This window comes from Ferrovibrio sp. GW821-FHT12E11 (assembly GCF_058806975.1).
This window is the reverse complement of record NZ_JBXAQG010000001.1, coordinates 2663889-2888302: the sequence shown is the minus strand read 5'-3', so window position 1 is coordinate 2888302 and position 224414 is coordinate 2663889. Positions and strand designations below refer to the sequence as shown.

At 64.7% G+C, this 224414-nt stretch carries 222 protein-coding genes and 1 tRNA gene (2 of these 223 cut by a window edge); 92 read left to right on the top strand and 131 right to left on the bottom strand.

Annotated elements, in window-relative coordinates; all coding sequences use genetic code 11:
- Positions 1–651 carry the 5' portion of an ABC transporter substrate-binding protein gene (locus AC1ROT_RS14420; RefSeq protein WP_492999826.1) on the bottom strand. Its footprint begins 504 nt before the window's first position, so only the first 651 of its 1155 coding nucleotides appear in the window; the start codon lies at positions 649–651; the stop codon falls past the left edge of the window.
- A 114-nt stretch (positions 652–765) separates the two neighbouring features.
- On the opposite strand from AC1ROT_RS14420, the gene mutY reads away from it, so the two are divergent.
- Entirely contained in the window at positions 766–1902 is a 1137-nt protein-coding gene (gene mutY, locus AC1ROT_RS14415; RefSeq protein WP_492999823.1) for an A/G-specific adenine glycosylase, read from the top strand.
- Here mutY and AC1ROT_RS14410 read toward each other — a convergent pair.
- Positions 1859–2629 (bottom strand): crotonase/enoyl-CoA hydratase family protein, encoded by a 771-nt coding sequence (locus AC1ROT_RS14410; RefSeq protein WP_492971884.1) that lies wholly within the window; start codon positions 2627–2629, stop codon positions 1859–1861. The two genes, mutY and AC1ROT_RS14410, sit on opposite strands and share 44 nt — an antisense overlap.
- Positions 2630–2751: 122 nt before the next feature.
- Between AC1ROT_RS14410 and AC1ROT_RS14405 the strand changes: the two genes are divergently transcribed.
- Positions 2752–4032, top strand: coding sequence for a 3-deoxy-D-manno-octulosonic acid transferase (locus tag AC1ROT_RS14405; protein WP_492999821.1), 1281 nt, complete (start codon positions 2752–2754; stop codon positions 4030–4032).
- On the opposite strand, the gene AC1ROT_RS14400 is transcribed toward AC1ROT_RS14405, so the two are convergent.
- The 8 genes from AC1ROT_RS14400 to AC1ROT_RS14365 all read right to left on the bottom strand — a co-directional run bounded on the left by AC1ROT_RS14400 (position 4029) and on the right by AC1ROT_RS14365 (position 9350).
- Positions 4029–4934, bottom strand: coding sequence for an SDR family oxidoreductase (locus tag AC1ROT_RS14400; protein WP_492999819.1), 906 nt, complete (start codon positions 4932–4934; stop codon positions 4029–4031). The genes AC1ROT_RS14405 and AC1ROT_RS14400 overlap by 4 nt on opposite strands.
- 28 nt (positions 4935–4962) lie before the next feature.
- On the bottom strand, positions 4963–5460 hold the full coding sequence (locus AC1ROT_RS14395) for a KdsC family phosphatase (RefSeq protein ID WP_492971887.1): 498 nt from the start codon (positions 5458–5460) through the stop codon (positions 4963–4965).
- A gap of 121 nt (positions 5461–5581) precedes the next feature.
- The gene (locus tag AC1ROT_RS14390) at positions 5582–5965 is read right to left on the bottom strand and encodes a hypothetical protein (RefSeq protein WP_492999818.1); all 384 of its coding nucleotides are present in this window, start codon (positions 5963–5965) and stop codon (positions 5582–5584) included.
- The gene (locus AC1ROT_RS14385; RefSeq protein ID WP_492999816.1) at positions 5962–6309 is read right to left on the bottom strand and encodes a hypothetical protein; all 348 of its coding nucleotides are present in this window, start codon (positions 6307–6309) and stop codon (positions 5962–5964) included. Before AC1ROT_RS14385 ends, AC1ROT_RS14390 begins: the two co-directional genes overlap by 4 nt.
- A gap of 91 nt (positions 6310–6400) precedes the next feature.
- Entirely contained in the window at positions 6401–6871 is a 471-nt protein-coding gene (locus AC1ROT_RS14380; RefSeq protein ID WP_492999815.1) for a YcgN family cysteine cluster protein, read from the bottom strand.
- 63 nt (positions 6872–6934) lie between these two features.
- On the bottom strand, positions 6935–8176 hold the full coding sequence (locus AC1ROT_RS14375) for a polyhydroxyalkanoate depolymerase (protein WP_492999814.1): 1242 nt from the start codon (positions 8174–8176) through the stop codon (positions 6935–6937).
- Between the two features lie 203 nt (positions 8177–8379).
- Positions 8380–8991, bottom strand: coding sequence for an SCO family protein (locus AC1ROT_RS14370; RefSeq protein WP_492999812.1), 612 nt, complete (start codon positions 8989–8991; stop codon positions 8380–8382).
- Positions 8992–8993: 2 nt separating this feature from the next.
- Positions 8994–9350 carry a 4a-hydroxytetrahydrobiopterin dehydratase gene (locus AC1ROT_RS14365; RefSeq protein WP_492999810.1) on the bottom strand — a complete coding sequence of 119 codons (357 nt, stop codon included), beginning with the start codon at positions 9348–9350 and terminating at the stop codon, positions 8994–8996.
- Positions 9351–9409: 59 nt separating this feature from the next.
- On the opposite strand from AC1ROT_RS14365, the gene AC1ROT_RS14360 reads away from it, so the two are divergent.
- Positions 9410–9844, top strand: coding sequence for a metallopeptidase family protein (locus tag AC1ROT_RS14360; protein WP_492971894.1), 435 nt, complete (start codon positions 9410–9412; stop codon positions 9842–9844).
- 4 nt (positions 9845–9848) lie between these two features.
- Here the strand turns inward: AC1ROT_RS14360 and AC1ROT_RS14355 are convergent, their stop codons facing one another.
- The 5 genes from AC1ROT_RS14355 to AC1ROT_RS14335 all read right to left on the bottom strand — a co-directional run bounded on the left by AC1ROT_RS14355 (position 9849) and on the right by AC1ROT_RS14335 (position 14605).
- Positions 9849–11264 carry a sensor histidine kinase gene (locus AC1ROT_RS14355; protein ID WP_492999808.1) on the bottom strand — a complete coding sequence of 472 codons (1416 nt, stop codon included), beginning with the start codon at positions 11262–11264 and terminating at the stop codon, positions 9849–9851.
- 115 nt (positions 11265–11379) lie between these two features.
- Positions 11380–12096 carry a Sir2 family NAD+-dependent deacetylase gene (cobB, locus tag AC1ROT_RS14350; protein WP_492999807.1) on the bottom strand — a complete coding sequence of 239 codons (717 nt, stop codon included), beginning with the start codon at positions 12094–12096 and terminating at the stop codon, positions 11380–11382.
- Between the two features lie 9 nt (positions 12097–12105).
- Positions 12106–12735: an RNA 2',3'-cyclic phosphodiesterase gene (gene thpR, locus AC1ROT_RS14345; RefSeq protein WP_492971897.1), complete on the bottom strand. Its 630-nt coding sequence runs from the start codon at positions 12733–12735 to the stop codon at positions 12106–12108.
- A 53-nt stretch (positions 12736–12788) separates the two neighbouring features.
- Positions 12789–13847, bottom strand: coding sequence for an NADP(H)-dependent aldo-keto reductase (locus AC1ROT_RS14340; RefSeq protein ID WP_492999804.1), 1059 nt, complete (start codon positions 13845–13847; stop codon positions 12789–12791).
- Between the two features lie 92 nt (positions 13848–13939).
- Positions 13940–14605: an arylesterase gene (locus AC1ROT_RS14335; protein ID WP_492999802.1), complete on the bottom strand. Its 666-nt coding sequence runs from the start codon at positions 14603–14605 to the stop codon at positions 13940–13942.
- A gap of 34 nt (positions 14606–14639) precedes the next feature.
- Here AC1ROT_RS14335 and AC1ROT_RS14330 point away from each other — a divergent pair, with 34 nt between their 5' ends.
- From AC1ROT_RS14330 to AC1ROT_RS14315, 4 genes are all read left to right on the top strand, one after another.
- Positions 14640–15389 carry an ABC transporter ATP-binding protein gene (locus AC1ROT_RS14330; RefSeq protein WP_492999800.1) on the top strand — a complete coding sequence of 250 codons (750 nt, stop codon included), beginning with the start codon at positions 14640–14642 and terminating at the stop codon, positions 15387–15389.
- Positions 15389–17899, top strand: a complete 2511-nt coding sequence (locus AC1ROT_RS14325) for an ABC transporter permease (protein WP_492999798.1) — start codon at positions 15389–15391, stop codon at positions 17897–17899. Before AC1ROT_RS14330 ends, AC1ROT_RS14325 begins: the two co-directional genes overlap by 1 nt.
- An 86-nt stretch (positions 17900–17985) precedes the next feature.
- Entirely contained in the window at positions 17986–18840 is an 855-nt protein-coding gene (locus AC1ROT_RS14320; protein WP_492999796.1) for a hypothetical protein, read from the top strand.
- Between the two features lie 137 nt (positions 18841–18977).
- Positions 18978–19949, top strand: coding sequence for a GSCFA domain-containing protein (locus AC1ROT_RS14315; protein WP_492999795.1), 972 nt, complete (start codon positions 18978–18980; stop codon positions 19947–19949).
- A 13-nt stretch (positions 19950–19962) separates the two neighbouring features.
- On the opposite strand, the gene AC1ROT_RS14310 is transcribed toward AC1ROT_RS14315, so the two are convergent.
- Together AC1ROT_RS14310 and AC1ROT_RS14305 are read right to left on the bottom strand one after the other, a co-directional pair.
- Complete coding sequence (locus AC1ROT_RS14310; protein WP_492999793.1) at positions 19963–20955, bottom strand: phytanoyl-CoA dioxygenase family protein; 993 nt, start codon at positions 20953–20955, stop codon at positions 19963–19965.
- A gap of 87 nt (positions 20956–21042) precedes the next feature.
- Positions 21043–22248 carry a Bcr/CflA family multidrug efflux MFS transporter gene (locus AC1ROT_RS14305; protein WP_492999792.1) on the bottom strand — a complete coding sequence of 402 codons (1206 nt, stop codon included), beginning with the start codon at positions 22246–22248 and terminating at the stop codon, positions 21043–21045.
- Between the two features lie 265 nt (positions 22249–22513).
- Here AC1ROT_RS14305 and AC1ROT_RS14300 point away from each other — a divergent pair, with 265 nt between their 5' ends.
- From AC1ROT_RS14300 to AC1ROT_RS14285, 4 genes are all read left to right on the top strand, one after another.
- Positions 22514–23239, top strand: a complete 726-nt coding sequence (locus tag AC1ROT_RS14300) for a Bax inhibitor-1/YccA family protein (protein ID WP_492971906.1) — start codon at positions 22514–22516, stop codon at positions 23237–23239.
- Positions 23240–23401: 162 nt separating this feature from the next.
- A complete protein-coding gene (locus AC1ROT_RS14295; protein WP_492999791.1) occupies positions 23402–24895 on the top strand; it encodes a M81 family metallopeptidase in 1494 nt (497 codons plus the stop codon).
- A complete protein-coding gene (locus tag AC1ROT_RS14290) occupies positions 24896–26209 on the top strand; it encodes a tetratricopeptide repeat protein (protein ID WP_492999789.1) in 1314 nt (437 codons plus the stop codon).
- A gap of 137 nt (positions 26210–26346) precedes the next feature.
- Positions 26347–26538, top strand: coding sequence for a hypothetical protein (locus AC1ROT_RS14285; protein WP_492971909.1), 192 nt, complete (start codon positions 26347–26349; stop codon positions 26536–26538).
- A gap of 70 nt (positions 26539–26608) precedes the next feature.
- Here AC1ROT_RS14285 and AC1ROT_RS14280 read toward each other — a convergent pair whose 3' ends face one another.
- The 5 genes from AC1ROT_RS14280 to AC1ROT_RS14260 form a co-directional block, all read right to left on the bottom strand.
- Entirely contained in the window at positions 26609–27037 is a 429-nt protein-coding gene (locus AC1ROT_RS14280) for a DUF2794 domain-containing protein (RefSeq protein WP_492971910.1), read from the bottom strand.
- Between the two features lie 106 nt (positions 27038–27143).
- Positions 27144–27695 (bottom strand): response regulator, encoded by a 552-nt coding sequence (locus AC1ROT_RS14275; RefSeq protein WP_492971911.1) that lies wholly within the window; start codon positions 27693–27695, stop codon positions 27144–27146.
- Positions 27696–27716: 21 nt separating this feature from the next.
- Positions 27717–28364 (bottom strand): chemoreceptor glutamine deamidase CheD, encoded by a 648-nt coding sequence (locus tag AC1ROT_RS14270; RefSeq protein WP_492971912.1) that lies wholly within the window; start codon positions 28362–28364, stop codon positions 27717–27719.
- Positions 28365–28388: 24 nt separating this feature from the next.
- Entirely contained in the window at positions 28389–29522 is a 1134-nt protein-coding gene (locus AC1ROT_RS14265) for a pentapeptide repeat-containing protein (protein WP_492999788.1), read from the bottom strand.
- Positions 29500–29703 carry a hypothetical protein gene (locus AC1ROT_RS14260; protein ID WP_492999786.1) on the bottom strand — a complete coding sequence of 68 codons (204 nt, stop codon included), beginning with the start codon at positions 29701–29703 and terminating at the stop codon, positions 29500–29502. The genes AC1ROT_RS14265 and AC1ROT_RS14260 overlap by 23 nt, the downstream gene beginning before the upstream one ends.
- 130 nt (positions 29704–29833) lie before the next feature.
- On the opposite strand from AC1ROT_RS14260, the gene AC1ROT_RS14255 reads away from it, so the two are divergent.
- The 11 genes from AC1ROT_RS14255 (at position 29834) to AC1ROT_RS14205 (ending at position 38360) form a co-directional block, all read left to right on the top strand.
- Positions 29834–30352, top strand: coding sequence for a hypothetical protein (locus AC1ROT_RS14255; RefSeq protein WP_492999784.1), 519 nt, complete (start codon positions 29834–29836; stop codon positions 30350–30352).
- A gap of 112 nt (positions 30353–30464) precedes the next feature.
- Positions 30465–31013 (top strand): hypothetical protein, encoded by a 549-nt coding sequence (locus AC1ROT_RS14250; RefSeq protein ID WP_492971916.1) that lies wholly within the window; start codon positions 30465–30467, stop codon positions 31011–31013.
- A 154-nt stretch (positions 31014–31167) separates the two neighbouring features.
- Positions 31168–31635: a hypothetical protein gene (locus tag AC1ROT_RS14245; RefSeq protein ID WP_492971917.1), complete on the top strand. Its 468-nt coding sequence runs from the start codon at positions 31168–31170 to the stop codon at positions 31633–31635.
- A 192-nt stretch (positions 31636–31827) separates the two neighbouring features.
- The gene (locus AC1ROT_RS14240) at positions 31828–32142 is read left to right on the top strand and encodes an STAS domain-containing protein (protein ID WP_492971918.1); all 315 of its coding nucleotides are present in this window, start codon (positions 31828–31830) and stop codon (positions 32140–32142) included.
- Positions 32139–32504, top strand: a complete 366-nt coding sequence (locus AC1ROT_RS14235) for a response regulator (protein ID WP_492971919.1) — start codon at positions 32139–32141, stop codon at positions 32502–32504. Before AC1ROT_RS14240 ends, AC1ROT_RS14235 begins: the two co-directional genes overlap by 4 nt.
- Before the next feature lie 48 nt (positions 32505–32552).
- Positions 32553–34823, top strand: coding sequence for a chemotaxis protein CheA (locus AC1ROT_RS14230; RefSeq protein WP_492999782.1), 2271 nt, complete (start codon positions 32553–32555; stop codon positions 34821–34823).
- Between the two features lie 21 nt (positions 34824–34844).
- The gene (locus AC1ROT_RS14225; RefSeq protein ID WP_492999781.1) at positions 34845–35375 is read left to right on the top strand and encodes a chemotaxis protein CheW; all 531 of its coding nucleotides are present in this window, start codon (positions 34845–34847) and stop codon (positions 35373–35375) included.
- Between the two features lie 18 nt (positions 35376–35393).
- A complete protein-coding gene (locus AC1ROT_RS14220; protein WP_492999779.1) occupies positions 35394–36248 on the top strand; it encodes a CheR family methyltransferase in 855 nt (284 codons plus the stop codon).
- A 20-nt stretch (positions 36249–36268) separates the two neighbouring features.
- Positions 36269–37321, top strand: coding sequence for a protein-glutamate methylesterase/protein-glutamine glutaminase (locus AC1ROT_RS14215; RefSeq protein WP_492971923.1), 1053 nt, complete (start codon positions 36269–36271; stop codon positions 37319–37321).
- 105 nt (positions 37322–37426) lie between these two features.
- Complete coding sequence (locus AC1ROT_RS14210; RefSeq protein WP_492971924.1) at positions 37427–37819, top strand: response regulator; 393 nt, start codon at positions 37427–37429, stop codon at positions 37817–37819.
- 19 nt (positions 37820–37838) lie between these two features.
- Positions 37839–38360, top strand: a complete 522-nt coding sequence (locus AC1ROT_RS14205; RefSeq protein WP_492999776.1) for a MarR family winged helix-turn-helix transcriptional regulator — start codon at positions 37839–37841, stop codon at positions 38358–38360.
- Here the strand turns inward: AC1ROT_RS14205 and AC1ROT_RS14200 are convergent.
- The gene (locus AC1ROT_RS14200; protein WP_492999775.1) at positions 38357–39286 is read right to left on the bottom strand and encodes an alpha/beta hydrolase; all 930 of its coding nucleotides are present in this window, start codon (positions 39284–39286) and stop codon (positions 38357–38359) included. The two genes, AC1ROT_RS14205 and AC1ROT_RS14200, sit on opposite strands and share 4 nt — an antisense overlap.
- A 92-nt stretch (positions 39287–39378) precedes the next feature.
- Between AC1ROT_RS14200 and AC1ROT_RS14195 the strand changes: the two genes are divergently transcribed.
- The 4 genes from AC1ROT_RS14195 (at position 39379) to AC1ROT_RS14180 (ending at position 44017) form a co-directional block, all read left to right on the top strand.
- Positions 39379–40788: an aspartate aminotransferase family protein gene (locus AC1ROT_RS14195; protein WP_492999772.1), complete on the top strand. Its 1410-nt coding sequence runs from the start codon at positions 39379–39381 to the stop codon at positions 40786–40788.
- A 117-nt stretch (positions 40789–40905) separates the two neighbouring features.
- Positions 40906–41754 carry a hypothetical protein gene (locus AC1ROT_RS14190; protein WP_492999771.1) on the top strand — a complete coding sequence of 283 codons (849 nt, stop codon included), beginning with the start codon at positions 40906–40908 and terminating at the stop codon, positions 41752–41754.
- Between the two features lie 219 nt (positions 41755–41973).
- Positions 41974–42513 carry a TRAP transporter small permease subunit gene (locus AC1ROT_RS14185; RefSeq protein ID WP_492971929.1) on the top strand — a complete coding sequence of 180 codons (540 nt, stop codon included), beginning with the start codon at positions 41974–41976 and terminating at the stop codon, positions 42511–42513.
- A gap of 37 nt (positions 42514–42550) precedes the next feature.
- Positions 42551–44017 carry a TRAP transporter large permease gene (locus tag AC1ROT_RS14180; protein ID WP_492971930.1) on the top strand — a complete coding sequence of 489 codons (1467 nt, stop codon included), beginning with the start codon at positions 42551–42553 and terminating at the stop codon, positions 44015–44017.
- A gap of 39 nt (positions 44018–44056) precedes the next feature.
- Here the strand turns inward: AC1ROT_RS14180 and AC1ROT_RS14175 are convergent, their stop codons facing one another.
- Positions 44057–45175, bottom strand: coding sequence for a PQQ-dependent sugar dehydrogenase (locus tag AC1ROT_RS14175; protein WP_492999770.1), 1119 nt, complete (start codon positions 45173–45175; stop codon positions 44057–44059).
- Between the two features lie 93 nt (positions 45176–45268).
- Here AC1ROT_RS14175 and AC1ROT_RS14170 point away from each other — a divergent pair, with 93 nt between their 5' ends.
- From AC1ROT_RS14170 to AC1ROT_RS14155, 4 genes are read left to right on the top strand one after another with little or no spacing between them, the layout of a single operon-like run.
- Positions 45269–45838, top strand: coding sequence for a helix-turn-helix domain-containing protein (locus tag AC1ROT_RS14170; protein ID WP_492999768.1), 570 nt, complete (start codon positions 45269–45271; stop codon positions 45836–45838).
- Positions 45835–46332 carry a GNAT family N-acetyltransferase gene (locus AC1ROT_RS14165; RefSeq protein ID WP_492999767.1) on the top strand — a complete coding sequence of 166 codons (498 nt, stop codon included), beginning with the start codon at positions 45835–45837 and terminating at the stop codon, positions 46330–46332. The genes AC1ROT_RS14170 and AC1ROT_RS14165 overlap by 4 nt, the downstream gene beginning before the upstream one ends.
- Complete coding sequence (locus AC1ROT_RS14160) at positions 46329–46844, top strand: GNAT family N-acetyltransferase (RefSeq protein WP_492999765.1); 516 nt, start codon at positions 46329–46331, stop codon at positions 46842–46844. Before AC1ROT_RS14165 ends, AC1ROT_RS14160 begins: the two co-directional genes overlap by 4 nt.
- Before the next feature lie 43 nt (positions 46845–46887).
- Positions 46888–49050 (top strand): FUSC family protein, encoded by a 2163-nt coding sequence (locus tag AC1ROT_RS14155; RefSeq protein WP_492999764.1) that lies wholly within the window; start codon positions 46888–46890, stop codon positions 49048–49050.
- On the opposite strand, the gene AC1ROT_RS14150 is transcribed toward AC1ROT_RS14155, so the two are convergent.
- The 3 genes from AC1ROT_RS14150 to AC1ROT_RS14140 form a co-directional block, all read right to left on the bottom strand.
- Complete coding sequence (locus tag AC1ROT_RS14150; RefSeq protein ID WP_492971936.1) at positions 49051–49236, bottom strand: hypothetical protein; 186 nt, start codon at positions 49234–49236, stop codon at positions 49051–49053.
- A gap of 426 nt (positions 49237–49662) precedes the next feature.
- On the bottom strand, positions 49663–51606 hold the full coding sequence (gene acs, locus AC1ROT_RS14145) for an acetate--CoA ligase (RefSeq protein WP_492999762.1): 1944 nt from the start codon (positions 51604–51606) through the stop codon (positions 49663–49665).
- Positions 51607–51777: 171 nt separating this feature from the next.
- Positions 51778–52305, bottom strand: coding sequence for a MarR family winged helix-turn-helix transcriptional regulator (locus AC1ROT_RS14140; protein WP_492971938.1), 528 nt, complete (start codon positions 52303–52305; stop codon positions 51778–51780).
- A gap of 122 nt (positions 52306–52427) precedes the next feature.
- Between AC1ROT_RS14140 and AC1ROT_RS14135 the strand changes: the two genes are divergently transcribed.
- Positions 52428–52952: a PaaI family thioesterase gene (locus AC1ROT_RS14135; protein WP_492999760.1), complete on the top strand. Its 525-nt coding sequence runs from the start codon at positions 52428–52430 to the stop codon at positions 52950–52952.
- A 3-nt stretch (positions 52953–52955) separates the two neighbouring features.
- Here the strand turns inward: AC1ROT_RS14135 and AC1ROT_RS14130 are convergent, their stop codons facing one another.
- From AC1ROT_RS14130 to AC1ROT_RS14115, 4 genes are read right to left on the bottom strand one after another with little or no spacing between them, the layout of a single operon-like run.
- Positions 52956–54044 (bottom strand): ABC transporter ATP-binding protein, encoded by a 1089-nt coding sequence (locus AC1ROT_RS14130; RefSeq protein WP_492999757.1) that lies wholly within the window; start codon positions 54042–54044, stop codon positions 52956–52958.
- Positions 54037–54843, bottom strand: a complete 807-nt coding sequence (locus AC1ROT_RS14125; RefSeq protein WP_492999755.1) for an ABC transporter permease — start codon at positions 54841–54843, stop codon at positions 54037–54039. Before AC1ROT_RS14125 ends, AC1ROT_RS14130 begins: the two co-directional genes overlap by 8 nt.
- On the bottom strand, positions 54840–55679 hold the full coding sequence (locus tag AC1ROT_RS14120; RefSeq protein WP_492999753.1) for an ABC transporter permease: 840 nt from the start codon (positions 55677–55679) through the stop codon (positions 54840–54842). Before AC1ROT_RS14120 ends, AC1ROT_RS14125 begins: the two co-directional genes overlap by 4 nt.
- Positions 55680–55727: 48 nt before the next feature.
- The gene (locus AC1ROT_RS14115) at positions 55728–56753 is read right to left on the bottom strand and encodes an extracellular solute-binding protein (protein ID WP_492999751.1); all 1026 of its coding nucleotides are present in this window, start codon (positions 56751–56753) and stop codon (positions 55728–55730) included.
- 169 nt (positions 56754–56922) lie between these two features.
- On the opposite strand from AC1ROT_RS14115, the gene AC1ROT_RS14110 reads away from it, so the two are divergent.
- Both AC1ROT_RS14110 and AC1ROT_RS14105 read left to right on the top strand, forming a co-directional pair.
- A complete protein-coding gene (locus AC1ROT_RS14110) occupies positions 56923–57648 on the top strand; it encodes an IclR family transcriptional regulator (RefSeq protein WP_492999750.1) in 726 nt (241 codons plus the stop codon).
- Entirely contained in the window at positions 57645–58325 is a 681-nt protein-coding gene (locus AC1ROT_RS14105; RefSeq protein ID WP_492999748.1) for a GDSL-type esterase/lipase family protein, read from the top strand. The genes AC1ROT_RS14110 and AC1ROT_RS14105 overlap by 4 nt, the downstream gene beginning before the upstream one ends.
- A gap of 53 nt (positions 58326–58378) precedes the next feature.
- Here the strand turns inward: AC1ROT_RS14105 and AC1ROT_RS14100 are convergent, their stop codons facing one another.
- Positions 58379–58594, bottom strand: a complete 216-nt coding sequence (locus AC1ROT_RS14100; RefSeq protein WP_492999746.1) for a DUF1127 domain-containing protein — start codon at positions 58592–58594, stop codon at positions 58379–58381.
- Positions 58595–58726: 132 nt separating this feature from the next.
- Here AC1ROT_RS14100 and AC1ROT_RS14095 point away from each other — a divergent pair, with 132 nt between their 5' ends.
- Positions 58727–59455 carry an ArsR/SmtB family transcription factor gene (locus tag AC1ROT_RS14095; protein WP_492999745.1) on the top strand — a complete coding sequence of 243 codons (729 nt, stop codon included), beginning with the start codon at positions 58727–58729 and terminating at the stop codon, positions 59453–59455.
- A 67-nt stretch (positions 59456–59522) separates the two neighbouring features.
- A tRNA-Gly gene (locus AC1ROT_RS14090) sits at positions 59523–59596 on the top strand.
- A gap of 147 nt (positions 59597–59743) precedes the next feature.
- Here the strand turns inward: AC1ROT_RS14090 and AC1ROT_RS14085 are convergent.
- The 6 genes from AC1ROT_RS14085 to AC1ROT_RS14060 form a co-directional block, all read right to left on the bottom strand.
- The gene (locus tag AC1ROT_RS14085) at positions 59744–62407 is read right to left on the bottom strand and encodes an enoyl-CoA hydratase-related protein (protein WP_492999743.1); all 2664 of its coding nucleotides are present in this window, start codon (positions 62405–62407) and stop codon (positions 59744–59746) included.
- Between the two features lie 8 nt (positions 62408–62415).
- Complete coding sequence (locus AC1ROT_RS14080; protein ID WP_492999742.1) at positions 62416–63912, bottom strand: sugar ABC transporter ATP-binding protein; 1497 nt, start codon at positions 63910–63912, stop codon at positions 62416–62418.
- A gap of 15 nt (positions 63913–63927) precedes the next feature.
- Positions 63928–64998, bottom strand: a complete 1071-nt coding sequence (locus AC1ROT_RS14075) for a hypothetical protein (protein ID WP_492999741.1) — start codon at positions 64996–64998, stop codon at positions 63928–63930.
- Positions 64995–67115, bottom strand: coding sequence for an ABC transporter permease (locus tag AC1ROT_RS14070; protein ID WP_492999740.1), 2121 nt, complete (start codon positions 67113–67115; stop codon positions 64995–64997). Before AC1ROT_RS14070 ends, AC1ROT_RS14075 begins: the two co-directional genes overlap by 4 nt.
- Positions 67116–67183: 68 nt before the next feature.
- Complete coding sequence (locus AC1ROT_RS14065; RefSeq protein ID WP_492999738.1) at positions 67184–68179, bottom strand: sugar ABC transporter substrate-binding protein; 996 nt, start codon at positions 68177–68179, stop codon at positions 67184–67186.
- Between the two features lie 33 nt (positions 68180–68212).
- Positions 68213–69187 (bottom strand): ABC transporter permease, encoded by a 975-nt coding sequence (locus AC1ROT_RS14060; protein WP_492999737.1) that lies wholly within the window; start codon positions 69185–69187, stop codon positions 68213–68215.
- Between the two features lie 243 nt (positions 69188–69430).
- Between AC1ROT_RS14060 and AC1ROT_RS14055 the strand changes: the two genes are divergently transcribed.
- Positions 69431–70384, top strand: coding sequence for an AraC-like ligand-binding domain-containing protein (locus AC1ROT_RS14055; protein ID WP_492999735.1), 954 nt, complete (start codon positions 69431–69433; stop codon positions 70382–70384).
- A 331-nt stretch (positions 70385–70715) separates the two neighbouring features.
- Here AC1ROT_RS14055 and AC1ROT_RS14050 read toward each other — a convergent pair whose 3' ends face one another.
- From AC1ROT_RS14050 to kdpF, 6 genes are read right to left on the bottom strand one after another with little or no spacing between them, the layout of a single operon-like run.
- Positions 70716–71402 carry a response regulator gene (locus AC1ROT_RS14050; RefSeq protein WP_492999734.1) on the bottom strand — a complete coding sequence of 229 codons (687 nt, stop codon included), beginning with the start codon at positions 71400–71402 and terminating at the stop codon, positions 70716–70718.
- Positions 71395–74109: an ATP-binding protein gene (locus AC1ROT_RS14045; protein ID WP_492999733.1), complete on the bottom strand. Its 2715-nt coding sequence runs from the start codon at positions 74107–74109 to the stop codon at positions 71395–71397. Before AC1ROT_RS14045 ends, AC1ROT_RS14050 begins: the two co-directional genes overlap by 8 nt.
- Before the next feature lie 7 nt (positions 74110–74116).
- Positions 74117–74695, bottom strand: a complete 579-nt coding sequence (gene kdpC, locus AC1ROT_RS14040) for a potassium-transporting ATPase subunit KdpC (protein ID WP_492999731.1) — start codon at positions 74693–74695, stop codon at positions 74117–74119.
- 11 nt (positions 74696–74706) lie between these two features.
- Positions 74707–76740 (bottom strand): potassium-transporting ATPase subunit KdpB, encoded by a 2034-nt coding sequence (gene kdpB, locus AC1ROT_RS14035; protein ID WP_492999728.1) that lies wholly within the window; start codon positions 76738–76740, stop codon positions 74707–74709.
- Between the two features lie 12 nt (positions 76741–76752).
- A complete protein-coding gene (kdpA, locus tag AC1ROT_RS14030; RefSeq protein ID WP_492999726.1) occupies positions 76753–78450 on the bottom strand; it encodes a potassium-transporting ATPase subunit KdpA in 1698 nt (565 codons plus the stop codon).
- Between the two features lie 9 nt (positions 78451–78459).
- Positions 78460–78549 (bottom strand): K(+)-transporting ATPase subunit F, encoded by a 90-nt coding sequence (gene kdpF / locus AC1ROT_RS14025; RefSeq protein ID WP_492999725.1) that lies wholly within the window; start codon positions 78547–78549, stop codon positions 78460–78462.
- A 309-nt stretch (positions 78550–78858) separates the two neighbouring features.
- Here kdpF and AC1ROT_RS14020 point away from each other — a divergent pair, with 309 nt between their 5' ends.
- Together AC1ROT_RS14020 and dapA are read left to right on the top strand one after the other, a co-directional pair.
- Complete coding sequence (locus tag AC1ROT_RS14020) at positions 78859–79299, top strand: hypothetical protein (RefSeq protein ID WP_492999722.1); 441 nt, start codon at positions 78859–78861, stop codon at positions 79297–79299.
- Positions 79300–79304: 5 nt separating this feature from the next.
- A complete protein-coding gene (gene dapA / locus AC1ROT_RS14015; RefSeq protein WP_492999720.1) occupies positions 79305–80231 on the top strand; it encodes a 4-hydroxy-tetrahydrodipicolinate synthase in 927 nt (308 codons plus the stop codon).
- Positions 80232–80342: 111 nt separating this feature from the next.
- Here the strand turns inward: dapA and AC1ROT_RS14010 are convergent, their stop codons facing one another.
- Positions 80343–82127 (bottom strand): acetolactate synthase catalytic subunit, encoded by a 1785-nt coding sequence (locus tag AC1ROT_RS14010; protein WP_492999718.1) that lies wholly within the window; start codon positions 82125–82127, stop codon positions 80343–80345.
- A gap of 202 nt (positions 82128–82329) precedes the next feature.
- Here AC1ROT_RS14010 and AC1ROT_RS14005 point away from each other — a divergent pair, with 202 nt between their 5' ends.
- Positions 82330–83121, top strand: coding sequence for a TetR/AcrR family transcriptional regulator (locus AC1ROT_RS14005; RefSeq protein ID WP_492999716.1), 792 nt, complete (start codon positions 82330–82332; stop codon positions 83119–83121).
- A 16-nt stretch (positions 83122–83137) separates the two neighbouring features.
- Here the strand turns inward: AC1ROT_RS14005 and AC1ROT_RS14000 are convergent, their stop codons facing one another.
- The 15 genes from AC1ROT_RS14000 to AC1ROT_RS13930 form a co-directional block, all read right to left on the bottom strand.
- On the bottom strand, positions 83138–83719 hold the full coding sequence (locus AC1ROT_RS14000; protein ID WP_492972078.1) for a cupin domain-containing protein: 582 nt from the start codon (positions 83717–83719) through the stop codon (positions 83138–83140).
- Between the two features lie 25 nt (positions 83720–83744).
- Entirely contained in the window at positions 83745–84716 is a 972-nt protein-coding gene (locus AC1ROT_RS13995; RefSeq protein WP_492999715.1) for an ABC transporter ATP-binding protein, read from the bottom strand.
- A gap of 5 nt (positions 84717–84721) precedes the next feature.
- Complete coding sequence (locus AC1ROT_RS13990; protein WP_492999714.1) at positions 84722–85735, bottom strand: ABC transporter ATP-binding protein; 1014 nt, start codon at positions 85733–85735, stop codon at positions 84722–84724.
- 8 nt (positions 85736–85743) lie between these two features.
- Complete coding sequence (locus tag AC1ROT_RS13985) at positions 85744–86634, bottom strand: ABC transporter permease (protein WP_492999712.1); 891 nt, start codon at positions 86632–86634, stop codon at positions 85744–85746.
- Positions 86631–87572, bottom strand: a complete 942-nt coding sequence (locus AC1ROT_RS13980) for an ABC transporter permease (protein WP_492999710.1) — start codon at positions 87570–87572, stop codon at positions 86631–86633. Before AC1ROT_RS13980 ends, AC1ROT_RS13985 begins: the two co-directional genes overlap by 4 nt.
- 21 nt (positions 87573–87593) lie before the next feature.
- The gene (locus AC1ROT_RS13975) at positions 87594–88688 is read right to left on the bottom strand and encodes an NADH:flavin oxidoreductase/NADH oxidase (protein ID WP_492999708.1); all 1095 of its coding nucleotides are present in this window, start codon (positions 88686–88688) and stop codon (positions 87594–87596) included.
- 13 nt (positions 88689–88701) lie between these two features.
- Positions 88702–90273, bottom strand: a complete 1572-nt coding sequence (locus AC1ROT_RS13970) for an ABC transporter substrate-binding protein (RefSeq protein ID WP_492972084.1) — start codon at positions 90271–90273, stop codon at positions 88702–88704.
- A 31-nt stretch (positions 90274–90304) separates the two neighbouring features.
- Complete coding sequence (locus tag AC1ROT_RS13965) at positions 90305–91309, bottom strand: succinylglutamate desuccinylase/aspartoacylase family protein (protein WP_492999706.1); 1005 nt, start codon at positions 91307–91309, stop codon at positions 90305–90307.
- Positions 91310–91448: 139 nt separating this feature from the next.
- Positions 91449–91937 carry a nuclear transport factor 2 family protein gene (locus tag AC1ROT_RS13960; RefSeq protein WP_492999704.1) on the bottom strand — a complete coding sequence of 163 codons (489 nt, stop codon included), beginning with the start codon at positions 91935–91937 and terminating at the stop codon, positions 91449–91451.
- Between the two features lie 31 nt (positions 91938–91968).
- Entirely contained in the window at positions 91969–93561 is a 1593-nt protein-coding gene (locus AC1ROT_RS13955; RefSeq protein ID WP_492999701.1) for an ABC transporter substrate-binding protein, read from the bottom strand.
- 14 nt (positions 93562–93575) lie between these two features.
- Entirely contained in the window at positions 93576–95225 is a 1650-nt protein-coding gene (locus tag AC1ROT_RS13950; protein WP_492999699.1) for an ABC transporter ATP-binding protein, read from the bottom strand.
- A gap of 5 nt (positions 95226–95230) precedes the next feature.
- Positions 95231–96070 carry an ABC transporter permease gene (locus tag AC1ROT_RS13945; protein WP_492999698.1) on the bottom strand — a complete coding sequence of 280 codons (840 nt, stop codon included), beginning with the start codon at positions 96068–96070 and terminating at the stop codon, positions 95231–95233.
- On the bottom strand, positions 96067–97044 hold the full coding sequence (locus AC1ROT_RS13940) for an ABC transporter permease (protein WP_492999696.1): 978 nt from the start codon (positions 97042–97044) through the stop codon (positions 96067–96069). Before AC1ROT_RS13940 ends, AC1ROT_RS13945 begins: the two co-directional genes overlap by 4 nt.
- A gap of 266 nt (positions 97045–97310) precedes the next feature.
- Entirely contained in the window at positions 97311–98498 is a 1188-nt protein-coding gene (locus tag AC1ROT_RS13935) for a serine hydrolase domain-containing protein (RefSeq protein WP_492999694.1), read from the bottom strand.
- A gap of 269 nt (positions 98499–98767) precedes the next feature.
- Positions 98768–99379, bottom strand: a complete 612-nt coding sequence (locus AC1ROT_RS13930; protein ID WP_492999692.1) for a cupin domain-containing protein — start codon at positions 99377–99379, stop codon at positions 98768–98770.
- A gap of 108 nt (positions 99380–99487) precedes the next feature.
- Between AC1ROT_RS13930 and gabT the strand changes: the two genes are divergently transcribed.
- A complete protein-coding gene (gene gabT, locus AC1ROT_RS13925; protein ID WP_492999688.1) occupies positions 99488–100774 on the top strand; it encodes a 4-aminobutyrate--2-oxoglutarate transaminase in 1287 nt (428 codons plus the stop codon).
- Positions 100775–100839: 65 nt separating this feature from the next.
- Positions 100840–102387: an acetolactate synthase large subunit gene (locus AC1ROT_RS13920; protein ID WP_492999687.1), complete on the top strand. Its 1548-nt coding sequence runs from the start codon at positions 100840–100842 to the stop codon at positions 102385–102387.
- Between the two features lie 4 nt (positions 102388–102391).
- Here the strand turns inward: AC1ROT_RS13920 and AC1ROT_RS13915 are convergent, their stop codons facing one another.
- Genes AC1ROT_RS13915 through AC1ROT_RS13890 form a run of 6 tightly spaced genes read right to left on the bottom strand, consistent with a single transcriptional unit; the run spans position 102392 to position 108798 of the window.
- The gene (locus AC1ROT_RS13915) at positions 102392–103102 is read right to left on the bottom strand and encodes an ABC transporter ATP-binding protein (RefSeq protein ID WP_492972095.1); all 711 of its coding nucleotides are present in this window, start codon (positions 103100–103102) and stop codon (positions 102392–102394) included.
- On the bottom strand, positions 103095–104861 hold the full coding sequence (locus tag AC1ROT_RS13910) for a branched-chain amino acid ABC transporter ATP-binding protein/permease (RefSeq protein WP_492999685.1): 1767 nt from the start codon (positions 104859–104861) through the stop codon (positions 103095–103097). The genes AC1ROT_RS13915 and AC1ROT_RS13910 overlap by 8 nt, the downstream gene beginning before the upstream one ends.
- A gap of 2 nt (positions 104862–104863) precedes the next feature.
- The gene (locus AC1ROT_RS13905) at positions 104864–105721 is read right to left on the bottom strand and encodes a branched-chain amino acid ABC transporter permease (RefSeq protein ID WP_492972097.1); all 858 of its coding nucleotides are present in this window, start codon (positions 105719–105721) and stop codon (positions 104864–104866) included.
- 21 nt (positions 105722–105742) lie between these two features.
- Positions 105743–106942, bottom strand: a complete 1200-nt coding sequence (locus AC1ROT_RS13900) for an amino acid ABC transporter substrate-binding protein (protein WP_492972098.1) — start codon at positions 106940–106942, stop codon at positions 105743–105745.
- Between the two features lie 34 nt (positions 106943–106976).
- Positions 106977–107831 carry a fumarylacetoacetate hydrolase family protein gene (locus AC1ROT_RS13895; RefSeq protein ID WP_492999684.1) on the bottom strand — a complete coding sequence of 285 codons (855 nt, stop codon included), beginning with the start codon at positions 107829–107831 and terminating at the stop codon, positions 106977–106979.
- Between the two features lie 34 nt (positions 107832–107865).
- On the bottom strand, positions 107866–108798 hold the full coding sequence (locus AC1ROT_RS13890) for a VOC family protein (protein WP_492999682.1): 933 nt from the start codon (positions 108796–108798) through the stop codon (positions 107866–107868).
- 119 nt (positions 108799–108917) lie between these two features.
- Between AC1ROT_RS13890 and AC1ROT_RS13885 the strand changes: the two genes are divergently transcribed.
- From AC1ROT_RS13885 to AC1ROT_RS13865, 5 genes are all read left to right on the top strand, one after another.
- On the top strand, positions 108918–109622 hold the full coding sequence (locus AC1ROT_RS13885) for a GntR family transcriptional regulator (protein WP_492972101.1): 705 nt from the start codon (positions 108918–108920) through the stop codon (positions 109620–109622).
- A 23-nt stretch (positions 109623–109645) separates the two neighbouring features.
- Entirely contained in the window at positions 109646–110233 is a 588-nt protein-coding gene (locus tag AC1ROT_RS13880; protein WP_492999681.1) for a malonic semialdehyde reductase, read from the top strand.
- Positions 110234–110252: 19 nt separating this feature from the next.
- Complete coding sequence (locus tag AC1ROT_RS13875) at positions 110253–110537, top strand: YciI family protein (RefSeq protein WP_493001163.1); 285 nt, start codon at positions 110253–110255, stop codon at positions 110535–110537.
- 125 nt (positions 110538–110662) lie between these two features.
- Positions 110663–111421, top strand: a complete 759-nt coding sequence (locus AC1ROT_RS13870) for a phosphatase PAP2 family protein (RefSeq protein WP_492999680.1) — start codon at positions 110663–110665, stop codon at positions 111419–111421.
- 175 nt (positions 111422–111596) lie between these two features.
- On the top strand, positions 111597–112817 hold the full coding sequence (locus AC1ROT_RS13865; RefSeq protein ID WP_492972105.1) for a GAF domain-containing sensor histidine kinase: 1221 nt from the start codon (positions 111597–111599) through the stop codon (positions 112815–112817).
- Between the two features lie 4 nt (positions 112818–112821).
- Here the strand turns inward: AC1ROT_RS13865 and AC1ROT_RS13860 are convergent, their stop codons facing one another.
- Positions 112822–113310 (bottom strand): hemerythrin domain-containing protein, encoded by a 489-nt coding sequence (locus AC1ROT_RS13860; protein ID WP_492999678.1) that lies wholly within the window; start codon positions 113308–113310, stop codon positions 112822–112824.
- Positions 113311–113619: 309 nt separating this feature from the next.
- Here AC1ROT_RS13860 and ku point away from each other — a divergent pair, with 309 nt between their 5' ends.
- Complete coding sequence (gene ku, locus AC1ROT_RS13855; protein ID WP_492972107.1) at positions 113620–114492, top strand: non-homologous end joining protein Ku; 873 nt, start codon at positions 113620–113622, stop codon at positions 114490–114492.
- On the opposite strand, the gene ligD is transcribed toward ku, so the two are convergent.
- From ligD to AC1ROT_RS13840, 3 genes are read right to left on the bottom strand one after another with little or no spacing between them, the layout of a single operon-like run.
- Positions 114467–117001 carry a DNA ligase D gene (ligD, locus tag AC1ROT_RS13850; RefSeq protein WP_492999676.1) on the bottom strand — a complete coding sequence of 845 codons (2535 nt, stop codon included), beginning with the start codon at positions 116999–117001 and terminating at the stop codon, positions 114467–114469. The genes ku and ligD overlap by 26 nt on opposite strands.
- Before the next feature lie 47 nt (positions 117002–117048).
- Positions 117049–118269 (bottom strand): CaiB/BaiF CoA transferase family protein, encoded by a 1221-nt coding sequence (locus AC1ROT_RS13845; protein WP_492999675.1) that lies wholly within the window; start codon positions 118267–118269, stop codon positions 117049–117051.
- Between the two features lie 29 nt (positions 118270–118298).
- Positions 118299–119489 (bottom strand): acyl-CoA dehydrogenase, encoded by a 1191-nt coding sequence (locus AC1ROT_RS13840; protein ID WP_492999673.1) that lies wholly within the window; start codon positions 119487–119489, stop codon positions 118299–118301.
- Positions 119490–119618: 129 nt separating this feature from the next.
- Here AC1ROT_RS13840 and gcvA (AC1ROT_RS13835) point away from each other — a divergent pair, with 129 nt between their 5' ends.
- Entirely contained in the window at positions 119619–120515 is an 897-nt protein-coding gene (gcvA, locus tag AC1ROT_RS13835) for a transcriptional regulator GcvA (RefSeq protein WP_492972111.1), read from the top strand.
- Here gcvA (AC1ROT_RS13835) and AC1ROT_RS13830 read toward each other — a convergent pair.
- Positions 120505–121518 carry an adenosine deaminase gene (locus AC1ROT_RS13830; RefSeq protein WP_492999671.1) on the bottom strand — a complete coding sequence of 338 codons (1014 nt, stop codon included), beginning with the start codon at positions 121516–121518 and terminating at the stop codon, positions 120505–120507. The genes gcvA (AC1ROT_RS13835) and AC1ROT_RS13830 overlap by 11 nt on opposite strands.
- Positions 121519–121582: 64 nt before the next feature.
- Between AC1ROT_RS13830 and AC1ROT_RS13825 the strand changes: the two genes are divergently transcribed.
- Positions 121583–122179: an HdeD family acid-resistance protein gene (locus AC1ROT_RS13825; RefSeq protein ID WP_492999669.1), complete on the top strand. Its 597-nt coding sequence runs from the start codon at positions 121583–121585 to the stop codon at positions 122177–122179.
- Positions 122180–122182: 3 nt separating this feature from the next.
- Here AC1ROT_RS13825 and AC1ROT_RS13820 read toward each other — a convergent pair whose 3' ends face one another.
- The 3 genes from AC1ROT_RS13820 to AC1ROT_RS13810 are packed head-to-tail and all read right to left on the bottom strand — an operon-like array spanning position 122183 to position 124641.
- Positions 122183–123691 (bottom strand): sensor histidine kinase, encoded by a 1509-nt coding sequence (locus tag AC1ROT_RS13820; protein WP_492972114.1) that lies wholly within the window; start codon positions 123689–123691, stop codon positions 122183–122185.
- The gene (locus AC1ROT_RS13815) at positions 123684–124412 is read right to left on the bottom strand and encodes a response regulator transcription factor (RefSeq protein ID WP_492972115.1); all 729 of its coding nucleotides are present in this window, start codon (positions 124410–124412) and stop codon (positions 123684–123686) included. The genes AC1ROT_RS13820 and AC1ROT_RS13815 overlap by 8 nt, the downstream gene beginning before the upstream one ends.
- Positions 124396–124641, bottom strand: coding sequence for a hypothetical protein (locus tag AC1ROT_RS13810; protein ID WP_492999668.1), 246 nt, complete (start codon positions 124639–124641; stop codon positions 124396–124398). Before AC1ROT_RS13810 ends, AC1ROT_RS13815 begins: the two co-directional genes overlap by 17 nt.
- A 592-nt stretch (positions 124642–125233) precedes the next feature.
- Here AC1ROT_RS13810 and AC1ROT_RS13805 point away from each other — a divergent pair.
- The 3 genes from AC1ROT_RS13805 to AC1ROT_RS13795 are packed head-to-tail and all read left to right on the top strand — an operon-like array spanning position 125234 to position 126346.
- A complete protein-coding gene (locus AC1ROT_RS13805; protein ID WP_492999666.1) occupies positions 125234–125470 on the top strand; it encodes a YMGG-like glycine zipper-containing protein in 237 nt (78 codons plus the stop codon).
- A gap of 51 nt (positions 125471–125521) precedes the next feature.
- A complete protein-coding gene (locus AC1ROT_RS13800) occupies positions 125522–126103 on the top strand; it encodes an RT0821/Lpp0805 family surface protein (protein ID WP_492999664.1) in 582 nt (193 codons plus the stop codon).
- Between the two features lie 57 nt (positions 126104–126160).
- A complete protein-coding gene (locus AC1ROT_RS13795) occupies positions 126161–126346 on the top strand; it encodes a hypothetical protein (RefSeq protein WP_492999662.1) in 186 nt (61 codons plus the stop codon).
- 86 nt (positions 126347–126432) lie between these two features.
- Here AC1ROT_RS13795 and AC1ROT_RS13790 read toward each other — a convergent pair whose 3' ends face one another.
- From AC1ROT_RS13790 to AC1ROT_RS13780, 3 genes are all read right to left on the bottom strand, one after another.
- Positions 126433–127071, bottom strand: coding sequence for a LysE family translocator (locus AC1ROT_RS13790; protein WP_492999660.1), 639 nt, complete (start codon positions 127069–127071; stop codon positions 126433–126435).
- Positions 127064–127621, bottom strand: a complete 558-nt coding sequence (phnN, locus tag AC1ROT_RS13785) for a phosphonate metabolism protein/1,5-bisphosphokinase (PRPP-forming) PhnN (protein WP_492999659.1) — start codon at positions 127619–127621, stop codon at positions 127064–127066. Before phnN ends, AC1ROT_RS13790 begins: the two co-directional genes overlap by 8 nt.
- Before the next feature lie 69 nt (positions 127622–127690).
- Positions 127691–128248 (bottom strand): histidine phosphatase family protein, encoded by a 558-nt coding sequence (locus tag AC1ROT_RS13780; protein WP_492999656.1) that lies wholly within the window; start codon positions 128246–128248, stop codon positions 127691–127693.
- A 74-nt stretch (positions 128249–128322) separates the two neighbouring features.
- Between AC1ROT_RS13780 and AC1ROT_RS13775 the strand changes: the two genes are divergently transcribed.
- The 3 genes from AC1ROT_RS13775 to AC1ROT_RS13765 all read left to right on the top strand — a co-directional run bounded on the left by AC1ROT_RS13775 (position 128323) and on the right by AC1ROT_RS13765 (position 130831).
- Entirely contained in the window at positions 128323–128859 is a 537-nt protein-coding gene (locus tag AC1ROT_RS13775; RefSeq protein WP_492999655.1) for a hypothetical protein, read from the top strand.
- A 63-nt stretch (positions 128860–128922) separates the two neighbouring features.
- Entirely contained in the window at positions 128923–129519 is a 597-nt protein-coding gene (locus AC1ROT_RS13770; protein WP_492972124.1) for a PAS domain-containing protein, read from the top strand.
- A 124-nt stretch (positions 129520–129643) separates the two neighbouring features.
- Positions 129644–130831, top strand: coding sequence for a urate hydroxylase PuuD (locus AC1ROT_RS13765; protein WP_492972125.1), 1188 nt, complete (start codon positions 129644–129646; stop codon positions 130829–130831).
- Here the strand turns inward: AC1ROT_RS13765 and AC1ROT_RS13760 are convergent, their stop codons facing one another.
- From AC1ROT_RS13760 to AC1ROT_RS13735, 6 genes are read right to left on the bottom strand one after another with little or no spacing between them, the layout of a single operon-like run.
- Positions 130832–131626 (bottom strand): alpha/beta fold hydrolase, encoded by a 795-nt coding sequence (locus AC1ROT_RS13760; protein WP_492999654.1) that lies wholly within the window; start codon positions 131624–131626, stop codon positions 130832–130834.
- Between the two features lie 11 nt (positions 131627–131637).
- Positions 131638–132111, bottom strand: a complete 474-nt coding sequence (locus AC1ROT_RS13755) for a nucleoside deaminase (RefSeq protein WP_492999653.1) — start codon at positions 132109–132111, stop codon at positions 131638–131640.
- A gap of 17 nt (positions 132112–132128) precedes the next feature.
- Positions 132129–132482: a hydroxyisourate hydrolase gene (uraH, locus tag AC1ROT_RS13750; protein WP_492972128.1), complete on the bottom strand. Its 354-nt coding sequence runs from the start codon at positions 132480–132482 to the stop codon at positions 132129–132131.
- A 12-nt stretch (positions 132483–132494) separates the two neighbouring features.
- Positions 132495–133031 carry a 2-oxo-4-hydroxy-4-carboxy-5-ureidoimidazoline decarboxylase gene (gene uraD / locus AC1ROT_RS13745; RefSeq protein ID WP_492999651.1) on the bottom strand — a complete coding sequence of 179 codons (537 nt, stop codon included), beginning with the start codon at positions 133029–133031 and terminating at the stop codon, positions 132495–132497.
- A gap of 31 nt (positions 133032–133062) precedes the next feature.
- A complete protein-coding gene (locus tag AC1ROT_RS13740) occupies positions 133063–134367 on the bottom strand; it encodes a serine hydrolase domain-containing protein (protein WP_492999649.1) in 1305 nt (434 codons plus the stop codon).
- Positions 134364–135629 (bottom strand): glycerate kinase type-2 family protein, encoded by a 1266-nt coding sequence (locus AC1ROT_RS13735; protein WP_492999648.1) that lies wholly within the window; start codon positions 135627–135629, stop codon positions 134364–134366. The genes AC1ROT_RS13740 and AC1ROT_RS13735 overlap by 4 nt, the downstream gene beginning before the upstream one ends.
- Positions 135630–135757: 128 nt before the next feature.
- Here AC1ROT_RS13735 and AC1ROT_RS13730 point away from each other — a divergent pair, with 128 nt between their 5' ends.
- Both AC1ROT_RS13730 and puuE read left to right on the top strand, forming a co-directional pair.
- The gene (locus AC1ROT_RS13730; protein WP_492999647.1) at positions 135758–137002 is read left to right on the top strand and encodes an allantoate amidohydrolase; all 1245 of its coding nucleotides are present in this window, start codon (positions 135758–135760) and stop codon (positions 137000–137002) included.
- A gap of 3 nt (positions 137003–137005) precedes the next feature.
- Positions 137006–137980 (top strand): allantoinase PuuE, encoded by a 975-nt coding sequence (puuE, locus tag AC1ROT_RS13725; RefSeq protein WP_492999646.1) that lies wholly within the window; start codon positions 137006–137008, stop codon positions 137978–137980.
- 3 nt (positions 137981–137983) lie between these two features.
- Here puuE and AC1ROT_RS13720 read toward each other — a convergent pair whose 3' ends face one another.
- Together AC1ROT_RS13720 and AC1ROT_RS13715 are read right to left on the bottom strand one after the other, a co-directional pair.
- Positions 137984–139225, bottom strand: coding sequence for an aminotransferase-like domain-containing protein (locus AC1ROT_RS13720; protein ID WP_492999644.1), 1242 nt, complete (start codon positions 139223–139225; stop codon positions 137984–137986).
- Between the two features lie 68 nt (positions 139226–139293).
- The gene (locus tag AC1ROT_RS13715) at positions 139294–139980 is read right to left on the bottom strand and encodes a TetR/AcrR family transcriptional regulator (protein ID WP_492999643.1); all 687 of its coding nucleotides are present in this window, start codon (positions 139978–139980) and stop codon (positions 139294–139296) included.
- A gap of 133 nt (positions 139981–140113) precedes the next feature.
- Here AC1ROT_RS13715 and AC1ROT_RS13710 point away from each other — a divergent pair, with 133 nt between their 5' ends.
- Entirely contained in the window at positions 140114–140848 is a 735-nt protein-coding gene (locus tag AC1ROT_RS13710) for an SDR family oxidoreductase (RefSeq protein WP_492972136.1), read from the top strand.
- A 3-nt stretch (positions 140849–140851) separates the two neighbouring features.
- Here the strand turns inward: AC1ROT_RS13710 and AC1ROT_RS13705 are convergent, their stop codons facing one another.
- Entirely contained in the window at positions 140852–141760 is a 909-nt protein-coding gene (locus AC1ROT_RS13705; RefSeq protein ID WP_492972137.1) for a GntR family transcriptional regulator, read from the bottom strand.
- Between the two features lie 141 nt (positions 141761–141901).
- Between AC1ROT_RS13705 and AC1ROT_RS13700 the strand changes: the two genes are divergently transcribed.
- The 5 genes from AC1ROT_RS13700 to AC1ROT_RS13680 all read left to right on the top strand — a co-directional run bounded on the left by AC1ROT_RS13700 (position 141902) and on the right by AC1ROT_RS13680 (position 147959).
- Entirely contained in the window at positions 141902–142936 is a 1035-nt protein-coding gene (locus AC1ROT_RS13700) for an NAD-dependent epimerase/dehydratase family protein (protein ID WP_492972138.1), read from the top strand.
- 194 nt (positions 142937–143130) lie between these two features.
- Positions 143131–144444, top strand: a complete 1314-nt coding sequence (locus AC1ROT_RS13695) for a TackOD1 domain-containing metal-binding protein (protein WP_492999642.1) — start codon at positions 143131–143133, stop codon at positions 144442–144444.
- Positions 144441–145781: a glycosyltransferase family 2 protein gene (locus AC1ROT_RS13690; RefSeq protein ID WP_492999640.1), complete on the top strand. Its 1341-nt coding sequence runs from the start codon at positions 144441–144443 to the stop codon at positions 145779–145781. Before AC1ROT_RS13695 ends, AC1ROT_RS13690 begins: the two co-directional genes overlap by 4 nt.
- 15 nt (positions 145782–145796) lie before the next feature.
- Positions 145797–146843: an HlyD family secretion protein gene (locus tag AC1ROT_RS13685; RefSeq protein WP_492972141.1), complete on the top strand. Its 1047-nt coding sequence runs from the start codon at positions 145797–145799 to the stop codon at positions 146841–146843.
- A gap of 120 nt (positions 146844–146963) precedes the next feature.
- Positions 146964–147959 (top strand): NAD-dependent epimerase/dehydratase family protein, encoded by a 996-nt coding sequence (locus AC1ROT_RS13680; RefSeq protein WP_492999638.1) that lies wholly within the window; start codon positions 146964–146966, stop codon positions 147957–147959.
- Here AC1ROT_RS13680 and AC1ROT_RS13675 read toward each other — a convergent pair whose 3' ends face one another.
- From AC1ROT_RS13675 to AC1ROT_RS13660, 4 genes are all read right to left on the bottom strand, one after another.
- Entirely contained in the window at positions 147960–148274 is a 315-nt protein-coding gene (locus tag AC1ROT_RS13675) for a hypothetical protein (protein WP_492999636.1), read from the bottom strand. It abuts the gene before it with no gap.
- Between the two features lie 44 nt (positions 148275–148318).
- Positions 148319–149509, bottom strand: a complete 1191-nt coding sequence (locus tag AC1ROT_RS13670; protein ID WP_492999635.1) for a benzoate/H(+) symporter BenE family transporter — start codon at positions 149507–149509, stop codon at positions 148319–148321.
- 85 nt (positions 149510–149594) lie between these two features.
- Positions 149595–150251: a LysE family translocator gene (locus AC1ROT_RS13665; protein WP_492999634.1), complete on the bottom strand. Its 657-nt coding sequence runs from the start codon at positions 150249–150251 to the stop codon at positions 149595–149597.
- A gap of 155 nt (positions 150252–150406) precedes the next feature.
- A complete protein-coding gene (locus AC1ROT_RS13660; RefSeq protein ID WP_492999633.1) occupies positions 150407–151195 on the bottom strand; it encodes an alpha/beta fold hydrolase in 789 nt (262 codons plus the stop codon).
- Between the two features lie 145 nt (positions 151196–151340).
- On the opposite strand from AC1ROT_RS13660, the gene AC1ROT_RS13655 reads away from it, so the two are divergent.
- Positions 151341–151829 carry a MarR family winged helix-turn-helix transcriptional regulator gene (locus tag AC1ROT_RS13655; protein ID WP_492999632.1) on the top strand — a complete coding sequence of 163 codons (489 nt, stop codon included), beginning with the start codon at positions 151341–151343 and terminating at the stop codon, positions 151827–151829.
- A 3-nt stretch (positions 151830–151832) separates the two neighbouring features.
- Here AC1ROT_RS13655 and AC1ROT_RS13650 read toward each other — a convergent pair whose 3' ends face one another.
- From AC1ROT_RS13650 to AC1ROT_RS13620, 7 genes are read right to left on the bottom strand one after another with little or no spacing between them, the layout of a single operon-like run.
- Complete coding sequence (locus AC1ROT_RS13650; RefSeq protein WP_492999629.1) at positions 151833–152324, bottom strand: GNAT family N-acetyltransferase; 492 nt, start codon at positions 152322–152324, stop codon at positions 151833–151835.
- Positions 152325–152349: 25 nt separating this feature from the next.
- Positions 152350–153111, bottom strand: a complete 762-nt coding sequence (locus AC1ROT_RS13645) for an alpha/beta fold hydrolase (RefSeq protein ID WP_492999627.1) — start codon at positions 153109–153111, stop codon at positions 152350–152352.
- A gap of 10 nt (positions 153112–153121) precedes the next feature.
- The gene (locus AC1ROT_RS13640) at positions 153122–153688 is read right to left on the bottom strand and encodes a hypothetical protein (protein WP_492999625.1); all 567 of its coding nucleotides are present in this window, start codon (positions 153686–153688) and stop codon (positions 153122–153124) included.
- Positions 153689–153697: 9 nt separating this feature from the next.
- Positions 153698–154225, bottom strand: coding sequence for a carboxymuconolactone decarboxylase family protein (locus tag AC1ROT_RS13635; protein WP_492999624.1), 528 nt, complete (start codon positions 154223–154225; stop codon positions 153698–153700).
- Entirely contained in the window at positions 154222–155184 is a 963-nt protein-coding gene (locus AC1ROT_RS13630) for a Bug family tripartite tricarboxylate transporter substrate binding protein (RefSeq protein ID WP_492999622.1), read from the bottom strand. Before AC1ROT_RS13630 ends, AC1ROT_RS13635 begins: the two co-directional genes overlap by 4 nt.
- A 54-nt stretch (positions 155185–155238) precedes the next feature.
- On the bottom strand, positions 155239–156075 hold the full coding sequence (locus tag AC1ROT_RS13625) for an SDR family NAD(P)-dependent oxidoreductase (RefSeq protein ID WP_492999621.1): 837 nt from the start codon (positions 156073–156075) through the stop codon (positions 155239–155241).
- Positions 156072–156911, bottom strand: coding sequence for an amidohydrolase family protein (locus AC1ROT_RS13620; RefSeq protein ID WP_492999618.1), 840 nt, complete (start codon positions 156909–156911; stop codon positions 156072–156074). The genes AC1ROT_RS13625 and AC1ROT_RS13620 overlap by 4 nt, the downstream gene beginning before the upstream one ends.
- An 88-nt stretch (positions 156912–156999) precedes the next feature.
- On the opposite strand from AC1ROT_RS13620, the gene AC1ROT_RS13615 reads away from it, so the two are divergent.
- The 3 genes from AC1ROT_RS13615 (at position 157000) to AC1ROT_RS13605 (ending at position 160507) form a co-directional block, all read left to right on the top strand.
- A complete protein-coding gene (locus AC1ROT_RS13615) occupies positions 157000–157899 on the top strand; it encodes a LysR family transcriptional regulator (RefSeq protein ID WP_492999617.1) in 900 nt (299 codons plus the stop codon).
- Between the two features lie 283 nt (positions 157900–158182).
- Positions 158183–159553, top strand: a complete 1371-nt coding sequence (gene purB, locus AC1ROT_RS13610; RefSeq protein ID WP_492999615.1) for an adenylosuccinate lyase — start codon at positions 158183–158185, stop codon at positions 159551–159553.
- Positions 159554–159625: 72 nt separating this feature from the next.
- Entirely contained in the window at positions 159626–160507 is an 882-nt protein-coding gene (locus tag AC1ROT_RS13605; protein WP_492999613.1) for a haloalkane dehalogenase, read from the top strand.
- On the opposite strand, the gene AC1ROT_RS13600 is transcribed toward AC1ROT_RS13605, so the two are convergent.
- Positions 160508–160960 carry a VOC family protein gene (locus tag AC1ROT_RS13600; RefSeq protein WP_492972152.1) on the bottom strand — a complete coding sequence of 151 codons (453 nt, stop codon included), beginning with the start codon at positions 160958–160960 and terminating at the stop codon, positions 160508–160510.
- 87 nt (positions 160961–161047) lie between these two features.
- On the opposite strand from AC1ROT_RS13600, the gene gcvA (AC1ROT_RS13595) reads away from it, so the two are divergent.
- Both gcvA (AC1ROT_RS13595) and AC1ROT_RS13590 read left to right on the top strand, forming a co-directional pair.
- Positions 161048–161959 carry a transcriptional regulator GcvA gene (gcvA, locus tag AC1ROT_RS13595; RefSeq protein WP_492999610.1) on the top strand — a complete coding sequence of 304 codons (912 nt, stop codon included), beginning with the start codon at positions 161048–161050 and terminating at the stop codon, positions 161957–161959.
- Between the two features lie 83 nt (positions 161960–162042).
- The gene (locus tag AC1ROT_RS13590; protein WP_492999609.1) at positions 162043–162939 is read left to right on the top strand and encodes a DMT family transporter; all 897 of its coding nucleotides are present in this window, start codon (positions 162043–162045) and stop codon (positions 162937–162939) included.
- A gap of 55 nt (positions 162940–162994) precedes the next feature.
- Here the strand turns inward: AC1ROT_RS13590 and argB are convergent, their stop codons facing one another.
- From argB to rpmH, 6 genes are read right to left on the bottom strand one after another with little or no spacing between them, the layout of a single operon-like run.
- Positions 162995–163912 carry an acetylglutamate kinase gene (gene argB / locus AC1ROT_RS13585; RefSeq protein ID WP_492972155.1) on the bottom strand — a complete coding sequence of 306 codons (918 nt, stop codon included), beginning with the start codon at positions 163910–163912 and terminating at the stop codon, positions 162995–162997.
- 46 nt (positions 163913–163958) lie between these two features.
- The gene (gene yihA, locus AC1ROT_RS13580; RefSeq protein WP_492972156.1) at positions 163959–164612 is read right to left on the bottom strand and encodes a ribosome biogenesis GTP-binding protein YihA/YsxC; all 654 of its coding nucleotides are present in this window, start codon (positions 164610–164612) and stop codon (positions 163959–163961) included.
- Between the two features lie 6 nt (positions 164613–164618).
- A complete protein-coding gene (yidC, locus tag AC1ROT_RS13575; protein WP_492999607.1) occupies positions 164619–166433 on the bottom strand; it encodes a membrane protein insertase YidC in 1815 nt (604 codons plus the stop codon).
- Positions 166433–166726, bottom strand: a complete 294-nt coding sequence (gene yidD / locus AC1ROT_RS13570) for a membrane protein insertion efficiency factor YidD (RefSeq protein WP_492999605.1) — start codon at positions 166724–166726, stop codon at positions 166433–166435. Before yidD ends, yidC begins: the two co-directional genes overlap by 1 nt.
- Positions 166723–167112, bottom strand: a complete 390-nt coding sequence (gene rnpA, locus AC1ROT_RS13565) for a ribonuclease P protein component (RefSeq protein ID WP_492972159.1) — start codon at positions 167110–167112, stop codon at positions 166723–166725. Before rnpA ends, yidD begins: the two co-directional genes overlap by 4 nt.
- 11 nt (positions 167113–167123) lie before the next feature.
- A complete protein-coding gene (gene rpmH, locus AC1ROT_RS13560; protein WP_492972160.1) occupies positions 167124–167258 on the bottom strand; it encodes a 50S ribosomal protein L34 in 135 nt (44 codons plus the stop codon).
- Between the two features lie 305 nt (positions 167259–167563).
- On the opposite strand from rpmH, the gene rpmB reads away from it, so the two are divergent.
- Positions 167564–167857, top strand: coding sequence for a 50S ribosomal protein L28 (gene rpmB, locus AC1ROT_RS13555; RefSeq protein ID WP_492972161.1), 294 nt, complete (start codon positions 167564–167566; stop codon positions 167855–167857).
- Positions 167858–167923: 66 nt separating this feature from the next.
- On the opposite strand, the gene AC1ROT_RS13550 is transcribed toward rpmB, so the two are convergent.
- Positions 167924–168823, bottom strand: a complete 900-nt coding sequence (locus tag AC1ROT_RS13550) for an esterase-like activity of phytase family protein (RefSeq protein WP_492999603.1) — start codon at positions 168821–168823, stop codon at positions 167924–167926.
- A 141-nt stretch (positions 168824–168964) separates the two neighbouring features.
- Between AC1ROT_RS13550 and AC1ROT_RS13545 the strand changes: the two genes are divergently transcribed.
- Positions 168965–173893, top strand: a complete 4929-nt coding sequence (locus AC1ROT_RS13545; RefSeq protein WP_492999600.1) for a PAS-domain containing protein — start codon at positions 168965–168967, stop codon at positions 173891–173893.
- 5 nt (positions 173894–173898) lie between these two features.
- Here AC1ROT_RS13545 and AC1ROT_RS13540 read toward each other — a convergent pair whose 3' ends face one another.
- The 4 genes from AC1ROT_RS13540 to AC1ROT_RS13525 form a co-directional block, all read right to left on the bottom strand.
- A complete protein-coding gene (locus tag AC1ROT_RS13540) occupies positions 173899–175554 on the bottom strand; it encodes a vWA domain-containing protein (protein ID WP_492999598.1) in 1656 nt (551 codons plus the stop codon).
- 101 nt (positions 175555–175655) lie between these two features.
- Complete coding sequence (gene cobT, locus AC1ROT_RS13535; RefSeq protein ID WP_492999595.1) at positions 175656–177542, bottom strand: cobaltochelatase subunit CobT; 1887 nt, start codon at positions 177540–177542, stop codon at positions 175656–175658.
- A gap of 16 nt (positions 177543–177558) precedes the next feature.
- Entirely contained in the window at positions 177559–178560 is a 1002-nt protein-coding gene (cobS, locus tag AC1ROT_RS13530; protein ID WP_492999593.1) for a cobaltochelatase subunit CobS, read from the bottom strand.
- Between the two features lie 88 nt (positions 178561–178648).
- Positions 178649–179263, bottom strand: coding sequence for a J domain-containing protein (locus AC1ROT_RS13525; RefSeq protein ID WP_492972167.1), 615 nt, complete (start codon positions 179261–179263; stop codon positions 178649–178651).
- A 103-nt stretch (positions 179264–179366) separates the two neighbouring features.
- Between AC1ROT_RS13525 and AC1ROT_RS13520 the strand changes: the two genes are divergently transcribed.
- Both AC1ROT_RS13520 and AC1ROT_RS13515 read left to right on the top strand, forming a co-directional pair.
- On the top strand, positions 179367–179666 hold the full coding sequence (locus tag AC1ROT_RS13520; RefSeq protein ID WP_492999591.1) for a BolA family protein: 300 nt from the start codon (positions 179367–179369) through the stop codon (positions 179664–179666).
- Positions 179667–179756: 90 nt separating this feature from the next.
- The gene (locus AC1ROT_RS13515; RefSeq protein ID WP_492999589.1) at positions 179757–180125 is read left to right on the top strand and encodes a ribbon-helix-helix domain-containing protein; all 369 of its coding nucleotides are present in this window, start codon (positions 179757–179759) and stop codon (positions 180123–180125) included.
- Here AC1ROT_RS13515 and AC1ROT_RS13510 read toward each other — a convergent pair.
- Genes AC1ROT_RS13510 through AC1ROT_RS13500 form a run of 3 tightly spaced genes read right to left on the bottom strand, consistent with a single transcriptional unit; the run spans position 180079 to position 182734 of the window.
- Positions 180079–180969 carry an AEC family transporter gene (locus AC1ROT_RS13510; RefSeq protein ID WP_492999587.1) on the bottom strand — a complete coding sequence of 297 codons (891 nt, stop codon included), beginning with the start codon at positions 180967–180969 and terminating at the stop codon, positions 180079–180081. The two genes, AC1ROT_RS13515 and AC1ROT_RS13510, sit on opposite strands and share 47 nt — an antisense overlap.
- A 3-nt stretch (positions 180970–180972) precedes the next feature.
- The gene (gene aroB, locus AC1ROT_RS13505) at positions 180973–182106 is read right to left on the bottom strand and encodes a 3-dehydroquinate synthase (RefSeq protein ID WP_492999585.1); all 1134 of its coding nucleotides are present in this window, start codon (positions 182104–182106) and stop codon (positions 180973–180975) included.
- Positions 182107–182110: 4 nt separating this feature from the next.
- Positions 182111–182734, bottom strand: a complete 624-nt coding sequence (locus AC1ROT_RS13500; RefSeq protein WP_493001161.1) for a shikimate kinase — start codon at positions 182732–182734, stop codon at positions 182111–182113.
- A 247-nt stretch (positions 182735–182981) separates the two neighbouring features.
- On the opposite strand from AC1ROT_RS13500, the gene AC1ROT_RS13495 reads away from it, so the two are divergent.
- The 4 genes from AC1ROT_RS13495 to AC1ROT_RS13480 all read left to right on the top strand — a co-directional run bounded on the left by AC1ROT_RS13495 (position 182982) and on the right by AC1ROT_RS13480 (position 187256).
- Positions 182982–183122: a hypothetical protein gene (locus AC1ROT_RS13495; protein ID WP_492999583.1), complete on the top strand. Its 141-nt coding sequence runs from the start codon at positions 182982–182984 to the stop codon at positions 183120–183122.
- A 3-nt stretch (positions 183123–183125) separates the two neighbouring features.
- Positions 183126–185030 carry a hypothetical protein gene (locus tag AC1ROT_RS13490; protein ID WP_492999581.1) on the top strand — a complete coding sequence of 635 codons (1905 nt, stop codon included), beginning with the start codon at positions 183126–183128 and terminating at the stop codon, positions 185028–185030.
- Between the two features lie 8 nt (positions 185031–185038).
- Positions 185039–185950 (top strand): site-specific tyrosine recombinase XerD, encoded by a 912-nt coding sequence (locus tag AC1ROT_RS13485; RefSeq protein WP_492999579.1) that lies wholly within the window; start codon positions 185039–185041, stop codon positions 185948–185950.
- A 328-nt stretch (positions 185951–186278) separates the two neighbouring features.
- Complete coding sequence (locus AC1ROT_RS13480; RefSeq protein ID WP_492972175.1) at positions 186279–187256, top strand: HpcH/HpaI aldolase/citrate lyase family protein; 978 nt, start codon at positions 186279–186281, stop codon at positions 187254–187256.
- Positions 187257–187383: 127 nt separating this feature from the next.
- Here AC1ROT_RS13480 and AC1ROT_RS13475 read toward each other — a convergent pair whose 3' ends face one another.
- From AC1ROT_RS13475 to AC1ROT_RS13460, 4 genes are read right to left on the bottom strand one after another with little or no spacing between them, the layout of a single operon-like run.
- Positions 187384–187680, bottom strand: a complete 297-nt coding sequence (locus tag AC1ROT_RS13475; RefSeq protein WP_492999577.1) for a hypothetical protein — start codon at positions 187678–187680, stop codon at positions 187384–187386.
- Positions 187681–187694: 14 nt separating this feature from the next.
- Positions 187695–189665, bottom strand: coding sequence for a polysaccharide biosynthesis protein (locus AC1ROT_RS13470; protein ID WP_492999575.1), 1971 nt, complete (start codon positions 189663–189665; stop codon positions 187695–187697).
- Between the two features lie 8 nt (positions 189666–189673).
- Complete coding sequence (locus AC1ROT_RS13465; protein WP_492999573.1) at positions 189674–190693, bottom strand: MraY family glycosyltransferase; 1020 nt, start codon at positions 190691–190693, stop codon at positions 189674–189676.
- Positions 190690–191844: a glycosyltransferase family 4 protein gene (locus AC1ROT_RS13460; RefSeq protein WP_492999572.1), complete on the bottom strand. Its 1155-nt coding sequence runs from the start codon at positions 191842–191844 to the stop codon at positions 190690–190692. Before AC1ROT_RS13460 ends, AC1ROT_RS13465 begins: the two co-directional genes overlap by 4 nt.
- A gap of 141 nt (positions 191845–191985) precedes the next feature.
- On the opposite strand from AC1ROT_RS13460, the gene AC1ROT_RS13455 reads away from it, so the two are divergent.
- The 4 genes from AC1ROT_RS13455 to AC1ROT_RS13440 all read left to right on the top strand — a co-directional run bounded on the left by AC1ROT_RS13455 (position 191986) and on the right by AC1ROT_RS13440 (position 195742).
- Positions 191986–193275, top strand: a complete 1290-nt coding sequence (locus AC1ROT_RS13455; RefSeq protein ID WP_492999571.1) for a nucleotide sugar dehydrogenase — start codon at positions 191986–191988, stop codon at positions 193273–193275.
- A 63-nt stretch (positions 193276–193338) separates the two neighbouring features.
- A complete protein-coding gene (locus AC1ROT_RS13450) occupies positions 193339–194484 on the top strand; it encodes a CobW family GTP-binding protein (RefSeq protein ID WP_492999570.1) in 1146 nt (381 codons plus the stop codon).
- Positions 194481–194912: a hypothetical protein gene (locus AC1ROT_RS13445; protein WP_492972182.1), complete on the top strand. Its 432-nt coding sequence runs from the start codon at positions 194481–194483 to the stop codon at positions 194910–194912. Before AC1ROT_RS13450 ends, AC1ROT_RS13445 begins: the two co-directional genes overlap by 4 nt.
- Entirely contained in the window at positions 194909–195742 is an 834-nt protein-coding gene (locus AC1ROT_RS13440; protein WP_492999567.1) for a hypothetical protein, read from the top strand. The genes AC1ROT_RS13445 and AC1ROT_RS13440 overlap by 4 nt, the downstream gene beginning before the upstream one ends.
- On the opposite strand, the gene AC1ROT_RS13435 is transcribed toward AC1ROT_RS13440, so the two are convergent.
- Both AC1ROT_RS13435 and AC1ROT_RS13430 read right to left on the bottom strand, forming a co-directional pair.
- Positions 195739–196191 carry a GNAT family N-acetyltransferase gene (locus AC1ROT_RS13435; RefSeq protein WP_492999565.1) on the bottom strand — a complete coding sequence of 151 codons (453 nt, stop codon included), beginning with the start codon at positions 196189–196191 and terminating at the stop codon, positions 195739–195741. The two genes, AC1ROT_RS13440 and AC1ROT_RS13435, sit on opposite strands and share 4 nt — an antisense overlap.
- Position 196192: 1 nt before the next feature.
- The gene (locus AC1ROT_RS13430) at positions 196193–197227 is read right to left on the bottom strand and encodes an asparaginase (protein ID WP_492999563.1); all 1035 of its coding nucleotides are present in this window, start codon (positions 197225–197227) and stop codon (positions 196193–196195) included.
- Between the two features lie 75 nt (positions 197228–197302).
- Between AC1ROT_RS13430 and AC1ROT_RS13425 the strand changes: the two genes are divergently transcribed.
- The 3 genes from AC1ROT_RS13425 to AC1ROT_RS13415 all read left to right on the top strand — a co-directional run bounded on the left by AC1ROT_RS13425 (position 197303) and on the right by AC1ROT_RS13415 (position 202697).
- Complete coding sequence (locus AC1ROT_RS13425; RefSeq protein ID WP_492999562.1) at positions 197303–197818, top strand: RNA methyltransferase; 516 nt, start codon at positions 197303–197305, stop codon at positions 197816–197818.
- A 202-nt stretch (positions 197819–198020) separates the two neighbouring features.
- Positions 198021–199505: a hypothetical protein gene (locus tag AC1ROT_RS13420; RefSeq protein ID WP_492999560.1), complete on the top strand. Its 1485-nt coding sequence runs from the start codon at positions 198021–198023 to the stop codon at positions 199503–199505.
- A gap of 57 nt (positions 199506–199562) precedes the next feature.
- Positions 199563–202697 carry a CHAT domain-containing protein gene (locus tag AC1ROT_RS13415; RefSeq protein ID WP_492999559.1) on the top strand — a complete coding sequence of 1045 codons (3135 nt, stop codon included), beginning with the start codon at positions 199563–199565 and terminating at the stop codon, positions 202695–202697.
- Positions 202698–202710: 13 nt separating this feature from the next.
- Here AC1ROT_RS13415 and AC1ROT_RS13410 read toward each other — a convergent pair whose 3' ends face one another.
- The 5 genes from AC1ROT_RS13410 to AC1ROT_RS13390 form a co-directional block, all read right to left on the bottom strand.
- Positions 202711–204774, bottom strand: coding sequence for an adenylate/guanylate cyclase domain-containing protein (locus AC1ROT_RS13410; RefSeq protein WP_492999558.1), 2064 nt, complete (start codon positions 204772–204774; stop codon positions 202711–202713).
- A gap of 11 nt (positions 204775–204785) precedes the next feature.
- The gene (locus AC1ROT_RS13405; protein ID WP_492999556.1) at positions 204786–205493 is read right to left on the bottom strand and encodes a hypothetical protein; all 708 of its coding nucleotides are present in this window, start codon (positions 205491–205493) and stop codon (positions 204786–204788) included.
- 141 nt (positions 205494–205634) lie between these two features.
- Complete coding sequence (gene rpsA / locus AC1ROT_RS13400; RefSeq protein WP_492972191.1) at positions 205635–207362, bottom strand: 30S ribosomal protein S1; 1728 nt, start codon at positions 207360–207362, stop codon at positions 205635–205637.
- Positions 207363–207486: 124 nt separating this feature from the next.
- Positions 207487–208149 carry a (d)CMP kinase gene (gene cmk, locus AC1ROT_RS13395; RefSeq protein WP_492999555.1) on the bottom strand — a complete coding sequence of 221 codons (663 nt, stop codon included), beginning with the start codon at positions 208147–208149 and terminating at the stop codon, positions 207487–207489.
- 209 nt (positions 208150–208358) lie between these two features.
- Positions 208359–209300 (bottom strand): LysR substrate-binding domain-containing protein, encoded by a 942-nt coding sequence (locus tag AC1ROT_RS13390; RefSeq protein ID WP_492999553.1) that lies wholly within the window; start codon positions 209298–209300, stop codon positions 208359–208361.
- A 100-nt stretch (positions 209301–209400) separates the two neighbouring features.
- Between AC1ROT_RS13390 and AC1ROT_RS13385 the strand changes: the two genes are divergently transcribed.
- The gene (locus AC1ROT_RS13385; RefSeq protein ID WP_492999552.1) at positions 209401–210546 is read left to right on the top strand and encodes a mandelate racemase/muconate lactonizing enzyme family protein; all 1146 of its coding nucleotides are present in this window, start codon (positions 209401–209403) and stop codon (positions 210544–210546) included.
- Between the two features lie 30 nt (positions 210547–210576).
- Entirely contained in the window at positions 210577–211572 is a 996-nt protein-coding gene (locus tag AC1ROT_RS13380; RefSeq protein WP_492999550.1) for a Bug family tripartite tricarboxylate transporter substrate binding protein, read from the top strand.
- A 21-nt stretch (positions 211573–211593) separates the two neighbouring features.
- On the opposite strand, the gene AC1ROT_RS13375 is transcribed toward AC1ROT_RS13380, so the two are convergent.
- Complete coding sequence (locus AC1ROT_RS13375; RefSeq protein ID WP_492999549.1) at positions 211594–212259, bottom strand: alternative oxidase; 666 nt, start codon at positions 212257–212259, stop codon at positions 211594–211596.
- A gap of 183 nt (positions 212260–212442) precedes the next feature.
- Between AC1ROT_RS13375 and AC1ROT_RS13370 the strand changes: the two genes are divergently transcribed.
- The 3 genes from AC1ROT_RS13370 to AC1ROT_RS13360 all read left to right on the top strand — a co-directional run bounded on the left by AC1ROT_RS13370 (position 212443) and on the right by AC1ROT_RS13360 (position 214682).
- Positions 212443–212835 carry a YciI family protein gene (locus AC1ROT_RS13370; RefSeq protein ID WP_492973290.1) on the top strand — a complete coding sequence of 131 codons (393 nt, stop codon included), beginning with the start codon at positions 212443–212445 and terminating at the stop codon, positions 212833–212835.
- On the top strand, positions 212832–214103 hold the full coding sequence (locus AC1ROT_RS13365; RefSeq protein WP_492999547.1) for an RNA polymerase sigma factor: 1272 nt from the start codon (positions 212832–212834) through the stop codon (positions 214101–214103). Before AC1ROT_RS13370 ends, AC1ROT_RS13365 begins: the two co-directional genes overlap by 4 nt.
- 102 nt (positions 214104–214205) lie before the next feature.
- Positions 214206–214682 (top strand): SRPBCC family protein, encoded by a 477-nt coding sequence (locus tag AC1ROT_RS13360; RefSeq protein ID WP_492999545.1) that lies wholly within the window; start codon positions 214206–214208, stop codon positions 214680–214682.
- A gap of 44 nt (positions 214683–214726) precedes the next feature.
- On the opposite strand, the gene AC1ROT_RS13355 is transcribed toward AC1ROT_RS13360, so the two are convergent.
- Positions 214727–215455: a substrate-binding periplasmic protein gene (locus tag AC1ROT_RS13355; RefSeq protein ID WP_492973293.1), complete on the bottom strand. Its 729-nt coding sequence runs from the start codon at positions 215453–215455 to the stop codon at positions 214727–214729.
- A gap of 170 nt (positions 215456–215625) precedes the next feature.
- The gene (locus AC1ROT_RS13350) at positions 215626–216366 is read right to left on the bottom strand and encodes a substrate-binding periplasmic protein (protein WP_492999543.1); all 741 of its coding nucleotides are present in this window, start codon (positions 216364–216366) and stop codon (positions 215626–215628) included.
- Between the two features lie 175 nt (positions 216367–216541).
- Here AC1ROT_RS13350 and AC1ROT_RS13345 point away from each other — a divergent pair, with 175 nt between their 5' ends.
- Entirely contained in the window at positions 216542–217459 is a 918-nt protein-coding gene (locus tag AC1ROT_RS13345; RefSeq protein WP_492999541.1) for an EamA family transporter, read from the top strand.
- A 132-nt stretch (positions 217460–217591) separates the two neighbouring features.
- On the opposite strand, the gene AC1ROT_RS13340 is transcribed toward AC1ROT_RS13345, so the two are convergent.
- From AC1ROT_RS13340 to AC1ROT_RS13325, 4 genes are all read right to left on the bottom strand, one after another.
- Positions 217592–217993, bottom strand: coding sequence for an SRPBCC family protein (locus tag AC1ROT_RS13340; protein WP_492999539.1), 402 nt, complete (start codon positions 217991–217993; stop codon positions 217592–217594).
- 12 nt (positions 217994–218005) lie between these two features.
- Positions 218006–218356 carry a VOC family protein gene (locus AC1ROT_RS13335; RefSeq protein ID WP_492999538.1) on the bottom strand — a complete coding sequence of 117 codons (351 nt, stop codon included), beginning with the start codon at positions 218354–218356 and terminating at the stop codon, positions 218006–218008.
- A 29-nt stretch (positions 218357–218385) separates the two neighbouring features.
- Positions 218386–219234: a helix-turn-helix domain-containing protein gene (locus tag AC1ROT_RS13330; RefSeq protein WP_492999536.1), complete on the bottom strand. Its 849-nt coding sequence runs from the start codon at positions 219232–219234 to the stop codon at positions 218386–218388.
- 71 nt (positions 219235–219305) lie between these two features.
- The gene (locus AC1ROT_RS13325) at positions 219306–220046 is read right to left on the bottom strand and encodes a glucose 1-dehydrogenase (protein ID WP_492999535.1); all 741 of its coding nucleotides are present in this window, start codon (positions 220044–220046) and stop codon (positions 219306–219308) included.
- A gap of 124 nt (positions 220047–220170) precedes the next feature.
- On the opposite strand from AC1ROT_RS13325, the gene AC1ROT_RS13320 reads away from it, so the two are divergent.
- Positions 220171–221085 (top strand): LysR family transcriptional regulator, encoded by a 915-nt coding sequence (locus tag AC1ROT_RS13320; RefSeq protein ID WP_492973300.1) that lies wholly within the window; start codon positions 220171–220173, stop codon positions 221083–221085.
- 156 nt (positions 221086–221241) lie between these two features.
- Here AC1ROT_RS13320 and AC1ROT_RS13315 read toward each other — a convergent pair whose 3' ends face one another.
- Positions 221242–222531, bottom strand: a complete 1290-nt coding sequence (locus AC1ROT_RS13315) for an NCS2 family permease (protein ID WP_492973301.1) — start codon at positions 222529–222531, stop codon at positions 221242–221244.
- A gap of 346 nt (positions 222532–222877) precedes the next feature.
- Between AC1ROT_RS13315 and AC1ROT_RS13310 the strand changes: the two genes are divergently transcribed.
- On the top strand, positions 222878–224414 hold the 5' portion of the coding sequence (locus AC1ROT_RS13310) for an elongation factor G (RefSeq protein WP_492973302.1). 509 nt of this gene lie beyond the right edge of the window; only the first 1537 of its 2046 coding nucleotides appear in the window; the start codon lies at positions 222878–222880; its stop codon lies beyond the right edge, outside the window.

The following is a 224414-nucleotide window of genomic DNA, read 5'->3' as shown; positions in this document are numbered from 1 at the left end:
CGACTGCAGCCGCGTCATCGCCGCGGTGAAGTCGGTGTCGGTGGGGCGATGGGTGACGACAAGCCCGAGCGTCTGGCCATGCCGGGCGAGTTGGTCGCGCAGCGCCTGCTGCACTTCCTCGCCGTAATCAGTGCTCTGGGCCAGCGCGCAGACCGCCTTCTTGCCCTGGGTCTCGACCATCCACTTCACGCCGGCGCGGATCTGGTCGTAATAGAGCGAGCCGGAAATCCAGGTCACGGCATCGGGTGCCTGCACCAGGTCGCGGCTGGCCGCCATCGGAAACAGATTGGCGATGCCGGCCTGCCTCAACTGCGGCAACACCGCCTGCACCTGCGCGGTGCCGAGCGAACCGACGAAGACCTGCACGCGATCATGCTTGATCAGTTTGTTGGCGGCCTGCACCGCGCGCGGCACCTGGAACTGGTGGTCCTCGACCACCAGGCGCAGCTTGCGGCCGCGGATGCCACCGGCGGCGTTGACCGCATCGAAGCGCAGGCGCATGGCGTTGACCACCGCATGGCCATAGGCCGCCGCCGGGCCGGACAGGTCGGTCAGGGTGCCGAGCACAATTTCATTGCGCTGGGGTTCGGCGGCCTGGACGCCGCCCGCCATCAACACCGCGATCAGGGCCGCCAGAATTCTGCTGCGCATGGCCTTCACTCCGCTGAAAAATCGGCGTCAAAATGGCGCAGCCGGCCACAACGCGCAAGCGCGAATGCGGCCGATGCGATGACAATCGTCCGTTTTCAATGTTACGGTCCGTCCATGCCCCAATCACGGCCAAAGTCCCGCGCCGCTGCGCCCGATCTCGCCGCCCTGCTGCTGCCCTGGTACGACCGCCATCACCGCAACCTGCCGTGGCGTAGCCCGCCAGGACAGCCGGCGATGGCCGCGTATCGCGTCTGGCTCAGCGAGATCATGCTGCAGCAGACCACGGTGCCCGCCGTGATCCCCTATTTCGCCAAATTCCTGCAGCGCTGGCCGAGCGTGCATGACCTTGCGGCAGCGCCGGTGGACGAGGTGATGGAGGCCTGGGCCGGCCTGGGCTATTACGCCCGTGCCCGCAACCTGCACAAATGCGCGCAGATGGTCAGCGCCACACTCGGCGGCGTGTTCCCCGATACGGAAGAAGGATTGCTGGAACTGCCCGGCATCGGCGCCTATACCGCCGCCGCCATTGCCGCCATCGCCTTCGGACAGCCCGCCGCAGTGATGGACGGCAATATCGAACGCGTTCTGGCGCGGGTGTTCGCCGTCGAGACGCCGCTGCCGCAGGCTAAGCCCGAACTGCGCAAGCTGACGGCGCAGGTGACGCCGCAGACGCGGCCTGGCGATTTCGCGCAGGCCATGATGGATCTGGGCGCGACCGTGTGCACGCCGAAAAGCCCCGACTGCCTGCTCTGCCCGCTGCAGGTCATCTGCCAGGCGTTCAAACGCGGCATTGCCGCGACGCTGCCGCGCAAAGCACCAAAGGCGGAGCGCCCGGTCCGACACACCATCGCCTTCCTGCTGGAACGCGACGACGGCGCCGTGCTGCTGCGTCGACGACCGCCCGAGGGCCTGCTGGGCGGCATGCTGGAGGTGCCCAGCACACCGTGGCGCGATACGCCCTGGCCGCAAGTGGACGAAGCGCTGGACCATGCCCCGGCGGCGCTGGCCTGGCAGCCGGTGGCGGATGCCGCGGCCGAACACGGCTTCACGCATTTCACGCTGAAGATCGCGGCCCTGCATGGCCGCATCAATGCCAAGGCCGCCGCCAAGCTGGCGGGCGTGTGGCAGCCGCCACGCGAAGCGCAGCTGCCCACGGTGATGAAAAAGATGCTGGGCCTGCTGCCGCGCGAAACGCCCGGCGAAACGGTCAGATCGACGAAAAGTCGCCGTGGCGGCCAAGGCCGCTCTTGAAGCGCGCGGCCCCCGCTATCGCCTCTTCGGTCACGATCGGCAGGCCGCCCTCGGCCTCGTCATGCAAAGCGGCATCCAGCGACATATCCCACTGGCGGTAGCTGGAACTGCGGTCGGCCAGCATGCAGCCTTGCGGGAAGCGGCTGATCTCTTCGGCCAGCGCTTCCGCCGCCACCCGCGCCTGCCCCTTCGGCACCACGCGATTGGCCAGGCCGATGTTCAATGCTTCGTCAGCGCTCACGGCACGACCGGTGAGGATCATGTCGAGCGCGCGGCTGTGGCCGATCAGGCGCGGCAGACGCACCGTGCCGCCATCGATCAGCGGCACGCCCCAACGCCGGCAGAACACGCCGAAGGTTGAATCCTCTTCGGCCACGCGCAGGTCGCACCACAGGGCCAGCTCCAGTCCGCCGGCCACGGCGAAACCCGACACCGCCGCGATCACCGGCTTGGACATCATCAGCCGCGTCGGGCCCATCGGACCTTCGGATTCCGGCGAGACATCGTTGCGCTTGTCGCCATCGGCAACCGCCTTGAGGTCGGCGCCGGCGCAGAACGTGCCGCCCGCACCCCAGAGCACGGCAACCTTTGCCGTTTCATCGGCGTCGAAATCCTTGAAGGCCTGGCGCAGCGCATCGGCGGTGGGACGGTCGACCGCATTGCGCGCCTCGGGCCGGTCGAGGATCACGGTGGTGATCGCTCCCTTGCGTTCGACATGCACAGCCATGACATCCTCCCGGGATTTTCACTGATCCCGACAGGCTGACAGTGCAGGCGCGCCCCCGCAAGGCCCGGCAAATCCCTTTGGCCGTCTTGTCCTTACGGCAACGACGCTGCTACACACTGGCCATGACCTTCGACTGGCGGCGATCCCTCTGGCGCGGCACCGGGCATCTGATCGCACCGGCCGTACGCCTGTGGCTGCAACATCGCGCCCGCATCGGCAAGGAAGACCGTGCCCGCCTGCCCGAACGGCTGGGCATCGCCGGCCGACCGCGTCCGGCCGGACTGGTGGTCTGGTGCCATGGTGCCAGCGTGGGTGAAAGCCAGGCCCTGCTGCCGCTGCTGCAGCATCTGCACGAGCAGCGCCCCGATGTGACCTGGTTGCTGACCTCCGGCACCGTCACCTCGGCAGCCCTGGTCGAACGTCGCGCCGGACCCGGCGTGCTGCACCAGTTTCTGCCGGTCGATCTGCCGCGCGCCGTGGATGGTTTCCTCGATCACTGGAAACCGGACCTGGTGCTGTGGAGCGAGTCCGATTTCTGGCCGGGCATCCTGAACAGCCTGCGCCTGCGTCGCATCCCGACGCTGCTCATCAACGCCCGCATGTCGGAACGCTCCTGCCGGCGCTGGGCCGGCATGCCGGGTACCGCGCGCTGGCTGCTGCAGGGCTTTGCTGCGGTCTATGCGCAGACCGCGCAGGATGCCGAGCGCCTGCGCCGGCTGGGCATGACGGATGTGATCGAAGCCGGCAACCTGAAACATGCCGCGCCACCGCTGCCGGTCAATCCCGCGGACCTGGCTGCCTGGCGCCGGCAACTGGACCTGCGGCCGGTCTGGCTCGCCGCCAGCACCCATGCCGGCGAAGAAGCCCTGGTGGCCGAGGTGCATCGCCGACTGAAATTCCGCCACCCCGACCTGCTGACCCTGATCGTGCCGCGCCACCCCGAACGCGGAGCGGAGATCGCCGCGGAACTGGCAGCCGGCGGCCTGACCAGCGCCCTGCGCTCGCGCGATGAACGGCCCGATGCGGGAACCGAGCTCTATATCGCCGATACCCTGGGCGAACTGGGCCTGTGGTATCGCATCAGTCCGATCGTGGCGATGGGTGGCTCGCTGATCCCCCATGGCGGCCATAATCCGTTGGAGCCGGCGCGCCTGGGCTGCGCCGTGCTGTTCGGTCCGCACATGTTCAATTTCGCCGAAGTCAGCACCGGCCTGCTGCAGGCCGGCGGCGCCGTGCAGGTGGAGGATCTGGAAGACCTGGGGGCCCAGATAATCGCGCTGTTCGAAGACCAGAAGCGCCGCCGCACCCTGGCCGATGCCGGGCAGGCCTATGCTGCCGGACCGGCGGATATCATCGAACGCCTGTCAGCAGCGGTCCTGCAGCATCTGCCGCCGAGCCGCTAGCCCACGAAGGGCTTGGCGATATGCGCCACCTCTTCCATCGACGAGCCGAAATGCTGCGGCTTGGACATATCGGTGATTTTCGCGTAATTGGCAGCGAAATCCTCGACGGTGACCTTGGCATCGACACCGAAGAACATGCCTTGGGATTCCATGATCTGCATCTTGGCGTAGAACCCGGCGCCAGCCGAGATGATGTCGCCGGTGGCGGTGCAGGCTTCCGAGCAGAGATAGGCCACGGCCTGCGTCACATATTCGGGCTTGAGATGCGGCAGCAGTTGCGGTGGCAGCAGGGCTTCGGTCATGCGGGTGGCGGCAACCGGCGCAATGGTGTTGACCAGGATGCCGTATTTGGCGCCTTCCTGCTTCAGCGAGTTCATCAGGCCGACCACGCCCATCTTGGCGCCGGCATAATTCGACTGGCCGAAGTTGCCATACAGGCCGGAATTCGACGAAGTCATGACGATGCGGCCGTAATTCTGCTGCTGCATCACCGGCCAGGCCGCCTTGGTGACATAAGCCGAACCGAGGAAATGCACCTTCACGACGGTGTCGAAATCAGCCACATCCATCTTGGCAAAGGTCTTGTCGCGCAGGATGCCGGCATTGTTGACGACAATATCGACGCGCCCGAAGGCATCCATCGCGGTCTTGACGATATTCGCCGCCGCACCGGCTTCCGATACGCTGTCGTAATTCGCCACCGCCACGCCGCCGGCCGCGGTGATCTCGGCCACCACCTGGTCGGCCGCCTTGGCCGAAGCACCGGTGCCATCCACCCCGCCGCCCAGATCGTTCACCACCACCTTGGCGCCACGCGATGCCAGCAGCAGCGCATGGCTGCGGCCCAGACCGGCGCCCGCGCCGGTGACGATGGCGACGCGACCATTGAAATCGATGGCCATGGGAATCCTCCGTTTATGGGTTCTGAGTTCAGACTTTGTATTCGAGCAGCAGATCGCAGACTTCGCGCACGGCACCATGGCCGCCGGCGGCATCCGTGACGTAAGCCGCGGCCTTTTTCACCTGCGGCCGTGCATTGGCCACGGCAATTGGCAGGCCGACCGCGCCCATCACATCGAGATCGTTGACGTCGTCGGCGACATGGCAGACCTGGTCGAGGCCGATGCCGAGTTCGGCACAGATCGCCTGCAACCGAGGCAGCTTGTGCCGCACGCCCATATGGCCGAAGCGGATTTTCAGCCGGTCGATGCGGCGCTGGATCGAGGGCGTGTCGCTCATGGTGATCAGCGCCACCTCGATGCCGGCCTCTTTCACCAGCAGAATGCCGAAGCCGTCCTGAACATGGTATTTGCGCAGCTCGGAGCCGTCATCGGCGTAATAAAGCCCGCCATCGGTGAGCGTGCCGTCGAGATCGAGCGACAGCAGTTTGATAGCCTTGAAGCGGGCAACCAGATCGGCGTCCAGCATGAAACTCTCCCCCTGGCCCGCGACAGCCTGCGGACCCGACTGCAAATAATCCGACAAGATTAGCGGGGAAGCCGGGGCCGGCGCCAGCATCGGCGCCGCATCTGACGCAGCGTCAGGCGGCTCAGGGCGGCAGGGTACGGTTCATCTGCTGCTGGCGCTCGCGGCGCTGCTCGGCCTCCAGCGCCCGGCGACGCTGATCGAGCTGCAGGCGCTGGGTCTCGGTCTGGCGTTTGGCACCCTCGGCATCACGGCGGCGCTGCATGGTATCGAGGCGGCGCTGGTCCTCGTTCATGTTGAGCTGGCGCTGGCGGTCCTGGCGCGCGGCATCCTCCTGCCGGCTGCGCCGGGCGTCCTGGAACCGCTGCTCGCGCTCCAGCTCCATGCGGCGGGTTTCGGACTCCATATGCTGGCGGTTCCACTCGGCCGGATCGCTGCTCTGGGCCAGCGCCAGTGGGGTTGCCAGGCCATAGGCCAGCAGCAGCCATCCGCTAAGACGCAGCATCATGGCCGGCGCTCGTTCTCGAAACGCTGGCGCACCGCGCCGATTTCACGGGTGGGATCTTCGCGGCCGCGCAGCGGATCGACATCGGCGCCGCGCTCGGGACCGAGGCGGCGGTCTTCCTCGATCCCCAGACGACGCCGGGTCTCCTGCTGCTCGCCCAGCTCGCGCTGCAGGGTGAGGAAATCCTTCTCCTGATCATGGCGTTCGGGCTGCAGGCGGCGGTTTTCCGCCTCCACGCGCTGGCGGCTCCATTCGGTCGGATCCATCGTCTGCGTGGTCTGGGCAAACGACGGCGCGGCGGCAGCGATCATAAAAGTCAGGGCATAAACCAGGCTGGTGCGCGACATGGCCGACTCCCGTGCTGGATCGGTTGCAATGCTTGCACCGGAATAGGGCGATTCTGCGCCTATTCACGGGCGATCAGCCCTATCAACGCTTTCAGCGGCGCTTTGGTTTCGGCGGGCCCATATCATCCAGCCAGAAGACGACATGGTCTTCCAGCTCGCCGGCTTCTTTTTCCGAGATGCAGCGGCCGGCCGCCGAAACGCCGGCCTGGTGCACGGTCTCTCGGCTGCCGCTTTTCAGCGGGTGCCACCAGGGCAGATCCTTGCCCTGGGCCACCAGCCGGTAGCCGCAGCTTTTCGGCAGCCAGTTCATCTTGGCCACCTTAGCCGGCGTGAGCTGGATGCAGTCGGGCACGATCTTCTTGCGCTTGGGATAGTTGCTGCACTGGCCCGTTGAACAGTTCAGCAGCTTGCAGGCCACATTGGTCTGTTCCAGATGGCCGGTATCCTCGTCTTCCAGACGGTAGAGGCAGCATTTGCCGCAGCCATCGCAGAGCGACTCCCATTCGGACTGGGTCATCTGGTCGAGGCGCTTGCGGCGCCAGAATGGCAGGGCACGGGACATGCGGGCAGTTTACGCCGGAAGCCGTCGTCCAGAAAGGCGTAAGCCCCAGCGGTATAACAGACCCTAGCGTTTGCCGGGCTGGCCGTTGTGCTGGCGGATGAAGGCCGTCACCCGGGGAGCGATTTCCTCGCGCCAGCGGCGGCCATTGAACACGCCATAATGGCCGACACCAGCCTGCAGATGGTGCTGGCGCCGGGTTTGCGGGATATTCGGACAAATATCATGGGCCGCCATGGTCTGGCCGACGCCGGAGATATCGTCCTTCTCGCCTTCCACTGTCAGCAGTGCGGTCTTGCGGATCGCGGTGCAATCCACCGGCCGGCCGCGATGGGTCATGGTGCCGCGTGGCAGCTGGTGCTCCTGGAACACCGCCTTCACGGTCTGCAGATAATATTCCGCCGGCAGATCCATGACGGCGAGATATTCATCATAGAAATCGGTATGGGCCTTGGCGCTGTCGCCGTCGCCCTTGATCAGATGATGGAACAGCCGCACATGGGCGCCGACATGGCGATCCAGGTTCATGGTCATGAAACCGGTGAGCTGGATGAAACCCGGATAGACCTGCCGCATAAAACCGGCATGCGGGAAGGGCACATGATTGATCACACTGTGCTCGAACCACTCGATGGAATGTTCCTGCGCCAGGTCGTTCGGCGTGGTCGGGCTGATGCGGGTATCGATCGGCCCGCCCATCAGCGTCATCGACCGCGGCAGATTCGCGTCGTTGTCTTCCGACATCAGTGCAATCGCGGCCAGCACCGGCACCGAAGGCTGGCACACCGCCATGACATGGCTGCCCGGGCCGAGCGCGGCGAAGAATTCGCGCACGTAATCGATATAGTCGTCGAGATCGAAAGCGCCGTCGCTCAGCGGCACGTCGCGGGCATCGACCCAGTCGGTGATATAGACCTCGTGATGCGGCAGCATCGCTTCGACCGTGCCGCGCAGCAGCGTGGCGTAATGGCCCGACAACGGCGCCACGATCAGCAGCTTCGGATCGTTACGGTCTTCGCAGCCCTCGCGGACGAAATGCTTCAGCCGACAGAATGGCAGATCGAGCACGTATTCCTCGGTCACCGGACGCTTTTTGCCCTCCACCAGGGTGGAGGGCAGGCCAAAGGCCGGCTTCGGGTAACGGCGCGTGATATTGGTGAAGACTTCCAGGCCGGCGGCGAGCGTGCGCGCGGCCGGCGAATAGTTCACCGGCAGATAGGGCAGCTTCAGCGCCTTGGTCTGCGCTTCGGCCAAAACCCGGAAGGGCTGCAGGGCAGCCTGCTGGAATTCAAAGAGCTGATAGAGCATAGGTCCCACCCTGATGCCGGAGCGCGGCGGAACTGAGGCGGCCGCACCACAAGACTCGGACAAAGCTGTTAGCGAACTGTGACCGACGAGATGTCACGCTGCGTCACATAGGGCAGCTTAACGCGATTCCTCAGTGTCCGCACAAAATATTTTGCACTGCAACATATGCGTGCATTCAATACAACCCGCTGATCGGGAACGATTTAAAGTCTGGCTTTGATGCGTTGGGCCATTTGATCCGGCGTTGCATCATGGCGGAAATGCGCCAGATACCGGCCCTGCCCGTCCATCAGGTAGATGAAACCGGAATGATCGACGGAATAGCCCAGGCTCGAATCCTTGAGTTGGACCTTCTGGTAATAAACCCGGTAGGCGCGCGCCACGGCGGCGATCTGCTCCGGCGTGCCGGTCAGGCCGACCAGGCGTTCGTGGAAGGCCTGCACGTATTCCTTCATCACCGGCGGCGTATCGCGCTCGGGATCGACGGTGATCAGGATCGGCTGCACCTGCGCCCCCGCCGCGCCCAGTTCATCCATGGCGATGGCAATGGTCTGCAGGCCGGTGGGGCAAATATCGGGGCAGTTGGTGAAACCGAAATACACCAGCATCAGCTTGCCGGCGAAATCCTTGTCCGAAACCGTCTTGCCGTCCTGGTCGGTGAGCGTGAACGGCCCGCCGATGGCGACCGGGCCATTGCCCGCGTCGTCGCCTCTGGGCGCGAACCACTGCAAGCCGAGGAAACCCAGGAAGCCGATCACAACAATGGCAGCGACAATCAGGACGCCGCGCTGCAGGCCGCGTTTGGCAGCAGACATGATTACTTCCCCTTGCCGCCGAGGGCCGCAGCCGTCGTCTCGATGAAATCGGCCATCGCCACATCCCGCTCGCTCAGCCCGTTGGCATCATGCGTGGTCAGCGTGATCTCGACGCGATTATAGACGTTGAACCATTCGGGATGGTGATCCAGCTTCTCGGCCATCAGCGCCACACGGCCCATGAAGCCGAAGGCAGCGTTGAAATCGGCGAAGAGGAACGTCTTCTTGATCGCATCGCGGCCGGGATCGTGGCTCCAGCTCGCAAAACGCTGCAATGCATCGCTGCGCGCGGCGCCTTCCAGTTTGCGGATTGCCATGTCATCCTCCTGCCGCCTGTGATCAGGCGGTCTGGCGCGCAAGCTAGCGCGCGCCCCGGCCTGCTTCAACCGCCGTCCAGCCGCTTGAGACGATCCGCCGCATGAGCCAGATACCGTCTGCCCCCGCCAGTTCGCACCCGCGCGCCGAGAGCCTCGCGCCCAGCCTGGACGATATCGCCGCCATCGGCGAAGCCGAATTGAAACGGCTACGTCCCGCGCTGGCCCGCTATATCGATGGCGTGCCGATCCAGGTGGTTGATTTCCCCGATGACGACACCCTGACCGAAATGGCCTGCGATACGCCCTTCGACCTGCTGGGCCTGTACAGCGGCGGCAGCGTTCTGGCCGAGGATCGCGGCGAGACCGGCACGTTGCCGGCGATGATCTTCCTCTATCGCCGGCCGCTGCTGGATTACTGGTGCGAGACCGGCGAGGCGCTGAGAGATGTCGTGCGCCATGTGCTGATCCACGAGATCGGCCACCATGTCGGCCTGTCGGACGACGACATGCATGCCATCGAGGACAGTATCGTCTGAACGGTCAGTCGGCCGCCATCTGCACGGCATCCTGCCGCGGCAGGCGGAAGGCCACACGGGTGCCATGGCCAGGTGTGGAGGCGATCGCCAGCGGCGCGCCATGCAGTTCGGCCAGACGATTGGCCAGCGCCAGCCCCAGGCCTGTACCGCGTTCGCTCTGCGCCACCATACCGCTGACCTGACCGAAAGGCGTCATCGCCACCTGCACCTGCGACTGGGTCATGCCGGGCCCATCATCACTGATGGTGAAACGCACGACCTTGTCCTCTGCCGTGGCCTCGACCCGCACATCGCCACCCGAGGGGGTGAACTTCAGGGCATTCGAGAGCAGATTGACCAGGGTCTGCTTGATGGCGCGGGCATCGCCCATCACCATGGGCAAGGTTTCGTCCACGGTAACATCCACGGTCGTGCCGCGCATCTGCGCCAGGCCGGAAACCAGCACCAGGCTGGCGCGCACCAGCTCGTGCGGCGACAGCGCTTCGTGATGCAGCTCCATGCGACCGGCTTCGATCTTGGAAAGATCCAGCACATCGTTGATCAGCGACAGTAGATGCTGGCCGCTTTCACGGATGTCGCGGGCATATTCGGCATATTTGTGGTGGCCGAGCGGACCGAAGACCTGGCGTTCCAGCACCTCGCCGAAACCGATCACAGCATTCAGCGGCGTGCGCAACTCATGGCTGACATGGGCAACGAAGTCGGTTTTGACCCGTGCCGCCTGCTCAGCCCGCATCTGGGCTTCCGCCGTGCGATGCAGCGCCTGCTCCAGCCGGGTCGCCTGCAGTTCGGCGGCATGCCGGCCCAGATAGGCGATGCGGCGCTGGCGCTCATAAACATAATTGGAGAAGAATCCGATCGCGAATGCGGTGGCCATCATCACCTGATAGACGGTGAATTCCAGTGGCGTGCCGAGCTGAAGGGCGACATAGGTAATGTCGAGCACTGCAATGACGGTGGCGACAACGGTTGCCGCGCGCAAAGTGCCGAGCCGCAGCACGACGAAGATGCCAATGATGACCAGAATGACGCAATCGAGATAGAGCGGGAGCAGCACCGGCGGCGTCAGTGCGACGATGCCGACGAAACCGAAACCGACCGCCAGCGCGCCGATCTGCATGATCAGCTGATGCCGCGGCAGCACGCGCGGATCGTAGGTGGCGACGATACCCGCCAGCAGAACCAGAACCGAGATGGCGCGGATGATGCTCATCGTCATCGCCGCCGGAGCAAACAACCAGTCGGTGACGCCGAAACTGGTAAACAATCCAGCCGCCAGGCCCAGCGCATAACGCGCGTAGATCAGCGTGCTGGGCGCTTCGGCCTGCTGGAATTCCTGCTCCAGGGCCGGATCTGCGAATGCGGAATCGTACCAGTGCAGGGTGGCGGAGGGAGCGGACAAAGGCGGCAACGGGCTCATGACAACAATCCCGTCAGGCTAGGCATAGCGCTATGCCGCCGCAACCGGGTTTCGGCATGACCCGGCGCATTCAACCTCTGCGGCGCATCGCAGGCCCTCAGCTAAGCCGGCAGTATCAGCCCGCCGTGAGCAGCCGTTCGACGAAAGTCGGAACCAGGCTGGTGGCCGGGCCGAAGATTTTCTCGGCAAACAGCGAGGCGCCATCGGAGGGATCGAGATTGAGTTCCACCGTATGGGCGCGGCGAGCGCGACGGACCTCGGCCACAAAGCCGGCCGCAGGATAAACCTGACCTGACGTGCCGATGGACAGGAACAGGTCGCAGGCATCGAGCGCCCGGTAAATCTCGTCCATATGCAGCGGCATCTCGCCGAACCAGACCACATGGGGCCGCAGGCGCCCGGTGGTGGCGCAGGCCGGACAGGTGGTGGCAAGATCGAGATCATCGCGCCAGGGCATAATATTTTCGCAGGCTTCACAGCGGATTTTCAGCAGCTCGCCATGCATGTGCAGCAGCTTTGTCGATCCCGCCCGTTCATGCAGGTCGTCGACATTCTGCGTCACCAGCAGCAGATCGCCATCGAAGCGGCGCTCCAGCTCGGCCAGCGCCACATGGGCGGCATTGGGCGTGGCCTCCACCAGGTTTTTGCGCCGGGCATTGTAGAAGTCATGCACCAGCACCGGATTGCGCGCGAAGCCCTCCGGCGTCGCCACATCCTGCAGGTCGTATTTGGTCCACAGACCGTCCTTGTCGCGGAAAGTACCGAGGCCGGACTCCGCCGAGATGCCGGCGCCGGTCAACACGACGATGGAACGGAAGCGCGTCTGCGTCACCGGCCGCGGCTACTCGCCATGACCATAGGCGGCGACTTCCTGGCGCTCCCAATGCTCGGCTTCGTCGGCCATCCAGTCATGTTCCTCATCGTCTGCCTCGCCGCCATCGACGCGATAGACATGCTCGGGCGTATAGATCGCGCCCGAGGAGGACAGGAAGCTGGAATACAACACGAAGCGGTCGACATAGCAGACTGGCGCTGAATACAGCGCGTGATGACTGAGGAAAGCGCCCACGCGGTCGAACGGTGCGTTGTTCAGGCGCGCCAGCGTTACATGCGGCATAAACTTGCGGCGATCCGGCGGCAGGCCGGCGCGCAGCACGGCATTGTCCACCTTGTCCTGCAGGCGGTTCAGCGTGGCATTGGGACGTACGCCGGCCCAGAGCGAATTGGCCTTGCGCTTGTCGCCGAAGGTGCCGACGCCGAACAGCTCGAGATCGAAGCTGGGCACGATAATGCCCGACAGCTCTTCGCCAATGGCGCGCGCCGTGCGGCCATCAACCTCGCCGATAAACCGCAGGGTGAGATGAAACTGGTCGGGGTTGGCCCAGCGCGCACCGGGCACGCCGGCACAAAGGGCGGCAAGAGACCGACGGACATCGTCGGGGAAGCGTAAGGCAACGAACAAGCGGATCATGGGGAAAGCCCTCCGCTGGAACGGGCGCTATGGCCCAGAGCAAACGCCGGTGGTCAGGCGCTCGGGTTCGGTTGATCGCGATGGATCGCCTCGATGCCGTCCAGAACCTCCTTGAAAAGTGTCACGCCAATACTGTCGATATTGATCTTGAGCTGTTCCAGCGACGTTGCGCCGATGATGTTGCTGGTGACGAAAGGCCGGGTATTCACGAAGGCCAGCGCCATCTGCGAAGGATCGAGGCCATGCTGCTTGGCCAATGCCACATAGCGTTCGGTGGCGCGGTCGACCTGCGGATTGCTGTAGCGGGTGAAACGCGTGAACAGGGCCAGGCGGCTGCCCGGCGGCCGGGCGCCGCCCAGATACTTGCCGCTCAGCACACCCATGGCGAGCGGCGAATAAGCCAGCAGGCCGACCTCTTCCATCTGCGTCACTTCGGACAGTGCGCTTTCGTACCAGCGATTCAGCAGGTTGTAGGGGTTCTGGATCGAGACGATGCGCGGTCGCGCGGCGCTGGCCGCAGCGTCGCTCACATGGCGCATCACGCCCCAGGCGGTTTCGTTCGATACGCCGAAGGTGCGGATCTTGCCGGCCTTCACCAGTTCGCCCATCGCATCCAGCGTCTCGGCGATGGCGATCGACTCCTCGCTGTTCCACGGATATTCGGCGCGGCCGAAATTGGTGGTCAGACGATCGGTCCAATGGGACTGGTAGAGATCGATATAATCGGTCTGCAGCCGCTTCAGGCTTTTGTCGACCGCCTCGAAAATCTGCTTGCGGCTCAGGTTCGGCGGCTGCTTGTCATCGCGCAGCCAGGTGAAATCGCCGCGCGGGCCACCACCGCGGCCGGCCACCTTGGTGGCCAGCACCACCTTGTCGCGATTGCCGCGCGCCTTCAGCCAGGTGCCGACATAGCTTTCAGTGCGGCCCTGCGTCTCGGCGCGGGGCGGCACCGGATACATTTCGGCGGCGTCGATGAAATTGATGCCGCGCTCCAGCGCGTAATCCAGCTGGGCGTGGGCTTCGGCTTCGGTGTTCTGCTCGCCCCAGGTCATGGTACCCAGGCAAATCAGGCTCACCTGAATGTCGGTGCGGCCTAAGCGACGGAACTCCATGACAAAACTCCCGAAACAGCGAAACAGGCCGGCTGTTTTGCCGGCAGCCCATATTGTCGGCAGGACTCGGCCATTTCAACAACGAATTGAGGTCAACGCCCCAGGAACCGCAAAATGTGGGGCATGGTGCGCTCGACAATCACGGCGACGCCCTCACGGGTCGGATGGATGCCGTCGCTCAGATTCAGCTTCGCCTCGCCGGCCACGCCATCGAGGAAGAACGGATAGAGCGGCAAGCCATGCTTTTGTGACAGATCCGGGTAGATGGCGTTGAACTTGCGGCCATAATCCGCACCCAGATTGGGCGCCGCCAGCATGCCGGCCAGCAGCACCGGCAGATTGGCCTGTTTCAGCCTGGCCACGATGGCATCCAGGTTGGTCCGTGCCTGCTCGGGCGCCAGGCCCCGCAGCATGTCGTTGGCGCCCAGTTCGACCAGCACATGGGTCGGTTTCTCGGCCAGCGCCCAGTCGAGCCGCGCCAGGGCCGCAGCCGTGGTATCGCCGGAAACGCCGGCATTCAGCACCGTGACATCGGCAATGCCACGCGCCTTCAGGGCCTTGTCGAGCTGTGCCGGGTAGGAGGCGTCGGGCGGCAGGTTATAGCCCGCCACCAGGCTGTCGCCGAAGACCAGCAGACGGGCCGGCGCGGCCTGTGCGTCGATCGAGGCAGCGCACATCAGCGTGACCAGCATCACCGCCAGCAGGCCAGCAACATTGCGGCAGCGCCGGAAAAGCCCATATCTTTCGTGTAACTTCACGATCTGCCTTCCTGACTTTAAGGACCAAACCCTGATGGCGTCACCCAGCGCGACCCCGCCCGCAGCCGAGCGTGAGATAGTCGTTCGCCTGAACGATGTGAAGCTCACTCTCGCCAGCACGGCCGGGCCGGTCAATATCCTGCGCGGCATCGATCTGGCGGTACAGGCCGGCGAGCGTATCGGCATCGTCGGCCCCTCGGGCTCGGGCAAGTCCACCCTGCTGGCCGTGCTGGCCGGCCTGGAGCGGGTGAGCGGCGGCACGGTGCATGTCGCCGGCGCCGACCTGAACGGCCTGAACGAGGACAAGCTGGCGCTGTGGCGCCGCAACCGCGTCGGCATCGTGTTCCAGAGTTTCCATCTGATCCCGACCATGACCGCCATCGAGAATGTGGCCGTGCCACTGGAACTGGCCGGCCTGCGCGATGCCACCGACCGCGCCCGCGCTGCCCTGGCGCAGGTGGGCCTGGGCCATCGCGAGACCCATTATCCGGCCCAGCTTTCGGGCGGCGAGCAGCAGCGCGTGGCGCTGGCCCGCGCTGTCGCCCCGCGCCCGGCCCTGCTGCTGGCCGACGAACCGACCGGCAATCTGGACGGCAGCACCGGCCATGCCATCATCGACCTGATGTTCGGCGAGGCCGCGCGCCTGCAATCCACGCTGATCCTGATCACCCATGATGAAACCCTGGCCGCGCTTTGCGACCGGGTGGTGCGGATCGAGGATGGCCGCGTCAAAAGCATTGCGCCCGGCACCGGGCGGATTGTACAGACCCAGGCGGCCGACTGATGCTGTCGCTGCGTTTTGCCTTGCGTGAACTGCGCGGCGGCCTGCGCGGCTTCCGTCTGTTCGTGGCCTGTCTCAGCCTTGGCGTCGCGGTGATCGCCGGCATCGGCACGCTGTCATCTTCCATCGTCACCGGCCTGGAACGCGACGGCCGCAGCCTGCTGGGCGGCGATCTGGAATTCCGCCTGACCCATCGCGGCGCCACGCCCGAGGAGCGCGACTTCCTGCAACGCCAGGGTGGCGTGTCCGAAACCGCGCAGATGCGCGCGATGGCGCATAGCCTGCGCAGCGACCAGCGCACCCTGATCGAGCTGAAGGCTGCCGATGCCGCCTATCCGCTCTATGGCAGCCTCGAGCTTGAACAGCCCGGCAAACTTGAAACCCTGCTGGCCGCGCAGAACGGCCTGCCCGGCGCCGCCGTCGATCCGCAGGCGCTGATCCGGCTCGACGCGCAGGTCGGCGACCGCCTGACCATTGGCGAGCAGACCTTTGAAATCCGCGCGGTGATCGCGCGCGAACCCGACCGCGCCACGGAAGGCCTGACACTGGGCCCGCGCGTGCTGATCGGGCTTGAAGCACTGGACGCCACCAAGCTGGTGCAGCCCGGCACGCTGGCCTACTGGCATTACCGCGTGAAGCTGCGGCCAGAGCTGAGTGCACCGCAGGTGCAGGAGGTGGCGCAGAAAGACTATGCCGCGTCAGGCTGGCGCATCCGCGACTGGAAGGAAGGCAGCCCCGGCGTGCGCCGCTTCCTCGATCGCGCCTCGCTGTTCCTGGTGCTGGTCGGCCTCACCGCGCTGCTGATCGGTGGCGTCGGCGTCGCCAATGCCGTGCATGCCCATCTGGACGGCAAGACACCCACCATTGCGACGTTAAAATCCCTGGGGGCAACCACGGGCCTGATCTTCCGCGTCTACCTCTGGCAGACGCTGCTGTTGGCGGCCTTCGGCATCCTGCTCGGCCTGATCTTCGGCGCCGCGATTCCGAACCTGGCGGCCAGTGCGCTGGCCGAAATCCTGCCCCTGCCCCTGGTGGCTGGCCTGTACTGGCAGCCGCTGGCCATGGCCGCCACCTACGGCCTGCTGGTGGCGCTGGCCTTCACCATCTGGCCGCTGGCGCGTGCCGCCGATATCCGCCCGGCCGCGCTCTATCGCGACCTGGTGGCGCCGGGCGGCCGCTGGCCGCGCCCGGTCTATGTCGTCACCACGCTGGTCCTGTTTGTCGCCCTGGCGGCGCTGGCCGTGCTGGGCACCGAGGAACGCCGCTTCGCACTGGCCTTCGTGGTCAGCGCCATGATCGCCTTCGTGCTGTTCCGCCTGATCGCCAGCGGCGTGGCTGCCGTTGCCAAGCGCATCCGGCCGCCGCGCGCCGTGCGGCTGAAACTCGCACTGGCCAGCCTGCATCGCCCCGGTGCGGCGACGGCGGCGCTGCTGCTGTCGCTGGGAGTGTCGCTCACGCTGCTTGTGGCGATCGCCCTGGTGGAGAGCAACCTGCACGCGCAGGTGGAAGACCGCCTGCCCGACGAAGCGCCGGCCTTCTTCTTTGTCGATATCCAGCCCGGCCAGATGGACGACTTCCGCGCCACCGTGAATGCCACGCCGGGTGCGCGCGACCTGGAAACCGTGCCCAATCTGCGCGGCCGCATCAGCGCCGTGAAGGGCGTACCGGCCGAACAGGTGGAGGTTTCGGCCGAACAGCGCTGGGTGCTGCAGGGCGACCGCGGCCTGACCTATGCGCGCGACCTGCCCGCCGGCTCAACCTTGCTGCAGGGCCAGTGGTGGAAGCCCGACTATGACGGTCCGCCGCTGATCTCCATCGAGGAAAAAGCCGCGCAGGGCTTGAATGTCGGCCTCGGCGACAAGCTGACCGTGAATGTGCTGGGCCGTGACATCGAGGCCGAGGTCGCCAGCATCCGCCGGCTCGACTGGAGTTCCTTCGGCATCAACTTCGTGCTGGTCTTCTCGCCCGGCCTGCTGGAACGTGCGCCGCATACTTTCCTCGCCACCGTGAAAGCGCCGCCAGCGGCGGAGACCGCGCTGTTCCGTGCCGTCACCCAGCGCTTCCCCGGCATCTCCGTGGTGCGCATGAAAGACGTGCTGACCGAGTTGAACGCCATCGTGCAGAAGCTGGGCAGCGCCGTGCGCGGCGCCGCCGGCGTCACCCTGATCGCCGGTCTGATCGTGCTGGCCGGTGCACTGGCAGCGGAACACCGCCGCCGCCTGAAGGAGGGCGCGATCCTCAAGGCATTGGGCGCCACACGGCGCGACATCATCACCGCGCATCTGATCGAATACGGCAGTGTCGGCCTGATCGGCGCCCTGCTGGCGTTCGGGCTGGGCTGGCTCGCCGCCTGGGCCATGGTGACATTGATGATGAATGCCACCTTCGTCTTCGCGCCCGGCGTGGCGGCCACTACAGCCCTGGGCGGCGTCGCTGCCACCCTGGTGCTGGGTCTGGCCGGCGCCTGGCAGGCGCTGGCCGCCAAACCCGCCCCCCTGCTGCGAACGGCCTGATACAGCCGGATAATCCGCCGGCCTGAGAATATTGCGTTAACGCTTCCGTGCCAGACTTTGCCGGCAATCCGCAAAGGGGAAATTCTGTGGCTGGCGTTCCTGATCGCAAAAACGTTTCCGGCGGCCTGTATCAGGGCCACTGGAGCCAGACTCGCACCCTGATCGAGTCCCTGATCGAGAAGGGCGAAACCGACCTGTCGCGTCTGGTGACCGCCACCCGGCAGATCGGCTCGACCGAGGCCGCCCTCGCCATGCTGCAGCGGTTCGGTTACCGCATCGCAGGGACCAATGCCGTGGGGCAGGTGCAGGACCAGCAGCTGTCGCTCAACCTGTTCGATATCCAGAAATTCTGGCACATGTTCCGCGCCATGCCTGAAGGCACCAGCGATATCCTGGAGCTGGGCAGCGGTTACGGCGCCAATCTCTTCACCCTGTGGCTGACCGGCGCACCGGCCGATGCGACGTACCACGGGCTGGAGTACACCTCGGCCGGCCGTGACTGCGCCGACCGTCTGGCCAGCTTTGCGCCGAACATGAAGTTCCGCTCGGCCAGCTTCGACTTCTATACCGATACGCTTGCCGAATTCGCCAGCAGCAAAAGGCTGTTCGTCTTCACCTGCCTCGCCATCGAACAGATCACCTATATCCCGACGTCGTTCTTCGACAACCTGTTGGCCCTGCCAAATCTCGGCTCGGTGCTGCATATCGAGCCGATCGGCTGGCAGTATCCCCTGCCGCCGGATGCCGATGCGAAAGCAACGGAGATCGACCAGCTAATGCGCAAGTCGGTGTCCCAGAAGGGTTACAACCAGAATCTGGTGGCGGAACTGCATGCCCTGGCCAAGGCCGGCCGCATCGTCATCGAGGAAGAGGCCGTTCATTTCGGCGCCTTCCGGCCCGACCTGCCGCTCACCGCCATCCGCTGGCGCCCGGCCCGTTAATCAGGGCCAACATCCATGCCGGTGACCGGCTGCGTTTCCCGGGAGGCGAACGCGGCAGCGCTCTGTGCCGTTAACCTCTCCGAAAGCAGAAAGCGCGATTATTCTCATCATATTTGAGAATGCCCGCAGGTTTGACCATGGCCCATCGCAATCGCATCTGGGACGAATTCATGAGGAGCAAGGCCATTGGCGTCGACGCCAAGCCGCTCATTCGCCCCACGGATCGCGTCTTCACCATGGGCAGCTGCTTTGCCAACGAAATCCGGCATGCCTTGGAAAAGCGCAACTTCACGATTTATCCGGCAACCAATCCGCAGTTCCATAAGCATGTCTCGCCTGCTTCCCATGAGCCAACCGGCCATTGGGGCGACTATGACGAACGCGTGCACTGGCAGTTCTACACCACCTTCTCGATGCTGCAGGAATTCGAGAAGGCTTTCGGCCTGTGGCAGCACGATCCCTCCGAAGTCTGGGCCGCTGTGCAGAAGACGAGCGACGGCCAGCGGAATCCGATCTTCCAGGAGCCGTTCAAGCGCCGGCTTTTCGCCCACAGCCTCGAAGACATCCTGGCGCTGCGCAAGCTGATGGAAGATGCCCTGCGTGAAGGCATCATGACCGCCGACGTGATGGTGCTGACTATGGGCCTGACGGAGGTCTGGCGTTCGCCGACCGGACGTTACGTCTGCGAAGCGCCGACCAAGCTGCGTTCGAAGGATTTCTTCGGCTGCAAGGCTTTTGGGACCACCTACGAGCAGAATCTGAAGAATATGCGGAAGCTCTGCACGCTATATTTCAACGCCTTCCCCAATCGCAACATCTTCCTGACGGTGTCGCCGATTGCCCTGCACCGCACCTTCACGCCACTCGATATCGCCATTGCCAATTCGGAGAGCAAGGCAATCCTGCGCGCCGTCGCCGCCCAGATCGTCCGCGACTTCCCGAATGTCCATTATTTCCCGTCCTTCGAACTGTGCCAGTACGATCCCCAGGCCTTCCACGAAGACGGCCGCCATGTGCTGCCGGCCAAGGTGGAAAGCATCATGTCGCAGTTCATGGAGGCCTTCCTGGCACCGGCGGATGCCGCGGCGCAGAGCGCCCCCGCATCCTGATCCAACGCAACCCTCAGCGCAGGAATAGCTGGTTGCGGTAGAGGAAGTCTGCCGTCGGCGCGGAGGCCACCGGCAGATCCTTTACGGCCAGACGCTCGCGGCCAGACGCCAGGTCGCTATAGGGCAGCAGCGTATAAAGCACCTGGAACAGCATGCGATTGCGTGACTTCGGCGGCATGCCCTTATGCAGACCGTAGGTGTTCACCAGGAAGGTCGATCCTGCCGGGCCGACAAAATGCTCGAACCGGTTTGCGAAGACCTTTTCCAGATAGGCCGCATGGTTGCGCTGGCCGCCGGCGAAGAACTGCATCGGATTATGCCCGTCAGTCGTCGACATCCGGTACAGCTGCTCGAAACCGTCCGGCCGATGCGAACCGGGCAGGTAGACATGCGGGCCGGAATCTTCGTCGACATCGCTCAGGTAAAGGAACAGCTTGCAAAAACGGAAGCAGTCCTTGTCGCGATGCAGAATCTGCGGACTGCCCGCCGCCTGACGCCCCGCATAGGAATGCCAGGCCATATAGGCATCGATGATCGGCTCAAAGCCCAGATAGGCCCGCACCACCGACAGGATCGCTGGATCGTTGGCGATATCGATCAGATGCGGGCAATGCAGCACATCGGTGACATCATGCTCGCCCAGGAACGCCAGCGGCGGCGGTTCCAGAGCCTGTCCGGTTCCCATCGCCTTATGGGCTTCATCCTGGAATTCGACCGGACGGCTCAGCAGGTAATCGCGGATCGCGGATAGCTTGTCCGCTTCGACCTTGACGCCAAACTGCAGCCGGCCCTGCTGAATGAATTCGCCGGCGTCACCACCGGGCGGTGACACGGCTGGCGCCAGATCGGGAAAGGTGTTGCGCAGATCGGCAACAATCGTGTCGGCCGTCTGGCTCATCAGCGCGGGGGCGGAGGCCACGATCGGGCGCAGTCTGCGGATCGTGCCGCGGAACACGCGATCGATCTGCCCGGGGGAAAACTGCGCTGACGATGCCGTCGGTTCCATATGAACGAACTCTTTCTGACCTGGCGAAACACCAGAATCATAAACGCAGAGCCGCGCAATTGGAAAACATTATCGGCCGGACGAAGGTTACGCGCGCACCAGCACCAAACGCGCGATCAGGCCGCAGAGACCGGACAGGCCGACAATCACCGCCATCGGCAGTGCCGTACCGTTATTCAGGGCGCCGACCAGACCGCTGGTGACGGCGCCGCTGAGGAACTGCAGCGTCCCCATCAGCGCCGCGGCCGTACCGGCCCGGCGCGCCTCGCCGGCCATCGCGCTGGCCGCCGCATTGGGCAATACGGCGCCCAGACTGGCGATATAAACGAACAGCGGCAGCCACAGGCCGAAGATGCCGCCGATCTGGAAATAGGTCATGGCCAGCAGCACCAGGCCCGATGCCGCCATGATGCAGACCCCGACGATCAGCACCTCGTCGAGGGTGAAGCGGCGCAGCAGGCTGCGGTTGACCTGCGAGAAGCCGATGATGCCCACGGCGTTGATGCCGAAGATCCAGCCATAGGTTTGCGGCGAAACGTGAAACAGGTCGATGAAAATGAAGGGCGAGCCGGCGATATAGGCGAACAGGCCGCCCATGCCCAGACTTGATGCAAGCGTGTAGCCCATGAAGCGGCGCTGGCGCAGCAGTTCGCTGTAATTGCGCAGCGCCGAACCGATGGTCAGGCGCGCTTCGGGATGCGCCACATGAGTCTCCGGCAGCCACAGCCGGCCGGCCAGCATCACCACGGCGGCAAAGATCGCCAGGAACCAGAAGATCGCATGCCAGTCGAACCAGACCAGCACATAGCCGCCGAGCAGCGGCGCCAGGATCGGGGCGACACCCATCACCAGCATCAGCAGCGACATGACGCGGGCGCCTTCCCGCGGCTCGAACAGGTCGCGCACCATGGCGCGCGAGATGACCAGGCCGGCGCAGGAGCCGAAGGCCTGGACGAAACGTGCCGCGATCAGCGCATCGATATTGGGCGCCAGCGCGCAGGCGACGGAGGCGCCGATATAGAGCAGGTTGCCGATCACCAGCGGCGCGCGGCGGCCGAAACGATCACTGATCGGGCCGTAGAAAAGCTGGCCGATGGCGAGGCCGAGGAAAAACAGCGACAGCGTCTGCTGGACCCGGCCGGCATCGGTGGCCAGCGCCCGCTCCAGCGCCGGCAGGCCAGGCAGATACATGTCCACCGCCAGCGGCGTGAAGGCGCTGAGCGCCCCCAGAATGAGGGTCAGGCGCCACAGGCCCCCGGGACTATGGGGCTGGATGCGGATCGAATCGGCCATGGAAATCTCTGCAAAGCGGCGGTTTTCCGCCGATGAATCTTGGGAGAACGTCTGGGAGACCCCAGTCATACGGCATCGGAGGCAGGCTGACGAGGGCGGCAATCACACCACCGGCAGGGGCCGGCGGCCGCTTTGGCTAGGGGTGGGGTAAGAATGGACGATTTATGAATGACTTATATGGGAATTTTATGCGGAGGTTATGCTTGAAATCCGCTCCGGCGCTGACAATATGCTCAACACAACCATTGTCTGAGGAGGCACACCTATGTCGACGCCGTTCAACCAGCCCCGTTATGGCTACGGCGCCACCACTATCGACCGTGCGGTGGTCGATGAGGCCCTGCGCAGCTACATGCTGCGGGTCTACAATTACATGGGTTCCGGTCTGGCGCTGAGCGCCATCGTGGCCCTGGTGGTGTCGCAATCCCCTGCCCTGATGAGCACCCTGTTCTCAGGCGGCCTCGCCTTCGTGGTGATGCTCGCCCCGCTGGGCCTGCTGCTGGTGATGAGTTTCGGCGCCAACAAGCTGTCGGCTGGCGCCGTGCAGGGCCTCTACTGGGCCTTCACCGCCGCGATGGGCCTGTCGCTGTCGACCATCTTCATGGTCTACACCGGCACCTCGATCCTGCGCATCTTCTTCATCACCGCCGCGATGTTCGGCGCGATGAGCCTGTGGGGTTATACGACCAAGCGTGACCTGACCGGCATGGGCACGTTCCTGTTCATGGGCGTGATCGGCCTGATGATCGCCAGCATCGTGAACATCTTCCTGGGCTCCAGCGTGCTGCAGTTCGCCATCTCGGCGATCACGGTTCTGGTCTTCACCGGCCTGACCGCCTTCGACACGCAACGCATCAAGTCGGAGTTCTACGAGGGCGACCCGGCCGACCTGCAGACCAAGCAGGCCGTCTTCGGCGCCACCTCGCTCTACGTGAACTTCCTCAACATCTTCATGGCCCTGCTCAACCTGTTCGGCCAGAAGAACGAATGATTTCGGTTTAACCGCCGAAACACGGAAAGCCCCGGCAGGCAACTGCCGGGGCTTTTTCTTTGCCTGAAGCGTCGTATCCAACGTGACAAAGCCGGTGGCGCGGTTTTAAGCTTTCGTTCGTCTGCCTACGAATTACTCAGCCCAGCAAGAGAGCCCCGCCCCATGAAGCTTGTCCTCGCGATGGTGAAGCACGAGACCAACACCTTCTCGCCGATTGTCACCGACTTTGCCCGCTTCGAATCCTGGGGCCTCTATACCGGACAGGCCGCTATCGATGCCTATGCCAAGACCAACATGCCGCTGGGCGTCTACCTGAACCTGGCGAAGGACTACGGCGCCGAGGTGGTGCTGCCGATGGCGGCCGAGGCGATGCCGGGCGGCCTGGTCACCAAGGATGCCTGGAAGCGCCTGACCGATCCGATCCTGGAGGCGGTGCGCGCCGGCTGCGACGGCTGCCTGCTCGACCTGCATGGCGCCATGGTGGTGGAGGGCCTGGAAGACGGCGAAGGCACGCTGCTGGAACAGATCCGCCAGATCGCCCCCGATCTGCCGATTGCCGTGACGCTCGACCTGCATTGCAATCTGACGCCCAAGATGGTGGCCAACTGCACGGCGCTGATCGGCTACAAGACCTATCCGCATGTCGATATGGATGTGGTGGCCGGCCAGGTCGGCCGCGTGGTGATGCCCTTCATTGCCGGCAAGGGACCGAAACCGGCGATGGCCCTGCGCCAACTGCCCCTGCTGTCGCAGACGCTCTGCCAGGGCACCGATGACGAGCCGATGAAATCGGCGATCCAGGCCTGCATTGACGAAGAAGCGAAGGGCCTGCCCTGCGCCAGCGTCTTTGGCGGCTTTGCCATGGCCGATATCCGCGATGCCGGCACGACCGTCATCACGGTCGGTCGGGACCAGGCCGAGGCGGATGCCAGCGCCGACCGCATCGCAGCGCAGGTCTGGGACAAGCGCGACATCCATGTCTACCAGCACCGCGACCTGGCCGAGACCGTGGCCAAGGCCAAGAAGATCAAGGATGGCCCGGTGATCCTGCTGGACCACGCCGACAATTGCGGCTCCGGCGGCACCCAGGATGTGATGATGGTGATCGCGGAAGTGCTGAAACAGGGCCTGGAGGATGTCGCCGTCGGCGCTGTCTGGGACCCGGAGGCCGTGCAGATCATGAGCAAGGCCGGCGTTGGCGCGACCGTGACGCTGGCGCTGGGCGGCAAGAGCGAGATGCCGTCGCTCAAGCTCAAGGGCAAGCCGCTGACGCTGACCGGCAGGGTGCGCACCATCACTGACGGCGAATGGGTCGTGCGCGGCCCGATGTATACGGGCTACAAAGTCATGATGGGGCCGACCGCCGTGCTGGAAGTCGAGGGCCGGATGCAGATTGTTGTGGTCTCGCGGCATCATGAGCCCTGGGATACCGGCGTGTTCCGCTCGGTCGGCATCGAACCCGAACACAAGCGCTACCTGCTGCTGAAGTCCCGCATCCATTACCGCGCCGGCTTCGCCCCGCTTGCAAAAGCAACCTTCACCCTGGACGGCGAAGGCGTCACCACCTCGGACAACAGCATCATCGACTACAAGAATGTGCGCCGGCCGATCTATCCGCTGGACAAGATCAACGACTGGCAGGATGCCGCGAAATAAATGCTGAAAGACCGCTGGGGCCTCGACGTCGCCACCGACAATCCGGCTGTGATCGAAGGCCTGGATACCTTCGACACCAGCTTCCTCACCTATGGCACCACGGCGGCCGCGATCTGGGAGGCGGCCAAAGCCGATCCGGCCTGCGTGATGGCGCAGGCCAAGGCCGCAGCGCTGGAGCTGTTCCTTCAGACCGGGCAGTCGGTGGCGAAAGCCCGGCCGTGGCTGGCAACGGCTGAACCGCATCTGGCCAGGGCAGCCGAACGCGAACGGCTGTGGCATGCCCAGGTAAGCGCCTGGGCGGCCGGCGATGCCGAACGGGCGATGGATCTGTGCGGCACCATCGCCGCGCGCTGGCCGCAGGATCTGGCCGCCGTAAAGATGACGCAGTTCCACATGTTCCATGTCGGCGACCTGGCCGGCATGCTGCGCATCGCCGAAGCCGCCCTGCCCCATCACTGCGATGTCGCCGAAATGCACGGCATGCTGGCCTTCGGGCTGGAGGAGATGAACCGGCTGGACGAGGCGGAAGCTGCCGCCCGCCATGCCATCAGCCTCCAGCGCGCCGAACCCTGGGCGCATCATGCGCTGGCCCATGTCATGGAAACCCAGGGCCGGTGCGCCGAAGGCCTGGAGACCATGATGGCGCTGGCCGATACCTGGGTCGACAAGAACTCCTTCATGCGCAGCCACAACTGGTGGCATGTCGGGTTGTTCGCCATCGACAGCGACCGGCCGGAGGAAGCCCTGCGGCTCTATGACGCGCAGGTCTGGGGCGTATGGAAAGAGTACAGCCAGGACCAGGTCAACGCCGTGGCTCTGCTGGCGCGGCTGGAGATCGCCGGCCTCGGTGTCGGCGAGCGCTGGCAGGACGTCGCCGACTATCTGGAGCGCCGCGGGCCCGAGCATGTCGAACCCTTCCTCGATGCGCATTACCTGCTGGGCCTGAGCCGAGCGGGACGAGGCGCGGCCGCACAGCAGATGCTCGATAGCCTGCGTGCGCATGTCGCGGCACAGCCCGACCATCTGAACGGCCGTATCTGGCGCAGTGTTGGTCTGCCGCTCGCTGAAGGCGTCACCGCCTATGGCCGCGGCGCCTGGCGCGAGGTGTTTGAAAAATTACCTCCAGCCCTGCACGGCCTGCAGCAGATCGGCGGCAGTCATGCGCAGCGCGATCTGTTCTGGCAGCTGTGGCTGCATGCCGGTGCGAAAGCTGGCGAGTTTGCCGCCGTAAAGCCGCATTTCGAACAGCGCCTCGCCGAGCGTCCGACAGTGGCCAAGCATCGACGCGAACTCGCTGCAGTCACGCAAATATAAATTTCCCGTAAATCGACAGAGTGTCGCAGCTAAAATATCGACCATTGCCGTCCGCCGAAGACAGGCGCAAGAATGAACACGATGCAGCCTGCCGATTCGCTGGCATGCATGCAGCACTGTTCAAGGGATGGACCCCGATGTTGACCCGCTTCAAGACTTTCGCCGCTGCTTTCGTCATGGCTGGCTTCCTGGCCGGCACTGTTGCCCCTGCTTTCGCCCCGGCTGCCGAAGCGCAGACCACTCAGCCTGCCAAGAAGAAGGCTGAGAAGAAGAAGACCGGTGAGAAGAAGGCTGCCGCCAAGCCGGCGAAGAAGGCCAAGAAGGCCTAATCGCCTTACAGCTATCCAGACCCTGGAAAGGCCTCCGCCCTGTGGCGGAGGCCTTTTTCTGTTCTGCAGCCTACAGCGCCGCTTCGCGCTTGGGTTCGAAGTAGCGCAGCATGACGCCGAGTTCGCGGCCGCGGCGCAGGATGCGGCCGCCCTGGCCGAGGATGGCAAAAGCTCCCTGCTTGCGCGCCAGCTTCGGCGTCTTGACGATACGGTAGAGCGCGCCGTCGGCGCTGCGGCGGAAGACCGCAAAACTGCAGCTGTCGCGGTCATGCCCGATGGCATAGTCGCGCCACTCGCCCATCCCCACCATGCGGGCATACAGATTGAGGATCAGGCTGAATTCGCGGCGGTCAAAAAATACGGCCGGCTCTACCGCCGGCCGGGGATCGGTGCTTCTGGCGACGATCAGCTTTGCATCCGCACCAGGACCCGCGCTCTGCGACGCGGATTCCGTTGGCATCGAATGCCGGAACTGATGCAAGGCAACGACCTCGCTCATGCCGAAACGACTGACCTCCCGAAAGGACTCTGTCTGGTCTGAATCTTGGTCCCGCGCCGACGATGCGTCAAGCCGGGATTGCACCGCCGGCCCGGTTAAGGACGGGTCAGATTTCGTTCAGCAGCCGCTCGACGGCATCGTCGCTCATCTGCTGATCGCCCTTTTCCATCATGTCCTTGCGGCGTTCTTCGCCGGTGTAGTTGGACACCCGGTGGCGGCGGCGGTCGGGGCCGAAGAAGTCGTCGGTACGCACGAACTGCCGTGGATTCTCGACCACCACCGTGATGCGCCGGGCCATGGTCTTGGCCGAAAACGGCTTGACCAGGAATTCGGTGACGCCGACATCGCGGGCCTTCATCACCTTCCACTCTTCCGACTGTGCCGTCACCATGACGATTGGCACGAAGACATTCTTGGAGGCCGGATTCTTGCGCACCCACTCGACGAAGCCGAGGCCATCCATTTCACCGTCCATGTGCCATTCGGTGAAAATGATGTCGACGACGTTGTTTTCGAGATAGGTGAGCGCATCCTTGGCATTCATGCATTCCGCAATGCGCGTCACGCCAAGCGGTCGCAAAACCTCTTTGATAAGCTGCATGTGGTTGTGGTTGCTGTCGACCACCAGCACTGCAACGTTATTGAGTTTGTAAGCCATAACCGAATACGACCGCGCGGATCAGTCAAACAATTCGATGCTGCCTGCCGTCGACTGGACGGCAGTGATCTTCTTGGTGCTCTCGCGCTGGAACACCGCCTTCGCACTGGCGTCTTCGATCTGCTTCATGCGGACCACGCCGGTGGAGGGGAAATACTGCACCTTGCGCGGCAGCGTGCCGCGCAGATCGGCGCCCATGATCCGGAAGCCTTCGGCTTTCAGATAGCGTTCGACGAAGTCGGCATTCTGATGGCCGATGCCACGCAGGCCGGCCAGCACGTTGGCGCCACCGAAGATTTTCACTTCGAGGCGTTCACGCCGTCCGCCGGCACCGAGGATTCCGTTGATCAGCTGCTCCATGGAGTAGCTACCGTAACGCAAAGAGGCGGAAAACGGCAAATCTGGATTGGTGTCTCCGCCCTTATCGGGCAGCAGAAAGTGATTCATGCCGCCGACGCCGGCCACCGGATCGCGGATACAGGCGGCAACACAGGAGCCCAGAACCGTGGCCAGCATCTCACCTTCGCGAGTCGAGACGAAAAAGTCGCCCTGGAAAACCTGGACGACATTCACCTTCAGAATCGGGTCGTAATAACGCCGGCGGTCGCCCGAAGCGCCGCCATCGGCGGTCGGGGGACGTCGCAGGATGCTGCCAGGCGTCGTGCTCATCGGGCCATCATGGCCATCGGCCGGTCATGGTTCAAGGCCGCTGGCGTCATGGAGGATCGCGTCGCCCCAGTCGACCCCCTCCAGAACGGCCCCATTCAGACGGGCCCCCGAGAGGTCCGTGTAAATCCTGCGACCGGTCTGCTCGCCCTTCGGACTGATGATTTCGGCGCTGCCGAAGCGGCAGCCGGTCAGGCGGCTGTTGCGCAGGTCGGCCCCGGTCAGGTTGCAACCGGCAAAGGTTGCACCATTGGCGGCGCTGCCGCGCAGATCGACGCCGGACAGATCGGCGAACTGGAAGGTCACATTGTCCAGCCGGGTATCGCGCAGCGCCGCACCGCGCAACTTGATGCCGGAGAGATCGAGGCCGCTGAGATCGAAACCGCTCAGATCCTGGCCACGCAGGTTGGCCGGCCGGCCATCGCCGCCGCCAACCCAGTTCTTGTGGTCGGTCAGCGCCGTGCGGATTTCCGCTTCGGTCATGGGCTTGGGCGCTGCCGCCGCGGTCTCGGGCGCCATATTCGCCATGATGACATTGGCGCCGAAGGTCTCGACATCGGTGAGGTCGACGCCATGCAGATGGGCATCGGTCAGATTGGCGCCCTGCAGCGTCGCGCCAGCCAGATTGGCCCCGCTCAGCTCGGCACCGACAAGGTTGGCGCCGGCCAGCGTCGCCCCGCCCAGATCGGCCCCCGATAGATCGGTGCTGACCATCTGGCAGTCGGTCAAGGCCGCATCCTGCAGGTTCGCGCCGGCCAGGTTGCTGCCGCTGAAATCGGCCCCCAGGGCATCGACGCCAACCATGGTGGCGCCGGCAAAATTGCTGCCGGTGACGTTCTGGCGCAGCACTTCCACGCCTTCGGCGGCATTTTGCCCCAGTTCCAGGCCACGGCGGAAGTTGGCGCCGGTCAGATTGGCGCCGGCCATGTTGACCTGCTCCAGCGTCGCCCCGCGCAGGTCGGCGCGCGTGAGATCGGCATCGCTGAGATCAGCGCCCGACAGGTCGGCCTTGAAGAGATCGCATTGCAGCAGCAAGGTCTTTACCAGCTTAGCGCCACTGAGATTGGCCATGCGGAAGGACGCGCGCCGCAGATCGGCGCCCGAAAGATCGGCCCCGCTGAGATCGCGGCTGGAAAAATCAGCCGGCTTCCCCGTTGGCATTCCCTTTAGCCAGAGATGATGGTGATGCAACATCTCTTTGATATCGATCGGATCCATATCCGCTCGCGGCCCCCTGTTCGATCAGGTAGTTAGCATGTTTTCCATAGCGGACATATGCTTGCGGCGACTGGTTATCAGCTTTTAATTTCCATTCCCCGCCGGCATTGTCCAGTCTGGTCATGCACGCCGGAAACGCCTTGGCTGCGACAACCAGCAGTCGTAATACCGAAGGGCGAGATAAACAGAAAGATATCAGCAGCTTGCCGGCAGGGATGGGTGCAAATCCGCGGCATTTATGAAAGAATTGGGGTATGGGGAAGGCTCCGGCGACATCGCAGGACAATCGCAAGACGCAACCTAGCGGCATGGACGCGCCGGGGATTGCGCCGGCTGGCGCACGCGAATTGCTGGACTTCATCGCCCTCGTGCTGCTCGCCCTGAAGGAAGAAATCGAAGACCTGCAGAAGGTGCAAAGCGCCAACGCCCAGTCCTTCGCGGCCAAGCTGGTGGAGCTTGGCAAGCAGTTGCCCGGCTCGCCGGTGATGGGCGAGGTCATCAGCCTGATGCAGAGCGACGATCTGCGCAGCCAGCGCCAACAGCATGTGATCAATGCCCTGCGCTACGTGGAAGACATCATCCGGGACCAGTCGGGTCGCGACTGGGCGCCGCGTCTGACCGAGCGGGCCGCCGGCTGGGGCGAAGGTCTGGTGGCAAGCCAGACGCTGGAACAGGTGCGGGCGCATTTTCAGCATTATCTGCTGGGTACGCCGCCTGAGGATGCACCCGCACAGGCTTCTTCCACACGTAAGAGTGAAGTGGAGCTGTTTTAATCTCTATGCTGAGAACCCTGTATTCGGTTGCGGCTCCAATACGAGATGTTTACGTTGATAGCGTTACCGTGGTGGCTGTTATGCCGCCGCATCAGGAGCGTTGATACAGAGCATGGCTGACAACGACAGCGCCAAGACCAGCGCCGACGCCGGCAAGAAACAGCCGAGCGAAGCGCAATTCGTCACCCCGCCGAATTACCTCAAGATGAAGGTCGGCGCCGGCGGCATTGACAAGGAAGCCATCAAGGAAGCTGAAATCGCTGTCCAGGTGCTTGGCCACAAGATGTACGCCAAGTGGGCCGATGACGATCTCGGCCGCATGCGCGCCTCGTTCGAGGCGCTGAAGCAGACCAGCCTGGACGACAGCGACAGCGTCAAGCAGATGCTGCGTATCTGCTGGGACATGAAAGGCCTGGGCGGCACCTTCGGGTATCCGCTGGTCACCACGATCACCCATTACCTGAGCAACTATCTCGAGCATTGTCTCAACAGCGCCGAGGCGAGCGTCAGCGCCGCCGTGGTGACGCCCCATATCGATGCGCTCTATGTGGTGCTGAGTCAGAAGATCAGCGGCGATGGCGGTGCCATCGGCCGCGAACTGGTGGCCGGCCTGCAGAAGGTGGTGCTGAAAACCGGCGCCCGCATCGGCGGTCTGGCCTGATTTTCAAGGCCTAGTGGTCGAAGCGCCACGTGAATCCGCGATCTAGCGGTTCTTCCTTGACCCTCCGAATCCCCACAGATAAGGTCTAACCGAATCGGGCGATGGCTCCGATTCGCCAACCGATACCGTGGTTTTTTCAGGGATTGGAACACCCGTGGATTTCGATCAAGGGTTGTTCGCAGATCGTGATGCAGATTCCGGCGCAGATGACGCCGGCTATAGCCATTCCCGTTCCGTCGACCAGATCATCGATGTGGATGTCGAGGACATCGAGACGATCGCCCCGAAGCGCGAAGGGGCCGGCCGGCAGACGGTGGTCATACCCGCCCGCATCAGCGACCGCTTCAACACCGAAACCACGTTCCACGGCCTGTCGCTGTCACAACTTGCGGTTCATTCCCTGTGGATCGCCGATTATTTGCGCCAGCTTGGTGAAACCGAGATGGCCGATGGCGATCTGGACAGTATCGACCGCTGCGCGGACGATTTGGAAAGCGCCATAATGCTGATGTTCCAGCTGGCCGGCGGCACCCGCCAAGAGTTGCGTCAGCGCTATCACGAGATCAAGCGGGTGCTGCAAACCCGCCAGCACGGCACGGTCGACCTGCATCGGCCGCAGTAAACATCCGCCGCCCCGCGGCCAACGCCCGACCGGGCCGGAAGCCTCGGGCGAAATTGTGGTTTTTTGATAACCTCCGATTCATCCCCCTTCCGTCCCAGCGCCCCCTCGGCTAGGCTCGCCCTTAATATCTAGGCCGGAGCCCGAAAAGCACCGGCCGACGCTCGCTCCGCGAGTGTTTAGGGGGATTGGTGGATGGATTCGTTCACAGTCACGAAAACGGACGACGCAACCCAGATCGCTCTGGCAGCGAGCATGGATTTGCGCGCCGCCGAACCCCTTTTGCATAGCTTCCACGAGATTTTGTCCCAGGGCGGCAAGGTGGTAATCGACGCCTCGGCGGTGGAACGGCTTTCCACGCCCTGCGTGCAGATTCTGCTGTCAGCGGCGAAGCATATGGAGGAGCACGGCATCGGCTTTGTCGTGAAAGCCCCCAGCGATGCCTTCGTTTCCGCTTTCGACGATCTGGGCCTGTTCTCGTTTCTCATGAAATGGCCGGTACAGACATGACCAAAAGAGTTCTCACCGTCGACGACTCGAAGACGATGCTGCAGATGCTGCAATTCGCGCTGAAGCAGGGCGGCTACGAAGTCATTCAGGGCGAGAACGGCCAGGAAGGCCTGGATTTGCTCGAAGCCAACAATATCGACGTCATCATCACCGACATCAACATGCCGGTGATGGACGGCATCACCTTCATCAAGGAGTTGCGCAAGCACGCCAAGAACAAGGCGACGCCGGTGCTGATCCTGACGACCGAAAGCAGCCAGTCGAAAAAAGAAGAAGGCCGCAGTGCCGGCGCCACCGGATGGATCGTCAAGCCTTTCGATCCCGGCAAGCTGCTGGATGTAATCCGTAAGGTCAGCCCCTGAACCGGCTGACGCAAAACGGCGACGCGGAGCAGAAGCGGGACGCGCCCTATGGATGACCTAGAACAATTCAAGCAAACCTTCTTCTCAGAATGTGAGGAGCTGCTCGGCGATCTGGAAGGCCATCTGATGGCGCTCCAGTCCGGCGAAGGCGACAAGAACACGCTGAACGCCGTTTTCCGCGCCATCCATTCGATCAAGGGCGGCGCCGGCGCCTTCGGCTTCGAACGCCTTGTCGCCTTTGCCCATATTTTCGAAACCGTGCTGGATCTGATGCGCGACGGCCGGCTGGAGCCGACGCCGGATTCCGTGCTGCTGGTGCTGCATTGCGCCGACATCCTGTCCGACCTGGTCAAGGCGGCGCAAACCGGCGCGGAACTGCCGCCCGATCACGAAAACGAAGGCCGCAAGTCGCTGATTGACTTGGCCGCCTCCATCGGCGTCGATGCCGATCCGAATGCCGCGGATGCGGCGCTGGCCGCGCTGGATGCCCAGCTGGCAGGCGGCGGCGATGTCGACGACCTGATGGCTGCCGCCCCGGCAGCCGCCGCCGAGCCTGAACCCGAGCCCGAGCCTGAAGCGGCGGCGCCGACCAAGGCGCCCCTGCTGAAGTATGTGGTCAAATTCGAGCCCAAGGACGCGCTGTATCAGCGCGCCAACGAACCGCTGATCCTGATCCGCGAACTGCGCGAACTGGGCGGCTTTATCGCCAAGGCCGATGCCGACGCCGTGCCGCCGATCGACCAGATCCAGCCGGAAGGGGCCTATATCAAGTGGGAATTCGAGATTGAGACCGATCGCGGCGAAGCTGCGATCCGGGATGTGTTCGAATTCGTTCTCGATGACTGCCTGCTGGAAATCACCTGCCTGAATCCGCCGGCCGCCAAGGCCGAAGCGGCGCCGAAGCCGGCTGCCGCCAAGCCCGCCGACAAACCAGCGGCCGAAGCCAAACCGACCCCGCCCGCCGCTGCCCCGGCGGCCCCGAAAGCGGAAGCCCCGCCCAAGGCTGCAGCAGCGCCCAAGCCGGAAGGCGGCGCCAATGCTGGTGCCGGTGCGGCTGGTGGCGGTGCAACTGGCGGCGGCGGTGGTGGTGGTGGTGGCGACGCCAAGACCCCGCGCTCGATCCGCGTCGATCTCGACCGCGTCGACAAGCTGGTCAACATGGTGGGCGAGCTCGTCATCACCCATGCGATGATCGCGCAGCAGACCGAGCATCTGCATGCCGACCAGCATCCTGAACTCGCCAACGGCCTGGCCGAACTCTCGCATCACATCCGCGATCTGCAGGAAAGCGTGATGGCGATGCGTGCCCAGCCGGTGAAGAGCGTGTTCGCCCGCCTGCCCCGCCTGGTGCGCGAGCTGGCGATGATGACCAACAAGAAGATCCGCCTCGACATGAGCGGCGAGAACACCGAAATCGACAAGACGGTGATCGAGCAGCTCGGCGATCCGCTGACCCATATGATCCGCAATTCCTGCGATCATGGCATCGAAAGCCCGGAAGACCGTGCCGCTGCCGGCAAGCAGGCGGAAGGCGTCATCCATGTCTCGGCCGACCAGCGCGGCGGCCGCATCGTCATCGAGATCACCGACGATGGCCGCGGCATCAACCGCGACAAGGTGATGAAAAAGGCGATCGAGAAGAAACTGGTCGCCCCCGATGCGGTGCTGAGCAACGAAGAAATCGACAACCTGATCTTCCTGCCCGGCTTCTCCACGGCGGATACGGTGTCGAACATTTCCGGCCGCGGCGTCGGCATGGACGTGGTGCGCCAGAACATCCAGTCGCTCGGCGGCCGCGTGCATATCCAGTCGCGCCCCGGCCAGGGCTCATCCTTCATCCTGACCCTGCCGCTGACGCTGGCCGTGCTGGACGGCATGGTGCTCAAGGTCGGCGTGCAGTCCTACATCCTGCCGCTCGCCAATATCGTCGAAAGCCTGCGGCCCGAACCCGACCAGATCAACATCGTCGCCAACCAGAGCGAACTGCTGCGCATTCGTGGCGAATATGTGCCGCTGGTCTACCTGCACCGCATCTTCAAGGTGCCGATGGGCATCGACGATCCGACCAAGGCCCTGGTCATCATCGTGGAACTGGAAGACAGCTCGAAAATGGGCCTGGTCGTCGACGAGATCATCGGCCAGCAGCAGGTGGTTATCAAAAGCCTGGAAGAGAATTTCGACCCGATCCGCGGTGTCGGCGCCGCCACCATCCTCGGCAATGGCCGGGTGTCGCTCATCCTGGATGTGGCTGGCATCAAGCATATCGCCGAGCACGAGCAGCGCACAGTACGGCCGCGGTTGGCCGCGCCCGCGGCCTGAAGCGTTTAGGGAGCATTCCGCATGGCATCCGAAGCAGAACAGTCTGGCCGCTCCAGCCGTACCGTACAGTTGGTATCCTTCACGGTCGGCAATGAGGAATATGGCGTCGACATCATGGCGGTGCGCGAAATCCGCGCCTGGTCGGAAACCACGCCGCTGCCCAATACGCCGGAAGTGGTGCGCGGCGTCATCAACATGCGCGGCGCCATCGTGCCGATCTTCGACCTGCGTGCCCGCTTCGGCATGCCGCGCACCGAACCGACCAAGTACAATGTCGTGATTATCGTCTCGATCGCGGCCCGTATCGTCGGCATCCTGGTCGATGCCGTCTCCGACATCATCACCATCAACGAAGATGAAATCCGCCCGATGCCCGATATGGAGCAGGTGAGCGGACTGGGCTTCATGGAGGGTTTGATCACGGTGGGCGAGCGCATGGTCGGCCTGATCGGGCTGGAACGCATGTTCTCCAGCCGCATGCTGGAAGCCGCCGACAACACCGGCAAACCGCTGCTGGCCGCGCCGTCGGAGTCAAGCGGCGCTGCGGCCTGACGCAGAGCGGCTGAACCGATGGCAACCGCCGACATTCCAACCGCTGAAGACCGGGAATTCAGTTTCTCGACAGGAGACTACGATTTCCTGCGCGCCATGCTGAAGGAACGCACCGGTATCGAACTGGGCCCGACCAAGCACAACATGGTCTATGCCCGCCTGGCCAAGCGGCTGCGCAAGCTGGGCATGAAAACCTTCCGTCAGTATATCGAATTCATCGCCACGCCCGAGGGTCGCGACGAGCTGGGCACCACGCTCAACGCGCTGACCACCAACCTCACCAAGTTCTTCCGCGAGAACCATCATTTCGAGCATCTGGGCACCACCGCGCTGCAGGAGATTCGCGCCCGCGCGGTGAGCCAGGGCCGGCGGCTGCGCATCTGGTGCGCCGGCTGCTCGTCTGGCGAGGAGCCCTATTCGACCGCGATCACCCTGCTGCGCGCCATGCCGGATATCAAGCAGTGGGATGCCAAGATCCTGGCCACCGATATCGACACCGAGATGGTGCGTCGCGGTTCGGAAGGCATCTATGCCGCCAGCGCGCTGGAAGGCATGCCGGCCGATATCGCCAAGAAGTATTTCGAGCCCCATGGCGCCGACAAGGTGCGGGTCGTTGATGAAGCGCGCAGCCTGATCAGCTTCAAATACCTCAACCTGATCGACAAGTGGCCGATGAAGGGCCCGTTTGACCTGATCTTCTGCCGCAATGTGGTCATCTACTTCGACAAGGATACCCAGCGCGTACTGTTCGACCGCTATGCGAACATGCTGGTGCCCGGCGGCTTCCTCTATATCGGCCATTCGGAGAACCTGTTCGGCATCACCGAGCGGTTCAAGCTCCTGGGCCGCAACATCCATCGCAAGATCGCTTAATTCCTCTGGGACGCAGCACAGTGGCCGGCAAAAAGATCAAAGTTCTTATCGTCGATGACAGCGCGCTGATCCGCCAGCTGCTGACCTCTGCCCTGTCCAGCGATCCCGAGCTGGATGTTGTGGGCGCCGCCCCCGATCCGCTGGTCGCCCGCACCATGATCAAGGAACTCAATCCCGATGTCCTGACCCTGGATATCGAGATGCCAAACATGGATGGCATTTCCTTCCTGGAAAAGATCATGCGCCTGCGGCCGATGCCGGTGGTGATGGTCTCGACCCTGACCCAGAAGGGCGCCACGATCACGATGCAGGCGCTGGAAATGGGCGCCGTCGATTTCGTGCCCAAGCCGACGCTGGACATCAAGCACGCCCTGGAAGAGATCAAGACCGAGCTGATCGCCAAGGTGAAGATGGCTTCCACCGCCCGGGTGGTGGCGCGCAACCGGCCGCCGGAAGGCCATACCCCCAAGCGCCTGACCCCCGGACCCGGCTTCAACTCCACGGACATCATTGTGGCGATCGGGTCCTCTACCGGCGGTGTCGAGGCGCTGAAGGAAGTCATCACCATCCTGCCGCCCGACAGCCCGCCGATCCTGATCACCCAGCATATGCCGCCGCGCTTCACCGGCAGCTTCGCCGCCCGGCTGGACTCGCTGTCGGCCGTGACCGTTACGGAAGCCAAGGACAACGTCCGCGTCTTCCCCGGCCATGTCTATATCGCGCCGGGCGACTTCCATCTGACGCTGCACCGCTCCGGCGGCCACTACTACACCAAACTTAACCATGATCCGCCGGTCTCCGGGCATCGCCCGTCGGTCGATGTGTTGTTCAATTCGGTGGCCGAGCATGCCGGCCATAATGCGATCGGCGTGATCCTGACCGGTATGGGCAAGGACGGTGCCGTCGGTCTCAAGAAAATGCTGGAGGTCGGTGCCCAGACGATCGGTCAGGATGAGTCGACCAGTCTGGTCTACGGCATGCCCAAAGCCGCGAAACTGATGGGTGGCGTACAGGCGGAAGTGGGGATCGGGCAGGTCGCTGCCGAGATTCTGAACCGCTGCAAACAGCGTTGAGGAAACTTGTTTTTTGCGCTAAAAACCATGATGTTAGGTGTTGAATCGTGTGCCGCCGGCCAGGATGGCTGCGGCTGGTAGCGTTGAGGAAAAGCGAGGGGCAATATGCCTTCGGCCAGCACTCTTAGAGTTTTGATTGTCGACGACCAGATGAGCATGCGCGGCATCGCGCGGTATTGTCTCCAGGAAATCGGCATCAAGAATGTCGTTGAAGCCAAGAGCGGCGCGGAAGCCCTCGTCGCCATTGGCTCGAACAAATTCGACCTGATCATTTCCGACTGGAACATGGACGGGATGGATGGTCTGACCCTGCTCAAGACCATTCGCAGCAATCCGCTGACCAAGCGCATGCCCTTCATCATGGCGACCGGCCAGCGCGATACCGAAATGGTGAAGACGGCCATCCAGGCCGGCGTCAACAACTACATGGTGAAGCCGTTCAACGCCGCCACCATGAAGCAGAAGATCGAAGCCGTTCTGGGCAAGCTCGGCAACTGACGCCCGCGCCGCGCGCACGATGGCCACCAGCCCGCCTCCCCTGGATCAATCCACCGCAGTTCTGCCGCCCGCTGCGGATGCAGCCCCGCCGCTCCGGCTTGACGATTACCTGCCCTATCTCATCAATCGCGCCGGCGTTTCTCTGGCCCTGCGCTTCGGCGGCAAACTGCGCCATGCCGGCGTCACCCTGCAGGACTGGCGCGTGCTGGCGGCCCTGCGCGAAAGCGATGGCCAGCGCCTGACCGAACTGGCCGCCCGCACCAGCATCGAGGTTTCGACGCTGTCGCGCCTGGTCGGTGGCCTGGAGGCTGCGGCCCTGGTGCTGCGGGCCCGCGATGCCAGCGATGCCCGCGCCATCGCCATCCGACTGACGCAGGCCGGCGCCGCACTGACCGCGGATCTGACGCCGGCTGCCACGGCGCTGGAACGCGCCGCCCTGGCCGGCCTGAGCAATAATGAAATCGATCAGCTCAAGACGCTGCTGCACCGGATTTACGGCAATCTTGCTGTCGATACGGTCTCCGAAGAGTCCGCGTCTTAAGCCAGGCAGCGCCGGAAAAAGCCGAGCACGTCTTCCGTCACCGCATCGCGGTTGGTCTCGTTCAGCAGCTCGTGCCGCGCCTCGTCGTAGAAGCGGCTTTCCACCCGCTGCAATCCCGCGGCCGCATAAGCATCCAGCAACTGTCGCAGGCCCTTGCCACCGCCGGATACCGGATCATGACGACCGGCGATCACGAAAATCGGCAGCGCTTTCGGAATCCGCGCCTGGTTCTGCGGCCGCGCCATCGCCTCCAGCCCGTCCAGCAGGCCGATCCAGGATTCGATGGTGATCGGAAAACCGCAGAAGGGATCGGCGATATATTTGTCGACTTCAGCCGGATCGCGCGACAACCAGTCATAGGGCGTGCGCGCCGGTTGGAACCGCTTGTTGAAGGCATCGAAGGACAGCGACTGCACCAGCGGGCTGATGCCGCGCCGGCCGCGCCGCAGGCGCTCCAGCCGCGTCACCAGGCGCCCCAGCGCGGCAATCGCCGGCGGCTTGCCGTTCGAGCCGCAGAGCACGCAGCCGGCCAGCAGATCGCCATGCTCGTAGAGCAGCTGCTGCGCCATGAAGGAACCCATCGAATGGGCGAACAGCAGCACCGGGCGGCCCGGATGGCGCGCGGCCGCCATGCGGCAGACCGCGGCCAGGTCGGCCACGGCGCAGTTCCAGGAATCGCGGTCGGCCATATGGCCCAGATCGGCGGGCTGGGCCGCCGTATGGCCATGGCCGCGATGATCGAAACCATAAGCCGCAAAACCGGCACCGTTCAGGGCCGCGGCAAAGCGGGCATAACGGCCGGCATGCTCGGCCATGCCATGGGCGATCACCACCACGGCGGCGGCATCGCCCGCCGGCAGCCATTCATAGCCGCGCAGCACCAGGCCGTCGGCGGGAGAGGTCAGGGTCAGAGTCGGTGCGGTCATGCCTAGAGTCTAACGGCACCGCTTGGCTTTTGACAGCGGGGGGTGTTTCGCCGTCTACTGACGACCTCTCACTGCCTGCCCCGGAGTCTGCCATGACCGTGATGCCCGATCCCCCGCGCCCGAATTCCATGGCGGCCCGCGACATCGCCCATGTCATGCATCCCTATACCAACATGGTGAAGCATGAGATCGCTGGTCCGCTGGTGATCGAGCGCGGCAAGGGCATCTATGTCTATGACGACACCGGCAAGGAATATATCGAAGGCATGGCCGGCCTGTGGTGCGCCGGCCTGGGCTTCAGCGAGGCCGCCCTGGTCGATGCCGCCATCGAGCAGATGCGCAAGCTGCCCTACTATCACGGCTTCGGCCACAAGACGACCGGACCGGTGGTGGAGCTGGCCGAGAAGCTGAAAAGCTTAAGCCCGCTGCCGGTGGGCAAGGTGTTCTTCGCCGAAGGCGGCTCGGGCGCCAACGACACCCTCATCAAGCTGATGTGGTACTACAACAACGCGCGCGGCAAACCCGAGAAGAAGACCATCCTTGGCCGCATGAAGGGCTATCACGGCGTCACCGTCGCCAGCGCCAGCCTGACCGGCCTGCCGGCCAACCATCGCGACTTCGATCTGCCGATCGCCCGCATCAAGCATGTCGACTGTCCGCATTATTACCGCTTTGCGGAAGCCGGCGAGAGCGAGGCCGATTTCGTCGCCCGCCTGGCCCGCAATCTGGAAGCCTTCATCGCGGAAGAAGGCGCTGACAACATCGCCGGATTCTTCGCCGAACCGGTCATGGGCGCCGGTGGCGTGATCCTGCCGCCGAAGGGCTATTTCCCCGCCATCCAGGCGGTGCTGAAAAAGCACGATATCCTCAGCGTCTCGGATGAAGTGATCTGCGGCTTCGGCCGCACCGGCACCTGGTGGGGCGCCCAGAGCTTCGACTACAAGCCGGATTTCATCTCCTGCGCCAAGCAACTGTCCGGCGCCTATCTGCCGATCTCGGCCGTGCTGGTGCCCGAACATGTCTACGAGGTGATCCGCGACAACTCCGGCAAGATCGGCACCTTCGGCCATGGCTTCACCTATGGCGGCCATCCGGTGGCCGCCGCCGTGGCGCTGCGCGCCCTGCAGCTCTACGAAGAGCGCAACATCCTGGAGCATGTGAACAGCGTTTCGCCGCGCTTCCTCGCCCGCCTGAAAAAGCTGGGCGATCATCCGCTGGTCGGCGAGGCCCGCGGCATCGGCCTGATCGGCGGCGTGGAACTGGTGGCCGACAAGGCGACGAAGCGCAACTTTGCCCCCACGGCCGGCGTCGGCGCTGCCTGCATGAACTTCTCGCAGGAGGAAGGCCTGATCAATCGCGCCATGGGCGGCGACGTCATGGGCTTCTGTCCGCCGATGATCATCACCGAAAGCGAGATCGACGAGCTGTTCGACCGGTTCGAACGCGCCCTGGCCAGAACCGAGGCCTGGGTGACTCAGCAGGGTCTGCGCATCGCAGGCTGACCTGCGGCAGCGTCAAGTCGCGCTGCACCCTATCCTTTTGAGGGGTAACCAGACGGTTCGCCAATCGCGGGGATTGTGTTAAGGTTAATGTAACCGGGCTCGAAACAGTATTTATCGATGATCGCTGACAATCACGCGCATAACCAGGAAGCCAACGAACTGGTTTCCAAAATTGAACAACGGGCCCTCCAGATCTTCAGATTCACGGAAGATCCGGCGGAAAAGCGCAGCACTGTTTCCGGTTTCCGCAAATTCTCCGGCCTAGTCGACGATTTCCACCAGGCCGCCGAGGTGGCCGAGGGCCGGCTGTCGGTGCTGAAGACCGGCCGTCGCGACGAGCTGCGCCGCTATGTGGCGCAGATGCGCGCCAAGATTCTCAAGATGGAAATCGACATCAAGCAGAGCTACCTCGAGAACCTGATCGAGGCCCGCTCTGCCCTGCCCTATGGCGCGCGGGAATTCTTCGCCTCGCGGCTGAAGCGGCTGGAAGAACTCAGCAGCATGCTGATCGACGGGCCCGAAGCCGGCGGCAGCGCCGGCGATCTGCTGGAGCATATGCGCAAGATGCTGCAGCATCTGATGGACCAGGCCCCGCAGCTGGAAGTGTTCGAACGCGACCCGGATTACCGCCCGCCGCAGCGGACCGGTATCGTCACGGCCGCTGCCAAGGGCGCGGCCGGCGGGCAGGCTCGCGGCAGCGGCAGCACCACCGATATCAAGCCGATCCGCCTCACCGGCCGCGATGAATGGGGCCGGGTTTTCCTCGACAAGGGCTCGTTCGACATGGTCAGCGCCGCCTGTCGCGCCCGCGGTCTGACCCTCGACCAGGTTGCCCAGAAACTGGGCATGACACGGGTGGCCTTCACCCTGATCCTGAATGGCCAGGACCCGATCGCCCGCAACCTGCTGGATGTGGTCCACCGGACGATCAATAACTACAACCCGAATACGGGCGAGATGGGCTGAACCTGCGGCAAAAGCCGCTAAGTCCACGATTTTACGAAAATTTTATGCCTTATTGGTGGGCAGTCGATTATATATAGCGCCGGTCGTCGACCGGGGCTGGATAGAACGACCCGCATAGAATAAGAAACAGCCCCGCAAACAGGGACGGCCATGGCGTGACACCCCGGGCCGCCGACGATCCGGATCAGGGACGATCCGGTGCGAAGGGGGAATTTGTCTATGCGTGCGCTTCTGGCTTTCAGTACTGCCGTCGACCGCCTCAACACCTGGATCGGCTGGATTGCCACCTGGCTGATCCTGCTGTCCTGCCTGATCAGCGCCGGCAACGCCTTCTCCCGCTATCTGTTCAATGCCAGTTCGAATGCCTGGCTCGAAATCCAGTGGTACATGTTCGGCGCGATCTTCCTGCTTGGCGCCGCCTATACCCTGAATCGCAACGAGCATGTGCGCGTCGACATCATTTACGGCAACGTGTCATCGAAGGCCCAGATGTGGATCGACCTGCTGGGCGGCATCTTCTTCCTGCTGCCGGCGACCGTCATCATCGGCTGGCTGTCCTGGCCGATGTTCCACAATTCCTGGGTCATCAACGAGATGTCGACCAATGCCGGCGGCCTCCTGCGCTGGCCGGTGAAAATCTGCGTGCCGATCGGCTTCTTCCTGCTCACTCTTCAGGGTCTCTCCGAGATCATCAAGCGCATCGCCGCGCTGCAGGGGCATGAAGAACTGATTATCAAATACGAAAAGCCGTTGCAGTGACCGCTGCGCTGGCCTTCAGGGTTCGAGGATACCAGAAATGATTCCGTTGGATTGGATGGCGCCCCTGATGTTCGGGGGCCTCGTGGTCTTCATGCTGATCGGCTACCCGGTCGCCTTCTCGCTCGCGGCGGTCGGTCTGTTCTTCGGTTTCATCGGCATCGAGCAGGGCTTCTTCTCCTCCGCCCTGCTGCAGGCCCTGCCGGAGCGCGTCTTCGGCATCATGGCCAACGACCTGCTGCTGGCCATTCCCTTCTTCACCTTCATGGGCGCGATCCTGGAGCGCTGCGGCCTGGCGGAAGACCTGCTCGATGGCCTGGGTCAGGCCTTCGGTCCGATCCGCGGCGGCCTTGCCTATGCCGTGATCCTGGTCGGCGCCGTGCTCGGCGCCATCACCGGCACGGTGGCGGCCTCGGTCATCGCCATGGGCCTGATCTCGCTGCCGGTGATGATGCGTTACGGCTATGACATGCGGCTCGCCACCGGCGTGATCGCCGCGTCGGGCACCATCACCCAGCTGATCCCGCCTTCGCTGGTGCTGGTTGTGCTGGCCGACCAGCTCGGCCGCTCGGTCGGCGACATGTATGCCGGCGCCATCGGCCCCAGCATGCTGCAGGTCGCCCTGTTCTGCCTGTTCATTTTCGGCGTCAGCATCTTCAAGCCGCAATGGGTACCCGCCCTGCCGCTGGAAGCCCGCACCATTCATGGCTGGGCGCTGGCCAAGAAAATCCTCTGGGGCATCGTGCCCTCGCTGGTCCTGATCTTCCTGGTTCTGGGCACCATCCTGATGGGCCTGGCCACACCGACCGAAGGCGGCGCCATGGGTGCTGTCGGCGCCATGGTGCTGGCTGCGATCCACAAGCGCCTGAGCTGGGACCTGCTGTGGCAGGGCATGGGCTCGACCATGCGCATCACCGCGATGGTGGTGTTCATCCTGGTCGGCTCCACCGTGTTCGGCCTGACCTTCCGCGGCGTGGACGGCGATCTGTGGATCGAGCATCTGCTGACCAGCCTGCCCGGCGGCGCTGTCGGCTTCCTGATCTTCGTCAACATCTTCGTCTTCTTCCTGGCGTTCTTCCTCGATTTCTTCGAGATCGCCTTCATCATCATCCCGCTGCTGGCGCCGGTGGCGACCAAGCTCGGCATCGACCTGATCTGGTTCGGCGTCATGCTGGGCGCCAACATGCAGACCTCGTTCATGCATCCGCCCTTCGGCTTTGCATTGTTCTATCTGCGCGGCATCGCGCCGAAATCGGTCCGAAGTTCGGATATTTACTGGGGTGCCATCCCATGGGTGATTCTGCAGCTGATCCTGGTCGGCATTCTGATCTTCTGGCCGGAATCGGTGACCTACTGGCTGGATGACGGCCCGAGTGTCGATCCCAATACGATCCAGATCGAAATCCCCAACGATCCGATGGGCACCGATTCCAATGCCAGCCCGGACACACCGGACCCCGACGACGAACCGGAAGTCCCCGAAGAGCTGCGGCCCAAGGCCGATTAAGCAAAAAGCCCGGCAGCGATGCCGGGCTTTTTCATGTGATCAGTCGGCGACTTCCAGCCGCAGGATGCGGCCCTGCGGACTGTCGGTGGCGAGATAGAGATAGCCATCCGGTCCGTTGCGCACATCGCGGATGTTGTCGCCGATATCCTTCAGCATCTGCTCCTGCCTGACGACCCTGGCGCCATCCAGCACCACGCGATGCAGCGTGCCGAATTTCAGCGAGCCGACAAACAGGTTGCCTTTCCAGGCGAGTATCCTGTCGCCGCTGTAAAACGCCATGCCCGATGGCGCGATCGAGGGTGTCCAGTGCAGCAGCGGCTGCTCCATGCCGGGTGCCGCCGTGCCGATACCGATCTTCGCGCCGCTGTAGTCGATGCCATGGGTGATGACCGGCCAGCCATAGTTCCGGCCGCGCTCGGGGATATTGATCTCGTCGCCGCCCTGCGCGCCATGTTCATGCAGCCAGACAACGCCGGTCTGCGGATGCCGCGTCATGCCCTGGATATTGCGATGGCCGTAAGACCAGATTTCAGGCTGCGCATCGTTGCGGCCGACAAAGGGATTGTCGGCCGGCACGCTGCCGTCGGTGTTCAGCCGGATCACCTTGCCCAGATGGACGTTCAGGTTCTGCGCCTCGTCGCGGCGATACCGCTCGCCCAGACCCAGCCACAGTTTGCCATCCGGGCCAACGACCACGCGGCTGCCGAAATGCAGGCCGCCGGACAGTTTCGGCTGCTGCCGGAACAGCACCTTCACATCCTCCAGGCGGGCCTCGGCAAACACCGCACTGGCCAGCGCCGTGCCGGCACCGCCCTCACCAGGCTCGGCATAGGTGAAGTAGATTTTCCGGTTGCTGGCGAAATCCGCGTCGAGCGTCACGTCCAGCAGGCCGCCCTGGCCGCTGTCGAACACCTTCGGCACGTTACCCAGCGGCGCCGAGACCTGGCCGTCCTTCACCACACGCATCTTGCCCGGCCGTTCGGTCACCAGCAGGCGGCCATCGGGCAGGAAGGCCATGCCCCAGGGATTCTCCAGGCCGCGCGCCACTGTGACGGCGCGGACTGTCACATCCTCGGTACGGATGACTTTTGCCGGCTGGCCGGCCGCCGGAACGGCAACAAGCAGACCCAGCAACCCAAGACCGGCTAATCGACGCATGACCCCTCCATTGCTGACCCTTGAACAGATAGGCGGCCGGAGCCGCCATGGCCAGTTGACGAAAAGATGTCTCTTATAGTAGACGATTGTCTCATGAATGACGATATCGAAGCCCGGATCGCCAGCCGCCTGAAAACCCGCCGCGAGGAGCTGGGCTTTTCGCTGGCCGAACTGGCCACCCGCAGCGGCGTCAGCAAGCCGATGATATCCCGGATCGAGCGCCGCGAAGCCAGCCCCACCGCCGCCCTGCTCGGCCGGCTCTGCGCCGGGCTGGAGATCACGCTCTCGGGCCTGATGGCCGCCGTGGAGGACCGCAGCCTGGTGCTGCTGAAGGCCGCCGCCCAGCCGCAATGGCGCGATCCCGAAACCGGCTTCGAACGGCAGGCCGTCAGTCCCGCCGGCACCGGCTCGATGGTCGAGATCGTGCAGGCGACCCTGCCGCCCGGCGCGCGCATCAGCTATCCAGCCCTGCCGCCGCAATCCTACGACCAGCATATCCTCGGCGTCAGTGGCACGCTCACCTTCCAGAGCGGGGCCGAGAGCTTTGCCATCGGCGCCGGCGACTGCCTGCATTGCGCGCTCGACCAGCCGCATGTTTTCACCAACACCGGCAGCACCGCCTGCCGCTACCTCGTCATCATTGCCAAGCGAGCGACCCGATGATCCAGATCCGCGATGTGCGGCCCGCAGACGCCGAGGCGATCCGCGCCATCTATAACGATGCCGTACTGAACACCACGGCGGTCTTCGACTATACCGCGCGCGAGCCGCAGGCGCAGGCCGACTGGCTGCGGATGAAGGTCGAACAGAACCTGCCGGTGCTGGTGGCCGAGGAAAACGGCACGGTGCTGGGCTATTGCAGCTACGGACCCTTCCGCCCCTGGCCGGCCTATCTCTACACAGTGGAGAACGCCATCTATGTGGCGCCCGACAGCCGCGGCAAGGGCATCGGAAAACTCCTGCTGGCGCCGCTGCTGGAGATCGCGAAAGCGCGCGGCCTGCGCACCATGATCGCTGGCATCACCGCTGATAATGCCGCCAGCCTGCGCCTGCATGAACGGCTGGGCTATGCGCCCGCCGGCGTGATCCGCGAGGCCGGCTGGAAATTCGAGCGCTGGCTCGACCTCGTCTTCCTGCAAAGGATGCTGCAGGCATGATCGCCGTTCTCAATGCCGCCACGGCGGAAGCCGAACTCGATGCGCTGGCCGATATCCTGAAGGACTGCGTGGAGGGCGGCGCCAGCGTCAACTTCGTGCAGCCCTTCAGCCATGAGCAGGCGAAGGCCTTCTGGCAGCGGCAACTGCCGGCTCTGCGCAGCGGCGATGCCGTGCTGCTGGCGGCGCGCCATGACGGGCGGCTTGCCGGCACCGTGATGCTGGGCCTCGACACGCCGCCGAACCAGCCGCATCGCGCCGATATCAAGAAGCTGCTGGTGCATCGCCGCGCCCGCCGCCAGGGCCTGGCCCGCGCCCTGATGCTGGCGGCCGAAGCGGAAGCGCGCCGCCTGCAGCGCGACCTGCTGACGCTGGATACGGAGCATGGCAGCAGCGCCGAAAGGCTGTATGCGGCGCTGGGCTATACGTCGTTCGGCATCGTGCCGCGCTATGCCCGGACGGCGGACGGCACCGCAGTGGCGGCCTGCACGTTTTTCTACAAAGACCTCGCCTAGATCATAGCGGCCTCGCTAGAATAGCGGCGATCAAACAGCCGCCATGACCAATCCGTTCAGCCTCGCGAATTTTTCCCTGCCGGCCCAGAACCTGCTCAGCGGCCTGACCGCCATGGCGGGCGTGCTGATTGTGGTTCTGGCAGCCGGGCTGTTCGCGGGCTATCAGGTGGCCGCCGCGGTGGCAGTGGGCGCCACCAGCGTCAGCATCGTCGATACGCCGACGACGCCCGACCACAAGCGACTGGGCTTCCTGATCGCCTTCATCTTCGGCAGCCTGGTGACGCTGGCGGTCGGCCTGAGCAGCGGCAATGCCTGGGCGCAGCTGCCTATCGTCGCCGTCACCAGCTTCCTGGCCGCCATGGTCTCGGTCTATGGCAAGAGCGCGCTGGCGCTCAGCATGTCGATGATCCTGGCGATGATCTTCGCCTTCGGCACGCCGACCCCGGATCCCCATGCCGCCGTGCTGCATGCGCTGTGCTTCGCCACGGGTGCTGCGGCCTACGGCATCTTCGGCATGCTGGCTGCGGAATGGCTGGAGGCGCGCCACAAGCAGATCGCGCTGGCCGGCGCACTGGAGGCCTTTGCCGCCTATGTGCGGGCCAAGGCCAGCCTGTATGACACCGAAACGCCGATCGAGGCGGCCTATGCCGCGCTGATCGAGCGGCAGGTGACGCTGATGGAGCGCGTTGAATCCGCGCGCAACCTGCTGTTCCGCACCATGGAGCGCACCCGGGAGCGGGAATGGGCTGCGGCCCTGGTGGCCATGCTGGATGCCTTCGAGACCATCCTGTCGAGCCAGACCGATTACTGGCTGCTGCAGCGCCAGTTCGGCAGCCAGCGCGACAGCAGCCTGATCCTGGTCAGCATCCGCGATGGCGTGCTGCATATCGCCGACCTGCTCGGCACCCTGGCCGAGGAAGCCGACAGCGGCCGCCCGAGCGCCGATATCGAAGCCCTGCGCGCCGAATTCGCCGCCATTGCCGCACGCGTGCAGCAGATCGCGCCACTGGATGCCGGCATGGATGCCGCCACCGAGCATGGCCAGGCAGTGATCGAACTGCGCGCCACACTGGAACGCATCGGCCATGCCATCGACGCCACCGTCCAGGTACAGCAGGCGCTGCGCCGCGAAGACACCGCCGACGCCGTGCTGAGCATCGTGCAACTGGCCGACTTCCTGCCGCCGCGACCCTATCGCCTCGCCGTGATGCGGCGGCATCTGCGGCTCAGTTCGCCGATTTTCCGCTATGCGTTGCGGCTGACCGCGGCGATGCTCTGCGCCTATGCCATCGCCGAAGTGCTGACCCGCTATTTCAGCCATGGCAGCTGGATCCTGCTGACGGTCGCCGTCATCATGCGCGCCAGTTACAGCGCCACGCGGCAACGCCAGAAAGACCGTCTGATCGGCAACCTGATCGGCTGCGTGCTGGCGGCGATCATCCTGCATCTGCTGCCCGATCCGGCACTGGCGGCGGTGTATTTCGTCAGCATCGGGCTGTCGCATGCCTATGCGCCGGTGCGCTATCGCATCACCTCGACGGCGGCCTGCATCATGGCGCTGCTGATGATGCATTTCCTCAATCCGAGCGACAGCTCGCTGCTGCTGGAACGCCTGCTAGATACCACGATCGGCGTCGTCATCGCCGCCGCCTTCAGCTTCATCCTGCCTTACTGGGAGCGGCAGAGCCTGCCGATGCTGACCGCGACGCTGCTGCGCGCCAACCGCAAATACGCCCGCCAGGCCCTGAAACGGCAGCCGACCGAGCAGAGCTATCGCCTGGCGCGCAAGGATGTGTTCGATGCCGGCGCCGATTTCGCCGGCGCGCTACGCCGCCTGGCCGCCGAACCGGGTGCCAGCCATGCCGATCTGCCACGGCTGCAGGCGTTTCTGTCGGCCAATTACCGCATGATGGCACAGCTTGCAGCCCTGCATGTGCTGCTGCGCATCCGCGGCCGCGAGCTGGATGCAGGCGTCACCGACGCGCTGCTGGCGCAGCATCATGGCCGGCTGCTGGCGCTGCTGGGCCATGCGGAGGATACGGAAAATCCTGCGCCCGATGCCCTGCCGCGCGACGGCGACACCGGCAGTGCGCAATGGCAGCTGGTCGCGGCGCTGATGCAGCGGCTGGCGCAGGCCGAAGCGGTGGCGGCGCAGATCAACGACCTGGCCGCCGGGCTTGAGATCGCGCCGCTGAAGCGCGCCTGATCAGACGCCGATCAGGAAATACCAGGCGAGCGCGAAGGCGATGATGGCGCCGGCGATGCCGAAGCCGAGCACATAACGCATGCGATGCAGCTCGATCCCGGCGCGCGCCTTGTTGGTGGTTATCGTGCGGTCGCGGGTGTCGTATTCGGTCCGCTCCTTGGGGCCGTATCCGGCTGAGGACGACATGGGACCTCCATCTGTTAAGCAGTCAGAGGGATAAGGCCCGGCGGGCCGGAGGGTTCCCCTGCCATCAGTGCCATCAGCCTCATCAGTGCAGGCAGGGTTGCCGCGCAGGCATTTTCGGCATTAAGCCTTTGATTCTGTTGAATCCGGCAACTGCAAAACCTGCCATCCTGAGCCATCTTGAGCCAAACTGGACCAAAGTTGGCCATTTGGAGCCACCTGGAAACCATTTTCAGCCATCTCGAACCATTTTTGGCCAGCCTGAGCCGTGGGTCCCAGCCTTCAGGGCGGGTGGAGCGGCGGGTCGATTCACGATGTCCAAAACCGAAAAGAAACAAAATAGGAACAAGAAACGCAAAATCAAGGGGCCTGCGCGGCCCCCTGATCCGGTCCCGCCGCGTCTGGGCGGCGGGCGATAGGCAGCGGGCCTCAGCTCTTGTTCATGCGGTTGGTGACCAGATCGTCGACCACGGTGGGATCGGCCAGCGTGCTGGTGTCGCCCAGCGCCGAGAATTCGTTCTCGGCGATCTTGCGCAGGATGCGGCGCATGATCTTGCCCGAGCGCGTCTTCGGCAGGCCCGGCGCCCACTGGATCAGATCGGGCGAGGCGATCGGCCCGATCAGCGTGCGCACATGCTGCACCAGTTCCTTGCGCAGCTCTTCGGTCGGCTGGATGCCGGCCTTGAGCGTCACATAGGCGTAGATGCCCTGGCCCTTGATGTCATGCGGATAGCCGACCACGGCGGCCTCGGCCACCTTGAGATGGGCGACCAGCGCGCTTTCCACTTCCGCCGTGCCCATGCGATGGCCCGACACGTTGATCACGTCGTCGACGCGGCCGGTGATCCAGTAATAGCCATCGGCATCGCGGCGGCAGCCGTCACCGGTGAAATACTTGCCGGGGAAGGTGCTGAAGTAGGTGTCGATGAAACGCTGGTGATCGCCATAGACCGTGCGCATCTGGCCCGGCCAGCTATCGGTGATGCAGAGGTTGCCGTCGGTGGCGCCCTCCAGCACCTTGCCGTCGCCATCCACCAACTGCGGCTGCACGCCGAAAAAGGGCAGCGTCGCCGAACCGGGTTTCTGGTCGATGGCGCCGGGCAGCGGGGTGATGAGGATGCCACCGGTTTCGGTCTGCCACCAGGTATCGACGATGGGGCAGCGGCCGTCGCCGACCACGCGGTGATACCAGAGCCAGGCTTCCGGATTGATCGGCTCGCCCACCGAACCGAGCAGGCGCAACGATGCGCGGCTGGTCTTCTTCACCGGCGCCTCGCCATCGCGCATCAGGGCACGGATCGCGGTCGGCGCGGTGTAGAAGATGTTGACCTTGTGCTTGTCGATCACCTGCCAGAAGCGTGAGGCATCGGGATAGTTCGGCACGCCTTCGAACATCAGCGTGGTGGCGCCGTTGGCCAGCGGGCCATAGACGATATAGCTGTGGCCGGTGACCCAGCCGACATCGGCGGTGCACCAGTAGATATCGCCATCGTGATAGTCGAAGACATACTGATGCGTCATCGAAGCGAAGACCAGGTAGCCGCCGGTGGTGTGCAGCACGCCCTTGGGCTTGCCGGTCGAGCCCGAGGTATAGAGGATGAACAGCGGGTCCTCCGCATTCATCGGCTCCGGCGCGCAGGTCGCCGGGACCTTGGCGGCTTCTTCATGCAGCCAGATGTCGCGGCCGGCCGCCATCTCGATCTTGCCGCCGGTATGCTTCACCACCAGCACCTTCTTCACGCCGGGGCAGGTCTTGAGCGCCGCATCGGCATTGGCCTTCAGCGGCACGCCGCGGCCGCCGCGCAGGCCTTCATCGGCAGTGATGAGGAACTGGCTGTCGCAATCCTGGATGCGGTTGGCCAGGCTGTCAGGCGAGAAACCGCCGAAAACGATGGAATGCACGGCGCCGATGCGCGTGCAGGCCAGCATCGCGTAAGCGGCCGCCGGGATCATCGGCAGATAGATGGTGACGCGGTCGCCCTTCTTGACGCCGTTGGCCTTCATCACATTGGCCATGCGGCAGACTTCGTCATGAAGCTGCTGGTAGGTGATGTTTTCCGACTTCGACGGATCGTCGCCTTCCCAGATGATCGCGGTCTGGTTCGCACGCTTGGCCAGATGACGGTCGATGCAGTTGGCCGAGACGTTCAGCACGCCATCGGCAAACCAGCGGATATGCAGATCGGCCTTGTCGAAGGAGACGTCTTTCACCTGGGTATAGGGCTTGATCCAGTCGACACGCTTGCCCTGCTCGCCCCAGAAGCCGTTCGGGTCCTTCACCGACTGTTCGTACATGGCCTTGTACTTGCCGGCATCGGCCCAGGCGCGCTTGGCCCAGTCGGCGCTCACCGGAAACAGTTCATTCTCGGCCATGATCGGCTCCCTCTCGTTCTGAATCCACGCCCGGACGACGCGGTCCGGCGGCGTTTCCCCTATCGGGCCGGATGATGCCCGCTCGGGTGGAAACGGACAAGCTCGGCCACCCCGGGTTTCGACCAAAGCATAGGCCGATCAAGGCTTAAGTATAAGATGGCGCGACGATTTTCAGAGATCGTTGGCAGCCGTGGCGCCGGCCACAGCGGGCAGGCCGGCGATGGTGGCCTCCAGAGCCTGCATCAGCCCCGGGAACTGGCCGCCAAGGCGGGCTTTCGCCTCGTCTTGGGCGGCACGCCATAGCGAGACGCCGGCGCGATAGGCGGCGCGCCCTTCGGCTGTGGCACGCACCAGCCGCGCGCGGCCATGGCCCGGCACCACCGTGACCAGGCCGGCGGCGATCATCGGCTTCAGGTTACGGCTGAGCGTGCTGCGGTCGAGATCCAGCGCCGCCGCCAGCTCGGTGATGCTGGGCGGGCGGCCGTTCTGCTTCTCGCAGGCCCAGGCCATGCCGACCAGACTGTATTGCGGCAGGCCAAGGCCGATGGGCGAAAGCTGCTCGGTATACCAGGCGCTGGCGCGGCGGGCGGCCGAGCGGAGCTGGAAGCACAGGCAGAACTCCGTGCCATCGGGCATCGGCGGCGGCAGGGTGAACACCTGGTCAGCGGCGGCCAGAGAGGATGGTGGACTTCGCTTCATATCGTGTATATACACGATACAGGGCAGCCCGACAAGCCATCCTCGGGGCTGTCCTGCAACTTCCGGCCTCCCCACTTTTTTGGCCGCACAAAAACGACCCGACCAAGCAGAAGGACCGCCCGATGTCAGCCGCCCTGAACGAAACCCCGCCCGCCCGCTCGGCCGATCTGCATCCGCCGACCGGCGGCGTCTATGCGCCGGTGCCGGTGGAGCAGTTGCGTGAACTGGCCGGCATCGAGCTGTTCCGCAAGATCATGAACCGCGAGCTGCCCGGCGCGCCGATTGCCGAACTGATGAATATGTGGATTTTTGAAGCCGAGCCCGGCCGCGTGGTCTTTGCCGGCCGGCCCGAGATGAAGCATTACAACCCGATCGGCAGCGTGCATGGCGGCTATGCCGGCACCATGCTGGACAGCTGCATGTCCTGCGCCGTGCAGTCGCAGCTGCCCAAAGGCATGGGCTACACCACGTTGGAATACAAGGTGAGCCTGGTGCGCGCGATCACCCACAAGACCGGCACCGTCTATGCCGAGGGCACCACGATCCAGGTCGGCAGCCGTGTCGGCACGGCCGAAGGCCGCATCGTCGATGCCAGCGGCAAGATCCTCGCCACCGGCACGACGACCTGCCTGATTTTCCCGATCTGAATTTTACGCCGGGAACAGCATCGCGTCGCTGTCGCGCCAGGCCAGGGAAACGACCGCACCCGCCGGCGGCAGCGCCGCCAGCCGTTCGGCCTGGCTGCTGACGGTGCCGTAGAGCTTCACCGCGCCGGCGGTGCAGAAGATCGCGATGCGGTCGCCGGTCATGATGCGGTCCTGAACCCTGGCCGCGATGCCGGTCATGCCGGCCGGTACGGGCCCTTGCACGATCTCGACCGCCTCGGGCCGGAACATCAGCGACACATGCTGGCCGGCCACGGCCTGCGGCGGCAGGGGCAGCAGCACTTCCGGTTCGCCGTCGGGCCTGAGCAGCTTGCGTCCCTCCAGCAGCACGACCATGCCGGTGACGCGATTGGTGTTGCCGATGAAATCCGCGACGAAGCTGTTGGCTGGCCGCAGATAGAGTTCGGCCGGCGCGGCCACCTGCTCGATCTTGCCGTTGCTCATGATGGCGATGCGGTCCGACATGGTCATGGCTTCGCCCTGGTCATGGGTAACCAGCACGGTGGTGATCTTGAGGCGCGACTGCAGGTCGCGCACTTCGAGCTGCATGGCACCGCGCAGCTTGGCATCCAGCGCCGCCATCGGCTCGTCCAGCAGCAGGACCCGCGGCTCGATGGCGATGGCCCGCGCCAGCGCCACGCGCTGCTGCTGCCCGCCGGAAAGTTGCGTGGGGAAACGCGCGCCGAAGCTTTCCATACGCACCAGCGCCAGCGCCCGCTCGACCTTGGCGGCCGTTTCCGCGCGGCTGAAGCGCCGCATCTTCAGGCCGAAAGCGACATTCTCGGCAACCGTCATATGCGGGAACAGCGCGTAATTCTGGAACACCACGCCGATATCGCGCTGCCAGGGCGGGGTGCCGGCCAGCGGCTGCCCCGCAACATGGATCGCACCATAGTCGGCCTCGACCAGGCCGGCGATGCAGCGCAGCAGCGTGGTCTTGCCACAGCCTGATGGTCCCAGCAGCGAGACGAATTCGCCGGCCGCGATGCCGAGGCTGACATCGTCGAGCGCCTGGGTGCTGCCGAAACGCTTGGAGATATGGGCGATCTGGAGGTCGCCGGTTTTCTCAGCCATGTTTAGCGGCGTCTCCACGATTTGGCAGCGTCAGGCTGCCCAGACCATACAATTTCTCCACGACCAGCAGCACGACGACGACGATCACCATCTTGATGACGGAAATCGCGGCCACCGCCGGATCGTAGTTGTTCACCAGATAGCCGAGGATCGACACCGGCAGCGTCATGTTCGAGGCATTGGACAGCATCAGCGCCACCGCCACCTCGTCGAAGGAAATCAGGAAGGCGAACATGCCACCGGCGAACAGCCCGGGACGGATGGTGGGCAGGGTGATATGCCAGAAGGTGCGCCAGGGCGTGGCGCCCAGGGTCTTGGCCGCCTCCTCGATGCGCGGATCGGCATTGGCATAAATCGCCAGCACGGTGCGCAGCAGATAGGGCAGCACGATCACCACATGGCCGACCAGCAGGCCGATATAGGTGTTGCCAAGCCCGATGGTGCTGAGGAAGAACAGCAGTGCGATGGCCAGCACCAGGCTGGGCAGGGCCAGCGGCGACAGCAGGAAAGTCTGGATCAGGGCGGCGCCCGGCAGACGGCGGCGCACCAGCGCCAGCGCCGCCGGCACCGCCAGCAGTGCGGCGATCCCTGCCGCCAGCACGCCAAGCTGGATGCTGTTCCACAGCGGCTGCATGAAGCTCGGATCCTGCAGCACCTGGGTGAACCAGCGGATCGAATAGCCCGGCGGCGGGAAGATCACGAAACGCGCCGAGGACAGTGACACCACCACCACCAGGACCAGCGGCGTGAGCAGGAAGATGGTCGCGACGACCAGATACGTCTTCAGCCAGCGGTTCATTCTTCGGCCCTGCCCCGCCGCAGGCGACGGCCGAGCGCGATCTGCAGGCCCGACACCAGCAGCACGGTGACCAGCAGGATCACGCCAAGCGCCGCGGCAAACGGCCAGTCGGAACTGAGGTTGAGCTGCTGGTAGACCAGCACCGGCAGCACCATGGTGCGGTTGTTGCCCATCAGCATGACGGTGACGAAGCTGCCGATGGAGAGCGAAAAAACCAGCAGCGTACCGGTGATGACGCCATCCAGACTGAGCGGCCAGACGATATAGCGGAAGGCCTGCAGCGGGCGGGCGCCCAGCGTAAGCGCTGCCTGTTCCAGAGCCTGGTCGATGCCTTCGAGCGCACTGGCGATGGAGAGCACCATGAAGGGCAACATCACATGCACCAGCGTGATGCCGATGCCGAACCAGCCGCCGAGCAGGTCGATGGTCGGCAGGTCCAGCGCCTTCAGGCTGCCGTTGATCAGGCCGCTGCGACCCAGCACCACCATCCAGCCGAAGGTGCGCACCACCACGTTGATCAGCAGCGGCGTGACGATCAGGAAGATCAGGATGCCCTTGAGCGTGCCGTGGCTGCGCGCAATCGCAAAGGCGAAGGGATAGCCCAGCACCAGCGCGCCCAGCGTCACGCCGGCCGCCAGCCCGATGGTCTGAGCCCAGACGCGGATATAATAGGGATCGGTGAGCGCGCGCAGATATTGGTGCGGACCCAGCTGGCCATCAGGCTGGCGCAGGCTGACGCCGAAATTCAGCAGCAGCGGCCCGATGAAAAACACCGCCAGCAGCAGGATGGCCGGCGCCAGCAAGGCGAAGCCTGACGCATGAAGCCTGAAGGGCATCGCGATCCTGCTCCGTCTGCCGGCGACCGGTCTGTCGATGTCCCGGACTTACGGGATTTCCTTGTTCCAGCGCTCGATCCAGGCCGGGATCTTGTCCATGAAGGACAGGAATTCCGGCTGGCGCACGCGCTCCAGCGGCGTCAGCACCTTCTTCAGGTCGTCGGGATAGACCACCTTGGAGTTCACCACCGGATACTTGATCATCGAGGCATGGCCGAGCTGCGCCTTGGGCGACAACACGCAGTCGATATAGGTCCAGGAGGCTTCCGGCGCGTTCTTCACCTTGGCCAGCATGGCCGCCGACTGGAAGGCGCCCGGATCGGGGATATAGGCGCCGGCCCAGCTGTTCTGGTTGGCGAAGTCATAGGCGCGGCCATCCCAGTAGACCAGGATGTCGACTTCCTTGGTGGCGAACAGGTTTATCGCATCGACCGGGTTGACCCAGTATTTGGTGATGTTGGGCGCCATGGCGCGATACTTGGCGAAGACCTCGTCCTCGCTGCCGCCATACTGGGTGGTGAGGAACCAGGTGAACATCGGACCCCAGGCCATGGTGACGGCCGGGAAGGACACGCGATTGCCATACTTGCCGGCAATCGTGTTGTCGATCAGGGTCTTCCAGTCCTTCGGCGGCTCCTTGATCTTGTCCTTGTTGTACATGACGATCATCGCGCCGAAATTCTGGATCGTCGCGTAATTGTCCCACTGCTTGCGGAAGACCTCGGGCACATCGGCGAGGTTCGGCGCCTTCTCGACGCTGAGCTTGTCGAGCAGGCCTTCGCGGCCGGCGCGGATGGCGTCGATCTCGCTTAAGAGCGCCACATGGATCGAAGGATTTTCCTTGTTGGCGCGGATGCGGTTGATCACCTCGCCGGAATTCAGCACCAGGATATCGACATCGGAGCCGGTGCGTTCCTTGTAGCAGGCGGCGAAATTCGTCTTGGCCGATTCCAGCCAGATGCCGCCGGACGCCACCACCGTGATCTTCTGCGCCAGCGCCGGACCGGCCATGAGGGCGGAAAGGCCCGCCAGACCCACCACGGCACTGCGGATGAACTGTTTCGGATGGAACATGCGATCCCCCTCGCGTTTGCCAGTCTGTGGACGTCAAACCCCGGAGCGGAAGCGGACGGTTTGCAGGCCGGCCGCATTCCCCTGTTGACGAAAAGGCTAAGTCCCGAGTACCAGATGTGTCAACTGTGTTGTTAAATACGGAACACGACACCGGACAGGGACGGACGTCATGAGCAACCTAGAAAGCGCCATCCGCATCCTGCATTGCCTGTCTGCCGAAACGCCATTGCTGAAAGTGACGGACGTGGCGAGCCGGCTCGGCATTGCCAAGAGCACGGTCTCGCGCCTGCTGCGCACGATGCATGACGGCGGCCTGCTCAAGCGCGACGACAATACACCGGTCTACGGCCCGGGTCCGCTCGCTCTGGAACTGAGCCGGCTCTATGCCTCCGGCAACAGCCTGCTGGACCGCGTGGATGCGGCACTCGCCAATCTGGTAGAGGAGTTCGGTTTTACAGGTTTCGCGGGAATGCTGGACGATGAGTCCGTCGTAATCCTGCGCCAGCACCAGGGCTGGTACCGCCTGCGCTATATCCTGGAGGTGGGCGAACGCCAGAAACCCGACGACATGGCGCTCGGCATTGCCCTGCTGGCCCGGCATAACCTGGTCAAAACCCAGGCACAGACCGCCGCCACCCGCAAACTGTTCAAGGCCTTCCTGACCGACCGCGTGGTGGAAGTGCCCTGCCGCAGCGTGCCCGGCATCACCGCCATCGGCACGGCTTTGCGGGTCGAGCGCAGCGGCCAGACCATCGGCTTCTCGATCTCCTTCCCCGACATGGCCGCGCCGGCGGCGATGCGGGCCAGGATCAAAAGCCGGATCCAGGCCGTGGCCCGCGAGATCGGCCAGGACATCGAGGATTCATTCCACCGCACCGGGACAGCCAAACGATGAGCAGCAGCACTTCGATGGAAAACAGCGTGCCGGCCCGCCGCTCGTTCAGCCGCATGGCCTTTGTCGGCGATGCCTTCACCGTCGGCGCCGGCGATGCCACCATGCTGGGCTGGGTCGGCCGGCTGGCGGCGTATGAATGGCAGGCCGGCCATGACATCACCGCCTACAATCTCGGCATCCGCGGCGCCAGCACGCGCCTGATCGGCCAGCGCTGGCGCGGCGAATGCGAGGCGCGGCTGCCGCCGACCGCCAATGCGCGGCTGGTCTTCATGTTCGGCGGCAACGACGCCAAGTTGCTGGATGGCAAGGTGCCGGAAGTGCCGCTGGAAGAATCGGTGGCCAATGCGCGTGCGATCTTAAGCGCCGCCACCGCCTGGCTGCCGACCTTGTGGATCGGCCTGATCCCGATGAACGAAAGCCGCCCCTATCCGAAGCTGATCGGCGCGCAGAGCTACACCTTTTCCAACAGCCTGCAGGCGGACTACAACGCCGCCTATGCCAAAGCGGCGGCCGAGCTGGGCATTCCCTTCCTCGACCTGCATACGCCGCTGCTGGCCGATCCGGCCTGGCCCGATCTCACCCAGGCCGGCGATGGCAGCAATCCCGCCGCACCCGGGTATGAAGTGGTGGCCGCGATGATCCATCGCTGGCCGGCCTGGCGCCGGTGGTTCGACTGATTGGGGTTCGACTGATTGGGGTTTGACTGATTGGGGTTTGGCGGAACGGTTTCTCAGCGCCGCCAGACCGGCTTGGCGCATTCGGCCTGGATGTCGGCACGGCTGAGGCCGAGATCCTTCAGCGCCGCATCGCTCAGCTCGGCAAGCTGCGTGCGTTCGCGGCTGAGCCGCTGCAGCGACAGGACCTCATGGATCATATCCAGGACGAGACGGCGCAGGGGATGCGTGCCGGCGAGATAGCTGCGAACGGTCATGGTGCTCTGCGTCATGGCGGGACTCCGTGGTTTCTGATCTGTCCGCAGTCTACGCCGCCGTCATGACGCGACGGTGACCGAACGCTACGGCCGCGACCGAAGTGTTGCAGATGGACGACAGCGCGCGAGCGGCCTAGATTCTCCGTCATGAGCAGCAACGACCCGCATGTGGCGAAGATCGCGGCCCTGATCGGCGATCCGGCGCGCGCCAATATCCTGAAGGCGCTGATGGACGGGCGCGCCCGCACGGCCAAGGAACTGGCCCATATCGCCGGCGTCTCGCCGCAGACCACCAGCGGCCATCTGGCCAAGCTGTCGGACGGCGGCCTGCTCGGCCTCGCCAAGCAGGGCCGGCACCGGTATTACCATCTTGCGAACAGCACTGTCGCGACGGCGATTGAAAGTTTGATGGCGCTGGCCGGCGAGCAGCCGATGCCGAAACATCACCATCACACCCGCGTCGCCGGCGCGCTGCGGGCGGCGCGCACCTGCTACGACCATATCGCCGGCAAGCTCGGCGTCTGCCTGTTCGATCAGCTCATCGCGCGCGGCTGCCTCTTACCCAGCGGCGAAGAGGACTTCGTCGCCACGGCGGCAGGGCGGCAGCTCTTTGCCGCGCTCGACATCAATGTGGACGCCATCGCATCCGGCAAGCGCCGCTTTGCCCGCGCCTGCTTGGACTGGAGCGAGCGCAGCCCGCATCTGGCCGGCGCGCTGGGCGCCGCCCTGGCCGAACGCTGCTTCGACTTCGGCTGGCTGGAGCGCCGGCGCGACAGCCGCGCGGTCAGCCTGACCCCGGCCGGCAGCCAGGCGCTGGCCCGGCTGTTCGACCTGCCGCCGGAGCGGATTGCGGCGGCCATGTCGGAGACGCATTAACACCCGGTTGCACGGGCCGGACGGGTTGGCTATCTTCCGCCCCGGACCGTCAGGCCAGCCTTGGCGCGCGGGTGTAGCTCAATGGCAGAGCAGAAGCTTCCCAAGCTTACGACGGGGGTTCGATTCCCCTCACCCGCTCCAGGACTTAACCGCTCAAGCTTCTGACAGGGCTTACGACGGCGGATTCAATTCCCTTAAAACTCTGGCATTTAAGCGGGCGATGTCCTGCCCATGGGACAATTTGGGACACACTGCTGTTCCGGCATGCGTCATCCCCTCTGTTCGCTCCTAGTATGTGGGCTGACGCTTTTCTTGAAATGCCTGCAGACCTTCAGCAAGGTCCCGGCTTTTTAAATGAACCTGAAATGCCATCAGTTCAGCACGCAGCCCGGTCTGGACGACTGCATCATGCACGGCACGCGTCAGCGATTTCATATGCCTCAGCACGGCAGGGCTTTGCTGGCTGTACTGCTGGGCAAGCTGCAGTGCTCGGTCGCGCAGATGGTCCGGCGGCACTACTTCATTGACCAGCCCCCAGTCCATGCACTGCCGGGCCGGAAACAGCTCGGCACTGAACAGCATGTGCATGGCCTGCGCCGGATGCATCCGGGTCAGCAACTGCACCGTCGATCCGGCGGCGGGGACAATGGCGTATCTGGCATGGCCATCGCCGATTTTGGCCGTCTCCGCGGCGATGACGATATCGCAGGCCAGGATCATCTCCAGTCCGCCGGCTACCGCCACGCCGTTGACTGCAGCCAGCACCGGCATCGGCAGCGCCCGCAGCTTTTCGAGGACACGCTGGTTATAGGCCAGCGTATCGATCAGCGCGGAGGGATCGAGTGCCAGTTCGCGGCCGAAGCCAAGCAGGTCACCGCCGGCGCAGAAGGCGCGGCCTGCGCCGGTGACGATGACGACCCGTATCGCCTGATCGACATGCACCTCGTCCAGAACGCGATCCAGCGCATCGACCACTTCGGGCGAGAGCGCGTTTAGCGCGGCCGGGCGGTTCAGTGTAATGGTGGCGACGTGTCCAGAGCGGCTCAGCAGCACGGGTTCGGCCGCTGCATCTTCGGCTGGGGAAATGACAAGTTCATAGCGCTGCGGCAACGGCGCCAGTGCGTCCCGCAGTGTCTCCAGGGCAGGGCTCCCGGCGACCGCGATCTCAACCTGCACCACCGTATTCAACTTCTCGTCCTTGCCGACCTGGATCTTCGCCTCGACCGGTTTGCCGAAGGCGGCTGCGATCTCGGCCTGCACCTTTTCCTCAATGGCGCGGTCGCGCAGGTCATTCTTCATAATCTTGCCCACCGCCGTGGTTGGCAGCGCATCAATCTGGAAAATCCGTTTCGGCCGCGCCGGCGGTTCAGCTATGGCCGTGGCCAGGTGACGATCCAGCGCCTGGACATCGATGGATGCACCGGGCGAGGCGACGACGAACAGCACTGGCACTTCGCCGGCATAGGCGTCGGGCATGCCGACGGCAGCGCTGATCTGCACGCCGGGGAAGACATTGGCGACATCCTCGATGTCGGAGGGATTGATGTTATGCCCGCTGCGGACGATGAGGTCCTTCTCACGGCCGGTCAGCACCAGCCGCTGGTCTTCGGTCAGGTAGCCGACATCACCGGTGATCAGCCAGCCATCGGCGCTGCGGGTATTCCGGTTATGCGCGGGATCGACATATCCTGGAAAAACCTGCGGCCCGCTGACCTGCACAAGTCCACTCTCCAGGGCAGCACAGAGCGCATCCGGCCTGGCCGGATCCAGGCTGGTGATGCGCGTACGGGCAAACGGCGCACGGAATCCGACGCTGCCCTGCACTGGTATGGCACGCCCCGGATTGAAGGCAATCGCCGCCGCAGTCTCGGTCATGCCATAGGTTTCATACAGCCGGATGCCGGTGCGGGCCTGGAACCGCTCGCTGACTGCTTTCGGGCAGACGGCACCGCCGGTCAGTGCCATGCGGACAGACGAGATATCGGCATCGCCAATCGGTATCTCGGTGATGGCGGCAATCGAGGTCGGCACACCGCCGACGATTGTCAGCCTGAAGACTTCCGCGATCCTCCAGTAGGTGGCGATCACGCCCTTGTCGCGCAGGCCATAAGGCGATGGCACTACCATATGACCGCCCGCCGCCAGCACAGAGAGGCCCGACGTGATCGTGCCGCCAACATGGAACAGCGGAAAGCCGTTGATCACGGCGTCCATCTCGTCCAGGCCATGCACCTGGGCGAAACTCCAGGCGGCATGAATCTGGTTACCATGCGTCAGTTGCACCAGCTTAGGCCGGCCAGTCGTACCGCCGGTATGAAACAGGGCGCAGACCGTGTTCTGTCCGGCCGTGCTGTCGAAATCGAGGCGATCCTCGCGGTAGCGCGCCTGTTCTGCCTGGAAATCCAGCTGGCCAGCGGGAACCGACGCGCCGGAGACGCCCAGCACCACGATATTGCGCAGGCCCGGCGTGAGCGCGATGACCTCGTTCGCTTTCGCCCAGATGTCTGCGTCCAGGTCTTTCGCCGGGATCACCAGTGTTGAGGCACCCTCCGCAGCAAGCAGGTCGGCGATCACCCGTGCATTCAGCAGGTAGTTGATCGTGCTGGCAACGCCAGCCGTCTGCGCGCCGTAAAGCGCTTCAACCATGCCAGGCAGGATCGGTGTCAGGAAGGCAACGACACTGCCTGCTTCTCCGGCACCGAGACGGTGGAAGAGATTCGCAGCCCGAATGATGCCACGATACAGCTCGACATGCGTCAGAGTGGTGGACTCGCCCGTATAGCCGCCGGCCGCCATCATGGTCAACGCCGGCCGCGACGGATGCAGCTCGGCCGTAGCGCGGAACAGGTCGAGTAATGTACGCGCCGGAATCAGTACATCATAGGGTATTCTCTCCATGGCCTCGATATCGGAAATCGAGGTGATGGCCGTGATCGCACGTGTTGTCTTCATATTCACGCTCAGTGCACCGCTGCATACATGATGGTCTCTTCATCAGCCTGTCCGCCGGTGAATTCCTCGACGATGCGGCCTTGGCGCGAGACAAGAATGCGGTCCGACAAATGCAGGATTTCCGGCAGATAGGACGAGATCACCACCACTGCCATGCCGTCATCGGCCAAGCGGTTGATCAGCTGGTGGATCTCCGCGATGGCGCCGACATCTACGCCGCGGGTCGGCTCGTCGAAGATAATCAGTTTCGGCTTCTGCACCAGTGCCTTGGCCACCACCACCTTCTGCTGGTTGCCGCCCGAGAGCTCAACGACGCGGGCATCCGAATTGATCACCTTGATGTTCAGCGCCTTGGCCCAGTTTTCGGCAAGCTGCCGCATTTCCGACATGCTGACCAGCTTCGAGCGGCTCTGTCCTCCGGCCATGGCGGCGACGTAGATATTCTCTGCCACTGACATAGTCTCAAAGAAGCCCTCCTGCTTGCGGTCTTCCGTCACATAGATGATGCCGTCGCGGATCGCGGGCCGCGGCACGCGGTATCGCACCGGCCGGTCTTCCAGGCGGACCTGCCCGCCATGGAAGAAATCGCGTTTCAGGATGCCCGCGATCACTTTGGCAGTTTCGGTCCGGCCCGAGCCGATCAGGCCGAAAATGCCGGTGATCTGGCGTGCGAAGACCGAGAAGGTGTTATTGCGTACCAGCGTACCCATCGACAGGTTCTGCACGCTGAGCACCTTGCGGCCCGCCGGTCTGGCACTGTGCTGCCCGGCTCGCCCGTAAAGCTCATCTGACAGCGTGCGGCCTACCATGGCGCGCACAATGCGGTCGCGGTCGAAGCTTTCGGTGCGATCGGTAATGACATGCTCGCCATCGCGCAAGATGGTGATGCGGTCAGAAATCTGCAGCGCCTCTTCGAGCGCATGCGAGATGAAGATGATCGACACACCGCGCGCCTGCAGACGCTCGACCAGTGCGAAGAAATGGTGCTTCTCCTCAGGGGTCAGCGTGCCCGTCGGTTCGTCGAAGATGATCACGCGCGCCTTGTGGTGTACGGCGCGGGCGATCTCCACCATCTGCTTCTGCCCGGCGCCCAGGCTGGAGACCAATGCAGTGGGATCGACCGGGAAATTCAGCGACTGCAGAAACTGCTGCGCTGCGATGTAGATGCCGCGCAAGCGGTTGAACCATTTGGCGTCGCCAAGATACAGGTTCTGCGCCACCGTGAGCGAGGGTACCAGACTGGTCTCCTGATAGACCATGGCGATGCCTTGCTTCAGCGCATCCGAGGGCCCGCGCAGTTCCACCGCTTGACCATCCAGCAGGATTTCGCCTGCCGTGGGCGCGACGACACCGGCCAGCATCTTGGTCAGGGTGGATTTACCAGCGCCATTCTCGCCGAGCAGTGCATGAACCTCGCCTAGCTCCAGTGTGAAGGAGACGTCCTTCACCGCGGGAACACCGCGATATTCCTTGGTGCCGTGCTTGAGTTCGAGAATCGCCGTCATGAGCGGGCCTGCCTTTTACGAACCGAGATCGAGCTTGACGACGGCATCGTCGCCTCTCGATGTCACGTACAGCGCTCCGTCATGAACCACCGCGCCGGTTATGCCATGCGTCGCGCCATCGGCGCGGCTCTGAAAACTATCGACTGGTAGGCAGTTCCGATCCAGGAGGGCGACCATGCCGAAGGACAATGTCGGAGCCCACGGTTTCAGGATGCCAAGTTGCTTGACGCCGCCGCCCTGCAGTGGTTCGTAGAAGGATCGGCCGCTGCGGTATGTGGGTGCGACCCAGTGGCGCGGATCGACGTCAGCCATCATCCGGCGGCGGTACTGGTCCTCGCGCAAGATGAATTCTACCAGCTGGTTGCGCGGCGCGAACATGGTCATGACATAACCCGCGTCCGGTCCTCGGCTGATATGGCCGGGATAGCCCGGCAAGTCGCCCTGAATCTGCCGCCGCAGCGCGCCGGTCATTTTATCGAGCAGGACGATCCGGTGCTTCCAGCTCTCCGTGACAATCAATCCGTCGTCCGATACCGCCAGGCCAGCGGGATATGCGAGGCTGCCGGCGATGCGCCGCTGTTTGCGACTGCGCAGGTCGAACTGCCAGATCGAACCGGAGATATTCCGTTCCATCAGATCGCGCCGCCAGGCAGAAGGCGGGTTCTGCGCCGAGCCGTGACTGACATACAGGCAGCCATCTTCCTCAAGTATCGCCGTCGGGCAGCATGCATCCTCGCGAGGCGAGACCTCGACTCCGTCAAACTCGCCGCCAACGATGGTGATATGTCCGTTATCGAGACCGATGGCAATGCCGCCGGCAACCGAGGCAAGGCAGTTGATCTCCGCTCCTGCACGGTGCAGCACTTTAGCGGAATCACCACCCAGCAGATATAGCTCATTGCCGGAACCGACTATCAGGCCGTCGCGACCTGACGCGATGCCGACCGGCGCGTGGACCGGAATGCGTTGCGCTGCATCATCGAGCCGCCGGTTCGGCCGCAGCGCCCCATCCAAAGCCGGCACGGTGATGGCGCTCTCGCCACGACCGAGAAAGGAATCCAGAACCCGTGTAAAAAGGAAGCTCATTTGCCACCCCAGTAGGACTGCGGCCCGGTCCAGTGCGGATCGGCGCCCGCCAGCGGCAGCCTACCGATCCGGTTGTTGGAGATGCCGCCGATATAGAGATGCCCCCGGTGCTCGCGCATCGAGGTTATCATCGGGTGATTCTTGCCGCCGAGATCCCAGAGCACATCAAGGATACGACCGCTTTCATCGAACCGGACGATGCAGCCGGTATTGATATTGGGGAACAGCCATTCATCGGGCGCCACGCGACGCGCCATCCGACGCCGGAAGCCGGGCATTTTCAGTGCAAGGTCCATGCTCGGCGTCCGGACGCCGACCAGCGCCAGCCAGTAGGTGCCATCCGAGGCCCGGTTGATGTTGTCGGGATGGCCGGGCAGGTCCGGGATCACGGTTTCGACGGTTCCGGCCCTGGGACCGGCGAAATAATAGCGGCTGACGCTGCAGCTCCAGGTCTCGGCAAAGAGGAAGGATTCGCCGTCATGGGTCATACAGATGCCATTCGGGAAGGTCAGGTTCCGCAGCACCGTGCGCGTCGTGTTCGTTCGCGGATCGTAGCAGATGATGCGGCCATTGCCGCGGGATTCGAGACCATCGACCGGCCATTCATGCATCTCGTAGCGGATGGTGGCTTCGCTGAAGAAGATGCGGCCGTCGGGTGCGATATCGAGGTCGTCGGCCAGCCTCAGACGCGCATCGTCGATGATCGAGAAGGGCGTCCGGTTGGTTTCGTCGGTCAACTTGGTGATCTGCCGGTCCACGCCGATCCGGTACAGACCCATGCCGCCGATGCAGCAGATCAGCGCGCCATCCCGGGCAAAGGCCATACCGAGCGGCCGGCCGCCGACATGGGCGAAGACTTCCTGCCGGGTGTAGTCGGGCGCGAAGAACCGCACAATGTCGCCAGTGCGGGTGCCCGCGTAAATGTGATCGTTCTCATCGAGGATCACATCCTCAGGCCCATCGACCTGATTTAGGCCAACCAGTGACACATCGCGGAGCCGATCGTTCAGGGCATAGGGCGAAGACGAGCCCCGCTCGGTGCCGGGCGCCGCCGGCAGGCTGCGGAAGGCCGGCGAGACATAGACCTTGGCCAGCACCTTGTGCCGGTTCTTCAACCAGCGCACATCGATCGCGACCGCGGACAGCAGGATAAGGCCAAGGATTAGCGAGTTGGCGCCGCTGCCGGCGCCCACCCGCACCAGGCCGTTGATGATGATCATCACGGTGATTGCGCCCAGCACCGCCTTGGCCGCCGAGCCGCGTCCGCCGCCCAGGCTATTGCCGCCGAGTACGGCTGCCGTCAGGACCGTTATCTCAAGACCGATGCCGACATCCGATCCGGCGCCGCCGAGACGCGCGGCAAACAAGAAGCCGGCCAGAGCCGCCAGCGTGCCGGAAATGACATACGTGAGGCAGACGGTGCGTCGCACATGAATGCCAACATTGTGGGCCGATCGTCGCGAGCCACCCACCGCCATCAGATGCCAGCCCGGCCGGGTGCGGCTCAAAATCACATGCACGACGACGGCGGTGATGAGAAACAGCGCAAAGCTGAAGGGAACCTGGGCGATCTTGCCGTCGCCGATGAAATCCCAGACTTCAGAATCGACAAAGCCGGCCGAAATCTGCACCGCATATTTCAGCAGCAGCATATCGACGATGGAACGCACGATGATCAGGGTGACCAGCGTGGTGAGGAAGGCGCGCAGGCGCAGATAGCCGATCAGCAGGCCGTTCACCAGGCCGACCGCGGCGCCGACTGCCAGCGTGATCACGAAAGCTGCGCCAACTGGCAACCCGAAGATATTCATCATTGCCAGCGCGGTGATATTGGCCAGTGCCAGCACTGCGCCGACGCTGAGGTCGATGCCACCGGCTAGCATGACGATGGTCATGGCAAGGACGACAAGGCCGAATTCGCCGAGTTGACGCGTCAGCGCGGTCATGCTGCCGAGGCTGAGGAAATCCGGTACAGCGGTACCGAAGCCGATCAGCACGACGACCAGGATGGCAAAAGGGATCGCGTTGTCGATCCACCTTTTAGCGAGGATTTCGCCAACGATATGATCTGGCACCAGCCGGTAGCGCCAGTAGGCAATGGTATCTGTGATCGACATCTGCGGACCCGGAAAAGGAATCAGGTTCCGGGGCCAGGCGCGCAGCCCAGCCCCGGAATGACGCGAGCTTACTTCTTGATTTCGAGGTTCCAGCAGGCGCCGGGCTTCATGCTGTCCTTGGTGATGAAGGTGAGCGGCGAGAACAGCGTGGTTTTCGTCGCACCCGGCTTCGGCTTGTTCTGGAACAACGACTGGATGATGTTGGCGATGTCGCGTGCCTGCGCCGGGACGTCATAACTCACCACCTCGCTGTAGACATCCTTGCCCAGGTTGTCGCAGACCGCTTGGTTGCCGCCGCCCTGGGTGATCCAGTGCACCTTCTTGCCGGATTCGCGGATCGCCGCCCCGGTGCCGACATCCATCACGTCCCAGAAGCCGACGCCACCACAGAGATCAGGATGCTGCTGCAGCACGGTGGCCATGATGCTGCGCGCCTTGGTGGCATCCCAGTCGGCAGCCTGGTTGGAGACGATCTTCATCTGCGGGTTCTTGGACAGCACATTGTCCAGCCCCTTCATCTGATAGGCGCTGGCCGCCGCGGTCAGTACGCCCTGCATGATGGCGATCTTGCCGTTGCCGCCATTGGCCGGGCTGCATTTCTCGATCAGGCGGTTGGCGATCCGCTCACCCATGCCGACATAATCGGCGCCGGCGAAGCCGTCGGTCGAATAGCTGGAGCGCATGTTGACCTGGATCACGTAGATGCCAGCCTCTTCCGCGCGCTTGAGCAAGCGGGCATAGGACTGCACATCGGGATTATGCACCACGATGGCGTCCGGCTTTTCGGCGATCAGCGAGGTGATCGCCTGCGCGCCGGCATCGGTGTTCCAGTTCGGATCACGGATATCGAATTTCACGCCGAGCGGCTCGAGCGCACTGCGGATGCCCGCGGCCCAGCCTTCGGTGAGGTCGAAGCCCATGGCGATCGGGACGAAAACGACCCGCTTGCCCTTGAAGGCTGCGTAATGCCCCGCCCGCGCGGGATCGTCGATCCCCTGAGCGATGGCCATGCTGCTGATCGACATAGCGGCGGCAACTGCCAGTAGCGCTTTGATACCTTTCATGGTGTCCTCCTGTTGGTTTTTTTATGTAGAATTCTAGATGTCGCCCTGCTGTGCGGTCTGTTCGTCACGGGGATTGATGATGGTGTCGGCGACGATGGCCGCGAGCAGGATCAGACTCTTGATGACGTTCTGCACCGTGTACTGGATGTCCATGATCGTCATGCCGTTGATCAGCACACCAATCAGCAGCGTGCCGACGATGACATTTCGCACGCCGCCCTTGCCGCCGGAAAGGCCGATGCCGCCCAGCACCACGACGAGGATGACGTCGTAAACGAAGGTGGAATTGGCGACGCGGATATTCATGCTGGCGACCGACGTGGCGGTGACGAGGCCGGCGACAAAACCGATCAGCCCGGACAGCACATACTGCATGACGATGACGGGGCGCACCGGAATGCCCGTAATCCTGGCCGCCAGAGGATTGTCGCCGATGGCGCGGATAAAGCGGCCAGATTTGACGTAGCGCAAGAACAGCGCACCGAGCAGGCAGACGCCGGCGAAGATCAGCACCGGCACCGGAATCCCCATGAAAGACCCGCTGCCGATCCACACGATCGACCACGCGGCATCAGGCAGATAGACGACATCGAGCGCGATGAGGAAATAGCGGCCGAAACCGTAGATTAAGGTGCCCATTGCGAGCGTGGCGAAGATCGCCGGGATTTCGACATAGGCGACCAGGAAGCCAGTGATGATCCCGGACAGCAAACAGAAACCCAGGCCAAGCAGGAGCGCGAAGCCGAGCGGCGTGCCGTGGGTGATGAGATTCAGCGTCCAGGCCAGCGAAACTGCCATCACGGCAACCAGCGAAAGGTCGATGCCGCGGCCAATCACCACCAGCGCCATCGCAATGCCGAGCACGCCGAGCACCGAGACGCTGCGCACTAGCGCGAGGAGATTTTCAGGCGTCAGGAAGCCCGGCAGGGAGATGGCGAAGACTGCCGTAAGGACAAGCGCCAGCACCAGCACGATGCGCTCCTGGGTCAGATTCGCCGCGCGGAGCATGAGTTGTTGTCCTCCAAACTGATTACCGTGGCTTTTCTATCACCCTGGCGCGCAGCAGTTCTTTTCCATACGCGCAAGAAACTTGCATGTCCGTGCACTGGCGATATGCATCAGGCTTTTTCTTGTTGCCGGTCACCCGGGAATGGCGAAGAATGCAGAGGGTTCGCCGTTCAGGTCTGAACGAGAAAAAGCGGCCGCCGGCCTCGTCCGGCAGGCCGTGCATGGATGGCGCCGGAGGAAATCGTGGATCTGATATTCTCGACCGATGCATTGGATCGTGCCAAACGCTATGCCGCATGGCGCGATGCCATCTGCGACGTTTACGTTCACGTCAACGTAAAGGCCGACGATCCGGACAACTACGACGGGTTCATCCGCGAAACCCAGTTTGGCAATGTGGCGATGACGGAATGCCTGGTGTCACAGCAGCTCATCTCGCGGCGAAAGACGCATCTCTCAAAGCTGGATAAGGATTGTTACTACGTGCAGTTCATCCAGACCGGCAGCGTCAATGTCGTGCAATCCGGCGATTCATTCCACACCTCTGCCGGCGTCGGCGCCCTCTTCTGCGCGTCTGAGCCCTATGACCTGCAATGCATGGGCAAAGTGCGATCCTACTATCTGGAGATTCCGCGGCAGGCCTTCGGCACCCGCTTCGCCGACGGTCAGGCGCCGCTGGCCGCTACTATGAGCACCGGCCGGGGGCTGGGTCGTATAGCTGTCGAATTCTGTTCGACGCTGGCCAGCCAAGGCGACGCGCTGGACACGCCAACCCGCGCCAAGCTCGGCGAGGAACTGATGGATGTGCTGGCGCTGGCTTTCGAGTCGGCGCATCGTGACGAGCCGATGACGGAACAGGTGGTGCAGAAGGCGCGCCTGCGGTCGGTGAAAGCCTGGATCGAGGACCATCTGTGCGATCCGAGCTTAGGCCCGGAGCTGATCGCCAAAAGCAACGGTATCTCCCTGCGCTATCTGCATACGCTGTTCCGGCTGGAGGGCCAGTCGGTGTCGAACTGGATCTGGACACGCCGGATCGAACTCGGTCACGACATGCTGCTACGCTCCGACCACAATGCCCGCTCGCTGACCGAAGTGGCCTATCGCGTCGGGTTCAGCAGTTCGTCGCATTTCAGCACGATGTTCCGCCGTCGCTTCGGCATCAGGCCATCTGATATAACGCGCGGCAGATCGTCCTGAATCTGACCGGTGGGACAATTTGGGACACACCCCTGCTAAAGCATGCTAAGAATAGCTATACGGGCAGCAACCCAATCTGCGGTTTTCCAGTATTTTTCCAATTGGCCGGAGCGGGAAAGTCGGCTTCCCAAGCTTACGACGGGGGTTCGATTCCCCTCACCCGCTCCAGGACTTGGCAGATCGATAAGCTGACAGAGCTTACGGCAGCGAAGACAGTTCCCTTAAAAAAACCCGGCACTCAAGCCTGCCTTGCGGGACAAGTGGGGCGCTTCAGGAAAATTGCTCTTGCTTCCAGCCATGGCCGGCGGTCACGCGAAAGGCGATTGGCAACTCACGCCATGAGCCGGTAACCAACCCCGGGCTCCGTCAGCAGCAACACGGGCTGGGTTGGGTCGGCCTCGATCTTCTGGCGCAGCTGCCGGGCGAAGACCCGCAGATACTGCACGTCGCTTTCATGGGCTGGGCCCCAGACCTGGCGCAGGATGAACTGGTGGGTCAGTACCTTGCCGGCATGCTGCACCAGCAGTTTCAGCAGGTCGTATTCCTTGGGCGAAAGCTTCACCGGCTCGCCTCCCAGGCTCACCTGCCGCTTCTCGAGATCGACCTTCAACTCGCCCGTTGTGAAAACCGCGATCCCTGCACTGGCGCCAATGGTGTGGCGCAACGCCGCCCGGATGCGGGCCAGCAGTTCGCCGGTGCCAAACGGCTTGGTGACATAATCGTCAGCCCCGGCATCCAGCGACGCGATCTTGTCGACTTCATCCGCCCGCACCGACAGCACCACAATCGGCACCGTCGTCCATTCGCGCAGGCGGGCGATGACCGCCTGGCCGTCCATATCCGGCAGGCCGAGATCGAGCACGACCAGGTCAGGTTTTTCCAGGGCCGCCAGACGCAGCCCCTCCTGTCCGCTGGCGGCTTCGAGGATGCGGAAGTCATGCGCCTCGAGACTGACCCGCAGGTAGCGCCTGATCTGCGGTTCGTCGTCGATCACCAGAATCTTCGCGCCGTCAGCCATGGGGGGCCTTCTCTTCATTCGGCAATGCCGGCTGTTCTTCCAGCGGCAGGGTCACGATCATACGCGTCCCCTTGCCATCGGCCACCGGACTCTCGGCCCGGATGTCGCCGCCATGGGCCTTCAGGATGCTGCGACAGATCGACAGGCCCAGCCCGGTGCCCGCCACCTGCCGGTCGCCGGCCTTGACGCGATAAAACATATCGAAGACCTGCTCAAGCTCGGCCGCCGGAATACCGGAGCCGGAATCGGTGACCGTCAGCACAAGGCGGTCGCGCTGCAGCGACAGGCGCACATCGACCGGACTTTCTTTGGCCGAGTATTTCGCCGCATTGTCCAGCAGGTTGATCAGCACCTGCTCGATCAGGATGTAGTCCACCCGCAGCAACGGCATGTCCGGCGCCACATCGATGCGGATGTCATGCCCCTGGGTCAGCGGCGCCGCGCGTTTCACCGCCGTGGCGACCAGTTCTTCCGGATCGACCCAGTCGAGCTTGGGCTGCATGGCGCCGGCCTCGATCTTCGTCATGTCGAGCAGGTTGCCGACGAAGCGGTTCAGCCGCTCGGCCTCGTCGCGCACGGTCTGCAGCAGTTCGCTGCGGCCGCGCTCATCCAGCCGGCTGTCGAAATTCATCAGGCTGGAGACGCCACCGATGATGGACGCCAGCGGCGTGCGCAGGTCATGGCTGATCGAGGAGAGCAGGGCCGAGCGCAGCTTCTCGGTTTCCGCCGAGACGCGGGCCTCCTCGACATCGCGGTTGAGCAGGCTGCGTTCGATGGCCAGTGCGGCCTGTCCGGCCAGGGCATCCAGCAGGCGCCGCTCGTCCGGGCCCAGCGCCGCGCGATCCTCGGGGAAACGGATGCCCAGCGCGCCGAGCTTGCGCTCGGCCGTTCGCAGCGGCAGAAACAGCCAGTCCGAGGATGGCAAGGTGCCGGTGCCGCGCCCGGCCGGCTCGCCCTTCTCCCAGGCCCAGTCGGCGGCAGCCCTGGCCTTGTCGTCGATCTGGTCTTCCGGCGGATAGGCGGCGCGCACGGCGAGCCGGCCGTTCTCCGGCATCAGCACCAGCGACTGCGCCTTGGCCAGTGCGGCCACATGATGGACGACGGCCCAGAGGATGTCGTCCTCCGCCGCGGCACCTGTCACCATGCGGCTGAAGTCATACAGCGAAGCCGTGCGAGCCTCACGAATACGCGCGGCTTCGGCCTGCGCCCTGATCCGCGCCGTCAGGTTGCTGGTGATCAGCGCCACGGCGAGGAAAACGAAGAAGGTGTAGATATTCTCCGCATTGGCGATGGTGAAGGTATAGAGCGGCGGCAGGAACAGGAAGTTGTAACCCAGCACCGTCAGCACCGAACTCAGCACCGCTGCCGCAGAGCCATACCGGAGCGAGCAGAGCAGCACGGCCACCAGAATCAGCAAAGGAATACTGGAAGCCGGCAACCACGGCTCGGCCAGTTTCACCAGCCCGGTCGCCGCCAGCGAGATCAATGCTGCCGGCACCAGGCCATCCAGACTCATGCTGGCAAGGCGAGACCGCATCACGCCAAACCACGATTCGGCGTCGGGCGACCCGGTAATGACATGGATATTGATGCCATCACCCAGTTCGACCAGGCGATCGGTCAGCGTGCCGCGCAGGCGGTTGATCAGCCGGCTGCGATGACTGCGGGCGACCACGATCTCGGTGACATTGCGCTGGCGCGCCTGCCGGATGATCTCGGCCGGCACATTGCTGCTGGCGACCGTGACGACCTCGGCGCCGAATTCCTCGGCCAGGGTCAGCGCCCGGTTGATCTGAGTCTTCTCGGCATCCGACAGGCGATCATGCGCCGGCGTCTCGATATAGAGCGCGATCCACGGGGCGCGCCGGCGCTCGGCGATGCGGCGCGCGGTGCGCACCAGCCGCGGCATCAGCGGGCTCGGACTGATGCAGGCCATGATCCTGTCCCGCGTCGGCCAGGGGCCGGATATCGCATGGGACTGCATGTAGGACAGCATCTGGCCATCGACCTGGTCGGCTGCCTTGCGGAGCGCCAGTTCACGCAGGGCCGTCAGGTTGCCCGGCGCGAAGAAGTGATGCACGGCGCGGGCGGCCTGCTCGGGCACATAGACCTTGCCTTCTTTCAGGCGCCGGATCAGGTCCTCGGGTGCAAGATCGACGACCTCGATGCTGTCGGCCTGCGCCAGAACGCTGTCGGGCACCGTCTCGCGCACCTTCACACGGGTGATCTGCGCGACCACGTCGTTCAGGCTGTCCAGATGCTGGATATTCAGCGCCGTATAAACGTCAATCCCGGCATCGCGGATTTCCTCGATGTCCTGATAGCGCTTCTCATGCCGGCTGCCGGGCACATTGCTGTGCGCCAGTTCGTCGACCAGCACCAGCTGCGGGCGGCGCTGCAAAACCGCGTCGAGATCGAGTTCGCTGAAGGCCCGGTCGCGATAGTCGACATGGCGCAGGGGCACCTGTTCCAGTCCCTGCAGCAGCTGCGCGGTCTCCGGCCGGCCATGGGTTTCCACCACGCCGATGACGACATCCACGCCTTCGCGCCGGCGGATATGGGCTGCCTCCAGCATGGCATAGGTCTTGCCAACGCCGGGCGCCGCGCCGAGAAACACGTTCAGACGGCCGCGCTTTTCCTGCGCGGCCGCCTGAAGCAGGGCTTCCGGGGATGGTCTGGTCTCGGGATCGGATCGCTGATCGGCCATCAGGCCTCTATTTGGTCACTGGCCTGATCTTATCCAAGGCCAGGTTCAGCGTCAGCACGTTCACACCGGGCTGGCCAAGGAATCCCAGCCAGGGCTGCTCGGTATGGGCATCCACCAGCGCCTTCACCTCGGCCACGGTCATGCCGCGCGCCTCCGCCACGCGCAGGATCTGCCGGGCCGCATTGGCCGGCGAGATATGCGGGTCCAGCCCGCTGCCCGAGGTGGTGACGGCATCCACCGGCACCTGCGCGGAACCGTCCCGGCCCTTATACGTCTCCACGTCGCCAGCCACACGCTCCACCAGCGCCTTGGCGGTCGGCGCGAGATTGGAGCCGCTGGACGAGGTCGCGTCGAAGCCATCCTTGCCGGCACCCGACGGACGCGGCTGGAAATACTGCGGCGCCGTGAAGGCTTGGGCGATCAGCGCCGAACCGACCACCTTGCCATCCTGTTCGATCAGGCTGCCGCCGGCCTGGCGCGGAAACAGGCCCTGGCCGATACCGGTGATCGCCAGCGGATAGAGCAGGCCGGTGACCAGCGTGAAGAAAGCCAGCAGAACCAAGGCGGGACGAATGTGACTGAGCATGACGGTTCTCCTTACACAAGACCGAGGGCAGCCACGGCCATGTCGATGGCCTTGATGCCGAAGAAGGGCAGCACGACGCCGCCGAGGCCGTAGATCACCAGATTGCGCCGCAGCAGGGTGACGGCCGGCAGCGGCCGGTAGCGCACGCCCTTCAGGGCCAGCGGGATCAGGGCGATGATGATCAGCGCGTTGAAGATCACCGCCGAGAGGATGGCGCTCTGCGGCGAGCTCAGCTGCATCACATTCAGCGCCCCGAGCTGCGGATAGGTGGCGACGAACAGCGCCGGGATGATGGCGAAGTATTTCGCCACATCGTTGGCCAGGCTGAAGGTGGTCAGCGAACCGCGGCTCATGAGCAGCTGCTTGCCGATCATGACGACTTCGATCAGCTTGGTCGGGTTGCTGTCGAGATCGACCATGTTGCCGGCCTCGCGCGCCGCCGCCGTACCGATATTCATGGCCAGGCCGACATCCGCCTGGGCCAGCGCCGGGGCGTCGTTGGTGCCGTCGCCGCACATGGCGACCAGCTTGCCTTCGGCCTGTTCCTTGCGGATCAGCTCCAGCTTCTTTTCCGGCGTCGCTTCGGCGATGAAATCGTCGACCCCGGCTTCCGCCGCGATGGCGGCGGCGGTCAGCGGGTTGTCGCCGGTCACCATCACCGTGCGGATGCCCATGCGGCGCAGTTCGGCGAAGCGCTCGCGGATGCCGGTCTTCACAATGTCCTTCAGGTGGATAACGCCGAGGATGCGGCGATCCTGCGCCACCACCAGCGGCGTGCCGCCCGACTTGGCGATCCGTTCCACCGCGCCCGTCAGTTCGGCCGAGGCTGGTGCCGCCACATAGCGCAGCACGGCATCGAAGGCACCCTTGCGGATCTCGCGGCCGTTGAGATCAAGGCCGCTCATGCGGGTCTGGGCGCTGAAAGGAATGAAGCTGCCCGCCTTGGCGCGCTCGACCTCATGGCCGAGCCCGTATTTCTCTACCGCCAGCGCCACGATCGACTTGCCTTCCGGCGTCTCGTCGGCCACCGAGGCCAGCATGGCGGCTTCGGCCAGTTCATGCTCCGACACGCCGGCGAGCGCGATGAAGGCAGAGGCCATGCGGTTGCCATGGGTGATGGTGCCGGTCTTGTCGAGCAGCAGGGTATCGACATCGCCAGCGGCCTCCACGGCGCGGCCCGACTTGGCGATCACGTTGTGACGGATCAGCCGGTCCATGCCGGCGATGCCGATGGCCGACAGAAGACCGCCGATGGTGGTGGGGATCAGCGTCACCAGCAGCGCGATCAGGTAGACCACCGGCACCGGCATGCCGGAATAGATCGCCAGGGCTTCCAGGCTGCCGGTGGTGACGAGAAAGATCAGCGTCATGCCGACCAGCAGCACGGTGAGCGCGATCTCGTTCGGCGTCTTCTGCCGCTTCGCGCCTTCCACCAGGCCGATCATGCGGTCGAGGAAGCTTTCGCCCGGATTGACGGTGATCCGCACTTTGATCCAGTCCGACAGCACTCGCGTGCCGCCGGTGACGCCCGAACGATCGCCGCCGGATTCGCGAATGACGGGCGCGGATTCGCCGGTAATCGCCGATTCATCGACCGAGGCGATACCCTCGATGACGTCGCCATCGCCGGGGATCGGATCGCCGGTCTCGACCAGCACCACATCGCCGACCCGCAGCGTGGTGGCCGATACCACCTTGATCCGCCCGGCGGCATCCAGCAGCTTGGCCGTGGCCTCGGTCTTGCCGCGCCGCAGGGATTCCGCCTGCGCCTTGCCACGGCCTTCGGCCAGGGCTTCGGCGAAATTGGCGAACAGCACGGTGAACCACAGCCAGGCCGAAATCTGCCCCAGCAGGGCGATCTCGCCGCCAGTGAAGATGTCGCGGATGAAAATGACGGTCGAGACGGCCGCCACCGTGGCGGTCACGAACATCACCGGGTTGCGCCACAGAATGCGCGGATCGAGCTTGACGAAGGACTGACGGGCAGCTTCGCCCACCAGTGACGGATCGAAGATCGGCTGCGCGGCAGCAGAACGTTTGGTCATGACTCTAGCTCCTTAAAACGTCTGGCCGGCGACGAGCAGCAGATGCTCGACAATCGGCCCCAGCGCCAGCGCCGGGAAGAAGGTGAGGCCGCCGACGATCAGAATGGTGCCAGCGAGCAACAGGACGAACATCGGGCCATGGGTCGGGAAGCTGCCCGCCGAAGCCGGAGCCGCCTTCTTGGCCGCAAGGCCGCCGGCCAGAGCCATGACCGGCACGATCATGGCGAAGCGGCCGAGCAGCATGACCAGGCCCAACGCGGTGTTGTAGAAGACCGAATTGGCGGTCAGGCCAGCGAAGGCACTGCCGTTGTTGCCGGCCGCGGACGTGAAGGCATAGAGCACTTCGCTCAGGCCATGCGGACCCGGCGACAGCAGGCCGGCCAGGCCGGCGTCACTGACCAGCGCAATCGCCGTACCGACCAGAATGGCCATCGGCGAGATCAGGATGGCCAGCACTGCCAGCTTGGCCTCGCGAGCCTCGATCTTCTTGCCCAGATATTCCGGGCTGCGGCCGACCATCAGGCCGGCAATGAACAGCGTGGCCACGATGAACAGCGCGATGCCATAGAAGCCGGCGCCGACACCGCCGACGATGATCTCGCCCAGCATGATGTTGATCATCGGGATCATGCCGCCCAGCGGCAGGAAGCTGGAATGCATGGCGTTCACCGCGCCGCAGGAAGCGGCCGTGGTGATGACTGCGAACAGCGCGGAACTGAAGCTGCCGAAGCGGACTTCCTTGCCCTCCATATTGCCCATGGCCGGATCGACGCCCAGCGCGGTGAGCAGCGGGTTGGCCCCGGCCTCGACATAGGCCGTGACCAGAACGCCGGCCACGAACAGCAGCAGCATGGTGGCGAGGATGGCCCAGCCCTGCCGCTGGTCCCTGACCATGCGACCGAACACATTGGTGAGCGCCGCGCCGATGACGAAGATCAGCAGCATCTGCACGAAGTTGCTCAAGGCGGTCGGATTCTCGAAGGGATGCGCCGCATTGGCGTTGAAGAAGCCGCCGCCATTGGTGCCGAGCATCTTGATCGCCACCTGAGACGCGACTGGCCCCTGGGCGATCATCTGCTCGGCGCCTTCCACCGTGGTGGCGGTGGTATAGGCATCGAAATTCTGCGGCATGCCCTGCCAGATCAGGAAGACGGCCGCGATAATGGCGGCGGGCAGCAGCAGGCCCAACGTTGCCCGCGTCATGTCGGTCCAAAAATTGCCGACGGTTTTGGCGGACTTGCGGGCAAACGCGCGGATCACCACCAGGGCGATGGCGATGCCAGTGGCAGCCGAGATGAAGTTCTGCACCGTCAGGCCGACCATCTGGCTGAAATAGCTCATGGTGCTTTCGCCACCATAGGACTGCCAGTTGGTATTGGTGACGAAGCTGACCGCCGTGTTGAAGGCCAGGTCAGGCGACAGCCCCGGCAATCCTTGCGGATTGAGCGGCAGCAGGTCCTGCAGGCGCAGGATACCGAACAGCAGCAGGAACCCCGCCAGATTGAAGATCAGCATGGCGATGGCATAGACCGACCAGTGCTGCTCACGCTGCGGATCGACACCGGCCAGAGCATAGAATGGCCGTTCGACGGGCCGCAGCCAGCCGATCTCGCCATTGAACAGACGGACCATATAAAGGCCGAGGACGGGCGTGGCCGCCAGGATGATGGCGAGGAAGACGCCGAGTTGGACGTAATCGTTCTGGGTCATGGCCAGCCTTTAGAACTTTTCTGCCCGCAGCAGGGCGTAAAGCAGATAGATCGCGAGCAGCAGCGCGATGCCGCCGCCCAGGATGAAATCGAATGTCATGGGGTGACTCCTAAAGCCGCTCGCAGAGCAGCGTGTAGGCAATGAAGCCGGCAAAGAGGCCGGCACCGAGGGCGATGAAGATGAGATCAGGCATGGGGCGCTCCAATGAGACCCCTGATCTAGGCCGCTCCCGTATTAAGCCGCCATGTGGGATGCCGCAGGGCTGCATAAAGAAAGCATAAAGACGCCTGTCGAGCGGTCCTTATCCGGTCCTTATGCATTCCTTATGCCCTTGAAGCGAAAGCCACATGGCCGCCTTAGCGCAAATACCCAAGTCTTCGGCATCGGAAACAGCCAAGGAGACCATCCGTGTCGACCATGCCCAGGCGGCTTCGTCAGTTTACGGTTCCCCACGATGCCCACACCGCCCGTGACCTTGTGGCCATAACGCCAACCCGCAACACCGACGGTGTCGTCGTGATCGGACGCGGCACCTTGCCGCTGTTCATTGCTTTCCTGAATCGGGGCTGCCGTAGCGCCGCGGAACTGCGTGTTGGTGTTGCATCACCTTCGGCCGAGCATGCCGATCTGGTCTGGATTACCGGTATTGCCGAACCGGAGGAATGCGACAGCGCCATCAGGATGGCCCTGCGACGCGCCGGCAAGACCGGTCGGATTGCCATCGACGCAACGATGCTGGTCGCCCGCAAGGGCATGGAACGTCTGGTCCGCTATCTGAAGCGCCTCGGCCTGCATGTCGACAGCACGCACAGCGTGGGCACGCGGATCGTTCTGCTGGCCCATGGGTAAGCACCATGCCTCGTCATAAACCAGAGCTTCGCGGCTCGATTGTCGCCCTCGTGACACCCTATTGTGGCAGCACCATCGACATGGACTGCTTCTCCCGGCTTGTGGCCCGCCAGATCGAGCGCGGCACAACCGCCATCGTTGCCGGCGGCAGCACGGGAGAGGCGGCCATGCTGGCCGACGAAGAACACGCCGGGCTGGTTGAAGCAGCCGTTGTCGCTGCCCGTCGCCGCGTACCGGTCATTGCCGGCATCGGATCGCCCTCGACCGAGCGGGCCGTCTTCCTCGCCCGTCAGTCGGAACGCCATGGCGCCGACATATTGCTCTGCAGCGCGCCATCCTATGTGCGGCCCACGCAGGAGGGCTTGTTCCGCCATATCAAGGCGATCCACGATACCGTGCGCCTGCCGATCCTGCTCTACGACGTTCCGACCCGGACGGCCTGCGCATTCTCCGACGAGACCGTCGGTCGCCTGTCGGAACTCGCCCGCGTCATCGGCATCAAGGATGCCACCGCCGATCTCGGCCGCCCGGCGCGGCTGCGGCACCTGACCGGGACCGACTTCCTGCAATTCTCCGGCGACGATGCCACGGCGCTTCACTATAGGGTTGCCGGTGGCCATGGCTGCATATCGGTCCTCGCCAATATCGCTCCCGCCCTCTGTGCCCAGATGCATGAGCGATTCGAAGCCGACGATATGGCTGCAGCGATTCGGCTGAATGGGCGGCTGCTGGCGCTGGTACAGGCCCTGTCGCTGGAAAGCAATCCGATCCCGGTGAAGCGCGCCCTGTCCCGCCTCGGTCTATGTGCCGACACGCTTCGCCTGCCACTGACGCCGCTCAGCCTGGCAGCCGATGCTCCGCTGGCCATGGCGCTCGAGCCGGTCTGGGCGCAGGAGGAATCCGCAGTCCGCGGGAGCCATCGGGCGGCGTAACCGGGTCATGCTGATGGCGGTGGGGCTGGCGGGAGGCTGGGGGATCGGGCCGCGATGCATATCCTGGGAATGCCGGTTGCGTGAGCCTCCCAAGCTTACGACAACGCGCAATCAGTCCTGCTGCGCCAGCGCCCGGCGCGACTGCCGGACCTTGTCGATCTGGACGTCGAAGACCGTTAGCGGCGGATAGGCCTCCGGGTCGGTCACCACATCGATCAGCGTCGGCCCCGGACTGGACAAAGCCTGCTGCAGGGCGGCGGCATACTCCGCAGCCGTGCTCACCCGGATGCCGGTACAGCCGGCAGCGCGCGCCACGGCGGCATGATCGACGGCCGAGAAATAGATGGCATCGGTGTGGCGGCCATGGCGCTCGTCCTCGCCATCCTTCTGGAAACCGAGAATCTGGTTGTTGAAGATGGTAACGACCACCTTGATCTGCTCGCGCACGGCCGTCTCCAGCTCGGACCAGACATGACCGAAGCCGCCATCGCCGGCAAAGCACAGCACGGTTGCATCCGGACGGGCGCAACGCGCGCCCATGGCCAGCGGCAGCCCCCAGCCCAGTCCGGCCAGGCCGCGCGGCGTCAGGAACCGCATGCCGGGCTTCAGCGCCCGCAGGTAATTGGCGAGCCAGACCGAAGAGTAGCTGGCATCCGCTACCGCGATCATATCCGCGCTCAGCACCCTGGCCACCTCGGCCATGACGCGCTCGGGCCGCAGCGGCGAACCATCGCTTTCAACGACATCCCGAGCTTCATCCTGGTGCTGCAGTCTGGCCCTGGCGATTTCAGCCTCCAGAACCGGCCGCTGCTGCTGCCGCCTGCTCAAGTCCTGTCTGCGCAGGGCCGTGGTCAGCGCCGTGAGCGTCAGCCGGGCATCGCCGGCCAGGCGCAGGCTTTCGTAATTGCGGCCGATCTCACCGCCGTCGATATCGATATGGATGAAGCGCACATCCTTGGAGAACAGCCGCCAGGACTCCGTGCCATTCTGCGCCGTGCGGGTGCCGACCAGCAGCACGACATCGGCCCGGTCGATCACCGGCTTGCAATACCGCGAAGCACTGCGGCGGCCCATGATATTGCCGATCACGCCCAGCGACAGCGCATGGGTTTCGTCGACGCCACCCTTGCCCATCACCGTGGTGCCAACCGGCAGCGCCGCCTGGTCCTGCAAGGCCGCCAGCGCGTCATGGGCCTGCGACAGATGCACGCCACCGCCCGAGACCACCAGCGGATACTGCGCCCGGGCCAGCAGGCTTGCCGCTTCCTCGATCAGCCGATGTTCAGGCTGCAGGCGATCCAGCGGGTAGTGCCCCAGCACGGACTGGCGCTGCGGCAATGCTTCCATGCGCTCGGCCAGGAAATCCATGGGCAGCAGCAGAACGACCGGCCCGGGGCGGCCGCTGGTGGCTGCGGTGATCGCCATGTCGATATAATCGTCGATGCGCGCCGGGTCGGTCAGCCGCCGGATCCACTTGGCGCAGCCGCCGAACAGCGCGACATGATCGAGTTCCTGGAAAGCATTGCGGTCGACGCCCGAACGCGCCACATCCTGCACGATCGCCAGCAACGGGATGGATGACTTCAACGCCTCGGCCAGGCCCGGCACCAACAGGGTGGCCGCCGGGCCGTTCTGTGCCGCTACCACGCCGATGCGGCCGGATATGCGGGCATAGCCATCGGCCATGGCCGCACCGGCATTCTCGGTGCGATAGACCACCTGGCGGATGCCGATGTCTTCACAGGCCAGCATCAGGGCCGAGGGAATGCTCTGGCCGAACACCGTGTCGATACCATGGCGCCGGAAGGCGGCGGCAATCGCATCGGCGACGATGAAATCGGGATTCCGGGACAAGGCTTTGGGCGTGCGCGGTCCCTGCAGCGAGACATGTCTCATGTTTCATTCCCATTCCGGCTGCGCTTGGTGCGCGGCGGATTTTATTAATCAATCGATTGGTTATCTATATCGTCCGGTCCGCGCATCGTCAACCGCGGGGCGATAACGGCTAAGTTAATTGTTTTATTGGGCAAAATGCGGAAAACAGTCCTTCTAATACGCGGCGATGCGGGTTAAATAAGCGACAGGTAAAGGGAATCGCATGGCTAAAGACATCAAGGCGAAACAGGCTCCGCGCGCAACACGCCAGCGTGGTGCAGCCAGTCGCGAACGAATCCTCGACGCCGCCGAACGCCTGTTTGCGGAAACCAGCTTTGCTGCCACCTCGACCCGCGCGATTGCCGCCGCGGCCGAGCTCAACATCGCCATGCTGCACTATCACTTCAAGGGCAAGACCGACCTGTTCGAGGAGGTCTTCAAGCGCGGCAGCGTGCGGCTGGCGACACGCCGCATCGAACTGCTGGATATCGCCGAGAAGGAAGCCGCCGGCAAGCCCGTGCAACTGCATCGCATCATCCATGCCTTTGTCGCACCGGCCCTGGAAATGATGGCATCTCCCAGTAACGGCCGTCACTTCATGCTGATGCACAGCCGCTTCAACGACGAGCCGCGCGAAGTGATCGCCAAGATCCGCCCGCAGGCCTTCAACACCAGCACCATGCGCTTTGCCAACGCCTTCCGGCGTACCCTGCCGGGGCTGGATGTCGACGGCATATACTGGCGCATGCATTTCATGATGGGGATCTACATCTACAATACGGCGGACAGCGGCCGGCTTGAGGAAATCTCTGCTGGACGCTGTACGACTAGAGATCGCGAAAAGTCGCTGAACGAAATTATCGACTTCATCGTCGGCGGTTTCCAAGCCGCCCGACACCAGAGCGACTACAAGCTGAACAAGGACAGCCGTCCCCGCCGCACCGCAAAGCTGGCCGAAAAGAAGCCGGAAAAGCCGAAAGCCGCGAAAACCAAGGCCCGATCAGGCCGCGCCTGATACCGCTGGACTGCAATCAGAGAAATGGTGGCGTACAGCCGCTGACGATCTCGCAGACCTCGTCGCCGACATTGCGGAAGCGATGGGGCCGGCGGCTGTCGAACAGATAGGCGTCGCCGGCACGCAGGATTTCGCACTGGTCGCCGACGGTGAGTTCGATCGCTCCGTTGATGACGACGCCACCTTCTTCCGCATCATGCTGCAGCATGGCACGCCCGGTATCAGCGCCGGGCTCGTATTTCTCATGCAGGATCTGCAGATTGCGCTCGCGCACATTGCCGACCTGGCGAAAGGCAATGCGCCCCTTGGTCAGCGAGATGAGCTGGTTCGAACGATAGAAGACCTGCTCCTTTGGCGGCCCCGACAGGCTGAAGAATTCCGCCAGCGGCATCGGGATGCCCTGCAGGATCTTGCGCAGGGAGGCAACCGAAGGGCTGACGCGGTTCTGCTCAATCAGGGAGATCACACCATTGGTGACGCCGGCCCGACGCGCCAGTTCGCGCTGCGACAGGCCGCAGCCGATCCGCACCGAGCGCAGGCGCTCGCCGACATCGAAGTCATCCTGCAGATTCTCGAAGATATCCAGTTTCATATCCATGGGGGCAACCCTGCTCGATACCGGTTCAACCATGCAAATGACAGGCAACGATGCGCCCGGGCACCGGCTGTGTCTGCGCCGGCACCTCGGTGCGGCAGCGCGCCATGGCATGGGGACAGCGCGTATGGAAATGGCAGCCGCCCGGCGGATTGATCGGGCTGGGCACATCGCCGGTGAGGATGATCTTCTCGCGCCTGTGGCGCGGATCGGGCACCGGGACAGCGGACAGCAGCGCCTGCGTATAGGGATGCAGCGGATTGGCAAACAGCGATTTACGGTCGGCCAGTTCCACGATCCGCCCGAGATACATCACGGCAATGCGGTGGCTGATATGCTTCACCACCGCCAGGTCATGGGCGATGAACAGGTAGCTCAGGCCGAATTCCTCCTGCAGGTCTTTCAGCAGGTTGATGACCTGGGCCTGCACCGAGACATCAAGCGCTGAGACCGGTTCGTCGCCGACGATCAGGCTGGGGCCGAGCGTAAGCGCACGGGCGATGCCGAGACGCTGGCGCTGGCCGCCGGAGAATTCATGCGGATATTTTCGCATCTGCTCGGGGCGCAGGCCGACTTTGGCAAATAGCGCCGCCACTCGATCGCGGATTTCAGCCGCCGACAGATTCTCATAGTTCAGGAAGGGCTCGGCGACGATGGCGCCGGCCGACATGCGCGGATTCAGGGAAGCATAGGGATCCTGATAGATGATCTGCATGGTCCGGCGATAGGGCCGCATCGCTGCCGTATCCAGCGCGGTGATGTCCCTGCCTTCGACATGGATGCTGCCGGCCGAGGGTTCGATCAGCTTCAGGATCGCCTTGCCGGCCGTGGACTTGCCGCAGCCGCTTTCGCCCACCAACCCCAGGGTTTCGCCATGGCGAAGCGTGAAGCTGATGCCATCCACCGCCCGCACCTGCCCCTTGCGACGGGCGAAGAAACCCTGGCCCAACGGGTAATGCTTCTTGAGGTCGCGGACCTCCAGCAGGGGATGTTTTGCCACGGCGTTCACTGGGCGGCCCCCATCTGCTGGATGGCAGCCCAGTTCCAGCAGGCCACGCCATGGCCGCCCTCGACCATCTGGAAGGCCGGCACCTGCACATGACATTGCCCGGTGGCATGCCGGCAGCGCGGCGCGAAGCCGCAGCCTGCCGGCTTGCGGCGCAGCGATGGCACCAGGCCGGGGATTTCCGTCAGCCGCCGGTCTTCGTCATCCGCGTCGGTCAGCCGGGGCACGGCGGCGAGCAGACCCTGCGTATAGGGATGCAGCGGCCGATCAAACAGCGCAGTGACGTCTGCCTCTTCCACCTTGCGGCCGGCATACATGACGACCACGCGCCGTGCAGTTTCGGCCACCACGCCCAGATCGTGGGTGATCAGCACGATGGCGGTGCCGAACTCGCCCTGCAGGTCTTTCATGATCTGCAGGATCTGCGCCTGAATGGTCACATCCAGCGCGGTGGTCGGTTCATCGGCGATCAGTACCGACGGATTGCAGCACAGCGCCATGGCGATCATGATGCGCTGTCGCATGCCGCCCGACAGCTGATGCGGGTATTCATCCAGCCGGCGCCGGGCTTCCGGAATCCGCACCTTGGTGAGGATGGTTTCGGCCCGTTGCCAGGCCTCGGCCTGGCTGAGCCCCAGATGCAGCACCATGGCTTCCGAGACCTGCCGACCGATGGTCAGCACCGGGTTGAGCGAGGTCATCGGTTCCTGGAAGATCATCGAGATGCGGTTGCCGCGCACCTTGCGCAGCTCGGCCTCGCTGCAGGCCAGAAGATCGACGCCGTCGAAGCGGATGCTGCCATCGACGATGCGGCCTGGCGGCATCGGGATCAGGCCCAGGATCGCCAGGGTGCTGATGCTTTTGCCGCAACCGCTCTCGCCGACGATGCCGAGCGTTTCGCCCTGGTGCAACTGCCAGGACACGCCGTCGACCGCATGGATGACGCCATCCTCGGTCTGGAAGTCGATCTGCAGATTCTCGACTTCAAGGATCGGCGCCGGATTACTCTTCATGTCCATCATCATGTGCGCCGCCGGATGAAGCGCGGATCGAGCGCATCGCGCAGGCCGTCGCCCAGCAGGTTGACGGCCAGCACGGTCAGCGACAGGAACAGGCCCGGGAACAGGATGATATGCGGCGCCACCTGGAACAGGCTGCGACCATCGGCCAGGATATTGCCCCAGCTGGGGATTTCCGGCGGCGTACCAGCCCCCAGAAAGCTCAGCGTGGCCTCGGTCAGGATCGCCGCGGCGGAGACATAGGTGGCCTGGATCACCAGCGGCGCGATCGTATTGGGCAGCACATGGCGCAGGATGATCTTGTGAAACGGCGTGCCGATGGCCCGCGCCGCCTCGATGAAGGGCTGTTCGCGCAGGCTGAGCACCACACCACGCACCAGACGGGCAACACGCGGAATTTCGGCAATGGTGATCGACAGGATGACGCCCTGGATGCTGGCGCGCGACAACGCCATGACCGCAATGGCCAGCAGCACGGCGGGAATGGCCATCAGGCCATCCATCAGGCGGCCGATGACAGCATCGGCGCGCCGGTTGAAGCCGGAAATAAGACCGATAGCCAGGCCGCCGCCGACCGAGAGCAGCGCCACGCCGAAGCCGACGATCAGCGATATCCGCGCCCCGTAGATTACCCGGCTGAAGACATCCCGGCCCAGCATGTCGGTGCCGAACCAGAAGCGCTCTGACGGCGGCCGCAGCCGGCGGATCGGACTGACCGACAGCGGATCATACTGCACCAGCAGCGGCGCGAAGATCGCCATCAGGGCCAGCAGCAGCAGCAGGATGCCGCCCAGCAGGGCCAGCGGATGATGCCGCGCCATGCGCCGCAGGAAATGCGGCCGGCCGGGGGTATCGTCGGCAGTTGCGACGGCGGGTGTGGAACCGGCACTCAATAGCGGATCCTCGGATCGAGGAAGGTGTAGGAAATATCCACCGCGAGATTGATCAGCACATAGGACCAGGAGAAGACGAGGATCACGCCCTGAATCACCGGATAATCGCGCCGCAGGATGGCATCCACGGTGAGGCGCCCGAGACCCGGAATAGCGAAGACGCTTTCGGTCACCACCACGCCGGTGATGACCAGGGCAAAGCCAAGGCCAATGGTGGTGACGATAGGAATGGAGGCATTCTTGAGCGCATGACCGAATAGCAGTTCGCGATTGCTCAGGCCTTTTGCCTTGCCGGTGCGCATGTAATCCTGGTTCAGCACTTCCAGCATCGCGGCCCGCGTCATGCGCGTGATCAGCGCCGTGAAGACCAGCGCCAGCGCGGTGCTGGGCAGGATGATTTTTTCAATGAACGGCCCGAAGCCCTCCCTGATGCTGGTATAGCCCTGCACCGGCAGCCATTCGAGCGACACCGAGAAGGCAAAGACCAGGCAATAGGAAATCACGAAGACCGGCAGCGAGAAGCCCAGCACGGCGAAGAACATCACCAGATGATCGACCCAGGTGCCGGCTTTCCATGCCGCCAGAATGCCCAGCGGCACCGACAGCAGCACGGTGATCAGCATGGTCAGAACCGTCAGCGCCAGCGTCGGCTCCATGCGCTGGGCGATCAGCTCAGTGACCGGCATGTTGGAAAAGACCGAGACACCCAAGTCGCCGGTCAGCACGCCCCAGGCCCATTGGCCGAACTGCAGCAGGAATGGCCGGTCCAGGCCAAGCTGATGCCGGATGCGTTCGATATCTTCGGGCGAGGCATTGTCGCCGCCGATGATGGTCGCCGGATCGCCGGGACTGAGATACAGCAGGGAAAACACGAACAGCGCCACCACCAGCATCACCGGCAGGGTGCCGAGAACACGCTTGATGATGAAGCCGAACATGCTGCGCCTGCCCCGTTCCGCTTAACGGCCGAAGGACGGCAGGTCGGCCTTGGTGGCGCCGCGGCGATAGGGCACCGGGACCTCTATGCTCACGCCCAGCTCCTCGGCCGCATGCCAGGCCCAGCGCGGATCGTTGAGGAAGCCACGACCGATGGACACCATATCGGCCTGGCCACCGGCCACGATGGCCTCGGCATGTTGGGGAGCACGGATCAGGCCGACCGCCATGGTCGGGATGCCGACTTCGGATTTGACCTGCGTGGCGAACGGCACCTGATAGCCGGGACCGGTGGGGATATTGGCCAGACAATTGCCACCGCTGGAGACATCCACATAGTCGCAGCCATGAGCGGCCAGGGCCTTGGCATAATTCACCGCATCGTCGGCGCCCAGGCCACGCTCATCCCAGTCGGTGCCGTTGAAACGCACGCCGAGCGGCTTCTCCTTCGGCCAGGCCGCACGCACGGCGTCGAAGACCTCGAGCGGGAAGCGCAGGCGGTTTTCCCAGCTGCCGCCGTATTCGTCGGTGCGGGTATTGGCAATCGGCGAGAGGAAGCCGCTGAGCAGATAACCATGGGCGCCATGGATTTCGAGCAGATCGAGCCCGAGACGGGCGCAGCGCTGCGTCGCCTGCACGAAGGCGGCCACCACATCGTCCATATCCTTGCGGTCCATCGCCCGCGGCATCGGCCAGTTGTCGGCAAAGCGCAGCGCCGAGGGCGCAATGGTTTCCCATCCGCCATTTTCGGGACTGAGATGGCCGCGGCCATCGGCCGGGTTCATCAGCGACGCCTTGCGGCCGGCATGGCCCAGCTGCAGGCCGATCGGCATCTTGCTGTACTGCCGCACGATCTTCAGCACCCGGGCCAGCGCCGCCTCGTTCTCATCGCTGTACATGCCCAGGCACTGGTTACTGATGCGGCCGCGCGGTTCGACGCCGGTCGCCTCGATGATCAGCAGGCCGGCACCCGACAGGGCCAGATGGCCGAGATGGATAGTATGCCAGTCGGTGGCGCTGCCATTCTCGGCCATGAACTCGCACATCGGCGCAATCACGATCCGGTTGGGCAGCGTCAATCCGCGCAGCTGGATCGGTTCAAACAACTTGCTTTTCATAACCCTGACCCTGTCACTTGCGATCGATATTCCAGAACACCAGCTGCGGTCCCTTCAGCACGCCGGTAATTTCCTTGCGCCAGGCAAATGGCGTGAAGTACTGGCCGGTCGGGATGATGGGCAGCGAGGCCCAAAGCGCCCGGGACAGCGCTTCCAGCTTCACCTTGCGGGCGGCCTCGTCAGGTGCGTCCGCGTATTCGCGGCGCAGACGCTCGACGTCCTCGTCGCAGGCCCAGCCGACATAGTTCTTCTGGTCGCAGCGCGAGTCGATGACGAAATTGGTCAGCGGCGAATACATGATCGAACCGCTGACCGCGATATGGAACAGGTTCCAGCCGCCCTGGGCCGCCGGTTCCTTGCGATTGCGCCGCGACAGCATGCCGGCGAAATCCATGATCTGCAGATCGACATTGGCGCCGATCTCGCGCAGGTTCGCCGCCGTCACATCGGCCAGCGCGCCCTGTCCCGGCAGTTCGCGGGTGGCCAGGATCACGATCGGCTCGCCCTTGTAGCCGGACTCGGCCAGAAGTTTCTTTGCCTGCGCGAGATCCTGCTTCTTGTAGAGGTCCGAGCCGGCGGTCGTGTCGTTCGGGCTGTTGCAGATGAAATAGGACATGCAGTTTTCCAGCCACAGGTCCGGCGTGCCGTAACCAGCCAGCATGTAATCCGACTGCTTGACCAGCAGTGCCAGGGCCTGGCGCGCCTTCAGATTGTTGAAGGGCGGATTCAGGTGATTGGGCCTGATGAAGGTCTGCGCGCCCGCCTTGTTGAGGATCTGCACCTCGACCTTGCTGTTCTTTTTCAGGATCGGCATGACATCCGCCGGCACCTGGTCGATCAGGTCAATCTCGCCATTGATGAGCGCCGTCGCCCGGGTATTGGCATCGGGGATGAAGCGCATCTCGATACGGTCGAAATTGGCGACCTTGCCGCCCGACATGCCATTGGGCTTTTCCTTGCGCGGCACGTAATCCTTATTGCGCTCCCAGACAGCGCCGTTGCCCGGCTGCCATTGCTCGCGCAGGAAGCGGTAAGGGCCGGAGCCAATGGCCGTGGTCAACGGCTTGAAGGCATCGGTCTCGGCATCGGCCCGCCGCATGATGACGGCCTGGTTGGCCATGGTGGAAGCCAGCGCCACCTCGACGAACGGGAAACGCTTCTTGAACAGCATGACGAAGCCGTCCGTGCCGTCAGCGCGGAACTCGGCCATGGCCGCCTTCATCTGCTGCCCCAGCACATCGCGCGTCATCCAGCGGTTGATCGAAGCAACCACATCGTCGCCGGTCACCGGCTGGCCGTCATGGAACTTCAGGCCGGGCCGCAGCTTGAAACTATAGGTCAGTCCGTCCGGCGAGACCGAATAGGTATCGACCATCTGCGGATGCGGCACCAGCGATTCATCGAAGGCGAACAGCGTGTCGAACACCATCATGCCGAGCTGGCCGGTGGTGGTGGTCTGGGTGGTGTGCGGGTCGAGATTGTTCAGGTCGCTGCTCGGCGAGTAGCGAAAAACCTTCGGCGCCTGCGCGGCAGCCGGCAGGGCCGTGGCAAGAAGGACGGAAACCAGAGCAGCATAGCGAAGCATGTTATCCCCCTGTGAATAGTGATCGGATCGGTCAGCGCCGCGGCACCGGCATGTCGCCCCGGCTCCAGCCCAGCATGAACAGCAGGGCGCCGGCACGGACCATGGACGGCACATACTGGGCGATCATCAGCAGTGGCGGCGCGGTCATCACGAAAGGCTCCATGACAACGCGGCCGAAATGAATGAAATCCGGTCCCTCGCCAGTCTTCTCCCCGAGCGCGGGTACGCTGAATTCCTCGACGCGCTTGCCGGTGACCACATTGGTGATCCAGGCGAATACGCCGGAGGGCACCGGCTCGCCCACATGTTCGGGACCATAGGGGCTGCACAGGGCGCCATCGGTGGAGGCGACGCAGTATTTCACCTTGTCGAACACCGCCACCTTGTCCGGGCCGGTCGGCGCATCGTCGAGATGGCCGCGATAGCGCAGGATGTTGAGCACGCTTTCCAGGCCGACCTCGGTATCCTGGTCCGAGCCGCCGCCGAATTCGAGCGTGCAGGACTTGATGCCTTTGGCCATGGCGCTGGAGCAGAGATTGCCGGGATTATGACGATTGATCATCACCGGCATATGCGCCGCCGCTGCCGTCATATCGAGATTGCCATAGTCGTAGGCAAAAACCGTACGCCGCATCGGCGTGCCGGAATGCAGGTCGATGATGGCGTCGACGCGTTCGAACAGGGCCGTCATCAGCGCATGCGCCAGTTGGTCCGACACCAGGCCACGCGTGCTGCCGGGAAAGCGGCGATGCAGCTCGACCAGATCGGGATTGTGCCGCGTGCCGCCCTGCAGGCCGAAGGGATTGGCCGCCGGGATGATGATGATGCGGCCGGCGATATCCTTGCGCCCCGCCAGTTGCCCGACCAGATCGTGCAGCGCCAGCACACCGAGCGGCTTGTCGCCGATGGTGCCCGAGATCACCGCCGTCGCTGGACCCGGCCGCTCGCCGACGATCTCATGCACATGAATCCGCCAGGGGAATTCATCGACCCGAGTGTCGGGCAGATCGATCGTCCAACGCTTCACCTCGGCCACGCAGACGTCCCTTTCACCACGAGGCAACAGCCAAAACCAGCTTTGCCTGGCTGTTAAAAATATAAGTCGATCGCCGATTTCTGTCTATTTATTTAATCGGTCGATTGCTTAGTTAGAAACGCAAAAAAACAGACGCCCCTCACTTCACCCAGGGCTTGTCATAGGGCGTGAGGAACTTGAGGCGCACGGTGTATTTCTTCAGCCGCCAGCCCTGCGGCGTGCGCACATAGTCATCCTCGGTGAGCGCCGACATCCACAGCGCCTTGTTCTCCGCTTCCTGCGTACAGGGCTCCCACAGCATCCAGGTGGCATGGGCCTTGTCGCCATCCAGCGTGATATGCGGGTTCAGATAATAATGCATGGCGAAGGTCCAGCGGCTCTGGCACAGCCGCTGGCAGATCGCTTCTCGTCCCTTGATCGGCGGAACGGCCGGGCTGCCCTGCCATTCCGCATCTTCGGTGAAGGTGACATCCACCATCGGCCGGATGATCGCTTCGATTTCCGCCTCGGACTTCGGCTTGTGATCGTCGGTGAACTTGTCGTCGCAGGCCCAGGCGTAATAGGCCTTGAGCTGGCGGATCGCCTCGAAATCCTCCAGACGGCGGATACGGCTTTCAAGATCGGACATAACAGGACTCCGGCTTCAGGGATGTTGAGCTTCAGGCGACCTTGCGGGCTCGACGATAGGTTTCGTTGACGCCGATGGCGGTGACCACGCAATCGTCGAACCGCTTGTCGAGCAGCACCGGGCGTTCCGGCTCGAACATCCAGACCATCGGGACATCCTCAAGCAGGATCCGCTGGATCTCGGAGTAGATCGCCTGACGCTCGGCTTCGACGATGGTCTCGCTGCCTTTGGCGAACAGCTCGTCGATCTTGGGGTTCACATAGCCGGTCGTGTTCGAGAAAGGCACGCCCTTGCGGATGTTGCTCGAAATGAAGAACCGCGCGACGCCCAGCGCCGGATCGCCGAACTGGTACGGCAGATTGATGGTCATCTGGAAATCCCAGTTGCCATAGCGCGAGGTCCAGCCGGCGAAATCCACCGATTCGAGCTCGACTTCGACGCCGATCCGCTGCAGGGCCTGCTTGATGTATTCCGCAAGCCGCAGGTAATTGTCGCCCAGTGGCAGACGCAGCAGCGAGATCTTGGTGCGCATTCCGTTGGCGCCCGGCTTCAGGCCCATCTCATCGAGCAGGGCCCGCGCCTTGGCAAGATCGAGATCGTAGCGCTTGACCTTGTTATCATAGAACCGCGTCCGGCTGTTGATCGGACCGGTGGCTTCCCGGCCCAGGCCGAAGAAGATCGAGTCGCGCACAAACTTCTTGTCGATGGCGTAGTTGATCGCCTGGCGGAAGCGTTTGTCGTCGAACGGGGCGATACGATTATTGAGCTCGATGCGGACAACCGGGCCATAGAACTCGAAGCCACGATTGATCTTCTGCAAATGCGGCAGATCCTGCAGGCGGATGGCATCCAGCGGTTCAAGATCAACCGACTGGACCTGATTGATCTTCTTCTGCTCCACCGCCACCGCGCGCGAAGCGGCATCCGGGATAATATGGAAGTAGATCTCGTCCAGATTCGGCTGATCCTTGAGGTAATAGTCGGTGTTTTTCACCAGCTTGATGAATGCGCCCTTGCGCCATTCCTCCAGCTTGAACGGGCCCGTGCCTACCGGCTTGGCGTTGTTCGGGTTGGTGCGGAAATTGGTGCCCTTATAGAGATGCGCCGGAACGATCGGCGTGGTCGACATCTCGAAAGCGATCATGAAAGGCGCGAACGGAGTCTTCAGGTGGAAGCGCACCGTCAGGGGATCAAGCGCTTCAATCACATCGCAATTCTGGAAAATCGCCCGGGCGCGCGGATGCACCTCCATCAGGAAATCCTTGATCGAGAACACCACGTCATCGGCCGTGAAAGGCGCGCCATCATGCCATTTGACGCCTTCCTGCAGCCGGAAGACATAATTCAGGCCGTTTTCGGTGATCTCCCAGGACTTCGCCAGGCTGGGCATCGGCTTAAAATCGAAATCGTAGGTCAGCAGGCTTTCGTAGATCTTGCCGGCCACCAGCTGAGTCGGGCCGTTCTGATCGAGGCCGATAAACAGGGTGGAAGGCTCCGGGAAGGCGATCGCATTGAAAACGCCACCGCTGGGCGCGGCCTGCAGATTGCCAAGCTTCAACGCAAAGACCGAGGTTGCCGTTGCCGCGCCAAGAACTGCACGGCGGGTCATCGTGAAATCAGCCATCTTCCCCTCCAGATTCAGCCCACCGGTATGGCGGGCGCGTGTTTGTCCGTTGTCGTAATCCTGTTTTCCCAATCCTGTCCCGGAATCGCGCCGATCAGGCAGCGCGTATACTCATGTTGCGGCCGCTCGAAGATGGCGACCGAATCCCCGGTTTCCACAATTTTGCCTTTCTGCATCACGATCACCCGGTGGCACATCTGTGAGGCCACGCGCAGGTCATGGGTGATGAAAAGCATCGAGATGCCGAATTCGTCGCGAATCTCGCGCAACAGGTTGAGCACCTGGGCCTGCACCGACACATCCAGCGCCGATACCGCCTCGTCGGCCACCAGCAATGCCGGCTCCACGGCCAGGGCGCGGGCGATGCCGATGCGCTGGCGCTGACCGCCAGAGAATTCATGCGGAAAGCGTTCGGCCGCCACCGCGTCGAGACCGACACGCTCGAGCAGGCGATACATGCGGCGCCGGGCCTGGTCTTCGGACACGCCATGGGCCAGGGGTCCGGCCATGATGCTTTGTCCGACCCGGTAGCGCGGATTCAGGGAGTCAAACGGATCCTGGAAGATGATCTGGATCTTGCTGCGGTAGGGCCGCATCGCCTGGCGGTCCAGTTTGGCCAGGTCCTGCCCGCGAAACTCGATAACGCCGCTATCGGGCTCGATCAGCCGGATCAGACAGCGGCCGACCGTCGACTTGCCAGACCCGCTCTCCCCCACAAGCCCGACCGTCTCGCCATGCCCGATGTCGAAGCTGACATCGTCCACGGCTTTCACCGTTGCTGCTGGCTGGAAGAAGCTGCCCTTGCCGCCATAGCGTTTGTTCAGATTGCGGACACTCAGCAGCGGCTGGTCGCTGTGCTGCTCCAGGATATCCTTGCGGAAATGCGGCACGGCAGCGATCAGGGTACGGGTATAGGCGTGCTGCGGGTTATACAGAACCTCTTGCGCCGTGCCGATTTCAACAATGCGGCCATTCTGCATCACGGCAACCCGGTCGGCGATATCGGCCACCACGCCGAAGTCATGGGTGATGAACATCACGCCCATGCCGCGGCTGCGCTGGATATCGCGGATCAGCGTCAGGATCTGCGCCTGGGTGGTGACATCCAGCGCCGTGGTCGGCTCGTCGGCGATCAGAATCTGCGGTTCCAGTGCCAGTGCCATGGCGATGACAACGCGCTGGCGCTGACCACCCGACAATCGGAAGGGGTGACGATGACGCAGGGTTTCCGGGTCGGGCAGACCGACCGCGCGCAGCAACTCCAGCACGCGCGCCGGCCGCTCGGCCGCTGGCACGTCATGGGCCTCAAGCACCTCTTCGATCTGCCTGCCGATACGCATCACCGGATTGAGGGCCGACATCGGCTCCTGGAAGATCATGCCGATATCGGCGCCGCGGATCTGGCGCAGGGATTCTTCCGGCAGCCGCAAAAGATCGGTGCCCTTGAACAGGACCTGGCCGGAACGCAGCTTGACGCCGCTTTCCGGCAGCAGGCCCATCACCGCAGAGGCCGTGATCGACTTGCCCGAGCCGGATTCGCCGACGATGCAGAGAATTTCCCCGGCCCGGACCTCGAAGCCGACATCCTCGACCGCATTCAACCGGTCGCCGGCATTGGACAGGCCGATGGTGAGGTTCTGGACCGAAAGCAGCGTCTCACCCATCGCCATCACCGCTTGTTGGTCTGGCGCGGGTTGAGCATGTCGTTCAGTCCCTGCCCGACGATATTGAGCATCAGGACGACCAGGAAGATCACCAGGCCGGGAAAGAAACTCATCCACCAGGCCTGGCGGATCACTGAACGCGAAACGCCGATCATGTAGCCCCAGCTCATCATGTTGGGGTCGCCCAGGCCAAGAAAGCTGATCGCGGCCTCGGCCAGGATGGCAGTGGCCACCATCAGCGTGCCCATGGTCACCACCGGCGAGATGGTGTTCGGCAGGATCTGGCGGAAGATGATCCGGCGGTCGCTCTCGCCCAACGCAATGGCGGCCTGCACGAATTCACGGTTGCGCAGGCTGGAGAACTGTCCGCGCACCAGCCGGGCGATCGGCGGCCAGGTCACAATCGCGATGGCAAGAATGATGGAATAGATCGACGGCCGCAGGATCGCGACCATCACCAGGGTGAAGATGAAGGTTGGGATGGTCTGGAAGAATTCGGTGATGCGCATCAGCAGGTCATCAGCCCAGCCGCCGTAATAGCCGGCAACAGCACCCAGCACGACACCGACCAGCAGGGAGCACACGGTGGAGACCAGTCCCACGATGAGTGATACGCGCGCGCCATAGGCCAGGCCGGCGGCGATGTCGCGCCCCAGCATGTCGGTGCCAAGCGGATAACTCATATTGGTGAAAGGCGGCAGGAACGGCCGCGTCACCATCTGCCACGGATCCTGTTCGTAGAGAACCGGCGCAAAAATGGCGACGAGGACGACCGTGGCCAGCAGTACCAGGCCGACAATCGTCCCGACCCGGCTGAGGAAATACCTGAGCGCGACAATGTTCATGCCACGGCTCCGATACGCGGATCGGCGAAGCGATAGATCGCATCGGTAATCATGTTGAAAATAATGACCATCAGCGAGGTCACCAGGAAAACGCCGAGCAGAACCGCGTAATCACGCTGCAGCAGGGCATCGAAAGCCAGCCGGCCGATACCTGGCCAGGCGAAAACCGTCTCGGTCAGCACCGCACCGCCCACCAGCTGTCCGGCCTGTATGCCGGCGAAGGTGATGACCGGCAGCACCGCGTTGCGCAGGATATGGCGCGTGATGATCGGCCCGCGTCGCATGCCCTTGGCCTTGGCGGTGCGCACGAAGTCGAGGTCCTTCACTTCCAGCACCGAGGAGCGCGTCAGGCGCGCGTAAATGGCAACGTAGAACAGACCCAGCGTTCCGGCCGGCAGGATCAGATGCAAGATGATGTCGAGCGCGCGCTTCCAGCCGGTATAACCCGCGCCGATGCTTTCCATGCCATTGGCCGGCAGCCAGTCGAGCCAGACGGAAAACAGCATGATGGCCAGCAGGCTGAGCCAGAATAGTGGCACGGCGTAAAACAGCAACGCCAGCAGCGTCACAACGCCATCCAGCAGTTTGCCCACCTTCAGCGCAGCCAGCACACCCAGGCCGACACCGACTAGGATCGCGAAGACAAAGGCCGTGAGGGTCAATATCAGCGTCGCCGGCAAACGTTCGAGGATCAGGGTCAGCACCGGTTCATGCTGACGGTAGGAATAGCCGAGATCGAGCTGTATCACGCCGAGAAAATAGCGGCCTATCTGTTCGTACAACGGCTTGTCGAGGCCGAACTGCTCGCGCAGCTGCGCCACGAACATCGCATCGGCCACACCGGCCTCGCCCGCCATCACTTCGGCGGGATCGCCGGGCGCCATGCGGATCAGAATGAAATTGAGGAGGATGATGACCGCGAGTACGGCTATGCCCTTCAGGATTCGAACGCCGGCATAACCAAGACTCCGCATCCCCAACACCCCCGCACGCTATCGCTGTCTTGTTCCGTCCCGGATTGCCCGTGTGCCGCAGGACGATCTTTAATCACTCGATTAATGTTGCATTTTTAAAACAAACACGCAGTTTTGTCCACGATTAATAGACACAGCCTGCGGGCTGTCTGCGCTCGCCGATCCACCACTCATAAGCGCAGGCGTCTTGGCATCGCACACAGTCACAGACGGCCGCGCGACATGCCGTAGCGGCAATGCGCGCACGATGCGATGCCCGGCGCACGTCAGATCTTGCCGCCGCCCAGGGCATTCACCAGCGCACGCCAGACCTCGAAGGTTTCGGCATTGCGCTGCTCGTCGACCGGAATCTGCCGCACGGAAGTCTGCTCCATCACCAGCTTCGATGCCGGATCGACATAGATCATCTGGCCGCGAATGCCGCGCAGCGAAAACATACGACGTTCGCGGTTCGGCACGATCCAGGTCTGGAAACCATAGGCCTTGCCGGCCTGCTGCGGCTGCGGCGACGCCACGCCTTCCGCCGGCAGCGTCGTCGCTTCCTTCACCCAGGCCTCGGGGATGATCTGCTCGCCATTCCAGTTGCCGTCATGGGCGAGCAGACGGCCGAAACGTGCATAATCGCGCGCCGTGGCATTGATCCCGGCATAGGCGATTTCATGGCCATAGACGTCGGTCTGCCAGGTGGCATCGGATTCGCAGCCGATCCTGCGCCAGATCCTGTCGGTCAGATAATCCGACAGATGCCGGCCGGTGACGTTGCGCAGCACAACGCCCAGCAGCGCCGTATCGATACCGGCGTAATTGAACACCTTGCCCGGCGGGTTGGCCATCTGACTGAAGGCGAGCAGCAGGCGGTTGCGGTTTACCACGCGCGAGCCCATCAGCTGCGCATTGCGGAACTCGCCGAGATTGTCGCGCCCCCCGTAATCTTCCGAGAAGTCGAGGCCCGAGGCCATCTGCAGGGCGGCGCGCACCGGAATGTCACCGATGGCACCGGCGCCCAATGCCGGCTCGTATTGCTTGATCGGCTTGTCGATATCGATCAGCCCTTCGCCTACCGCGATGCCGACCAGCATGGCGGTCACGGTCTTGGCCATCGACATCGAGGTGAAGCGATGGCGGTCGTTGCGGGCGTAGCGGTAGCGCTCGTAGAGGATCTTGTCGCCCTGGGCGACGATGAAGGAGGTGACTGGGTTGTGGGTGAAGTAATCCTCCAGGCTGCGGGGCTTACCCTCATGCTGGTAGGTGATCGGCGGCAGTGCGGCGCGTGCAAAATTCCAGGGCTCGGCCGCCCGATGGATCACATGATGGGGATAAATCTGGTCGTAATGGCTGTAGGAGCCGACGATGAAGGCAGGCTGCGATTCGGTGTAGAAATTGCCGACCGGGTAATTGAGCGCCTGTCCGTTGCGCTCGGCCTCGAAGCCCGCGGTATCGAAAATCGGTGTCATCCACGCCCCTCTAATCAATCAGTCGATTAGTTTCCGCAGCATCTGAAGAGAGACGGCGGCAAATTGCAATGCCCTTATCCCTCCCGCGCAGCGGCCGGGTTTGGCCTCCCGGCACCGGTCCCAAAGCGGGCGAGGCGGGTGGATTCGGCAGTATCTTGCTCAAAATTCTGCACAATTTGACCTAGGCCTGTCCGACGCGAAGCGGGCCGGAGCCCGCCGGGCCAGTTACGGCCCGGAAAAAATATTGCTCCGGGAACCGGAAAACCGCCTCAGAGATAGGGGGGCGTGCAGGCGCTGACGACCTCGCAGGGCTCGGTGCCGATATTGCGGAACCGGTGCAGCAGGCGGCTGTCGAACAGATAGGCGTCGCCCGGCTGCAGGATGCGCACCTGATCGCCCACCGTCACCTCGATGCTGCCAGACAGCACGATGCCGCCTTCATGGGAGTTATGTTCCAGCATGCTTTCGCCGGTATCCGCACCGGGCTCGTAGCGCTCCTGCAGGATCTGCAGATTATGGGCATGCGCATCGCCGACCTGGCGCAGAATCACGCGTCCCACCTTGTCTTTCATGGTGCCGTGGATATGTGAAGTCAGATCGAGGAAGTCGCCCGGACCGAAGAAAACCTTCTCGGCATTCTTCTGGCTGTCTTCGTTGAAAAAGTCGGCCAGCGTCATCGACAGGCCATCCAGGATCTTGCGCAAGCTGGCCACGGAAGGGCTGCTCTTGTTGCGCTCCACCATGGCGATCTGGCCATTCGGCACCCCCGCCCGCAGCGCCAGCTCGCGCTGCGACAGGCCGGCGGCCGTGCGCAGGTCCCGCAGCCGGCCACCAACATCGAACTCGCTGGCCGGTTCTTTCGCGGTGGCTTCGCTCGACACTGTTGCCCTCCTTGCCTGATTGCCCATGCATGGCCTCTTGCTCAATATATTGAGCAGTGCCATATTGCCCGCTCCATCATGGCCTGACAATCCCGGAAAGGAAATCCGATGGCTACGGCCCCCTCGCTTGCCACCCGCCAGTCCAGCGCTGTTCCCCGCGGCATCGCCACCAAGGCGCTCTACGCCGCCCGCGCGGAAAATGCCGAACTCTGGGACGTGGACGGCAAGCGCTATATCGATTTCGCCGCCGGCATTGCCGTGCTGAACACCGGCCACCGCCATCCTGCCGTGATCCAGGCGGTGAAAGACCAGGCCGATGCCTTCACCCATACCTGCTTCCATGTGGCGCCCTATGAGAGCTACATCCGGCTGGCCGAACGGCTGAACAGCCTGACGCCGGGCGATCACGCCAAGAAAACCATGTTCGTCACCACCGGCGCCGAAGCCGTAGAGAATGCCGTCAAGGTGGCCCGGGCCCATACCGGCCGCACGGCGGTGATCGCCTTCAGCGGCGCCTTCCATGGCCGCACGATGATGGGCATGGCACTGACCGGCAAGGTGACGCCCTACAAGAAGAACTTCGGTCCCTTCCCGGCCGAGATCTATCATGCGCCCTATCCGAAGCCCTATCACGGCATCAGCACGGCCGATGCGATCAACGCGCTGCAGCAGCTTTTCTTAAGCGACGTCGACCCGGCCCGCGTGGCGGCAATCATCGTCGAGCCGGTGCAGGGCGAAGGTGGCTTCTATATCGCCCCGGCAGACTTCCTGCAGGAAATCCGCCGCATCTGCGACGAACACGGCATCCTGATGATCGCCGACGAGATCCAGACCGGCATCGGCCGCACAGGCCGCATGTTCGCGGTCGAGCATGCGGGCGTGGTGCCCGACCTGGTGACCACGGCCAAGGGCCTGGCCGGCGGCTTCCCGCTGGCCGCGCTCACCGGCCGTGCCGAAGTGATGGATGCGGCGCAGCCGGGCGGCCTGGGCGGCACGTATGGCGGCAATCCCATCGGCGTGGCCGCGGCCAATGCCGTGTTGACCGTTATCGAGGACGAGAAGCTCTGCGAGCGTGCCGAGGAGCTGGGCACGCTGATGGCAGACCGCCTGCGCGAGATGGCACGCCGCAACAGCTTTTCCTGCATCGGCGAGGTGCGCAACCTCGGCTCGATGGTGGCGATCGAACTGGTCAAGGACCGCAACACCCGCGAGCCCGATGCAGCGCTGACCAACGCGCTGATCGCCAAGGCGCAGGAAAAGGGCCTGATCCTGCTGTCCTGCGGCGTCAATGCGAACATCATCCGCATCCTGGCGCCGCTGACCATTCCCATGGCGCAGGCCAAGGAAGGCCTCGACGTCTTCGAAGCCGCGCTGGCCGAAGTCGTCGGCGCCTGATTAAATCGGGCAGCGGCAATCCCGCTGCCCATTTTTCTGTTTTGCACATCCAGGAAGTCAGTCCGATGAACGGTGCCGATCGCCTTTGCGACACGCTGCTTGCCCATGATGTCGATGTCTGCTTTGCCAATCCCGGCACGTCGGAAATGCATTTCGTCGCCGCGCTGGACCGCAAGCCGCAGATGCGCTGTGTGCTCGGCCTGTCCGAAGGCGTGGTGACCGGCGCCGCCGATGGTTATGCCCGCATGGCCGACAAGCCGGCCGCCACCCTGCTGCATCTGGGCCCCGGTCTGGGCAACGGCCTGGCCAACCTGCATAACGCGCGGCGCGCCTTCACGCCGATGATCAACGTGGTGGGCGATCATGCCACCTATCACCTGCATCTGGATGCGCCGCTGACCAGCGATATCGAAAGCATCGCCCGTCCGATGTCGCAATGGGTCGGCCGTATCACCCGGCCCGACGAGGTGGAAAGCCAGACCGTCGCCGCCTATCAGGCCGCGATGACCAAACCCGGTATCGCCACCCTGATCCTGCCCGCCGATGCCGCCTGGGGCGACCTGCCGGCCGCCAAGGTGACCCGCGCCGCCCTGCCGGCGCTGCAGCCGGTGGCACCCGAGGCCATCCGCAAGGCGGCCGCAACCCTGCGCACCAAGGGTGCCCGCACCGCCATCATGATGAGCGGCAAGGCCATGCGTGCCGATGCGCTGGAGATCGCCGGCCGCATTGCGCAGGCCACCGGCGCGCGGCTGCTGACCCAGGGCGCCAATGGCCGTATCGAACGCGGCGGCAATCGCGTGAGTGCGGCCCGCATTCCCTATGTTATCGACGTGGCTGTACCGTTCCTGAAGGAGCTGGACACCCTGATCCTGATCGGCGCCAAGGAGCCGGTCGCCTTCTTCGCCTATCCCGGCAAGCCCGGCCGTCTGGTGCAGGATCATTGCGAGGTGTTGCCGCTCGCCGGCCCCGAGAATGACCTGAAGCATACGCTGGCCTGGCTGGCCGACGAACTGGGGGCGAAAACGCCGCTGGCAACACCCACCGCGCAACCGCTCGATCGGCCCGGCAGCGGCAAGCTGACCGTGGAGGCCATCAACCTCGCCATCGCCGCGATGATCCCGGAGAATGCCATCCTCTGCGATGAGTCGATCACGTCGGGCCGCAAGTTCTACGACCTGTCGCAGCAGTCGGCCCCGCATGATTTCCTCGCGCTCACCGGCGGCGCCATCGGCATCGGCATTCCGCTGGCCACCGGGGCGGCGATTGCCTGCCCCGATCGCAAGGTGATCGGCCTGCAGGCCGATGGCAGCGGCATGTACACGATCCAGGCGCTGTGGACGCAGGCGCGCGAGAACCTGGATGTGGTTACTGTCGTCTTCGCCAACCGCTCCTACGCCATCCTGCAGGGCGAGATGCGCAATGTCGGCGTCAACGATTTCGGCGAGAATGCCAAACGCATGCTGAACCTCGATGCCCCGAACCTCGACTGGGTTTCGATGGCCCGTGGCCTGGGCGTGACGGCGGCACGCGCCGATAGCGTCGAAACCTTCGTCACGCTGTTCGAGGGCGCCCTGCGTCAGCGCGGCCCGATGCTGATCGAGGCGGTGCTCTGACCGGTCAGTGCGTCAGGCCGAGATAGGCCTGGCGGATTTCCGGACGTTGCATCAGGTCGTCGGCCGGGCCTTCCATGACGATACGGCCTTCTTCCAGCACATAAACGCGCTTGGCCAATTCCATGGCCATGCTGACATTCTGCTCGACCAGCAGGACCGATAATCCGTCGGCATTGATGCGCCGGATGGCGTCGAACATGTCCATCACGATGGATGGCGCCAGACCCAGCGAGGGTTCATCGAGCAACAGCAGCTTTGGCAGCGCCATCAGCGCCCGGCCAATCGCGACCATCTGCTGCTGGCCGCCGGACAGCGACCCCGCTGGCATCGGCAGTTTCTGGCGCACGGCGGGAAACAGCTCGCAGACCTGCTCCAGCGTCTGCTTGCGGCGCGCCTTCGCCTCGGGCAGGAAGCTGCCGAGTTCCAGATTCTCCAGCACCGTCATGCTGGTGAACAGCCGGCGGCTTTCGGGCACGATGGCGATGCCGGCCTGACAGAATTTATGCGGCGCGATGCGGGTGACATCCGAACCGTCGAACACGATGCTGCCCAGAGAGGCGCGGTTGAGGCCGGCCAAAGCGTTGATCAGCGTAGTCTTGCCGGCGCCATTCGGACCGACGACGCAGACCAGTTCGCCGGTCTGCACCTTGATACTAACATCCCACAGCGCCGGAGCCGCTCCATAGGCAACCTTCAGATTGCTGACTTCAAGCATGCGCTTTCCCCAGATAGGCGGCCTTGACCTGCTCGTCGTTCATCACATCGACGGCATCGCCCTGGGCAATCAGGCCGCCGTAATTCAGCACCACGATACGGTCGGTCAGCGCCATGACAGCGCGCATCACGTGCTCGACAAAGATAATCGTGGTTCCGCGATCGCGGATACGGCGGATCATCTCGATGGCCTCGTTGATCTCGCCGGGCGTCAGGCCGGACAGCACCTCGTCCAGCATCAGCAGCTTGGGCCGCGCCGCCAGTGCACGCGCCAGTTCCAGGAACTTGCGCTGGTGCAGATTGAGATCTTCGGGCAACACATGCGCCCGATGGGAGAGCCCGGCAAAGGCAATAAATTCCTCTGCCTGGCGCAGCGCCTCGGGCCGGCTCATGCCCTTGCCGCCAAACATCCCAACCATGGCTACATTCTCCAGCACGGTCATCTGGCTGAAGGGCCGCGGAATCTGGTAGGTGCGTGCGATACCGGTCTGGGCGAAGCGATGGGCATCCAGGCCGGCCAGATTCTGGCCGTCGAAGATGATCTCGCCGGCGGTCGGCTTGAAATGGCCGCTGACGACATTGATGAAGGTCGACTTGCCGGACCCGTTCGGTCCGATCAGGCCCAGGATTTCGCCCTTGCGCACTTCCAGCGTCACGTCGTTCAGCGCCTTCAGGCCGGCGAAGGCCTTGGTCAGCCCCCGCACCTGCAGCAGCACTTCGGCCGAAGCCGCCGGCTTGGTGGCCAGCCGCGCCACCGGTGCTGCCTGTCCGTCAACGCCAGCATGCGCGGGCGGCGGTTCGACTGCCACTTTCCTGCGGCGACCGTTCAGCCAGCCGGAGACCACACCGAGGAAACCGGACGGCATGAACAGGATCACAACCACGAGGACAAGGCCGACCAGGGCACGGCCCAGCACGGCATAATCGCCCGAGGTGAAGAAATACAGCAGGCAGGTGATGAAGACCGCGCCGACCGCCGGGCCGATCCAGTGCCGGCTGCCGCCCAGGATGCTCATCAGCACCACCGACAGCGGCACCGTGATCGAGAAGGTTTCCGACACGGTGATATAGGACACGAAGACCGCATGGATGCCGCCGGCCAGACCGGCCAGGCCGCAGGAAATCGCGAGCGCGTAGAGCTTGAAGCGATAGGTCGGCACGCCCATCACCTCGGCCACATCCTCGTCGTCATGGATCGCAAACAGGCCGGCGCCGAATTTGGAGACATAAATCCAGTAGGAGATCGCCACCGTTCCCACCGCCGCAACCAAGCCCAGCATGTAGATCGACGACGCCTGCGAGGGACCGAGATGCGGAATGTCGACGCTGAGCAGGTAGATGCCGGGACCGCCATCGATGCTGGTATTGAGAATGATGGTGGCGAGCACGAAGGTGACCGCCAGTGTCAGCAGAGCGAAGAGTTCGCCGCGCACGCTTGCCACCCGGAACACCACGGCGCCAAGAGCCACGCCGAGCACCGCCGCCACCAGCACGGCCGCCGGCAGCGTTGCCAGGAAGGGCCAGCCCATCTTGCCGGCCAGATAGGCCGTGCCGTAAATGCCGGCGCCGAAGAAAGCGCCATGGCCAAAGGAGAAATAGCCGGTATAGCCGGACAGGATGTTCCACGACACTGCGAGGATAACCCAGTGGAACAACAGATAGAGGAAGGATTCCCAGAAAGCCGGCGCGCCGAGCCAGGGCAGGGTGGCAAGCGCGATGCCGGCCGCGAAGATGCCGGAAAGAATGGCCTTGTTCAGCATGATCAGGCCCTACCCGGACGGAACAGCAGCATGAGGATCAGTAAAGAGAACGACACAATGGGAGCCCAGGAGGGCGCGAAGATCACCATGGCGATGGCTTCGCTGACCCCGATGATGATGCCGGCCACCAGAGGCCCGAGCGCACTACCCAGTCCACCCAGCATGACGACGGCGAAGACCACGCCCACCCAGGAGAAAATCTGCGTCGGCGTGAGCGTGAAGGTGAGTGCGAAGCAGACGCCGGCGATGGAGGCCAAGGCGACACAGACCCCGGACAGCATGAGCGACAGCCAGCGCTGATTGATGCCGAAGGCGGCCGCGATCTGGCCGTCCTCCGCCATGGCTCTCATCGCCTTGCCGATATCGGTGAAGCGCATCGCCGCCCAGACGGCGAAGGCGAAAAAGATGGCGAGCACGAGGGTCAGCAGTTCGGGCACCGGCACGAACAGGCCGCCGATCCGGAACTTCTCCTCGCCATAAGACGACTGCAATTTGCGGAAATCGGCGGTCCAGACATACTGGATCAGGCTTTCCAGCATCACCGTCATGCCGAAGGTGACGAGCAGAGAATTGAACGGCGAGATCTTGAATCGCGACAGGACCGCCTGCTGGGCGACGCCGATCACGAAAAACACCGGCGGCAGGATCAGCAGGGTCAGCAGCGGATCGATCCGCCAGACCGAGACCATGTGGTAGCTGAGATAGGCCGAGAGAAAGACGAAACCGAAATGCGCCAGGTTGATCTGGCGCAGCAGGCCCCAGGACAATCCCAAGCCCAGACCGATCAGACTGTACATCCCACCAATGAAGACGCCAGACAGGATGGATTGCAGCAGAAGGTTCAGGCTTGGGAAAGTCATCAGGATTTACTCGTTAAACGGTTACTGCTTGAGCGTGGCGCCGGGCGCGGCCCATTCCTTGGGCCAGACCGTGACCCAGTTGTCGCCCTGCACCTGCTTGATGCGCATCAGGTCGTCGCCAAAGTTGTTGCCCTTGTCGAAGCGCAACGTGCCCTGGATCGTCGGCACCTGATTGGCTTTCAGCCAGTCAGCCATCTTGCGGTCGTCGAGGCTCTTGGTGGCCACGACCGACGCTTCCAGCAACTGCCAGGCCGTGAAGGACGCGGCCGCCTGCACCTCAACCTTGGTGTAGGGGAAACCGGCCGCCTTGGCCCGCTCGTTGAAGGTCTGGACGAACTTCGCCGCAACCGGGTTGTTGGTGTAAGGCGCATGCTCCTCGAAGATCGTGACCGAGAGGGCATTCTTGGTTTCCGGAGAGGTCGCCATCGGACCGGGTGCCGGATAGAGATGGAAGTGCAGCGGCGGCTCGTAATCCAGCTTCTTCATCGCCTCGAGCAGCATGTTGCCTTCCAGGCCGATATCGCCGACGAAGACAAGATCGGGCTTGGCATCCTTCACGCGGGCGGCGATCGGACCGAAATCGCGGTTGCCGAATTCCCACTCCAGGAACAGAACCTCCTGCAGGCCACGCTTCTTGGCCACCTCACGCGCGCCCAGCGACAGGAAATGCAGCGAGGGGAACTTTGAGGTGACGACGGCGATGGTCTTCGGCGGCTTGGGCGCCTTTTCCAAGGCGTCGAACAGCGTGTTGGGCACAGTGGTGCCCGGATCCGGGCCGAGGGACCAGGCCGGGAAGTGCATGTCGTACTTCACCAGCGACGGAATGCCCATCGTGTGCGAGATCAGGATCTTGTTGTAGCGCTGCGCCACGCCGACGGCGGACAGGATCGCGCCGGTGGCATAGGGCCCCATGAACAGATCGACCTTGTCCGACGTCAGCAGCTGTTCATAGAGGGTGCGGGCCACTTCCGGCTTGGACTGGTCGTCCTTGACGATCCATTCCACCTGCCGGCCGAGCAAGCCACCGCGCTTGTTGAGGTCTTCGACATAGATGTCGCCGACCAACTTGTGGACCAGCGCGGTGGCCGAGAGCGGGCCGGTCAGCGCCAGCGAGCTGCCGATGCGGACCGGACCGGACTGCGCCTGGACCGGTGCAGCGGCCAGGCCCAGACAGCCAGCCGCCATCACCGCCAGTGCGGCAATGCGTTTCAAGCTTTTCATTGTTTCCTCCCTAGTGTGAAATTTTATAGACGACTTACTCGTTCCTGACGCCATTGCGCAGGATGCCGATCTTTTCGACTTCCACTTCAACCACATCGCCTTGCTTCATGAAGATCGGCGGCTTGCGCGCGAAGCCGACACCGGCCGGCGTGCCCGAGATGATCACATCGCCCGGCTGCAGCTCGAAGACTTCCGAGCAGGTGCTGACCAGGGTCTGCACATCGAAGATCATGTCCTTGGTATTGGCATCCTGCAGTACTTCGCCATTCAGGCGGCACTGGATACGCAGGCCGACCACGCCGGCCGGCAGTTCATCGGCGGTGACCAGATCCGGGCCGAAGGACGCGGTCTTGTCGACATTCTTGCCGATCATCCACTGGTGCGACTTGAACTGGTAATCGCGGATCGAGCCATCGTTGAACAGCGAATAGCCGACCACATGCTCCAGCGCCTTGTCCTTGGCGATGTAGCGACCGGCCTTGCCGATGATGACAGCGACTTCGGCTTCGTAATCGAACTGGTCGGAGATCTTCGGCTTGATCAGCGGCTCGTCATGGGCGACCCAGGACGACGGGAAACGATGGAACAGCACCGGGTATTTCGGCGCGTCCTTGTAGGGGCTCTCGGCGGCGTGGTCGATATAGTTCAGGCCAACCGCAATCGCCTTGGACGGATTGAGCACCGGGGCCAGCAGCTTGGCACCGGCAAACAGTGTCTTCTCGGTGCCGGCGGCAGCGGCTGCCTTGGCCTTTTCCAGACCGGCGGCACCGAGGACGAGCAGGGCATCGGTGCTGTCGGGCAGGCCGGCGGCGGTCAGGTCGACAATCTGGTCACCCACGCGCGCGCCGAGCGAACGACGGCCGGCCTTGATGTAATTCACGAGTCTCATTGATCTGTCCTGGTTACGGTGTTGGGGAGAAGGGTCAGCCCTTGTGGGCCCGGGTTTCATGGTTGGTGACAAAATCTTCCGGCACGGCCGGTCCCCAGAGGTAGAAGGAATCCTCCGGCGGGTGATCCTGGGCCGGCCAGCCATCGAGACCGACGAAGTCGATATCGTAGGAATATTCGGTGAAGCTGCCCCAGGGATCGCGCTGGTAATAGAAGTAATTCGACCCCAGCACATGGCGGCCCATGCCCCAGCCATACTGGTAGCCCTTGTTCAGCATCTGCTCCATGCCGAGGCCGACTTCGTCCACGCCGCGCACCACCCAGCTGGTATGGTGCAGGCCGGGGCCGTCGGACTTGGCGAAAGCCAGCAGGTGATGGTCACTGGAATGCACGCCATGCATGAAGGCGATACCGTCGCCGGACTGATCCGAAAGATTCATGCCCATGGCTTCGCGATAGAAGTTCAGCGACCGCGGCACGTCGGAGCAGAACAGCAGCGCATGGGTGAGGCGCACCGGCTTCACCGGCTGCATCGTGCGGCGGTTGATGCCGATGTCGATGCCAGCCGGGTTTTTCATGTTCATCGGGCCGAAGGTTTCGCCCTTCTGGCTGGGCGAGGATTTCTCGGCCACCACGACCTGCAGGGTGATGCCGTCAGGATCGCGCAGCCAGAAACCCTGCTCATCCACCAGCGGGTGCGGGTCGATCAGCGGGACGCCGCTTTTTTCCAGATGGCGCCGCAACGGCTCGTAATCATCCGGATAGACGCCCAGCGCCAGATATTCGAGCTTCTTCGGCTTGCCGCTTTCATAGATCGAGCCCCAGCGATGGGGATGGTCGAAGGTGTAGAGATCGAGGCGCTGGCCGACCTGGCGCACATCGAGGCCGAAGTCGGTGAAGTATGTTCGAGCTTCATCCAGGTCCGGGACGCTGAAGACGAAACGGTCAAGGGAATGGATAGCGGTCACACCGGGCCGCCTCGGGTCTGCCATTGCTCGGTCCTCCTGTCCGTCCTTGCAAGAACGTGACTTTTTATATATTTTTTGGTCTATCATATGGATTAAACGGCTGGCAATATATTTTTCAGATGAAAATAGCTGAAACCCTGGTTGAGCTTGAAACGGCCGCCGAACCCACGGCGCTGACCAAGTCCCATCGCGCCTACACCCAGATCCGCGCCGATATCCTGTCCTGCCGCCTGTTGCCCGGCATGAAGCTCAATATTGCCGGCCTCGCCGCCGACCTGGATGTCAGCTTGGGGGCCGTGCGCGAGGCCCTGTCGATGCTGCAGTCGGAGGCGCTGGTCGTCTCCGAGCCCCAGCGCGGCTACACGGTCAGCCCGGTTTCGCCCAAGGAACTGGCCGATATCACCGAAGCCCGCATCGCCATCGAAAGCCTGTGCCTGCGCGCCTCGATCGCACGCGGCGACCTGAGTTGGGAGAGCGGCATCGTCGCCGCCTTCCATCGGCTGTCGCGGCTCAGCGAGACCGTCGAAGGCAAGGACATGCATTTAAGCGAACCCTGGTCGCGGGCGCATGCAGATTTCCATGCCGCGCTGCTCGGGGCCTGCGGCAACGACTGGCTGCTGCGCATGCGGGCGATGCTGTACGAACAGAGCGAGCGCTACCGCCGCATGTCGGTGCCGCTCGACAGCGGCACCCGCAACGTCCATGGCGAGCATAAACTGATGTTCGAGGCCGTGATGGCCCGCGATGCCGACCGCGCCGCCGCCGCGCTGGAAAACCACCTGCGCCGCACTGCCACGATCGTGCGCGAGTCGGTCAGCCTTTAACGCCCTCACCACGGATTTCATCGATGACAAAGATTGCCCAGGCCGCCCTGGACCAGCTGTTTTTCAACGCACGTACCCAGAATGGCTGGCTCGACAAGCCCGTGTCGGATGCGCAACTGCGCGAGCTGTATGACATCGCGAAAATGGGCGCCACCTCGATGAACACCCAGCCGATGCGCGTGGTCTTCCTGCGCACGGCCGAGGCCAGACAGCGCCTTGCCCCGGCGCTGTCGCCCGCCAACCTGGACAAGACCATGGCTGCGCCGGTGACCGCCATTGTCGCCCGCGACACGCAGTTCTACGAATTCATGCCCGAGATCTGGCACAAACCCGAAGCGCGCGAGACCTTTGCCAACAATGCCCCGATGGCCACGGCCACCGCGCAGCGCAATGCCACGCTGCAGGGCGCCTATCTGATGATGGCCGCCCGCGCCATCGGCCTCGACTGCGGCCCGATGAGCGGCTTTGATATCGCCAAGGTGAATGCCGAATTCTTCCCCGACGGCCGCTGGCAGACCGATTTCCTGTGCAATATCGGTTACGGCGACAGTTCGAAGCTGTTCGGCCGCCAGCCACGGCATGATTTCGACCGCGCCTGTCATTTGCTGTAATCTGGCGCCTGCTGTGACCATGCTGTTCGCCATTCATTGCATCGACGGCGCCGACGCCCTGCCGCGCCGACTGGCGCAGTACGATGCCCACAAGGCCTATCTGGCCCAGGCTCGCGTGAAGACCGTGATCTCCGGCCCGCTGATGTCGGATGACGGCGAGCGCATGATCGGCAGTCTGTTCGTGGTGGAAGCCGGAAGCCGCGCGGATGTCGAGGCTTTCAATGCCGGCGACCCCTTCCGCCTGAATGGCATCTGGGACCGTATCGCCATCCACGTGTTCAACAAGCGCGTCGACAACCGGTAAATCCGACCGCCCTGCATACCGTCCGGTCACCGTCTGGTCACCGGCCCGGGCCCCTTGGTCACAGCCACGCCACCATGAACGTTTTATGACACCCGAAACCGTCATAACCGTCCGGGTGGAACGCCATGTCCAGTCTCGCCACGCTTGTGGCACCGATCGCCGGAATCGATCGCGCCATCGCCATCTGGCTCAACCAGTTCGTTGGGCATGACGCGCGGCTTGACCGGTTTGTCTATAACATCGCCGATTCAGCCATCTTCAAGGGCGGCCTGTTCATGGCGTTTTTCTGGTGGCAGTGGTTCCGACGCGATCACGAACCGGAACAGCGGCGCCAGACGATCATCACGGCCCTGGCCGGCAGTGTGGTGGCGATTGGCATTGCCCGCCTGCTGCAACTGATGCTGCCCTTCCGGGAGCGACCGCTGCACAACACCGGGCTGGACCTGACCCTGCCGCTGGGCATGGACGCGCAGAATCTCGATGGCTGGAGCTCCTTCCCGAGTGACCATGGCGTCCTGTTCTTCGCGCTTTCCGCCGCCATCTGGCGCCTGCAGCCACGACTGGGCCAGGTGGCCATTGTCTGGACCCTGCTGGTGATCTGCCTGCCGCGCATGTTCCTGGGCTATCATTACGCCACCGATATCCTGGCAGGCGGCATCATCGGCATCGCCGTGATGCAGGTGTCCTTCCTGCTGCTCCGTCCGCGCTTCCTGGCCCAACCGCTGCTGCGCTGGGAAGGGGCGCATGCCACATCCTTCTACTGCATAGCATTCCTGGCCAGCCTGGAACTGGCCGTCCTGTTCCAGGATCTGCGGCAGCTGGTGAGCGACAGCCTGCACATGATGCAGTATTTCACGGCGACCTCCGGCGGCCCAGCCACATAGGGATCGCTCCGGCTATACGGAGCGGAATATAAAGAAACGGAAACCTGTCAGGAAAACCCGGCTTTTCGGGCCGGGCCGGGACGGCCGTTACTGTAAAGTTAGGCTGCCCTCTTCAGGGCCGATGATAGCGTTCCGGTCGATCGCACACTCGCGATTGCATCGAAGGTCCGCCATCATGACTGTTGCCGCCGCCCTGCCCGTCCATGAAGCCGAACGTCTCGTCGCATTGAACAGCTATCAGATTCTCGATAGCGCCCCTGATGTGCGCTTCGACCGCGTCACACGCCTGGCTGCCGATCTGTTCGACACGCCGATCGCCATGGTCTCGCTGGTCGACGCCGAACGGCAGTGGTTCAAGTCCAGTTACGGTCTGGCCGTGCAGGAAACCACCCGCGACATCGCCTTCTGCGCCCATGCGATCCTCGACGACATTCCCTTCCTCATCGAAGATGCCGAAGCTCATCCGCTGTTCCGCGATAACCCGCTGGTCACCGGCGCGCCCCATATCCGCTTCTATGCCGGCATCCCGCTGGTGACCGCCACCGGCCACCGCATCGGCACTTTCTGCGTGGCTGACCGTCAGCCGCGTCATCTGACACCCCAGCAACTGGGCCATTTGCAGAGCCTCGCCGCCATCGCCATGGATGAACTGGAGTTGCATAAGGCGAAACGGCAGGCCGAGCAGCATGCCGCCGAGCAGGAAGCCTCCAATCGCATGAAGAGCACCTTCCTCAGCTCGATGAATCATGAATTCCGCACACCCCTGAACGCCATCATGGGCTTTGCGCAGATCCTGCGCATGAATCCCAGTGGCACCCTGTCTTCAAATGAACTGGATTATGTTTCAGCCATCGAGACCGGTGGCCGGACCCTACTGGCACTGACCGACGGAATCATGACCATGGCTTATATCGAAGCCGGCAACCTGAAGATCGAGCGCGAAACGATGACTGCGGCCGAAGTGATCGCTGAAGCCTTCGATCTGCACCGGCCAGCCGCCAAGCTGAACAGCCTGACCCTGGTGGAGAATCCGGGCCAGCAGATCCTGCGCTTCCAGGCCGACCACACGCAGCTGATGCGCGTGCTGGGCAACTTCATCAGTAATGCCTACAAGTTCACACCGCCCAGCGGCAAGGTCGAGCTGGGCTGCCGGTGCGAAAACGATGCCGTGGTGCTGTATGTGGCCGATACCGGCTGCGGCATCCCGGCGGCGCGGCAGGCCGATACCTTCAAGAGCTTCAACCGGCTGGGTCGCGAGGGCAGCGCCGTTGCCGGCAGCGGCCTGGGGCTGGCCATCGCGCGCCGCTTGACCCAGGCGATGGGCGGCGAGATCGGCTTTGAAAGCCAGGAAGAGGCCGGCAGCCGCTTCTGGGTGCGCTTCCCGCTCGCCGCGTAAGCGGTCAGGCCCGACAACGGACTTGCTGCGGCGCCTGAGCGGTCAGCTCGTCGCGGGCCGCCAGGAAAACCGCCACCATATCGGCCTGCTGCGCAGCGTTGAAATGGCGGTCCAGCATCGCGAAGAGGATCTGCCGTTCGTCTTCGACATGCCGCAGCAGCAGCGATTTCAGCACCACGGCGTGGGCCGTCCAGGACGGGCTGGTGATGGCGCTCGAGCGTCCAAGCTTTTCGATGATATGGTCGAACAGGCTGTGCTCGACATAACCCTGCAGGGCCAGGGCTTCGGTCCCTACGCCCTTCGCTGCCTTCAGCATCTCGTAGACCGCCGCTTCTTCCGCCCGCGCCGCCAGGCTCCAGGCCAGCCTGAACCGATGCAGGATGTCGCGCCGCCGCTGCGGATTGTCCTCTTCGCGACAGAGCTGATCCGCCAGGTCCAGAACCGTGTCATGGCTTTGGCGCAGCAGCGCGGTAATGCCGGCTCCGGCTTCCACGGTTATCACTGCTGACGCTGCTGCTGGGCCTGCTCTTGCTGGCGGCTGGCCTGGGGATTGATCGCTTGCTCAGGGCGCGGCGGAAGATGGTTGGGTGCGGCTGGAGCGGATTTGGGCGGCGCGGGCCGGGATGACGGCAACGTCTGATCCTGCATCTTTCCCTCCATGGTCCCGTGGTTGCCGAGCCAAACCCCAACGAGGCCTATGCGTTCCATGGTCGGGCGAATATTTCTCCGGAACCCCCGTCCAGGGCTTCCGTTCGACTCACGCCATCAATTTCATGCCATTGGATTTTCCCGGAGAATCGCCATGCAACGCCCCAGTTGGGAAGGTCATCTCAAGTTGTCGCTGGTGTCCTGCCCGGTGGCTCTGTACAGCGCCACCACACGGGGCAACGATATTGCCTTCCACCTGATCCACAAGAAAACCCACCGCCGCATCCGCATGGTGCCGCATGACCCAAAGCTGGGAGCCGTAAAGCGGACCGACCTGGTGAAAGGCTACGAAGTGGGCAAAAACCGCCATGTGATTCTGACCGACGCCGATATAGACGCTGCCCGCATTGAATCGACGAAGAATATCGACATCGAAAGCTTCGTTGGCATGGACGATATCGACAGGGTTTACTGGGACCAGCCCTATTACGTCGCACCGAATGGCAAGAATGCCATGGAAGCCTACAGCATCATCCGGGAAGCAATGGAAAGCACACAGCGTATCGCCATTGGCCGGGTTGTGATGCATACCCGCGAACGTGTTGTCGCCGTCGAGCCGCGCGGCCGCGGCCTGTTGCTGACAACCCTGCGCAGCCACGATGAAATACGCGATGAAGACTCTGTCTTCCGGGGTATCCCGGCACGCAAACCTGACAAGAAAATGCTGTCCATCGCCGAACAGATCATCGGCCAGCAGGCGGAAGCCTTCGATCCGTCCGATTTCATCGACCGCTATGAGGATGCCCTGCGCAAGATCATCAAGCGCAAGCAGAAGGGCCAGAAAATCACCGCACCGCCGCCGGATGAGGACAAGGCGGAAGAGAGTGATCTGTTGGGTGCCCTGCGCCGCAGCCTGAAGGGTAGCGGCAAGGCGGCGCCGGCCAAACCCTCCAACCGGCGCCGCAAGGCAACCACCCGCAGCGCATCCCGGAAAAAGGCCGCTATGCGCCGGCGCGCCGCAGCATAGCTGGAGTCAACGCCACGCGGCTGGCCTCGAAATCATCCCAGTCACCAATATGCTTCAGCGCCGCCGGCAACTTTTTCATGCTGTAGACCGGCAGCCGCTTCTGTCTGGTCAGAAAATCCCAGGTGACCGGCACGGCCAGCGGTGCGCCGGGTCTTGCGCGCGGCGACCAGCATGACACTGCCGTGGCGGTGCGGTCATTGCGCAGGTAGTCGACAAAAATCTTGCCTTTGCGCTTGGCTTTGCGTGCCTCGGCAATGAAATGTTCCGGATCGGCCTGCTCGAAGGCCACGGCCACTGCGTGGGTGAAAGCCTTGATCTCCTTCCAGCCCGCCTTCGGCTTCAGCGGCACCACCACATGCACGCCCTTGCCGCCGGTGAGCTTGGGGAAACTCGCCAGGCCTAGCCCGGCCAGATGATCGCGCATCGCCAGTGCAGCTTTCTTCACGAAACTGAATGGCACGGTCGCATCAGGATCAAGATCGAAGATCATCTGGTCGGGGCGTTCAATATCCTTGACCGTCGATCCCCAGGGATGCAGTTCCAGCACGCCGAACTGCGCCATAGCCTGCAAACCCTCGGCGTCTTCCACGGTGAGATAGGGCTGCGTCTCGCCCCTTATCTTCACCTTACCGATCAGGGCAGAGGTTCCGCGATTGTGGTGTCGCTGGAAAAACTGCTCGCCAGCAATGCCGTCGGGCGCGCGAATGATCGACAAGGGTCGATATCCGGCGAAACGCAGCAACGGCACGGTCATGCGCGCATAATAGGCTGCCAGATCCAACTTGCTGATCTTCTCCTTCGGCCACAGAAGCTTGTCGGGGTTGGTCAGCACCACCTTGCTTTCGGCCCCTGGAATCTTTGCTCGCGCCACGGCCTTGCCCTCGCCTTTCACGGTTTTCGCCGGCTTATCTTCGCGCAACCCCTTGTACGATGCATGCCTCAGCAGCCCCTCACCGGTCCAGCCGCCATATTCCACTTCCGCCACCAGTTGCGGTTTTACCCAGCGCACGTCGGAAGTCTTCTCCGGCTGCGGGCCGATAAACGGCGTCGCTTTCACGGATAATGGCTTCAGGGCTTTATTCAATACCTTTGATAGCGTGACATTGAATCCGGTGCCGACCCGGCCACGGTATTTCAGGTCCCTGCCATCGTAAACGCCAACCAGAAGAGAACCCATACTTCTGCCGGCCGTACCCAGGCTGTAACCGCCGATCACAAATTCCTGCCGGCCTTTGCACTTGGTCTTCACCCACAGATCGCTGCGGCCAGAACGGTATGGAGCATCGAGCTGCTTGGAGATTATGCCTTCCAGCGCCATGCGGCAGGCGGACTGACGCAGGCTCTCGCCCGGCAAGATGAAATGCGGCACATACCGGATCAGCACCTGTTTCTTTTCGGGGGCCAGATAATCCTGCAGTAGCCGTTTGCGTTCCTCGTAACGCTCGACGCGCAGGTCCCGGCCCTCACTCCAGAGCAGGTCGAAGGCGAAATAGACGAGATCCGCGGTGTCGCCCTCCTGCAGGGCAGCCTGTAGCGCCGGAAAGTCTGGTCTGTCCGCATCATCCAGCGCACATATTTCGCCATCAACGATACCGTCCGGAAATTGCCTGGCCGCATTGGCGATCTCGGGAAATTTTTCGGTCCAGTCGAGCCCGCTCCGCGACCAGGCCGTCACGGCGCCATCATGAATCCGGAGCTGGATGCGATAGCCATCGAACTTGATCTCGTGGGCCCAGCCTGATTCCTCGGGCGGCGCATCCCAGAGCTTGGTCAACTGCGGCTCGATGAAACCCGGAGGCTCATCCTCCCGGGATTTGCGGCGGGCGGATTTCTTCTTTGCCGCCTTCCGTTGTCCGGTCTTTTTCTTCACCGTCTTTGGTTTTGCCACTGTTTTCGGTTTCAGGGCCTTACCGCTACGCCACTCCGCCGAATTGCCCTCGGCGATCTCGGCCAGACTGCGGCCGCTCTCCACCGACTCGTCGATGGCGGCGATATTGGCGGCGCGCCCGGTTTTGACGAAGCGGTCCTTTTCCTTGATCAGCAGCCAGTTCCTGCCGTCCGGATTGCGCGATCCGCGCATTTGCACCAGCGCCCAGCGGCCATGCAGGCGCTCGCCTTCCAGTTCGAAGGCGATCTTGCCCTGGCGAAGGGCTTTGGCCGCATCGTCGGTCTCGACCGGATGCCAGTGGCCCCGATCCCAGAGCTGCACCGTGCCACCGCCATATTCGCCCTCGGGGATCGTGCCCTCGAAGGTGCCGTATTCGACCGGATGATCCTCCACCTGCACGGCTAGGCGCTTGTCGGCCGGATCGAGGCTCGGACCTTTGGGCACAGCCCAGGATTTCAGTACGCCGTCATGCTCGAGCCGGAAATCGAAATGCAGACGACTGGCATCGTGTTTCTGGATCACGAAGCGATGCTGGTCACGCTTGTGGGCCTTGCCGCGCGGTTCGTCCGTTTTTCTGAAGTCGCGTTTGCGGTTGTAGGTGGAAAGGGTCTGCTTCGGCATGCCGGGTAAACCGCCGGCAGGCATCGAAGTTCCGGGCTGAAACGAGCCTAGATCACGCCCTTCTTGCGCAGTTCGGCGAGTTTCGCCGCATCCATGCCCAGCCGCTCGGCCAGCACCTCATCCGTATGTTCGCCCAGCAGCGGCGGACCCCGGTCATAGCTGACGGCGGAGTCCGACAGGCGCAGCGGGCTGGCCACGCTGGGCAGGCTGCCCTGCTGGGCATGCGGCACCGTTTTCTGCAGGCCGCGGGCCTGCACATGCGGATCGGCGAAAACGCGATCGACGGTGTTAATCGGGCCGCAGGGCACGGCGCGCTTTTCCAGCGCCGCGATCAGGTCGTCCATCGTACGTTTTTTCGTCTCGGCCTCGATGGCGGCGACGATTTCGGCGCGGTGATGCAGCCGGTCGATATTCTTGGCGAAGCGCGGATCAGTCTTCCATTCCGGATGGCCAAGCTCGTCCGCCAGCTTTCCGAATTGGCCGTCATTGCCCACCGCGATGATCACGAAACCGTCCGATGCCGGGAAACTCTGGTAGGGCACGATGGCAGCATGGCCGTTGCCCATGCGCACCGGCGCTTCGCCGCCGACCAGATAGTAGGTCGCCTGATTGGCCAGCGCCGCCACCTGCACATCCAGCAGCGCCATGTCGACATACTGGCCGCGGCCCGAACGGTGACGCTGGTTGAGCGCACCGAGAATGGCGATGGTGGAGTATAGCCCGGTCATCACATCGGCCAGCGCCACGCCGGCCTTCTGCGGGCCGCCGCCGGGCAGATCATCCTTCTCGCCGGTCACGCTCATCAGGCCGCCCATGCCCTGGATGATAAAATCGTAGCCGGCGCGCGGCGCGTATGGCCCGGTCTGGCCGAAGCCGGTGATCGAGCAGTAGACCAGACGCGGATTGATCTGCGACAGGCTGTCGTAATCCAGCCCGTATTTCTTCAGGCCGCCGAGCTTGTAATTCTCCACCACCACATCGGCCTTGGCCGCGAGGTCGCGCAGGATCTGCTGGCCCTCCGGCGTCGCCATGTCGACGGTGATCGAGCGCTTGCCGCGATTGGCCGCCAGGTAATAGGCGGAATCGGCACGCGCGCCGGTCTCGGGGTCCTTCAGATAAATCGGGCCCCAGCTGCGCGTGTCGTCGCCCTCGCCGGGCTTTTCCACCTTGATCACGGTGGCGCCGAGATCGGCCAGATTCTGGGTGCACCAGGGCCCGGCCAGAACCCGACTGAGATCGAGCACGACGATGTCGTCGAGCGCGCGCATCGGCGCCTCCGTGTCTATGGGTGGAAGGCTTAGTAGAAAGCCTGGATACCCGTCTGGGCGCGGCCGAGGATCAACGCATGGACGTCATGCGTGCCCTCGTAGGTGTTCACCGTCTCCAGATTCACCAGATGGCGCATCACATGATAATCCTCATGGATGCCGTTGCCGCCGTGCATGTCGCGGGCGACGCGGGCGATATCAAGCGCCTTGCCGCAGTTGTTGCGCTTGATCAGCGAGATCATCTCCGGCGTTTCCTGGCCGGCATCGCGCAGACGGCCGACCCGCAGCGCCGCATTCAGCCCCAGGGCGATTTCGGTCTGCATGTTGGCCAGCTTGAGCTGGATGATCTGGTTGGCGGCCAGCGGCCGGTTGAACTGCTTGCGGTCCAGCACATACTGGCGCGCCAGATGCCAGCAGGTTTCCGCAGCACCCATGGCGCCCCAGGCAATGCCGTAGCGCGCGCTGTTCAGGCAGCCGAACGGACCTTTGAGGCCCTGCACATTCGGCAGCATGTTCTCTTCCGGGACGAACACGCTGTCCATGACGATTTCGCCGGTGATCGAGGCACGGAGCGACAGCTTGCCGTTGATCTTCGGCGCCGACAGACCTTTCATGCCCTTTTCCAGGATGAAGCCGCGGATGATGCCATCCTCGGTCTTGGCCCAGACGACGAAGACCGTCGCCAGCGGCGAATTGGAAATCCACATCTTGGCGCCGGTCAGTTCATAGCCGCCGGGCACCTGCTTGGCGCGGGTCTTCATGCCGCCGGGATCGGACCCGTGGTCGGGTTCGGTGAGGCCGAAGCAGCCGATCCATTCGCCGGTCGCCAGCTTGGGCAAATACTTCTGGCGCTGGACTTCCGAGCCATAGGCATAGATCGGATACATCACCAGACTCGACTGCACGCTCATCATCGAGCGATAGCCGGAATCGACGGCCTCCACTTCGCGGGCGACCAGGCCATAGGCGACGTAAGACGCGCCGGCGCAGCCATAGCCATCGATCATCGAGCCGAGCAGGCCCAGTTCGCCCATCTCGCGGAAGATCGCCGGATCGGTCTTTTCCTCGCGGAAGGCCTCCTTCACGCGCGGCAGCAGCTTGTTCTGGCAGTATTCGCGCGCCGTATCGCGGATCAGCCGCTCGTCCTCGGTCAGCTCCGCGTCCAGGTTGAACGGATCTTCCCATTTGAAGGCGGCTTTGGCGGCTTTCTGCACGTTCATGGCGGTTTCCTCAGGCAGGCGTGTTTGAAGGAGCAAAATATACCCCTCAGGCGAGGCCGCAAGCTGCCCGACCCGCCCTTGGCGCGCAAACGACTTCTCGCTATTACTTGATAACTGGAGGTTATCAACATGGCCCTGCCCCGCCGCTACCTGCCGCCGCTTTCGGCGCTCACCGCCTTCGAGGCTGCCGCCCGCCACGAAAGCTTCACGGCCGCCGCATCCGAACTGAATGTCAGCCAGGCGGCGATCAGCCGGCGGGTGCAACTGCTGGAGGAGATTCTGGGCCTCACCCTGTTCGAGCGTATCCGGCAGCGCGTGGTGCTCAGCCCGGCCGGCGCGGCCTATGCCCGCGAATTGCAGGAGGCGCTGGGCCGCATCGGCACGGCCACGGTCAACACCATGGCGGCGCGCGGCGGCCACGCCACGCTGACCATCGCCACGCTGCCCACCTTCGGCACTCGCTGGCTGATCCCGCGCCTGCCGGATTTCAATGCCCGGCATCCGCAGATCACGGTAAACCTGCCGACCCGGATCGAGAGTTTCGATTTCACCGCCGAGCCGCTGGATGCCGCAATCTCGTTCGGCGATCCGGTTTCGCCCGGCGCCGCTGTCGACCGCCTGATCGAGGAAGAGCTGGTGCCGGTGGCATCGAAAAAACTGCTGACCAGGAATCGCATCCGCAAGCCCGAAGATTTGTTCAGGCTGCCGCTGCTGCAACAGTCGACGCGCCTGTCAGCCTGGCCCGACTGGTTCGCGGCATTGGGGATCAGTTGCCCGCCGGTACCGCTGGGGCCGCGCTACGGCCAGTTCGCCATGGTGGTGCAGGCTGCCGTGATCGGCATGGGAGCCGCCATCGTGCCGCGCTTCCTGGTCGAGCAGGAACTGAAGGACGGCAGCCTGGTGATCCCGTTCCCGCAGACAATCGGCAGCAAGCAGGCCTACTGCCTGTTCTATCCGGAGGCGCGCCGCAACGACCCGGTGCTGCGCGCCTTCCGGGACTGGCTGCTGGACGCCGTCAAGGCTTAGCCGCGTATACCTGCAACGCGGCGAGATGGCGCGTCTTGGCCGCGTCGTCGATAAAGGCACTGCGAAAGCCGTTGGCCGCCAGTGTGACGAGCTCGTCGCGGTTCAGATCCAGCGCCTGCTGCACGACCAGGTAATTCTCGGTGACATAGCCGCCGAAATAGGCCGGATCGTCGGAATTGATCGTCGCCATCAGGCCGGCCTGCAGCATTTTCCGCAACGGATGCTGCGTCATATCGTCAATGACGCAGAGCCGCAGGTTCGACAGCGGGCAGACGGTGAGCGGCATCTGCTCGGCGGCCAGCCGCGCCACCAGCGCCGCATCCTCCAGCGACCGGTTACCGTGATCGATGCGGTGCACGTGCAGCAGGTCGAGCGCTTCCCACACATAGGCGGGCGGGCCTTCCTCACCGGCATGGGCCACGGCTTTCAGGCCATGTTTATGGGCCTGCGCGAAAACGCGCTGGAATTTCGAAGGCGGATGGCCCTTCTCCGATGAGTCCAGACCGACGCCAATGAAGCGGTCACGCCAGGGTTGCGCCTCCGCCAGCGTTTTCAACGCGCTCTCTTCATCCAGATGCCGCAGGAAGCACAGGATCATGCTGATGGTCATGCCGAAGTCTTTCTCGGCATCGGCTTTCGCCCGCCACAAGCCATCGATCACGGTCTGGAACGGCACGCCGCGATCGGTATGGCCCTGGGGATCGAAAAAGATTTCCGCATGCCGCACCTGCTGCGCCGCAGCCCTGCGGAAATAGGCCATTGCAAGGTCGTAGAAGTCCTGTTCGACCAGCAGCACGCCCATGCCCTGGTAATAGAGATCGAGGAAATCCTGCAGGCTGCCGAAGCGGTAGGCGTCGCGCAGCACCTCGACAGACGCATACTGAAAGGCGACGCCGTTGCGTTGCGCCAGCGCATACATCAGCTCGGGCTCGAACGTGCCCTCGATATGCACATGCAGTTCGGCCTTGGGCAGACCGGTGATGAAGGGGCTGAGGTCCGTCATGGGGTAAAGAGTAGCGCGCCACCACCGCCGCGACAATTGCGGTATTCGGCGTTATACTGCCGCCATGCAACAAGGAGATGACGAGATCATGGTCGAACGCATGCCGCCGGGTACCGCCGCCCCGATGCCGCGCCGCCTGTGGTGGATGATCGTGCTGCGCGGCCTGGCCGCTCTGGCATTCGGCCTCGTCGCCATCTTCTGGCCCGGCGTCAGCCTGGCGGTGCTGGTCATGATCTTCGGCGCCTATGCCATGGTCGATGGCGCCATCACCCTGCTGCTGGCCCTGCGCGTAGCGCCCGGCCAACCCGGCCGCACATTCCTGCTGGCGACCGGGATCGCCGGCCTGACCATCGGCCTGGTCAGTGTGCTGTGGCCGCAGGTCACGGTCACGCTGCTGATCTATATATTCGCGGCCTGGCTGGTGCTGTTCGGACTGATCGCCATTGCCAACAGCCTGAACATGCGGCGCCAGTTCGGCGCCACATGGCCCATCAGCAAGGGCGGTATGCTGCTGGTGGCGCTCGGCCTGCTGCTGACACTGTTCCCCAATGCGGTAGCGGTGGCTGCCACCTGGGTGATCGGCATCCTGGCGTTGCTGCTGGGCGGCGGCCTGCTGGCCTTCGCCTGGCGGCGGCACCAGCGCGACAGCATGGTGCTGTAACCGTCAGCCGAGCGGCAGGCCCAGGGTCACAATAAAGCCGCCGCCGCGCCGGTTGGCCGCCTCGATGCTGCCGCCGACGGCTTCCATGTTGCGCTTGGCGACCCAGAGGCCGAGGCCGAAATTCGGCGGCGCGCCGGTGCCGCGATCACTGCGGCCGCCGTCACGGAACGAGACATGGCGATCGAAAATCCGCGGCATCAGAGCCGGGTCGACGCCGGGGCCGGTATCGGCCACCACGATCAGCACCCGCCTGGTGCCGCGATGGAGCGTGATCGTGACGGCGCTGCCGGCCGGCGCATAACTCAGGGCATTCTCGATCACCTGGCCGAGCGCCGCCGCGATCAGGCGCCCGCCCAGTGGCGCGGAGGCCTCGGCCTCGACAGACGTCTTGATCGTGATGCTGCGCGTGGCAGCATCGGCGGCATGGGCATCGGCCACATCCTCGACCAGCGCGCCCAGATCGACATGCTCGCGCGGCGGATCCAGGCGATCGGCCACTACGTCATCAAGATGACGGGCGGCGCGCACCAGGATATCCAGGCGTTCAAGGGCACCGTCGATGGCCATGAGCGCCACCTGGCTGCGCTTGTCGTCGCCGGTCACGCGGGCGCGGAGCGGCACCAGGGCCTGGCGGATGGTGCCCAGCGGCGTCTTGAAGGCATGGGCGCTCTCTTCCGCCGCCGTACGCAATTCGCTGGCGGTGGAGCGCAGGCTGTCTTCCATGCGGTCGAAGGCATTGGCCACCGGCTCAAGTTCGGGAATCTGGTTGCGTGCTGCAAACCGCCCTTCAATGCGGCGCTCCGCCACGGCGCGCGCCGTGGCGGCGAAGCGCCGCAGGCCATGGCCGATATCGAAGGCGATCACCAGCACGATGGCGGCAAAAATCAGGTAAATCGCCGCCGCAACCTGCACTTCAGGCGCCCGCCAGTAGGGCTGACCCAGACGCTGCTCGGCGACATCGGTCAGGTCGCTGGAAATCACCAGCACCCAGCAGCCGCGCGCTGTGCGCACCGGTGTGATCGAGGTGATCAGTTCGGTCAGGCCGTCGGCACGGTCGATACGCAGCGCCACGGGCAGGTCGCCGGCGCAGGACTCGCCCAGCTGGTCGAGAACGCCGGTGGCCGCCAGCCGCGCGCGTTCGGATTCCACATCGGCCGGCTGCACCGGCGGCGCCGAAGCGACATAGAGGAACCCGGTGCCAGGGGTCGCATCCTGCGGACGGAACAAAAGGCGCAGGCTGACGCCGGCGGTCTGGAACCGCGACAGCTCTTCGCCCAGCTTGAACAGCGGAGTCATGTCGGCACGCTGCAGCCGTTCTTCCAGCACGCGACCGACGGTGAAGCCTTTCACGCGGATGCTTTCCAGCAGCAGGCGCTGGCGATCGAGATCGGCCTGGCGGAAGGTGAGGTAGAGCACCACCGGCAGAGCGATGAACAGCGTCAGCACGACAAGGGCGCGAACTGTCAGCGACCGCCAGAGCCGATGCAGCGTCCAGCCATTGATCTCAGCCATGGCGCCAGCGATAGCCGAAGCCTGGATAGGTTTCGATCGCCTCGAATTCCGGATCGAGGTCGCGGAATTTCTGCCGGATACGCTTCACCATGGCGCGCACATTGGCGCGATAGCCGTCCGGACCCTGGCCGGCCTCGAAACCGACGCCGCGCACGGCATCATAAATCTCGCGATAACCGACATCGCGGCCGACGCGCTGGGCCAGCAACTGCACGACCTTGAATTCGCCATGGGTCAGGTCGACCTGGGCGCCGTTCCACACGGCCCGAGCACTGGCCACATCCAGCATGAGGCCGCCGCCGTCGCCCAGTTCGTTCGGCGCCTCGCCGGCGGCGGGCGCCTTGGCCGCGAGCGCAATGCGCAGGCGCTGCAGGATGATGGCAAAGCTTTTGCTCTTGTCGACGAAATCGACGGCACCGAGCTTGAGGCCCTTTTCCTCAAAGATCGGCTGATTGAGGCCGGTCAGGAAAATGACCGGCAGCGTATGGCCGGCAGCGCGCAGCTGCTCCAGCGTGGCCGGACCATCCTGCACGGGCATCTGCCAATCGAGCAGCAAGGCGGCCGAGCGATTGCCCTTGGCAAACCAATCGACGACAGCACTGCCATTGTCAAAGGTGATGGCGCGATATCCGGCCTCGCGCAGATTGGCGGAGATGGTATCGCGGAACAGGCCATCGTCGTCCACGACGGCAATCAGGGAAGCATCAGCGGCGGCTGGCATCGCGGGATATCCTGTTGAGGCAGCGGTCGGCATCGGGACTTGGGCCCGCGACGCCATTCATGTCGTAGTGCAGTGTGTAGAACTCATTACGGGCGGTATCGAAATACAGATACGCAGTCAAACGACACTCCCCTATGCCGAATTCCATTACCCGCGCCGGCGGCGCTTCGCGCTCCAGCGTCGGCAGGCCATAGGCCTGGATCAGACCGAGGCGGTTCAGGCCGGTCACGACCGGAGCCGGCCTTGCAGTCTCCGGCTCGGGCACGGGCGCAGGCGCCGACATGGTCGGGGCCGGCGCTTGCGGGGGTTTGCGTGCCGGAACCGGTGTGGCGCGCGGCGGGCCGGGGGGCTCGACAACCGGCGGTGACGGCGCTGGCTCAGGCTCGACAATCGGTGGCGGCGGCGACGCTGTCAGTCCACGCAGCATCTCGCAGCCGGACAGCACCATCACGGCCGGCAGAAGAAGAACGGCAAGCGGACGACTAAAGGGTCTGAACATGCCGCAAACGATACGCAGGAGTATGACCATGGGGAAAGCACGATGAATCTCGGTAATCCAAGGATATCATTGTCTCGCATAGAACTACAAAGTCTTTGCAAGTAAAGACAATAGTAATTCATGTGATAATCCTGTGATGCAAACAGGATATACTTGTGATCCCCGCAATAAAACCGGGATGTAGAGAAATACTCATTGCCGAATACATGCGAATCACCAATTCTCATTGGCGACACGCAGGCCTTCCCGCCTTTCAGAGTTTCAGCCCGACCATTCCGGTGGGCATCTGGCAGAGCGGCCCTGCAGCGAGAGGAGGATCGGTTTGAAGAAAGCCCAGATCGTCGCCCTTGCTATGATTGGCTTACTTGCTGCCGGTTGCAGCAACATGAACAACACCCAGCAGCGCGCAGTTTCTGGCGGTGCCATGGGTGCGGCTGCTGGCGGTGCCATCGGCCTTCTCACCGGTCACACCGTAGCGGGCGCCCTGATCGGCGCCGCAGCCGGTACGGCCGGTGGCCTGATCGTTGACTCGAATGAAAAGAGCAACGGCGGCAAGTAATCGAGCTTTGCGTTTGTGTTGAGTTCTTTGGGTTTAGCGGAGCGGTGCGACATGCCTGCCTCAACCCCGTGGTGGAGTACCCCCTCCACTGCCGCACCGCGGCCTGGTCGCCGACCCACCCTCGGCCTGGCCGCTGCCATCGCCTTCTCGGTGTTATCCGGGATGGCGATGGCAGATCCGCGCCCCCAACTCACCCGCGCCAGCAACAATGGCGCCTATGCTATGCACATTCTCCCTTATGGCATCGATCGTGGCACCTGCGACCGCAGCCTGCTGTCCCGCGATCTTGCCGTCGATTCCGCCCGCCTGGCGACATCAAAAACCGCCGTCGGTAGCGCCGATACCAGTCTGCTTGCTGCGGCCACGGTCGGTCGCAGCATGGATGCCATCGACCAGGCCTGCATCGGCCGTGTTCTGGAATATGCGCCGGACCGCACCGCGATCCGCTGGTATGGCGCACCGCGCGCCGCCTATGGCGGCCCGGCCTATGCCGTGACGCCGTTGCGCACCTTCGAGCGAGACGGGCAATACTGCCGCGACTATCAGGCAGTGGGCACCATCGACGGACAGACCGAGCAAAGCTATGGCACGGCCTGCCGCATGGCCGACGGAATCTGGCGCACGCCAGGCTGAAACCGCGCAGGATTTGCCTGCGCCGACCGTGATTGTAAGCGCCGAATGGAGGCGACCATGCTGACCAATACCCTGCTGCTCTACATGACCCAGGAAGCGCTGACCAAGGCACGCCAGCGCCTGAAAGCCCGCAAGGGCGAAGAGGCCGACGAACGCGGCAATCATGGCGCCGGCGCACCCTTGCCGCACTGGCGCACCATCCGCCGCCCGGCCGACAAACGCCCGGCTTCGCTGCGCCACTGAATGCGGCGCGCCGAATGCGCGCTCCAGATCACACGCAAGGAAAAGCCTGCCCTCACCGGCAGGCTTTTTTTATTGGCGGCCGTGAGTCAGCCGCGCGCGGTTTCGTAGATCAGCCGCAGCCCGAGCAGGCCCATCACGCCGCTGGCGGCACGATCGACCCAATGCTTGGCATTCAGATAGGCGGCGCGCGGACGCTGGGCCGAAAAGGCCAGCGCCACCACCGCATACCAGCCGCTTTCGATGGCGAAGATGCAAAGCGGCAGCGCAAAAGCCAGCCACAGCGGCAGGGCAGCCGGCAGCAGGGCGGCGAAAATGCCGGCATAGACCACCGCCGTTTTCGGATTGCTCAGCTGTGTCGCCAAGCCGAGCAGGCCGGCGCGCCACAGCCCTGCCGCAGCCGGCGGCGCATCGGCCAGGACCAGCGGCTGCCGCGCTCCGCGCCAGATCAGCACCGCCAGATACAGCAGATACAGGCCGCCAAGGATTTTCAGGCCGGCATACAGCCAGGCCACCTGGGCCAGCAGCGCGATCAGGCCGAGCAGCGCCAGGCCGGCAAAGATTGCGCCGCCCAGCCCCATGCCGAAGGCGGCGGCCAGACCAGCGCCGCGCGACGCGGCCACGGCGGTGCGCGCCACCATGATGAAGCTTGGCCCCGGACTCATGGCGCCGATGGCGATCGCCACCATGATACCCAGCAACGGCAGCAGATAATCGACCTCAGACATGATGCATTCCATGTTCCAGCAGCGCGACGAACTGCGCCGCCGTATCGGCCAGCGCGCCATCATTGTGCAGGATCGCCACATCCGCGCCAACCAGATCGAAGGCGGCAGCGCGCGCCAGCCGCTCTTCGATCACGGCCGGGGTTTCACGACCACGGGCCTCCAGGCGTCGCCGCAGCACGTCAGGCGCTGCCGTGATGCCGATGACCAGCAGACCCGGATATTTGCGCCGGGCATCGTCCACGATGGCGCGCGAGACATTGACCACCACCTGGCAGCCGGCGGCGAGATCGGCATCGATGCTGGCCGGAACGCCATACTGCAGGCCATGCGCCGGCCAGTGCAGGGCGAAAGCGCCGCGCTGCTGCAGGGCTGCGAATGCGGCTTCATCGACCGGCGTGTAATCCTCACCGCCCAGACCGGGTGCCCGGGTGATCACACGGCGCGGAAACACCACATCGCTGCGATCCTTGAACAGGAGCCGCACAGCATCCAGCACGCTGTCCTTGCCGACACCGCTGGGCCCCACCACCAGAACAAGACGGTTTTGCATGGGCTGGTTTTAACGCAAGCCGGGGCCCATGCACCAGACAGGCCGCGCAGAGGTCGAAGAAAGTCGACGTCACGAATCCGACATCTTCAGCCGCCGCAGCACCGCCAGATCCTTGCGCGCCACCACGATCATCTCGCCGCTGGCCGGATAGACACCCGTCAGCGCGGTGATATTGACCTGATGCGTCACCAGGATTGCCGGCCGCCCCAATGGCAGGCCGTCGATCAGTCGCCGCAGGGCGGTTGTCTGGCGGCCACCCGGGTCGCCATCGCCAAAAAAGGAATTCAGCGGCGTGGCAATCTCCGGCTGGCCCAGCCCCAGAGCCATGGCGGTGTCGCGGCAGCGGCACCAGGCGCTGGTGAACACCGCGGCAGCCGTCAGCCCCTGTTCGCGCAATTGCGACCCGATCCGCGCCGCCTGCGCGCGCCCGGCCGCCGAGAGGTTGCGCTGGGTCGCGCAGTCCTCCAGCCGGAAGCCGGGGGGATCGCCGGTGCCGGGCGCCTCGGCATGACGGATCAGGGCGATGGCCTCGCCATTCCGCAACATCGGCCAGATATCCTGGGCCACGGCAGGCACAGAGGAGCCAGCCAGACCGAACAGGACTGCTGCCAGAAACCGAAACCGCATCGTGACCATCCCTCGCCGCCGCACCCGATTGCCCTAAGTCATAGGGCGAAACATCCGCGCGACCAGAGCACAGCATGACCCTGCCGGTGGCCCAGACCCTGAAACTGATCCTGGCGCTCAGGCCGCCGGGACAAGATTCGCTTGCGCCGCTGTTCGCCGAACTGCAATGCCAGCCGACGCCACGGCCGGCCCATCTGATCGAGGACGAAATCTGGGCGCGCTGGATCGCCCATGCCGAACCGGCGCTGGAGGCCCGTATGCAGCGGGCGATTTCCGCCACCGCGCGCCGGCGCTTTCCTGAGGCCGAACGGCTGCTCGATGATCTGGTGCACGATGCACCGACCTGGGCCGAGGCCTGGAACAAGCGCGCCACGCTGTATTTCCTCACCCGGCGCGATGCCGAATCGGTGGCGGATATCTGCACCACGCTACAGCATGAGCCGCGGCATTTCGGCGCCATCTGCGGCTTCGGCCAGATCTGCCTGCGCCATGGCGAAACGGCCGCCGCCGCCAGCGCCTTTGCCGCGGCCCTGCAGATCAACCCGCAGCTCGACAACCTGAGGGTTGCGTTGGCCGAACTCGAATCAATGCCACCATCACGGCTGCACTGAAAAAGCGCCTTGCCCGGCCAGCACGACACCGGCAATCTGGACGTGGGAAGGCAGGACATCACGATGCCCATCGATCTGGCAATCATAGATGCCATGCGCGACGAGTTGCTGGCCGGCGGCACAACGCGCCTGGTTGCACCGTTTCAATCGCTCGGACTGCGATCGCCGGTGGTGCGCTGGAATCCGTCGCCGTCCAGCCTGCCCACCGAACAACTGCCCTTCCTGCTGCGGCACTGGCTGTTGCTGCAGAACCGTCACGGCACCGTGCGGCCGGAGCATATCGATCCGTTCGACCTGCGGCCGGCACTGGGCCATATTCTGCTGCTCGACGTGCTGGAGGACGGTGCCGATTATCGCTACCGGCTTTATGGCAGCGACATCGCCCGCGTCGCCGGTTTCGACATGACCGGCAAGCGCACCTCCGAAATGGTCACCGGCACGCTGGCCAGCAATTTCTACCTCGCCATCTATCGCGCTCTGCTGCTGCGGCCGGAGCCGATTTACAGCTGGCACGAAATGCCGGCGGAAATCACCATCAACAACTGGGATCGCGTGGTCTTGCCCCTCTGGGATGCCGAAGGGCGCATCAGCCGCATCATGACCTGCAATGTCGCCGGCCGGCCCACCCCGCTGCTGCCGCGCTCGGACCCGGCAAGCTGACTCGCGACGAAATCGTACACAATCCGGATTGACGATTCTGCCGCGCCCCGGTAGGGCTTGGACATTGCCGCACCCGCCGCCAGCCCCAGGCGGAATCCGGGCTGCGTGCGGGGGATGATCTGCGATGTTCGATCTGGCAATGGAATGGCTCAATCTGGTGCTGCGCTGGATGCACCTGATTTTCGGCATCGCCTGGATCGGCTCGTCCTTCTTCTTCGTCTGGCTCGACAACTCGCTCCGCAAGGCGGCCGACCAGGGCCCCGACGTGCAGGGCCAGGCCTGGCTGATCCATGGCGGCGGCTTTTACTTCACCGAGAAATATTCGGTGGCGCCAGCCCGGCTGCCGGCCGAGCTGCACTGGTTCAAATACGAAGCCTATTTCACCTGGATCAGCGGCTTCTTCCTGATGGGCGCGCTGTACTATGTCAGCGCCGACCTCTACCTGATCGACGACCGTGTGCTGCATCTCAGTCCGGCGGAAGCCATCGGCTTCAGCCTGGTGTCGCTGTTCCTCGGCTGGATCGTCTACGACCTGCTCTGCCGCTCACCGCTGGGCAAGAGCGACGCGCTGCTGGCCATCGCCGGCTTCGCCCTGCTGGTCTTCGCCGCCTGGGGCTATACGCAGATCTTCTCGGCGCGCGCCGCTTACTTACATGTCGGCGCCCTGATCGGCACCATCATGGCTGCCAATGTGGCGATGAACATCATCCCGAACCAGCAGATCGCCGTGGCGCAGATGATCGCCGGGCAGGCGCCCGACCCGTCGTTTGGCAAGATGGCCAAGCAGCGCTCGCTGCATAACAACTACCTGACCTTGCCGGTGCTGTTCGCCATGATCAGCAACCATTATCCGATCACCTACGGCCACCCTTACGGTTGGGTGATTCTGGCTTTCGTGATGATTATCGGCGGCCTGGTACGGCATTTCTTCAACCTGAAGAACCAGGGCCGCGGCACGCGGTACGAATTCCTCGCCGCTGCCTTCGCGCTGACGGTGGGCCTGGTCTTCTTTACCCACTGGGACCCGCGGCGGGTGACGCTGGCCGAAGGCGTGACCGTCGAGGATGTGCAGAAGGTGGTCGCCGCCCGCTGCACCGCCTGCCATGCGGCCAAGCCGACCTTCAACGGCATCACCGAAGCCCCCAAGGGCGTGATGCTGGAAACCCCGGCGCAGATCCGCCGTTTCGCCGCGCTGATCAGTCAGCAGGCCGTGCGCACCGAAGCCATGCCGCCGGGCAACGCCACCGGGATCACGCCGGAAGAGCGCCAGGTTCTGGGCGCCTGGATCGCGGCAGGCGCGCATCTGAAATAATCAGTTCAGGCTCTTGAGCCAGCCGGTCACGGTCCGGACGACGTCGTCATCCAGTCCAGCGAAACCATGGTAACCGGCGGCCTCGCATTCCTGCCCCGGCGGATCGGCCCGGCCGCCCTTCAGCATCACGATATCGACGCGCGGCACAGCCGTCAGCAATGCCTTGAAACCTGGCGTCGCCACGGCCGGCGTATAGGGACAGGCATCGCTTTCATGCGCCACCAGCAGCACCGGCATGGTGATGGCATCCAGCGGCCGCACATTGCGCTGGACGGAGGGCTGCGCATCGGTCTGGTGCATCAGCATGCCGGAGGTGATGACAATGGCGTCGGGCTTCTGGATACCCTGCAGTTTCGCCGCCGCATTGGCCGTGCTGAGTGCGGCCCGGCTGGTGCCGACCAGATAGACCTTCGGCACGCGGCCGCGCAGATGCTCGACCAGCGCGCCCAGATCAGCGGCGTGTTCGGCGGACCAGCGATAGGCGTTGCGCACGCCATTCTGGCCCTGCTTGAAATCCTCGGCGATATCGGCGGTCACCGCCACGAAGCCGGCTTTCGCATACTCGGCCCGCGTTCGCACCAGTTGGTTGCCGCCCAGGGCGCCGATGCGGCCACCCGTCCCGATATCGAGACGGCCACTGCCGCCGGCCAGCAGGATGACGGCGGCGCGCGCTTCAGCGGGTGCATCGATCAGAACGCGCAGCACACTGCCGCGGGTCGGCAGATCGAACACCGTTTCGGCGGCCTGCGCCGGCAGGGCCGGCATCAGCAGCAGGAGCAGCCGCAGAATTCGCATGGGGCGTCGCCTCAATACGGCGTCTTGTCCGGCTTGGCATCCCATTCGCGGAACACCTCCAGCGCCTCGTCGCGCAGGATCTGCTCGCAGGCCAGCGTGCGGCGTTCGCGCGGGATGGCCAGCTGCCGGTACAGGAAGGCATCATCAAAATTGATCGCTGCCGCATCGGCCTGCTCGTTGGCGTAATAAACCTTGTCGATGCGCGCCCAGTAGGTGGCCGACAGGCACATCGGGCAGGGTTCGCAGCTGGTGTAGAGCACGGTGCCCCGGAGATCGAAGCGCGCAAGCCGCTGGCAGGCATCGCGGATGGCGACCACCTCGGCATGGGCCGTGGGATCGTTGGTGGAGGTGACGCGGTTCCAGCCCTCGCCCACCACCTTGCCATCGGCCACGATCACCGCCCCGAAGGGACCGCCGGCGCCGGCATTCATATGGATGCGGCTGAGGGCAATGGCGCGACGCATAAACTCGGCATGATCGGTCATGGCGAAATGCCTTTCGTTCAGGATCCCCGGTAGGTCGAGAAACTCCAGGGCGAGACCAGCAGCGGCACGTGGTAATGCCCGTCTGCTTCGGCCAGGCCGAAACGGATCGGTACGGTGTCGACGAAGGCCGGCTCGGGCAGCGCCACGCCGATCTTGCGGAAATAGTCGCCGGCATGGAAGACCAGCTCGAACTCGCCCGGCCGGAAAGCCTCATTGATCAGCAGCGGTTCGTCGGTGCGGCCATCGGCATTGGTTGCCACCCTCTTCATCAGGATGCGCTGGCCGCCGCCCAGGGCGTACAGCTCGATGGCGACGCCGGCGGCCGGCTTGCCGTTCATGGTATCCAGCACATGGGTGCTCAGGCGGCCCATTGTCATTCGCTCCTAGCCGGTGATCAGCGCTTCAAGACGGATGCGGGCGATGCGGCCCACCTCCGACAGCGCGGTGGTGAGTTCGGTGTCGCGCCCATTGGCGATCCGCGCCTCGAAGGCGGCAAAGATCTGCGCCTTGGTGCGCAGCTTCACGGCGATGATGAAGGGAAAGCCGTGGGCCTGCAGATAGGCCGCATTGAGCGCCACGATCCGCGCTTTTTCATCGGCGCTCAGGCGGTTCAGCCCGACGCTGTCCTGCTCGGAGGTCGAATGGGCGGTCAGGGTGCCGGCATCGGCCTCCCTGCCGGCGAGCTGCGGATGGGCACGCAGGAGGCTGAGCTTCTCGGCATCACCGGCCGCCCACATCGCGGCGACCATGGCACCATGCAGGCTGTCGAGACTGGCGAAGGGGCGCCTGGCGAAGGCGCGTTCGGGCACCCAGGGCGAATGCTCGAAAATACCGCCGAGCGCAGCAATGAAATCCGCCGCAGACATGCGGTTCAGATCGGCCAGAGAGACACTCTGGGGGGTCAGCGTGACATGCTGCATGCGGCCTCCGGGATGACCGCTTCTGTATAACCTATCCGGGCCGGCGGGGGAAATATGCGCGCAGCGCGCGCCACAGCGCGGTGGCCTCGGCGCCGCCGGGATCACGGGCATCGGGACGGACGGCGGTATGCACCATCACCAGGCGCCGGGCCGGATCGACGAAAATCGTCTGCCCGCGCACGCCCAGGAAAGCGAAGCTGCCGTCATTGTCGGGGAAGATCCAGGTCTGGAAGCCATAACCGTACCAGCGGCCGGTCTGCGCGCCGGAGAAATGCGGCCGGGTCATCTCGCGCAGCCAGGCGGCCGGGACCACCTGCCGCTCGCCCACTTTTCCGCCATTGGCCAGCAGCATGCCAAGCCGGGCATAGTCGCGCAGCACCGCGTTGAAGTTCGACGAGGTGTTTTCCTGGCCGGTGCGGTCGACCAGCCAGCTGGCATCGGCTTCGGCGCCCATCGGCTGCCAGATGCGTTCGGACAGATACTCGGCCAGCGGCCGCTTCAGCGCGCCGCGCAGCACCAGTCCCAGCACCTGGCTCTCGGCCGAGGCGTAATACCAGCGCTGGCCCGGTTCGGCATCGCGGGTATTGAACTGCCGCACCGCGCCAGCCCCGCCCGGGCCAGACAGGATGGCACGCGACAGCTGCGCCGAATCATCGGTGCCGTCGTAATCCTCGCGGAAGCGCACGCCAGACGACATAGTCAGCAGATGGCGGATCGGCGTGCGGCCATATTCGCTGCCCTTCAGCGCCGGCGCGTAGGTTTCCGCCAAATCGTCGATGGAGGCGATGGCGCCGTCGGATACCGCCAGACCCACCAGCAGGGCGCAGATGGTCTTGGCCATGGAGAACGAGATCAACCGATGCGTATCGGTGCGGCCATACTGATAGCGTTCGACATGGATGGTGTCGCCGACCGCCACCAGCAGGCCGGTGGCCGGATTGCGCGCCATGTAGCCGTCGATATTTTGCCGCCCGCTGCCCAGTGCCGGCGGGACCTGATAGGCGATCACCGGCTCCTTCGCCGCGCGGCGCCAGAGGCTGGCTGCGGCCGGCCGCTGCACCACGTGAACGGGGAAGATTTCGTCCAGGCGCGAGAAACTGTCGACGCTGTAGGCGGGCTGCCACCAGTTGGCTGCCGTGGCGCGCGGATACTGACCGGCGGCATTGGTGTAGCGCGCCAGATCGGGCCCGCCCGGATCGAAACGGACGCCATTGACCGTGACCGCGGCTGTATGCGGTGCCGACGGACTCGGCAATGCCGGTAGCCGCTGGCTGCAGCCGGTCGCGCCCAGAAGCAGCAGGGCGGCAGCAACCGGCAGCGCAGCGCGGACAGTCATAAGACCAGGATGGCGCGGAAATCGTTGACGTTGGTCAGGGTCGGACCGGTGACGATCAGGCCGCCAGCAGCCTGGAACAGGCTGTAGCCGTCATTGTCGGCCATGCAGGCCTTGGCCTCGATCCCCTTCATGGCGGCACGCAAGATGGTGTCGGGTTTCAGCAGCGCCCCGGCATTGTCCTCGCTACCGTCGATGCCGTCGGTATCGGCGGCCAGGGCATAGATGCCCTCGGCGCCATCGAGTGCGACGGCCAGCGCCATGAGGAATTCGGCGTTGCGGCCGCCGCGGCCCTTGCCGCGCAGCGTGACCGTGGTTTCGCCACCCGAGAGCAGCACACAGGGGGCTTTCGCCGGCTGGCCGTGGCGGCGCACCTGGCGCGCCATGCCGGCCATCACCATGGCCACCTCGCGCGCCTCGCCCTCGATGGCATCGCCCAGGATCAGCGGCGTGATGCCGGCCTCGCGTGCCACGGCGGCGGCCGCTTCCAGCGCCATCTGCGGCGTGGCGATCATCACTGTCTTCGTATTGGCAAAAGCCGCGTCGCCCGGCTTGGGCGATTCATTCTGCCCCGCCTGCAGATGCTTCAGCACATTGGGCGGCGGCTGGATATTGTATTTTTCCAGCACGGCCAGCGCATCGGCGACCGTGGTCGGATCGGGTACCGTCGGGCCCGAGGCGATCACGGCGGGATCGTCGCCCGGCACGTCGGAGATCAGCAGCGATACCAGCGGCGCCGGCGCGGCGGCAGCGGCCAGCCGCCCGCCCTTGATGGCGGAGAGATGTTTGCGCAGGCAGTTCATCTCGGCGATGTTGGCGCCGCAACTCAGCAGCGCGCGGTTCACCGCCTGCTTGTCTGCCAGGGTCAGGCCATCGGCCGGGAGCGACAGCAGCGCCGAACCACCGCCGGAAATCAGGCAGAGCACCAGATCGTCGGGGCCCAGGCCCTGCACCTTCTGCAGGATCAGCGCCGCCGCCTTCTCGCCGGCAGAGTCGGGGACCGGATGCGCAGCCTCCACCACGGTGATGCGCTCGCAGGGCACGTCATGGCCGTAGCGCGTCACCACCAGACCATCCAGCGGCGCCTCGGCCGGCCAGTGGTCTTCGACCGCACGCGCCATGCTGGCGGCGGCCTTGCCGGCACCGACCACCAGGGTGCGGCCTTTCGGCACCGGCGGCAGATGCGGCGGCACGCAGGCGGCCGGATCGGCAGCGCGCCGCGCCGCCTCGAACATGGCCTGCAATAGTGCTTCCGGATCGCGCATCGTCGGCATCCCCCTGCCCATTTGCTAATCGAAGGCGCCGCGCTTGACCAGCGTCAGGCTGTGCAGTTGTTCTGGCATGGAAACTGTATACAATTATTTTCCTGCTTTTCCAGATTGAGGATCGCCCCATGCCCGCCTATCGCTTTGCCGACCGCATGCTCGCCCAGCTGGACGAACTCGGCCGCATCAGCGAAAGCCCGGACTTCCTCGCCCGTACCTTCCTGGTACCGCAACACAAGCAGGCGCATGAACGCGCCGCCGCATGGATGGTCGAGGCCGGCATGACGGTGGAGCATGACAGTGCCGGCAATGTGGTGGGCCGTTATCCCGGCCAGACGCCGGATGCGCCGGTGCTGATGACCGGCTCGCATCTCGATACCGTGCGCAACGCCGGCAAGTATGACGGCATGCTGGGCGTGATCGCGCCGATTGCCTGCATCGCCGACCTGAACAGGCGCGGCAAGCGCCTGCCCTATGCCATCGAGGTGGTGGGCTTCGCCAATGAGGAAGGCACCCGCTTCGGCTCGGCCATGACCGGCAGCCGCGCCATTGCCGGCACCTTCGATCCCGCCATCCTGGAGGCACGGGACAAGCAGGGCGTCTCGATGGGCGAGGCCTACAAAGAGTTCGGCCTCGATCCGGCGAAAGTCGGCTTCTGCGCCCGCAAACCCGGCAGCATCGCCGCCTTTGTGGAACTGCATATCGAGCAGGGCCCGGTGCTGGAGAATGAGGGCTTCGCGCTTGGCGTCGTCACCTCGATTTCCGGCGCGCGGCGCTTCCGCGTCGAGATCACCGGCCTGGCCGGTCATGCCGGTACCGTGCCGATGGGCCAGCGCCAGGACGCGCTCGTGGCCGCCGCCGAGATCGTGCAGTATATCGAAAAGCGCTGCACCGGCACGCCAACGCTGGTCGGCACTGTGGGCATGCTGGAAACCCTGCCGGGTGCGATGAACGTGATCCCCGGCAAGACGGTCTTTTCAATCGATGTGCGCGCCGGCGAGGACGACCTGCGCGACCTGGCCGCTGACGACATCCTGAAGCAGATCAGTGTGATCTGCGCCGGCCGCAATCTGGAAAAGAAGATCACCGAGCTCTACAACAGCACCGCGACGCCCTGCCATCCGGCGCTGATGGACCAGGCCGAGGCGGCGATCACGGCGCAGGGCGTGAAGACCATGCGGCTGCCGTCGGGTGCCGGCCACGATGCCGCCACGTTGGCGCCACTCTGCCCGATCTCGATGATCTTCATGCGCTGCACCCGCGGCATCAGCCACAATCCGCTGGAAGCCGTGCTGCCCGAGGATGTCGAACTCGCCACCAGCGCATTGCTGCATTTCATCGAGAACTTCCGCATTCCAAACTCCCAGGCGTAAGACATGGCCAAGAAGAAAGCCGTCAAGGCAAAGAAGAAAACCGACATCGTTGCGAAAGCGTTGGGCAGCAAGCCCTATCCGCGCGATCTCGCCGGCTATGGCGAGCATACGCCCGACCCGAAATGGCCGGGTGGCGCCAAGGTCGCCGTCAGCTTCGTGCTGAATTACGAAGAAGGTGGCGAGCGCAATATTCTGCACGGCGATAAGACCTCGGAAGTCTTCCTGCATGAAGTGCCCGGCGGCATCCCGCGCGAGAAGATGCGCGACGAGCAGGTCGAGTCAGTCTACGACTACGGCAGCCGCGCCGGCTTCTGGCGTATCATGCGGCTGTTCAAGGAGCGCGGCCTCAGCTTCACCTCCTGGGCCGTCGGCATGGCCGTGGCGCGATACCCGGAAGCCGCAAAGGCCATGCACGAGGCCGGCCACGAAGTCGCCAGTCATGGCTGGCGCTGGTACGACTACTCAAAAACCCCGCTCGCCACTGAGCGGGCCCATATGAAACTGGCGATCGAGGCGATCCGCCAGGCCACTGGTGCAGTCCCACGCGGCTGGTATACCGGCCGCATGTCGGCCAATACGCTGAAACTGGTCGCCGAGGAAAAAAGCCTGGTCTATTCCTCCGACACCTATGACGACGACCTGCCCTACTGGACGACCATCGGCAAGACGCCGCTGCTGATCCTGCCCTATACCTTCGACAACAACGACATGAAGTTCGGCCAGTTGCACGGCTTTGCCACCGGCAATGACTTCTTCGATCATCTGAAAGATGCCTTCGACATGCTGTACCGCGAGGGCAGCGAGGGTGCGCCGAAGATGATGACCGTGGCGCTACATTGCCGCCTGATCGGCCGGCCCGGCCGCGCGGCATCGCTGGCGCGGTTCATGGACTACATCCAGAATCACGACAAGGTCTGGGTAGCGCGGCGCGTCGATATCGCCGAGCACTGGAAAAAGGTGCATCCCTATAAGGGCTGAGGCTCAGGCAGCGCGGTTCGCCCGCAGCTTGTTCTGCAGCAATGCGGCCAGCCGCTCGATGCCCTCGCGGATGCGCGCCGGCTCGCCCAGCGAGAAGCTGAGCCTGGCGGTGTTGCGCCTGACCCCGGTGGCGTAGAAGGCCGAGCCCGGCACGAAAGCGACCTGGATATCCTTGATCGCCTCGGCCAGCAGCTCCGTGCCATCGATGCTGTCGGGGAATTCCAGCCAGATGAACATGCCGCCATCGGGCCGCGTATAACGCACTTCCTGGGGCAGGCAGCGCGCCAGCGTCTCCAGCATCACGTCGCGGCGCTCCTTGTAGGCCTTGCGCAGCTTCTCCACCTGGCCGCCATGGGAGGTCCGCGCAATGTCGAAGGCGATCATCTGGTTGATGGTGCTGCAATGCAGGTCAGACGCCTGCTTGAGCAGCACCAGCGCATTGATCAGCGCCGGATCGGCATTGATCCAGCCGATGCGCAGCGCCGGCGTCAGCACCTTCGACAGGCTGCCGACATAGATCACCAGGCGGCGGCCGTCATTGCCGGGGCTTTGCAGATACTGCTGCTCCAGCGCGGCAAAGCTGGGGATGCGCGCGTTTTCGTAGCGCAGTTCCTCATAGGGCGAGTCTTCCAGGATGGCGACGCCGTAGCGATGCGCCAGGTCCAGGATCGCCTTGCGGCGCGCCAGCGATGTCGTAATACCGGCCGGATTGCAGAAATCCGGCGTCAGGTAGAAGAATTTCGGCTTCTGCCGGAAGGCATCTTCCAGCGCATCGAGCAGCACGCCCTCGTCATCCATCGGCACCGAGAGGAATTGCGGCCGGTAAGTGCCGAAGACCTGGATGGCGCCGAGATAGCTGGGAGAGGACATCACCACGCGGTCGCCCGGCTCGATGAAGGCGCGGCCGATGAAATCCAGCGCCTGTTGCGCACCCGAGGTGATCAGCACCTGTGCCGGATCGGCAGCGATGCCATGGCTTTTCAGATAGCCGGCGATCCACTCGCGCAGCGGCAGATAGCCTTCGCTGATCGAATACTGGAAGGCCTCGCCCGCCATCGCCTGGTTTTGCAGCACCGCTTGGTAAGCCGTGCCGATGGCATTGAGCGGGAACAGCGCCGGATCGGGGATGCCGCCGGCAAAGGAGATGATTTCCGGCCGGCTGATCAGCTTGAGCAATTCGCGGATTTCGGACGCGCGCAGTTCGCTAACGCCCTGCGACAGGCCGGGGAAGGAAGGTTCGGTCATGGCGGTGACGCTCGGTGTTTCCTCAACAGTTGCCCCAGCATATCGAGGCAACGCCGATCCGAAAAGCGTCAGCCGCGGCGGGCCTTGCCCACCATGCCGTCCCAGGCGCCCAGCGCCACCTCCACCGAGGCCAGCAACTGCTTCTTCGTGGCGCCGTCGCGCGCCTGGATCGACATGCCCTGCACGAGAGTCGTGTAGAAAGCCGCGATCATGGCGGCATCGGCCGTGGCCGGCACGTCGCCCTCGGCCTGGCCGCGCCGGATGCGGTCGGCCAATGCGTCCATCGCCGCACGGCGGTTCCTGGTCATCAACGCACGCACGCTCTTGTTCTCCGGCGCGCCGACGATGGCCGACAGCACCACCATGCAGCCCGGCGGGTGATCCGCGTTGACGTAATAGCCGGCATAGAACCGCAGCAGCGCGGCGAAGCCCGCTTTCGCCGTCCCGGCCTCGCGCAACAGCCGCTGCGGCAGGGCGCCCTCGGTGGCCTCGTAGAGCGCCAGCGCCTCCTCGAACAGCGCCTCCTTGCAGGAGAAGGCCGCGTAGAGGCTCGGCGCGTTGATGCCCATCGCCCCGGTCAGGTCGCTGAGCGAGGTGGCCTCATAGCCACGCAGCCAGAAAACCTGCATGGCCGCCTTCAGCGCCGCCGCGCGGTCGAAGCCGCGCGGACGCCCCCGCGCGACTTTGGCCTGGGCGACTTTGGCCCGGGCCACTTTCGGCGCTTTCAGTGTCTTCGGCTTTGTGACGGCGCGCACGGCCATATCCGTTTCCTGCGATCCCGCTCGATTCTGTAGCAATCGATAAATAAAGCGCTTGACCCTTCGGGACAAGCCCCTACCTTGCCGCTTTCATTCTGTATCGATCACTACATAAAATCAGGAGACTCCCATGAGCACGTTTTCCAGCACCGCCCTCAAGGGCAAGGCCGTTCTGGTCACCGGTGCCAGCCGCGGCATCGGCGCCGCCATCGCCAGGGCGCTCGCCGCCGCCGGCGCTGATGTCGCCATCACCTACAGCGCCTCGCCGGCCAAGGCCGAGCAGGTGGTGAAAGAGATCGGCAGCAAGGCCTTCGCCATCCAGGCCGACAGCGCCGACCCGAAAGCGGTGCAGGACGCCGTGGCCGAGACGGCGAAACGCTTCGGCCGCTTCGACATCCTGGTGAACAATGCCGGCGTCGCCTATGGCGATGACTCGCTGGAGAATATCGAGCGCATGCTGGCCATCAACACCCGCGCACCCTATGTGGCCGCGCTCGCCGCAGCACCGCTCATGACCGACGGTGGCCGCATCATCACCATCGGCTCCTGCCTGGGCGAGAATGTGCGCATCACCGGCACGGCGCTCTATTCGATGAGCAAAGCGGCGATGACCGGCATGACCCGAGGCCTCGCCCGCGATCTCGGCCCGCGCGGCATTACGGTGAATCTCGTGCAGCCCGGCCCGGTCGATACCGACATGAACCCGGCCGATGGCGAGCATGCAGCGGGCCTCGCCGCCATGACAGCGCTTGGGCGCTACGGCCGGTCTCCGGAAATCGCCGATACGGTGGTCTTCCTGGCCAGCGCGGCCGCCAGCTACATCACCGGCGCGCAGATCGCCGTCGACGGCGGCACGAATGCCTGACGCCTAACTCCGCCGTCCGGTCGCCAGGCGGGTGAAGACATCCTGCAGGTCGACCGGGCGGCGCTTGGCGGCGGCCAGATCGAGACCGTCTTCCAGGCGCAGCAGATGCTCTTCCATGTAGCGCACGGCGCCAGCCACATCGCGAGCCTGCAGGCGGTCGAGCAGGATGCCATGTTCCTCATGGCTGCACATGGCATTGCCCGGCGCCTCGTAGATCGCCACGATCAGCGAGGTGCGCGAGATCAGCGCGCGCAGGAAACCGGTCAGCGGCGCATTGTCGACCAGCTTGGCCAGTTCCATGTGGAATTCGCCGGCCAGCTTGATGGCGCCGCGGCGGTCGCGGGTTTTCTCAGCCTCGTGCTCGTGCGCCACGAAGCGGCGCATCTGCGTGATCTGCTCGGGCGCGATGCGGCGGGCCAGTTCGGCCGCGATGCCAGTCTCGATCACCCGGCGGGCGGCGAAGACCTCGCGCGCCTCCTGCACGCTTGGCTTGGTGACCGAAGCGCCGCGGTTGTGCAGCAGCGTCACCAGATTCTCATGCGCCAGCGCCAGCAGCACCTTGCGGATGCGGGTGCGGCTGACACCGAAGGCTTTCGCTAGCACATCCTCGGGCAGCTTGGTGCCCGGCATGATCACATGGTCGACGATGGCGGAATAAACACTGTCATAGATGGTGGCATCGTCGATGCTGGCCTTGCGCCCGCCGGTTTTGGCGCCAGCCGCCTTGCGCGCGGCTTTATCGGCAGACTTCTCCGGGCGCGCCGTTTTCGGCCCGGTTTGCTTCGATCCGGGCAGGCGCGGCACCGCCATGGCTTCGGCGGCCGTGATCTTGCGCGCCGGAGCCGCCCGGCCGGGCCGGGCCGCTGCAGGTTGTCCTGCTGGGCGTTGCGATTTGGCTGCTGCCTGGGTCATTCCGCATTCCGCCGGCGCCTCGAATCGGCCGGACAATCCTTGGCCCGGATTGTATACGCCGATCCGATCCAGGGTCCACAGGAGGACCGGAACTCTCTGGCCCGTAAGACGTTTTCTGGTCCTGGCAGCAAAGGGAGCCTCATGGCCCGTTTCCTCGTCACCGGCGGTTGCGGCTTCATCGGCTCGCATCTGGTCGACAGCCTGTTACGGCAGGGTCACCGGGTGCGAGTGCTGGACGACCTCTCCACCGGCCGCACCCACAATCTGGCGCCGGAAGCCGAACTGCTGATCGGCGATGTCGCCGATGCCTCGGCCACCACAATGGCGATGGCCGGCGTCGATGGCTGCTTTCATCTGGCCGCCATTGCCGCCGTGCAGCCGTCGCTGACCCACTGGCTCGGCACCCATCGCACCAACCAGACCGGCGCCATCGCCATCTTCGATGCGGCGCGCAGCCGCGGCCTGCCGGTGGTCTATGCCTCCTCCGCCGCCGTCTATGGCGACAGCCACGAGGCGCAGCAGTCCGAACGCAACCATCCGCGCCCGCTATCGGCCTATGGCGCTGACAAGCTGGGCTGCGAGCTGCATGGTCGCGTCGCGGCCCTGGTGCATGGCGTACCCACGGCCGGCCTGCGTTTTTTCAATGTGTATGGTCCGCGTCAGGATGCCGCCTCGCCCTATGCCGGCGTGATCGCCGCCTTTGCCACGCGTGCCGCCGACAACCGGCCGATGATCCTGCATGGCGATGGCGAGCAGGTGCGCGATTTCATCTTCGTCACCGATGTGGTGGCGCATCTGAATGCCGCGATGAGCCGCATGCAGGAGCGCCGGCGCAACCGTCGCCCCGCCGCGGCCGGCGTGTTCAATGTCTGCACCGGACAGCCGACCCGCATCCGCGATCTGGCGCGGATGATCGCGCGCCTGAGCGGCGCCACGGCAAAGGTGCAGCATGAACCGGCGCGTGCCGGCGATATCCGCCATTCGCTGGGGGATCCCGCCGCGGCCATCCGCCATCTGCAGGTCGCCGCCACCACGCCGCTGGAACATGGCCTGCGCCAGACCCTGGACTGGCTGCGGCCCGAACTGCCACCGCCGCTGCATCCGGCCGCATCGGCCGGCGTGCCCTGGGTGAAGCGCCCCCTGTCGGCCACGACGGCGCCACAGGCCTTCGAGTAACACAAGCAGAACGGGCTCGATCAAAGCCGCGATGTGCGGATATCGGCCCAACTTTTTTAGAGCCTTTCGGGGATTTTTCTCCGCCAGCACCGTTCTCCCCTGCATACGATGCCAATCAAACCTGGCCGTGGCCAGATCACGATACACGCCGTGCGAGAAGCGCAACGCGACGAAACATAAGAACAAGGTGACCCATGTCCTGGCGTATCCTTGCCATCGGTCGGTCCGGCGATCCTCTCCCAGACCATGACGATATTCTCTGGAGCGACGATCCACGCGCGCCCTGCGATGCCGTGGCGCTGTTTGCGCCAGCGGTACCGCCGACTGACCTCTCGCCACTGCTGCCGCTGGCGCAATTCGGTGGACCGGCCACAAGCGTGCTGCCCGATTTCGCCGCGCCGCAAGCTAGCGCCGACCAGCTGGATGCCATGCTCGCCGCCTTCGCGCCAATCCGCGCACGACTGGACGAGTGTGAAGGCACGATCGAAACTGCAGGCCACACCGTAACCGACCTGGCAATCCTGCGCCTGGGGTACAGCCGTGCACAGACACTGGACACCATGCGCAGCCCGGTCTCGTCGGCCACACTGATTTATCCGCTGCTGCATGGCCGGCCGGGCCTGGAGGAAACCGCCATCCGTCCGGCGCTGGAAAGCCTGGCCAGCCTCGATCTGCTGGACCGCCGTTTCGCTGCGCGCGTCCTCACCTGCCCGACCTGCCATGGCGGGCGGCTGTCTGCTTTCGAGGCCTGCACCGCCTGCGGCAGCGCCCATCTGATGGATGAGCCGATCCTGCATCACTATCGCTGCGGCTATCAGGATGGCGAAAGCCGCTTTGTCAGCGGTCTCGACCTGATCTGCCCGAAATGCAAACAGGAACTGCGGCATTTTGGCGTCGATTACGGCCGGCCGGGCAGCATGACACGCTGCCGCGTCTGCCAGCAGGTGATGAGTGAACCGCAGCCCAGCTTCCATTGCCTCGACTGCCAGACCGTTTCCGCCGGCGACCAGGCGCAGCCGGTGGACTGGCATCATTATGGCCTCACTGAACGCGGCATCGCCGTGGCCCGCAGCGGCGTGCTGCCGCAGGACAGTGCCGCCGGGCCTGCGGCCGCCTTCCCGCGCACCTTCCCGCTCAAGGACTTCACCCTGCTGGTACGCGAACAGTTGCTGGTCGCCCATCGCTACGAACGCGCCATGACTATCGGCCGCATCGGCATCCGCAACCTGGGCGTCCTGCGCCGCCAGCAGGGCGTGGCCGCCGGTGGCGCCATCCATCTGTTCTCGCAGATCCTGGTCGAAAGCCTGCGCGACACCGACTTTGTCACCGCGCCGCGCGACGATCTGCTGCTGGTCGCGATGCCGGAAACCGATACGGCGGAAGCCGAGGTGGTGTTCGGCCGTATCCGCCAGGCCGCGGCCCGCCACCTGGCCCTGCCCGTGGAGCTGGAAACCGAAGCGGTGCCGGCGACACAGTCCGGCCTGCTGCTGGACGAGATCGCCTCATGACCAACGATCTGGCCATGACCATCGCAGCCGGCCTCGACCTGCTGGCCGCCACCGATGCCCGTGATCTGGTGCCGCTGTTCTGGTTCATGATCGTGCTGGAACTGCCGCGCTATTTCATCGGCGCCGTAGTCTTCCTCGCCGGCTCGCTGCAGCAGCGCGGCATCTTTCAATACAGGGATGCCTCGGCAGAAGACCCCGGCCAGCCGCCGCTGGAACGCCGCAAGTTCAGCGTCATCCTCGCCGGCCATAACGAGGCCCTGTCACTGCCCACCTGCATCCGCTCGATCCTGGAACAGACCGTGATGCACGACACGCTGCTGGGCACGCGGCGCTGCCAGATCGTGGTCGTGGACGACGGCAGCAGCGACAGCACGGCCACCGTGATTGCCGACCTGCAGCGCCAGGGCCTGGTGGATGTGGCGCTGTCGCTCAAGCTGCGCGGCGGCAAATCGGCCGCCACCAATCTGGCGCTGGCCTATTGCAGGCATGACATCGTCATCGTGGTGGATGCCGACACCACCTTCGACCGCGACGCCTTCGAGCGCATGATTGCCCATTTCGACGATCCGCGCGTCGGTGCGGTGGGGGGCAGCCTGTTTGCACGCAATGCCGGCACCAGCCTGACCACGCTCTACCAGGATATCGAATACCGCATCTCGATTTCGCTTGGTCGCCGCATCAGTTCGATGATGAACATTCTCGGCATCGTCTCCGGCGCCTTCGGCGCGTTCCGCCGGTCCGCACTGGAACAGGTCGGCGGTTTCGATGTCGAGGTCGGCGAGGATGCCGACCTGACCATGAAGCTGCGCGCCGCCGGCTGGAAACTGGTCTTCGAGCCGCGCGCCCGTGCCGGCACCGATGTGCCGGACAACGTGATCGCCCTGATCCGCCAGCGCCTGCGCTGGGATCGTTCGGTCATCACTGTCTGGCTGCGCAAATACAAACAGATGCTGAATCCCTTCCACGCCAATTTCGATCTGGCGAACGCACTGGTGATCTGGGATGTGGTGTTCATGCAGGTGCTGATCGCCGGCGGGTTTTTCGTCTATCTCGGCTGGCTGATCGTCACCTTCGGCTGGTTCGCCTTCGTGCTGCTGGTCGCCACGCTGATCGTCTATGCCGCACTGGCCGCCATGATGCTGCTGATCGCCGGTCTGGCCGACAACGACCGCGACGTGCTGCAGCGTTTCCTGTTCCTGCCCTATTACGTGCTGTTCGCCTGCTTCGTCATGCGCGTCGTTCGGGTCTATTCCGCCATCGATGAATGGATCTTCCGCACCTCCTTCCACGACTCATACGTTCCGCGGCGCGTGATGCGCCAGGTCGAGAAATACTGACAGGATCCGACGATCATGCGCCGCTTCCGCCTGCGTCCCCGCCCCGATACCCTGAACAATGACGTGCGCCGACAGACCGTGATCTGGACCCGGCTGGTCTATCTCGGCATTCTCGGTGCGCTTGGCTTGTGGTTTACCGATTTCTTGTTCGGCTCCTATGTCTACCTGAAAAGCGAGGGTATGGTGGTGGCACCCGCGGCCACGCTGGCCACCGAATACCCCGCCACCATTCGCGATGTCGCCGTGCGCGAGGGTGACCGCGTCACCGCCGGCCAGCGCATCGCCGGCATCAGCTCGCAGCAGGTGACCGAGACGGTGGCGCGTCTGACCAGCGACCTTGCCCGTCTGCGCGCCCAGGAGGCGGAACTGCGCATCCAGGCCGAGAAGAATGCCTCACTGGTGCAGCTGGCCAGCCAGCGCAGCGCACTGGCGACCCAGACCCGCGAGCGCTACGAAACCCTGCAGCGGCGCGGCATCCTGCCGATGGACAAGCGCATGGCGGCAATGGATTCAGAATACCGCTCGCAGCTCGATGCCGGTGCGCTGAAGGCCGAGACCAATGCCATAGAGCAGCAGCTGGCACGACTGGCGCCAGCCATCGACAAGGCCGAAGCCGCGCTGAACCAGCTGGAAAGCCTATATGGCACCGGCGAGATGGTGTCGCCGATTGATGGCATCGTCGGCCGCCGCAACGTGGAGGCCGGCACCGTCATTTCGCCAGGCCAGGTGGTGGCGGAGATTTACGGCCAGGGCAGCTATATTCTGGCCTATATGCCGACCGGCACGCTCTACAGCGTCGAGGCCGGCGAACGCGTCACCATCGAATGGGGTGTGCGCAAAACCAAAGGTCGTATCGTCGCCATCGAGCCGCTGGCCATGGCCCTGCCTAAGGAATTCCAGACGGCGTTCAAGCCGGTGGCGCGCCACCAACTGCTGCGCATCGATTTCGACCCGCCGCGCGAGGGGCAACCGCAAGGGGATACAGAGACGCCGCCGCTGTTCACCAAGGTCAATATCCATGGCAGCGGCCTGGTCGCCAGCATCCTGGGCACGATCTTCTGAACAGGTTCCGTTCTTGGACTTGCCAAGGCCGGTATTCCGGCCCAGTTTGACGCGGGGGACTGCAATGCCGACATGCCAAAACCTGCCCGGCCGCGCCCCGCGCGGCTCCCGGAGCGGCCAATGACCCGTTATCTGGTCACCGGCGGCTGCGGTTTCGTCGGCTCGCATCTGGTCGAGGCGCTGATCCGGCACGGCCATGATGTGCGCGTGCTGGACAACCTGAGCAGCGGCCGCACCCAGAACCTGCATCCTGCCGCCGAGCTGATCTTCGGCGATGTCGCCGATCCGGCGGTGATGCTAGCCGCCATGCGCAATACCGATGGCTGCTTCCACCTGGCGGCGGCGTCGGCACAGACGGAAGACTGGCTCGACAGCCACCGCACCAACCTGACCGGTACCGTCACCGTTTTTGATGCCGCCCGCCGCAGCAAGCAGCCGGTGGTTTATGCCTCATCCAGCAGCGTCTATGGCGACGGCACGGATGACAATTCCCGCGCGCGCCTGTCGGAGGCGATGACGCCGCGGCCCGGCAGTGCCCGCGGCGCCGACGCCTTCAGCTGCGAATTGCAGGGCCAGGTAGCCGCGCGCCAGCATGGCGTGCCCAACACCGCGCTGCGGCTGTTCCATATCTACGGTCCGCGCCAGCCCGGCGCCGGCGATCATGTCGGCGTGGTTGCCGTCTTCGCCCGCCGGCTCACCGCCGGCCTGCCGCTGCTTCTGCAGGGTGACGGCGAACAGACCCGCGACTTTGTCTATGTCGGCGATGCCGTGGCCTTCCTGCTGGCGGCGATGCAGCGGCTGGAAAGCCATGGCCGCGCCACCGCCGAGGTCTTCAATATCTGCACCGGACGCGCCACCCGTATCCGCGAACTCGCCATGCTGATGGCACAGACCTGGGGCCGCAGCCCGGATCTGCAGCTGGCGGCGCCGCGCAGCCAGGACCGGCGCCATGTGGTCGGCGCACCCGATTTCGCCAGCCACAGCCTGAAGCTGCAGGCGCAGACATCGCTGGAAACCGGCCTGCGCCTGCTGTTCAGCCAGCCGGCTGCCACCACCGGCGGCCACAGCGCCACGCTCGATCCGCGCACTGCTGCAGCCTTGCCTCTGGCCGACTGATCAGACCTTGCCGTCGCCGCCACCGCCGGGTTCATTGGTGCGGCCATAGCGTTTTTCCTTTGGATTGTGGGTCGGTCGGGCCTGATGGCGTGGCATCTCGGCCAGACCTTCCGGTTTCTGACCATCCTGCGCGAAATCCGCAGCCGGCTGCGCCGCGAACTGGTCGTTGCCATAGGTGCCGGGACCGTAATCGCCCTGGCGCGGCGCGCCCTTCACCAGGCGTTGCTTGTGCAGCGGCCCGTCGCCGCGGCCATGATCGCCGGGTTCCAGCGTGACCTGTTCCGGCGCTTTCGGGGCGATGATGTCTTTCGGCATGGCGACCTCCATCGGATGCGATGAAGAAACCCGCCAGCCTGCCATCAGGTTCCGCTTTTTCCGGCCCTCCAGCGCGTCAGCGCCAGCACCGCGCCGCCGGCGATCAGCCCCCAGAAGGCGCCGCCGATGCCGTAGATGGTGAGGCCCGAGGCGGAAACGAGAAAGGTGATGGCCGCCGCCTCGCGACTGTCGGGGTCGGTCAGCGCCGCCACCAGCGAGGACGCGAAGGCGCCGAGCAGCGCCAGGCCGGCTACCGCCTGGATCAGGATCGGCGGCGCCGCGGCAATGAAGGCGGTGGCCGCATTGGCGCCGAGTCCGAGCAGGATATAGGCGGTCCCCGCCACGGCTGCCGCGACCCAGCGTTTGCTGCGATCGGGATGCGCATCGGGCCCGGCGCAGATCGCGGCCGTGATGGCGGCGAGATTCACCGCATGGCTGCCGAAGGGTGCGGCCAGCAGCGAGAAAATGCCAGTGTCGCGGAACAGCGGCGAGGGATCGGGATGATAGCCGTTGGCATTCAGCACCGCGATGCCGGGGATATTCTGCGACGCCATGGTGACGATGAAGAGCGGCAGCGCGATGCCGATCAGGGCCTGGAGGGTGAAGACCGGCATGATGAACACCGGCTGCGGCGCGAGGCTTTCAACCGCGATGCCGGAGAGATCGGTGGTGACGGCGATGATGACGACCGTGACGATCACGGCCGCCGGTACGGCGTAAAGGCGTTTGAATTTCGCCATCACTGCCCAGGTGACGACAATGATGAGGCCATGGAGTGGCAGGGCGGCCACGGCTTTCACCGGCGCGAGGCAGAGGCTGAGCAGCACGCCGGCCAGCATCGCATTCGCCAAGGGCGCTGGAATAGCAGCGACCCAGCGCCCGAGCGGCTTCCAGATGCCGGCCAGCGTCAGCAGCACGCCGCAGGCGATGAAGGCGCCGATGGCGGCGGCAAACCCGCCATCGCCAAGTGCGGCCACACCCGAGGTGGCAAGCAGCGCGGCCCCCGGCGTCGACCAGGCGATGCTGATCGGCAGCCGCGTGCGTAAGCTGACCAGGATCGCGCAAAGCCCCATGGCGATGCTGAGCGCCATCAGGCCCGAGGCGGCTTCGGCCTGGTTGGCCCCCATCGCCGTGAAGCCATGCAGGATGACGGTGAAGGACGAGGCGAAGCCGACAAAGGCCGCGAGCAGGCCGGCGGCGATGGCGGGAGCGAGGGGCGTCTGCGATTGCGTCATGCTGTGCATCTATCGCGGGCCTGGCACCACTTCCACACCGGCCGCGCTGGTTTTCCGTGATGGCTCGGGTCTGAATCCGTGATGGCTAGCGCCGCGCTTCCGTCGCCATCTTCACGGCGAGACCGGCCAGCACGGTGCCCATCAGCCAGCGCTGGATCACGATCCAGCTCGGGCGGCTGTTGAGGAAGCCGGCAATGCTGCCGGCGGTGATGGCGATCAGCGCATTGATCGACAGGCTGATGATGATCTGGATAAAGCCCAGCACCAGCGACTGCGTCAGCACGCTGCCCGCCGTCATGGTGCCGCTGGCGGTTTCCGCCGGGGTGATGAACTGTGGCAGCAGCGCCAGATACAGCATGGCGATCTTGGGATTGAGCAGGTTGGTGACGAAACCCATGGTGAAGAGCTTGCGTGGGCTATCCTGCGGCAGGGTCTTGACCTGGAAGGGCGAGCGGCCGCCGGGCTTCACGGCCTGCCATGCCAAGTATAGCAGATAGGCGGCGCCGCCGAAGCGCAGGGCGTCATAGGCATAGGGCACGGCGAACAGTAACGCCGTGATGCCGAAGGCGGCTGACAGCATGTAGAAGACGAAGCCGAGCGCCACGCCGCCCAGCGAGATGAGGCCGGCGACACGCCCCTGACAGATCGAGCGCGAGATCAGGTAGATCATGTTCGGCCCGGGCGTCAGCACCATGCCGAAGGACACGGCGGCGAAGGCCAGCAGGTTGGCGGTTGTGGGCATGGGGAGGACTCCGGCGTGTTTTGGCCATCCTAGCCAAGATGCCCTGCCGCTTCAGCAGCGGAATTGTCAGGGGGCAATGCGCGCCAGCGTCATCCGGACAGAAAACGGGCAGGCGGGACCCAGGGTCGTCGCCTGCCCGCAACCGTGACCGCCGCTTAACGCGCGGCAGCGCCGGCTTCCCTGGCCGCCCGGTCGATCACATCGGCAACCACCTTCGGCTGCGTCATGAAGACCGCATGGCTGGCCGGCACCTCCGTGACCTTGGCGTTGATGCGCTGGGCCATGTGGCGCAGCATCTTCTGGTCGAAGGCCTTGTCATCGGTGGCGATCACCGCCCAGCTCGGCTTGCTGCGCCAGGCGGCGTTCGTCAGCTTGGTGCCGAAGGCCGACAGGTTGATCGGCACCTGCGAGTCCCGCATGAAGGCGGCATCCGCATCGCTGGTATCGGCAGCAAAGCCGGCCTTGAACTTCGCCGGCAACACGAAGCCATAGCCGTCCTTATGCGCGTCGATGACGAATTCAGGCGGCGTGGTGAAGCCGGTATACTGCTGTGCCGTGGTTTCGCCGGCATCGGGCGAGAGCGCCGAGACATAGACCAGGCCGGCGACCTTCGAATCGACGCCGGCTTCGGTGATCACCGTGCCGCCCCAGGAATGACCGACCAGGATGGCCGGCCCGGTCTGGCGATCGAGCGCGCGCTTGGTGGCGGCCACATCATCGGCCAGCGCGGTCAGCGGATTCTGCACGATGGTGACGCGGTAGCCGCGCCCGGTCAGCTCGTCATAGACGCCGCGCCAGCCCGAACCGTCGGCGAAAGCGCCGTGCACCAGCACCACGTTTTTGACGGCCTGGGTCTCGGGGATGCGGTCGGCGGCCTGGGATGCGGTGGCCATGCCGGTGGCGACGATGGCGGCGGCCAGGACAGTGCGGGTCTTCTGGGTCATGGGGCTGCTTCCTTTGTTTAATTGCGATAACTATTATCGCGATAACTGTCTTTTAATCTGGCCCCGCACCCCAGTCAAGCATAATTATTATCGCGATATTCATTTTTGCGATTATAATGACGATATGAAGGGACAGGAGCCTGCCATGACCAAGGAAAAGCCCGGTAATCCCGTAAAGTCCGGCAATCCCGTGCCCTTGGACGACCAGCTCTGCTACGCCATCTATTCGGCGGGCATGGCCATCCAGCGGGTTTACAAGCCCCTGCTCGACGGTCTCGGGCTGACCTATCCGCAATATCTCGTGCTCAATGTGCTATGGCGCGAGGACAGTCAGACCGTCGGCACCATTGCCGACCGGCTGGCGCTGGAATCGAGCACCCTGACACCCCTGCTCAAGCGGCTGGAAGCCGCGGGCCTGGTGCGCCGGATGCGAAACCCCGAGAACGAACGCCAGGTCGTCGTCGCGCTGACCGACCAGGGGCGCGCCATCCGGTCCGAGGCCGGCTGCCTGAACGACGCCCTGCTCGCGGCATCCCAGCAACCGGTCGCCAACCTGGGTAACCTGAACCGCGATGTCCGGCAGCTGCGCGATGCGATTTATGAAAGTATCGGCGGCTGGACCATGCCGACGTGACGATCACGCGCTGAGCGCGCGCTCGAAAATCACCAGCCGCGCCGGACCGATATCGCGGTCGATCGCCTGCCAGCCGCGCTTTTCGTAGAACCCCTGCACCGCCGGCCGCGCCGAGAGATAGAGCCGCGCGATGTTCAAGGCGGCGCAGCGCTGCTCAACCGCCCCCACCAGCGCCGCACCCAGGCCGGCCTTGCGGAAATCCGGCGCGACCCACAGCGCCGCCAGCCAGGGGGCAAGGTCCGTGCGTCCCGAGTCTTCAACATAGGCCGGCTCGTCGCAGGCGATCAGCGACACGGTGCCGGCAAACACGCCGTCGCGCTCGGCCACCAGCGTGAAGGGCAGCGGACCCGGCGCCAGATGCCGCGCGAAGCCGGCGCGAATATCGTCCAGCCGGCTGCCCTTGTGTTCCCAGAAGGCGCGCCAGACGCTTTCTGCCACCACATCCAGCAGGTCGGAGCGGTCACGCAGGTCATGAATCTGCAGCAGGCTGTCCATGTCCCCGCTGTAGCATCCGCGCGGATCAGGAGGCGAGCAAAAAGCTGCGCAGATGCTGCGCCAGTTCCGGTCCGGCTTGCACCGGCATCAGATGGCCGCTGTCCAGACACGCGAACCGCGCGCCGGGTATGCGGGCGGTAACCGCGCGGCCCTCCGCGGCCGGCCGCATGCCGTCATGCAGGCCGGACAGCACCAGGCAGGGCATGGCCAACCGCGGCAGTTGCGCCTCCAGATCGGTCGCCGCCAGCAGGCGGTTGGCATGGCCGTAACAGACTGGATCATTGGCAAGGAACCGCTGGCGATAGGTCTCATAGACTGCCGCATCGCGCCGCACGACCGGCGGATAGGAATTCGCCAGCGATGCCTCGGCCACCGCCGCCATACCATCGCGGCTGACCAGATCGGCGCGGTCATTCAGATACTGTCGCCGGTCGGGTGCGACGAACAGCGCCGGCGCGCAGAGAGCCAGCTTCGCCACGGCGCCCGGCTGCTGTCGCGCAAAGGCCACGGCGATGGCCGCCCCGGCCGCCACACCGCAGAGAAAGCCCGGTAGCGGCAGACGCAGATGCGCCAGCAGGGCAGAGAGGTCGGCCACATGATCCGCGAGCGTCAGGGCTGTGGGCGGCTTGTCCGAGCGGCCGGCGCCGCGCTGGTCGTAGCGCAGGATGGTGAACTCTTCCACCAGCGCTGCGGCCGTCTCGTCCCAGCTTTCCAGGCCGCCGCCCATCTCGTGCAGCAGCACCAGCAGCGGTCCCTGCCCCTCGAGGCGGTGATGCAGGCCGTTCATCGCCGTTGTCTCAGCGATGATAGGGAGCGTAGAGATTCACCAGGTCGGCCGGCTGCGCATTGATCGCCGCGGCCAGATCGGCCAGCGCGACCAGCCGGTCGAAACCGGCAATCAGCCACAGCGCCCCATCGGTGTCGCGGAACACCCGCGCGCTCACCAGGCCGGCCTGCCCGGCCCAGGTTTTCTGCAGCGGCGCGGCCTCCGCCTGCGGATAGCGCGCCAGCAGCAGCCGCGCGAGGCCGGCGGCATTTTTCAGCACGGCATCGCCGGGGCTGAGCTGTTCGGCGATCACGCGCCGGCGGCCGATGGTGCGCGGCAGGATGCGCTTGCTCCAGGGCGTGCTGTTCTCGCCCGAGACGGCGAGATAGGCCGGTGTCTGCAGGGCCGCCACGCTGTCGAGATCATAGAGCGCCAGCCAGCGCGGGAAGCCTTCCAGGCAGGCCCAGCGCGAGCCGCTCTGGAATCCCGACAGAGCGCAGCGCTGCGGGAAATGCTCGCTGTCGTACCAGTCGTTGAATTCCTCCTCCAGCGCGGCGGGAGGCTCCATGGTGACCAGCAGCAGGCCCTTGTTCGCCATGCGCGGCTCCTAGTGACCGATATTCAGCGCGACGAGGAAGCGCGACACCATGTTATAGGCGGCCACGGTCGCCACCAGCTCCACCGTGTCTTTTGCATCGAACTGCGCCTGCACGCGCGCAAACAGGGCATCGGAAACCTGCACGTCGCGGGTCATCGCCTCGGTCAGGTCGAGCACCAGGCGTTCGCGCAGCGTGAATAATTCATCCGGCGCCAGGCCGTCGCGCAGCGCCGCGATCTTCGCCGCCGAGACACCGGCCTTTTCGGCAATCGGCGCATGGGCGTCGAATTCATAGGCCGCGCGGTTCAGCACGGCCACGCGCAGGATGATGATCTCGCGCAGGTCGGCCGGCACCGAGGTCTGGTTGCGCACCGCCGTCAGCATGCGCTCCCAGCCATTGGCGATCGGCGCACTGTTCAGCAGCACCTGATAGAGCAGCGACACCCGGCCGCGTTCGGCCAGGATGCGCTGCTCGATCTCGGCCAGCGCCGGGTTGCTGCCCGGCGCGACCAGCGGGACTCTGACATTGCCGCTCATTCGTCGTCCTTGATGTTCTTGGCCTTGATCAGCGCCGCCCATTTTGCCGCATCCTTCTGCTGCACGGCGGCCAGCTCCTGCGGCGTCGACGGCGCCGGTTCGGCCCCCATGGCCAGCAGCTTGTCGGCCACGGCCTTGTCGGTCAACGCGGCCCGCGTCGCCTTGTTCAGCTCGGCGATCACCGGCGCCGGCGTCTTCGACGAAACGAAGAAGGCATACCAGTTGTTGGTATCGACGCCCTTCAGGCCCTGTTCTTCCAGGGTCGGCACATCGGGCAACACCGGATGGCGCTTCCTGGATGCCATGCCCAGCGGCTTCAGGCGGCCGGCCTTCACATGGCCGATCAGCCCGGGCACATCGCCGAAGAAGCCATCCACATTGCCGCCCAGCAGGTCAGTGATGGCCGGCGCGGCGCCCTTGTAGGGCACATGCAGCAGCTTGGCGCCGGTGGCATCCGAAAGCTGTTCGATGGCCAGATGCGGAATGCTGCCGATGCCCGACGATGCCATGGCCGCGCCCTTGCCGGCCTTGCTGGCCTCGACGAACTCCTTCGCCGTCTTCGCCGGATTGTTCGGGTTCACCACGAACAGCTCGTCATTGTTCACCACCAGCGACACCGGCGCGAAATCCTTGTCCATGCTGTATTGCAGCTTGGGGTACAGCGCCGGATTGATGGCGGCGGCGCCCACGCTGGTGATCCAGATGGTGCTGCCGTCGGGCGCCGACTTCATCACCTCCTGCGCGCCGATGGCGCCATTGGCGCCGGGCTTGTTCTCGATGATGACGCTGCGGCCGAGTTCCTTGCCGAGCTGGTCGGCCATGGTGCGCGCCACCGCATCGACCGGGCCGCCCGGGGCAAAGGACACAATGATGCGCGTCACCTTCGACTGGGCGAAAGCCGGTGCGGCCAGCGCGGTGGACAGGGCCAGTGCGATGGCCAGGGCAGAAAACTTTTTCATCTCGTATCCCTCCGGTTATGCGTTTTTCGTTTTCAGTCGCCGGTCGCCCGGCCTTCAGTCGCAGCGCGCGGTCATGCCGCCGTCCACGACGATCTCGGTCCCGGTGATGAAGCGCGCCTCGTCGCTGGCCAGAAACAGCACGGCATTGGCGGTGTCGCGCCCGTCGCCCATGAAGCCGAGCGGGATGCGCTTCTGGCGCTCTGCCAGCAGGGCATCGACATCGCCGCCGGCGCGCTGGCCGGCCAGGCGGAATTCCACCATCGGCGTATGCAATTGCCCCGGCACCACGCAATTCACGCGGATGCCATCGGGCGCATGCTGTACGGCCACCACCTTCGACAGGTGGATCACGCCGGCCTTGGTGGCGGCATAGGCCACCTGCGCACTGCCGGTCCAGCGCTGGCCCGAGGTGGAGGCGACATTGACGATGGCGCCGGATTTCTGCGCGATCATCGCCGGCAACACATGCTTGCAGGTCAGGAACACGCTTTTCAGGTTGAAATCCACCTGGCTGTCCCAGACCTCTTCACTCATTTCCACCGGGCCGCCCTTGGCCGAGCCACCGACATTGTTGACCAGGATGTCGATGCGGCCGAACTCGTCCAGGCAGCGCGCCGCCATTTCGGCGACAGCATCACTCTGCGTCACATCGCAGGAAAAGGTTTTGATGGCGTCGCGCGCAGCACCCGCGCGCTCCAGCGTTTCGGCCAGCCGCTCGGCATCGCGGTCGACGGCAAAGACCTTCGCGCCTTCCTGCGCGAAGCCGACAGCAGCCGCGCGGCCATTGCCCCAGCCGGGACCGACACAGCCGGCGCCAGTGACAATGGCGACGCGGCCGGTGAAGCGTGGCGTGGCGCGGCTGCCGGCATCGGGCTGGACATGCAGGTTCATGACAGGTCTCCGAAACGATAGAGCCGCGCCGGATTGTCGACCAGCAGCGCCTGGCGCTGCGCGGCCACCGGCGCGATGCGATGGATCGCCGCGGCAAGCCGGGCATCGTCAGGGATCGGGCCGGCGTGGTTGGGATGCGGCCAGTCGTTGCCCCAGAGCACGCGGTCGCCGGCATCGTTCACCAGCGCCTGCGCAAATGGCACGGCATCGTCATAGGGTGGGCCGGACGTGCTGATGCGGTCGATGCCGCTCACCTTCATCCAGGCTTTCGGATTTTCCAGCAGGCGGCGGAAGGCCGTGAAATACGGCTGGTTGAGGCCGAGGCTGGCATCGAGACGACCGATATGGTCGATCACGACGGGCACCGGTCCGGTCAGAAGCTGTTCGACCACACCTGGCACGATGGACGGATCGCCATGTACCTGCAGGTGCCAGCCCAGCAGCGCCAGCCGCTGCGCCAACGCGAGAATAGCCTCCACCGCGGTCGCCGCCCCCAGATGCTTCATGAAATTGAAGCGCACGCCGCGGAAGCCTGCCGCATCCAGCCGGCGCAACTCGGCATCGGCGACATCGGTGGGCAGCAGCGCGATGCCGCGATAGTCGTGCGGGCGCCCGGCGACGGCATCCGCCGTGGCACTGTTGTCGAAACCATGGCAGCTCGACTGCACCACCACGCAGCGCTGCAGGCCGAAGCGGTCGTTCAGCGCATAGAGCGCCTCTTTCGGCGCGTCCTGATCGGGCACGAAGGTGGCGTCGGCCGGATAGGGAAAGCGATCCCTCGGCCCAAAGACATGGCAATGCGCGTTACAGGCGCCTTCCGGCAGCGTTTTCTCCATGGGCTTGGGTGTCGCATGTCTTTGTGATAGAGAACAATGACATAGATTCAATAACACCTATGCTTTTTTCCTATATCAGGATTCAGCCATGGATCTGAAGCAACTGCAGTATTTCGTCAGCGTGGTCGAAACCGGCGGCTTCAGCCGCGCGGCCAGCGCGCTGAACCTGGCGCAGCCCAGCCTGAGCCGGCAGATCGCCCTGCTGGAAGATGAACTGGAGCAGCGGCTGCTGACCCGCACCGGGCGCGGCGTAGTGCCGACCGAGGCCGGCACGGCGCTGCTGCATCATGCCCGCAGCATGCTGGACACGGCGCGGCGTGCGCAGGGCGAATTGCGCGACCTGCATTCCAGCCCGAGCGGCCGGATTGTTGTCGGTCTGCCGCCGCGCGTGGCGGTGCGCATCGGCGTGCCGCTGGTGCAGCGCTTCCGCCAGCGCTTTCCGCGCGCGGTCATTACATTAATCGAAGGGCTGGCGCTGTCGCTGCGCGAACAGCTGATCGGCGCCCGGCTTGATCTGGCGCTGCTGTTCGACCCGCAGCCATCGCCGCTGCTGGAATACCGGCCGCTGGCGCGCGAACGCCTGCTGCTGTTCGCACCGAAAGGCACGGCGCTGCCGGCGCGCGTCAGTCTGAGCGGCCTGGCCGACTACAGCATGATCCTCGCCGGCGCGCCGAATGCGATCCGCGCCCAGGTCGATGCGGCGATCCGGCCCAAAGGCATCGAGCTGAAGGTGGTGGCCGAGGTGGGGGCTGTGCAGAGCGCGCTGGCCCTGGTGCTGGCTGGGGTGGGCAGCGCCGTGCTGCCGGAAAGCGCCATCCATCTGCATCCCGATGGCCCAAAACTGCCGCGTGCTCCCATCGGCCCGCCGGCGCTGTGGAACAGCCTGGTGCTGGCCCTGCCGATCACCGTGCCCGGCACCAGACTGGTCAGCGGCACGGCGCAATTGATCAGTGAGCTGAACATGCGCGACGGCCGGCCGGAAAAATGATCCCGGCGGCTTGCCTGCCGCGGCATGTTCACTATATGTACTAATAGTTGAAGCGATTGCCACCCCAGACAAGGAGAAGGCGACTTAAGGATGGAATAAGCACCAAATAAGCATCGGATAAGCCGCGATAAGGCGAAACAGCATCCCGCTAAGCCGTAACAGACATCGGATAAGCAGAAATACGCTGGCGTCGCATGGCCATTCTTGATCCCCCCGACCTGAGGGGCTAAACCAGCCGCGCCGTCCGGCTTTCCCCTTCCCGATTCTGCCCAGAGGCTTTGCGATGATCCCGCGCTACACCCGTCCTGAAATGGCCGCCATCTGGGAGCCGGAATCGAAATTCCGCATCTGGTTCGAGATCGAGGCCCATGCCTGCGACGCCCAGGCGCAGCTCGGCGTGATCCCGAAATCGGCCGCCCGGGATGTCTGGAAGAAAGGCAAATGGGAGATCAAGCGCATCGATGCGATCGAGCGCGAGACCAAACATGACGTCATCGCCTTCCTGACCAACCTGGCCGAATATGTCGGGCCGTCTGCCCGCTTCGTGCACCAGGGCATGACCTCATCCGACGTGCTCGACACCTGCTTCAACGTGCAGCTGGTGAAGGCGGCCGATCTGCTGCTCGCCGGCACCGACCGCGTGCTGGCCGCGCTGAAAGAGCGGGCCTTTGAATTCCGCCTGCTGCCCACCATCGGCCGCAGCCACGGCATCCATGCCGAACCGACCACCTTCGGCGTCAAGCTCGCCGGCTATCACGCCGAGTTCCAGCGCGCCCGCAAGCGCCTGGAGATGGCGCGCGAGGAAGTCGCCACCTGCGCGATCTCCGGCGCTGTCGGCACCTATGCCCATATCGATCCCTTCGTGGAAGAATGGGTGGCGAAGAAGCTCGGCCTCGCCGTCGAGACCGTGTCGACGCAGGTGATTCCGCGCGACCGCCACGCGGCTTACTTTGCGCATCTGGCCGTGGTCGCCGCCTCGATCGAGCGTCTGGCCACCGAGATCCGTCACCTGCAGCGCAGTGAAGTGATGGAAGCCGAAGAATTCTTCTCGCCCGGCCAGAAAGGCTCGTCGGCCATGCCGCACAAGCGCAACCCGGTGCTGACCGAGAACCTCACCGGTCTCGCCCGCCTGGTGCGTTCGGCCGTGGTGCCGGCGCTGGAAAACGTGGCGCTGTGGCATGAGCGCGATATCAGCCATTCCTCGGTCGAGCGCGGCATCGGGCCGGATGCGACTATTCATCTCGACTTCGCGCTGCATCGCCTGGCCGGCGTGATCGAGAAGCTGGTGGTCTATCCTGAGAACATGATGAAGAACCTCGACCGCTTCGGCGGCCTGGTGCATTCGCAGCGCATCCTGCTGGCGCTGACCCAGGCCGGCGTCAGCCGCGAGGATAGCTACAAGATCGTGCAGAAGCATGCGCACCAGATCTGGCAGCATGGCGGCGACTTCCTGAAGGCGCTGCTGGGCGAACCCGCCGTGACCAGCAAGCTGAAGCCGGCCCAGGTCACCGCGCTGTTCGATCTCGGCTACCACTTCAAGCATGTCGACACCATCTTCGCCCGCGTCTTCGGCAAGGATGCCAAGGTCGGTAAGGGCAAGAAGAAGGCTGCCCCGAAAAAGGCAGCCAAAAAGGCCAGGGCGAAGAAGCGCTGACCTTACGTCGGGATTGATCCCGCCGGGGTAATCGTGACAGCCTCTCTCCATAACAAACGGGAGAGAGACGCCATGATCGAGGCCCTGCGCACGCCGGACGAACGATTCGACACTCTGCCCGGCTACGGTTTCCGGCCCCATTACGTCACCCACGACAACGGCCTGCGCATGCATTACCTCGACGAGGGCAAGCATGGGGGCAAGACCTTCCTCTGCCTGCATGGGCAGCCGACCTGGAGCTACCTCTACCGCCGGATGATCCCGATCTTCACGGCGGCCGGCCATCGCGTGGTGGCGCCGGATCTCTTCGGCTTCGGCAAGTCCGACAAGCCGCGCGACGAGAGCATCTATACCTTCGACTTCCACCGCGACAGCCTGATCGCGCTGATCCGCGGCCTCAACCTGCAGAATATCGTGCTGGTCTGCCAGGACTGGGGCGGCCTGCTCGGCCTCACCATTCCGAAGAAGATGCCCGAGCGCTTCGACGGCCTGGTGGTGATGAACACCACGCTGGCGACCGGCGATGCGCCGCTGACTCAGGGGTTCATCGACTGGCGCGCCTGGAACAACAAGAATCCGGATATGGCGATCGCCAAGCTGATGAAGCGCAGCTGCCCGCATTTAAGCGATGCCGAAGCCGCCGCTTACGAGGCGCCTTATCCCGACGCGACCTACAAAAGCGGCGTGCGGCGCTTCCCCAACCTGGTGCCGGATACGAAGGATGCGCCGGGCGCCGAAATTGCGCGGCGAGCGCGGGATTTCTGGAGCACGGACTGGGCCGGCACCAGCCTGATGGCCATCGGCATGACCGATCCGGTGCTCGGGCCGCCGGTGATGCAGGCGCTGCGCAAGCAGATAAAGAATTGCCCGGCTCCGCTGGAATTGGCAGAGGCCGGGCATTTCGTGCAGGAATGGGGCGAGCGCGTCGCGACCGAAGCGCTCGCCAGATTCTGATTACTTCGCGAAGATCATGTCGTCGTTGGCAAACGCCTTGAACTCGAGCGCATTGCCCGAGGGGTCGAGGAAGAACATGGTGTGCTGCTCGCCGGCTTCGCCCTCGAAGCGCACATAGGGCTCGATGATGAAGTTGATGCCGGCCTTGGTCAGCTTGTCGGCCAGCTTCTGCCAGTCCGGGATGCTGAGGATGACGCCGAAATGCTTGGCCGGTACTTGGTGATCGTCGACCGAGCTATAGGCCTTGATGGTGCATTCTTCCGGGGCCAGATGGGCGACCAGCTGATGACCGTAGAAATCGAAGTCGACCCAGTGTTCAGCCGAACGGCCTTCCGAGCAACCAAGCAGCTCGCCGTAGAACTTGCGCGTTTCCGGAATGTCCTTGACCGGGAAGGCCAGATGGAACGGACGGATGGTGGTGTGCTTGGACTTGACCGGGGTCAGGGCATTCATGGGGAAACCTCATGGGGGAAAGGCTGCTGATGGCAGCCATCCTAGCGGCTGGCGCGGCTGCCTCAACCGATTTAAACTTGGGGCATCATGAGTTTTTCTCATCCAGAAACCCGCCTGCCCTCTCTCAATGCCCTGCGCGCCTTTGCGGTCGCCGGCCGGCACTTAAGCTTCACCCGGGCCGCGGCCGAACTGCATGTGACCCAGGGCGCGGTCAGCCGCCTGGTGCAGCAGCTGGAGACCGATCTGGGCGTGACGCTGTTCCGCCGCACGTCGCGCGGCCTGCAGCTGACCGAGAGCGGCGCCGCCTATCTGCCGCCGCTGGCCGAAGCCTTCGACCGCATGCTGGCGGCAACCCGGCTGTTGGCCCGCAGCGGCCGGCCGGCGAACCGCCTGGCGATCACCATGATGCCGACGCTGGCCATGCGCTGGTTCATGCCCCGGCTGGCCGACTTCCACCGCCGCCATCCCGAGATCGCCGTCGACGTCACCAGCGCCGACCGGCCGGTGGATTTCACGGCCGAGCCGGTGGATGTCGCCATCCAGTATGGTGCCGGTGACTGGCCGGCGGGGTTGAAGACCGAACGGCTGTTCCCCGAAACCGTCATCCTGGTGGGCAGCCCGGCGCTGCTGAAGGCCAAGCCGGTGAAGAAGCCCGAGGATGTGAAGCGCCACACGCTGCTCACCCATTCAACGCGGCCCGAGGCCTGGGCCGAATGGTTCGGCATCGCCGGCCTGAAGACGGTGGCGGCGCGCGGGCCGACCTTCGAGCATTTCTTCATGTCGATCGAGGCGGCCGTGAACGGGCTGGGCCTGGCGCTGGTGCCAGATTTCTTCGTCGCCGCCGACCTGCGCGCGGGTCGCCTGGCCGAGCCGTTGCCACGCTGCCGCGTCGCCCGCAAGGGCGGCTATTATCTGCTGCACCTGCCCGGCCGCGAAAGCGAACCGGCGATCCGCGCCTTCCGTACCTGGCTGCGCGAAACCGGCGACCATAAAGCCTGACCGTCCTGTGACATTGGACATTGCCGCCGCCGACGATATATCGCCTACTCCCGCCGCCGTCTCGCCATCCCGGATTCATAAAAATGTTCGCCGCCCTGCGCCAGTCGCGCTCCTATCCCCTGCTGCTGCTGATCGCCACCGGCGTCACGCTCGGCCTCGCGCCGCCCTTCGCCCGTATCGCGGCGCAGAGCGGCATGCCGATGATCGCCTTTGCCTTCTGGCAGAACCTGATCGGCGGCCTGCTCCTTCTGCTGCTCGCCAGCCTGACCGGCGCGCGGCCACCGCTGCAGCATCTGCGTTTCTACGCCATCAGCGGCCTGATCACGCTGGCGCTGCCCAGTGTGCTGATCTTCCTGGCGGTGGCGCGCATCGGCGCCGGCCTGCCCAGCATCGCCTATGCCTTCCCGGCAATGCTGACCTATGTCTTCGCCCTCACCCTGCGCATGGAGAAACTGGTCTGGATGCGAGCCACCGGCATTGCGCTTGGCCTTGTCGGGATTCTCCTGATCCTGGGGCCGCGCACCGGGCCGGTCAGCGATGCCGACCTGCCCTGGATGCTGCTGGCCTTCATCGCGCCGGTGTCGCTGGCAGCCGGCAATATCTACCGCACCCGCTACTGGCCGAAGGACGCGCCGCCGCTGGCCCTGGCGGCGGGCACCCTGCTGGGCGCGGCCTTCTGGCTGCTGGTCGGCTGCGTGGCGTTCAGCGCGCTCTATCTGCCGTCCAGCACCGCCAGCGCCGACTGGGTGCTGCCGGCGGCCGGGCTGTTTGCCTGCCTGAGCTTCATTCCCTATTTCGAACTGCAACGCGTGGCCGGACCGGTATATCTGAGCCAGATCGGCTATGTGATGGCGGCGACCAGCCTGGGCATCGGCACCTTCGTCTTCGGTGAGCGCTACGGCCTGCTGGTCTGGCTCGCCGTGGCGGTGATCGTCGCCGGCATCCTGCTGGTCAATCGCCGGCCGGTTCCGCCGGCATGAAAAAAGCCGCCGGTTTTTGCGCCGGCGGCTTTTTCAGTTGCGCGCAGACGCCGCGTCAGGGCGTCCGTTCGATCATCGTGCCGACGCCATGCGCCGTGAACAGTTCGAGCAGCAGCACATGCGGAATGCGGCCATCCAGGATATGGGCCGCCGACACGCCGCCACGCACGGCATCCAGGCAGGTTTCCACCTTGGGGATCATGCCGCCGGTGATGGTGCCATCGCCCATCAGCACCAGCGATTCCTTGGCTGTGAGGCTGGGGATCAGCTTCTTGTCCTTGTTCAGCACGCCGGCTACGTCAGTCAGCATTAGCAGCTTGGTGGCGCCGACCGCGGCGGCAATCGCGCCGGCCGAAGTATCGGCATTGATGTTGTAGGTCTCGCCGTTCTCGCCGATGCCGATGGGTGCCACCACCGGAATGACGTTGGAGCTGAGCAGGGTCTGCAGGATGCCGGGATTGATCCGGGTCGGCTCGCCGACAAAGCCCAGATCGAGAATCTTCTCGATGTTGGAGCCGGGATCGCGGACCGAGCGGCGCAACTTGCGCGCCTCGATCAGGCGGCCGTCCTTGCCGCTGAGGCCCAGGCCGGTGCCGCCGGCGGCACTGATCGCAGTGACGATCGCCTTGTTGATCGACCCGGCCAGCACCATCTCGACGATCTCGACGGTCGCCTGATCGGTGACGCGCAGGCCATCGACGAACTCGCTCTTGATCTTCAGGCGCTCCAGCATCGCGCCGATCTGCGGACCGCCGCCATGCACCACGATGGGATTGATGCCGACCTGCTTGATCAGCACCACATCGCGGGCGAACTGCATGGCCAGGGCCTCGTCGCCCATGGCATGGCCGCCATACTTGATCACCATGGTCTGGCCGGCGAAGCGACGCATATAGGGCAGCGCCTCGGACAGAACCCTAGCGGTCTGCTGCAGATGCGCTTCCAGCGGTTGCGGGCCGGTCGTCGTCTTCATGGCTGCTTCTCGGCGTGTTTATCGGTTGGAACGGTTATACGGGGCGTCAGGCCAGGGCTGCAAGCTCGGCCCGGAGTTCGGCGATACCGAGATCGTCGTGGCTGGAGGTGACGCGGATGATCGGATGGGCGGCGACATGCTTCTGTAACACGGCGGCCGTGGCCGCCTTGACCGCGGCCAGTTCGGCCTGGCTGGTCTTGTCGGCCTTGGTCAGGATCACCTGGTAGATCACCGCCGATTTATCCAGCAGCTTCATGATGTCTTCGTCGCCGGTCTTCAGTCCGTGGCGGCCATCCACCAGCAGGCAGACCCGCTTCAGCTCCGGCCGGCCCTTCAGATAGGCCCGCGTGGTTTCGGTCCAGGCCTCGGCCTTCGCCTTGCCGACCGAGGAATAGCCATAGCCCGGCAGGTCGACCAGGCTGAAGGTGCCCAGGCCCAGATCGAAGAAATTGAGCTGCTGGGTACGGCCCGGCGTATTGGAAGTGCGGGCCAGCGCCTTGCGGCCGCAGAGCGCATTGACCAGCGACGACTTGCCGACATTGGAACGGCCGGCAAAGGCGATCTCCGGTCCGCGTGCCGGCGGCAGCTGCGGCACGGTCATGGCGCCGGCAAAGAAGTCGCAGGGCCCGGCGAAGAGCAGCCGGCCGCGCTCCAGCGCGGCCGGTGCAAATCCTTCGTCCGGCGCCGGCAGGTCGGTCATGCCAGCCTACTTCTTCGGCTTCGGCGCGGGATCGGGCTTTTCGGCACCACCGCCGATCTTCACGCCCATGCGCTTCATGATCACATACTGCTGCAGGATCGAGAGCGTGTTGTTCCAGCTCCAGTAGATCACCAGGCCAGCCGCGAACGAGCCGAGCATGAAGGTGAAGACGATCGGCATCAGGGCGAAGATCTTCTGCTGCACCGGATCCGGCGGCTGCGGATTCATCTTCATCTGCAGCCACATGGAAATGCCCATGATGATCGGCCAGACGCCGATCGAGATGATATGCAGCGGGCCGAGATTGGGCACGTCCCAGGGCAGGAAGCCAAAGCCGTTCAGCCAGGTGGTCGGATCGGGCGCGGAAAGATCCTGGATCCAGCCGTAGAAGGGCGCATGGCGCATTTCGATGGCGATATAGAGCACCTTGTAAAGCGCGAAGAAAACCGGAATCTGCAGAAGGATCGGCAGACAGCCGGCGGCCGGGTTGACCTTCTCCTTCTTGTACAGCGCCATCAGCTCCTGCTGCATCTTGGCGCGGTCTTCGCCATAGCGCTCGCGCATGGCCTGCATTTCGGGCTGCAGCTTCTTCATCGAGCTCATCGCCACATAGGACTTGTAGGCGAGCGGGAAGAACAGCAGCTTGACGATGACGGTGACCGCCAGCATGGCGAGGCCGATATTGCCCAGCACGCCCTTGAGCCATTCGATGCTGTAGAACATCGGCTTGGTCAGGAAGTGGAACCAGCCCCAGTCGATCGAAAGCTCGAAGCGGGCGATCTTCTGCTGCTCTTCGTAGCGGTCGAGCACGCGCACTTCCTTGGCGCCGGCGAACAGCAGCGTGGTGGCGCTGACGCTCTTGCCCGGTTCCAGCTGCTGGCCCGCGCCGAGATAGTCGGCCTGATAGCGCTCCAGGCCGGCATTGGGCTTGGCATGGCTGAAGCGCGCCTTCACGGTCTGCTCGACGCCCGGCACCAGCACGGTCTGCCAGTATTTGTCAGTGAAGCCGATCCAGCCGCCGATGGTGTCGAATTCGCGCGCCTTGTCGTCGGCGAGATCCTTGTAGCTGAGTTCCTTCAGCGTGCCCTTGTCGCCGGTCTTCTCGCGGAACACGGCGACCGGGCCTTCATGCAGGATGTAGAGGCCGTCGGTATGCGGCGTGCCATGACGCGACACCAGCGCATAGGAGAACAGCGTGATCGCCTTGTCGCCCTTGTTCTCCACGGCCTGGGTGACGGTGAAGAGATAATTGTCGTCCAGCGTGATGGTGCGGGTGAAGACCAGGCCCTGGCCGTTGTCCCAGGTCAGCTTCAGCGGCTGGCCCGAACGCAGCACGCTGCCATCGGCGGTCCAGCGCGTCTGCGCATCGGGCAGCGCCACGCCGCCGCCGGCCACGGTCCAGCCGAATTCGGCATAATAGGGCGACGGGCCACCGGCCGGTGACAGCAGATGGATCGGCGGACTGTCGGCCTTGATCGTCTCTTTGTATTCCGGCAGCACCACATCGTCGATCCGGCCGCCGACGAGATTGAGCGAACCGGTGAGGCGCTTGCCTTCGATCTTCACGCGCGGGCTGTCGGCCAGCGCCTTGTCGCGCGTCGCCGCCATGTCGATCTGCTGGGCCAGGCTGGGCAGCTGCGGCAGACCGGTCGTGGTATTCGGGGCACCCGGCGCCTGCGGCACGGTGCCGGCTTCGATCTGCTGTGCGGCCTGCTGCTGGCGCAGTTTTTCCTGCTTCGGCGCCTCCACGAAGAACTGGAAGCCAAGCATGATCGCGACCGAGACGACGATCGCGATGATGAGATTCTTCTGGTCGGACATCAGACTGAACCTTGCTGTACGGAAGAGGGTGACGAAACGGTAGCGGCTTTTTGTGACACGGACTCGGATGCAGCAGACGGCACCGGATCGTAACCGCTGCTGCCCAGCGGATGGCACCGCGCCAGCCGCCGCACGGCGAGATAGCCGCCGCGCGCCGCACCATGCTTCTCCAGCGCTTCGAGCGCATAGCAGGAGCAGGTCGGCTGGAAGCGGCAGTTATGCCCGATCCAGGGCGAGAGTACGAGGCGGTAGGCCTTGATCGGCAGGCTGAGCAGGCGGGCCAGCGGCGTCATGCCGCACCCCCGGCCGACTCGCCTGGATTCCCTGCTGGCACGGCCTGCCACAGCTTCAGCTTGCGCAGGGCAGCTTCGAGATCGCGGCGCAACGCGGCATAGTCGCGCTGCGGCGTGTCGCGGCGCGCAACCAGCACATAATCGTGCCCAGGAAGGGCATGTTGCGGGAGAAGTTCGTGCACCAGCGCCTTCAGGCGGCGGCGGGCGCGATTGCGCAGGACAGCATTGCCAACCTTACGCGAGGCGGTGAAGCCAACACGGCAGCAGCCGGTTTCACCGGGTGCGGCCTGCAGCAGCAGTCCCGGCAGCGCCACGCGCCGCTCGGCCGCCTGCACCCGGAGATAATCCGCGCGGCGGCGGAGTCGTTCGACACCGCCCGTCGCCATCGCGGACGGACTTAAGCCGAAAGCTTCTTGCGGCCCTGGGCGCGGCGGGCAGCGATGACCGCGCGGCCACCGACGGTGGCCATGCGGGCGCGGAAACCATGGCGGCGCTTGCGCACCAGCTTGGAGGGTTGATAGGTCCGTTTCACAGCGGCTCTCCGTCTGACAGCCGGCTTTTTGCGGAAAACCGGCAAAAAGCCTTCAATAAACATACATATGCGGGAGCCCGCGGGGGCCCCGGCAAAATCGGTCCCGCTGTATAGGGGGTCGCCGGGGCGGAGTCAACGCGGGATTCAGGCCATTTCCCCCGCCATTCCCGACCGTTAATACCGCAGATCGCGCGGCGGGGCCGAACCCAGCCCGGAAGCGGGTTTTGCCGGTTGACGGCCGGGGGCCCAGTCCCTATAACCGGCCACCAAATTTACGGCAAACACTGGAAAGTTAGAGGTTCACCATGGCTCGTCGTTGCGAAGTCACCGGCAAGGGCGTTCAGAGCGGCAACAATGTCAGCCACGCCAACAACAAGACCCGGCGTCGGTTCCTGCCGAATCTGCATGTCGTTTCGCTGATCAGCGAAGCGCTGGGTCGCGACGTGACGCTGCGCGTGTCGAGCCACGGCCTGCGCTCGGTCGAGCATAATGGCGGCATCGACAACTGGCTGATCAAGACCAAGGACGAGCTGCTGTCGGCGCCCGCCCGCGTCATCAAGCGCAAGATCAAGAAGGCCCTGGCTGCCAAGGCGGCCTAAGCCCTTCGACCTTTACGGTTTCAAACGCCCGCCGGCAGCGATGCCGGCGGGCGTTTTCGTTTCCGCTCACGGATCGAGCCGGAAGACCATGAGCAACGTGCGCTGCAGGCTGTTCTGGTTGTCGTCCGACATCACATAGAGCCACAGGCTGCCATCGGCAGCGGTGCGCACATCCAGCGCTTCCATATTGTCGACCGCGACCGGCGGCGCCAGTTCCGCCAGCAATGTTCCCTGCAGCACGGCACCGGGCCGGATATCGCCGGCCGCGATGCGGGTCAGGCGGGCCTTCGGGCCGACCAACGGTGTGAAATAGCGCTGCAGCAGAACCACATCGCCATTGGGCAATGTCACTGCATCTGTCGGCCTGAAATCATCCCGCGCCGTCCAGGCCAGATCGTGCCAGCGGCCTTGGCGCCACAGCCAGACCGCCGTGTTTTCGCTGCCGCCGCCGACCAGCGCGGGCCTCTCTTCGCTGAACAGCATCAGCTCACCATTGGGGAAGCTCGCAACTGCCTCGATGCCGCCATTGTCGGGCTGGTCGGCGACCGAAGCCGGCACCGAAAGCGTGCCGGCCGCAGCGCCGCCGGGCCGGTCGAAATACCACAGGCGATGGGCGCGTTCGAAGGCCACGAGCCAGCGCCCGTCCGCCAGGCGGCGCAGACCCTCGGCATCGCTCAGCACTTTGCGTGTCACCGTCGCACCATTGGCATCACGCAGCGGCAGTATCTGCGCAGCGGCCACGCCGTTGGGCAGTCCGGCCGCATCGCGCTGAAAGTCCAGCCGCAGCCAGTGCCCCACATCGGAGATCGCCCACAGGCCGGCGCCGTCCGCATCGACCGCGATGCCCGAATAGCCACCGAAAGTGCCGCCGCCGGCCGACAGCACCAGACCGCCCAGATAGGTCAGGCTGCCGAGCCGGTTCGGGACCCCCGGCTCCACACTCAGCGGCAAGGCCTCGGCCTGCACGGCCAGCGGCTGGGCAACGACCGGACCGCCGGAGGCAAAAATCAGGAAAAGCAGAGTTAAAACAATGCTTGTCGAATGTTTAGCTTGGCGCAGGGCCGTCATTCGGTATGCTTCCCAAAGGTGGAGGATCTTACGTCTACAATGACCGACCAGGTTGCAAACAACACCTCGAAAGACTCCCGTCTGGCCTTTACCCCGGCCCGGACGCCGGTACTGTTCGTCGGCGCCATGGTGCTGCTGCTGGCAGCCCTGCTCGGCCTGCAACTGTACCGCCAGTATAATGACGAGATTACGTCCGGCCGGGCAACCGCCCGTTCGATGGCCAACCTGCTGGAAGAGCATGCCGGCCGCAGCCTGGGTGCCGTCGACATCTTCCTGATCAACTTCGCCGAAACCCTGAGCGGCATGGCCGGCAGCGGCCAGATCAGCAGCATGTCGGCCCTGCGCGAGCGCATGAATGCGCGTCTGGCGGATCTGCCACAGGTGCGCGCCTTCATCGTGCTGGACGAGAATGGCGATTCCATCCTCGACAGTGGCGCCGTGATGCCGCGCAGCTTCAACGGTGCCGACCGGCCCTATTTTCAGGTTCATCGCGACCATCCACATCAGGGCCTGTTCATCGACGAGCCGCGCCAGAGCCGCATCAACCAGATGTGGGGCATCAGCGCCAGCCGCCGCATCAACAAGCCCGACGGCAGCTTCGGCGGCGTGATCTCGGTTTCCATCGAGCCCGAATATTTCCTCAGCTTCTATCGCGAAGCCGTGATCGACAGCGAGACATCGCTGGTGCTGTATCACGCATCGGGGAGCCGCATCGCCCGCGTGCCGGAAAATGGCCCCGGCATCGGCACGTCCGCGGCCAACCTGATGCTGTTCAAGCCGCCTTACAACGAGCAGGCCCGCAGCGACCTGACCACCAGCGGCGGGCTGGACGGTATCGTCCGTTTCCTGGCGGTGAACCGCGTGACCGGTTATCCCCTGATCGTCGGCGTCGGCATCTCGCGCAACCGGGTCCTGGCGACCTGGCGTGAAAATCTGCTGATCGGCATGGCCTCGGTCCTGCTCGCCGCCGCCGCCGGCATCAGCCTGCTGATCCTGCTGCGGCGCCAGATGCGCCGCCGTCATGCCGCCGAACAGCGCCTGAGCGATGCCATCAGCAGCCTGTCGGACGGCTTCCTGCTCTACGACGAACAGAATCGCCTGATCCGCTTCAACCATCGCACCGTCGAGCTTCTGCCGCCCCTGGCGCGGTTCGAAGGCCAGCTTCCCGTGACCTTCGCCGATGTGATGGCCGCGCTGGAAAACGATTTCGGCGCCGTAAGCCCGGAACAGCGCGCCCGCCGCGTCGCCTATCGCGACGACATGCTGTTCAACCGCAAGCGCGGCTACCAGTTCGAACGACGGACCGTCGACGGACGCTGGCTGCGCTTCACCGTCAATCCGACCCAGGAAGGCGGCGCGGTCGACATCATCACCGATATCACCGCTCTGAAAGACGCCGAGCAAAGGCTGCGCGATGCCATCGACAGCCTGGCCGAGGGCTTCGCCCTGTTCGGCCCCGATGGCCGCCTGATTACCGTCAACCGGCGCTATTACGAACTCACCGGCCATGAGGAGAGTGTGGTCCGGCCCGGCGTCTACAACAACGAGATCATGGCCAATATCCTGGCGACAGGAAAAGCCAACGGCCGTTCCGCCGAGGCCGCCGCCTATGTCGCCCGGCTGCGCGCGGATTTCGCCAGTCCGAGCGGCAAGCCGTTCGACATCCAGGCCCGGCCCGGCTATTGGCTGCGCACTGTGCGCCACCGGACCAGCGATGGCGGCGTCATCAGCATGGTGGCGGACATCTCCGACCTGAAGATGGCTGAAAAGCGCCTGCGCGATGCCATCGACGCGCTGTCGGACGCCTTTGTGCTCTACGGACCGGACGACCGCATGGTGCTGGCCAACAAGCGCTTCTACGAGATGACCGATCACGATCCCGATATCGTGATGCCGGGCATCAGCTATGAAGACCTGATCGACATCATCATCGCCCGGCGCAAGATCGCCTGGCCCGGCGTCGACCAGAGCGCCTATACCGCCCGCCTGCGCGAGGAGCATCGCAATCCGACCGGCCAGCCCTTCGACCGCGAAGGCATCCCTGGCCGCTGGATCCGCAGCGCCCGCCACCGCACCAACGACGGCAGCACCATCGTGGTGATGAGCGACATCACCGATCTGAAAATGGCAGAAGCCCGCCTGCGCGATGCCATCGAATCCTTGGCGGAAGGCTTCATCCTGTTCGGGCCGGATGGACGCATGGTGATGGCCAATCACCGCTATTACGAGGTGTTCGATATCGAACCCGACAGCCTGAAGCCGGGTGCGACCATGGACGATATCGTCGATACGGCGGCTGCGCGCCGGGCGAAATCCTGGCCTAATGCCGATCATCATGGCTACATCACGGCCGCACGCGCGGACTATCACAATCCATCGGGCCGCCCAGTCGACGGCGAATTCCTCCCCGGCCGCTGGTTGCGCAACGTGCGCCACCGCACGGCGGAAGGCGGCACCATCCTGGTCGCCAGCGACATCACCGATCTCAAGCTGGCGGAAGAGCGCCTGCGCGATGCCATCGAGACGCTGACCGAGGGTTTCGTGCTGTATGACCGCGACGGCTACATGGTGATGGCGAACCAGCGCTATTACGAAATGACCCGCCACGATCCGTCGCTCATCAAGCCGGGCATTCATTTCCGCGAGATCATGCGCATCACCGCCGAGCGCGAGCCGGATTTCGATGGCGAGTTCGACTTGAACACCTATGTCGAAGCCCTGTCGCGGGAATTCCTCAGCCCGACCGGCAAGCCGCTGGATGCGCAGCCCTTCCCCGGCATCTGGCTGCGCATGCAGCGCCGCCGCACCGTCGATGGCGGCATTATCACCGTCTTCAACGACATCAGCGACCTGAAACAGGCCGAGCAGAATCTGCGCGACGCCATCGATGCGATCAGCGATGGCTTTGTCCTGTATGACCAGAATGACTGCGTGGTTCTGTATAACGAACGCTTTATCGATCACAACCGCCGCATGGCCGATTCAATCCAGCCCGGCGCCAGCTTCGAGGGCATGATCCGGATCGCGGTCGAACGCGGCCTGATGAAACCTGACAGAGGCATGAGTGCGGAGCAGTGGATCGCCGACCGCGTCGCGCGCCACCAGAATCCGGATGGCGAACCTTTCGAACGCTATCTGGAAGATGGCCGCTGGCTGCTGGTGCACGAACGGCGCACCGTCAGCGGCGGCATTGTCGGCATCGGCACGGATATCACCGCCGTGAAGCAGGCCGAACGACAGCTCTATGACGCGATCGAAAGCATCTCCGACGGCTTCGTCCTCTACGACAAGGACGAACGCCTGGTGCTGAGCAACAGCAAGTATCGCGAACTGTACAAGGAAATCACCGATCACCTGGTGCCGGGCGCCACCTTCAGCGACATCCTGAAGGCCAGCATCCAGCGCGACACCATCGATCTGGATCCGAAATTCCTCGATGACTGGCTGTCCGAGCGCATCGAGCAGTTCCGTAAAGGCAGCGGCAGCACCGAAACCCGCCTGGCCAGCGGCCGCTGGGTGCGCAACACCGAACGCCGCACCTCCGATGGCGGCATCGTCGGCATCCGCACCGACATCACCACGCTGAAGGAGCAGCAGGAAACCCTGCGGCGCAATATCGCCGATCTGGAAGCCGCCAAGCGTCAGGTCGAGCAGCAGTCCTTCCGCATGCGCGAACTGGCCGACCGCTTCGCCGAAGAGAAAGAACGCGCCGAGGAAGGCAGCCGGGCGAAATCGGAATTCCTCGCCATGATGAGCCATGAGATCCGCACCCCGATGAACGGCGTGCTGGGCACCATCGGCCTGCTGCAGAATACCGACCTGACCATGCACCAACACAAACTGGTGGGAACGGCGCGCGAGTCGGCCGAGCATCTGCTGACACTGATCAATGACATCCTGGATTTCTCCAAACTGGAGGCTGGCCGCATCGATCTGGAAGAAATCGACTTCGACCTGCCGCATCTGATCGAGAGCGCGATCTCGATGATGAATCCGCGCGCGGTGATGAAGGGCCTGCAGATGTCGAGCGATGTGGCGCCGGACACGCCGCGCTTCCTCAAGGGCGATCCCGGCCGCCTGCGCCAGATTCTGTTCAACCTGGCCGGCAACGCCATCAAGTTCACCGACCGCGGCAGCATCACGCTGCAGGCCGAGGCCGCGCGCATGGAGGATGGTCGCTACTACCTCACCGTCCGGGTGCGCGATACCGGCATCGGCATCCCGGCCGACAAGCTCGACCGCCTGTTCGGCAAGTTCAGCCAGGCCGACAGCTCGATCGCCCGCCGCTTCGGCGGCACCGGGCTTGGCCTCGCCATTTCCAAGCAGCTGGTCGAGCTGATGGGCGGCCGCATCGGCGTCGACAGCGTCGAGGGCCAGGGCAGCACCTTCTGGTTCGTGATGCCGCTGCAGGAAGGCCAGCCCGTCGTCACCGAAGTGCAGGACATGGCCATCGACGGGCCAGCAACCCAGAAAAACCTGCGCATCCTGGTGGCCGAGGACAATCAGGTGAATCAGATGGTGATCGGCCTGATGCTGCGCCAGCTCGGCCATCAGGTCGATGTCGCCATCAACGGCATCGAGGCCTGCGAACAGGTGCAGAAAGCGCCCTACGATCTGGTGCTGATGGACATGCAGATGCCGGAGATGGACGGCATCACCGCAACGCAGACGATCCGGCGCCTGCCCAAGGATTGCGCCACCATCCCCATCGTCGCGCTGACCGCCAATGCGATGGAAGGCGACCGCGAGCGCTACATCGCCGCCGGCATGGACGATTACGTGGCCAAACCGATCTCGCTGCCGCAGCTGCTCGCGGCGATGAACCGGGTGCTTGGCGGCGCGACGGCAGAAAAGCCGGCCGCCGCACCGGCCGCAGAATCCGAAGCTGCGGCGCCGGAGCCGGGCCTGAACGAAAAGGCCAAGGCCGGACTTGGCAATCTGCTGGCATCACTGAAAAAACTCAACTGACCGGCTTACTGCCGCGACTGCTGCGCCACCGGCGCAAGCGCGCCGGCATCCCGGACCAGCTGCACGAATTCAGCCCGATACCCGCCGGCATCCATGCCGCGCGCCGCATCGGCCAGCGACGCCACATCGGCATAGTTGAAGCCGCTGGTATAGGGTTCGTTGCGCAGCAACTGGCCGAAGCCGGCAACAGCGGCGACAAAGCGCAGATCCGCTGGCGCGCGCGCCACGCTGCTGAACACGTCGTCCGCGGTCACCGCCCGCACCATTTCCTCGCTCTGCGCCTGGCTCGGACGCTTGTAGCGGACGCGGATATGGGCAATCTCGTCGCTTTTCGCGGCGGCCGGCGTCGCTGCCGTGCCGTAACGCAACGGGTCAATCAGCCTGGCGGCGCTGTCGGGCGCCACGATCTCATACAGCGCCGTTACGCGATGACCGCTGCCCACCTCGCCGGCGTCAACTGCATCGTTTTTGAAATCCTCGCGCCGCAGACTGCGTGTCTCGTAGCCGATCAGGCGATATTCAGCCACCCGGGCCGGATTGAACTCGACCTGGATTTTCACGTCATCGGCAATCGGGAACAGCGATCCCGCCAGTTCGTCGATCAGAGTGCGGCGGGCCTCGGTCAGGCTGTCTATATAGGCCGCGATGCCATTGCCGGACTGTGCCAGCATCTGCATCAGACCATCATTGAGATTGCCGGTGCCAAAGCCGAAGACCGACAGGTAAACGCCGGTCTTGCGTTTCTCGGCGATAAAGTCCTTCAGCTTGGCCGGATCCGTGATGCCGAGATTGAAATCGCCATCGGTCATCAGCATGACGCGATTGATCGCCTTGGCCTGGAAATTCATCTCGGCCTCCTGGTAGGCCAGTTGCAGACCCGCGCCGCCAGCAGTGCCGCCTGAAGCTTTCAGGGCATCGACAACCGACAGGATGGCCGCAGCATTGCTGGCTGGCGTCGGCGGCAGCGCCACGCCGGTGGTGCCGGCATAGGTGACGATGGCCACCGTATCCTCGGGCTGCAGCTGCCGCACCAGCAGGCGGATCGCCGACTTCGCCAACGGCAGGCGGTCCTGCGAGTCCATCGAGCCCGACACGTCGATTAGCAGCACGATATTGGCACGCGCTCGCTGGGCCTGGGGTAAGTCAAAACCTTGCAGCGCCACACGCAACAGGCTGGCATCCTTGCGCCAGGGTGCAGGCATCACCGCCGCATCGATGGAAAAGGGCCTGTCGGCACTGGCCGGCCGGGTATAGCCGTAATCGAAATAGTTGATCATTTCCTCGATGCGCACCGCCTGCTGCGGCGGGCGCTGGCCGGCGCGCAGGAAGCGCCGTACGACGGCGTAGGAGGCGGTATCGACATCGGCACTGAAGGTCGAGACCGGCTCGCTAGCCACCGCCCTGACCGGATTGGCCGGCGCATGGGCGAAGCGATCTCTCGCCTGTTCCTGCAGAATCACATAGCCGGCCTGCATGGGCGCGGCGGCAGGTGCAGCGGCCGAATAGCCACCCGCAACATTCATTTCGATCCGGCGGGCGACTGGTGCGTGTGCGGCACCGGCGCTGGACGTCGTTGTTGTCGCAACCGGTGCGGTTTCGCAGGCCGCGAGGCCGAACGAGATCAGCAGCGCCAATGCGGCGCCGTAGTGCAGCTTAGACATGATGGAACCCCTCCCAATGCTTGCCTGCACAAAGCATTGGGAGCCGATTACGGCTGAAACATGACGCAATCCGGGCGGCTTTCAGGCCGCTAAATAAAGGATCAGGCCGCGCGGCCCTTCTTGCGCTGCGGCTGCGCCGCGCCTTTGCGCCCCGGCGCCTCGCCGGTCTCGTCGAACAGTTCGGCGAGCTTTTCCATCATCACGCCGCCCAGCTGTTCGGCATCCACGATGGTGACCGCCCGCTTGTAATAGCGCGTCACATCGTGGCCGATGCCGATGGCGGTCAGCTCCACCGGCGAACGGCGCTCGATCCAGTCGATGGTCTCGCGCAGATGGCGATCGAGATAATTGCCCGGATTGACCGACAGGGTCGAATCGTCAACCGGCGCGCCATCCGAGATCACCATCAGGATGCGGCGCTGTTCGGTGCGCGCCAGCAGGCGATCATGCGCCCAGAGCAGCGCCTCGCCATCGATATTCTCTTTCAGCAGTCCTTCGCGCAGCATCAGGCCAAGATTGCGGCGCGCACGACGCCAGGGCGCGTCGGCGCCCTTGTAGACGATATGGCGCAAATCGTTCAGGCGGCCCGGCTGGGCCGGCTTGTTGTCCGACAGCCATCTTTCACGGCTCTGCCCGCCCTTCCAGGCGCGCGTGGTGAAGCCGAGGATCTCGACCTTCACGGCACAGCGCTCCAGCGTGCGTGCCAGGATATCGGCGCACATCGCCGCCACGGTGATCGGGCGGCCGCGCATGGACCCGGAATTGTCGATCAGCAGGGTGACGACGGTATCGCGGAAATCGGTATCGCTTTCCTGCTTGTAAGATAATGGCAGGGTGGGATTGGCGACCACGCGGGCGAGCCGGGCCGCATCCAGCATGCCTTCCTCGAGATCGAAATGCCACGAGCGCGACTGCTTGGCCATCAGACGGCGCTGCAGGCGGTTGGCTAGCTTGCCCACCACCGACTGCAGATTACTGAGCTGCTGGTCGAGATGGTGCCGCAGCCGCGCCAGCTCTTCGGTGTCGCACAGATCGTCGGCGCCCACCACTTCGTCGAACTGCCTGGTGAAGGCCTTGTAGGTCGGCTCGCGGTTATGGCCCATCATGTCGGACATCGGCGGACGACGACCCTTGCCGGCCTCCTCGCCCGAACCGGCAACCTGCTCTTCCATGCCGGCTTCGGCTTCCATCTCGACCGACTCGCCGCCCGAGGCATCGGAGGCTTCCGCCTGCTCCATGCCGCTGCTGGCCGCTTCGCCCTGCTCGGAGTCGGAGCCGTCGGACTCGCTCTGGGGCTGCTGGCCCTGGCTGTCCTGGTCCTCGCCCTCATCCTCGTCGTCCATGTCGCCGCTTTCGTCGTCGACAAGTTCGAGGTCCTTGATCAGCTTGCGGGTGACTTTGCCGAAGGCGCGCTGGTCATTCAGGTTGGCCACCATGCCGTCCAGATCGGCACCGGCTTTTTCCTCGACCCAGTCGCGCCACAGCGCCACCATCTTCTGCGCCTGCTTGGGCACCGGTTCTCCGGTCAGGCGCTCGCGAGCGAGCAGCCCGAGCACATCGGCCAGTGGCGCCTCGGAGCGGTCCTTGACCTTGGCATAGCCCTTCGAGCGGCAGCGGTCTTCCAGCGCCGCATTCAGGTTCTGCGCCACGCCGGCCATGCGGGTGGCGCCGATGGCTTCCACACGGGCCTGCTCGATGGCATCGAACACCGCGCGCGCCGTGCCACCCTGGGGCAGCAGCTTGGAATGCAGGCTGTCGTCGTGATGGCGCAGCTTCAGCGCCATGGCATCGGCCATGCCGCGGATCTGCGCGACCTCGGCCGCCGGCAGATCGCGGCCCGGCACCGGCAGGCGTGCACGCTTGCCCCGCAGGCCTGGGGTTTCCGGCCCGAAGCTGACCTGCAGGTCGCGGTCGTGCGAAATCGCCCGCGTCGCTGCGATCAGTGCGCGCTTGAATGGCTCGATCGGACTTTCCGGCTTGCTGGCCATGGCCTGGCGCGACCCTTTAGGTGAGGTCGGCCTTGCCCGCCGTCTCCGGCAGTTCCTCGCCGAAGCAGCGCTGGTAGTATTCGGCCACCAGCGGGCGCTCCAGCTCGTCGCACTTGTTGAGGAAGGTGAGACGGAAGGCGAAGCCGATGCTGCCGAAGATGCGCGCATTCTCGGCCCAGGTGATCACGGTGCGCGGGCTCATCACGGTGGAGATGTCGCCATTGATGAAGCCGGCGCGGGTCAGTTCGGCCACCGCGACCATGTTCTGGATGTCTTTCTTGCCCTTGTCGCCGATATAGGTGGGCGACTTGGCCAGCACGATGGCGGTCTCGTCATCGGCCGGCAGGTAGTTGAGCGTGCAGACGATGCTCCAGCGATCCATCTGGCCCTGGTTGATCTGCTGGGTGCCATGATAGAGGCCGGTGGTGTCGCCGAGGCCGACGGTGTTCGCCGTCGAGAAGAGGCGGAAGGCCTTGTGCGGGCGGATCACGCGATTCTGGTCGAGCAGCGTCAGCTTGCCTTCGACTTCCAGCACACGCTGGATCACGAACATCACGTCCGGGCGGCCGGCATCGTATTCGTCGAAGACCAGCGCCACCGGCGACTGCAGGGCCCAGGGCAGGATGCCTTCGCGGAATTCGGTGACCTGCTTGCCGTCGCGCAGCACGATGGCGTCCTTGCCGACGAGGTCGATACGGCTGATATGGCTGTCGAGGTTGACGCGCACGCAGGGCCAGTTCAGGCGGGCGGCGACCTGCTCGATATGGGTCGACTTGCCGGTGCCGTGATAGCCCTGGACCATGACGCGGCGGTTGTAGGCAAAGCCGGCCAGAATGGCGAGCGTGGTCTCGCGGTCGAAGCGATAGGTCGAATCCAGATCCGGCACATGCTCGCTGGCCTGACTGAAAGCCGGCACCTTCATGTCGCTGTCGATACCGAACACGTCGCGCACGGAAATCGTGATATCCGGCAGTTCGCTGGCCGGCTGGGAAACAGGCTTGGTCTGGAGGGCCGTCATCGTCACTCTCAAATCTTTCTTGGGCTCAAGTCGCCGCGGGCGGGATCGGCGGGCGATCCGTGGCGCAGCTAGAAGGGGAGATCAGGGATCAAGTATAGCCGCGCGATTGCAGGAAGGCATAGGCTTGGGTGATGGTTTTCAGCCTTTCTTCGGCCGACTTGTCACCGCCATTGGCATCCGGGTGATAGCGTTTCACCATCCGTTTGTACTGCGCCTTGATATCGGCTTTCCGCAAGGGGAGCGTCAATTTGGTGATGTCGAAGCCCAGGGCGATCAGGGCATCGCGTTCCCGCGGCTCCAGCTGCAGTTCGGCCCGGGTTTTGCGCCGCTCGGCGCCCAGCTTGATGCCCACCTCGGCCAGAATCCCCAGATCGTCCTTGACCCAGACCTGGGGTTCGTCGCCCTGCGGCTTGGTGCCCAGCTTCCAGGTCGGCCGGTGCCCCAGCACGTCCTGGCGCTGATAGCGCTCGATATCGGCATCGGTCATGCCCTGGAAGAAATTCCAGCCGGCATTGTACTGGCGCACATGGTCGAGGCAGAAATGCCAGCGCCCATCCAGCCGTTCCCGGGTTTTCGGAGCCGGAAACCGGCCCTCCTCGGGGCAGCCGGGATGGTCGCAGCGACGCAGACGGCGCCGGCCGAATGCCGTTTCGGCCTCGGCTTCGATGAACAGTTTCTGCTGGGCAGTCCGGGCGCGCGACATGAGTGGTAAATTATGGGTCGAAGGGTGGGCACTGGCAAGGCAATAGCCGCTGCCCTACCCTGTCGCAAAAGCTGCATTTTCTTGACGCTACAGGATTTTTATCATGTCGATCGCCGCCAGCATCCGCGCCAAACTGACACAGGCCCTGCAACCGGTCCGGCTGGAGCTGGTGGATGAATCCGCCATGCATGCCGGCCATGCCGCCATGAAGGGGCTGGGAGCGGGCGAAACCCATTTCCGGTTGCTGGTTGTGGCCGAACGGTTCAGCGGGTTGAACCGGGTGCAGCGACAAAGGCTGATTTACCAGCTTTTGGATGCCGAAATGGCCAATGGCCTGCATGCCCTGGCAATCACCGCCAAGGCACCGGAAGAGCTGAAAGACTCAACGGGTGCAATGAGTTGATTCGGAGCTGCAACCTCATCAACCCAAAGTCTTAGAATAATACAACCTTTTCATTTGAGAAATCGGCACGCATCCATTATAGGTTGCGATATGCCAACGACACGCCAACCGCAGCACGCCACGCCAGCCCATACGGGTTCGAGCCTCATTACCCGCAATCTGCGGCTGGGGCGCGGGCGAACGAGCATCCGGCTGGAGCGGCTGGAATGGGCGGCGCTGGATGCGATTTGCCAGACCGAGAATGTTGATCGTCACATGTTTGCAGCCCAGGTCGACCGCGACCCGCTGCGGCGGGAAAAGACCCTGACCTCGCGGGTGCGCAGCGCCATTCTGGCTTATTTCGTGTCGCGGTCCGGGATCACCGTGCCGGGGCTGACGGCGGCCGGCCGCGAGGCGCTGCTCAATATCGGCCTCAGCCCAGGACCAGCGCCAGCAAAACAGGAAGAGTCGCGAAACTGAGCAGGGTGGAAATCACCACTAGGCTGGCGACCGTCTGCGGGTCGCGATTGTAGCGCACCGCGAAAATGTAATTCACCACTGCCACCGGCATGGCGCACTGGATGATGAATACGCCACGCGCCGCCCCTTCCAGGCCCAGCACCCAGCTCAACCCAAATCCCGCGCCCAGGCCCGCCAGCAGACGGATGGCCGAGAGCAGCAGGCCGCGCCTGAGGTCGTTGACCTTCAGCGTCGCCAGCGACACGCCGAGCGTCAGCAGCATCAGCGGAATGGCGATACCGCCGGCCACGTGCAGGCTGCGCATCACCCAGCCCGGCGGATGCACCTGCAGCAGATTGCCGATCACGCCGATCAGCACGGCGTAGATCATCGGCGAGCGGAAGACTTCCTTGAGATTGCCGCGTCCTGCCAGGATCGATTGTCCCAGCGTGAAATTGCCCAGCGAACTGACCGCGAAGAACACGATGCCCAGCGCCAGTCCAGGCTGGCCATAGGCGAAGAGGCTGAGCGACAGGCCGGCATTGCCGGCATTGGGAAAGGTCAGCGACGATACGTAGCTGCGGATCGGCAGGCGCAACGCCGACAGCACTGCCGCATTCATCGCCATGAAGGCCGCCATCGCAATGAAGGTGGCCATGGCCATGGTGCCGATCATGGCGCGATCCACCTCGGCATTCAGCAGCGAGTGAATCACCAGGCAGGGCGTGCCGAAATTGGTGACCAGCAGGCTGATATTGTCGACCTGGAACGGCCGGCCGCGCCGGGCCCAGAACCAGCCGAAGCCGACCAGCATCAGCAGCGGCGCGATGACCGAAAAGACTTCAGCGAATAAGGCAAGCGACATGGATCAGGCCGCGCGGCCGGTGGCGCCATCCAGCTGTTCGGCCAGCAGCGCCAGCACAGCCTGCGGCGCGACATCGTTCTTCTGCACGGCACGGCCGATGGCTTCGGCCAGGATGAACACCAGATTGCCGTCGCGCACCTTCTTGTCCTGCTTCATATGGTCGAGCAGAACGGCGGCCTTGAACTGCGCGGCGCCATCCACATCGGCAAGCCGCGCCGGCAGGCCGCTTTCGGCTAGATGCGCTTCCACGCGCGGCGCCAGGCCGGCATCGCACAGACCCAAGACAGCCGACAAACGCAAGGCCAGCGTCATCCCCACCGCCACGCCCTCGCCATGCAGCAGGCGCTGCGAATAGCCGGTCTCGGCTTCCAGCGCATGGCCGAAAGTATGGCCGAGATTGAGCAGCGCGCGTTCGCCTTCCTCGCGCTCGTCGGCCGCCACAATGCGCGCCTTGTGCGCGCAGCAGCGCGCCACCGCTTCGGTGCGCAGGGCCATGTCGCCGGCCAGCAGCTTCGCGCCGTTCTGTTCCAGCCAGGCATAGAAATCCGCATCGCCGAGCAGGCCGTATTTCACCACCTCGGCATAGCCGGCCCGCAGCTCGCGCGGCGACAGCGTATCCAGCAGCGCCACATCGGCCAGCACGAGCTTGGGCTGATGAAACGCGCCGATCAGGTTCTTGCCCTGGCGACTGTTGATCGCGGTCTTGCCGCCGACAGATGAGTCGACCTGCGCCAGCAGCGAGGTTGGCACCTGGATGAAATCCATGCCGCGCCGGAGCACGGAAGCCGCGAAGCCGACCAGATCGCCGATCACGCCGCCGCCGAGCGCGATCAGGTAATCGCGGCGCTCGACCTTGAGCGCCAGCAGCGATTCGCACAGATGCTCGAAACCGGCATAGGATTTCTGCTTCTCGCCCGGCGGCAGGATCACCGTTTCGCAGCCGATATTCTTCAGCGCCAGCGCGCGCCGCAGCGTATCGAGGTGATGCTTGGCGACCGTCTCGTCGGTGACGATGACGGCGAACGGCCGGCGCAGCAGCGGCGCGATGTGGTCGCCGGCGCGCTCCAGCAGGCCGGCGCCGACCTGGATGTCATAGGCGCGGTCGCCAAGAGCCACACGCACAATCTGTTCGCTCATCGCTTTACTCGTTCACATGCGCAGGATGGCCATGGCCGGTCCTGGCATGCTGTCTGGCATAATCGTGATAGGCATCGGGCAGCGCCTGCAGGATCTGATCGACCACGCCGTCATGGGGACCGTCCACGCTCTCCACCGTGATGTCGGCCTCGGCGTAGAACGGATAACGGTCGGTCATCAGCCGCGACAGCGTGCTACGCAGGTCGCCATTGGCCAGCAGCGGGCGGTTGCTGCGCCGCGCACAGCGCTTGACCAGGATATCCAGCTCGGCCTTGAGCCAGACCGAGATTCCTTTGCTGCGGATGCGCTCGCGCGTCTCGACATTCATATAGGCGCCGCCGCCGGTGGCCAGCACCAGATGCGGCTGCTCCAGCAGGCGGGCGATCACCTTGCGCTCGCCATCGCGGAAGGCGGCCTCGCCATGGCTGGCGAAGATTTCCGGGATGCTCGCGCCGGCGGCCTTTTCGATTTCGGTATCGGCATCGAGGAAGGCGAAGCCGAGCCGGCTGGCGAGCCGGCGGCCGACCGAACTCTTGCCCGCGCCCATCAGGCCGACCAGCACGATGCTGCGCAGCCGGCCGTCCGGGCCAGGTGTTAGGGAGCCGGCAGCCGCTGTCCCGGGAGCCATCCCTGGGGCGGAGCGGGAGTGGTCGGAGGGAGCGGCAACGGCGGAGACGATCTCGGTAATGCTCACGCCCATTCTCGTAAGTCTGCCGGCGCTGGGCCGGGCCTGAAACCAATGCCTTACGCCCCGCCGATTGCCTGCGCCGGGCCGCGCCGATACAATAGAGCAATCGGTTCACAATTCCAGCGCGCGCCGCTGCCCCGGGGTGTCCGGGCCGCAGCCGCGCCGCCCAAGCCGGAGCGCAAGCCGCATGGCCCGTATGTCGCTAATCCTCGGTGCCACCCTGGTCGTCCTGATCGGCGGCAGCATCGCCTTCCTGGCCAGTTGGGACATTCCGGCCCCGCGCGGCAAGGTCGAAAAGGTCATCCCCGCCGACCGCCTCGGGAAATAACCCATGCGTCGTCTGGCGTCGGCCAGTGTTCTTGGCGTCGCCCTGCTGGCCGGCCAGACCGCCCTGGCCCAGCCGATTCGCCTGATCCCGCCGGAGCAGCAGGCCGCCCCCGCCGGCAGCCAGCCATCCGACCCCTCAAACCAGGTCCAGACCCAGGGCAATACCCCGCCCATGGGCAGCCCGCCGCTCAGCGCCCCGTCGCAGCCGCAGATTCTGCGCCCGCCTGCCGGCATGGTGGAAACCCAACAGCTGGCGCCGCCGCCGGCCCCCGAGACACCGGCCGCCGCCGAAGCGCCGGCCGGCAAAACGCCTGACTTCGTCATCCAGCCGCTGAAGGCGCCCGACCCGTCCTCGGCCGGACTGCTCGACGAGGGCAACGGCGGGCTGGGCAGCGCCATGTGGCAGGGCAGCAGCCGCGGCCAGGCCATGCAGGCGCTCGGCGTGTTGCCGGCCCCGGTGGCCGCGCCCGCCCTGCGCAACCTGCAGCGCCGCCTGCTACTCAGCATCGCCGAAGTGCCGCCGGGCAACGACACCACGCCGACGCTGCTCGGCCTGCGCGTGGCGCAGTTGATGAAGCTCGGCTTCATCAGCGATGCCGAACGCCTGACACCCTCTGCCGTCTCGGCCCCGAAGGAAGCGGTGTTCCGCGAGCTGCCGTTCAATCTGGCGCTGCTGAAGAACGACATGCCGCGCGCCTGCGAGCTGGCCGCCAGCGGCCTGCGCGACGATCCGGCGCCGCTGTGGCAGAAGGCCACCGTCTTCTGCCGCTACAGCGCCAAGGATATCGCCGCCGGCGACCTGGCGCTCAGCCTGTGGCGCGACAGCGGCACCGACAGCGATCCGGTCTTTGGCACGCTGGCCAATATCCTGCGTGGCGATGCGCGGGCCAAATTCGACAGCTTCGGCGGCACGGTTTCGCCGCTGCATTTCGCCATGCTGCGCGCCACTGGCCGGCCGCTGCCGAAAGATACGCTCGATGTGGCATCGCCCGCCGCGCTGATCGCCATCGCCGCCTATGACAAGGCCGATGCGGATACCCGCCTGATGGCGGCGGAACGCGCGGTGGCCTTTGGCGCATTGCCGCCCGAGGTGCTGGCCGAAGCCTATGCCGCGGTCGAGATTGCCGAGGCCCAGCGCGCGACGCTCACCGCCGCCATCGCCACCGGCAAGGACAGGAGCGTGCGAGCCGCCGCGATGCTGTATCAGCAGACCCGCGCCACCACCGAGCCGAAGACCCGCGCCGAACTGATCCGCCGCGCCTGGGACCTGGCGGTCGCGCGCAACCTGCAACTCGCCACCGCCAGCGTCTACAAGCCGCTGCTGGCCAACCTGGTGCCCAACGAAGGCAGCATCGCCGCCGCCCCCGCCGTGATCCGCATGGCGCTGGCCGCCGGCGATACCGGTCTCGCACGCCTGTGGCGCAACACGCTGATGGCGCTGCCGCCCGAGCGCGACAATGCCGGCGATATCGCCGCCACTGCCTGGCCGCTGTTGCTGATCGCCGGCGAAGACGGCGACTGGCGCGACAGCCGTTACGAAGCCTGGCTGGCCGCGCAGGACAGCCTGCCGCCGCCCGAGCGCACCGCGCGCGCCGCCCTGCTGCTGACCCTGGCCGAGGCCGCCGGCCTGACGGTACCGGCCGAACGCTGGGACAGCCTGCTCAATGCCGCCGCGGCGGCGAATGCGAAAGCCCCGCCGGTGGCGTTGTGGCGCAACCTGCAGCGGGCCGCCACCGCCAAGGCGAAAGCCGAGACCGTGGCGCTGGCGCTGGCCATGCTCGGCGGCCAGGGCAGCCTGGAGGCCGATGGCCAGAGCCTGGCCACCGCGCTGGAAGCCCTGCGCAGCGTCGGCCTCTCGGCGGAAGCAAAGCAAATTGCCCTTGAAGCTGCGCTGCTGCGCGGCTTCTGATCGAACGCATGGCGAGAGCCAGCCGCCATATCGACAATTTCCTGGAGATGCTGAGCGCCGAGCGCGGCCTGGCGAAGAATTCGCTGATCGCCTACCAGACCGACCTGGCCGAATTCAGCGGCTTCATCGCGGCGCGCAACGAGACGCCGGAAAAGATCGGTGTCGATTCTTTACGCGCCTATGTCCAGGGTCTGCACGATGCCGGACTGAAGCCCGCCACCGCCTCGCGCCGGCTCTCGGCCCTGCGGCAGTTCTTCAAATTCCTGGTGCAGGAAAATATCCGCAGCGACGATCCGGCCTCGCTGCTGGATGCGCCGAAACGCGCGCGGCCCCTGCCGAAGCTGCTCAGCGAAACCGAGGTCGATACGCTGCTCGACGAGGCGCGCAGTTTGCGCGACGATCCGGCCGAGAGCGCGCGGCTGACCGCCCTGCTGGAAATCCTCTACGCCACGGGCTTACGCGTCAGCGAGCTGGTCGGCCTGCGCTGGCCGCCATTCGGCGACGACGACCGGTTTCTGGTCATCCGCGGCAAGGGCAACAAGGAGCGGCTGGTGCCCTTGAGCGACCCGGCGCGTCAGGCCATCGCGGCCTATGCCGGCTGGCGCGGCCAGTTCATGGACGCGAAAACCTCGCCCTGGCTGTTTCCCTCACGCGGCGAAAGCGGCCATCTGACCCGGCAGCGTTTCGGCCAGTTGCTGAAGGAGCTGGCGGTGGCCGCCGGACTGATGCCGTCGAAAGTGTCGCCGCATGTGCTGCGCCATGCCTTCGCCAGCCACCTGCTGGCCCATGGCGCCGACCTGCGCGCGGTGCAGAAGATGCTGGGCCATGCCGATATCAGTACAACCCAGATCTACACCCATGTGCTGGAAGCGCGGAAACAGGCGCTGGTGCGCGGCCATCACCCGCTCGCCAAGGGCTGAGTCCCGGTTTTCTGCGATAATCCTGTCCGCCGGGCGACCAATTCAGGCCCATTCGGCGCCAATCGGAGACCGATTGGAGCCCATTCAGGGCCAATTGCGTCCTATTGCGAGCCAGTCGGGGCCGATGGAGTCCCGTGCAGGACCAAGTCTGGCCCGCTCTTGTGTCCCGTCTTTACGATGTCCAGCAGCAGCGATGCAGAAATGAGAACATACATGGTACATCAGAAAGCCGGACGGTCAAGCGCCCTCGCGTAACGTCAGGCTTGCCAACACCCCTCCGGGCCAGTTAGCAGATGCAGCATAGATAAAAACAGGGAGCGTTACTGCCATGAGCTTCAAAACCATCACCCCCGCCCCGGCCCGGCTGAACCGCTGCGAGCTGGCGGTGCCCGGCAGCAGCGTGAAGCTGTTCGAAAAGGCCGCGAAAAGCGCCGCCGATGTGATTTTCCTTGATCTCGAAGACGCGGTGGCGCCCGACGACAAGCCGCAGGCGCGCAAGAATATCGTGGCCGCCCTGCATGACATCGACTGGGGCCGCAAGGTGATGTCGGTGCGCATCAACGGGCTCGACACCCATTACATGTATCGCGACGTCGTCGAGGTGATCGAGGGCGCCGGCGACAAGGTCGACCTCGTGATGGTGCCGAAGGTGGGCACGGCGGCCGATATCTATGCCGTCGACATGCTGCTGACCCAGATCGAGACGGCGAAAGGCTTCAAGAAGCGCATCGGCATCGAGGCGATCATCGAGACGGCCCTGGGCATGCAGAATATCCACGAGATCGCGGCGGCCTCGCCGCGCATGGAAAGCCTGCATTTTGGTGTTGCAGATTATGCCGCCTCGACCCGGGCCCGCACGACCTCCATCGGCGGGCCGAACGCGCTCTACGGCGTGCTGACCGACAAGGATGGCGACAAGCCGCGCGATTATTTCTGGGGCGACATGTGGCATTACGCCATCTCGCGCATGGTGGTGGCGGCGCGTGCCAACGGGTTGCGCCCCATCGATGGCCCGTTCGGCGATTTCTCCGATGCCGATGGCTACCGGGCCCAGGCCAACCGCGCCGCGATTCTCGGTTGCGAAGGAAAATGGGCGATCCATCCGGCGCAGATCACGGTGGCCAACGAGGTCTATACGCCGCCGGAAGCGGAAGTGACCAAGGCCAAGCGCATCCTGGAAGCGATGGCGGCGGCGCAGGCCGCCGGCCAGGGCGCGGTGGCGCTGGACGGCAAGCTGATCGACATCGCCTCCATCCGCCAGGCCGAAGGCATCGTCAAACAGGCCGAACTGATCGCGCGGGGGTGAGCCATCGCCGCAACTAAGATCGTCACCCGCGGGCTTGACCCGCGGGTCCCAATTTCTTGCAACATCGGAATGGGATGCCCGGATCAAGTCCGGGCATGACAAGCAGTAATAAATTCGGGGCTGCGGCTTATTGACTCACTCGCCAATCGGTTTTCGATATACCGAACATAATAGCAGCAGATTCGAACGCATCTTCCAGCGAGTCTGCATGGTCGTGAGACTGCGGTTCGCCGGCATCATTCCAATGCCAGGTAATCACTTCCGCGCCAGCATGTTCGATACTGAGAAACTGTGGCAAGGGAAGGGGCCGAAGCTTGCCGCCTTCGACGATGTTATGCCCATACTCGCGGGAGCGCTGTTCCGGCGTCAGCTTAACATACCAAAAACGGGCATTGCCGTTCAGGGAATGCGGAAAACCAGCCATCCCATGTAACCCGCTTACGCCGCCGAGACCGGCGTCTTGCTGCCGGCGGCAGGCGCGGCAGCGGCCTGCCCATTGGGCGCGTGTTCGAATTCCGGCACGAGCGTCTTCATCAGCTGCAGCAGCGCGGCCGTGTCCTGTTCGCGCGCGGCCTGGGCCGCCACCGCAATGGCGCGATCCAGTTCGGCGCGGTCGACGATGCGCGGCGCCGCCAGCATGATGCCATCCTGCGGCGTGGGCATCGTGGCCTCGTCGCTGTGCAGCACTTCCTCATACAGCTTCTCGCCCGGGCGCAGGCCGGTATAGACGATCTTTACATCCTTGTCGGGGCGCAGCCCGGCGAGGCGGATCATCTGCTGCGCCAGGTCGCGGATGCGCACCGGCTCGCCCATGTCGAGCACGAAAATCTTGCCCGCCGCCTGCACGGTGTCACCCGACATGGCGGCGGCCTGCAGGATCAGTTCGACCGCCTCGCGCGTGGTCATGAAGAAGCGCGTGACATCGGGATGCGTCACCGTCAGCGGCCCACCCATGCCGAGCTGGCGCTGGAACAGCGGCACCACCGACCCGGACGAGCCCAGCACATTGCCGAACCGCACAGTGACAAACTGCGTGGCGGCATTGCTGCTGGCACGTTCCAGATCCAGACTCTGGCAGACCATCTCGGCCACGCGCTTGCTGGCGCCCATCACATTGGTGGGGTTGACCGCCTTGTCGGTGGAGATCATCACCATGACGCCGACGCCATGGCGCCGGCTGGCCTGCGCCACCACCGCGGTGCCCTGCACATTGGTGAGGATGCCCTCGCCGATATTGGCCTCCACCAGCGGCACATGCTTGTAGGCCGCGGCATGCAGCACGATTTCGGGGCGATGGGCGGCGAAGACCCGCTCGACCGCATCGGCGCTGCGCACATCGCCGAGCACCGGCAGCCGCGCCACACCGGGGAAGCGTTCGGCCAGCTCCATGTCGATCTGGTAGAGCGCATGTTCGCTCTGTTCGAACAGCACGATCAGCGCCGGCTCCAGCGCTGCCACCTGGCGCACCAGTTCCGAGCCGATGGTGCCCCCGGCGCCGGTGACCAGCACGCGCTTGCCACCAACCAGCCGGATGACGGCGGCGCGGTCGAGCACGCGTTGCGGCCGGCCGAGCAGGTCTTCCACATCGATGGGCCGCACCTGCGAGGCGCCGTCGCTCTCTTTGCGGAATTCAGTCAGCCGCGGCAGGCGCGCCACCGTGATGCCGAGATGGCCGGCGGCATCGACCAGCGCGCCGATGACGCGACCGTCGAAGCGATCGTCGGCGATGATGATGCGGTGCGGCCGGTCCATGGGGCGCATCTGCGCGACAATAGTGGCGAGGTCGTCGATGCGGCCGAGCACACGGATGCCGCGCAGATCGCGGCCATGGCGGCCGGCGGAATCGTCAAGGATGCCGACAACGCGATAGGGCGTCTGGCTGCCGCGCTGCATCTCGCGGATGAAGGCATCGGCAGCGGCGCCGGAGCCAAGCAGCAGCACCGGCACGCGCTTGTCGTCGCCCCATTGCAGGGCAGCAACCAGGCTGCCGTCCTTCCAGCTGCGATAGAGCATGCGCGGCCCGGTCAGCAGCGCGACCAGGATGAAGAACTGCAGCACCGAGGCGCTGCGCGGATAGTCTTCCAGGCGGGTGAACAGGAACAGGATGGCGAGGAAGATCAGGATCGACAGCGCCGATCCGCGCAGAATGGCGATGACATCGCGCATCGAGGCGAAATGCCAGATGCCACGATAGAGCCCCGCGAACAGGAAGACGACCCCGGCGACGGCGGCGAAACCGACGGTATCGACCAGCCAGTCTTCCAGCGACCAGCGATGGTCCACGATACTGAAGCGCAGCCAGAGCGCCAGCAGGAAGGACAGTGCCGCCATGACGATATCATGCAGTGCCACCAGCAGGACGCGGTGGTTGAGCCGGAGCAGGCGCGGGGATTTGGCGGGACTGGCCATGATCGGTCTCAGTCTAGCGGCTGGGCCGGTTCGGCGAAATGCCTACAGAGCAGCGCCGTCAGAACCAGTGCGATGGCCAGCGCGGCCAGGGCCGCGCCGAGCGACAGGGTGCTGAGCAGCGCCAGCAGGATGAGGATGGTATTCAGCAGGGCGATACGGGTGGCGACCGCAGCATGACTGCCGAGCTTGCGCGCGCCCTGCTGGTAGAAATGGCTGCGATGGGCCTGCCAGACCTTTTCGCGCCGCAGCAGCCGGCGCAGCAAGGTGACGGTGGCATCCATCCAGTAATACATCGGCAGGATCAGGGCGGCGGCCCAGTCGCCCGAGAGGGCGAGCAGCACCAGCAGCAGGCCGAGCAGGTAGCCCACCGGGACGCTGCCGACATCGCCGAGGAAAACTTTCGCCCGGCCCCAGTTCCATGGCAGGAAGCCCAGCGCGGCCGCGGCGACGATCAGGCCGGTTGCATCGACGATGCCGGAGGGCTGCGTGGCGAAGACCAGCGCAATACCGCAGCCGACCGTGGCCATCTCGACACCGGTGATGCCATTGATGCCATCCATGAAGTTGAACAGGTTGGTGAACCAGATCCAGGCCAGGAACAGCAGGATGCGTTCGAGCCAAACCGGCAGCAGCCCTTGCGTGATGCTGGCGAAATCCGGCAGCAGCGCCAGCAGCAGGCCGACGGCCAGCATCTGCACGCCGAGCCGCAAACCGACGGGCAGGCCGCCACGGCGATCATCGAGCCAGGAGACCAGTGCCAGCGCCGCCATGCCGAGCAGCGCCAGCAGGAAATAGTCGTCCGGGTCGTAGCCGTACCAGACGATGCAGCCGAGCAGGATGCCGGCGGTGACGGCGACGCCGCCGCCGCGCGGCGTGATCTCGCTGTGGCTGGAGCGTTCGTTGGGGATATCGAAGACCGCGCGGCGCTGCAGCCAGCCGATCAGCGGCTTCAGCGCGATAAAAACAAACAGGCCGCTCGCAACGGCGATACCGGCGGCGATCAGCCAGTCCTGCGCGACATCGCTCACAGCGCCTCTCCCTGCTGTGTCAGCACATGGCGATAGGCGGCGAGGCTCTCGGCGACGAACTGCTCGACCGAGAATTCCGCCACCGCGATGGCGCGGCTGCGCGCCGCCAGACGCTGGCGCAGGGCCGGATCGCGCAGCAGGCGGTCGATGGCGGCTGCCGTGGCCGGGCCGTCGCCCACCGGCACCAGCAGGCCGTTTTCCTCATGGCGCACCACTTCGCGGCAGCCCGGCGCATCGGTGGTGACGATGGCGCGGCCGATGGCGGCGGCCTCGATCAGCCCGCGCGGCAGGCCTTCGCGATAAGACGGCATGACGATGATATGGGCGCGCGCCAGCATCGCCGGCATGTCTTCGGCGAAGCCCCAGTATTCGACCGCGCCGCCGTCGATCCAGGCCTGGAGCTGCGCCGCGCCCACATCGGTGGGGTTATCCGGATCGGGCCGGCCGACCAGCACGAAACGCACGCCGGGCTGGCGCAGCGCTTCGGCAGCAGCGACGAATTCGCGCAGGCCCTTGTCGCCCAGCAGCCGCGCGGGGAACATCACGACCGTTTCGCCGGGCGGTTCGGGCTGCGGCGCGAAACGCTGCATGTCGACGCCGCAGCCGCGGATCATCACATAGCGGCTGTCGGGCAGCAGGCGATGCTGCTCGAAGACAGCGAGATCGTCGGGGTTCTGGAAAATGGCGAGGCTGTTACGATGATGCAGCGCGAAGCGATAGAGCGGTTCCAGCAGCCGCCGCATCAGTCGCGTCCTGCCATCGTCGCGGATGAACAGGAAGCCGAGGCCGGTGATGGCATGCACCACGGCGGGCACACCGACCAGCCGCGCGGCGATGCCGCCCCAGATCACCGGCTTGATCGAGACCAGATGCACGATGCGCGGCCGCAGCCCCAGCATCAGCCAGAACAGGTCGAGCAGCAGGCGCAGTTCGGCCAGCGGGTTGGTGCCGCCGCGCCCGAGCGGGATCGGATGGATATGGAAGCCCTCGGCGGTCAGGCGGGCCGTCATCGCCGGATCGGCCGGAGCCGCCACATGCACGTCCCAGCCGGCATCGCGCATGGCCCGGCCGACCGGCAGGCGATGGGTGGCGAAGAACAGGGCTTCCTGCACAACGATCAGCAGGCGGCGCGGGGGCGAGGAACGGACCATGGCCCGGCTCTACCGGCTGGCACCGGGGCGGTCAAGCGGTCAAATCCCCTTATCCTTCCATGGCTTTCCGGGTGGCTTTATTGACAGGGCCGGGCAGCCGGGCTACCCCCTGATTTCCGGTATCCCAGAGCAAGGCAGTCCGTGTCCGCCCCCTCGTCCGCTTCCCCCATTGCCGTGATCGGCCTCGGCTATGTCGGTCTGCCGCTGGCGGTGGCGCTGGCCAGGCATTTCCCGGTGGTCGGCTTCGATGTCGACCGCAGCCGGATCGAGGAATTGCGGCGCGGCCAGGACCGCACCCACGAGATCGGTGCCGACGCCCTGAAGGCCTCGACGCTGAAGCTCAGCGCCGATGCCGCCGACCTGCCCGGCCATGCCATCTATATCGTCACCGTGCCGACCCCGGTGGACGACAAGAACGTGCCCGATCTCGGCCCGGTGCGCTCGGCCTCGCGCACGGTGGGCACGGCGCTGAAGACGAAACCGGCCAAGGGCGCTGTCGTCGTCTATGAAAGCACCGTCTATCCCGGTGTTACCGAAGAGGTCTGCGGCCCGATCCTGGAAGAACTGTCGGGCCTCGTCTGCGGCAAGGATTTCTTCCTCGGCTATTCGCCCGAGCGCATCAATCCCGGCGACAAGGTGCATACGGTCGACAAGATCACCAAGGTGGTGGCCGGCCAGACGCCGGCCGTGGCGGCGCAGCTTGCCGATGTCTACGGCCGGATCACTTCGGGCGGCATCCATCTGGCGCCGACGATCAAGACGGCGGAAGCCGCCAAGGTGATCGAGAATGCCCAGCGCGACATCAACATCGCCTTCATCAACGAGATCGCCATGATCTTCGGCAAGATGGGCATTTCCACCCATGACGTGCTGGAAGCCGCCGGCACCAAGTGGAATTTCCTGAAATTCCAGCCCGGCCTGGTCGGCGGCCACTGCATCGGCGTCGATCCCTATTACCTGGCGCATCGCGCCGGCGAACTGGGTCATGACGCCCGTATCATCCTGTCGGGCCGCGCCATCAACGACGGCATGAGCGGCTATGTGGCCGACAGCATCGCCGCGCGCATCCAGCCGAAGAGCAATATCCTGGTGCTGGGCCTGACCTTCAAGGAAGACGTGCCCGACCTGCGCAATTCCAAGATCGCCGACCTGATCGCGGCGCTCGGCCGCCATGGCCATTCGGTCGCCGTGCACGATCCACTGGCCGACCCGAACGAAGCGCAGCATGAATATGGCCTGATGCTGGCGCCGCGGCTCGACCAGCTTTCGGGCTTCGACGCCGTGGTGGTGGCGGTGCCGCATGAGCAGTATCGCGGGCTCGACACGGCGGCGCTCGCCCGCCTGGTCAGATCCGGCGGCCTGCTGGCCGACCTGAAGGGCCTGTGGCGCGGCCGCGGCCTGCCCGACAGCCTGCAATACTGGTCGCTGTAATCGCGCGGCACTGGACAGGGCCGCCGCCCTGCCCAAAATAAGCCGGCCACAGGAGTTTTCGCCATGTCCGAACAGGTCGACACCCGCATCCCGGTTTCCGTCATCACCGGCTTCCTGGGCGCGGGCAAAAGCACGCTGCTCAACCGCCTGCTGCGCCACCCGGACATGGGCGAGACCGCCGTGATCGTCAACGAATTCGGCGAGATCGGCCTGGACCATGCGCTGATCGCCTCCAGCAAGGAAGACACCGTGCTGCTCAGCTCGGGCTGCCTGTGCTGCACGGTGCGCGGCGACCTGGTGAACACCTTCCGCGAGCTGACCGCCAAGCGCGACAGCGGCGAGGTCAAGCCGTTCAAGCGCGTGGTGATCGAGACCACCGGCCTGGCCGATCCAGCCCCGGTGCTGCATACCCTGATGAGCGATCCGGTGGTGGCCGAGCGCTGCCGCCTGGAAAGCGTGGTGACGCTGGTGGATGCCGTGAACGGCGACAGCACCCTGGACCATCATATTGAAGCCGTGAAACAGGCCGCCGTCGCCGACCGCCTGGTGCTGACCAAGACCGACCTGGCCGACGCAAAAGCCGTACAGAAGCTGCGCCATCGCCTGCAGCATCTCAATCCCGGCGCCGCCGTCTTCACCGCGATCGGCGGCGACATCGCGCCCAAACCGCTGTTCAATGCCGGGCTCTACGATCCCTCGACCAAGAGCTTCGACGTGCAGAACTGGCTACGCGCGGAATCCTATGAGGCCGGCCACGACCATCATCATGACCACGATCATCACGACCATGACCATCATCATCACGATCATGGCCATGATCACGGGCACCAGCATTTCGAGACGCCGGACGGCAAGCTCGACGTCAACCGCCATGACGCCACGATCCAGTCCTTCTGCCTGACCTTCGATCAGCCCTTCGAATGGAACACGCTGGCCACCTGGCTCGACCTGCTGGCCGCCTATCGCGGCGACAACCTGCTGCGCGTCAAAGGCCTGGTCAATGTCACCGGCGTCGACCGTCCGGTGGTGATCCATGGCGTGCAGCACCTGTTCCATCCGCCCGCCACCATTCCGGCCTGGCCCGATGCCGACCGGCGCAGCCGCATCGTCTTCATCACCCGCGACCTCGGCCGCGAGGTGATCGAGCAGACCCTGGTGGCGCTGCAGCAGGCCGAGCCCTCGCCCACGGATATCGCCGCCCCCGCATGAGTGAAACGCCCGCCCCAGTCGAGATTCCGAGCTTCCCGCCGCCGGCGCCGCCCGGCAACGTGACGGAGCTGATCGCGCTGGCCGAAACCTTCGGCAAGGTGGTGCGGGCCGAGACCAAGGCGCTGAAGGACGGCCATCGCAGCCAGTTCGAGGCGCTGACGGCACGCAAGGAGGAATACCACCATGCCCTGCGCGAGGGCATGGGCGTGCTGGAGCCGCAGCGCCAACAGGCCACCATGCAGATGCGCGAACGCTGGCGCCATGTGGCGGCCGAATGCGAACAGGCGCTGCAGGACAATGCCCAGCTGATCGCCCGCGAGCAGCTGCATGCCGCCGCCATGCTGGACATGCTGCGCAACACGCTGCGCATCCAGCAGCGCCAGTCGGTCGGCTATGGCCGCGACGGCCGCCTGAGGCCGCGCGGATGAACAGCCAACCGCCAGGTTCCGACCTGGCCGCCGATCCCGACCTGCACGACCTGATCCGGTCCTTGCGCGCCACGGCGCGGACCCGCGTCTTTTCCGTCTCCTATGGCGGCCGCAAACTCTGGGTGAAGACCGCCGGCACGCCGCGCCTGCGCTCGTCGGTGCTGTTGCAGAAGACCATCGCCGCCGTCTTCGCCCTGCCGATCCTGCGGCCGGCGAAGAACCGCAGCGGCGCACTGGGTCTGGCCGCCGAGGCCGCAGCGATCCGCGCCCTGGACGCCGCCGGTTTCCCGGTGCCGGCCGTGCTGGCCTGCACCGGCCAGTGGCTGGTGCTGAGCGATGCCGGCGCGGCGCTGGAAACGCAGCTCAACGAAACCCATGACCCGGCGGCGCGCTGGCAGATGATCGGCAGCGCCGCGGCGCTGCTGGGCCGCCTGCATGCGGCCGGCCTGTGGCATGGCGGTGCGCAGATCCGCAATTTCAGCTGGGCTGGCGATGCCCCCGGCCTGCTCGACCTGGAAGACCACGACCTTCCCGGCATGACCCTGGCCGAGAAGCAGGCGCGCGACCTGCTGCTGTTTCTCTATTCCCTGATCCGTTACGACCGCCCGGGCAAGGACACTGCCACGCCGCCGCGCCTGCCGGCGCTCGCCGCCACCATGGTGGCGCAGGCAACGCCGGAAGCCCGGCTGCATCTGCGCAAGCTGCGCCGCCGCATGACCTGGCTGCTGGCACTGGCGCGGCTGCTGGCGCCCTATGCCGGCCGCGACGTGCGCCAGGCGGCGGCAGCCGACGATGCGCTGGGCCAAGCCCTGGCGCAGATCGCGGACTAGACCAGCTTTTCCATGAACAGGCTGAGCGGATCTGGCGCGTAATCGCCGAATGCCGCAATCTCGCGATAGCCCATCTTGCGATACAGCCCGATGGCTTCGGACTGACGGATACCGGTTTCCAGGCGCAGGCAGCGCAGGCCCTGCGCCATCGCATGGGCTTCCAGCGCCTCGAGGATGCGACGGCCAAGACCGCGACCGCGCGCGACTTTCGACAGATACATGCGCTTGATCTCGGCATAGTCGCCGCGTAGCGCCACCGCCCCGCAACCGAGCAGGATGCCATCGGCGCGCGCGGCGAAGAAGGCGATGCCGGGCTGCTGCAGCGTGGCGATATCCAGCAGATGGTTGCTCTCGGCCGGATAGAGCGTGGCATACCAGGCATCGGCGGCGCCCAGCAGCGCAACGGTATCGGGCCGATCCGGGTTCTCGATAGCGATGGCGACGGTCATGTCAGAACGAGGTCGCCAGTCCGATGCTGCCGACATTGATGCCGCGCCAGTTGTTCAGCGGCTGCTCGACCAGCGGACGCACCTGCTCGCGGCCGGCTTCGTCCAACAGCTTCAGATGCTCCAGCAGGCCGCCGAGTGCTGTCTGTGCCGCCCGCGCCGTGCCGTCCAGCACCTTGAGCGCGATGCCCAGACCCAGTTCGGCGGAGGCCGCCGTATACACGCCCTCGGCGCCGGTCTTGGCGATGAAGCGGCCCTTGCCGGCCTGCATCACGACGGTGCAGAAACGCCCCGTGCCGGCAATGTAGAACGGCTCGGCCGCCACGGCGGCGGCGATGCGTTTTGCTGCTTTGGCGCGTTCGGGGGCGAGGCCCACGCCGGTGACGAAGCGGGCAAAGCCCCAGGCCAGGTTATGCAGCGGGATCGCCATGGTCGGCATCGAGCAGCCGTCGACCGCGAAGGTGGCCGGATCGATCTTCACGCCGCAGACATCCTCGATCGCCGCGGTGACGCGGCGCTGCACCGGATGGTCGGGCTTCACATAGCCGCGGATGTCTTCCTGCAGATGCGTCGCCACCGACACCATGCCGGCATGCTTGCCCGAGCAGTTGTTGTGCAGCGGCGTGGGCGCTTCCTGGCGGCGGGCAATATTGCGCGCGGTCTCGTCGTGATAGGGCCAGTGCGCGCCGCATTCCAGATCGTCAGGCTTGAGCCCGATGCGGGCGAGCCAGGCGCCCACGGTTTCGGTATGGCCGGCCTCGCCGCCATGGCTGGCGCCCGACATGGCGAGTTCCTTCTGGCTGAGCGCAAAGGCGTCAGCGGCGCCGCTTTCGACCAGCGGCAGGGCCTGGATCGCCTTGTTCGAGGAGCGCGGGAAGATCATGGCCTGGGGATCGCCCCAGGAGGCCAGCGTTTTGCCGGCGGCATCGACGATGGTGGCCACCACCGGATGGCGGCTTTCCACTTGCGTGCCGCGCTTCACTTCAACGATAAAGGGCCGCGCACCGGGCGCAGGCAGGGGGGCGAAGGGCTGGCCCATGGCTGGAACTCCTGTCTTGAATCCGGTGGCTTTATACACGCAAGACACTGCACTGGTAAGAAACGGGACCTAAGGATGCGCGGCTTTTTCGGAATCGGCGTTGAAGGCATGAGCAAGCCGATGAATGCAGGCAACCTGTTCCGCACGGCGCATGCCTTCGGCGGCAGCTTCGTCTTCACCATCGCCGCCACCTATTCGGTGAATGCCGCCCGGTCAGATACCAGCAAGACGCCGCATAATCTGCCCTGGTACACCTATGACAGCGCCGCCGACCTGACGCTGCCGACCGGCTGCAAACTGGTGGGAATCGAACTGCTGGACGAGGCCATCGAGCTGCCGAGCTTCCGCCACCCCCTGCGGGCCGCCTATGTGCTGGGCCCGGAAATGGGCTCGCTGAGCCCGGAACTGGTGGCGCGCTGCGACCATGTGATCAAGATCCCGACCAGCTTCTGCGTCAATGTCGGCGTGGCGGGGGCCATCGTCATGTATGACCGCCTCATCAACCTGGGACGGTTCGCCGAACGGCCGCTGTCGCCGCTGGCTGTTGCACAACCGCTGGGCAATCCCGGCGGCCGGCACCCCAAGCGATAACCTGTCGGGGCGATATCGACCGCAGGCTGGGGCAATCTGCGGTTTACGCGACTCGGATCGCACCCGATTTCTAATAGAATCAAAGACCTGCGCGTTTGCTTTTGATCCCGGGCCTGTCATAGTTGCAAGGGGTCGTGGCACGCAGCAAAAGGTCGGCAAGACAGTGAACGCGCCATCGGGGGTGACAGAGGTTGGCAGCGGGGTGGTCCTGTGTCAGGACGCCCATTCGCTGTCCGAACGGCGCGCCCGCATCATGATCGGCCGCGTCTGCCGCGACTATCTGGACGAAAACATCCTCACGCCGATCGAGCTGCTGCATCACAGCGGCCATGCCAAGCTGCTGAACGGCGCCGAGAACCTGTGCGCCGCCCTGGTGCAGAAGGCCGCCGTGGCCCAGGCCCAGGCGACCAACACCGCCATGCGCGACAAGGTGAAAAAGCTCTACGCCATCACCGTCGCCGCCATCACCCAGGTGGAAGCCTTCGAGAAGCGCCTGCCGGCGGCGACGCCGCTGACGCACCGGCTGCTGACGCAGCTGGCCGGATCCGATCCGCTCTACGGCCAGCGCATCGCCTTTTGCGGCCTGGCGCATCACCTGAACCTGAGCAAGAACTGGACCGAGAAGGCCGAGCGCTGCCTGGCCCTGTTTGAGCCCGGCATCGACCCGGCCGCCGTCGCCATCCTGGATGAGGCGCTGGCGGAAATCCTGCAGGGCAAGACCGCGATACCCGACTTGCTGGGCAAGTTCCGCGATGCCCGCGTGCGCATCATCCAGCTGCTGTCGCTGCTGGATGGCCGCTACGCCATCGACGACCATGCCTACGAAACCGGGTTTGCCCAGCGGCTGCATGACATCGGCACCAAGCACAAGATGCCGGCGCTGCGCGATGCGGTGATCCAGCTGGTGCGGCGTTTGCTGCAGTCCTCGGTGGCGCTGCTGTCGGACGAGCCGGCCGAGGAATTCGCCGCCACCCGCGAAGTCTATGCGCTGCTGACCCGGGACCGCGAATTCGCCACCGAGCTGGGCGCCGCCGACCTGTTCGAGAAGCGCATGGTGCGGCTGGTGACGGCCGAGAAGCTGGCGCGCCTGATCCCCGGCCATTACTCGGCACCGAAGCTGATGCAGGGCCTGAAGCTGTTCGAGGAAAGCATCGGCGACGGCCCGAAGGAAATCCTGCTCAAATACATCTCCTACCTGTTCGAGCATCGCGACTTGGAAAAGGAGTTCATCGACTCCGCCTACTCGACCGAGGAAAAGGTCGAGATCGCCCAGGAGCTGCGCAAGAAGCTGATCAGCGTCGGCCTGTCGGACCACCGCCGCGAAGCCTTCCTCGGCATCCTCGATCCGCTGATCCAGCGCATCGGCCAGGACCAGCGCCGGGCCACCCGCAACCTCTGCGGGCCGGAAGACCATGTGGTGCTGGAAGGCAACCGCATCCCGCTGAAGAACTGGAGTGTGCGCGGCCTGCTGTTCGGGCCGATCACCGGCACCTTCCTGGAAGGCGAATTGCTGAAACTGACGGTGAAGATCAAGAACCCGAAATTGCAGATCACCTTCGACGCCGAAGGTGATGTTGTGCGCTATACGGACGATGGCTTCGTGGCGATGAAGTACCAATGCCACGACAAGCAGATGGCCAAGAAGGTGGCGCTGTATTTCGACCCCTTCGCCGGCGCCAAGGTCTGAGCTTTCCACCCTGCCGCCAGCGCGCTAGACTGCCACACCTAGGGGTGGGGTATTCTCATGCGTAATCGTCTTGCTGCCGGCCTGCTGCTGTCGCTGGCCTTTGTCGCCAGCCCTGATCCGGTTCATGCCCAGGCGCCGGCTGCGCAGCCTGCTGCCATGCTGGCGGCGCCGCCGCGCAGCATCGCCGATATCGTCGCCATCCTCGACCAGGAAAAACCCGATCCGGCCAAGCGCGCGCAGCTGATCGCGCAGGCCGATGCGGCCGAACCCGCCGGGCTCGACGCCCGCCAGCGCAGCCGCTTCCTTTACGATCGCGCCCAGGCGCGCACCCTGCTGGCGCGCTCCGATGCCGCATTGGTCGATGCCGAGCTGGCCGCAAAGCTGGCCGACGAAGTCGGCGACGACAGCTACCGCATCCTCCAGCTCGTCGCTTCGCTCAAACGCCATACCGGCGACCTGCAGGGCTCGCATGCCCTCTCGGTCCAATTGGCCGAAACCGCCAACAAGTCGCGCAGCCGCGGGCGCGCCATGAATGCCTATCGCCAGGCCGGTCAGGCCGCCATCGATCTGGGCCGGCTCGATCTCGCCGAGCAGTATGTCGGCTATGCGGAAGGCATCTATCGCGAACTCGCCAATAACACCCGCAACACCAGCATCTTCATGGTCCTGCCGAGCTGGCAGTCCGAGATCGACCTGTCGAAAGCGCAGATCGCCGCCGCCCGCGGTCGCCACGACGAGGCCGAGCGCCAGTTCGTCGCCGGTATCGCCAATGTGCGCGACGCCATCGAGAAATCGAAGAACTGGCCCGACCGGCCGCCGGCCGGCGGCATGGAAAATGGCAACGACCTGAATCTGGCACGACTGGGCGAGACGAAACTGGCGCAGGGCCGCATTGTCGAAGCCGAAGTGGATGTGCGGCAGGCGCTGCTGAGCATCCTGCGGCGCAGCGGCAAATATTTCGGCCCGACGGCACAGGCGACCGCCGCGCTGTCGGGAGTGCTGGTGGAACAGGGCCGTTACACCGAAGCCGAGAAGCTGTCGCGCACCGCGCTCGACATCCTGCGCGAGATCGGCATGGACGAAACCGCGCCGCAAGTGAGCAATGCCAAGCGCGCGCTGGCCAATGTGATCCTGCTGCAGCGACGCTGGGCCGAGGCCGCCGCGCTGTATGAAGAAGCGATGAGCGCCAACCAGCGGGCGGAGGGCGGCCGGATTGGCGGTCGCTTCGCCAATGGCCGCGTGCTGGCGCTGGCCCGCACCGGACGCAACGATGCGGCCCGCGACGTCGCCGGCCGCATGCTACAGGCCAGCGTCGAACGCGTGGGCGAGCGCCATGCCGATACGGCGCTGGCGCGCGGCCTGCATGGCGTGGCGCTGGCCGCCGCCGGGCAGGATGCCGAGGCCGTCGCCGCCTTCCGCGCCGCCCTGCCGGTGATCCTGTCGGCCTCGCGCCAGGCCGATACGGAAGAAACCACCTCGGCCTCGCGCGACTTCTACATCCAGACCATTGTCGAGAGCTACATCGTGCTGCTGGCCAAGGTGCAGGGCACGCCGGCAGCAAGCGGGCTGGATGCCGGCACCGAAAGCTTCCGCCTCGCTGATGCGGCGCGCGGCCGCAGCGTGCAGCGCGCGCTCTCGGCCTCGGCGGCGCGCGCCAGCGTGCGCGACCCGGCGCTGGCGACGCTGATCCGCCAGGAGCAGGATGAGCAGAAGCAGATCGCCGCCCAGTTCGGACTCTTAAGCAACCTGCTGGCGCTGCCGCCGGGCCAACGCGACGACAAGACGATCACGACGCTGCGGACCCAGGTCGACAAGCTGCGCGATGCGCGCGCCAAGACCCGGCAGGACATCGAGAAGCGCTTCCCCGATTATGCCAGCCTGATCGATCCGCGCGCCCCATCCGCTGATGACGTGCGCGCCAGCCTGCGGCCCGACGAGGCGCTGCTGTCCTTCTATCTGGCGCCGGAGAACAGCTTTGTCTGGGTGGTGCCAAAGGACGGCCCGGTCAGCTTCGCCACCCGCCCGGTTGGCGCCGCCGCCATCGAGAAATCGGTGAATGCCTTGCGCCGCGCGCTCGATCCGCAGGCCCAGACGCTGGGCGACATCCCGGCCTATGACCTCAAGCTGGCCTATCAGCTGTACGAAACCCTGCTGCAGCCAGTGGAAGCCGGATGGAAGCCGGCGAAAAGCCTGTATGTGGTCAGCAACGGCGCGCTCGGCCTGCTGCCGCTGTCGCTGCTGCCCACCGCACCCGCCACCGCAGATGCGAAGGCAGCCCCGCTGTTCGAGGGCTACAAGGCCGTGCCCTGGCTGGCGCGCACCCATGCGGTGACGCAGCTGCCCTCCACCGCGGCGCTGAAGACCCTGCGCAGCCTGCCGGCCGGCAGCGCCAGCCGGGCGCCGCTGATCGGCTTCGGTGATCCCTTCTTCAGCAAGGAACAGGCGGCCGAAGCCGCCAGCGAAACACCGGTGCGCATTGCCTCGGCCGATCCGGTGGCGGTGCGCGGCGCCAAGCTGAACCGCCGCAACGCGCCGCAGACCACCGGCATCGACAGCGCCGAACTGGCGCAGCTGCCGCGCCTGCCCGATACCGCCGACGAACTGCGCTCGGTCGCCGCCGCCATGCAGGCCGATGCAGCGAAGTCGCTGTATCTGGGCAAGCATGCCAACGAGAAGATCGTCAAGCAAAGCAAACTCGATGGTTACAAGGTTGTGGCCTTCGCCACCCATGGCCTGGTACCGGGCGAGTTGAACGGCCTGACGCAGCCGGCGCTGGCGCTGAGCGCGCCGCTGGTGGCCGATGTCGATGGCGACGGGCTGCTGACCATGGATGAAATCCTCGGCCTGAAGCTGGATGCCGACTGGGTGATCCTGTCGGCCTGCAACACCGGCACCGGTGCGGGCGCCGGCGCCGAAGCCGCATCCGGCCTCGGCCGCGCCTTCTTCTATGCCGGCACGCGGGCGCTGCTGCTCACCAACTGGTCGGTGCATTCGGCCTCGGCGCGCGATCTGGTCACCGACCTGTTCCGCCGCCAGGCCAGCGACGCGAGGCTCAGCCGCGCCGAAGCCCTGCGTCAGGCCATGGTGGCGCTGCTCGACGGCCCGGGCTACCAGGAAGACGGCAAGACGCTGTTCAGCTACGGCCACCCGATCTTCTGGGCGCCCTACAGCCTGATGGGCGATGGCGGCTGATCGGGGCGGCTGATTACTTCTCGCTGAGATCGGTGACGGCCGGCCAGGCCGCACCAGCCGGCAGGGCATCGATGCGCCGCCGCAGCTTCTCCGCCGCGGCATCCTCGGGCAAGGCGTCGAGCAGCGCGCGCGCCTCGGCCATGGCATTGCGCGCCAGCGCCGCCTGCACCGCAGAAAACACCTCAGCCTGCTGCTGCTGCGCCGGCGTGGCGCGATGGCTGCGCGCCAGCGGTTCGAACAGCGGCACCGGCTGGCGGCGGCCGACCACGCGCACAACATCCACCGGCCGCGCCAGAATGCCGGGCCCGGCGGCCTCAATGGTGGCCGCGCTGGTGAGGATGCGGGTGCCGTAGGCCTTGTTGGCGCCTTCCAGCCGCGCTGCCAGATTCACTGCATCGCCCATGGCCGTGTAGTTGAAGCGCCGCGGCGAGCCGATATTGCCGATCAGGACCACGCCGGTGTTGAGGCCGATCCGCGTGCGCAGCGGCTGGCCGGCGATGGCGAAGCGCTCGGGCTCGCGCTGCAGCGCCTGCTGCATCTGCAGAGCCGCGCGTACCGCATGGGTGGCGTGGCCGCCATCGTCCAGCGGCGCGCCGAAGACGGCGACGATGGCATCGCCGATATATTTGTCGACGAAGCCGCCATGGTCCTCGATGATCGCGGTCATCGCCGAAAAATAGGTGTTCAGGCCCTGCACCAGCGTGGTCGCATCGCAGGCCTCCGAAATCGCGGTGAAGCCGGCGATGTCGGAAAACAGCACGGTGACCGCGCGTTCCTCGCCGCCGAGCGCCGGCAGGTTGCCGCTGGCCAGCATCTTCTGCACCAGCGCCGGCGGCAGGTAGAGCGAGAAGACGCGGGCCAGCTGGCGCTTGTCGCGGTCGCTGACCATGAAGCGGAACGCGATCACCATGCCAAGCGTCAGCAGCAGCGCCGCGGCCATGTTCAGCCAGGGCAGCACCAGCGCCTGCTGCAGCAACGCTGCCGCGCTCACCGGCAGGGCCAGGCCAAGCACAGCCACCAGGCCGATACCGAGCAGCAGCGGCAGGCGGAAGACCAGCAGACCGGCCGCCAGCGTGATCACCAGCGTCGCAGCAAACACCGCGGCCGGCGACCCGTCGCGCAGTTCGGTGCCGTCCAGCAGGTTGTTGATGCCGGCGGCATGGATATAGACGCCGGGCAGGCTGTCGCGCGTGAAGGCGCCATGCAGCGGCATCACCGGATGGACACACCGCGGCGGCGCATTGGCGCCATCGGGCGCGGTGGCCAGACGCTTGGACGTCAGGCGGCGGTCTTCCACATCCAGCACGGTGGCGAACAGCACGGTCTTGCCGGCGAACTGCTGGCGGAAATAGTCAGGCCTGCCAGCCTGAGCACAGGCGTAAAGATCGGCCAGCGAATAGGTCGGAATATCGCCAGCGCCGGTGTTGAAGTTGAGGCCGAGATTGCCGGCCGCATCGGTGCGGATCGCCGCTGCCTCGCGCGCCAGCCCGCTGCGCTGCGCCAGCTCCATGGCAAAGCCCGGCTCGGTGCCGCCGGCAATGGTGAAGTGCAGCGGCAGGCGGCGGATGATGCCATCGGAATCTTCGGTGACGTTGAGCGCACGGATATTGCCGCCGCCGCCAACCGCCACCTGCTGGCCGCCATGGGGCAGGATCGGCTGTTCGGAATGCTGCACCTTGCCCAGCACCAGCCGGCCGCTGCGCGCGGCGTTACGCAAGCTGATCAGGAAGTCGCGCTCGAAGCCGCGCTGGAAACTCTCCAGCGACGTGGACCAGACGATATCGAAACCGATGGCTTTTGCTTCGGCCGCCACGTTGTTCAGCGCCGGCGCCAGCAGCGGCGGCCAGGCGGCCTGCGGCGTATCGGCAAAGGGCGGACGGCGATAGGTTTCCTCGTCGATAGCGACAACGACGACATGGCTCTGTGCCGGCGTGGCCTGCGGACCGAAGAGCGCGTGGCGCAGCGGGAACAGCAGATCGAGAGAAAGACCACGCAGCGGATCGCCAGGCGGGCCGAGCGCCAGCCCCGCCGTCGCCAGGGCCAGCCCGGCGATGACCGCCAGATCGCGCAGCCGCATGGATAAAGCGCCTAGAAGCGGACCAGGCGCAGCAACAGCGGACCGGCGCCTTCGGCCGCATCCATGGTGATCTGGAACACGGTCGAGCGGCCGTTCAGCTCGACGCGATATAGGCCGCCGGCATCCAGCGTCTTGCCGGTCTTGCCGTAGTCGAACAGTTTGCCGCCGACCTGGAACATCTGCACGGTCTCGATGATATCCAGCCGCTCGATAATCAGCTGGCCCGGTCGCTCGATGGTGAAGGCCGGCGCGGTGTAGCTCACCGTCACAGCAGCTTCGGGCATCCCCGACTTCTTCTTGCCGCTGCCCGGCTGGCCGCGGAAGACCATGGCGCCGCTCTTGCCCGCCTGGCTCTGGCCGAGCTGCATGCCGCCCGCGCATTTGAGCTGTTCGGTCTGCAGCTTCGCGCCGGTGACGGTGGAGCCGGCTTCGCCGATCACGACCGTGCCGGTGCTGCCGCCCTGGCTGGTGACGATGGTTTCACGGGTGCAGGATTCGAGATAGCCGAGCACCAGGGTGGCGCCCGCCGGCAGACGGATGCTCTGACCCGGACTGAGGAAATCGAAAGCCTCGACGCCGGCAACCCGGGCCGACAGATCCTCGACAATGGCCGCCGCCGGCTTTTTCGCCTGCGCCCAGGCACCGCCCGTCGCCAGCACAGCCAGCGCCGCCGCGATGATTGCTGTTCCGATTACTGTCGTCCTGAAAGACTGGACCATCTGAATGCTTCCCCCGGCCCTACCCGCCGGCCCGGATCATACCAGAAACGCCGGCGCCCGGCACAAACAAAAACCCCGGCAGATTGCTCTGCCGGGGTTTCGCGTTTCAGTAGAAAACGCTGTGGCTTTCGGGGCTGCGGCTTACTGGCCGGCCTCGTCGTCCTTCTTCTTGCGCATGGCGGCGCCCAGGATGTCGCCGAGCGACGCACCGGAGTCCGTGGAACCGAACTGTTCCATTGCCTTGCGGTCTTCTTCCATCTCGCGGGCCTTCACCGACAGGGTCAGCTTGCGGGCCTTGCCGTCGATGGTCACGATCTTGGCGTCCAGCTTGTCGCCGACCGAGAAACGGTCGGGGCGCTGTTCGTCGCGATCGCGGCTCAGCTCGGTGCGGCGGATATAGCCCTGCACACCGTCGCCGACGCTGACCGAGAGACCCTTGGGATCGACCGCGGCCACCGTGCAGGTGACAACGCTGCCCTTCTTGAGGTCGCCCAGCGACTGGAACGGATCGTTGCCCAGCTGCTTGATGCCGAGGCTGATGCGCTCCTTCTCGACGTCGATGTCGAGAACCTGCGCCTGCACGACCTGGCCCTTGGTGTACTCGGTGATGGCCTGCTCGCCCGGCTTGTTCCAGTCGAGATCCGACAGATGGACCATGCCGTCCACGCCGCCGTCGAGACCGATGAACAGACCGAACTCGGTGATGTTCTTGATCTCGCCTTCGATGTTCGAACCGATCGGATGCTTCTCGGCGAAGGCATCCCACGGATTGGACATGCACTGCTTCAGGCCCAGGCTGATGCGGCGCTTGGCCGGATCGACCTCGAGCACCATCACTTCGACTTCCTGCGAGGTCGAAACGATCTTGCCCGGATGGACATTCTTCTTGGTCCAGCTCATCTCGGAGACGTGGACGAGGCCTTCCACACCCGGCTCCAGTTCCACGAAGGCGCCGTAGTCGGTGATGTTGGTGACGCGACCCATGAAGCGGGCGGTGACCGGGTACTTGGACTTCACGCCCTCCCACGGATCGGCTTCCAGCTGCTTCATGCCGAGGCTGATGCGCTGGGTTTCCGGGTTCACGCGAATGACCTGGACCTTCACGGTCTGGCCGATCGACAGCACTTCGGAGGGATGGTTCACGCGACGCCAGGCGATGTCGGTGACATGCAGCAGGCCGTCGACGCCGCCGAGATCAACGAACGCACCGTAATCGGTGATGTTCTTGACCACGCCGTCGAGGATCTGGCCTTCCTTGAGGTTGGACACCAGTTCGCTGCGGGCTTCGGCGCGGCTCTCTTCGAGCACGGCACGACGCGAGACAACGATGTTGCCGCGGCGACGATCCATCTTGAGGATCTGGAACGGGGTCGGCTGGCCCATGAGCGGACCGATGTCGCGCACCGGGCGCACATCGACCTGGCTGCCCGGCAGGAAGGCGACGGCACCCGACAGGTCGACGGTGAAGCCGCCCTTGACCTTGCCGAAGATGACGCCTTCGACGCGCTGGTTGGCGTTGAAGCTCTGCTCCAGCTTTTCCCAGGCTTCTTCACGGCGGGCCTTGTCGCGGCTGATGACCGCTTCGCCCATGGCATTTTCGATACGGTCGAGGAAGACCTCGACGACATCGCCGATCTTCACTTCGGCGGCGCGGCCCGGGCCGGCAAATTCCTTGACCGGAACGCGGCCTTCGCACTTCAGACCGACATCGATCAGCGCAAAGTCGTTTTCAATGGCGACGATGATGCCCTTGACCACCGAGCCTTCCATGGCGGAAGACGAGGTGAAGGACTCTTCGAGCAGATCGGCAAAATTCTCGTTGTCCGCGGAATACGTTTCCGCAGCCTTAACGGCAGGACGCTTGGCCATTATGTCTCCTAGGGACCCCGGGGGTTGGTGGCCTGCCGGATACTCAGAAGCATCCGTGGGGTGATCAGGCATCCGGCGCGACGCGGGCAACCGGAGGGTTGGTTGGGGAACCTGAAGACGGGCGTCAGCGCTTCAGGGCTGCTGCGACGAGATCGGAAGCCGCAGTAACGGCCGCTTCTATAGCCAAATCCGAGGTATCCAGCAAGTGGGCATCGTCGGCCGCCTTGAGCGGCGCGGCGCTTCTGGCGCGGTCCTGCTCGTCGCGGCGGCGCAAGTCGGCCAGCACCCGCTCAAATGTGGCGGTCTCGCCCTTGTCGACCAGCTCGCGATGGCGGCGTTCCGCCCGCACCTCATCGCGCGCCGTCACGAACAGCTTCACCGGCGCATCGGGGCAGACCACGGTGCCAATGTCGCGCCCGTCCAGCACGGCGCCGGGTTTGCCGCCGGGCGGATGGGCGGCAAAACGGCGCTGATAGTCCAGCAGGGCGGCGCGCACGCCGGGGATGGCGGCCACTTTCGAGGCAGCCAGACCGACCGCCTCGCTGCGCAGGTCGGCGGCGGCGAGATCGGATTCATCCAGCGATTCCGCAGCCTTGGCGGCAGCCTGCGGATCGGCCGGGTCGGCCTTCAGCCGCAGCACCTTTGACCCGACGGCGCGATAGAGCGAGCCGGTGTCGAGATAGGCAAAGCCGTAAAGATCGGCCAGGCGACGGGCCAGCGTGCCCTTGCCGGCGGCCACGGGGCCATCGACGGCAATGACGACAGAAGCGGTCGGGGAAACGGTCATGGGTCTTGGTAGACCGGCACCATGGCCGGAAACAAGGGGTTGGCTGAGGCTTCGTTGGTGTTCGTTGAGCTTCGTTCGGCTTCGTTTGAGTTCGTTCGGCTTCGTTTGGCTTCGTAGCGCTTCGTTTCGGTTCGCTCGGGATCGCGGGACTTCCCGCGAACCCCTCTCAAAATCTTAAACAGAACAATATAGGAACATTATTTGTCCCTTCAAGACCCCTTCCGGGCTTTGCCCGATGGCACCGTAAAATCCGCCGCGGCCGCCACCTGGTGCAGGGTCTTGAGGAATTCCTGGGCCAGGCGCGACAGCGGGCGGTCGCGTGCCTGCAGGATGCGGGCAACGCTTTCGGCATCGGGCCGCAGCGGCCGGATCACCAGATCGTCGTTGCGGATACCGTGGAAGGCGAAACCATCCAGCAGCGCGATGCCAGCCCCGGCGCGCACTAGGGCCAGCGCAGTGGCCGATTGCGAGACCTCGACGGCGACACGCAGCGGCACATTGGCATCGGCAAAGATGCGGCTGGCCTGATTGCCGAGCGGCAAATGGCGGCTGAGGCAGATCAGCGGTTCTTTCGCCAGATCCGCCGGCCGCAGCGCTGCCTTCGCCACCAGCGCATGCCGGCGTGGCAGCACGCAGCCAAGCCGGCTGGAACACAGGTCGCTGACCACCACGCCACCGGCCATGCCGCCGACGGCGATGGGCCCGATGATGACGCCGAGATCGGCGCGGTAATCGGCGATACGGTTGGCGATCTCCTGCGCCGTCAGCGCCTGGATCACCACAGCAACATCGGGCCGTTGCGCGCGAAAGCGCTGCACCGCCTGCGGCAGCAGCGCGTTCGCGAGCGCCGGGATCGCCGCCAGCGTCAGCGTGCCCGACTGGCCGGTGCGCAAGCCGCCGGCCAGCCGCTGCACGGCATCGATGGCGGCGAAGGCACCGATGGTTTCGGGGAACAGCGCCTGCGCCTCGGGTGTCGGCAGCAGGCGTTTCTTCTGCCGCACGAACAGCGGAAAACCGAGCCGCTGTTCGGCATTCTGCAGCAGCCGGCTGACCGCGGGCTGGGTGATGTTGAGCGCGCCGGCTGCCGCCGTGACGCTGCCCAGCTCCATCACGCGGCGAAACACATCCATCTCTCGCAGATTCAGCAGCATGGTTCATAAGCTCGGAACATGATCTCAGGTGTAATCGGCATTTGAAACTATGACCTGCGCCGCGACAATGGGGACCAACAAAGTATCTGGAGGATACGCAGTGAAGGTTGTCGAAATCCGCGGCTATCAGCTCGGCTTTTCCCCCGCGCCCGCGCTCGGCAATGCCCGCACCTTCATCCGCCGGCGCGATTTCCTGCTGGTGCAGGTGATCACTGACAGCGGCATCAGCGGCTGGGGCGAGGTATTTGCCTCACCGCATGCAGCCGGTGCCCTGATCCAGGCGCGGCTGGCCACACTCGTGCTGGGCCAGTCGCCGCAGCATTACGGCCGCATCTGGGACGCCATGACGGCCACCATCGGCTACGATCGCCGCGGCGTGGCCATGATGGCGATCTCGGCGCTCGACATGGCGCTGCATGATGCCGCCGCCAAGGCCCGAGAGATGAGCGTCGCCGCCATGCTGGGCGGCGCCCTGCGCGAGCGCGTGTTCACTTACGCCAGCGGGCCCTTCATCCTAGAAGGCAGCGATGCTTACGGCCATTACCTGCGTGAGACGGACGCCTATCTGACGCGCGGCTTCCGCGCCTTCAAGCCGCGCGCCGGCTTCGATCCGCGCGCCGATGGCGCGATGGCGACGACCATGCGCAGGCATGTCGGGCCTGATGTTGCGCTGATGGTCGATATCAACCAGGGCTATACGGCGCGGGCGGCGATTGAGTCCGCCCGCCGCATGGACGAGGCTGGCCTGCTGTGGATCGAGGAACCGGTGCTGGCCGAGGATATCGCCGGTTACAGGGCTGTGGCCGATGCGGTACCGGTGGCGATTTCCGGCGGCGAAGCACTGGGCAGCCTGGCTGCCTTCCGCGATTTCCTGGCCGCGGGTACGTTTTCCATTCTGCAACCCGACCTGACGGTTTGCGGCGGCTACAGCGGTTTTCAGCGCGTGGCAGCGCTGGCGGCGGCTTACGACCTGCCAGTGATGCCGCATGTCTTCGGCACCATCGTCAACCAGCGCGCGGCGCTGCAGATGGCGGCCCTGCTGCCGGCGCGGCGCGGCGGCGGCCCCGCGCCCTATCCCTATATGGAAATCGATGCCACGCCGAACCCGCTGCTTACGGTGGCCGGCGCGATGCCGGTGGACAGCGACGGCATGATGACCGTACCGGATGCGCCCGGCACCGGACTGGACCTCGATCCCGAACGCCTGACGCCCTGGCTGACCGCCAGCTGGCGCTGCGCAGCCTGACCGCATAACGATAAACCGGAGGAACCCGAGATGATCAAGATGAACCGCCGCAGCTTCCTGATGGCACTCGCCACGGCCGGCAGCGCGCCGCTGGTTTTCCCTGCGCGCAACGCCGGGGCCGCCGCCAGCTGGCCGGAGCGGCCGGTCACCATCGTGGTGCCCTTCCCCGCCGGCGGCAGCAACGACGTGCTGGCGCGCCTGTTCGCCCAGAGCTTCAGCCAGAGTTTCGGCAAGCCCTTCGTGGTCGAGAACCGCGCCGGCGCCAATGGCAATATCGGGGCCAATGCGGTGGCGCGCGCCGCCCCCGATGGCCATACGTTGCTGCTGTCGGGCAACGGGCAGAATGCGATGAACCATGCCCTGTACAGCCAGATGACTTATGATTCGCGCAAGGACTTCGTGCATATCGGCCAGATCGGCACGATCGCCAATGCGCTGCTGGTCTCGGCCGATTTCCCGGCCCAGAGCTTCCGGGACTATATCGCGCTGGCGAAGTCCAAGCCCGACCAGGTGGCCTGCGCCAGTCCGGGCAGCGGCTCCTCGGGCCATCTCGCCATGGCGATGCTGCAGCATTCCGCCGGCATCAAGCTGCAGCATGTGCCATACCGTGGCGCCGCGCCAGCGATCACCGATGTGATCGGCGGCCAGGTCAACTCGGTAATGATCAATGTCGATGTGGCCCTGCCGCATGTGCGCTCGGGCAAGCTGAAGGTGCTGGCCGTCACCAGCGCGCAGCGCAATCCGCTCTACCCGGAAGCGCCGACCGTAGCCGAGTCCGGTTTCTCCGGTTTCGCCGCCACCGGCTGGATGGGGCTGTCGGCGCCGGCCGGCACAGCGCCTGAAATCGTCGCCCAGCTCAACCGCGCCATCAACACCACCCTGGCCGAAGCGGCCGTGAAGGAGCGCTATGCGGCCGGCGGCTATGTCCCCGGCGGCGGCACGCCGCAAGCCTATGCCGGTTTCATCGCAGCCGAGATCGACAAATGGGCCAAGGTGGTGAAGGAGACCGGCGCGACGGTTGAATAAAGCGCCCCGGCAAGGCGCCGCTCAGCCCTCGGCCGGCACCGCGCCCGGACGCTCGCCGGCCAGGATATCGGCGAAGCGGTGATTGACGTCGCGGTGGGTGCCTTCATCCGCCCGGGTGGCCAGCACCACATCGCGCAGGGTCGCATCTGCCGGCAGCTTCCAGTAGTCGATGGCGACCTGGGGCGCAGGAATATTGGGATGCCGGCCGGCATCAATCTCGGCCAGGTAATGCGTGTAGCTGACCACCGCCTCTTCTTCCAGATAGCCGACGATGCGATGGGCGGTCTTCGGCGCCAGCAGGTAGAGCAGGAAAAAGGTGTTGAAGAAGGCACCCTGCACCAGCAGCACCAGCAGGCGTTCGAAGGCATTGGGTTTGGCGATGGTGACGAAGACCATCAGATGCATGCGCTCGTTCTCGGCCTCGTCCAGCAGGGTATGGATCCAGCCGCGGTCATCCTTCATGCGGCGCAGGGATTTCAGATGCACCAGCATGCCGCCGACCATGCCGGGCACGGCGGCGACGGTTTCCAGCACCACGGCGCGGTGGCCGTAGCGTTTGGCGAAAAACGCATCGGCAAAGAACCGCATGGTCTTCACCACGATCAGCGCGATGCGGTCGGACAGATCGGCGGGCACGTGATGGCGCGGCGTGTCGCTGTCCGGATGGCGGGCAGACTCAGCTGACATTGGGTGGGGCTCCCTCTTCGGCACAGGCCCAGCCTATCGCATTTTTGCGCCGCAAAAACCGGATATTCCGCAAATATTACCTGCGGCATCATGGGAAATTGTCGCGGGGCAATTATTTTCCAGAGACCCTGTCGGCTTGCGGCATACTCCCGCGTCCTTGGTCTGAAATCAGGAAATGCACCGATGCTCTACGCCATCCTTTGCTACAACGACGAAGCCGCGGTCGAAGCCTGGCCGAAGGAAAAAGACGACGCCGTGATCGCCAGGCGGCGGGCGGTGACCGACCCCATGGCCGAACAGGGCAAGATGGGCGCCATCGTGCGGCTGTTGCCCACCACCGCGGCCACGACCGTGCGTTATGGCGCAGAGCCGGTGGTGCTCGACGGCCCGTTTGCCGAAACCAAGGAACAATTGCTCGGCTTCTACGTCATCGACGTGGCCTCGCTGGACGAGGCCATCGAGACGGCGCGCCAGATGGCCGGCAAGGACGGCGATGGCGGCAGCGGTGCCTTCGAGATTCGCCCCCTGCGCGTCTTCATTCCCGATCCCGTCAAACGCGACATGCTGGTGTCATGACCACCCTCGGCTGGATCGACAACGCGCTGAAATCCGCCCGCCCGCAGGCGATGGCGGCGCTGCTGCGCTATTTCCGCGATCTCGACCGTGCCGAGGAAGCCTTCCAGGAAGCCTGCCTGCGGGCCCTGAAACACTGGCCCGACAAGGGCCCGCCGCGCGACCCGACCGCCTGGCTGGTCTTCGTCGGCCGCAATTCCGGCGTCGATGAGGCCCGCCGGCGCCAGAAACATGTCGCCCTGCCCGAAGACGACAGCCTGACCGACGGCAGCGATGTCGAAGGAGAGCAGGCTGAAAAACTCGATAACAGCCAGTATCGCGACGACATCCTGCGGCTGCTGTTCATCTGCTGCCACCCCGATCTTCCCGCCACCCAGCAGATCGCCCTGGCGTTGCGCATCGTGTCGGGCCTGACGGTTTCCGAGATCGCGCGCGCCTTCCTGGTCAGCGAGAGCGCCATGGAACAGCGCATCACCCGCGCCAAGCGCCGCATCGGCGATGCGGCGGTGGAATTTGCCACGCCGGGGGCCGTGGAGCGCAGCGAACGGCTGGGCGTGGTGGCCGCCATGATCTACCTGCTGTTCAACGAAGGCTATTCGGCCAGCGGCGGCGATGCCCATATCCGCACGCCGCTCTGCCTGGAAGCCATCCGCCTCGCCCGCCTGCTGCTGCGGCTGTTCAGCGCCGAACCGGAGATCATGGGCCTGCTGGCGCTGATGCTGCTGCAGCATGCGCGCGCCGCAGCCCGGCTGGATGCCGATAGCCAGATCGTGCTGATGGACGACCAGGATCGCAGCCGCTGGGACGCCGAGCTGATCCAGGAGGGCCTGGCGCTGCTGGACAAGGCCGTGCGCCATGCGCGCGCCAATCCGAATACGGCTGGGCCGTATCAGGTGCAGGCGGCGATTGCCGCCCTGCATGCGCGCGCCGCCAGGCCCGCCGATACCGACTGGACGCAGATCGAGCGGCTCTACGCGACGCTGGAGCAGATGCAGCCCTCGCCGGTGGTGACGCTGAACCGCGCCGTGGCAGTATCCAAGGCGCATGGCGCCGCGGCCGCCCTCGCCCTGATCGCGCCATTGGCCGCACCGCTGGATGGCTATTTCCATTTCCATGGTGTCAGCGGCAACCTGCTGCTGCAGCTCGACCGTCCGGACGAGGCCCGTATTGCCTTTGACCGCGCCATCGCGCTGGCCCGCACGCCTGCCGAGGCCGCCCATATCCGCCTGCATCTCGACCGCCTGATGCAGGATGGCAAAAAGGCCGGCTGAACTGTTCTGAAAAATTTCGGGCCCAGTGTCGGATCGGGCCTTCCACCACCGTCCTTGCAGTATCGACACTGAAAACTGAAGGGCTAAAGAGCGATGAATGCCATGACCAACAAGACCGAGACCAACCGCGAACTGTCCCTGACCCGCGAGATCGATGCGCCGCCGGCGCTGGTCTACAAGGCCTGGACCGAGCATCTGACCGAGTGGTTCGCGCCCAAGCCGCTGACCACCACCCCCATCGAGATCGACTTCCGCGCCGGCGGCCGCTTCCAGGCCGTGATGAAGGATCCGGGTGGCGCCGAATATCCGCTGGATGGCGTGTTCCTCGAGGTGGTGCCGAACCAGCGCCTGGTCTCGACCGATGCCTTCCTGCCGGGCTGGCAGCCGAGCGGCAAGCCCTTCATGGTGGCGGTCACCACCTTCGAGGATCTGGGCAACGGCAAGACGCTCTACACCGCGCGTGCGCGCCACTGGACCGACGAGGACCTGAAAGCTCATGAAGAGATGGGCTTCCATGCCGGCTGGGGCCAGGTCGCCGACCAGCTGATCGAGGTGGTGAAGAAACTGAAGAACGCCTGAAGGCGAAACGCGAACCTGGAGGCCGCCCGGAAAAACCGGGCGGCCTAGTTCCATTTCTGCAGGATGGCATTCAATTCGCCATTCACCTGCAGGGCGGCGAGCGCCAGTTCCAGCCGTGCGGCAATCTCTGGCCGGCTGCGCGGCACGGCGATATAGCGCTCAATCTCGTTGAAGGCGCGCGGCAGGAAGGTGATCTGCTCCTGCAGCTGCTCTTTCCGGATAACGTGAAGCAGGGTTCTTTCGTCGCCGATGGCGAGTGTCACGCGGCCGGCGGCCAGCATGCGCAGGAGCTGCCGGTTGTCGCCCGCTGTCGTGTCCTTGCGCAACGACGGGTCGGTGTCGAAGGGCAAGCCGTAATTGAAGCCATTGACCAAGCCGATGATATAGCGCTGCAGGTCGTCGTAGCGCTCGAAGCTGGCGGATGTATTGCGCTGCACGGCAAAGACCGTGCGACCGGTGCGATACGGCCCGACCATGTGATATTTCTGGAACCGCTCAGGCAAGCCGACGAACTGAAACGCGGCATCGACCTGGCCGCGCTCCAGTTTTTCGCGCACACGATTCCACGCTATCGCCTCGAACCGCGGTTCAGCGCCGGCCTGTCGCACCAGGGCCGTGACCAGATCGATATCGACGCCGACCAGCGTCTTGCCCTCGAAGAAATTGTAGGGCGCAAAATTGTCGTCGCAGGCTATCGTCCATGTTTCAGCACGCGACGATGGGATTGGCAGCGCCAGCAGCGCAGCCATCACTGCAATCCAGAGGAAATGCATGGAAGCCTTTCTGACAGCTGGGCCGCAAAGGCCGCGCCGGCAAGTGCAGATCTAGCACCAACCGGAACCAGCGCCGCCTAAATAAGCGGTAATACGCGCTCCACCAAACTGCTCCGCAGACGGCGAATTCCGCTTAAGGGCTGCAGGCGGCGGCCTGCCGGCCTTTTGTATTACTCCCAGCGCCGCAGAATCTCCGCCAGCCGGCCATTGCCGCGCAGCGTTTTCAAAGCCGCCTCCAGCCGCGCGGCGATGGCCGGCTTGCTGCGCGGCACCGCGATATAGCGCGGCACTTCATCATAGGCCTTGGGCAGGAAGCGCAGCTGGCTGTTGAGCGCGTCGAGCCGGGCGAAATAACTGAGCGCGGCGCTGTCGCCGATGATCACATCGACACGGCCGGCCGCCAGCATGCGCACCAGCTGGCGGTTGTCGCCGGCGCCGACATCCTTGGTCAGGTCGGCGGCATTGTCGAAAGACGCGCCATAGGTGTAGTCGCGGATCACGCCGATGCGCAGGCCGCGCAGGTCTTCCAAGCGGGCATAAGGCGTGTCGGCGAAGGGCCGGGTCGCAAAGACGGTGCGGCCGATGCGATGCGGCCCGATCATGAAGTATTTCTCGAAGCGGTCGGGCCGGCCGACGAACTGGAAGGCGGCATCGATCTCGCCGCGCTCCAGCAGCTGCTGCACGCGGCTCCAGGGATGCGGTTCGAACTGCACCTCGTCGCCGGTCTGACGTGCAATCGCCGTGACGATCTCGGCATCCAGACCGACCACCCGGTCCTGCTCGATGAAATTGTAGGGCGGGAAATTCTCGTCGCAGGCGATGCGCAGAATATCGGCCGATGCCGGCCGGCCGAGCAGGACTGCGGCCAGTGCCATCGCAACCGTGGCGCAGATCAGACTGCGTCGCCTCATGGTCCCCCTTGAATCGCGTAACATGCGACAGCTCACTCCAACCTGCCGCAGCGCAACATGCAAGCAAAACCTGCGGGCCATTTGACGCTGCCCAAATTCTGCTCAAGGGGCCAATTCTTCTCAACACGACCGGGTGGCTTTCTCATTTGCACCGACTGCCGCGCTCGGCTACGCCATGCTCATGGAATGGGCATGGATACCGATCACCATCTGGGCCGCGGCCTGTCAGACCGTGCGCACCGGCCTGCAGAAGCAGCTGAAAGGCCGGCTGAGCACCAACGGCGCCAGCTTCGTGCGCTTTGCCTATGGCCTGCCACTCGCCATCGTCTACCTGCTGGCCTGCCTGACATTCACCGGCAACGCTCTGCCCACCGCCCATCCTGAATTCTATTTCTGGACCGCCGTCGGCGGCGTGGCGCAAATCCTTGCCACCAACCTGCTGATCCTCGCGCTTTCCATGCGCAACTTCGTGGTGGCGACGGCCTATTCCAAGACGGAAGCCCTGCAGGCCGCCGCTTTCGGCATGCTGATCCTGGCCGAGCCGGTCTCGGGCGCCGGCGTCGCCGCCATCGTGATCGGCACCATCGGCGTGCTGCTGATCTCGCTGAAGGGCAGCGACAATGCGCTGAAGGCTTTCCTGTTCGGCTGGATGGAGAAATCGGCGCTGATCGGCATCGGCTCGGGCGCACTGTTTGCGGTCTCGGCCATCGGCTTCCGCGCCGCCTCGCTGTCGCTGGATACGGATTTCGTGCCGCTGGCCGCCGCCACCACGCTGGTGCATGCCATTGTTCTTCAGATCGCGCTGATGCTGGCCTACTTACTCTGGCGCGAACCGGGCGAGCTGCGCCGCGTAGTTGCCGCCTGGCGGCCCGGCCTGATCGTCGGCATGGCATCTGCTGCCGGTTCGGCCGGCTGGTTCACTGCCATGGCGCTGCAGGTGGCGGCCTATGTGCGCATGCTGGGCATGAGCGAGATGATCTTCACCTTCCTCATGTCCTATCTGGTGTTCCGCGAGAAGCCGGCGCGCAGCGAGATCATCGGTGTCGCCGTGCTGATGGCCGGCATCCTGCTCGGCCTGGCGGTGCGGAAATAACCACCCGCCGCCGTCATTCCGGACAGGGTTCCGGGATTCCATGCAGGGGTCTGCACGAACCTCCGCCGGACCGGGTTAGAAGCCCGGCGGAAATGACGACGACCGCGGTCGAATAATGGCGGTGGGTAAACGTCAGGCCTTCTCGAGCGCGACCTGCGCCGCCGCCATGCCCTGCGCCATCATGCCGCCGACCATGGCCGCCATCGCATCGGGCAGCAGATCGGCGATCCAGACCAGACGACAGCCGCTGCCTTCGGGAATGACCTGGAACGACGCGCTGTGATGGCTGAGCCGTTCGTTCGGCTCGACCGAATAGGCCAGCCGCATCACCGTTTCGTCCATGCCCAGGATGCGTTCGCGCGCCGTCATCCCGTTGCCGAAGGTGACCATGCGCGACGCGCCGCCGTGTTCCAGGTCTGTGTGGGTGACGAAGCCGGGACAGAAGCGCGTATGGAGCGCGCCGGTATCGCGCACGACGTCCCAGACGCGCGCAGGCGAATTCCCTAGCAAGATTTCCTTGCGGATGGTGGCCATGGCGTTTCTCCCTCAGTCCATGCAGACCGCTTCGACATTATTGCCGTCGGGATCGAGCAGGAATCCTGCGTAATACGTCGGGCTGTAATCTGCGCGCAGGCCGGGCTTGCCGTTGTCGGTGGCGCCGGCCTTCATGCCGGCGGCATGGAAGGCCGCCACCGCCTTGCGGTCCGGTGCCAGGAAGGCGACATGGGTGCCACCTTTCGCACTCTTCGATTCATAAAGCCACAGCGCCGGGGCGCCGGGCGGGCCGAAGCCGGTGCCGCTGTCGTCGGGCACGAAACCGAGTGGCTTCAGCAGGGCAGTATAGAAGGCACGGCTGGCGGCCAGGTCTTTCACCTTGAGGCCGATATGGTCGTACATGGGTCTTCTCCGGTTATGGAGATACCCATTTAGGCCGGGACGGCCGACCGTTCTTGGAGAATCTTGCTGTTCTTACCGCGGGCAGCCTGGCGGAAGCCGCGCGGCGAGGCGCCGGCAGCCCGGCGGAAGCTGCGCATGAAATTCGACAGATCGGCAAAGCCGACGTCATAGGCAATCTCGGTCACCGGCGCGTCGCTGTCGGCCAGCAGGCGAGCGGCGCGGCGGAGCCGGCTGCGCACCAGATACTGGTGCGGGGTGACGCCGAGCACGCGGGTAAAGACGCGCAGGAAATGGAACGGGCTCAGCCCCGCCTCCGACGCGGCAGCCGCGAGATCGATCTCCTGGTCGGCATGGGCATCGATCCACAGCGCGGTTTCGACGGCGCGGCGGCGGTCGCGCGCGGTGCCGTCGGGGGCTGCGAGCGTGCGGTCGCTGACCGTGTCGACGAAGCGCGCGGCCAGCGCATGGCCGATCTCGTCGAGCCCGACATCGCTGCGGCCAGTGGCCGCCGCCTGTGCCAGTTCGCCCAGCACCATCATCCCGGCCAGCGGCGGCAGCGCGCCCTGGCGCCAGAGTTCGGTTTTGTCGCTCAGCCGGTCGGTCAGCGTGGCCGAGAGCTGGAAGGCCAGGCATTCGTCGCCGCAGCCGTGATGCTCATGGGTACAGACAAAGTCGTCGCCGGCATGGCCGACCAGCACGGCGCCGGCCACCAGTTCATGGCTGTGGCCGCGATAGCGGTAGCCGAAGCTGCCGCGCCGCACATAGGACACGGACGTGCCGAGATGCTGTTCGGCAAAGGGCTTCGCCGACGGCCCCGCCTCGCAGCGGTAATCGACCACCGTTATGTGTTCCGTCTGCAGAAGGGTGCGAACCTGCATGGTGCCAGTTTACGAAAAAACACGGGCGGCCAAAAGACCGCCCGTGGTCACAAAGTCCGGAAACCGCGCTGTTAAATCTGCGCGACGCCGCCATCGACCGCGAGTTCGACGCCGGTGATGTAGCTAGCATCGTCCGAGGCCAGGAAGACCACCGCCTTTGCCACTTCATCCGGCGTGCCGACGCGGCCGAGCGGGATTTCATTGGCCACGGCGTCATGCATTTCCGTGGTGATGCCAAGCCGGGTATGGCCGGGCGTCGGGATATAGCCGGGGCTGACGGCATTCACGCGGATGCCGCGGCCTTTCAGGTCGACCGACCAGGTGCGGGCAAAGGAGCGCACGGCGGCCTTGGTGGCGGCATAGACGCTGAAGGCCGGCTGGCCGATCGAGCCGGAGATCGAGGCGTTCAGCACGATGGCGCTGCCTGCATGCATCAGCGGCAGGGCCTTCTGCACCGTGAAGATCGTGCCCTTCACATTGATGCCGAAAGTGGTCTCGTAATGCTCTTCGGTGAAGGAGCCAAGCTGGGCGAATTCGCCCCAGCCGGCATTGGCGAACAGCACGTCGATCTGGCTGTGCTTCTGCTGGACCGCGTCGTAGAGCCGGTCCAGGTCGGCGAGTTTCGAAATATCGCCTTGAACAGCGGTGACGTTGCCGCCGAGCTGCTTCACCGCGGCATCCAGTTCGTCCTGGCGGCGACCGGTGATGAAGACATGGGCGCCCTCGGCGACGAACCGCTTGGCGGTGGCGAGGCCGATGCCGCTGTTGCCGCCGGTTACCACCGCAACCTTACCTTCGAGCTTCCTGGACATTGTCATTCTCCGCTGTGGGGGCGGACCGTTCCGCCGTCCCGATAAGACTTATGAGAAGAACGCTGATGCCAGTAGCTGGCGAATCCGTTACTCTACGTTCCATATTTAGAACGATGAGCCAGCCATGCAGGACCTGAACGACCTGTTTTTCTATGCGGAAGTGGTGGCAAACGGCGGTTTCGCCCCGGCCGGCCGGGCCCTACGGCAGCCCAAGTCAAAGCTGAGCCGCCGGGTGGCCCAGCTGGAGGCCCGCCTGGGCGTGCGGCTGATCGAGCGCTCCAGCCGGCGTTTCCGCGTCACCGAGATCGGCCAGGCCTTCTACGAACGCTGTCGCGCCATCCTCAATGGCGTCGAGGAAGCGGAAGCCGTGATCGCCGAAACCAAGGCCGAGCCCCATGGCACCGTACGGTTCAGCTGCCCGACCGGCCTGATGGAAGTGATCGCCGGCATCCTTCCCGGCTTCATGGCACGCTATCCGAAGGTGACCGTCCTGGTGCTGGCGACCAACCGCCGCGTCGACCTGATCAACGAACGCATCGATGTGGCGCTGCGCGTGCGCGAAAATCTCGACAGCGACGCGGCGCTGACCATGCGCACACTCACCAAAAGCCGCCGCGTGCTGGTGGCCGGCCCGGCGCTGGCGCACCGGCTGGCCGAACTGAAAGACGTGAGCGACCTGGCCGGCGTGCCGACGCTGAGCATGAATGACGAAGGCGGCGAGGTGGTGTGGAACCTGGTCGGGCCCGGGGCCGAGACGCGCCAGATTCGCCACCAGCCGCTGCTCGGCTGCAACGATTTCACAGCCCTGCGCGAGACCGCGGCGGCAAATGTCGGCGTCACGCTGCTACCCGATCATGCCTGCTGGTCATTGCTGCAGAGCGGCCGGTTGGTGCGGCTGTTTCCCGGCTGGCATGCGCGCGAGGGCACCATCCACCTGATCTTCACCACGCGGCGCGGCCTGCCGCCCGCGGTGCGCGCACTGATCGACCATATGGCCGAGCATTTCAAGAAGCCCGACCTGTTTCCGGCCGTGGACTAGTTCGACTCGTCACCCCGGGCTTGACCCGGGGACCCATTTTTTGCGGTCGATATAAAAATGGGATTCCCGCTTTCGCGGGAATGACGAAATAGGGGTAGAAAAGAAAACGGGCGGCAGATCGCTCTGCCGCCCGCCTGTCTCAACTGATGCGGCGCCTTATGCGACCGCCAGCTTGATCACGAAGAGCACGGCCAGCACGGCCATGATCGGATGCACGTCCTTGAAGCGGCCCGCCAGCAGCTTGCAGACCACATAGGCGATAAAGCCCAGCGCGATGCCGGTGGCGATCGAGAAGGTCAGCGGCATGGCGATCATGGTGACAACGGCCGGCGCGTATTCGGTGACGTCCTCCCAGTCGACCCGGGTCATGGCGCTGGCCATCACGCAGGCGACGAACATCAGCGCCGGCGCGGTGGCAAACGGCGGGATACTGGTGGCCAGCGGCGAGAAGAAGATCGCCAGCAGGAACAGTACGGCGACAACCACGGCGGTGAGGCCGGTGCGACCGCCGGCGCGGATGCCGGACGCCGACTCGATATAGCTGGTGACCGTGGAGGTGCCAAGCGCGGCACCCACCATGGTGGCGAGCGAGTCAGTGATGAAGGCCGGGCCGATACGCTTCAGCTTGCCGTCCTTGTCCATCATGCCCGCCGCCGGCGCCACCGAAATCAGCGTGCCGGTATTGTCGAACAGGTCGACCATAAAGAAGGCGAAGACGATGGAGATCAGGCCCACCGACAGCGCGCCCATGATGTCCATCTGCAGGAAGGTCGGAGCCAGGCTCGGCGGCTTGGACACCACGCCGTTGAACGGCGCGAGGCCCGAAACGATGCCAATCACAGTGATCGCCAGGATGGCGATCATGATGGCGCCCGGCACCTTGCGGTAATCCAGCGCGACAATCAGCACGAAACCGAGGCAGGCGAGCAGCACGCCCGGCGTGCCCATCTTGCCCAGCGTCACCAGCGTGACGGCGTGATCGACCACGATGCCGGCACCCTTCAGCGCAATGATGGCGAGGAACAGGCCGATGCCGGCGCCGATGGCCATCTTCTGCGACATCGGAATCGCATTCACGATCTTTTCGCGAATGGGCAGCACCGAGATGATCAGGAAGATGACGCCGGAGAGGAAGACCGCGCCAAGGCCGACCTGCCAAGTATGGCCCATGCCGAGCACGACGCCATAGGAGAAGTAGGCATTGAGGCCCATGCCCGGCGCCAGTGCGACCGGATACTTGGCCCAGAGGCCCATCATGGCGCTGGCAAAGGCGGCACCCAGGCAGGTGGCGGCGAAGGCCGCGTCGCGATCTACGCCCGCATCCGCCATGATCATCGGGTTGACGAAAATGATGTAGGCCATGGTGAGGAAGGTGGTGAGGCCGGCGAGCAGCTCGACTTTCACCGAAGTGCCGTTCTCTGCCAGCTTGAAATAGCGCTCCAGCATGGAATCCCCCTGGTTTGCCCCGGCCGCCGCACACCCCCCGGTATACCCAGCCGCCGAGTCGCTTTCGACTTTAGTATGACCAAGCCCCCATAAAGATGCACGCGATTTCAAGGTGCTAGGCTAAGCAACCGGGGCGTGGCGGTGCAGGAGCGATCTTGTGCGCCGCAAGCGTCGCCGCGGCCACCGCAAAAGATTTCCAAAGAATCCGCTACCCGCCCGGGCGGCCCTGTGGAATCCTGTGGGCAGGGTTAAACGCTGTTCCGTCTTTCCAGGCCGGCAGCTCAGAACCGGTCTCTCATTGCCACCAGGCTTGCAGCGTTTCACGCCGCAACAGAGGAGACCGCCCATGCCCACTCGCTCTCAATCCCCGAAGGCCAGCACGCCCAGGGTCTGCGCCATTGTCGGGCCCTATACGTCCGGCAAAACCACCCTGATGGAATCCCTGCTGTTCATCGCCGGCGCGATCCCGCGCAAGGGCAGCGTCGCCTATGGCAGCAGCGTGGGCGATGCCGCACCCGAAGCGCGCAGCCGGCAGATGACCATCGAGCCGAACCTGGCGCGCTGCAGCTTCCTGGACGATCCCTGGGTTTTCCTCGACTGCCCCGGTTCGGTGGAACTGGCGCAGGAGGCGATGAGCGCCCTGATGGTGGCCGATATCGCCGTGGTGGTGGTGGAGCCCGAACCGGCGCGCGCCGTGACGCTGGCGCCTTTGCTGAAATTCCTCGACGAGCGCCGCATTCCGCATGTGCTGTTCGTCAACAAGCTGGACAAGACCAACATGCGCATGGCCGATCTGCTGGCCGCGCTGCAGCAGGTCTCGGCCCGGCCGCTGGTGCTGCGCGAAGTGCCGATCCGCGAGAACGATACGATCACCGGCTATGTCGACCTGGTATCGGAGCGCGCCTATCACTACCGCGAGAACCAGTCGTCCGACCTGATCGAGATGCCCGACAGCGTGCGCCCGCGCGAAAGCGAGGCGCGCCAGATGCTGCTGGAAACCATCGCCGATTTCGACGACAGGCTGCTGGAGCAGTTGCTGGAAGACCGCGTGCCGGCCTCGCAGGAGATCTATGCGCAGCTGGCCAAGGACATGGCCGCCGACCTGATCGTGCCGGTATTCTTCGGTTCGGCCGAGCGCGGCAATGGCGTGCTGCGGTTGTGGAAGGCGCTGCGCCATGAAACGCCGCTGCATGTGGAAACCGCAGCCCGGCTGGGACAGAGCGCGGCGGGCGACGGCTTCAGCGCCACCGTGTTCAAGACGCTGCATCAGCCGCATACCGGCAAGCTGAGCCTGGCCCGCATATGGTCCGGCCAGGTGGCCGAGAATGCGCAACTGGGCGGCAAGCGGCTGGGCGGCCTCTACCGCATGATGGGCAACCATGTCGACAAGGCGGCCAGCGCCGGCCCCGGCGATGTGGTGGGACTGGCGCGACTGGATGACATCGCCACCGGCCAGCATCTGGATGCCGAGGGCCATGGCCATGCCGATGCCAGCTGGCCGCAGGCGGCCCCGCCGGTGCATGTGCTGGCGCTGCATACCACCGACCGCAAAGACGACGTCAAGCTGAGCGCCGGCCTGGCCAAGCTGCATGATGAGGATCCGACCCTGACCATCGAACAGAGCGCCGGCCAGGTGCTGCTGAAAGGTCAGGGCGAGATTCACCTCAAGCTCGGCATCGACAAGCTGCAGCAACGCTTCAATGTCAGCGTGCGCACCAGCGTGCCGATGACCGCCTACAAGGAGACGATCCGCCACGGCACCTATGAACATGCGCGGTTCAAACGGCAGTCCGGCGGCCATGGCCAGTTTGCCGATATCAAGATCGAAATCGCACCGCAGCCGCGCGGCGCCGGTTACAGCTTCGTCAACCGCGTGGTCGGCG

Bases quoted from the DNA above. Each gene is read 5' to 3' on its own strand.
- AC1ROT_RS14165 (WP_492999767.1), top strand. From the start codon at position 45,835: ATGATCCAGATCCGCGATGTGCGGCCCGCAGACGCCGAGGCGATCCGC.
- AC1ROT_RS13795 (WP_492999662.1), top strand. From the start codon at position 126,161: ATGCTGACCAATACCCTGCTGCTCTACATGACCCAGGAAGCGCTGACC.
- AC1ROT_RS13460 (WP_492999572.1), bottom strand. From the start codon at position 191,844: ATGGTCCGTTCCTCGCCCCCGCGCCGCCTGCTGATCGTTGTGCAGGAA.
- AC1ROT_RS13605 (WP_492999613.1), top strand. From the start codon at position 159,626: ATGATCGAGGCCCTGCGCACGCCGGACGAACGATTCGACACTCTGCCC.
- AC1ROT_RS14125 (WP_492999755.1), bottom strand. From the start codon at position 54,843: ATGAACCGCTGGCTGAAGACGTATCTGGTCGTCGCGACCATCTTCCTG.
- uraH (WP_492972128.1), bottom strand. From the start codon at position 132,482: ATGGGCCGCCTGAGCACCCATGTGCTGGATACCATGAACGGCAAGCCG.
- purB (WP_492999615.1), top strand. From the start codon at position 158,183: ATGATCCCGCGCTACACCCGTCCTGAAATGGCCGCCATCTGGGAGCCG.
- AC1ROT_RS13845 (WP_492999675.1), bottom strand. From the start codon at position 118,269: ATGCGCGCGCTCGACGACATCGTCGTGCTCGATCTCAGTCGGGTTCTG.
- AC1ROT_RS14410 (WP_492971884.1), bottom strand. From the start codon at position 2,629: ATGGCTGTGCATGTCGAACGCAAGGGAGCGATCACCACCGTGATCCTC.
- AC1ROT_RS14305 (WP_492999792.1), bottom strand. From the start codon at position 22,248: ATGGCCGATTCGATCCGCATCCAGCCCCATAGTCCCGGGGGCCTGTGG.
- AC1ROT_RS14085 (WP_492999743.1), bottom strand. From the start codon at position 62,407: ATGAAGACAACACGTGCGATCACGGCCATCACCTCGATTTCCGATATC.
- AC1ROT_RS14045 (WP_492999733.1), bottom strand. From the start codon at position 74,109: ATGGCCGATCAGCGATCCGATCCCGAGACCAGACCATCCCCGGAAGCC.
- AC1ROT_RS13490 (WP_492999581.1), top strand. From the start codon at position 183,126: ATGCGTCGTCTGGCGTCGGCCAGTGTTCTTGGCGTCGCCCTGCTGGCC.
- AC1ROT_RS13470 (WP_492999575.1), bottom strand. From the start codon at position 189,665: ATGGCCAGTCCCGCCAAATCCCCGCGCCTGCTCCGGCTCAACCACCGC.
- AC1ROT_RS13370 (WP_492973290.1), top strand. From the start codon at position 212,443: ATGCTCTACGCCATCCTTTGCTACAACGACGAAGCCGCGGTCGAAGCC.
- AC1ROT_RS14000 (WP_492972078.1), bottom strand. From the start codon at position 83,719: ATGGATATGAAACTGGATATCTTCGAGAATCTGCAGGATGACTTCGAT.
- AC1ROT_RS13975 (WP_492999708.1), bottom strand. From the start codon at position 88,688: ATGAAAAGCAAGTTGTTTGAACCGATCCAGCTGCGCGGATTGACGCTG.
- AC1ROT_RS13625 (WP_492999621.1), bottom strand. From the start codon at position 156,075: ATGAACCTGCATGTCCAGCCCGATGCCGGCAGCCGCGCCACGCCACGC.
- AC1ROT_RS14225 (WP_492999781.1), top strand. From the start codon at position 34,845: ATGGCATCCGAAGCAGAACAGTCTGGCCGCTCCAGCCGTACCGTACAG.
- AC1ROT_RS13330 (WP_492999536.1), bottom strand. From the start codon at position 219,234: ATGCAGGTTCGCACCCTTCTGCAGACGGAACACATAACGGTGGTCGAT.
- AC1ROT_RS14295 (WP_492999791.1), top strand. From the start codon at position 23,402: ATGAAGCTTGTCCTCGCGATGGTGAAGCACGAGACCAACACCTTCTCG.
- AC1ROT_RS14310 (WP_492999793.1), bottom strand. From the start codon at position 20,955: ATGGAACCGACGGCATCGTCAGCGCAGTTTTCCCCCGGGCAGATCGAT.
- AC1ROT_RS13820 (WP_492972114.1), bottom strand. From the start codon at position 123,691: ATGGCTGAGATCAATGGCTGGACGCTGCATCGGCTCTGGCGGTCGCTG.
- AC1ROT_RS14005 (WP_492999716.1), top strand. From the start codon at position 82,330: ATGGCTAAAGACATCAAGGCGAAACAGGCTCCGCGCGCAACACGCCAG.
- AC1ROT_RS13710 (WP_492972136.1), top strand. From the start codon at position 140,114: ATGAGCACGTTTTCCAGCACCGCCCTCAAGGGCAAGGCCGTTCTGGTC.
- AC1ROT_RS13500 (WP_493001161.1), bottom strand. From the start codon at position 182,734: ATGGCTCCCGGGACAGCGGCTGCCGGCTCCCTAACACCTGGCCCGGAC.
- AC1ROT_RS13410 (WP_492999558.1), bottom strand. From the start codon at position 204,774: ATGCGGCTGCGCGATCTGGCGGTCATCGCCGGGCTGGCCCTGGCGACG.
- AC1ROT_RS13405 (WP_492999556.1), bottom strand. From the start codon at position 205,493: ATGGTCCAGTCTTTCAGGACGACAGTAATCGGAACAGCAATCATCGCG.
- AC1ROT_RS14385 (WP_492999816.1), bottom strand. From the start codon at position 6,309: ATGTCGCGCACCAGCCTGGTTTATGCCCTGACTTTTATGATCGCTGCC.
- AC1ROT_RS14270 (WP_492971912.1), bottom strand. From the start codon at position 28,364: ATGAGCACGACGCCTGGCAGCATCCTGCGACGTCCCCCGACCGCCGAT.
- AC1ROT_RS13345 (WP_492999541.1), top strand. From the start codon at position 216,542: ATGCTCATGGAATGGGCATGGATACCGATCACCATCTGGGCCGCGGCC.
- AC1ROT_RS13350 (WP_492999543.1), bottom strand. From the start codon at position 216,366: ATGAGGCGACGCAGTCTGATCTGCGCCACGGTTGCGATGGCACTGGCC.
- AC1ROT_RS13380 (WP_492999550.1), top strand. From the start codon at position 210,577: ATGATCAAGATGAACCGCCGCAGCTTCCTGATGGCACTCGCCACGGCC.
- AC1ROT_RS14190 (WP_492999771.1), top strand. From the start codon at position 40,906: ATGATCGCTGACAATCACGCGCATAACCAGGAAGCCAACGAACTGGTT.
- AC1ROT_RS14275 (WP_492971911.1), bottom strand. From the start codon at position 27,695: ATGGCTTACAAACTCAATAACGTTGCAGTGCTGGTGGTCGACAGCAAC.
- AC1ROT_RS14285 (WP_492971909.1), top strand. From the start codon at position 26,347: ATGTTGACCCGCTTCAAGACTTTCGCCGCTGCTTTCGTCATGGCTGGC.
- AC1ROT_RS13705 (WP_492972137.1), bottom strand. From the start codon at position 141,760: ATGACCCAGGCAGCAGCCAAATCGCAACGCCCAGCAGGACAACCTGCA.
- AC1ROT_RS13340 (WP_492999539.1), bottom strand. From the start codon at position 217,993: ATGGCCACCATCCGCAAGGAAATCTTGCTAGGGAATTCGCCTGCGCGC.
- AC1ROT_RS13545 (WP_492999600.1), top strand. From the start codon at position 168,965: ATGACCGACCAGGTTGCAAACAACACCTCGAAAGACTCCCGTCTGGCC.
- AC1ROT_RS14395 (WP_492971887.1), bottom strand. From the start codon at position 5,460: ATGCTGGACGCCGATCTGGTTGCCCGCTTCAAGGCTATCAAACTGCTG.
- AC1ROT_RS13600 (WP_492972152.1), bottom strand. From the start codon at position 160,960: ATGAATGCCCTGACCCCGGTCAAGTCCAAGCACACCACCATCCGTCCG.
- kdpA (WP_492999726.1), bottom strand. From the start codon at position 78,450: ATGACCCAGAACGATTACGTCCAACTCGGCGTCTTCCTCGCCATCATC.
- AC1ROT_RS13700 (WP_492972138.1), top strand. From the start codon at position 141,902: ATGGCCCGTTTCCTCGTCACCGGCGGTTGCGGCTTCATCGGCTCGCAT.
- AC1ROT_RS14180 (WP_492971930.1), top strand. From the start codon at position 42,551: ATGATTCCGTTGGATTGGATGGCGCCCCTGATGTTCGGGGGCCTCGTG.
- AC1ROT_RS14070 (WP_492999740.1), bottom strand. From the start codon at position 67,115: ATGTCGATCACAGATACCATTGCCTACTGGCGCTACCGGCTGGTGCCA.
- AC1ROT_RS14130 (WP_492999757.1), bottom strand. From the start codon at position 54,044: ATGGCTGAGAAAACCGGCGACCTCCAGATCGCCCATATCTCCAAGCGT.
- AC1ROT_RS14290 (WP_492999789.1), top strand. From the start codon at position 24,896: ATGCTGAAAGACCGCTGGGGCCTCGACGTCGCCACCGACAATCCGGCT.
- gcvA (WP_492972111.1), top strand. From the start codon at position 119,619: ATGGCCCTGCCCCGCCGCTACCTGCCGCCGCTTTCGGCGCTCACCGCC.
- phnN (WP_492999659.1), bottom strand. From the start codon at position 127,621: ATGCAAAACCGTCTTGTTCTGGTGGTGGGGCCCAGCGGTGTCGGCAAG.
- AC1ROT_RS13740 (WP_492999649.1), bottom strand. From the start codon at position 134,367: ATGACTGTCCGCGCTGCGCTGCCGGTTGCTGCCGCCCTGCTGCTTCTG.
- AC1ROT_RS13955 (WP_492999701.1), bottom strand. From the start codon at position 93,561: ATGGCTGATTTCACGATGACCCGCCGTGCAGTTCTTGGCGCGGCAACG.
- AC1ROT_RS13430 (WP_492999563.1), bottom strand. From the start codon at position 197,227: ATGGGCCAGCCCTTCGCCCCCCTGCCTGCGCCCGGTGCGCGGCCCTTT.
- AC1ROT_RS13775 (WP_492999655.1), top strand. From the start codon at position 128,323: ATGACCCTGCCGGTGGCCCAGACCCTGAAACTGATCCTGGCGCTCAGG.
- AC1ROT_RS13720 (WP_492999644.1), bottom strand. From the start codon at position 139,225: ATGACCGAACCTTCCTTCCCCGGCCTGTCGCAGGGCGTTAGCGAACTG.
- AC1ROT_RS13670 (WP_492999635.1), bottom strand. From the start codon at position 149,509: ATGACGCAATCGCAGACGCCCCTCGCTCCCGCCATCGCCGCCGGCCTG.
- AC1ROT_RS13945 (WP_492999698.1), bottom strand. From the start codon at position 96,070: ATGAACATTGTCGCGCTCAGGTATTTCCTCAGCCGGGTCGGGACGATT.
- rpmB (WP_492972161.1), top strand. From the start codon at position 167,564: ATGGCTCGTCGTTGCGAAGTCACCGGCAAGGGCGTTCAGAGCGGCAAC.
- AC1ROT_RS14105 (WP_492999748.1), top strand. From the start codon at position 57,645: ATGAGCAGCAGCACTTCGATGGAAAACAGCGTGCCGGCCCGCCGCTCG.
- AC1ROT_RS13680 (WP_492999638.1), top strand. From the start codon at position 146,964: ATGACCCGTTATCTGGTCACCGGCGGCTGCGGTTTCGTCGGCTCGCAT.
- AC1ROT_RS13440 (WP_492999567.1), top strand. From the start codon at position 194,909: ATGAACAGCCAACCGCCAGGTTCCGACCTGGCCGCCGATCCCGACCTG.
- AC1ROT_RS13880 (WP_492999681.1), top strand. From the start codon at position 109,646: ATGACAAAGATTGCCCAGGCCGCCCTGGACCAGCTGTTTTTCAACGCA.
- AC1ROT_RS13415 (WP_492999559.1), top strand. From the start codon at position 199,563: ATGCGTAATCGTCTTGCTGCCGGCCTGCTGCTGTCGCTGGCCTTTGTC.
- cmk (WP_492999555.1), bottom strand. From the start codon at position 208,149: ATGACCGTTTCCCCGACCGCTTCTGTCGTCATTGCCGTCGATGGCCCC.
- yidC (WP_492999607.1), bottom strand. From the start codon at position 166,433: ATGTCCGACCAGAAGAATCTCATCATCGCGATCGTCGTCTCGGTCGCG.
- AC1ROT_RS14155 (WP_492999764.1), top strand. From the start codon at position 46,888: ATGACCAATCCGTTCAGCCTCGCGAATTTTTCCCTGCCGGCCCAGAAC.
- AC1ROT_RS14075 (WP_492999741.1), bottom strand. From the start codon at position 64,998: ATGAGCTTCCTTTTTACACGGGTTCTGGATTCCTTTCTCGGTCGTGGC.
- AC1ROT_RS13895 (WP_492999684.1), bottom strand. From the start codon at position 107,831: ATGAGACTCGTGAATTACATCAAGGCCGGCCGTCGTTCGCTCGGCGCG.
- AC1ROT_RS14330 (WP_492999800.1), top strand. From the start codon at position 14,640: ATGGCGTCACCCAGCGCGACCCCGCCCGCAGCCGAGCGTGAGATAGTC.
- AC1ROT_RS13510 (WP_492999587.1), bottom strand. From the start codon at position 180,969: ATGTCGCTTGCCTTATTCGCTGAAGTCTTTTCGGTCATCGCGCCGCTG.
- AC1ROT_RS13695 (WP_492999642.1), top strand. From the start codon at position 143,131: ATGTCCTGGCGTATCCTTGCCATCGGTCGGTCCGGCGATCCTCTCCCA.
- AC1ROT_RS13790 (WP_492999660.1), bottom strand. From the start codon at position 127,071: ATGTCTGAGGTCGATTATCTGCTGCCGTTGCTGGGTATCATGGTGGCG.
- AC1ROT_RS13615 (WP_492999617.1), top strand. From the start codon at position 157,000: ATGGATCTGAAGCAACTGCAGTATTTCGTCAGCGTGGTCGAAACCGGC.
- AC1ROT_RS13920 (WP_492999687.1), top strand. From the start codon at position 100,840: ATGAACGGTGCCGATCGCCTTTGCGACACGCTGCTTGCCCATGATGTC.
- AC1ROT_RS14205 (WP_492999776.1), top strand. From the start codon at position 37,839: ATGGCCACCAGCCCGCCTCCCCTGGATCAATCCACCGCAGTTCTGCCG.
- AC1ROT_RS13365 (WP_492999547.1), top strand. From the start codon at position 212,832: ATGACCACCCTCGGCTGGATCGACAACGCGCTGAAATCCGCCCGCCCG.
- AC1ROT_RS13950 (WP_492999699.1), bottom strand. From the start codon at position 95,225: ATGGGTGAGACGCTGCTTTCGGTCCAGAACCTCACCATCGGCCTGTCC.
- AC1ROT_RS13770 (WP_492972124.1), top strand. From the start codon at position 128,923: ATGCCCATCGATCTGGCAATCATAGATGCCATGCGCGACGAGTTGCTG.
- AC1ROT_RS13620 (WP_492999618.1), bottom strand. From the start codon at position 156,911: ATGGAGAAAACGCTGCCGGAAGGCGCCTGTAACGCGCATTGCCATGTC.
- AC1ROT_RS13655 (WP_492999632.1), top strand. From the start codon at position 151,341: ATGACCAAGGAAAAGCCCGGTAATCCCGTAAAGTCCGGCAATCCCGTG.
- AC1ROT_RS13375 (WP_492999549.1), bottom strand. From the start codon at position 212,259: ATGTCAGCTGAGTCTGCCCGCCATCCGGACAGCGACACGCCGCGCCAT.
- AC1ROT_RS13515 (WP_492999589.1), top strand. From the start codon at position 179,757: ATGCCAACGACACGCCAACCGCAGCACGCCACGCCAGCCCATACGGGT.
- AC1ROT_RS14050 (WP_492999734.1), bottom strand. From the start codon at position 71,402: ATGGCTGACGGCGCGAAGATTCTGGTGATCGACGACGAACCGCAGATC.
- AC1ROT_RS13475 (WP_492999577.1), bottom strand. From the start codon at position 187,680: ATGGCTGGTTTTCCGCATTCCCTGAACGGCAATGCCCGTTTTTGGTAT.
- AC1ROT_RS13900 (WP_492972098.1), bottom strand. From the start codon at position 106,942: ATGAAAAGCTTGAAACGCATTGCCGCACTGGCGGTGATGGCGGCTGGC.
- AC1ROT_RS13990 (WP_492999714.1), bottom strand. From the start codon at position 85,735: ATGAAGAGTAATCCGGCGCCGATCCTTGAAGTCGAGAATCTGCAGATC.
- AC1ROT_RS14135 (WP_492999760.1), top strand. From the start codon at position 52,428: ATGTCAGCCGCCCTGAACGAAACCCCGCCCGCCCGCTCGGCCGATCTG.
- AC1ROT_RS14060 (WP_492999737.1), bottom strand. From the start codon at position 69,187: ATGCTCCGCGCGGCGAATCTGACCCAGGAGCGCATCGTGCTGGTGCTG.
- AC1ROT_RS13645 (WP_492999627.1), bottom strand. From the start codon at position 153,111: ATGAACGGCCTGCATCACCGCCTCGAGGGGCAGGGACCGCTGCTGGTG.
- AC1ROT_RS13960 (WP_492999704.1), bottom strand. From the start codon at position 91,937: ATGTCCGATCTTGAAAGCCGTATCCGCCGTCTGGAGGATTTCGAGGCG.
- AC1ROT_RS13800 (WP_492999664.1), top strand. From the start codon at position 125,522: ATGCCTGCCTCAACCCCGTGGTGGAGTACCCCCTCCACTGCCGCACCG.
- AC1ROT_RS14200 (WP_492999775.1), bottom strand. From the start codon at position 39,286: ATGACCGCACCGACTCTGACCCTGACCTCTCCCGCCGACGGCCTGGTG.
- AC1ROT_RS14380 (WP_492999815.1), bottom strand. From the start codon at position 6,871: ATGTCCCGTGCCCTGCCATTCTGGCGCCGCAAGCGCCTCGACCAGATG.
- AC1ROT_RS13690 (WP_492999640.1), top strand. From the start codon at position 144,441: ATGACCAACGATCTGGCCATGACCATCGCAGCCGGCCTCGACCTGCTG.
- AC1ROT_RS14235 (WP_492971919.1), top strand. From the start codon at position 32,139: ATGACCAAAAGAGTTCTCACCGTCGACGACTCGAAGACGATGCTGCAG.
- yidD (WP_492999605.1), bottom strand. From the start codon at position 166,726: ATGACGCCGCTGGCCCGCCTGCTCAGCCTGCCGATCAAGGCCTACCGC.
- AC1ROT_RS13840 (WP_492999673.1), bottom strand. From the start codon at position 119,489: ATGAACGTGCAGAAAGCCGCCAAAGCCGCCTTCAAATGGGAAGATCCG.
- AC1ROT_RS14095 (WP_492999745.1), top strand. From the start codon at position 58,727: ATGAGCAGCAACGACCCGCATGTGGCGAAGATCGCGGCCCTGATCGGC.
- AC1ROT_RS14140 (WP_492971938.1), bottom strand. From the start codon at position 52,305: ATGAAGCGAAGTCCACCATCCTCTCTGGCCGCCGCTGACCAGGTGTTC.
- AC1ROT_RS14315 (WP_492999795.1), top strand. From the start codon at position 18,978: ATGGCCCATCGCAATCGCATCTGGGACGAATTCATGAGGAGCAAGGCC.
- AC1ROT_RS13665 (WP_492999634.1), bottom strand. From the start codon at position 150,251: ATGCCCACAACCGCCAACCTGCTGGCCTTCGCCGCCGTGTCCTTCGGC.
- AC1ROT_RS13970 (WP_492972084.1), bottom strand. From the start codon at position 90,273: ATGCTTCGCTATGCTGCTCTGGTTTCCGTCCTTCTTGCCACGGCCCTG.
- AC1ROT_RS13830 (WP_492999671.1), bottom strand. From the start codon at position 121,518: ATGACGGACCTCAGCCCCTTCATCACCGGTCTGCCCAAGGCCGAACTG.
- AC1ROT_RS13320 (WP_492973300.1), top strand. From the start codon at position 220,171: ATGCAGGACCTGAACGACCTGTTTTTCTATGCGGAAGTGGTGGCAAAC.
- AC1ROT_RS14175 (WP_492999770.1), bottom strand. From the start codon at position 45,175: ATGCGTCGATTAGCCGGTCTTGGGTTGCTGGGTCTGCTTGTTGCCGTT.
- AC1ROT_RS13485 (WP_492999579.1), top strand. From the start codon at position 185,039: ATGGCGAGAGCCAGCCGCCATATCGACAATTTCCTGGAGATGCTGAGC.
- AC1ROT_RS13590 (WP_492999609.1), top strand. From the start codon at position 162,043: ATGTTCGCCGCCCTGCGCCAGTCGCGCTCCTATCCCCTGCTGCTGCTG.
- AC1ROT_RS13815 (WP_492972115.1), bottom strand. From the start codon at position 124,412: ATGCCAGCCGCCGCTGATGCTTCCCTGATTGCCGTCGTGGACGACGAT.
- AC1ROT_RS13685 (WP_492972141.1), top strand. From the start codon at position 145,797: ATGCGCCGCTTCCGCCTGCGTCCCCGCCCCGATACCCTGAACAATGAC.
- AC1ROT_RS13935 (WP_492999694.1), bottom strand. From the start codon at position 98,498: ATGACACCGATTTTCGATACCGCGGGCTTCGAGGCCGAGCGCAACGGA.
- AC1ROT_RS13980 (WP_492999710.1), bottom strand. From the start codon at position 87,572: ATGTTCGGCTTCATCATCAAGCGTGTTCTCGGCACCCTGCCGGTGATG.
- AC1ROT_RS13755 (WP_492999653.1), bottom strand. From the start codon at position 132,111: ATGACCGATCATGCCGAGTTTATGCGTCGCGCCATTGCCCTCAGCCGC.
- AC1ROT_RS14280 (WP_492971910.1), bottom strand. From the start codon at position 27,037: ATGAGCGAGGTCGTTGCCTTGCATCAGTTCCGGCATTCGATGCCAACG.
- AC1ROT_RS14080 (WP_492999742.1), bottom strand. From the start codon at position 63,912: ATGACGGCGATTCTCGAACTCAAGCACGGCACCAAGGAATATCGCGGT.
- argB (WP_492972155.1), bottom strand. From the start codon at position 163,912: ATGAAGACGACGACCGGCCCGCAACCGCTGGAAGCGCATCTGCAGCAG.
- AC1ROT_RS13635 (WP_492999624.1), bottom strand. From the start codon at position 154,225: ATGAGCGGCAATGTCAGAGTCCCGCTGGTCGCGCCGGGCAGCAACCCG.
- AC1ROT_RS13730 (WP_492999647.1), top strand. From the start codon at position 135,758: ATGCCCGCCTATCGCTTTGCCGACCGCATGCTCGCCCAGCTGGACGAA.
- rnpA (WP_492972159.1), bottom strand. From the start codon at position 167,112: ATGGCGACGGGCGGTGTCGAACGACTCCGCCGCCGCGCGGATTATCTC.
- AC1ROT_RS14185 (WP_492971929.1), top strand. From the start codon at position 41,974: ATGCGTGCGCTTCTGGCTTTCAGTACTGCCGTCGACCGCCTCAACACC.
- ligD (WP_492999676.1), bottom strand. From the start codon at position 117,001: ATGCCGAAGCAGACCCTTTCCACCTACAACCGCAAACGCGACTTCAGA.
- AC1ROT_RS13875 (WP_493001163.1), top strand. From the start codon at position 110,253: ATGCTGTTCGCCATTCATTGCATCGACGGCGCCGACGCCCTGCCGCGC.
- AC1ROT_RS14390 (WP_492999818.1), bottom strand. From the start codon at position 5,965: ATGATGCTGCGTCTTAGCGGATGGCTGCTGCTGGCCTATGGCCTGGCA.
- AC1ROT_RS14150 (WP_492971936.1), bottom strand. From the start codon at position 49,236: ATGTCGTCCTCAGCCGGATACGGCCCCAAGGAGCGGACCGAATACGAC.
- AC1ROT_RS14220 (WP_492999779.1), top strand. From the start codon at position 35,394: ATGGCAACCGCCGACATTCCAACCGCTGAAGACCGGGAATTCAGTTTC.
- AC1ROT_RS13425 (WP_492999562.1), top strand. From the start codon at position 197,303: ATGCGCGGCTTTTTCGGAATCGGCGTTGAAGGCATGAGCAAGCCGATG.
- AC1ROT_RS14195 (WP_492999772.1), top strand. From the start codon at position 39,379: ATGACCGTGATGCCCGATCCCCCGCGCCCGAATTCCATGGCGGCCCGC.
- kdpC (WP_492999731.1), bottom strand. From the start codon at position 74,695: ATGCTCAGTCACATTCGTCCCGCCTTGGTTCTGCTGGCTTTCTTCACG.
- thpR (WP_492971897.1), bottom strand. From the start codon at position 12,735: ATGATCCGCTTGTTCGTTGCCTTACGCTTCCCCGACGATGTCCGTCGG.
- AC1ROT_RS14325 (WP_492999798.1), top strand. From the start codon at position 15,389: ATGCTGTCGCTGCGTTTTGCCTTGCGTGAACTGCGCGGCGGCCTGCGC.
- AC1ROT_RS13765 (WP_492972125.1), top strand. From the start codon at position 129,644: ATGTTCGATCTGGCAATGGAATGGCTCAATCTGGTGCTGCGCTGGATG.
- AC1ROT_RS14010 (WP_492999718.1), bottom strand. From the start codon at position 82,127: ATGAGACATGTCTCGCTGCAGGGACCGCGCACGCCCAAAGCCTTGTCC.
- AC1ROT_RS14170 (WP_492999768.1), top strand. From the start codon at position 45,269: ATGAATGACGATATCGAAGCCCGGATCGCCAGCCGCCTGAAAACCCGC.
- AC1ROT_RS13870 (WP_492999680.1), top strand. From the start codon at position 110,663: ATGTCCAGTCTCGCCACGCTTGTGGCACCGATCGCCGGAATCGATCGC.
- AC1ROT_RS13660 (WP_492999633.1), bottom strand. From the start codon at position 151,195: ATGACCCAGAAGACCCGCACTGTCCTGGCCGCCGCCATCGTCGCCACC.
- AC1ROT_RS14360 (WP_492971894.1), top strand. From the start codon at position 9,410: ATGAGCCAGATACCGTCTGCCCCCGCCAGTTCGCACCCGCGCGCCGAG.
- AC1ROT_RS14375 (WP_492999814.1), bottom strand. From the start codon at position 8,176: ATGCTCTATCAGCTCTTTGAATTCCAGCAGGCTGCCCTGCAGCCCTTC.
- AC1ROT_RS13540 (WP_492999598.1), bottom strand. From the start codon at position 175,554: ATGTCTAAGCTGCACTACGGCGCCGCATTGGCGCTGCTGATCTCGTTC.
- AC1ROT_RS14120 (WP_492999753.1), bottom strand. From the start codon at position 55,679: ATGCCCTTCAGGCTTCATGCGTCAGGCTTCGCCTTGCTGGCGCCGGCC.
- AC1ROT_RS13355 (WP_492973293.1), bottom strand. From the start codon at position 215,455: ATGCATTTCCTCTGGATTGCAGTGATGGCTGCGCTGCTGGCGCTGCCA.
- AC1ROT_RS13825 (WP_492999669.1), top strand. From the start codon at position 121,583: ATGCAACAAGGAGATGACGAGATCATGGTCGAACGCATGCCGCCGGGT.
- yihA (WP_492972156.1), bottom strand. From the start codon at position 164,612: ATGACCGACCTGCCGGCGCCGGACGAAGGATTTGCACCGGCCGCGCTG.
- acs (WP_492999762.1), bottom strand. From the start codon at position 51,606: ATGGCCGAGAATGAACTGTTTCCGGTGAGCGCCGACTGGGCCAAGCGC.
- AC1ROT_RS13315 (WP_492973301.1), bottom strand. From the start codon at position 222,531: ATGCTGGAGCGCTATTTCAAGCTGGCAGAGAACGGCACTTCGGTGAAA.
- AC1ROT_RS13780 (WP_492999656.1), bottom strand. From the start codon at position 128,248: ATGCGGTTTCGGTTTCTGGCAGCAGTCCTGTTCGGTCTGGCTGGCTCC.
- aroB (WP_492999585.1), bottom strand. From the start codon at position 182,106: ATGAGCGAACAGATTGTGCGTGTGGCTCTTGGCGACCGCGCCTATGAC.
- AC1ROT_RS14255 (WP_492999784.1), top strand. From the start codon at position 29,834: ATGGGGAAGGCTCCGGCGACATCGCAGGACAATCGCAAGACGCAACCT.
- AC1ROT_RS14260 (WP_492999786.1), bottom strand. From the start codon at position 29,703: ATGACCAGACTGGACAATGCCGGCGGGGAATGGAAATTAAAAGCTGAT.
- AC1ROT_RS13525 (WP_492972167.1), bottom strand. From the start codon at position 179,263: ATGTCGCGCGCCCGGACTGCCCAGCAGAAACTGTTCATCGAAGCCGAG.
- AC1ROT_RS13905 (WP_492972097.1), bottom strand. From the start codon at position 105,721: ATGACTTTCCCAAGCCTGAACCTTCTGCTGCAATCCATCCTGTCTGGC.
- cobS (WP_492999593.1), bottom strand. From the start codon at position 178,560: ATGACGGCCCTCCAGACCAAGCCTGTTTCCCAGCCGGCCAGCGAACTG.
- AC1ROT_RS14210 (WP_492971924.1), top strand. From the start codon at position 37,427: ATGCCTTCGGCCAGCACTCTTAGAGTTTTGATTGTCGACGACCAGATG.
- rpsA (WP_492972191.1), bottom strand. From the start codon at position 207,362: ATGGCCAAGCGTCCTGCCGTTAAGGCTGCGGAAACGTATTCCGCGGAC.
- AC1ROT_RS14265 (WP_492999788.1), bottom strand. From the start codon at position 29,522: ATGCCAACGGGGAAGCCGGCTGATTTTTCCAGCCGCGATCTCAGCGGG.
- AC1ROT_RS14340 (WP_492999804.1), bottom strand. From the start codon at position 13,847: ATGGAGTTCCGTCGCTTAGGCCGCACCGACATTCAGGTGAGCCTGATT.
- AC1ROT_RS14400 (WP_492999819.1), bottom strand. From the start codon at position 4,934: ATGGCCATCGATTTCAATGGTCGCGTCGCCATCGTCACCGGCGCGGGC.
- AC1ROT_RS13915 (WP_492972095.1), bottom strand. From the start codon at position 103,102: ATGCTTGAAGTCAGCAATCTGAAGGTTGCCTATGGAGCGGCTCCGGCG.
- AC1ROT_RS13940 (WP_492999696.1), bottom strand. From the start codon at position 97,044: ATGCGGAGTCTTGGTTATGCCGGCGTTCGAATCCTGAAGGGCATAGCC.
- AC1ROT_RS13335 (WP_492999538.1), bottom strand. From the start codon at position 218,356: ATGTACGACCATATCGGCCTCAAGGTGAAAGACCTGGCCGCCAGCCGT.
- AC1ROT_RS13640 (WP_492999625.1), bottom strand. From the start codon at position 153,688: ATGGCGAACAAGGGCCTGCTGCTGGTCACCATGGAGCCTCCCGCCGCG.
- AC1ROT_RS14115 (WP_492999751.1), bottom strand. From the start codon at position 56,753: ATGTTCCATCCGAAACAGTTCATCCGCAGTGCCGTGGTGGGTCTGGCG.
- AC1ROT_RS13445 (WP_492972182.1), top strand. From the start codon at position 194,481: ATGAGTGAAACGCCCGCCCCAGTCGAGATTCCGAGCTTCCCGCCGCCG.
- ku (WP_492972107.1), top strand. From the start codon at position 113,620: ATGCAACGCCCCAGTTGGGAAGGTCATCTCAAGTTGTCGCTGGTGTCC.
- AC1ROT_RS14065 (WP_492999738.1), bottom strand. From the start codon at position 68,179: ATGAAAGGTATCAAAGCGCTACTGGCAGTTGCCGCCGCTATGTCGATC.
- AC1ROT_RS14355 (WP_492999808.1), bottom strand. From the start codon at position 11,264: ATGAGCCCGTTGCCGCCTTTGTCCGCTCCCTCCGCCACCCTGCACTGG.
- AC1ROT_RS13325 (WP_492999535.1), bottom strand. From the start codon at position 220,046: ATGTCCAGGAAGCTCGAAGGTAAGGTTGCGGTGGTAACCGGCGGCAAC.
- AC1ROT_RS14250 (WP_492971916.1), top strand. From the start codon at position 30,465: ATGGCTGACAACGACAGCGCCAAGACCAGCGCCGACGCCGGCAAGAAA.
- AC1ROT_RS14160 (WP_492999765.1), top strand. From the start codon at position 46,329: ATGATCGCCGTTCTCAATGCCGCCACGGCGGAAGCCGAACTCGATGCG.
- AC1ROT_RS13865 (WP_492972105.1), top strand. From the start codon at position 111,597: ATGACTGTTGCCGCCGCCCTGCCCGTCCATGAAGCCGAACGTCTCGTC.
- cobT (WP_492999595.1), bottom strand. From the start codon at position 177,542: ATGGCCAGCAAGCCGGAAAGTCCGATCGAGCCATTCAAGCGCGCACTG.
- mutY (WP_492999823.1), top strand. From the start codon at position 766: ATGCCCCAATCACGGCCAAAGTCCCGCGCCGCTGCGCCCGATCTCGCC.
- uraD (WP_492999651.1), bottom strand. From the start codon at position 133,031: ATGCAGCATGTCACGCTGACCCCCCAGAGTGTCTCTCTGGCCGATCTG.
- AC1ROT_RS13435 (WP_492999565.1), bottom strand. From the start codon at position 196,191: ATGACCGTCGCCATCGCTATCGAGAACCCGGATCGGCCCGATACCGTT.
- AC1ROT_RS13910 (WP_492999685.1), bottom strand. From the start codon at position 104,861: ATGCTGAACAAGGCCATTCTTTCCGGCATCTTCGCGGCCGGCATCGCG.
- AC1ROT_RS13520 (WP_492999591.1), top strand. From the start codon at position 179,367: ATGTCGATCGCCGCCAGCATCCGCGCCAAACTGACACAGGCCCTGCAA.
- AC1ROT_RS14300 (WP_492971906.1), top strand. From the start codon at position 22,514: ATGTCGACGCCGTTCAACCAGCCCCGTTATGGCTACGGCGCCACCACT.
- AC1ROT_RS13450 (WP_492999570.1), top strand. From the start codon at position 193,339: ATGTCCGAACAGGTCGACACCCGCATCCCGGTTTCCGTCATCACCGGC.
- kdpF (WP_492999725.1), bottom strand. From the start codon at position 78,549: ATGACATTCGATTTCATCCTGGGCGGCGGCATCGCGCTGCTGCTCGCG.
- AC1ROT_RS14100 (WP_492999746.1), bottom strand. From the start codon at position 58,594: ATGACGCAGAGCACCATGACCGTTCGCAGCTATCTCGCCGGCACGCAT.
- dapA (WP_492999720.1), top strand. From the start codon at position 79,305: ATGCCTCGTCATAAACCAGAGCTTCGCGGCTCGATTGTCGCCCTCGTG.
- AC1ROT_RS13390 (WP_492999553.1), bottom strand. From the start codon at position 209,300: ATGCTGCTGAATCTGCGAGAGATGGATGTGTTTCGCCGCGTGATGGAG.
- AC1ROT_RS14370 (WP_492999812.1), bottom strand. From the start codon at position 8,991: ATGTCTGCTGCCAAACGCGGCCTGCAGCGCGGCGTCCTGATTGTCGCT.
- kdpB (WP_492999728.1), bottom strand. From the start codon at position 76,740: ATGACCAAACGTTCTGCTGCCGCGCAGCCGATCTTCGATCCGTCACTG.
- gcvA (WP_492999610.1), top strand. From the start codon at position 161,048: ATGAGTTTTTCTCATCCAGAAACCCGCCTGCCCTCTCTCAATGCCCTG.
- AC1ROT_RS13885 (WP_492972101.1), top strand. From the start codon at position 108,918: ATGAAAATAGCTGAAACCCTGGTTGAGCTTGAAACGGCCGCCGAACCC.
- AC1ROT_RS13675 (WP_492999636.1), bottom strand. From the start codon at position 148,274: ATGCCGAAAGACATCATCGCCCCGAAAGCGCCGGAACAGGTCACGCTG.
- AC1ROT_RS14230 (WP_492999782.1), top strand. From the start codon at position 32,553: ATGGATGACCTAGAACAATTCAAGCAAACCTTCTTCTCAGAATGTGAG.
- AC1ROT_RS14405 (WP_492999821.1), top strand. From the start codon at position 2,752: ATGACCTTCGACTGGCGGCGATCCCTCTGGCGCGGCACCGGGCATCTG.
- gabT (WP_492999688.1), top strand. From the start codon at position 99,488: ATGGCTACGGCCCCCTCGCTTGCCACCCGCCAGTCCAGCGCTGTTCCC.
- AC1ROT_RS13760 (WP_492999654.1), bottom strand. From the start codon at position 131,626: ATGCGAATTCTGCGGCTGCTCCTGCTGCTGATGCCGGCCCTGCCGGCG.
- AC1ROT_RS13735 (WP_492999648.1), bottom strand. From the start codon at position 135,629: ATGCGCGATCCGGAAGCACTATTGCAGGCCATGTTCGAGGCGGCGCGG.
- AC1ROT_RS14110 (WP_492999750.1), top strand. From the start codon at position 56,923: ATGAGCAACCTAGAAAGCGCCATCCGCATCCTGCATTGCCTGTCTGCC.
- AC1ROT_RS13650 (WP_492999629.1), bottom strand. From the start codon at position 152,324: ATGGACAGCCTGCTGCAGATTCATGACCTGCGTGACCGCTCCGACCTG.
- AC1ROT_RS13495 (WP_492999583.1), top strand. From the start codon at position 182,982: ATGGCCCGTATGTCGCTAATCCTCGGTGCCACCCTGGTCGTCCTGATC.
- puuE (WP_492999646.1), top strand. From the start codon at position 137,006: ATGGCCAAGAAGAAAGCCGTCAAGGCAAAGAAGAAAACCGACATCGTT.
- AC1ROT_RS13360 (WP_492999545.1), top strand. From the start codon at position 214,206: ATGACCAACAAGACCGAGACCAACCGCGAACTGTCCCTGACCCGCGAG.
- AC1ROT_RS13480 (WP_492972175.1), top strand. From the start codon at position 186,279: ATGAGCTTCAAAACCATCACCCCCGCCCCGGCCCGGCTGAACCGCTGC.
- AC1ROT_RS14240 (WP_492971918.1), top strand. From the start codon at position 31,828: ATGGATTCGTTCACAGTCACGAAAACGGACGACGCAACCCAGATCGCT.
- AC1ROT_RS13630 (WP_492999622.1), bottom strand. From the start codon at position 155,184: ATGAAAAAGTTTTCTGCCCTGGCCATCGCACTGGCCCTGTCCACCGCG.